213 protein-coding genes and 3 riboswitches are annotated in these 230686 nt (G+C 36.0%); of the genes, 169 read left to right on the forward strand and 44 right to left on the reverse strand.

What is annotated here, in order from left to right:
• Positions 1-144 precede the first annotated feature (144 nt).
• From NX902_RS03400 to NX902_RS03410, 3 genes are all read left to right on the forward strand, one after another.
• Complete coding sequence (locus tag NX902_RS03400) at positions 145-954, forward strand: transporter substrate-binding domain-containing protein (protein WP_095330644.1); 810 nt, start codon at positions 145-147, stop codon at positions 952-954.
• 163 nt (positions 955-1117) lie between these two features.
• A complete protein-coding gene (locus tag NX902_RS03405) occupies positions 1118-1774 on the forward strand; it encodes an amino acid ABC transporter permease (protein WP_095330646.1) in 657 nt (218 codons plus the stop codon).
• Positions 1771-2493: an amino acid ABC transporter ATP-binding protein gene (locus tag NX902_RS03410; RefSeq protein WP_163187367.1), complete on the forward strand. Its 723-nt coding sequence runs from the start codon at positions 1771-1773 to the stop codon at positions 2491-2493. Before NX902_RS03405 ends, NX902_RS03410 begins: the two co-directional genes overlap by 4 nt.
• Before the next feature lie 97 nt (positions 2494-2590).
• Here NX902_RS03410 and NX902_RS03415 read toward each other — a convergent pair whose 3' ends face one another.
• The gene (locus tag NX902_RS03415) at positions 2591-3352 is read right to left on the reverse strand and encodes a class I SAM-dependent methyltransferase (protein ID WP_163187365.1); all 762 of its coding nucleotides are present in this window, start codon (positions 3350-3352) and stop codon (positions 2591-2593) included.
• 605 nt (positions 3353-3957) lie between these two features.
• Between NX902_RS03415 and NX902_RS03420 the strand changes: the two genes are divergently transcribed.
• The 23 genes from NX902_RS03420 (at position 3958) to NX902_RS03530 (ending at position 30445) form a co-directional block, all read left to right on the forward strand.
• Complete coding sequence (locus NX902_RS03420) at positions 3958-5163, forward strand: amidohydrolase (RefSeq protein WP_047941764.1); 1206 nt, start codon at positions 3958-3960, stop codon at positions 5161-5163.
• Between the two features lie 46 nt (positions 5164-5209).
• Positions 5210-6424 carry a M20 family metallopeptidase gene (locus tag NX902_RS03425; RefSeq protein ID WP_163187363.1) on the forward strand — a complete coding sequence of 405 codons (1215 nt, stop codon included), beginning with the start codon at positions 5210-5212 and terminating at the stop codon, positions 6422-6424.
• Between the two features lie 419 nt (positions 6425-6843).
• On the forward strand, positions 6844-7866 hold the full coding sequence (locus NX902_RS03430) for an ABC transporter ATP-binding protein (RefSeq protein WP_275068813.1): 1023 nt from the start codon (positions 6844-6846) through the stop codon (positions 7864-7866).
• Complete coding sequence (locus tag NX902_RS03435) at positions 7863-8876, forward strand: ABC transporter ATP-binding protein (protein WP_163187361.1); 1014 nt, start codon at positions 7863-7865, stop codon at positions 8874-8876. The genes NX902_RS03430 and NX902_RS03435 overlap by 4 nt, the downstream gene beginning before the upstream one ends.
• Before the next feature lie 15 nt (positions 8877-8891).
• On the forward strand, positions 8892-9842 hold the full coding sequence (locus tag NX902_RS03440) for an ABC transporter permease (RefSeq protein ID WP_095330655.1): 951 nt from the start codon (positions 8892-8894) through the stop codon (positions 9840-9842).
• Positions 9843-9854: 12 nt separating this feature from the next.
• Positions 9855-10778 carry an oligopeptide ABC transporter permease gene (gene opp4C / locus NX902_RS03445; RefSeq protein ID WP_047941760.1) on the forward strand — a complete coding sequence of 308 codons (924 nt, stop codon included), beginning with the start codon at positions 9855-9857 and terminating at the stop codon, positions 10776-10778.
• 51 nt (positions 10779-10829) lie between these two features.
• The gene (locus tag NX902_RS03450) at positions 10830-12449 is read left to right on the forward strand and encodes an ABC transporter substrate-binding protein (protein ID WP_163187359.1); all 1620 of its coding nucleotides are present in this window, start codon (positions 10830-10832) and stop codon (positions 12447-12449) included.
• Positions 12450-12751: 302 nt separating this feature from the next.
• Entirely contained in the window at positions 12752-14509 is a 1758-nt protein-coding gene (locus tag NX902_RS03455) for an ABC transporter transmembrane domain-containing protein (protein ID WP_163187357.1), read from the forward strand.
• Complete coding sequence (locus NX902_RS03460; protein ID WP_163187355.1) at positions 14472-16301, forward strand: ABC transporter transmembrane domain-containing protein; 1830 nt, start codon at positions 14472-14474, stop codon at positions 16299-16301. Before NX902_RS03455 ends, NX902_RS03460 begins: the two co-directional genes overlap by 38 nt.
• Positions 16302-16642: 341 nt before the next feature.
• Positions 16643-17341, forward strand: a complete 699-nt coding sequence (locus tag NX902_RS03465) for a GTP pyrophosphokinase (RefSeq protein WP_413230955.1) — start codon at positions 16643-16645, stop codon at positions 17339-17341.
• Between the two features lie 215 nt (positions 17342-17556).
• Complete coding sequence (locus tag NX902_RS03470) at positions 17557-18714, forward strand: DEAD/DEAH box helicase (RefSeq protein WP_163187353.1); 1158 nt, start codon at positions 17557-17559, stop codon at positions 18712-18714.
• A 153-nt stretch (positions 18715-18867) separates the two neighbouring features.
• On the forward strand, positions 18868-19107 hold the full coding sequence (locus NX902_RS03475; protein ID WP_163187351.1) for a hypothetical protein: 240 nt from the start codon (positions 18868-18870) through the stop codon (positions 19105-19107).
• Between the two features lie 115 nt (positions 19108-19222).
• Positions 19223-20356, forward strand: coding sequence for a GerAB/ArcD/ProY family transporter (locus NX902_RS03480; protein WP_163187349.1), 1134 nt, complete (start codon positions 19223-19225; stop codon positions 20354-20356).
• A gap of 61 nt (positions 20357-20417) precedes the next feature.
• On the forward strand, positions 20418-21536 hold the full coding sequence (locus NX902_RS03485; RefSeq protein ID WP_341160549.1) for a GerAB/ArcD/ProY family transporter: 1119 nt from the start codon (positions 20418-20420) through the stop codon (positions 21534-21536).
• Entirely contained in the window at positions 21533-23125 is a 1593-nt protein-coding gene (locus NX902_RS03490) for a spore germination protein (protein WP_163187345.1), read from the forward strand. Before NX902_RS03485 ends, NX902_RS03490 begins: the two co-directional genes overlap by 4 nt.
• Positions 23122-24318 carry a Ger(x)C family spore germination protein gene (locus tag NX902_RS03495; RefSeq protein WP_341160550.1) on the forward strand — a complete coding sequence of 399 codons (1197 nt, stop codon included), beginning with the start codon at positions 23122-23124 and terminating at the stop codon, positions 24316-24318. Before NX902_RS03490 ends, NX902_RS03495 begins: the two co-directional genes overlap by 4 nt.
• A 442-nt stretch (positions 24319-24760) precedes the next feature.
• Positions 24761-25108, forward strand: coding sequence for a lmo0954 family membrane protein (locus NX902_RS03500; protein ID WP_163186753.1), 348 nt, complete (start codon positions 24761-24763; stop codon positions 25106-25108).
• Between the two features lie 12 nt (positions 25109-25120).
• Positions 25121-25771: a PspA/IM30 family protein gene (locus tag NX902_RS03505; protein WP_163186755.1), complete on the forward strand. Its 651-nt coding sequence runs from the start codon at positions 25121-25123 to the stop codon at positions 25769-25771.
• 98 nt (positions 25772-25869) lie between these two features.
• A complete protein-coding gene (gene liaF / locus NX902_RS03510) occupies positions 25870-26604 on the forward strand; it encodes a cell wall-active antibiotics response protein LiaF (protein WP_123258877.1) in 735 nt (244 codons plus the stop codon).
• Entirely contained in the window at positions 26601-27647 is a 1047-nt protein-coding gene (locus tag NX902_RS03515; protein ID WP_095330678.1) for a sensor histidine kinase, read from the forward strand. Before liaF ends, NX902_RS03515 begins: the two co-directional genes overlap by 4 nt.
• Positions 27640-28272 carry a response regulator gene (locus NX902_RS03520; protein ID WP_123259994.1) on the forward strand — a complete coding sequence of 211 codons (633 nt, stop codon included), beginning with the start codon at positions 27640-27642 and terminating at the stop codon, positions 28270-28272. Before NX902_RS03515 ends, NX902_RS03520 begins: the two co-directional genes overlap by 8 nt.
• A 202-nt stretch (positions 28273-28474) precedes the next feature.
• The gene (locus NX902_RS03525; RefSeq protein ID WP_163186757.1) at positions 28475-29800 is read left to right on the forward strand and encodes a polysaccharide biosynthesis protein; all 1326 of its coding nucleotides are present in this window, start codon (positions 28475-28477) and stop codon (positions 29798-29800) included.
• Positions 29801-29917: 117 nt separating this feature from the next.
• Positions 29918-30445, forward strand: coding sequence for an RNA polymerase sigma factor (locus tag NX902_RS03530; RefSeq protein WP_286167744.1), 528 nt, complete (start codon positions 29918-29920; stop codon positions 30443-30445).
• A gap of 135 nt (positions 30446-30580) precedes the next feature.
• On the opposite strand, the gene NX902_RS03535 is transcribed toward NX902_RS03530, so the two are convergent.
• Positions 30581-30829: a hypothetical protein gene (locus tag NX902_RS03535; protein WP_047941743.1), complete on the reverse strand. Its 249-nt coding sequence runs from the start codon at positions 30827-30829 to the stop codon at positions 30581-30583.
• 121 nt (positions 30830-30950) lie between these two features.
• Here NX902_RS03535 and NX902_RS03540 point away from each other — a divergent pair, with 121 nt between their 5' ends.
• From NX902_RS03540 to NX902_RS03550, 3 genes are all read left to right on the forward strand, one after another.
• A complete protein-coding gene (locus NX902_RS03540) occupies positions 30951-31883 on the forward strand; it encodes a magnesium transporter CorA family protein (RefSeq protein WP_095330684.1) in 933 nt (310 codons plus the stop codon).
• A 105-nt stretch (positions 31884-31988) separates the two neighbouring features.
• Entirely contained in the window at positions 31989-32492 is a 504-nt protein-coding gene (locus tag NX902_RS03545; protein WP_095330730.1) for an acyl-CoA thioesterase, read from the forward strand.
• A 285-nt stretch (positions 32493-32777) separates the two neighbouring features.
• Entirely contained in the window at positions 32778-33062 is a 285-nt protein-coding gene (locus tag NX902_RS03550) for a hypothetical protein (protein ID WP_095330686.1), read from the forward strand.
• 56 nt (positions 33063-33118) lie between these two features.
• Here the strand turns inward: NX902_RS03550 and NX902_RS03555 are convergent, their stop codons facing one another.
• From NX902_RS03555 to NX902_RS03565, 3 genes are all read right to left on the reverse strand, one after another.
• Positions 33119-33757, reverse strand: coding sequence for a Bax inhibitor-1/YccA family protein (locus tag NX902_RS03555; RefSeq protein WP_095330688.1), 639 nt, complete (start codon positions 33755-33757; stop codon positions 33119-33121).
• 62 nt (positions 33758-33819) lie between these two features.
• On the reverse strand, positions 33820-34206 hold the full coding sequence (mscL, locus tag NX902_RS03560) for a large conductance mechanosensitive channel protein MscL (protein WP_095330689.1): 387 nt from the start codon (positions 34204-34206) through the stop codon (positions 33820-33822).
• Between the two features lie 147 nt (positions 34207-34353).
• Positions 34354-34626: an acylphosphatase gene (locus NX902_RS03565; protein WP_163186759.1), complete on the reverse strand. Its 273-nt coding sequence runs from the start codon at positions 34624-34626 to the stop codon at positions 34354-34356.
• 509 nt (positions 34627-35135) lie between these two features.
• Here NX902_RS03565 and NX902_RS03570 point away from each other — a divergent pair.
• Positions 35136-36254 carry a DUF4309 domain-containing protein gene (locus tag NX902_RS03570; RefSeq protein WP_163186762.1) on the forward strand — a complete coding sequence of 373 codons (1119 nt, stop codon included), beginning with the start codon at positions 35136-35138 and terminating at the stop codon, positions 36252-36254.
• Positions 36255-36353: 99 nt separating this feature from the next.
• On the opposite strand, the gene NX902_RS03575 is transcribed toward NX902_RS03570, so the two are convergent.
• On the reverse strand, positions 36354-37586 hold the full coding sequence (locus NX902_RS03575) for an aminopeptidase (protein WP_163186764.1): 1233 nt from the start codon (positions 37584-37586) through the stop codon (positions 36354-36356).
• A gap of 214 nt (positions 37587-37800) precedes the next feature.
• Here NX902_RS03575 and pgmB point away from each other — a divergent pair, with 214 nt between their 5' ends.
• Positions 37801-38466, forward strand: a complete 666-nt coding sequence (pgmB, locus tag NX902_RS03580) for a beta-phosphoglucomutase (protein ID WP_163186766.1) — start codon at positions 37801-37803, stop codon at positions 38464-38466.
• Positions 38467-38626: 160 nt separating this feature from the next.
• Here the strand turns inward: pgmB and NX902_RS03585 are convergent, their stop codons facing one another.
• Positions 38627-40708, reverse strand: coding sequence for a DNA topoisomerase III (locus tag NX902_RS03585; RefSeq protein ID WP_163186768.1), 2082 nt, complete (start codon positions 40706-40708; stop codon positions 38627-38629).
• A 274-nt stretch (positions 40709-40982) separates the two neighbouring features.
• Positions 40983-41141: a hypothetical protein gene (locus tag NX902_RS03590; RefSeq protein ID WP_162837578.1), complete on the reverse strand. Its 159-nt coding sequence runs from the start codon at positions 41139-41141 to the stop codon at positions 40983-40985.
• Between the two features lie 113 nt (positions 41142-41254).
• On the opposite strand from NX902_RS03590, the gene NX902_RS03595 reads away from it, so the two are divergent.
• From NX902_RS03595 to NX902_RS03620, 6 genes are all read left to right on the forward strand, one after another.
• A complete protein-coding gene (locus NX902_RS03595) occupies positions 41255-41635 on the forward strand; it encodes a DnaJ family domain-containing protein (RefSeq protein ID WP_095330697.1) in 381 nt (126 codons plus the stop codon).
• A gap of 485 nt (positions 41636-42120) precedes the next feature.
• Positions 42121-42921, forward strand: a complete 801-nt coding sequence (gene motA, locus NX902_RS03600) for a flagellar motor stator protein MotA (RefSeq protein ID WP_095330698.1) — start codon at positions 42121-42123, stop codon at positions 42919-42921.
• The gene (gene motB / locus NX902_RS03605) at positions 42914-43720 is read left to right on the forward strand and encodes a flagellar motor protein MotB (RefSeq protein WP_095330700.1); all 807 of its coding nucleotides are present in this window, start codon (positions 42914-42916) and stop codon (positions 43718-43720) included. Before motA ends, motB begins: the two co-directional genes overlap by 8 nt.
• 156 nt (positions 43721-43876) lie before the next feature.
• Entirely contained in the window at positions 43877-44332 is a 456-nt protein-coding gene (gene tnpA / locus NX902_RS03610; protein ID WP_095330205.1) for an IS200/IS605 family transposase, read from the forward strand.
• 292 nt (positions 44333-44624) lie between these two features.
• Complete coding sequence (locus NX902_RS03615; RefSeq protein ID WP_217279784.1) at positions 44625-45728, forward strand: carbohydrate kinase; 1104 nt, start codon at positions 44625-44627, stop codon at positions 45726-45728.
• A 14-nt stretch (positions 45729-45742) separates the two neighbouring features.
• Positions 45743-46654 (forward strand): pseudouridine-5'-phosphate glycosidase, encoded by a 912-nt coding sequence (locus NX902_RS03620; RefSeq protein WP_095330703.1) that lies wholly within the window; start codon positions 45743-45745, stop codon positions 46652-46654.
• Between the two features lie 255 nt (positions 46655-46909).
• Here NX902_RS03620 and NX902_RS03625 read toward each other — a convergent pair whose 3' ends face one another.
• Positions 46910-47239 carry a helix-turn-helix domain-containing protein gene (locus NX902_RS03625; protein ID WP_095330705.1) on the reverse strand — a complete coding sequence of 110 codons (330 nt, stop codon included), beginning with the start codon at positions 47237-47239 and terminating at the stop codon, positions 46910-46912.
• Positions 47240-47572: 333 nt separating this feature from the next.
• On the opposite strand from NX902_RS03625, the gene NX902_RS03630 reads away from it, so the two are divergent.
• Both NX902_RS03630 and NX902_RS03635 read left to right on the forward strand, forming a co-directional pair.
• Positions 47573-47782, forward strand: a complete 210-nt coding sequence (locus NX902_RS03630; protein WP_171509290.1) for a hypothetical protein — start codon at positions 47573-47575, stop codon at positions 47780-47782.
• 195 nt (positions 47783-47977) lie between these two features.
• Positions 47978-48062, forward strand: a riboswitch (cyclic di-GMP riboswitch).
• Positions 48063-48094: 32 nt separating this feature from the next.
• The gene (locus NX902_RS03635; RefSeq protein WP_082138297.1) at positions 48095-48244 is read left to right on the forward strand and encodes an anti-repressor SinI family protein; all 150 of its coding nucleotides are present in this window, start codon (positions 48095-48097) and stop codon (positions 48242-48244) included.
• Positions 48245-48409: 165 nt separating this feature from the next.
• Here NX902_RS03635 and NX902_RS03640 read toward each other — a convergent pair whose 3' ends face one another.
• A complete protein-coding gene (locus tag NX902_RS03640) occupies positions 48410-48733 on the reverse strand; it encodes a helix-turn-helix domain-containing protein (RefSeq protein ID WP_047941727.1) in 324 nt (107 codons plus the stop codon).
• Positions 48734-49017: 284 nt separating this feature from the next.
• On the opposite strand from NX902_RS03640, the gene treR reads away from it, so the two are divergent.
• From treR to map, 3 genes are all read left to right on the forward strand, one after another.
• A complete protein-coding gene (gene treR / locus NX902_RS03645; RefSeq protein ID WP_171509291.1) occupies positions 49018-49734 on the forward strand; it encodes a trehalose operon repressor in 717 nt (238 codons plus the stop codon).
• 78 nt (positions 49735-49812) lie between these two features.
• Positions 49813-50331, forward strand: a complete 519-nt coding sequence (locus NX902_RS03650) for a type 1 glutamine amidotransferase domain-containing protein (protein WP_095330709.1) — start codon at positions 49813-49815, stop codon at positions 50329-50331.
• Between the two features lie 261 nt (positions 50332-50592).
• Complete coding sequence (gene map / locus NX902_RS03655; RefSeq protein ID WP_249879242.1) at positions 50593-51345, forward strand: type I methionyl aminopeptidase; 753 nt, start codon at positions 50593-50595, stop codon at positions 51343-51345.
• Between the two features lie 72 nt (positions 51346-51417).
• On the opposite strand, the gene NX902_RS03660 is transcribed toward map, so the two are convergent.
• Positions 51418-51642 (reverse strand): DUF1128 domain-containing protein, encoded by a 225-nt coding sequence (locus tag NX902_RS03660; protein WP_095330713.1) that lies wholly within the window; start codon positions 51640-51642, stop codon positions 51418-51420.
• Between the two features lie 153 nt (positions 51643-51795).
• Here NX902_RS03660 and NX902_RS03665 point away from each other — a divergent pair, with 153 nt between their 5' ends.
• The 4 genes from NX902_RS03665 (at position 51796) to NX902_RS03680 (ending at position 54163) form a co-directional block, all read left to right on the forward strand.
• Positions 51796-52269 carry a low molecular weight protein-tyrosine-phosphatase gene (locus NX902_RS03665; protein WP_123259993.1) on the forward strand — a complete coding sequence of 158 codons (474 nt, stop codon included), beginning with the start codon at positions 51796-51798 and terminating at the stop codon, positions 52267-52269.
• A gap of 90 nt (positions 52270-52359) precedes the next feature.
• Complete coding sequence (locus tag NX902_RS03670) at positions 52360-52716, forward strand: YtxH domain-containing protein (protein WP_204259815.1); 357 nt, start codon at positions 52360-52362, stop codon at positions 52714-52716.
• A 201-nt stretch (positions 52717-52917) separates the two neighbouring features.
• A complete protein-coding gene (locus NX902_RS03675; RefSeq protein WP_341160551.1) occupies positions 52918-53739 on the forward strand; it encodes a YihY/virulence factor BrkB family protein in 822 nt (273 codons plus the stop codon).
• A gap of 277 nt (positions 53740-54016) precedes the next feature.
• On the forward strand, positions 54017-54163 hold the full coding sequence (locus tag NX902_RS03680; protein WP_341160552.1) for a hypothetical protein: 147 nt from the start codon (positions 54017-54019) through the stop codon (positions 54161-54163).
• Between the two features lie 376 nt (positions 54164-54539).
• On the opposite strand, the gene NX902_RS03685 is transcribed toward NX902_RS03680, so the two are convergent.
• Positions 54540-56471 carry a heavy metal translocating P-type ATPase gene (locus NX902_RS03685; protein WP_341160553.1) on the reverse strand — a complete coding sequence of 644 codons (1932 nt, stop codon included), beginning with the start codon at positions 56469-56471 and terminating at the stop codon, positions 54540-54542.
• Positions 56472-56644: 173 nt separating this feature from the next.
• On the reverse strand, positions 56645-57820 hold the full coding sequence (locus NX902_RS03690) for an MFS transporter (protein ID WP_095330723.1): 1176 nt from the start codon (positions 57818-57820) through the stop codon (positions 56645-56647).
• Positions 57821-58058: 238 nt separating this feature from the next.
• Here NX902_RS03690 and cax point away from each other — a divergent pair, with 238 nt between their 5' ends.
• The 3 genes from cax to NX902_RS03705 all read left to right on the forward strand — a co-directional run bounded on the left by cax (position 58059) and on the right by NX902_RS03705 (position 61076).
• Positions 58059-59123, forward strand: coding sequence for a calcium/proton exchanger (gene cax, locus NX902_RS03695; protein WP_095330725.1), 1065 nt, complete (start codon positions 58059-58061; stop codon positions 59121-59123).
• Between the two features lie 369 nt (positions 59124-59492).
• A complete protein-coding gene (locus tag NX902_RS03700) occupies positions 59493-60152 on the forward strand; it encodes a YczE/YyaS/YitT family protein (protein ID WP_341160554.1) in 660 nt (219 codons plus the stop codon).
• A 99-nt stretch (positions 60153-60251) separates the two neighbouring features.
• Positions 60252-61076, forward strand: coding sequence for a YfkD famly protein (locus NX902_RS03705; RefSeq protein WP_095330728.1), 825 nt, complete (start codon positions 60252-60254; stop codon positions 61074-61076).
• 660 nt (positions 61077-61736) lie between these two features.
• On the opposite strand, the gene yfkAB is transcribed toward NX902_RS03705, so the two are convergent.
• Positions 61737-62858 (reverse strand): radical SAM/CxCxxxxC motif protein YfkAB, encoded by a 1122-nt coding sequence (gene yfkAB, locus NX902_RS03710; RefSeq protein WP_095330732.1) that lies wholly within the window; start codon positions 62856-62858, stop codon positions 61737-61739.
• Between the two features lie 184 nt (positions 62859-63042).
• Here yfkAB and NX902_RS03715 point away from each other — a divergent pair, with 184 nt between their 5' ends.
• Positions 63043-63540, forward strand: coding sequence for a YtxH domain-containing protein (locus NX902_RS03715; RefSeq protein WP_341160555.1), 498 nt, complete (start codon positions 63043-63045; stop codon positions 63538-63540).
• 164 nt (positions 63541-63704) lie between these two features.
• Here NX902_RS03715 and NX902_RS03720 read toward each other — a convergent pair whose 3' ends face one another.
• Positions 63705-64490: a tyrosine-protein phosphatase gene (locus tag NX902_RS03720; RefSeq protein WP_303981596.1), complete on the reverse strand. Its 786-nt coding sequence runs from the start codon at positions 64488-64490 to the stop codon at positions 63705-63707.
• A 232-nt stretch (positions 64491-64722) separates the two neighbouring features.
• Between NX902_RS03720 and NX902_RS03725 the strand changes: the two genes are divergently transcribed.
• The 6 genes from NX902_RS03725 (at position 64723) to NX902_RS03750 (ending at position 70225) form a co-directional block, all read left to right on the forward strand.
• The gene (locus tag NX902_RS03725; protein WP_341160556.1) at positions 64723-65328 is read left to right on the forward strand and encodes a TetR/AcrR family transcriptional regulator; all 606 of its coding nucleotides are present in this window, start codon (positions 64723-64725) and stop codon (positions 65326-65328) included.
• Between the two features lie 152 nt (positions 65329-65480).
• Positions 65481-65666 carry an SE1561 family protein gene (locus NX902_RS03730; RefSeq protein WP_047941711.1) on the forward strand — a complete coding sequence of 62 codons (186 nt, stop codon included), beginning with the start codon at positions 65481-65483 and terminating at the stop codon, positions 65664-65666.
• Between the two features lie 188 nt (positions 65667-65854).
• Positions 65855-67393, forward strand: coding sequence for a fumarate hydratase (locus NX902_RS03735; protein WP_123258892.1), 1539 nt, complete (start codon positions 65855-65857; stop codon positions 67391-67393).
• Positions 67394-67487: 94 nt separating this feature from the next.
• Positions 67488-68309, forward strand: coding sequence for a delta-lactam-biosynthetic de-N-acetylase (gene pdaA / locus NX902_RS03740; protein ID WP_445668885.1), 822 nt, complete (start codon positions 67488-67490; stop codon positions 68307-68309).
• Between the two features lie 86 nt (positions 68310-68395).
• The gene (locus NX902_RS03745; protein WP_217279733.1) at positions 68396-69262 is read left to right on the forward strand and encodes a DNA-3-methyladenine glycosylase family protein; all 867 of its coding nucleotides are present in this window, start codon (positions 68396-68398) and stop codon (positions 69260-69262) included.
• 90 nt (positions 69263-69352) lie between these two features.
• On the forward strand, positions 69353-70225 hold the full coding sequence (locus tag NX902_RS03750; protein WP_303981579.1) for a YitT family protein: 873 nt from the start codon (positions 69353-69355) through the stop codon (positions 70223-70225).
• Positions 70226-70271: 46 nt separating this feature from the next.
• Here the strand turns inward: NX902_RS03750 and hmpA are convergent, their stop codons facing one another.
• Positions 70272-71480: an NO-inducible flavohemoprotein gene (hmpA, locus tag NX902_RS03755; RefSeq protein WP_163184885.1), complete on the reverse strand. Its 1209-nt coding sequence runs from the start codon at positions 71478-71480 to the stop codon at positions 70272-70274.
• Positions 71481-71650: 170 nt separating this feature from the next.
• Between hmpA and NX902_RS03760 the strand changes: the two genes are divergently transcribed.
• Positions 71651-72109, forward strand: a complete 459-nt coding sequence (locus NX902_RS03760; protein WP_095330746.1) for an RrF2 family transcriptional regulator — start codon at positions 71651-71653, stop codon at positions 72107-72109.
• Between the two features lie 78 nt (positions 72110-72187).
• On the opposite strand, the gene NX902_RS03765 is transcribed toward NX902_RS03760, so the two are convergent.
• The 3 genes from NX902_RS03765 to NX902_RS03775 all read right to left on the reverse strand — a co-directional run bounded on the left by NX902_RS03765 (position 72188) and on the right by NX902_RS03775 (position 74362).
• Positions 72188-72328, reverse strand: coding sequence for a hypothetical protein (locus NX902_RS03765; protein WP_163184888.1), 141 nt, complete (start codon positions 72326-72328; stop codon positions 72188-72190).
• 206 nt (positions 72329-72534) lie between these two features.
• Positions 72535-73722 carry an ABC transporter permease gene (locus NX902_RS03770; protein WP_163184891.1) on the reverse strand — a complete coding sequence of 396 codons (1188 nt, stop codon included), beginning with the start codon at positions 73720-73722 and terminating at the stop codon, positions 72535-72537.
• Positions 73723-73777: 55 nt separating this feature from the next.
• Positions 73778-74362, reverse strand: coding sequence for a TetR/AcrR family transcriptional regulator (locus NX902_RS03775; RefSeq protein WP_095330750.1), 585 nt, complete (start codon positions 74360-74362; stop codon positions 73778-73780).
• Between the two features lie 352 nt (positions 74363-74714).
• On the opposite strand from NX902_RS03775, the gene rlmD reads away from it, so the two are divergent.
• Positions 74715-76106, forward strand: coding sequence for a 23S rRNA (uracil(1939)-C(5))-methyltransferase RlmD (gene rlmD, locus NX902_RS03780; protein WP_163184894.1), 1392 nt, complete (start codon positions 74715-74717; stop codon positions 76104-76106).
• Between the two features lie 74 nt (positions 76107-76180).
• Here the strand turns inward: rlmD and NX902_RS03785 are convergent, their stop codons facing one another.
• Positions 76181-77275 carry a GerAB/ArcD/ProY family transporter gene (locus tag NX902_RS03785; RefSeq protein WP_249937905.1) on the reverse strand — a complete coding sequence of 365 codons (1095 nt, stop codon included), beginning with the start codon at positions 77273-77275 and terminating at the stop codon, positions 76181-76183.
• A 690-nt stretch (positions 77276-77965) separates the two neighbouring features.
• Between NX902_RS03785 and NX902_RS03790 the strand changes: the two genes are divergently transcribed.
• The 12 genes from NX902_RS03790 to essA all read left to right on the forward strand — a co-directional run bounded on the left by NX902_RS03790 (position 77966) and on the right by essA (position 91374).
• Complete coding sequence (locus NX902_RS03790) at positions 77966-78307, forward strand: YwqH-like family protein (protein ID WP_341161070.1); 342 nt, start codon at positions 77966-77968, stop codon at positions 78305-78307.
• Positions 78308-78393: 86 nt separating this feature from the next.
• Entirely contained in the window at positions 78394-78678 is a 285-nt protein-coding gene (locus NX902_RS03795; RefSeq protein ID WP_095330787.1) for a DUF5344 family protein, read from the forward strand.
• Positions 78675-80105: an LXG domain-containing protein gene (locus NX902_RS03800; RefSeq protein WP_163184899.1), complete on the forward strand. Its 1431-nt coding sequence runs from the start codon at positions 78675-78677 to the stop codon at positions 80103-80105. Before NX902_RS03795 ends, NX902_RS03800 begins: the two co-directional genes overlap by 4 nt.
• Positions 80106-80135: 30 nt before the next feature.
• Positions 80136-80444: a DUF4176 domain-containing protein gene (locus NX902_RS03805; protein ID WP_095330791.1), complete on the forward strand. Its 309-nt coding sequence runs from the start codon at positions 80136-80138 to the stop codon at positions 80442-80444.
• A complete protein-coding gene (locus NX902_RS03810; protein WP_095330792.1) occupies positions 80444-80785 on the forward strand; it encodes a hypothetical protein in 342 nt (113 codons plus the stop codon). Before NX902_RS03805 ends, NX902_RS03810 begins: the two co-directional genes overlap by 1 nt.
• A gap of 22 nt (positions 80786-80807) precedes the next feature.
• Positions 80808-81353 (forward strand): hypothetical protein, encoded by a 546-nt coding sequence (locus tag NX902_RS03815; RefSeq protein ID WP_095330794.1) that lies wholly within the window; start codon positions 80808-80810, stop codon positions 81351-81353.
• Positions 81354-81482: 129 nt separating this feature from the next.
• On the forward strand, positions 81483-81776 hold the full coding sequence (locus NX902_RS03820) for a WXG100 family type VII secretion target (RefSeq protein WP_095330795.1): 294 nt from the start codon (positions 81483-81485) through the stop codon (positions 81774-81776).
• 78 nt (positions 81777-81854) lie between these two features.
• Positions 81855-82094 (forward strand): EsaB/YukD family protein, encoded by a 240-nt coding sequence (locus NX902_RS03825; protein WP_095330797.1) that lies wholly within the window; start codon positions 81855-81857, stop codon positions 82092-82094.
• A 14-nt stretch (positions 82095-82108) separates the two neighbouring features.
• Positions 82109-83335 (forward strand): type VII secretion protein EssB, encoded by a 1227-nt coding sequence (gene essB, locus NX902_RS03830; RefSeq protein WP_095330798.1) that lies wholly within the window; start codon positions 82109-82111, stop codon positions 83333-83335.
• Positions 83336-83382: 47 nt separating this feature from the next.
• Positions 83383-87870, forward strand: coding sequence for a type VII secretion protein EssC (essC, locus tag NX902_RS03835; protein ID WP_171509317.1), 4488 nt, complete (start codon positions 83383-83385; stop codon positions 87868-87870).
• Complete coding sequence (esaA, locus tag NX902_RS03840; RefSeq protein WP_163184904.1) at positions 87870-90872, forward strand: type VII secretion protein EsaA; 3003 nt, start codon at positions 87870-87872, stop codon at positions 90870-90872. The genes essC and esaA overlap by 1 nt, the downstream gene beginning before the upstream one ends.
• Positions 90859-91374: a type VII secretion protein EssA gene (gene essA / locus NX902_RS03845; protein ID WP_341160558.1), complete on the forward strand. Its 516-nt coding sequence runs from the start codon at positions 90859-90861 to the stop codon at positions 91372-91374. The genes esaA and essA overlap by 14 nt, the downstream gene beginning before the upstream one ends.
• Positions 91375-91461: 87 nt before the next feature.
• Here the strand turns inward: essA and NX902_RS03850 are convergent, their stop codons facing one another.
• Positions 91462-93015 carry an ABC-F family ATP-binding cassette domain-containing protein gene (locus NX902_RS03850; protein WP_047941682.1) on the reverse strand — a complete coding sequence of 518 codons (1554 nt, stop codon included), beginning with the start codon at positions 93013-93015 and terminating at the stop codon, positions 91462-91464.
• A gap of 511 nt (positions 93016-93526) precedes the next feature.
• On the opposite strand from NX902_RS03850, the gene NX902_RS03855 reads away from it, so the two are divergent.
• Positions 93527-93661, forward strand: coding sequence for a hypothetical protein (locus NX902_RS03855; protein ID WP_286167684.1), 135 nt, complete (start codon positions 93527-93529; stop codon positions 93659-93661).
• Positions 93662-93672: 11 nt separating this feature from the next.
• The gene (locus NX902_RS03860) at positions 93673-94623 is read left to right on the forward strand and encodes a glycoside hydrolase family 43 protein (RefSeq protein ID WP_171510286.1); all 951 of its coding nucleotides are present in this window, start codon (positions 93673-93675) and stop codon (positions 94621-94623) included.
• 254 nt (positions 94624-94877) lie between these two features.
• Here NX902_RS03860 and NX902_RS03865 read toward each other — a convergent pair whose 3' ends face one another.
• The gene (locus tag NX902_RS03865) at positions 94878-95471 is read right to left on the reverse strand and encodes a LysE family transporter (protein WP_095330810.1); all 594 of its coding nucleotides are present in this window, start codon (positions 95469-95471) and stop codon (positions 94878-94880) included.
• Between the two features lie 825 nt (positions 95472-96296).
• On the opposite strand from NX902_RS03865, the gene NX902_RS03870 reads away from it, so the two are divergent.
• Positions 96297-101858 carry a 5'-nucleotidase C-terminal domain-containing protein gene (locus NX902_RS03870; protein ID WP_341160559.1) on the forward strand — a complete coding sequence of 1854 codons (5562 nt, stop codon included), beginning with the start codon at positions 96297-96299 and terminating at the stop codon, positions 101856-101858.
• A 349-nt stretch (positions 101859-102207) separates the two neighbouring features.
• On the opposite strand, the gene NX902_RS03875 is transcribed toward NX902_RS03870, so the two are convergent.
• On the reverse strand, positions 102208-105627 hold the full coding sequence (locus NX902_RS03875; RefSeq protein ID WP_095330814.1) for a carbohydrate binding domain-containing protein: 3420 nt from the start codon (positions 105625-105627) through the stop codon (positions 102208-102210).
• 385 nt (positions 105628-106012) lie between these two features.
• Here NX902_RS03875 and NX902_RS03880 point away from each other — a divergent pair, with 385 nt between their 5' ends.
• From NX902_RS03880 to NX902_RS03910, 7 genes are all read left to right on the forward strand, one after another.
• Positions 106013-106699 (forward strand): response regulator transcription factor, encoded by a 687-nt coding sequence (locus tag NX902_RS03880; protein WP_095330816.1) that lies wholly within the window; start codon positions 106013-106015, stop codon positions 106697-106699.
• Positions 106696-107961, forward strand: coding sequence for a HAMP domain-containing sensor histidine kinase (locus NX902_RS03885; protein ID WP_095330817.1), 1266 nt, complete (start codon positions 106696-106698; stop codon positions 107959-107961). Before NX902_RS03880 ends, NX902_RS03885 begins: the two co-directional genes overlap by 4 nt.
• 116 nt (positions 107962-108077) lie before the next feature.
• Complete coding sequence (locus tag NX902_RS03890; protein ID WP_341160560.1) at positions 108078-108836, forward strand: ABC transporter ATP-binding protein; 759 nt, start codon at positions 108078-108080, stop codon at positions 108834-108836.
• Entirely contained in the window at positions 108796-111183 is a 2388-nt protein-coding gene (locus tag NX902_RS03895) for an ABC transporter permease (protein ID WP_235850285.1), read from the forward strand. Before NX902_RS03890 ends, NX902_RS03895 begins: the two co-directional genes overlap by 41 nt.
• A gap of 186 nt (positions 111184-111369) precedes the next feature.
• Positions 111370-111525, forward strand: a complete 156-nt coding sequence (locus tag NX902_RS03900) for a hypothetical protein (RefSeq protein ID WP_163184916.1) — start codon at positions 111370-111372, stop codon at positions 111523-111525.
• Between the two features lie 63 nt (positions 111526-111588).
• The gene (locus tag NX902_RS03905; RefSeq protein ID WP_095330821.1) at positions 111589-111861 is read left to right on the forward strand and encodes a hypothetical protein; all 273 of its coding nucleotides are present in this window, start codon (positions 111589-111591) and stop codon (positions 111859-111861) included.
• A 257-nt stretch (positions 111862-112118) separates the two neighbouring features.
• Positions 112119-113333, forward strand: a complete 1215-nt coding sequence (locus tag NX902_RS03910) for a sensor histidine kinase (protein WP_095330823.1) — start codon at positions 112119-112121, stop codon at positions 113331-113333.
• 59 nt (positions 113334-113392) lie between these two features.
• On the opposite strand, the gene NX902_RS03915 is transcribed toward NX902_RS03910, so the two are convergent.
• Together NX902_RS03915 and NX902_RS03920 are read right to left on the reverse strand one after the other, a co-directional pair.
• Positions 113393-114256, reverse strand: coding sequence for an IS3 family transposase (locus tag NX902_RS03915; RefSeq protein WP_341160561.1), 864 nt, complete (start codon positions 114254-114256; stop codon positions 113393-113395).
• An 8-nt stretch (positions 114257-114264) separates the two neighbouring features.
• Complete coding sequence (locus NX902_RS03920; RefSeq protein ID WP_340461236.1) at positions 114265-114642, reverse strand: transposase; 378 nt, start codon at positions 114640-114642, stop codon at positions 114265-114267.
• A 96-nt stretch (positions 114643-114738) separates the two neighbouring features.
• On the opposite strand from NX902_RS03920, the gene NX902_RS03925 reads away from it, so the two are divergent.
• The 3 genes from NX902_RS03925 (at position 114739) to NX902_RS03935 (ending at position 116741) form a co-directional block, all read left to right on the forward strand.
• A complete protein-coding gene (locus NX902_RS03925; RefSeq protein WP_341160562.1) occupies positions 114739-115242 on the forward strand; it encodes a hypothetical protein in 504 nt (167 codons plus the stop codon).
• Between the two features lie 279 nt (positions 115243-115521).
• A complete protein-coding gene (locus NX902_RS03930) occupies positions 115522-116016 on the forward strand; it encodes a YehS family protein (protein ID WP_095330824.1) in 495 nt (164 codons plus the stop codon).
• Between the two features lie 17 nt (positions 116017-116033).
• Positions 116034-116741 carry a M48 family metallopeptidase gene (locus NX902_RS03935; protein WP_171509321.1) on the forward strand — a complete coding sequence of 236 codons (708 nt, stop codon included), beginning with the start codon at positions 116034-116036 and terminating at the stop codon, positions 116739-116741.
• A 500-nt stretch (positions 116742-117241) separates the two neighbouring features.
• Here the strand turns inward: NX902_RS03935 and NX902_RS03940 are convergent, their stop codons facing one another.
• Positions 117242-118132 (reverse strand): LysR family transcriptional regulator, encoded by an 891-nt coding sequence (locus tag NX902_RS03940; protein ID WP_163187928.1) that lies wholly within the window; start codon positions 118130-118132, stop codon positions 117242-117244.
• 137 nt (positions 118133-118269) lie between these two features.
• Here NX902_RS03940 and NX902_RS03945 point away from each other — a divergent pair, with 137 nt between their 5' ends.
• The 3 genes from NX902_RS03945 to NX902_RS03955 all read left to right on the forward strand — a co-directional run bounded on the left by NX902_RS03945 (position 118270) and on the right by NX902_RS03955 (position 120782).
• Complete coding sequence (locus tag NX902_RS03945; protein WP_123258916.1) at positions 118270-119358, forward strand: NAD(P)-dependent alcohol dehydrogenase; 1089 nt, start codon at positions 118270-118272, stop codon at positions 119356-119358.
• A 717-nt stretch (positions 119359-120075) separates the two neighbouring features.
• Complete coding sequence (locus NX902_RS03950; RefSeq protein WP_341160563.1) at positions 120076-120246, forward strand: hypothetical protein; 171 nt, start codon at positions 120076-120078, stop codon at positions 120244-120246.
• On the forward strand, positions 120243-120782 hold the full coding sequence (locus NX902_RS03955) for a hypothetical protein (RefSeq protein ID WP_171509322.1): 540 nt from the start codon (positions 120243-120245) through the stop codon (positions 120780-120782). The genes NX902_RS03950 and NX902_RS03955 overlap by 4 nt, the downstream gene beginning before the upstream one ends.
• Before the next feature lie 27 nt (positions 120783-120809).
• On the opposite strand, the gene NX902_RS03960 is transcribed toward NX902_RS03955, so the two are convergent.
• Both NX902_RS03960 and NX902_RS03965 read right to left on the reverse strand, forming a co-directional pair.
• On the reverse strand, positions 120810-121391 hold the full coding sequence (locus NX902_RS03960; RefSeq protein WP_095330844.1) for a DUF6944 family repetitive protein: 582 nt from the start codon (positions 121389-121391) through the stop codon (positions 120810-120812).
• Positions 121392-121530: 139 nt separating this feature from the next.
• Positions 121531-121770 (reverse strand): hypothetical protein, encoded by a 240-nt coding sequence (locus NX902_RS03965; protein WP_163187932.1) that lies wholly within the window; start codon positions 121768-121770, stop codon positions 121531-121533.
• Between the two features lie 260 nt (positions 121771-122030).
• Between NX902_RS03965 and NX902_RS03970 the strand changes: the two genes are divergently transcribed.
• Together NX902_RS03970 and opuFB are read left to right on the forward strand one after the other, a co-directional pair.
• Entirely contained in the window at positions 122031-122990 is a 960-nt protein-coding gene (locus tag NX902_RS03970; RefSeq protein ID WP_095330848.1) for an ABC transporter ATP-binding protein, read from the forward strand.
• A 3-nt stretch (positions 122991-122993) separates the two neighbouring features.
• The gene (opuFB, locus tag NX902_RS03975; protein ID WP_123258920.1) at positions 122994-124508 is read left to right on the forward strand and encodes an osmoprotectant update ABC transporter permease/substrate-binding subunit OpuFB; all 1515 of its coding nucleotides are present in this window, start codon (positions 122994-122996) and stop codon (positions 124506-124508) included.
• 227 nt (positions 124509-124735) lie between these two features.
• Here opuFB and NX902_RS03980 read toward each other — a convergent pair whose 3' ends face one another.
• Positions 124736-124858 (reverse strand): hypothetical protein, encoded by a 123-nt coding sequence (locus NX902_RS03980; protein WP_275068620.1) that lies wholly within the window; start codon positions 124856-124858, stop codon positions 124736-124738.
• A gap of 550 nt (positions 124859-125408) precedes the next feature.
• Here NX902_RS03980 and NX902_RS03985 point away from each other — a divergent pair.
• The 18 genes from NX902_RS03985 (at position 125409) to NX902_RS04070 (ending at position 145464) form a co-directional block, all read left to right on the forward strand.
• Positions 125409-125957, forward strand: coding sequence for a DUF1572 family protein (locus NX902_RS03985; protein ID WP_095330852.1), 549 nt, complete (start codon positions 125409-125411; stop codon positions 125955-125957).
• 19 nt (positions 125958-125976) lie between these two features.
• Positions 125977-126402 carry an NUDIX hydrolase gene (locus NX902_RS03990; RefSeq protein ID WP_095330854.1) on the forward strand — a complete coding sequence of 142 codons (426 nt, stop codon included), beginning with the start codon at positions 125977-125979 and terminating at the stop codon, positions 126400-126402.
• 290 nt (positions 126403-126692) lie between these two features.
• Positions 126693-127526 (forward strand): phosphate ABC transporter substrate-binding protein, encoded by an 834-nt coding sequence (locus NX902_RS03995; protein ID WP_095330855.1) that lies wholly within the window; start codon positions 126693-126695, stop codon positions 127524-127526.
• A gap of 38 nt (positions 127527-127564) precedes the next feature.
• A complete protein-coding gene (pstC, locus tag NX902_RS04000) occupies positions 127565-128479 on the forward strand; it encodes a phosphate ABC transporter permease subunit PstC (protein WP_235850287.1) in 915 nt (304 codons plus the stop codon).
• A gap of 1 nt (position 128480) precedes the next feature.
• The gene (gene pstA / locus NX902_RS04005; RefSeq protein ID WP_095330857.1) at positions 128481-129305 is read left to right on the forward strand and encodes a phosphate ABC transporter permease PstA; all 825 of its coding nucleotides are present in this window, start codon (positions 128481-128483) and stop codon (positions 129303-129305) included.
• Between the two features lie 19 nt (positions 129306-129324).
• Entirely contained in the window at positions 129325-130155 is an 831-nt protein-coding gene (pstB, locus tag NX902_RS04010) for a phosphate ABC transporter ATP-binding protein PstB (protein ID WP_095330859.1), read from the forward strand.
• A gap of 12 nt (positions 130156-130167) precedes the next feature.
• Positions 130168-130827 carry a phosphate signaling complex protein PhoU gene (gene phoU, locus NX902_RS04015; protein WP_047941668.1) on the forward strand — a complete coding sequence of 220 codons (660 nt, stop codon included), beginning with the start codon at positions 130168-130170 and terminating at the stop codon, positions 130825-130827.
• Between the two features lie 330 nt (positions 130828-131157).
• On the forward strand, positions 131158-132195 hold the full coding sequence (locus NX902_RS04020; protein WP_163187934.1) for a substrate-binding domain-containing protein: 1038 nt from the start codon (positions 131158-131160) through the stop codon (positions 132193-132195).
• Positions 132196-133956 (forward strand): sensor histidine kinase, encoded by a 1761-nt coding sequence (locus NX902_RS04025; RefSeq protein ID WP_163187936.1) that lies wholly within the window; start codon positions 132196-132198, stop codon positions 133954-133956. It begins immediately after the preceding gene.
• Between the two features lie 11 nt (positions 133957-133967).
• Complete coding sequence (locus NX902_RS04030; protein WP_171509323.1) at positions 133968-135584, forward strand: response regulator; 1617 nt, start codon at positions 133968-133970, stop codon at positions 135582-135584.
• A 383-nt stretch (positions 135585-135967) separates the two neighbouring features.
• Positions 135968-137065: a D-xylose ABC transporter substrate-binding protein gene (gene xylF / locus NX902_RS04035; protein WP_123258926.1), complete on the forward strand. Its 1098-nt coding sequence runs from the start codon at positions 135968-135970 to the stop codon at positions 137063-137065.
• Between the two features lie 68 nt (positions 137066-137133).
• Positions 137134-138675 carry a xylose ABC transporter ATP-binding protein gene (locus tag NX902_RS04040; protein ID WP_163187939.1) on the forward strand — a complete coding sequence of 514 codons (1542 nt, stop codon included), beginning with the start codon at positions 137134-137136 and terminating at the stop codon, positions 138673-138675.
• On the forward strand, positions 138650-139810 hold the full coding sequence (locus NX902_RS04045) for a sugar ABC transporter permease (RefSeq protein WP_095330873.1): 1161 nt from the start codon (positions 138650-138652) through the stop codon (positions 139808-139810). The genes NX902_RS04040 and NX902_RS04045 overlap by 26 nt, the downstream gene beginning before the upstream one ends.
• Positions 139811-140027: 217 nt before the next feature.
• Entirely contained in the window at positions 140028-141011 is a 984-nt protein-coding gene (locus NX902_RS04050; RefSeq protein ID WP_095330874.1) for a ketoacyl-ACP synthase III, read from the forward strand.
• 243 nt (positions 141012-141254) lie between these two features.
• Positions 141255-142469, forward strand: a complete 1215-nt coding sequence (locus NX902_RS04055) for an MFS transporter (protein WP_341160564.1) — start codon at positions 141255-141257, stop codon at positions 142467-142469.
• A gap of 126 nt (positions 142470-142595) precedes the next feature.
• A complete protein-coding gene (locus tag NX902_RS04060; protein WP_095330878.1) occupies positions 142596-143639 on the forward strand; it encodes an ArsR/SmtB family transcription factor in 1044 nt (347 codons plus the stop codon).
• A 74-nt stretch (positions 143640-143713) separates the two neighbouring features.
• The gene (locus NX902_RS04065) at positions 143714-144247 is read left to right on the forward strand and encodes a hypothetical protein (RefSeq protein WP_341160565.1); all 534 of its coding nucleotides are present in this window, start codon (positions 143714-143716) and stop codon (positions 144245-144247) included.
• Positions 144196-145464: an MFS transporter gene (locus NX902_RS04070; protein WP_095330882.1), complete on the forward strand. Its 1269-nt coding sequence runs from the start codon at positions 144196-144198 to the stop codon at positions 145462-145464. Before NX902_RS04065 ends, NX902_RS04070 begins: the two co-directional genes overlap by 52 nt.
• A gap of 53 nt (positions 145465-145517) precedes the next feature.
• Here the strand turns inward: NX902_RS04070 and fabF are convergent, their stop codons facing one another.
• Complete coding sequence (gene fabF, locus NX902_RS04075; protein WP_095330884.1) at positions 145518-146750, reverse strand: beta-ketoacyl-ACP synthase II; 1233 nt, start codon at positions 146748-146750, stop codon at positions 145518-145520.
• A gap of 106 nt (positions 146751-146856) precedes the next feature.
• Between fabF and NX902_RS04080 the strand changes: the two genes are divergently transcribed.
• Positions 146857-147690 carry a helix-turn-helix transcriptional regulator gene (locus NX902_RS04080; protein WP_095330886.1) on the forward strand — a complete coding sequence of 278 codons (834 nt, stop codon included), beginning with the start codon at positions 146857-146859 and terminating at the stop codon, positions 147688-147690.
• A gap of 42 nt (positions 147691-147732) precedes the next feature.
• Here the strand turns inward: NX902_RS04080 and NX902_RS04085 are convergent, their stop codons facing one another.
• Positions 147733-148593, reverse strand: a complete 861-nt coding sequence (locus tag NX902_RS04085; RefSeq protein ID WP_123259972.1) for an SDR family oxidoreductase — start codon at positions 148591-148593, stop codon at positions 147733-147735.
• A gap of 172 nt (positions 148594-148765) precedes the next feature.
• Here NX902_RS04085 and NX902_RS04090 point away from each other — a divergent pair, with 172 nt between their 5' ends.
• Positions 148766-149113, forward strand: coding sequence for a winged helix-turn-helix transcriptional regulator (locus NX902_RS04090; RefSeq protein WP_047941655.1), 348 nt, complete (start codon positions 148766-148768; stop codon positions 149111-149113).
• Between the two features lie 31 nt (positions 149114-149144).
• Here NX902_RS04090 and NX902_RS04095 read toward each other — a convergent pair whose 3' ends face one another.
• Together NX902_RS04095 and NX902_RS04100 are read right to left on the reverse strand one after the other, a co-directional pair.
• Entirely contained in the window at positions 149145-149873 is a 729-nt protein-coding gene (locus NX902_RS04095) for an amino acid ABC transporter ATP-binding protein (protein WP_095330890.1), read from the reverse strand.
• On the reverse strand, positions 149860-151254 hold the full coding sequence (locus tag NX902_RS04100; RefSeq protein WP_235850288.1) for an amino acid ABC transporter substrate-binding protein/permease: 1395 nt from the start codon (positions 151252-151254) through the stop codon (positions 149860-149862). Before NX902_RS04100 ends, NX902_RS04095 begins: the two co-directional genes overlap by 14 nt.
• A 537-nt stretch (positions 151255-151791) precedes the next feature.
• Here NX902_RS04100 and abc-f point away from each other — a divergent pair.
• On the forward strand, positions 151792-153423 hold the full coding sequence (abc-f, locus tag NX902_RS04105; RefSeq protein ID WP_061800594.1) for a ribosomal protection-like ABC-F family protein: 1632 nt from the start codon (positions 151792-151794) through the stop codon (positions 153421-153423).
• A gap of 15 nt (positions 153424-153438) precedes the next feature.
• Here the strand turns inward: abc-f and NX902_RS04110 are convergent, their stop codons facing one another.
• Positions 153439-153645: a DUF5316 family protein gene (locus tag NX902_RS04110; protein WP_249879194.1), complete on the reverse strand. Its 207-nt coding sequence runs from the start codon at positions 153643-153645 to the stop codon at positions 153439-153441.
• A gap of 132 nt (positions 153646-153777) precedes the next feature.
• On the opposite strand from NX902_RS04110, the gene NX902_RS04115 reads away from it, so the two are divergent.
• The 3 genes from NX902_RS04115 to NX902_RS04125 all read left to right on the forward strand — a co-directional run bounded on the left by NX902_RS04115 (position 153778) and on the right by NX902_RS04125 (position 156720).
• Positions 153778-154743: a S66 family peptidase gene (locus tag NX902_RS04115; protein ID WP_171509326.1), complete on the forward strand. Its 966-nt coding sequence runs from the start codon at positions 153778-153780 to the stop codon at positions 154741-154743.
• A gap of 22 nt (positions 154744-154765) precedes the next feature.
• Complete coding sequence (locus NX902_RS04120) at positions 154766-155830, forward strand: UvrB/UvrC motif-containing protein (protein WP_171509327.1); 1065 nt, start codon at positions 154766-154768, stop codon at positions 155828-155830.
• A 65-nt stretch (positions 155831-155895) separates the two neighbouring features.
• Positions 155896-156720: a GNAT family N-acetyltransferase gene (locus tag NX902_RS04125; RefSeq protein ID WP_061800605.1), complete on the forward strand. Its 825-nt coding sequence runs from the start codon at positions 155896-155898 to the stop codon at positions 156718-156720.
• A 50-nt stretch (positions 156721-156770) separates the two neighbouring features.
• On the opposite strand, the gene NX902_RS04130 is transcribed toward NX902_RS04125, so the two are convergent.
• Positions 156771-157307 carry a CueP family metal-binding protein gene (locus NX902_RS04130; protein ID WP_123259968.1) on the reverse strand — a complete coding sequence of 179 codons (537 nt, stop codon included), beginning with the start codon at positions 157305-157307 and terminating at the stop codon, positions 156771-156773.
• Positions 157308-157561: 254 nt separating this feature from the next.
• Positions 157562-157647, forward strand: a riboswitch (cyclic di-GMP riboswitch).
• Between the two features lie 108 nt (positions 157648-157755).
• Here NX902_RS04130 and NX902_RS04135 point away from each other — a divergent pair.
• From NX902_RS04135 to NX902_RS04170, 8 genes are all read left to right on the forward strand, one after another.
• On the forward strand, positions 157756-158727 hold the full coding sequence (locus NX902_RS04135) for a sensor domain-containing diguanylate cyclase (protein ID WP_341160566.1): 972 nt from the start codon (positions 157756-157758) through the stop codon (positions 158725-158727).
• Positions 158728-158874: 147 nt separating this feature from the next.
• Positions 158875-160350 (forward strand): protein adenylyltransferase SelO, encoded by a 1476-nt coding sequence (locus NX902_RS04140; protein WP_341160567.1) that lies wholly within the window; start codon positions 158875-158877, stop codon positions 160348-160350.
• A gap of 251 nt (positions 160351-160601) precedes the next feature.
• A complete protein-coding gene (locus NX902_RS04145) occupies positions 160602-161630 on the forward strand; it encodes a TFIIB-type zinc ribbon-containing protein (RefSeq protein WP_341161071.1) in 1029 nt (342 codons plus the stop codon).
• On the forward strand, positions 161627-162478 hold the full coding sequence (locus NX902_RS04150) for a TPM domain-containing protein (protein WP_053215638.1): 852 nt from the start codon (positions 161627-161629) through the stop codon (positions 162476-162478). Before NX902_RS04145 ends, NX902_RS04150 begins: the two co-directional genes overlap by 4 nt.
• Positions 162479-162513: 35 nt before the next feature.
• Positions 162514-163524 (forward strand): SPFH domain-containing protein, encoded by a 1011-nt coding sequence (locus tag NX902_RS04155; protein ID WP_047941644.1) that lies wholly within the window; start codon positions 162514-162516, stop codon positions 163522-163524.
• A 155-nt stretch (positions 163525-163679) separates the two neighbouring features.
• A complete protein-coding gene (locus tag NX902_RS04160; protein ID WP_047941643.1) occupies positions 163680-164123 on the forward strand; it encodes a MarR family winged helix-turn-helix transcriptional regulator in 444 nt (147 codons plus the stop codon).
• A 178-nt stretch (positions 164124-164301) separates the two neighbouring features.
• A complete protein-coding gene (locus NX902_RS04165) occupies positions 164302-165663 on the forward strand; it encodes an MATE family efflux transporter (RefSeq protein ID WP_061800610.1) in 1362 nt (453 codons plus the stop codon).
• Between the two features lie 384 nt (positions 165664-166047).
• Positions 166048-166986: a magnesium transporter CorA family protein gene (locus NX902_RS04170; protein WP_095330903.1), complete on the forward strand. Its 939-nt coding sequence runs from the start codon at positions 166048-166050 to the stop codon at positions 166984-166986.
• A 38-nt stretch (positions 166987-167024) separates the two neighbouring features.
• Here NX902_RS04170 and NX902_RS04175 read toward each other — a convergent pair whose 3' ends face one another.
• Positions 167025-167837: an AraC family transcriptional regulator gene (locus NX902_RS04175; RefSeq protein WP_123258938.1), complete on the reverse strand. Its 813-nt coding sequence runs from the start codon at positions 167835-167837 to the stop codon at positions 167025-167027.
• A 114-nt stretch (positions 167838-167951) separates the two neighbouring features.
• Between NX902_RS04175 and NX902_RS04180 the strand changes: the two genes are divergently transcribed.
• Positions 167952-169958 (forward strand): beta-galactosidase, encoded by a 2007-nt coding sequence (locus NX902_RS04180; RefSeq protein WP_163187953.1) that lies wholly within the window; start codon positions 167952-167954, stop codon positions 169956-169958.
• A 79-nt stretch (positions 169959-170037) separates the two neighbouring features.
• Complete coding sequence (locus NX902_RS04185; RefSeq protein WP_341122622.1) at positions 170038-170181, forward strand: hypothetical protein; 144 nt, start codon at positions 170038-170040, stop codon at positions 170179-170181.
• 517 nt (positions 170182-170698) lie between these two features.
• On the opposite strand, the gene NX902_RS04190 is transcribed toward NX902_RS04185, so the two are convergent.
• Complete coding sequence (locus NX902_RS04190) at positions 170699-171613, reverse strand: ArsR/SmtB family transcription factor (protein ID WP_163187955.1); 915 nt, start codon at positions 171611-171613, stop codon at positions 170699-170701.
• A gap of 286 nt (positions 171614-171899) precedes the next feature.
• On the opposite strand from NX902_RS04190, the gene NX902_RS04195 reads away from it, so the two are divergent.
• The 26 genes from NX902_RS04195 to NX902_RS04320 all read left to right on the forward strand — a co-directional run bounded on the left by NX902_RS04195 (position 171900) and on the right by NX902_RS04320 (position 204449).
• Positions 171900-173351: an alpha-N-arabinofuranosidase gene (locus tag NX902_RS04195; protein WP_163187957.1), complete on the forward strand. Its 1452-nt coding sequence runs from the start codon at positions 171900-171902 to the stop codon at positions 173349-173351.
• A 1-nt stretch (position 173352) separates the two neighbouring features.
• The gene (locus tag NX902_RS04200) at positions 173353-173589 is read left to right on the forward strand and encodes a DUF6171 family protein (RefSeq protein ID WP_095330913.1); all 237 of its coding nucleotides are present in this window, start codon (positions 173353-173355) and stop codon (positions 173587-173589) included.
• Positions 173590-174198: 609 nt separating this feature from the next.
• Positions 174199-174600 carry a class Ib ribonucleoside-diphosphate reductase assembly flavoprotein NrdI gene (gene nrdI, locus NX902_RS04205; RefSeq protein ID WP_047945020.1) on the forward strand — a complete coding sequence of 134 codons (402 nt, stop codon included), beginning with the start codon at positions 174199-174201 and terminating at the stop codon, positions 174598-174600.
• Entirely contained in the window at positions 174560-176653 is a 2094-nt protein-coding gene (nrdE, locus tag NX902_RS04210) for a class 1b ribonucleoside-diphosphate reductase subunit alpha (RefSeq protein ID WP_095330915.1), read from the forward strand. Before nrdI ends, nrdE begins: the two co-directional genes overlap by 41 nt.
• A 66-nt stretch (positions 176654-176719) precedes the next feature.
• The gene (gene nrdF / locus NX902_RS04215; RefSeq protein ID WP_095330917.1) at positions 176720-177697 is read left to right on the forward strand and encodes a class 1b ribonucleoside-diphosphate reductase subunit beta; all 978 of its coding nucleotides are present in this window, start codon (positions 176720-176722) and stop codon (positions 177695-177697) included.
• Positions 177698-177921: 224 nt separating this feature from the next.
• Positions 177922-178428, forward strand: a complete 507-nt coding sequence (locus NX902_RS04220) for a sigma-70 family RNA polymerase sigma factor (protein ID WP_047945023.1) — start codon at positions 177922-177924, stop codon at positions 178426-178428.
• Positions 178429-178431: 3 nt separating this feature from the next.
• Entirely contained in the window at positions 178432-179454 is a 1023-nt protein-coding gene (locus tag NX902_RS04225; protein ID WP_095330919.1) for an anti-sigma factor, read from the forward strand.
• Positions 179451-179747, forward strand: coding sequence for a hypothetical protein (locus NX902_RS04230; protein ID WP_204259925.1), 297 nt, complete (start codon positions 179451-179453; stop codon positions 179745-179747). The genes NX902_RS04225 and NX902_RS04230 overlap by 4 nt, the downstream gene beginning before the upstream one ends.
• 137 nt (positions 179748-179884) lie before the next feature.
• Positions 179885-181624 carry an ABC transporter transmembrane domain-containing protein gene (locus NX902_RS04235; protein ID WP_163187959.1) on the forward strand — a complete coding sequence of 580 codons (1740 nt, stop codon included), beginning with the start codon at positions 179885-179887 and terminating at the stop codon, positions 181622-181624.
• A complete protein-coding gene (locus tag NX902_RS04240) occupies positions 181621-183423 on the forward strand; it encodes an ABC transporter ATP-binding protein (protein ID WP_095330925.1) in 1803 nt (600 codons plus the stop codon). The genes NX902_RS04235 and NX902_RS04240 overlap by 4 nt, the downstream gene beginning before the upstream one ends.
• Positions 183424-183685: 262 nt before the next feature.
• Positions 183686-184777, forward strand: a complete 1092-nt coding sequence (locus NX902_RS04245; protein WP_163187961.1) for a threonine aldolase family protein — start codon at positions 183686-183688, stop codon at positions 184775-184777.
• Between the two features lie 4 nt (positions 184778-184781).
• Positions 184782-185213 (forward strand): GNAT family N-acetyltransferase, encoded by a 432-nt coding sequence (locus NX902_RS04250; protein WP_123259962.1) that lies wholly within the window; start codon positions 184782-184784, stop codon positions 185211-185213.
• Between the two features lie 180 nt (positions 185214-185393).
• Positions 185394-187472, forward strand: coding sequence for an ABC transporter permease subunit (locus tag NX902_RS04255; RefSeq protein ID WP_123258944.1), 2079 nt, complete (start codon positions 185394-185396; stop codon positions 187470-187472).
• On the forward strand, positions 187444-187941 hold the full coding sequence (locus tag NX902_RS04260; RefSeq protein WP_123258945.1) for a GNAT family N-acetyltransferase: 498 nt from the start codon (positions 187444-187446) through the stop codon (positions 187939-187941). Before NX902_RS04255 ends, NX902_RS04260 begins: the two co-directional genes overlap by 29 nt.
• A 426-nt stretch (positions 187942-188367) precedes the next feature.
• The gene (locus NX902_RS04265; RefSeq protein ID WP_095330934.1) at positions 188368-190197 is read left to right on the forward strand and encodes a methyl-accepting chemotaxis protein; all 1830 of its coding nucleotides are present in this window, start codon (positions 188368-188370) and stop codon (positions 190195-190197) included.
• A 639-nt stretch (positions 190198-190836) separates the two neighbouring features.
• Positions 190837-192099, forward strand: coding sequence for a group II intron reverse transcriptase/maturase (ltrA, locus tag NX902_RS04270; protein ID WP_171510276.1), 1263 nt, complete (start codon positions 190837-190839; stop codon positions 192097-192099).
• Positions 192100-192406: 307 nt separating this feature from the next.
• Positions 192407-193681: an IS110 family transposase gene (locus NX902_RS04275; RefSeq protein ID WP_341160568.1), complete on the forward strand. Its 1275-nt coding sequence runs from the start codon at positions 192407-192409 to the stop codon at positions 193679-193681.
• Between the two features lie 612 nt (positions 193682-194293).
• A complete protein-coding gene (locus NX902_RS04280) occupies positions 194294-195511 on the forward strand; it encodes an MFS transporter (protein ID WP_095330936.1) in 1218 nt (405 codons plus the stop codon).
• A 125-nt stretch (positions 195512-195636) separates the two neighbouring features.
• Positions 195637-195774 carry a small acid-soluble spore protein O gene (gene sspO, locus NX902_RS04285; protein WP_047944664.1) on the forward strand — a complete coding sequence of 46 codons (138 nt, stop codon included), beginning with the start codon at positions 195637-195639 and terminating at the stop codon, positions 195772-195774.
• Positions 195775-196111: 337 nt separating this feature from the next.
• Complete coding sequence (locus tag NX902_RS04290; RefSeq protein ID WP_095330938.1) at positions 196112-197392, forward strand: hypothetical protein; 1281 nt, start codon at positions 196112-196114, stop codon at positions 197390-197392.
• Positions 197393-197455: 63 nt separating this feature from the next.
• A complete protein-coding gene (locus NX902_RS04295; protein ID WP_095330940.1) occupies positions 197456-199123 on the forward strand; it encodes a sensor histidine kinase in 1668 nt (555 codons plus the stop codon).
• Positions 199120-199848: a LytR/AlgR family response regulator transcription factor gene (locus NX902_RS04300; protein ID WP_341160569.1), complete on the forward strand. Its 729-nt coding sequence runs from the start codon at positions 199120-199122 to the stop codon at positions 199846-199848. Before NX902_RS04295 ends, NX902_RS04300 begins: the two co-directional genes overlap by 4 nt.
• A 150-nt stretch (positions 199849-199998) precedes the next feature.
• Positions 199999-201231 (forward strand): L-lactate MFS transporter, encoded by a 1233-nt coding sequence (locus NX902_RS04305; protein ID WP_163188522.1) that lies wholly within the window; start codon positions 199999-200001, stop codon positions 201229-201231.
• Between the two features lie 297 nt (positions 201232-201528).
• The gene (locus NX902_RS04310) at positions 201529-202233 is read left to right on the forward strand and encodes a 5-bromo-4-chloroindolyl phosphate hydrolysis family protein (protein ID WP_217279846.1); all 705 of its coding nucleotides are present in this window, start codon (positions 201529-201531) and stop codon (positions 202231-202233) included.
• The gene (locus tag NX902_RS04315) at positions 202230-203366 is read left to right on the forward strand and encodes a toxic anion resistance protein (RefSeq protein ID WP_095330947.1); all 1137 of its coding nucleotides are present in this window, start codon (positions 202230-202232) and stop codon (positions 203364-203366) included. The genes NX902_RS04310 and NX902_RS04315 overlap by 4 nt, the downstream gene beginning before the upstream one ends.
• Positions 203367-203579: 213 nt before the next feature.
• The gene (locus NX902_RS04320) at positions 203580-204449 is read left to right on the forward strand and encodes a PhzF family phenazine biosynthesis protein (protein ID WP_163188520.1); all 870 of its coding nucleotides are present in this window, start codon (positions 203580-203582) and stop codon (positions 204447-204449) included.
• 120 nt (positions 204450-204569) lie between these two features.
• Here the strand turns inward: NX902_RS04320 and NX902_RS04325 are convergent, their stop codons facing one another.
• Entirely contained in the window at positions 204570-205058 is a 489-nt protein-coding gene (locus NX902_RS04325) for a QueT transporter family protein (RefSeq protein WP_095330951.1), read from the reverse strand.
• Between the two features lie 6 nt (positions 205059-205064).
• Positions 205065-205109, reverse strand: a riboswitch (PreQ1 riboswitch).
• A gap of 356 nt (positions 205110-205465) precedes the next feature.
• On the opposite strand from NX902_RS04325, the gene NX902_RS04330 reads away from it, so the two are divergent.
• The 6 genes from NX902_RS04330 to NX902_RS04355 all read left to right on the forward strand — a co-directional run bounded on the left by NX902_RS04330 (position 205466) and on the right by NX902_RS04355 (position 211114).
• On the forward strand, positions 205466-206485 hold the full coding sequence (locus NX902_RS04330) for an efflux RND transporter periplasmic adaptor subunit (RefSeq protein ID WP_095330953.1): 1020 nt from the start codon (positions 205466-205468) through the stop codon (positions 206483-206485).
• Positions 206482-207183, forward strand: coding sequence for an ABC transporter ATP-binding protein (locus NX902_RS04335; protein ID WP_095330955.1), 702 nt, complete (start codon positions 206482-206484; stop codon positions 207181-207183). Before NX902_RS04330 ends, NX902_RS04335 begins: the two co-directional genes overlap by 4 nt.
• On the forward strand, positions 207180-208358 hold the full coding sequence (locus tag NX902_RS04340) for an ABC transporter permease (RefSeq protein ID WP_095330957.1): 1179 nt from the start codon (positions 207180-207182) through the stop codon (positions 208356-208358). Before NX902_RS04335 ends, NX902_RS04340 begins: the two co-directional genes overlap by 4 nt.
• Positions 208359-208460: 102 nt before the next feature.
• A complete protein-coding gene (locus NX902_RS04345) occupies positions 208461-209150 on the forward strand; it encodes a response regulator transcription factor (protein WP_095330959.1) in 690 nt (229 codons plus the stop codon).
• A complete protein-coding gene (locus NX902_RS04350; protein WP_176474219.1) occupies positions 209089-210573 on the forward strand; it encodes a HAMP domain-containing sensor histidine kinase in 1485 nt (494 codons plus the stop codon). Before NX902_RS04345 ends, NX902_RS04350 begins: the two co-directional genes overlap by 62 nt.
• 19 nt (positions 210574-210592) lie before the next feature.
• Positions 210593-211114: an acyl-CoA thioesterase gene (locus NX902_RS04355; RefSeq protein ID WP_047944652.1), complete on the forward strand. Its 522-nt coding sequence runs from the start codon at positions 210593-210595 to the stop codon at positions 211112-211114.
• Between the two features lie 350 nt (positions 211115-211464).
• Here NX902_RS04355 and NX902_RS04360 read toward each other — a convergent pair whose 3' ends face one another.
• A complete protein-coding gene (locus NX902_RS04360) occupies positions 211465-211614 on the reverse strand; it encodes a hypothetical protein (RefSeq protein WP_171509331.1) in 150 nt (49 codons plus the stop codon).
• A gap of 457 nt (positions 211615-212071) precedes the next feature.
• On the opposite strand from NX902_RS04360, the gene NX902_RS04365 reads away from it, so the two are divergent.
• The 5 genes from NX902_RS04365 to NX902_RS04385 all read left to right on the forward strand — a co-directional run bounded on the left by NX902_RS04365 (position 212072) and on the right by NX902_RS04385 (position 217234).
• Positions 212072-213265, forward strand: coding sequence for a branched-chain amino acid ABC transporter substrate-binding protein (locus NX902_RS04365; RefSeq protein ID WP_171509332.1), 1194 nt, complete (start codon positions 212072-212074; stop codon positions 213263-213265).
• 219 nt (positions 213266-213484) lie between these two features.
• Complete coding sequence (locus NX902_RS04370) at positions 213485-214462, forward strand: branched-chain amino acid ABC transporter permease (RefSeq protein WP_047944649.1); 978 nt, start codon at positions 213485-213487, stop codon at positions 214460-214462.
• A gap of 9 nt (positions 214463-214471) precedes the next feature.
• Positions 214472-215737 (forward strand): branched-chain amino acid ABC transporter permease, encoded by a 1266-nt coding sequence (locus tag NX902_RS04375; protein WP_095330969.1) that lies wholly within the window; start codon positions 214472-214474, stop codon positions 215735-215737.
• Entirely contained in the window at positions 215734-216510 is a 777-nt protein-coding gene (locus tag NX902_RS04380) for an ABC transporter ATP-binding protein (RefSeq protein ID WP_171509333.1), read from the forward strand. Before NX902_RS04375 ends, NX902_RS04380 begins: the two co-directional genes overlap by 4 nt.
• Before the next feature lie 13 nt (positions 216511-216523).
• Positions 216524-217234: an ABC transporter ATP-binding protein gene (locus tag NX902_RS04385; protein ID WP_095330971.1), complete on the forward strand. Its 711-nt coding sequence runs from the start codon at positions 216524-216526 to the stop codon at positions 217232-217234.
• A 56-nt stretch (positions 217235-217290) separates the two neighbouring features.
• Here NX902_RS04385 and NX902_RS04390 read toward each other — a convergent pair whose 3' ends face one another.
• On the reverse strand, positions 217291-218337 hold the full coding sequence (locus NX902_RS04390) for a lactonase family protein (RefSeq protein WP_144580315.1): 1047 nt from the start codon (positions 218335-218337) through the stop codon (positions 217291-217293).
• Positions 218338-219082: 745 nt separating this feature from the next.
• Here NX902_RS04390 and NX902_RS04395 point away from each other — a divergent pair.
• Positions 219083-221947, forward strand: a complete 2865-nt coding sequence (locus NX902_RS04395) for a lipocalin-like domain-containing protein (protein ID WP_341160570.1) — start codon at positions 219083-219085, stop codon at positions 221945-221947.
• A gap of 359 nt (positions 221948-222306) precedes the next feature.
• Here the strand turns inward: NX902_RS04395 and NX902_RS04400 are convergent, their stop codons facing one another.
• Entirely contained in the window at positions 222307-222423 is a 117-nt protein-coding gene (locus tag NX902_RS04400) for a YfhE family protein (protein ID WP_082138460.1), read from the reverse strand.
• A 198-nt stretch (positions 222424-222621) separates the two neighbouring features.
• On the opposite strand from NX902_RS04400, the gene recX reads away from it, so the two are divergent.
• Both recX and NX902_RS04410 read left to right on the forward strand, forming a co-directional pair.
• Positions 222622-223431, forward strand: coding sequence for a recombination regulator RecX (gene recX / locus NX902_RS04405; protein WP_095330977.1), 810 nt, complete (start codon positions 222622-222624; stop codon positions 223429-223431).
• A gap of 108 nt (positions 223432-223539) precedes the next feature.
• Positions 223540-223860, forward strand: coding sequence for a YfhH family protein (locus NX902_RS04410; RefSeq protein WP_095330979.1), 321 nt, complete (start codon positions 223540-223542; stop codon positions 223858-223860).
• Between the two features lie 61 nt (positions 223861-223921).
• Here NX902_RS04410 and NX902_RS04415 read toward each other — a convergent pair whose 3' ends face one another.
• Positions 223922-224071: a small, acid-soluble spore protein K gene (locus NX902_RS04415; RefSeq protein WP_047944925.1), complete on the reverse strand. Its 150-nt coding sequence runs from the start codon at positions 224069-224071 to the stop codon at positions 223922-223924.
• 128 nt (positions 224072-224199) lie between these two features.
• Between NX902_RS04415 and NX902_RS04420 the strand changes: the two genes are divergently transcribed.
• The gene (locus NX902_RS04420) at positions 224200-224469 is read left to right on the forward strand and encodes a YfhJ family protein (RefSeq protein WP_095330981.1); all 270 of its coding nucleotides are present in this window, start codon (positions 224200-224202) and stop codon (positions 224467-224469) included.
• A gap of 34 nt (positions 224470-224503) precedes the next feature.
• Here the strand turns inward: NX902_RS04420 and NX902_RS04425 are convergent, their stop codons facing one another.
• Entirely contained in the window at positions 224504-225484 is a 981-nt protein-coding gene (locus NX902_RS04425; RefSeq protein WP_095330983.1) for a metal-dependent hydrolase, read from the reverse strand.
• A gap of 410 nt (positions 225485-225894) precedes the next feature.
• Here NX902_RS04425 and mutY point away from each other — a divergent pair, with 410 nt between their 5' ends.
• Positions 225895-227001, forward strand: a complete 1107-nt coding sequence (gene mutY, locus NX902_RS04430) for an A/G-specific adenine glycosylase (protein WP_095330985.1) — start codon at positions 225895-225897, stop codon at positions 226999-227001.
• Between the two features lie 20 nt (positions 227002-227021).
• Here mutY and NX902_RS04435 read toward each other — a convergent pair whose 3' ends face one another.
• Positions 227022-227246 carry a hypothetical protein gene (locus tag NX902_RS04435; protein WP_095330987.1) on the reverse strand — a complete coding sequence of 75 codons (225 nt, stop codon included), beginning with the start codon at positions 227244-227246 and terminating at the stop codon, positions 227022-227024.
• A gap of 118 nt (positions 227247-227364) precedes the next feature.
• On the opposite strand from NX902_RS04435, the gene fabL reads away from it, so the two are divergent.
• The 5 genes from fabL (at position 227365) to ntdP (ending at position 230351) form a co-directional block, all read left to right on the forward strand.
• The gene (gene fabL, locus NX902_RS04440) at positions 227365-228108 is read left to right on the forward strand and encodes an enoyl-[acyl-carrier-protein] reductase FabL (RefSeq protein ID WP_095330999.1); all 744 of its coding nucleotides are present in this window, start codon (positions 227365-227367) and stop codon (positions 228106-228108) included.
• Positions 228109-228299: 191 nt separating this feature from the next.
• The gene (tnpA, locus tag NX902_RS04445) at positions 228300-228755 is read left to right on the forward strand and encodes an IS200/IS605 family transposase (RefSeq protein WP_095330205.1); all 456 of its coding nucleotides are present in this window, start codon (positions 228300-228302) and stop codon (positions 228753-228755) included.
• A 193-nt stretch (positions 228756-228948) separates the two neighbouring features.
• Positions 228949-229131 (forward strand): gamma-type small acid-soluble spore protein, encoded by a 183-nt coding sequence (locus NX902_RS04450; protein ID WP_047944917.1) that lies wholly within the window; start codon positions 228949-228951, stop codon positions 229129-229131.
• A gap of 233 nt (positions 229132-229364) precedes the next feature.
• Positions 229365-229628, forward strand: a complete 264-nt coding sequence (locus tag NX902_RS04455) for a YgaB family protein (RefSeq protein ID WP_095330990.1) — start codon at positions 229365-229367, stop codon at positions 229626-229628.
• A 192-nt stretch (positions 229629-229820) separates the two neighbouring features.
• On the forward strand, positions 229821-230351 hold the full coding sequence (gene ntdP, locus NX902_RS04460; RefSeq protein ID WP_047944913.1) for a nucleoside tri-diphosphate phosphatase: 531 nt from the start codon (positions 229821-229823) through the stop codon (positions 230349-230351).
• Positions 230352-230686: the final 335 nt, after the last annotated feature.

Genomic DNA, 230686 nt, shown 5'->3' on the forward strand with positions numbered 1-230686 from the left:
TATATAAATAAACAAAAAGTTATAATGAATGCATTATACAAGATAGTGATAAAGCAAACGGAAAAATTTTTATTTTAAATTAATTGAAAATTCTATATTATTTTAATATACAGTTTTCAATCAATCAAAAGAGGGGGATTTACAATGAGGAAAAACGGCATTTTATTTGCTTTATTTATATCGATTGTTCTTGTTTTAGCAGCATGTGGGACAGGTTCAGAAAAAGCAAATAGTGATGGAGACGGCAAAAAGAAATTAAGAGTCGTTACAGATGCGGCTTATGCACCATTTGAGTATATGGATAAAGACAAGATTATTGGCTTCGATGTCGATATTTTCACAGCGGCGGCAGAGGAAGCTGGCTATGACTTTGAAATTGTCAACGTTGGATGGGACCCACTCTTTGCAGAATTAGAAAATGGCACAGCGGATGTTGGTTTATCAGCCATTACAATAAACGATGACCGACTTAAATCCTATGATTTCTCTGTTCCATATTTTGAAAGTACGAATAAAATTTTGGCACCAGAAGGTACTGATATTAAGAAAGCGGCTGATCTAACGGATAAGACTGTTGCTGTTCAATCAGGAACAACAGGTGCAGATGCAGTCGATGCGCTCCTAGGAAATGGCAATGAAAAAGTAAAAAAGTTTGAAAATAATAATTTAGCTATTTTGGAAATGAAGAATCAGGGTGCAGCTGCTGTTGTGGCAGATAATGCAGTATTAGAAGCATATGCGAAAAATAATCCGCAAGATAACTTTATCGTGATTGAGGATAAAGAAGGATTTGAATCAGAATACTATGGATTCATGTTCCCGAAAGATAGTGAGATGGAAGCTGATTTAAGCAAAGGTCTTAATGCTATTTTTGATAATGGTAAATATGCAGAGATATATAAAGAATGGTTTGGGCAAGATCCAGATATTGAAAATTTAAAAGCACAACAATAGAAGAGTCGCAAATGAGGAAGGTACTCAGGATGGACATTACCCGCTTTGACAAGGAGGGAGCACAATACTTCTTCTAGATTGTATCTTAGTGAGGGAATGTTCCTTCTGAGTGCCTATGCTGATGAATATCAGTCATTTTGTGGTCTTTGGAGGAGAAGAGGTAATGGATTTTAATTTTACGATTATTTTAGAGTATGCTGACTTATTTAAAAAGGGGATATTAGTGACCATTCAATTATCCTTGTATGCAATAGTATTTGGTACGGTTTTAGGTTTATTAATCGGCCTTGGAAAAATAGCAAAGAATCAATTGGTTGCTTTTCCTTTCCGTTGCTATATTGCTATTTTCCGCGGCACCCCTCTTTTTGTACAAATCCTAATCATTCATTTTGGATTTATCCCATTATTTTTAAATACAACCAATGCCATGATAGCAGCAATTGTTGCATTATCGCTTAACGCAGCTGCTTATATTGCAGAGATTTTTAGAGCTGGAATTGAATCCATTGACCGTGGTCAGATGGAAGCAGGCAGATCCTTAGGGATGACGCATATACAGGCAATGCGATACATAGTACTTCCTCAGTCCTTTAAACGAATGATTCCCCCGTTAGGCAATGAATTTATTGTATTAATTAAAGATTCTTCTTTAGCAGCTGTTATTGCTGCTCCAGAGTTAATGTACTATGCAAGGCTGATGATGGGACAGTATAACCGAGTTTGGGAGCCATATTTAACAGTAGCTGTTATTTATCTTGTCTTAACCTTAACATTAAGCTTCTTCTTAACTCGTTTGGAAAGAAGGTTGAAAACAGAATGATTGTTGTTGAAAAATTAAAAAAGTCCTTCGGAGATAATGAAGTATTAAAGGATATAAGTATGACTATTAATCAGAAGGAGGTCGTCGTAATTATTGGTCCTTCTGGATCGGGAAAATCAACTTTTTTGCGCTGCATCAATTTACTAGAAAGTATATCGGATGGAACGATTCATATTAAAGGGAAGAATATTACGGATAAGTCCACAAATATTAATGAAGTACGTAAGGATGTAGGGATGGTGTTTCAACAGTTTAATTTATTCCCGCATAAGTCAGTTCTTCAAAATATTATGCTTTCACCTATGAAAGTAAGGAAGGTCTCAAAAGAAAATGCTCGGATAAAGGCATTAGAATTATTGAAAAAAGTGGGCTTAGAGGATAAAGCAAATGTATATCCTGATTCACTCTCTGGTGGACAAAAACAGCGTGTCGCCATCGCGAGAGCACTCGCAATGGAACCAAGTATTATGTTATTTGATGAGCCGACGTCTGCGTTAGATCCAGAGATGGTAGGAGAGGTATTGGAAGTGATGAAGGAACTTGCCAAGGAAGGAATGACGATGATTGTAGTAACGCATGAAATGGGATTTGCAAGAGAAGTTGGAGATCGTGTGATTTTCATGGACGGTGGATATGTAGTCGAAGAAAATACACCAGTAGAGTTATTTACACATCCGCAAGAGGAACGTACCATCTCTTTCTTAAGTAAGATCTTATAAAGTGGCAAGAAGACAAGTGAAACTTCTATTGAAGGAGATTCACTTGTCTTTTGGTATAGGTGTGCTATCACATGTTTTTATAAGGTTAATCTTACCGTTATTGTTTTCTTACAGCTTCAAAAGTAATGATTTGACTTGCGTTTGATGGTTGCTTCTCGTAAACATAATCAGCAGAGCACGTAATATCAGAGAAACCGATATTTTCCAAAATAAGCTTAAATTCTTCGATTCCATACCAACGCAAAGCAAAACGTTGTAACTCGGTTTGAATCAACTTTCCTTTACGCCATTTCTCATATTTCAAGTAGGAAATAGTAAATTGATTGAGCCAATCCAATTCAATCGATTTGTTTTCCAGCGTAATCCCATCCCCGTTAGGTAGGGAAAAAGTTGAAGTAGAAATCTCTCCTGTTTTCCAATCATGAGGTAATAGAAGATCAACAATCAAGCGTCCTCCTGGAACAAGATGTTTATAAAAGCACTTCAATGCGTTTAGAGAGTCTTCTCGTTTTTCTATTAAACAAAAGGAACCTGTAGGAATAATAATTGCCTTATAATTAAATGGCAATGAAAATCCCTGTAATTTATCTTCATATAAATTAGGGCTTAATCCTCTTTCTTCACAACGTTTCCGACAAGAGTTCAACATTTCAGGAGAATAATCAATTCCATCAATTATATATCCCGCCTCAAGAAGTGGAATAATAAAACGTCCTGAGCCAACTGCAGCTTCTAGAATATGCCCCTGACAATTTTTTAACCGTTCTTGGTAATATTCAATATCCCCATTTAAAGAGTACCCCACAGGCTTTGTTAAATCGTAGAGCTCGGTACAAAGTTCGCTATAATAACTAAACATATAGTATTTTCCTCCATTTTTGTATACGGAAGATTTTTAATAAAAGAAACTTCTAATATTAACCCCTCCGTACCCTGTATTTAATTGATAGTTGGAAAGAACGGACTGTCATAGTAAATCACTCGCTTTCAATAAGAGATAATAAAAATATAACACAATATTTTGATGATTTTTTTATTTATGCTGAATAAAGGTATATATACATTCTTAAATCATCTCTAAATGAGGTGTCGCCCCAGTATCATCGAACTTGGATAAAATTTATTTGTTATAGAGAAAAGTAATATTTTTATCGTTTTGGGGAACAAGCATTTTTTACTTGATGGGCATGTGGTAGAACACCATTAGGAGAAAGGAATTAATTTAGTAGGAGAAAAATAAATAATGTAAACGATAACAACCCTAATGAATAGAGATGATAGGAAAAATAAAAAGTTGTTGATTTAATCTGAATATTTTGATGATTAAAAAAACTTATTATACATTGCTTGAAATTACCGTTAATATAAAAGAAATCAAAATTAAGGGATATAGTTAAGCTGCATTTTTTCTAACTTCTCAAGAAGTATTCCTTATTCATAAGCAAATTTATTAGGAGGGGTAGTATGTTAAAAAAATGGCATAGTGAATTAGCCGAGATGTTTGATCAAATGGTTGAGTGGAGAAGACATTTTCATCAGTACCCAGAACTATCTTTCCAAGAGGTGGAAACACCAAGAATGATTGCTGAAATTTTAGAAGGATTCGGTATTGAAGTAAGGAGAAATGTTGGTGGAAGAGGAGTAGTTGGGAAAATATATGGAGCCAAACCTGGCAAAACGATTGCGCTGCGAGCAGACTTTGATGCATTGCCAATTCAAGATGGAAAGGATGTACCGTATAAATCGAAGGTGCCAGGAGTTATGCATGCATGTGGACATGATGGACATACAGCTACTCTTTTAGCAGTGGCGAAAGTACTTCAAGATAATAGGGATAGTATTGCCGGGAATATTGTACTGCTTCATCAGCATGCTGAAGAATTATCCCCTGGTGGAGCAAAAGCAATGATTGAAGACGATTGTTTAAAAGATGTAGATGTCGTTTATGGGGCGCATCTTTCCTCATTAAATGAACTCGGAAAATATTATTATAAACCCGGATACTCGCAAGCAGCAGCAGATGCATTTGAAATTACCATTAAAGGAAAGGGTGGACATGGTTCCGCTCCTCATGAAACAGTGGATGCGATTGCGGTCGGTACTGCGCTAGTCAGCCAGCTACAATATATTGCGAGCAGACGTGTAGACCCATTAAATCCCGTTGTACTATCTGTAGGATCCTTTCATGGAGGAAAGGCGCAAAATGTCATTGCTGATACTGCTGTGATGACAGGAACCGTCCGAACACTAGATAAAGATCTGCGTTTATTTATGGAAGAAGAGATCAAATTAATGGTAAATGAGATTTGTGAGAGCATGCAGGCTACTGCTGAAATTAATTATATAAAGGGATACCCAGCTGTATATAATCATGAGGAAGAAGTAGAAGTTTTTGAAAAGGTTATAGAAAATTCATTAGATAAGAATATGTTAGTTCGTTCCGTACCAATCATGGGAGCAGAGGATTTTTCTTATTATTTGCTTGAAAAGCCGGGCATGTTTTTTCATACAGGAGCAAAAGTCTCAGAGGGAAAAGCTTATCCTCATCATCATCCAATGTTCGATTTTGACGAAAGAGCAATGATTTATGCTGGAAAAGCATTTTTGAGTATTGTCGATAATTATGTATCGATCCAAGTAAAAGAAAACCTTGCTGAACCAGTTCTATAAGAAAGATCTTTTCGAAAATTAATGTAATGGGATGGGAGCGATTGAGATGCTAGAGAAATGGTATGAAGAAATTGAAGCTATGTATGAGCAAATGGTAGAGTGGAGACGATATTTACACGAAAATCCAGAGCTATCTTTTCAAGAAATTAATACAAGTAAGATGATTGGTGATCTGTTGGAAAGTTTCGGAATTGAAGTAAGACGAAATGTTGGTGGAAATGGGATTGTAGGTAAGATTTACGGTGCTAAGCCTGGAAAAACGATTGCCTTACGAGCAGACTTTGATGCCTTACCGATTCAGGATGAAAAGAATGTAGCTTTTAAATCGAAAGTTCCAGGTGTGATGCATGCATGTGGACATGATGGGCATACAGCTACATTGCTGGCAGTAGCAAAGGTTCTTCAGAATAATGCGGAAGAACTGGCTGGGAATGTAGTTCTATTACACCAGCATGCGGAGGAATCACCGCCAGGGGGAGCCATTGCCATGATTGAAGATGGCTGTTTAGATGGTGTAGATGTTGTCTATGGTGCTCATTTAGCCTCTGGCAGTGAACTAGGAAGTGTCCTTTATAGCATTGGACCAGTATCCGCTGCAAGTGACGCATTTGAATTAAAAATTCAAGGGAAAGGTGGACATGGAGCATCTCCCCATCAAACAATTGATGCTGTTGCAGTTGGCGTCCAAATTGCCAATCAACTAAAACATATTGTTAGCAGAAGAGTAAACCCACAAAAGCCCGCAGTTATTTCCATTGGATCATTTCATGCAGGAAATGCGGGAAATGTCATTTCAGATACAGCTGATTTAACTGGAACCGTTCGTACATTCGATGAAGATGTACGATCATTGATCATAGAAGAAATGGAGCAGCTAATTAAAGGGGTATGTAAAGCTTTCCATGCAACATATGAATTTAATTATACCAAAGGCTATCCCTCTACTGTAAATACAGCGGATGAAACAAATATACTCGAAAAATGTTTGATAAATACCTTGCCAGAAAGCAAGCCTGTCATAATAGAAAAACCAGGAATGGGTGGAGAAGATTTCTCTTATTATCTACAAAATCGACCTGGATGTTTCTTTTCAGTAGGGGCTAGAAACGAAGATATAGAGGCAATTTATCCTCATCATCATCCAAAGTTTACTTTTGATGAAAGGGCCATGCTCCATACAGCTAAGATATTTTTAAGTCTAGTAGATTACTACACGAATACAGAAAGGAAAGAGGCTTTGGTGAACAGCTCTACAATATAAAGTCTAGTATTCTAACAAGCGATAAGCGCCTATCAGCTAGCAAACTTCCAATCATCTCTTTTGCGTAGTCAACAGCAGTTCACTAGCGTTCACTGTGTTTCCTTTATCTTAGTCGATGATCTTCGACGTACAGGGATGTACTAGTGTCGACGTTGCAACAGGACGTTGCGTAGTTAGTCGACCAGTTTGTACGCTGATGAGCAAGGCGCTTACGCTTTACGAAATAACAGGGAAAAACGTTCTAAGTCAGAGAACGATCTAGCTCCAGCGCCTATCAGCTAGCAAACTTCCAATCATCTCCCTACGATAAGTCAACATCAGTTCACTAGCGATCACTGTGTTTCCTTTATCTCAGTCGGTGATTCTACAGTTTGTACGCTGATAAACAGGCGCTTACGCTTTTTAAAAGGAGGGGAAGTATGGTGCGGAATATTTTAGAGGTGGAGAAATTGCAAACGGCTTTTCGGACGGATAAGGGGGAGGTTATTTCGGTAGAGGAGGTTACTTTTCAGCTTAAGCCAGGAGAGACTATTGGTATTGTAGGAGAGTCAGGCTGTGGTAAGAGTGTTACTTCCCTATCGATTATGAGACTATTAGGAAAACATGGTTATATCAAAAAAGGCACGATAAATCTGAAAGGAAAAGAATTAACGACACTAACGGAAGCGGAGATGCGAAAAGTTAGAGGAAATGAAATTTCGATGATCTTTCAAGAACCAATGACTTCTTTAAATCCGGTTTTTACAATCGGAAATCAAATGGTGGAATTAATTAGTCTACATATGGGCTTAAATGCCAAAAAAGCAAAGAGCTATGCGGTAGAAATGCTGAAAAAAGTAGGAATTCCAAGAGCAGAGGTAATTATTGATGAATATCCACATGCTCTTTCTGGAGGAATGCGGCAAAGGGTAATGATAGCGATGGCTCTATCTTGTAAACCGAAGCTTCTAATTGCAGATGAACCAACAACAGCATTAGATGTAACCATTCAAGCGCAGATTCTTGAATTGATGAAAAGTTTAAAAAACGAATCAGAGACAGCGATTATGATGATTACCCATGATTTAGGAGTTATAGCGGAAATGGCTGATAAGGTTATCGTCATGTATGCCGGGCAGGTGGTAGAAGAGGCAGATGTCTTCACTCTTTTTGATGAGCCAAAGCACCCTTACACCAAAGGCTTAATCGATTCTATTCCACATTTAGAGTATGATTCCCAAGAAAAATTATATTCTATTCCAGGCTCTGTTCCGACATTACAGCAAATGCCAAAAGGCTGTAGATTTCATACTCGCTGCCCTCATGTCACTGAAAAATGCATTGCCGAAAAGCCTCCCCATATTAGCATAGACAATCAAGCAGATCACAAGGTTCGTTGTTGGTTGTATGAGACACAGCAACAAGGAAACATGCTGGAAGAGGAAAGGGAGGTTAAGATATGAGTGTAGAAATCTTGTCTGGAAAAGACGGAATATTCAAAGAACAAATGCAGCCATTAGTAGAAATCCAAAATTTAAAAAAATATTATCCAATTAAAAAAGGGATATTATCGAAAACCGTTGGCCATGTAAAAGCAGTAGACGGTCTTGATTTTTCCATTTATTCTGGGGAAACAATTTCCCTTGTTGGTGAATCAGGGTGTGGGAAATCCACTACTGGAAGAGCTATTGTGAAGCTAGATCCTCCGACAGATGGGAAAGTTTTATTTGAAGGAAGGGATATGGCTGCCATTCAAAACAAGGAATTAAGAAAAATTCGCACAGATATGCAAATCATCTTTCAGGATCCCTATTCTTCTCTCAATCCGCGAAAGCGAATCGGTGATTTATTGGCAGAGCCTTTAATTGCCCACAGACTTGCGTCAAAAGAAGAAGCAAGTAAAAAGGTAGATCGAATGCTTGAAATAGTAGGATTAACTAAATTTCATAAAAGCAGATATCCTCATGAATTTTCTGGCGGTCAAAGACAAAGGGTAGGGATTGCTAGAGCCCTTATGCTAAACCCAAAATTGATTGTTTGCGATGAACCGGTATCAGCATTGGATGTTTCTATTCAAGCGCAAGTACTAAATTTATTAAAGGATTTACAAAAAGAATTTAATTTAACCTATTTATTTATTGCCCATGGTCTAGGAGCAGTTAAGTATATTAGTGATCGAATTGCCGTCATGTATTTAGGCAAAATTGTGGAAATTGGAAAGACTGAAGAGATTTTTAGGAATCCAAAGCATCCTTATACACAAGTGTTGCTGAGTGCCTATCCGATTCCTAATCCTCATCTTCGAAATAGAGAGCGGATTGTGGTAGAAGGGGATGTTCCAAGTCCGGCAAATCCACCAAATGGCTGCAGGTTCCATACTAGATGTCCTATGGCACAAGCTATGTGTAAGGAGAAGGAGCCGCTATTAGATGGAGCAAATCATTCAGTTGCCTGTCATTTTCCACTACGTTAAAGGAGGGAGATTCATTTGTTCCAATATATTATCAGGAGATTATTGATTGCTATTCCAGTGTTGTTGGGGGTAACGGTATTTAACTTTATTATTATTAACTTAGCTCCTGGTAACCCGGTGGATATGTATATTAATCCAGATACTACTCAGGCTGATATTGACGCAAAGAAAGAAGCATTAGGTCTTAATGATCCTATTTATATTCAATACTTTAGATGGCTTGGAAATCTTTTGCAAGGAGATTTTGGATTTTCCTATACAACATATGAACCTGTATTAGATTTAGTGCTAAATCGTGTTGGTCCCACGTTGCTCCTTATGAGCACTGCCTTAATTATTGCTTATATTATTGCCATTCCAATAGGAATTTTGAGTGCGACAAAGCAGTATTCTTGGATTGATTATTTAACTACTACTTTTTCATTTTTAGGTGTATCCATTCCTAACTTTTTCTTAGGATTAGGAAGTATTTACGTATTTGCACTTGTTTTAAATATCTTACCGACAGGTGGCATGTTTACGTTGGGAAGCAGTGGAGGATTTATGGATACATTGTTTCACCTCATTATGCCAGCCGCTATATTAGGAACCGGGATTGCAGGCAGTACGGTTCGCTATGTCAGAAGCAGCATGTTGGAAGTAATGGGGCAAGATTATTTGCGGACAGCAAGAGCAAAAGGATTAAAAGAGTTTATTGTTACCAATAAGCATGGATTAAAGAATGCGTTAATTCCTATTATTACAATTATTGGAATGGAAATACCAATTTTAATAGGAGGCGCAGTAGTAACGGAGCAAATTTTTCAATGGCCAGGCTTAGGACAACTAACAATCCAGTCGATTTCCTCTCGTGACTATCCTACGTTAATGGCGATAAATTTTATTGCAGCACTTGCTGTCCTATTTTCGAATTTACTTGCTGATATTTTATATGCCGTAGTAGATCCGCGAATAAAGTATAACTAAGGAGGAGTGCATATGAGTATTCCTAATGTGAAAGTGGATACGGAATTACAAGTTAATGTGGTGATTCCTGTTCAAAATCAATTGGGGAATGAAGAAAGCTATCTAAAACTAATAACAAAACGTTTTTTTAAACATAAGTTGGCCGTTGTTGGTCTCATTATTTTTTCATTAATGGTTCTGATTGCAATCTTTGCTCCAGTAATTGCACCGCATAATCCATATTCTGTCGATGGCGAATTTGCGTCTGCTCCTTCTGCTAATAATATTCTTGGTACAGATGAAGTGGGGAGGGACTTGTTTAGCCGACTATTATATGCTGCTAGAGTCTCTTTATCAGTAGGAGTTGGAGCAGTGGCAATTTATGTTGCTATTGGTACTATACTAGGAGCGATTGCGGGGTATTTTGGGAAATGGGTGGACATGGTTATCATGCGTATTACAGATGTATTCATGTCATTTCCGTATTTAATGGTAATTTTGGTTCTTGTAAGTATAATGGGGCCAAGTCTATTTAACGTTATTTTAGTATTAGGTTTGCTCGGATGGCCATCGATTGCAAGATTAGTAAGAGGGTGTGTATTAACAATTAAAGAAATGGATTATGTTAAAGCAGGTGTCGCTTTAGGGTATTCCACGCCAAAAATTGTTTTTCAACATATTCTTCCGAATTGCATTGCGCCGATTCTTGTTAATGCTACATTTGGCATTGCGTCTGCCATTATTATGGAAGCATCCTTGAGCTTTTTAGGGATGGGTGTTCAGCCTCCTACAGCAAGCTGGGGGAATATGCTTAATGAAGCTCAATCCATTACTGTATTGGCAACACAGCCTTGGTTATGGATCCCGCCTGGAGTCATGATATTACTTGCTGTATTATCCATTAATTTTATGGGGGACGGTTTGCGAGATGCAATGGATCCCAAGAGCCATAAATGATGAGGAGATGCATTTATTACTATTCTAGAACAATAGATGGGGGAACATTCAATGAAGAAATTTAAAAAGATATTTAGTCTATTTTCCATTGTCATTTTAGTATTACTTTCAGCATGCTCGGGTGTAAATAATCCAGCTTCAACTGGTGGTGGTGCAAAAGAAAATACGATGTATTTGGGGCTTGTAAATGCTCCAGTTAGTTTTAATCCCATTAATTCTTCAGATATTGCAGCATCTTGGTTAGAAAAATTTATGTTTGATACTTTTTTAGAGATGACTGGTCCTTTGGAGTTTACACCAAAGCTAGCTGAGTCCTTTGAAACAGAGGATAATCAAACATTTACAATCAAAATTAATAAGGATGCAAATTGGACAGATGGAACACCTGTTACGTCTGCGGATGTTGCTTTTACGCTAAATTTAGTTGCTAATCCAAAGACGGAAACAGCTGTTGGAGCCTATTTAACTGTATTAGATGGATTAACAGACAATGGCAAGCTTCCAGAAGGAGAAACAGAAATACCATCTTTAACCATTGTTGATGAAAAAACAATTCAATTTAAAACCAAGGCCCCAGTTGATCCAAATATGGTGAAAGAACAATTAGGTTCAAAATTTATGATTCTTCCAGAACATAAGTTAAAGAATATTGCTCCGGAAAATCTCCAAAAGGATCCTTTTATGATGAAGCCGACCGTAACGAATGGTCCTTTTAAGTTTGTTAAATATGCAAAAGATCAATATGTAGAATATGCTAAGAATGATGACTATTATTTAGGGGATGTAGAACTGGATAAACTATTTGTGAAAATCATGCCAGCAGCAAACCTTGTAGCACAATTGCAGACAGGCGAAATTCAAATGAATGCTGCAGGAGGGATTGGAAAAATTGCAGTGCAAGACTTTGAGACAGTAAAAGGATTTGACAATGTAACAACCACAACAGATCAAACATATGGATATCAGAATATGAGTTTTAACATGGAAACTATCACAGATAAGAAAGTAAGACAAGCAATCGCTTATGCCATTGATCGTCAAAAAATTGTCGATCAATTACTAAAGGGAGAAGGAGAAATTGTAGACGGTCCGTATACATCCATCAGCCCCTATCTTGATAAAGAATTAGAAGCATACACATATGATCCAGAGAAATCGAAGCAGTTATTAGAAGAAGCAGGCTGGGATTTCAATAAGACAATAGAATTTGTTGTTCCGATTGGAAATAAAGTGCGAGAACAATCAGCCAATATTATTGCCGAAAATTTAAAAGCGGTTGGATTAAAACTAAATACAACTACGTATGATTTCCCAACGATTATGTCGAAAGCGAGAGCAGGAGACTACGATTTAATGCTAATGGGCTTCACTAATACCATTGATCCAGATTTAACAACGATCTATGATTCTAAGGGATCAAGTAACTATACAAATTATAACAATCCAAAGGTAGATGAGCTATTAGCAAAAGGTAAACAAGAACCAAATACAGAAAAACGTAAAGAGATTTATAATGAGCTTCAAGCAATTTGGAGCGATGAACTGCCGATCTTTACATTGTATTCTGACTATGACTTTGGAGCAGTTTCTAAAGATGTAGCTGTGGGATCACCAAAGGTATTTGGTTTCCATAACGAATTATATAAATGGTCGTTAGCTGGTGTAAACTAAAAGCGGCTCGAGCATAAGTATTTCCAACAAATTTAAACCTGAACAAATTATACAGAGATTCTAATCTGGAATTTTCGTATAATTGTTCGGTTTTTTTTGATTTTAAGAAAGAAGGTTTGTGGTAAGGAATGGGCATGTGTACATGCAATAAAATAATACTGAATTAATTTTATTCTGAATGATGTTTTCTAACTTACTAAAAAGAGGTATGATAAAAATAATGTTTAGCAAATCTAAATAAATTTCATCGATGATTGGATATTAAGTAGTAAATTCAATTAGAGTAAAGGCTGGAGGGAATAATGTCAAAAATATTTGGTCGACTTCGAGTATATAAACTAAGTATTACAATAGCACTTATACTAATGTTAACCGAACTTGCGGTAGAACTGGTTCAGCCATTGATTATGGCAAAGATAATTGATGATGGCTTGGCTCATCAAGATACAAAAGTTGTGTTAATTTGGGGAGGATTGTTGATATTATTTTCGCTTGTAGCCTTTGCTGCTGGAATTATTAATACATTCTATTCTTCCCATGTTTGTCAGAATTTTGGCTATAGTCTTCGGAATGAGTTATACCAAATCATTCAGTATTTTACGTTTTCAAGCAGTAATGTTTTTGCAAGTTCGTCTTTGATCACTAGATTAACGAATGATATTACCCAATTACAAAACACGATATTTATGGGATTGCGATTTCTATTAAGGGCACCGCTTTTAATCGTTGGTGGAATCATTATGTCCTTCTTAGTTAATGTGAAACTAGCGTTTATATTGGCGATTACGATTCCTCTTATTGTGGTTATGTTTATTTGGGTTATTAAAGTAGGAAGAAGTCTGTTCCAATCTGTTCAAAAGAAACTCGATCAGGTAAACAGTGTGATGCTGGAGAACTTAACAGCAGTGAGGCTTATCCGAGCATATATCCGCAAGCAGTTTGAAAGAAATCGTTTTATGCATACAAGCGAGGATTTAAAAAAACTTACCCAAAAGGCGCTCTGGATTATGGAAACTACTGTGCCGCTCTTATTATTCGCTATGAATCTATGTATTATTGCCATACTTTGGATTGGCTCTGGACAAATAAACACAGGTGAGGCACAGATTGGTGAAGTAGTTGCCGTTATCAATTATACATTAAGAATCACTACATCGATTTCTGTAGTAAGTATGTTAGTAATGGTTATTTCTCGTTCAAAAGCTTCAGCTGATCGAATCCAAGAGATTATTGATAAGAAAGAACAGGATAAGGATAATCCAGATGAAAGTATGGACTCAAAACTAAAAGGGAAAATTAAGTTCCAGCATGTATCCTTTCGTTATCCATCTAATAGAAGGAATACAATAGAGAATCTGCACTTTACCATCCACTCTAAAGAAACAATTGCTATATTAGGAGCAACAGGTTCAGGGAAAACAACACTCTTCCAATTAATTCCACGTCTTTATGAACCAACAGAAGGAAGCGTTTTGATCGACGATAAACGAGTGAATTCATATTCATTATATACGCTAAGAAAGCAAATTGGATATGTACCACAGGAATCGATGCTCTTTACGGGTACCATTCAAGAAAATATTAGATGGGGAAATCCTGATGCGACCTTTGATGAAGTAGTGCAAGCTGCAAAAGATGCCCAAATTCACGATACCATTATGTTAATGCCTAATAAATATGATACGAGAATTGGACAAAAGGGAGTTAATTTATCCGGAGGACAAAAGCAACGCCTTTCCATTGCAAGAGCACTCGTCAGAAAGCCAAGTATTCTCCTGCTAGATGATAGTACAAGTGCATTAGATTTAAAAACAGAAAAAAAGCTGCTGGATGCAGTTGCTGATTATCAATGTACCCTTCTGCTCATTACGCAGAAAGTATCTACCGCCATGAAGGCAGATAGAATAATGCTGATTGAAGATGGAAAGATTGTAAGTTTTGCTTCCCATGATGAGTTATGGAAGACAAACAACCTTTATCAAAAAATAGTAGAATCACAACTAGGGGAAGGAGAGTGGGAGAATGCAAAGGGAACTAACCGATCCATTTCGCTATCCTAAACCTAAATTAAAGCCAGATCCCACAGTTGTTAAAAAAGGGAAAAAACCAAAAAATATGGGGAAGACCTTATACCGATTATGGAGCTATCTTGCACAAAAAAAGGGATTATTATTTCTTGTTTTAGTGATGGTGGCAATGAGCTGTGCATTAGGATTATTGGGACCATATGTTTTAGGAATGTCTATTGATCGTTTTATTGTCAATAGAAATTTAGATGGTTTTACAGGAATGCTAATAGCCCTTGGTGGTATTTACTTTTTTTATTCGGTTGCATTATTTTTGCAAAGTTATTGGATGGTTGGTATTTCACAAACAACTGTTTTTTCCTTAAGAGCGGATTTGTTCCACCAATTTCATGAGCTGCCGATAAGTTATTTTGACAAAAAGCAGCATGGAGAATTGATGAGTCGTGTTACAAATGATATTGAAAATGTCAGTTCTACTTTAAATAGCTCTGTTATCCAAATCTTCTCTAGTATTATTACTTTAGTTGGGACAATAGTTGTCATGTTTTTACTCAGTCCGTTATTAACAGTATTGACGTTAACGATCGTGCCAGTTATGTTTATTGGAATGAAGTGGATTACGAGTAGAACAAGTATATTGTTTAAGGAACAACAAATGAATTTAGGGGAGTTAAATGGATTTATTGAGGAATCTATTTCAGGACAAAAAATTGTAAAAACTTTTTCGCTAGAAGAAAAAATGATTCATGATATGAAAGAAAAAAGTGATAAGCTTAAGAATTCTGCGTATTGGGCACAAGTCTATTCAGGCTTTATTCCAAAGCTAATGAATATGTTAAACAATGCTAGCTATGCAGTAATTGTAGGGGTTGGCGGGCTATTAGCCCTCAAATCCGGTACTGTATCTATTGGGGTTATTGTAATCTTTGTTGAATATTCCCGACAGTTCACTAGACCCTTAAATGATTTATCGAATCAATTTAATACATTGTTATCTGCCATTGCAGGTGCAGAGAGAGTATTTGAAGTATTAGATGAAGAAAGAGAAGAAGTAGATGAGAAGGAAGCAGCCGTGATGAAAGAAATGAAAGGAGAAGTTCAGTTTAAGCATGTATCTTTTTCTTATGAGGTAAATAAAGAAATATTAAAGGATATTGATTTTAAGGCAAACCCAGGTGAAACAATTGCTTTAGTTGGACCTACTGGAGCTGGAAAAACGACTATTATCCAGCTTATCATGAGATTTTATGATGCAACCGCAGGAAGTATATTAGTGGATGGCCAGGAGATTACAAAAGTAAAAAGAGAGAGCCTCCGTTCGCATATGGGATTTGTTCTTCAGGATAGCTATCTATTCGAAGGGACCATCCGGGAAAATATCCGGTATGGCAGGTTGAATGCTACGGATGAGGAAGTGGAGTATGCAGCAAAGCAAGCCAATGCTCATGGCTTTATTGAACATCTTCCAGAAGGTTATGATACGATTCTTTCTGCTAATGGAAACGGAATTAGTCAAGGACAAAAGCAGCTGTTATCCATTTCTCGAGCAATTTTAGCAGATCCATCTATTCTTATTCTGGATGAAGCAACAAGTAGCATTGATACAATCACAGAGGTGAAAATTCAAGATGCTTTAAAACGGTTGATGAAAGGGAAAACGAGCTTTGTTGTTGCTCACCGATTAAACACCATTAAACATGCGGATCTGATTCTAGTATTGGATAAAGGGATGATAGCCGAAAAGGGGTCTCACGAAGAATTATTGGAGAAAAAAGGCTTTTATTATGAACTACATCAAAACCAATTCTCAGAGACAGGAGAATAAAGTGTAAAAATAAAACGTGGCTGCACCGGTTGGTCAGTGTAGAAAGTAGATATATAAAGAACAGCACTTCTCTCCTTAGAGCTGATATTGAAGGAATAAGGGAAGTGCTGTTTCTTATTTTATAAATAAAAAATATTTGTTTGAAATGATATTTGACTGACCGGTCATTATTGTTTACAATAAAGATAGATTCGGTGCATGTCAACCATCCGAAAATAGCTCGTTATATACAAAGGTGGATGTTGAAAGTGAAAACAATTGACCAAATTATTGAATTTTTGAAGAGTATCGGAGTAGACGCAGAAAAGGTTTATAGGAATCCAAAGGAGACTTACTAGTTTATGGAAAGCGTAAAACAACTCAAGACATACATGGAAGATAATAACTTCAATTTACATGAATTATCAAATGAGCTTAATGAATGGAAAAATAGCTTAATTATTTATAACTTTGCTTTAGATGAAATAAATACGAAACTAAAAATATTAAATGAGGAATTTCAATTTATCCATAATCATAATCCAATCGAGCACATTAAATCACGAATTAAAGATCCAAAAGGTATTATGCAAAAGCTGCATCGAAAAGGGCATGCTATAACAATTGAAAATGCTAAAAAATATATACATGATATTGCAGGAGTTCGAATTACTTGTTCCTTTATTTCGGATATTTACGAAATTTATAATATCATTGAAAAACAAGCTGATATTAAGGTAATGCAGGTAAAAGATTATATTAAAAATCCCAAACCAAATGGCTATAAAAGCTTACATTTAATTATCAGTATTCCTGTTTTCTTAAGTACAGGCGTGCAAGAAGTGGTTGTCGAAATTCAAATAAGAACGATTGCGATGGACTTTTGGGCAAGCTTAGAACATAAAATTTATTATAAATTCGATAAAGATGTTCCTGCACATTTACTTAATGAATTAAAGGAAGCAGCAGATGCAGCTCATGAATTAGACGTAAAAATGAAGCGAATCAAAGATGGTGTCGATATCGTTCATACAGTAGGGAAGAATCAGCTATTCATATAGTATGAAAAGGAGCTTCGCAGGAAACGGAGCTTCTTTTTTGTGGAAACAAAGAAATCCTCGGAATCCAGCATTTTTAACTTATGTTCAGCGAAAAATATAATCTCCCCCTAATGAATAAGGTTTCATATCTATTTTTTCGTAAATAATTTATAATAAGAAGATATATTTTAAGGTTAGATGTTATTTGTCTGACTTTGATGAAAAAGGAGAACGAAATGAAAGAACAGCTATTTTGGAGTACATTTAAACCGTTTATACAGGAAAACTGGGAAAAGGCACATTTTAAACAAGCAACTTCTATTCAAGAACAGTCTATCCCACTAATATTAGAGGGAAAAGATGTAATTGCTGAATCCCCAACTGGCACAGGAAAAACATTGGCATATCTATTACCAGTCTTAAATAACTTGGATACAGAATCGAAGAATATTCAGGCAATCTGTCTTGCTTCCTCTCAAGAGCTGGTTATGCAAATTTTAGGAGAAGTTCAAAAATGGGGAGAGGGCAGCGGAGTACGGGCGGCTTCTTTTATTGGAGGAGCAAATGTTAAAAGGCAATTAGAAAAACTGAAAAAGCATCCTCATCTTGTCATTTGTACACCTGGAAGAGCATTAGAATTGATTAAACAAAAAAAATTAAAAATGCATGCAGTAAAAACAGTTATTTTAGATGAAGCAGATCAATTGTTAGTACCGGAGCATCTAGAATCTGTTCGCCAAATTATCAAAGCCACTTTAAAAGACAGACAAGTCGTTTTATTTTCTGCAACATTACCAAAGCAAACAGAAAATATTGCAGCTGAACTTGTTCAAGAGGCAGAAATTATTCGCATCAAAAAAGATAAGGTGATCGAAGCAGCTGAAGTAGAGCATATTTATTTCCAAGCGGAATATCGAGATAAAGTAAAGCTATTAGAACCGATCTCTCGTCTAAAGAATGCGAAGATTCTTGTGTTTGTAAAGGATATTGGAAATTTAAGTGTGATCCATGAAAAATTAGCATTTAAAAAAATTCAGACAAGTATTTTGCATTCTGATCTAAATAAAATGGAGCGTCAAAAGTCATTAAATGATTTTCGAGATGGAAAGAGAAACATGCTTCTAGCAACAGATGTAGCCGCAAGAGGGCTTGATATTCAAAATATTACACATGTTGTTCATTATGATTTAGCTACAGACCAGACCCAATATATCCATCGTTCTGGCAGGACGGGAAGATTTGGTGCAGCGGGAGTAGTTATTAGTTTAGTTACGGAACGAGAAGAAAGAGAACTGAAACAAACAGCTAAGAAGCTAAATCTTCCGTTAACGAGAAAAAGCTTCTACCATGGAGAAGTGGTGGATTATAAAGTGAGACAAAATAATAATAAATAATCTTTTTAAAAGCTGGCATCAACAGTAGTAGTAGGTTGATGCAAGCTTTTTTAATTTGAATTAACATTCATAAATGAAAATATAAGCATAAAAATGGAGAAATTTCACAAGATAATACCATAAATAAACAAAGCACCTAAAAGGAAGGGTTAAATGGTAACTTTTGCTTATCTATTAATATTTACATCTATGGGCATTTTAACAGTAGGTCTGGATATTTTTGTGTTTCATGAGGGATTTATGAAATGTGTAAAAAGAATATACGAAGCAGAAGTTGGTGCAGGAGCCATTACGATTGTATTTACTGCAATATTAGGCTTTGTCTGGTCAGTCGTAGTTGATATTCGATTATGGAAAAATAAAAAACAAAGCAAGCAGAAAACCCAAGGATAATCCTCTATTTAATACCAGTTGCATATAGTATAGAAGTTTCTTTCAGGGTTGGAGGATAATATTAAAGCAAAAGATGAGGCGCTTGCGCTTTTCTAAAAGGAAGTGTGTTACAGCCATGTTAAAAGAAAGCATTTCGTTAACTCAATTGGCGGCAGTTGTTTTTAATTTCCAAATTGGAAGTACGATTGTAATAGGTCTTGGATTAAAAGCAAAAGAGGATGCATGGATTGTACTTCTGATTGCTTTAGGATTAGGAATTATCATCACCTTATTTTTTATCTATATGATTTCTTTAGCCCCAGAGAAAAACTTATTTGAGATGTTCGAATATTGCTTTAATCGGCCAATTGCAAAGGGGCTCAGTCTCGTTTATGCAGCTTATTTTTTTTATTATAGCTGTCGAATAATACGTGATTTTGGAGAGTTGATAGCAAGTACCGTGCTTCCCTTAACGCCAATTGAGATTTCCACCATTATGCTGGTGTTCGTAATGGGATACATATTGTATATGGGTGTGGAGGTTCTTGCGAGAACAGCAGAGATATTCACGCCTTATGCATTTATCTTTGTCCTGCTTTTATTTATTTTCTTATATGCTGGTAAAAACCTTGATTTTTCAAATATAAAACCGGTATTAGCTGGCGGATTTAAGCCTTTATGGACTGCTGTGTTTCCCTATGAAATTGTACGACCGTATGGACAATTACTCGTTTTAACTTTCATAATGAGCAATGTTTCAAATGCTAAGTACAGTAAAAAAATTATTATTTATAGTGTTTTGATTTCAAGTTTATTATTGTTAGTAACCTCCGTCATGATTATTTTGTCTTTAGGACATGAGCTTGGATTACGTTCCAATTTTCCCTTATTAAGCTCAGCTCGACTAGTTTCTATAGGGAATTTTTTACAACGAATCGATGCTATTGTTGTTTTTTGTATGATGCTCGGAACACTTGTAAAAGGCTGTATTTATATATATGGCGGATTAAAAGCAATCGAGTACATTTTTGATCAATCATTTCGGTATTTTTCGATTCCGATGATCTGTATTGTAGGGGTATTTACCACATTAATTGCTCGAAATTATACCGATCATATGGAGGAGGGATTACAGTCTAATCCTTTTCTTTTACATATTCCTTTACAATTTGGCCTGCCGGCATTAATGGTATTTATCATGTTAATAAAACATTGGAATAAATTTAACTCCAAGAAAAACGTAAAAAGTAGAGGACAGAATGTGTTTTAGGAAGTAGCGACGATCTAATTCTGATTACATTAAATTAAAACCGATAAGGTGCTGAGTGATTATGTTGACAGAAAAACTATCTTTAACCCAAATATTTACGATGATTATAAATTTCCTTTTGGGAAGTTCTATCGTAATTGGTATAGGAATTGATGCCAAAAGAGACGCATGGATAGTTGTTTTAATTGGTATGATTGTCGGCGTAATTATAATAAGTTTTTATCTTTATTTAATGTCATTGCTTCCTGGGAAAAACTTATATGAGATGATGGAATATTGCTTTTCTAGAAAAGTTGCTATCGTATTAGCTCTCGTATACTTAAGTTATTTCCTCTATGTGTCTGCAAGAGTAATTAGAGACTTTGGGGAACTAATCACATCTGCCATTCTGCCTGTGACACCTATCGAATTTACAATATTAGCGCTTATGTTAGTAATTGGCTATATCTTATATTTAGGAATTGAAGTATTAGGAAGAACAGCTGAAATATTTAGTCCCTATATGTTTTTATTTATCATCCTGCTGTTTATCTTTTTATATGTTGGTGAAAAAATAAACCTTACTAATGTGCAGCCAGTTTTAAGTAATGGTATGAAGCCAATAATGAAAGCAGCTATTCCATCCATCGTTGCCTTCCCATATGGAGAGTTGATAGCATTTACGGTTATTTTCGCTCATATTGGAGATTTTAAAGCAACGAAGAAGGTAGCTTTAGTTAGTGTTGTTGTCGCAAGTATTATCTTACTATCATCGGTTTTCATCATTATAGCCACACTAGGGGAAAATACAGCAGTACGAGCCAATTTTCCATTATTGATAGCGGCAAGACTTGTCAGTATAGGAGAGTTTTTGGAAAGGATCGACGTGCTCGTAGTGTTTATTATGATGTTAGGAATATTAATTAAAGGTTCTGTGTTTCTATATGGCGGCTTAAAAGGAATGGAGTATATTTTTCGGATACCTTACCGATATTTTGCTATGCCAGTTGCCTGTGTCACAACGATGTTTACTATCTTCATTTCTTCCGATTTTTCGGACCATATTGTTGAAGGATTAAATGTAGATATGTTTCTTCTTCATGTTCCACTGGAATTTATGGTACCTATTTTGATTACATTTGTACTATTAATAAAAAAATGGAAAGAACAAAGGGATGAAAAAAGGGGGTTGAAAATATGAATTATTTTAAAAAATTGATGTCTATAAATAGCAAAAAAGAAATACCCTCTAAAGTCGTACCGACCGAAGCGAAAGAAATAGGGATTGATGAACTTACCTTTGAGGCATTGAGAGAGGTGATAAGTTTAACCTTTGGAAATACAGCTGATCTGCAGTCAGATGTGATACGGGTAGGAAAAAGTGAAGGCTGTATTTATTATTTAGAAACAGTAGTTAATACAGAAATGTTAAAAGAGATGTTAGGAAATACGTTAGAGAATTCAGCCGATAAAGATATTGTTGTTGATACAATTGAAGATCTACAACGTTTAAGTAAAAAAAGTTTTGGCGTTTCAGGATATAAATTATTAAAAAAGGTCAATGAAATCGTTTCTTCTCTTTTGGAAGGACGTATTGTTATTGTTTTTAGAGGCGTTGGGCAGGCACTTAGTTTAAATTATTTAAATAGTGAAGGCAGAACAGTAGCAGAGCCTACTACACAGACAGTTGTACGGGGACCTAAGGACTCTTTTGTAGAAGATGCCTCCACAAATATCAATTTAATAAGAAAAAGAATAAGAAATCACCAATTGCGTTTTGAAAAATTTATGATAGGAAACGAAACACGTACGAATGTATACATGGGGTATATGTATTCGATTGCAAATGAAAAAATAGTAACAGAAGTAAGGAATCGATTAAATAAAATTGATATTTCAGCTGTATTTGAGTCAGCGAATATTGAGGAATTAATTGTAGATAAAAGCTTGACTGTTTTTCCATTAGCAATGAATACAGAGCGTCCGGATGCAGTAGCTACCTATTTAATGGATGCAAAAATTGTCATCATCATTGATGGATCGCCATTTGTATTAATTGTTCCAGCAGTACTGACTGATTTTTTTACTTCTCCTGAAGATAACTATCAAAACTATTTTATGAGTAGTTTCGTACGTTTAATTCGCTATCTATCTTTTATGATTGGTTTAATCATGCCTTCCGCTTATGTAGGAGTTTTGACTTTTCACCCAGAGCTGCTGCCAACCACTTTATTACTGAGTGTTATTGCACAGCGGGAGGATGTACCTTTTCCAGCTGTAGTAGAAGTATTTATCATGGAAATTACCTTTGAAATTTTAAGGGAAGCAGGAGTAAGGATGCCCCGGGCCGTTGGTCAGACGGTTTCGATTGTAGGGGCTTTAGTAATTGGACAGGCAGCCGCTGAAGCAGGAATTATTTCCAATATTATGGTTATCATCGTGGCAATCACTGCGATTGCTAATTTCGTTTTTCCCAATTATAGCTTCGCGAACGCATCTAGACTTATTCGATTTGTTCTTATCATTGTTGCCTCTATTTTAGGGTTATATGGTGTTCTTTTAATACTTGTATTTATGGTTGCACACTTAAGTTCTCTTCGTTCCTTTGGAGTTCCATATTTAGCACCTGTTGCTCCATTTATTGTCGAAGATCAAAAAGATGTATTTGTTCGCTTTCCACTATGGTCCATTAATAAGCGTTCTTCCTATTTAAGTCCAAATGTAAAGAATAGGCAAAAGCCACAAGGGTCCCCATCTCCGCCTAAACCGGAAAGTAGGAAGGAAAAGTGAAGAAAATTTGTGTCTTTCTATGTATACTAAACTGTTTGTTTCTATTAACTGGTTGTTGGGATCGAAAAGAATTATCAGAAATTAAATTAGTATCAGGGATGTCCATTGATAAAGGCGAAAATGCAAAATATAAATTGACAGTAGAGGCATTGAATGCAGTAGAATTAAATACCCAAACGGCTGCCGGAAATGCGCCCACAATAGTAGAGGGCATTGAGGGAAATACTATTTCTGAAATTACGCATCACTTAAATGAGTACTATGCACAGTTTCTAGTGTTCTCTCATATGAAGATACTGGTAATCAGTGAGGAAATAGCTAGGTCGGGAATGCTTGATTTTATTGACTTTTTGGAAAGAAATAGGGAGATACGGGATGACTTTAAAATTATTATTGCAAAAGATGGAAAGGCAGAAGATATCTTAAAAGTAGTTGCCCATTATAGAAAGGCATCCTCTTTAAAGTTATCTCCACAATTGGATCATTTATTAGAGGATTGGGGAGGAGACCCGGGAATGAGTATTATTGAGTTTATCTCCGAACTGAACCTAGAAGGAAAAGAACCAGTATTAGCAACTGTCCGTTTAAAAGGAGATGTAGAAAAAGGAAATAGTATGGAAAATATCATGAAGGTAACTCCGGATGCAATAATAGTCGTTGATTCTCTGGCGATATTTAAAAAGGGTAAATTGATCGATTTTCTGAGCATGGAAGATTCGAGAAATTATTTGTGGGTTCGGAATGAATTAAAAACTACTTCTTTTACCATTAAATGCAGACAGGGAGACTATAGTGCTATTCGTGTAACAGAATCGCAAACAGAAACAACTTCTAAATGGAAGAATAATAAGCCTGTAATTCATGTTGGGATAAAAGCGGAAGGATATCTTGAGGGTACGCAATGCTATAAAAGTGTGGATAAGCTGGGGACCATTGAAAAATATGAAAAGCTAGTGAATAAAGCTTTATCCCAAGAAATATCGAATACCATTTCACATGTTCAAAGCCAATACGAAACGGATATTTTCGGATTTGGAGAAGCAATGAGAAGGCAAGACTATGATTCATTTATGAAAATAAAAGACAAGTGGAATCAAGAATTTTCAAAAGCAGATATTAAAGTAGATGTAGATTTTGTTCTTAGAAGATCAGGAATTCGCTCCAAGAGCTTTTTGACAGGCACAGAAAAATAATTACTGTAGAAGAAAAACTGTTCCATTATGAACAGTTTCAGCTTGTCGACAAAAAGATATTGGAGAAGTGAAAATGCATTTTCATGTGTTGCTTGGAGTAGAGGGGGTGAGACTCCTGTGGGATTAGCGAGACAGTCTGAGACCCTGCAGGCTGTAAGCCGAAGCGGCTCAGCGCGAGCCCCGCGGAAAGCGAACCCCCGGAGCGGAAAGTAACGTCTAAATTCAAAGAGATTAATAAATATACTTTACTCAAACTTCTATTTCCAAAATACAGGAGTTTGTCTACAGTCTGAAACTGTTCCATTATGAACAGTTTTTTCTTTGTTTTTTTAGGATTAGTATTCTCTAAGACTAAAGTTGTAGTGGAAAATCAAGCTAAGGCATGTTATGAAAAAAACTTGAAGGAGGTAACATAGTAGATAAGAAAGGAGCGAAAAGTAAAATGAAAAAATTTGGTTTATTTCTTATTGGGGCAGTTGCCTCTATCATCCTATTATCACAGATAGGTCCAATACTCGGTTTAGTTATTAGTGCAGCAATTCTTTATTTTGCCTTTAAGCAATACACGAAAGCAACAAGCTCATCAGGTAAGCTGTGGTGGGGAATAGCCGGAGTGATTATGCTTATCATAACGGCTAGTAACCTGCCTGCTATCATCGGATTAGCAGCCGCATATGTATTGTATCTTGTTTACAAAAAGTGGAACAACAAGCAAAACATTATTACAAATAAAACAACGGATGACCCTTTTGTAAATTTTGAAAAACAGTGGTCAGAATTCAATAAATAAGGAGAGGTTAACATGACAAATCTATTAGAAAGAATAAAAAATACGGTAATGGCCGACATTAATCATTTATTAGATAAGAAGGAAGAAAAAAATCCAATCGCGCTTTTAAATCAATATGTAAGAGAATGTGAGAAAGAGACAGATAAAGTAAAAAAAATGGTCGAAAGACAATATAAATTAAAAGAAGAATTCATGAAGGAATTACAACAGGCTGAACAAATGGCGGAGAAAAGACAAAGACAGGCTGAGGTGGCAAGCAAAGCAGAGGAAGAAGAACTTTCTGCTTATGCTAAACAAGAGCAGACTCATTATGAAGAAAGAGTAGCACGCTTAACAGAGTCGTTAAAAAATACAGAGCAGCAATTGCATGAAATAGAAACGAAATATATGGACATGAAGCATAAATTGAAGGATATGAAAATACGCCAGATGGAGCTGATGGCAAAAGAAAATATAACCAAAGCCCATCATACAATGAATAAAGTTTTAGAAGAAAAACAGGCGAATCCAACAAATCCAACGCGATTCAGTGAAATGGAACAATATATAGAAACGTTAGAAGAAAAAATAAATACAGAATACTATAAACAAACAATGGACGAAAAGTTAGCAGCATTAGAGAAAGATATGTTAAAAAAAGAAGATGACTCCATTTCCTTATAAAAAAATGGTATCCTAAAAGAGGCTGGAGCATGTAAAGCCAGCCTTCTATTATTTAAAGATATTCATCCAAATAAAATAAAGAAGGGAGAGAATAGCCAATGTTTAAACAAATAAAAGATAACTATGCAAATTGGGTTTATATTGTTGGAGGTTTTTTGTTATTAGAAATCTTCGTCTTTAATCCCGGACTAATCTTTTCCCTTCTTGTTTCAATTGGCATGATTTATATATCAAAGAAATCACGGAACGGCGGAGCTGGGAAGATTCTTTTTTGGATAGGGAGCCTGCTTTTAATCGTTAGTATATTAAATATGGTTACAGTGAAAATTATCTTGTTTACACTCCTTGCTTATTACCTTTTTCAATTATTTCAAAAAAAGAATACCGAGGATATTATTAAACCAATCATAAGAGATAAGGAAACGGCCATACAGACAGAAGAAACTATAATAAAGAAAAAGCCCTTGTTTACGAATTCTCTCTTTAGCCGTAATATCACCCCAGATCATGTATATGAATGGGATGATATCAACATTCAGGGTGGCATAACGAATACTACTGTGGACCTTAGCTACACGGTGTTACCAGAGGGTGAAACAGTTATGATGATTCGAAATATTGTCGGAGATGTGAAGGTATATATCCCTTATGATATGGAAGTCAGTATCCACCATTCTAGTTTATTTGGTTCCTATCAAATATTTAGCGAAGCAGAAGAAAAGATTTGGAATCAAAATATAAGCATTCGGACAGCTGGATTTGATCAGGCTGAGACGAGAGTGAAAATCTTCACCTCATTAATTACAGGTAGCTTAGAGGTGAAAAGAATATGAGTATTATAACAAGACAAATTTTGTGGGGAGTAAGTGCATCCCTTCTTTTACTTGTATTTTTTTCTATAAGCTATCTAATCGTCTTTCCACCGTCAAACTGGAGTGCTTTGTGGGAAAAAGAAGTAATGGATGTTCCATTTATTTTATTTTTAATCAGTGTGGATATTACATTAGGTGTTTTAATTGGTTATTTATCAGGATTTTCTTGGAAAAAACAAATTCGTTCCATGGAAGAAACCTTACATACAATGGATAAAATGGAGTATTATCCAGTTCAGCCAATTGGTTCAACAGAGGAGCTCCAATCTTTAAGCTATAGAATCATTCAACTGCAGAATCAATTAGTGGAACAAACGAAGTTATCTCAGAAACTCGTAAATGAGAAAGCGGAAGATCAAGAGGTGAAGGTTCAAACTGTCATTATTGCAGAGCGGAATCGTCTGGCCAGAGAATTGCACGATTCGGTTAGCCAGCAATTATTTGCGGCATCGATGCTGTTATCAGCAATTAATGAAACAAGACCGAAAACGAATGATCATGAATCACGACAATTACAGTTAGTAGAGGAAACGATTCAACAGTCTCAATTAGAGATGAGAGCTTTATTACTTCATTTACGACCAATCGCTTTAAAAGGGAAAACGTTAAAAGCGGGAATTGTTGAATTATTACATGAACTTCAGCAAAAGGTATCTTTAGAAATAGAAATGAAACTAGAAGATATCGATTTGGATAAAGGAATTGAAGATCATCTTTTTCGAATTCTTCAAGAATCGGTATCCAATACATTACGACACGCGAAAGCAAATTCCCTAGAAGTACAGCTTATTCAAAGGGAGGCATTTGTTATATTGCGAATCATCGATGATGGTGTCGGCTTTAATGTGGATAAGAGAAAAGCAGGATCTTATGGACTTCAAAATATGCACGAAAGAGCAGCCGAAATTGGTGGAGTATTAAAATTGATAAGTTTGGAAAATAAAGGAACAAGATTAGAAGTGAAAGTACCGATTTTGGGAAGAAAGGAGGATTTAAATGATTAGAGTATTGCTAGTGGATGATCATGAAATGGTGCGGATTGGAGTCTCTTCTTATTTATCTGCACAGACAGATATTGAAGTTGTTGCAGAGGCGGAAAATGGCCGTAAAGCTGTCGAGCTTGCTCTTCAATTAAAGCCAGATGTGATTTTGATGGATTTAGTAATGGATGAAATGGATGGAATTGAGGCAACGAGGCAAATAATAGACGCTTGGCAGGATGCAAAGATTATTATTGTTACCAGTTTTCTTGATGATGAAAAGGTATATCCTGCTTTGCAGGCGGGGGCTACAAGTTATATGCTCAAAACATCCAAGGCGAGTGAAATTGCAAGAGCTGTGCGCGAAACATATCAAGGCCAAATTGTCCTAGAGCCTGAAGTCACCGATAAAATGATGACAAAAATGCGAGAAAAGAAATCTACACCTCTGCACGAAGAGCTAACTACCCGAGAAATGGAGATTCTCTTGTTAATGGCGGAAGGGAAGAGTAATCAGGAAATTGCTGACCAATTATTTATTGCTCTAAAAACGGTTAAAACACATGTAAGTAATATATTAAGTAAACTGCAAGTACAGGATCGCACGCAGGCTGTCATTTATGCTTTTAAACACTCGCTTGTAGAATAAACAATTAATAAAAAATCCTTAAATGAAATGGAATAGGTCCCTTAATCAAACGTTTAATTAAGACATTTCTCTCTCTTCAATAAAGAAAAAGACAATCTAGGAAAATATTTTTTGAACTTGTCTCATATGATGTTAAAGAAGAGAAAATAAACACACATCTTTTACTTACATGCTTGTGGAAGATAGATTGAGGGAGAGATTCATGAGTTCATTTTATAAAGGGACCTTTTTATTAATTGTTACCGCGTTTTTTGGCGAATGTATTGAATTCATTATTAATATGGTAATGGCAAGGGAACTTGGAGAACATGGACTAGGTTTATTTATGACCATATTACCTACTATCTTTCTTATTGTACTGCTTGCTACCTTTGAATTGCCAACATCCATTTCGAAATTTATTGCTGAAAAAGATTCCAAGTATCATTTATCGATGCTGCAGCAAGTATTAAAGTGGACCATTATTTTTAGTATTTTTCTAACCACCATCGCATCTATCATCATACCTTTTATCCCTATTTTTTATGCCTATCATCCACTCTTGAAGTGGCTAGTTATTCTTCTATTGCCGATTATTTCCTTTACTTCTATTGCAAGAGGTTATTTTATGGGAAAACAGCAAATGGGGAAAATTGCAGCTTCTAATTTTTTGAAAAAAATTATTCAACTAGGTTTATTAGTCTTTTTGTTTCAATGGTTTTCCTTTGATTTAAATACTTCTGTATTGATTGCCTTTTTTACCATTGTAGGGAGTGATACAGTCGTATTATTGTACTTATTGCATATGTTTTTTGTGCAATATCAACGAATTAAAAAAGGGAAAAATGAAAGCATGAATGGGAAAGTCATTTGGAAGGATTTGTTATCTGTGTCTATTCCGACAACAGGCCTTCGAATATTTCATGCTTTAACACATGCCATTCAGCCTTTTCTCATTAAAGGAGCCCTTGTCGCCTCAGGAATTACAGCAGCAAATGCGACAGAACAGTATGGGATGCTTGCAGGGATAGCGATGACAATAGGATTTTTTCCAGCTTTTATATCCCATAGTTTTATGACAATGCTTATACCAACTGTTTCGAAAGCGTATGTACAAAAAGACTATGCAAAACTACAAAGATTATTGCAGCAAGTGATGATCATAACAGCTATTTACGGAACAATATCTGTTGGGATTTTTTATTTTTACGCGGACACACTGACGATGACCTTTTTTCACTCTACTCAGGCAGCTATAATTGTGCAGCTTTTATGGCCGTATTTTTTACTACATTACTTCACCATTCCCATGCAAGCATATTTAATTGGTTTGGGCTTGTTGAAAGATGCGGTTTTTCATAGTGTGTGGGCCACATCATTCTCCTATGCAGCGATTTATTATTTAGGATCTCTAAGCCAGCTTCAAATGAGCGGAATTGCAATTGGGATGAATTTAGGAGCAGTTATATTAGCTTCCATGCATTATTTAACAATATGCAAAAAAATTGGAGTTTCTATGTGGCTGACACCAGTGAATAAATTCCAATAAAAATTTTTAAAAAAGTGTAGGGATTCGCATAGGCGCAAGCGTTTATTAAGTAGAATCGTAAAACTGGGAAGGGGAAAAAGAAAGAACATGGAATCCCTAATAAATAAAACATATACTATGGGAAATCAAGAAGAATTATTTGAACAAGTCGTGAAGGAATACGGAAAATCAATTTATATCTATATATTATCGCTTGTTAAGCATAAAGAACTAGCGGAAGATTTGTATCAGGAAGTATTAATTTCCGCGTATACCTCATTTGGCAGCTTTGAAGACCACCATAAAGTGAAAAGCTGGCTCTATAAAATTGCTCTAAATAAATGTAGAGACTACTGGAGAAAAGAGAAAACATCTAAGAAGTTTTGGGAAGAGTCTGTTTATACATATGCGAGAGATACTTCTGTGGCTTTGGAACCTGAGGAAACATTAATGAGCAAATGTGAAAAAGAAGAGATGATTGATACATTAGAAGAACTACCAAATATGTACAAAGAACCTTTACTGCTTTTTTATTACCACAATCAAACATTGGTAGAGATAAGCAACCATACAAAAACGCCGTTATCAACGGTCAAAACAAGAATGAAACGGGCGAAGGATCAATTGAAGCCAAAAGTTATGAATAAAAAGATAGTTCATTTATGAGAGAAAACTTGAATCAGTCGATTCTCTCTACTGATTCAAGTTTTCCCATTCTGTACATAAATGTCTTTTAATTAATCATTACTAGATGAAAGGAATAGTCCGAGTAATGAACCTTTTCATTTAGTTGCATCGAAACTAGTTACTATTTCTTTGTTTATTATAGTAATTTACGGAATACATAGCACCTTCATTTACCATATTGTTGTCACCGATATCATCTGGAGCGGGATTTCCTGCTTTAGAAAGTAAGTCCTCTTGTTGCGTAGAATTGAATTTGCTTTTAAAGCGATGAAACATGTCTTTTCCTTTTGATGTAAACAGGAAAAAACTTCCTAATCCAGCCCCGACAATTGCAAATGTACGCATTGAATTTTTTCCAAACATGAGATAATCCCTCCTAATTTTATTCCTTCTCGTTCCATCCTATTGTTTATTTACCCTATTATAAGTTTTACAAACGTCATTCAGGGAATAATAATAGAAAAGCGTTTAAGGGGAGATTCAAGTGAAAAGATACCGTTTAGAGAACTGGGACTGGTTTCAGTTATTGAAAGAAGCGGATATACAGAAAGTTTCTTTTGAAAAGGGTCCATTAATAAACACATGGTTTCGCGATATAAAAGGGAATCGAAGTAACTATCTTCATATTGATACATCAGAAGAAGATCAAGAAGTATTAAGTGGTTCGCTTATATACCATAGAGAAATAGATAAAAGAGAAGATTATGAAATTTTTCATTTTTTCTTATCACGCGATACATTAATCACTTATGATTATAAGGATAATAGTTTACATATTGATGGAAACAATCTATTAAAAGAGATTAAGCATGCACAAACACCGATTGAAGGATTTATGGTTATTCTAGGAAAAGTAATGACAGATATTTTGTATCATATAGACGCTTATGAACAACAGTTAGAACAATTGATTTGGGATGTTAAACAAAGAAATAGTATAAAAACATTAGATAAAGTATATCAGTCTAGACATGAACTTCTTGTTTGGAAGAATGTCATGATTCCTTTTCTTGAAATCAGATACTCATTAGAGGAAGCTTTTGGCGAGGAAATCACAAAAGGAAAGGTATATGCTCGTGTTACTAAGAGAATCGAAAGAGGATTAATTTTGGTAGAAGAATATCAAAAAGAATTAAATAATCTCGTTGATTTTGAAGAAGTAGTATCCCAACATAGAGGAAACGAAATTATGAAAACACTGACGGTATTCACTACAATATGTACACCAATTATGGCTTGGGGAGCATTATGGGGAATGAACTTTGAAATTATGCCAGAACTAAAATGGAAATTCGGCTACGTTTTTTCTTTAGCAATAATTATTGGCTCCACGGTTGTTGTATATTTCTATCTTAAATCACGAGGGTGGATGGGGGATTTGTTAAAAGCCCGGAAGAAAAATTCTTTTTTTCGATAACCTTAATCTAAGCAATATTAGACTCTTCCTCCTAAATTAGCATATAATAAGATGGTAGATATGTTAAACAAGAAGAAAACTCCCATGAATATGCAAGGAGGAGCTATGGAAGAGTCAAAATTTTGTAGTGAGTCACTAGTGGTGAAAACAAGTATTGTTTTTCCAACAGATACTAATACTTATGGAACTTTATTTGGTGGCAAATTAATGGCCTATATTGATGATACAGCTGCTATCTCGGCGATGCGTCATGCAAGAAGAGGAATTGTTACTGCTTCGACTGATTCAGTCGATTTTTTGTATCCAATTCATGAGGGAAATGCTGTATGTCTAGAAGCTTTTGTTACCTATACAGGAACTTCTTCCATGGAGGTATTTGTAAAAGTAACAGCAGAAGATCTAATTTCTGGAGAGCGCCATTTATGTGCACTTAGCTTTCTAACGATGGTTGCCATCGATGAAAATGGAAAACCGACAAAAGTTCCCAAAGTTATTCCACAAACAGAAGAGGAAAAGAGCCTTTACGAATCAGCGAAGGAACGAGCGGAAGCACGAAAGAAACGGAAGAAAGAAACAGAAGAACTTGCAAAGAAGTATAGAAGTTATTGATGATGTGCAAGGGAATGTGATGTCATTCTCTTGCCTATCTAATAATAAATAAAATCATACTAAAGCTAGTAAGTTTGTCGAAAGAAAGTCTGGGAGAAAGAGAATATTTTCATTATTGATAAAAATCGATTTTTCATGTTGTCGAAATACCAAATTATTTTCCAGGAAATGATGGCATTCTCCAAAATATTGTCTAATAACACTGTCTGATTTTGCAGGTGGATAGCGTTTAATTTCGTTATCCATAATCATTCTATACTATGGGATAGGTGCAAGGAGGTAAAGGTGAAAATATTTTCTCTTTCCTATTTTGTTGTTACAAGAAAGATTGACTTGAATATGGAAATAATCGAAGAAGAAAAAAGTCTTGATTTATGGAGTGATAGAGTTACTAGCGCCGAGCAGACATTTCATTTACACACCATCCATGACATTTCCTTTAAGCCCTCGAGTAATCAATATAAAATGCTATATTTACATACAAATCGTGGAGTGCACTCTTTTGTAATAAAAGATAATCCAGAAGAAATGATTCGATTAATTAGAAGACAAATAGCGGATTATTTATAGGCATACATATAAAAAGGTTTGAGCAAGGAGGTTTTGGCCTCTTTACTCAAACCTTTTTAATCTCTTTCGGACAGAATTCCGAAAATACGTAAGATACTTATAAATAAATTTAGAAAATCGAGATATAAATTCAAGGCCATTAAAGGGACTTGATCTGCTGTTATACCATAATGTTTCATTCGATTAAAATCATACAACACATAGCCGCTAAATACTAGGACACCAATGAAGGAATACGCGAGCATGCCACCTGTTGCTAATGGCCAAAAGATATTGAAAATCCCGATAGCGATTAAAGCGATTAGGGAAGCGAGTAACATTCCTCTTAAGAAAGAGAAGTCACGCTTCGTTTTTGTTGCATATATAGCAACCCCAGCAAACACAATTGTCGTAGTACCCAAAGCATTAATGACAACATTTCCGCCAACTGTGGATACATAATAAGAGACGATTGGAAAAGTGGTAATCCCTGAAATAAACGTAAAGGTAAATAAGAAACCATAAGATAGAGATTTTCCTCTTCTTGCGAAAATAGCGATTAATAAAAGAACAACCTCTAAAATTGATAACGGTAAAAATAAATTGGCTGGGACGAAATTACCGATCATTGTTCCGATAAATGCTATTCCTAGAGAAAGAGCAAAAGTTCTTAAAACAGAAGGCATATATTCATTACTTGGGTTATATGCATACATTTTTCTTCACTCCTGTACTGTGTTTAATTTATATAGTAATACGAACAAGGCACAAAAAGGTTTCAATTTAAACCATCTTTATCGCGAATAACTTCTGTTTTTAGTAAATCACGGATTTCTTTTAATAGCTCTTCCTTAGTATCAACAGTTACTGCTTCTTCTTGGACCTCTTCCTTTTTCTTAAAGCGATTTAAAAAACGAATTACTAAAAAGATAGAGAAAGAAATAATGAAAAAGTCAACAATTCGTTGTATAAAGTTTCCGTAATTTATACTTGAATAAGACCATGTTGAGAAATCTACGCCGACAATAAAATGGGCGAACAGCGGCATGATCAAATCATCTACTAGTGAACTGACAATTTTGCTGAATGCCGTTCCAATAATTACCCCTACTGCTAAATCTATTACGTTTCCTTTTATTGCGAATGCTTTAAAGTCTTTCCACATATGATCCTCCTAATAATATATGTACATCTTATTTTGTTTTTTAAAATATTATTATTCTGACATGAAAATTTATTATTTTCAAGTCTATACAAGCATAATTTAATAAAAATAGAACATGGCAGAAATTGAATATGTCCTATGGAATATTTAATAAATAACCTTAAAGCTCGAAAATAGTTCTTCTGGCTCACTTTCCTGTATTTCTATATGGTCCACTCTGGCAAAGCGATTACCCCTTTTTACTTTTTCCACAAAAGCTCGCAGTGTTTCAGAAGAAGCTACAGCCATACATTCCACGGTTCCATCTGCTTTATTGCGAACCCAGCCGGTTATCTGATTTTCCATAGCAATCATTTGGACAAAGTATCGAAAACCTACGCCCTGTACCCTTCCATTGATTATAAGATGTAGTTGTTTCATTTTATCCCTCCTAATTTTAAGAATCTTTTATCTCCATTTTAACGGGCGGTGAAATCAATAAGGAAAAAGGCATCCGAAAAGACTGAGTAAGGTGCTTAATATTAGCAAGAGTGAAGAAAAACCACGAGGATCGGAGTTTTCTCTATTTATATATATAGCTAGCTTTATTAATCATCTCATATTTATTTATATTGACGCAAGTTAGGTCCTTGGATATGGGGAATGGGTGAGCGGTGGATATTCCATATGTTGTGTGGTAAAGGTCTTGGAGAAGGGGGAAATAGGTGCTGGAAAAAGCTAGATTTGTAGATTGGAGAGCAATTTGGTACTATTAATAAGTATATATGAAGTTCAATAAAAAATTGGAATTATCTTTAGTGAGCTTTCAATAATAGAAATTATGGTAGTTATGCTTGATTTTAAACAACTAGAACGCCAACTATCCATAAAGTGAAACTCTAACTCCTTCTAAAGGAGTATAGATGTGTTTGGAAAATAGGAGAAAGATAATGAAAAAAAATAAATATATCTGGCTAATAGTGGTCGGAGTCATTATAATTGCAGGGATTTTAATCACTTCTATGGTAAATTCCTATCTAACAGAGAAACATAAAAATGAGTTGGATCAAAAACATATGGTGATTAAGAAAGATTTACAATGGACGAAAGATAATGCTTATTTTGAAATAGATATAAACGTGAAAGAGAAAAAGTATGAATTATATATTATAGGAGAAGGGGAAAGGAAATATCAGCAAGTAGAAGATACGGATCTAGGGGAAAAAGACGATACGATTGTGACTGGAGACTTTGCCTTTTACTTATGGACGAAAGAATACGGAAAGAAAGCAGTAAAACAAGATCTAGAATTACCCAATCCTATGACATTCAATTTATCGCAAAAAAATATAGGAACATTTCTTGTTAACCAGCAAAATATTGCGGCTGTTTACCAAGGGAAAGAAGCAAATGAGGTAATGGCCTATTTCTATACCATTCATGATGGGAAATTAGTTACCCTAACTGATTATGGAATGCGTATCTATAGTAAAAATATCAAAAACATTCAACAAAATTATATACAAACCTTAAGGGAAAAAGATACCGACCAAATGGAATTTGATACGTGGATGCTTGAGCAGAAAAGCGGGAAATTAGTAAAAATAGATGGAACTTCTATTAAAAATAAGGAAATTATCAATAAATGGCTGGATGATACGGAATTTTACTATCCATATAAAAACTTATCTGTTACTTCTAGTTTAAAGAATTTAGCGGAACAAGGAATGTTGATAGGCGCCCAATATCCAATCGGAACAAATATAAAAGAGATAAAGAAAATTAATTCTAATTATACAATCAAGGATTATAATCAGAAATATAGTCAATTGGATTTTCCTGAGATTACTTATTACTATGATAAGAAAACCGATCTTGTTACTTCTATTTCTATTCCAGGTATTCGTTTAAAAGAATCAGTACAATCGATTCAGGATACAATCGGGAAGCCAGATGATTTTGTTACGAAAGAGGCTGGGTCTATAGCTACGTATACAGCAGGAAACTATAAACTAATCATCCAATTGGACTTATCTCAACGAATTAAATCGATTAGCTTGGTAAAATAGAAAGATTAAAAGAATAGTAAAAAATAAAGGATGTTCCGTGAAATGTTTCATAACATAAACATTCCATGGAACATCCTTATTGAACTTAGTTACTTAAAATTAAAATGCCCAATCTCCATTTCTGAATACTGCTTCTATTTTTCCGTCTACGGTAATACCGTCAATATTCATTTTGTCTGATCCTATCATAAAGTCGACATGTGTAATACTATCGTTTAAACCTTTTTCAGCTAGTTCTTCACTTGACATCTTTTTTCCACCTTCAATACAGAATGCATATGCACTTCCGATTGCTAAGTGATTTGAGGCATTTTCATCAAATAAAGTATTGTAGTAAAGAATATTTGATTGAGAAATAGGTGAACGATGTGGTACTAAAGCTACTTCTCCAAGATAATGAGAACCTTCATCTGTTTCAACTAATTGACGAAGAATTTCTTCCCCTTCTTCTGCCTTTACATCGATAATTCGACCATCTTTAAAGGTTACGGAGAAATTATTAATAATGTTTCCGCCATAGCTTAACGGCTTTGTGCTTGATACAGTTCCATTTACTCCTTTTTTATGTGGAACAGTGAAGACTTCTTCAGTCGGCATATTTGCCATGAATTCAAAACCTTTTTCATTGATAGATCCTGCTCCACACCATAGATGTCCTTCTGGAAGTTCAATCGTTAAATCTGTACCTGGAGCTGTATAATGAAGCTGTTTGTATGCTTTTTCATTTAAGTAATCCACTTTTGTATGAAGTGTTTTATCATGCTCTTTCCATGCTTGGATTGGATTTGCTTGATCTACTCGAATAGCCTTAAATATAGCATCCCATAGTAACTCCACTCTGCTGTTTTCAGGAGCGTCTGGGAAAACAAGATTTGCCCAAGCTTTGGATGGAACAGCAATTACGGTCCAGCTTACTTTATCAGACTGTACATATTTTCGGAATTGGCTTAAAGCTGTTCCAGAAGCCTTTTGGAAGTTACTAATTCGTTCAGAATCAATCCCTTTTAAAAGGTCTGGACTAGAAGATACTACAGACATGAAGGCTGCCCCTTCTTCTGCAAGTGAAATCGTCTCTTTTGCTCTAAATTCAGGATATTCTTTAAATGCTTCATCTGGTGCCAATTCGTATTTTGTACGAGTAACGATATCATCACTCCAGTTGACTACAACATTACTTGCGCCAATTTGGTAAGCTTCTTTTACGACAAGACGAACAAACTCTGCAGATTCAATGGATGTATTAATAACAAGTGTTTGTCCTTTTTGGATATTTACACCGACTTTTACTGCGAGTTCAGCATATTTTTGTAAATTTTCTTGAAATGTACTCATTTTTATTCTCCTTTTCTATAAGCGGTTAGCTCTATGTATAACATGAATCCCAATATGGAATGGATGCTGCTTCTATTGTAGCTTTTTTAGAAAGAGAAATAAACTGATTGATCGTAACATTAGGATAATAATTGATCTTATCGCAAGAGAAACAAATAATAAGCATTTTTGGTAAAATAGCTATAATGGATTTTTTTATTTATGGGAGGTTTTTATGACTAATCGGTTACAAGCAGTTATCTTTGATTTTGATGGTGTTATAGCAGACACTGTTCCCTTATATTACAAAGCAACAAAAAAAATGGCGGTGGAGATTGGGGCATCCTTTACTAGAGAAGATAACTTAAGATATCAAGGTGTTCCGCGAAAGGTGCTAATTGACGACTTAGTTGCACAAACAGATAAAGTATTTACAGATAGAGAAAAGGAAATGTTAGGAAATCACAAGAGTGAATATTATAAAGCTTTAATTTCGGAATTCACAGTAGAAAATATGCTGCCAGGAATGTATGAATTTTTGAAAGATCTTAGGGAAATGGGTATTAAATTTGGGATTGCATCCTCTAGTTCCAATGCACCTTTTTTATTGGATCGTTTTGGAATAAGAGACTGGTTCGAATGCATAGTAGATCCACATTCCCTGAAAAAGGGAAAACCAGATCCAGAAATATTTTTAACAGCAGCAGATTGCTTAGGGGTCGATTATCATGAGTGTGCTGCTATAGAGGATGGACAAGCAGGCTTGAGTGGAATTCTGCAGACACCTATGTTTTCTGTCGGGATAGGACAAGGAGATGTTTTTGCAAAAGCGGATTGGCAAGTTGCCTCCACTAGAGAACTAAGTGTGAATACTTTATTAGAAAAGTTTAATAATCGATGAGGAAAATGAATAATACTGATTCATGGAAGCAAAGAGTATACTGAACTATAGGGAATAGTAGCAACCTTCATAAAAAATATCATCCGAAATGATTCATACCATTTCGGATGATATTGCGTTGCTATAAGCTGGAATACGAAAGTTGCAGCCTATTACCTTTTTAATCGTCTTTTTTCATCGCGGCTTTTAATAAATCACCTAGACTATTTCCAAAGCTTTCGTCTTTACTGTATTTCTGAACAAGTTTCCGTTCTTCTCTTTTGTTAATGGTCTTTTTACGGTCTGTAGCTTTTTCCACTACATTGCAGTTTCTGCATTGGAAATAGGTACCGGCCACTCCATTATGGATTTCCATTTTCTTATGGCATTGTGGACAACGCTTGTTGGAAAGTTTAGGATCTTTTCTTTTACTAAAAGAACAATCCATACTGGAGCATACAAGAATTTTTCCGTTTTTTGTATTTTTTTCCTTTAGGAAAGACCCACATTCAGGACATTTGGAGCCAGTGAGATTTTGCATTTTATACGATTTCTCACTTTGTTTTATTTCCCGGACAAATCGTTTGGTCTGCTCTTTAATTTGTTCCATAAATTGATGAGGATTTGCTTTTCCTTTAGCGATATCCTCTAACTCTTGCTCCCATTTTGCCGTTAAATCGGGAGTAGTCAAATCATCATTAACGAGATTGAGAAGCTGTTTTCCTTTGGAGGTAGAATGTAATTTCCCATTTTGTCTTTCTAATACCTCAGATGAAAGCAATCTTTCAATTATTTCAGCACGCGTAGCAGGAGTCCCCAGTCCGAATTTCTCCATTTTTCCTAGAATATCAGCTTCTGTAAAACGTGATGGAGCTTCCGTAAATTTTTGCTCCAAATTTACAGATTGGACTTTTAATTGTTGTCCCTCTTGAAGCTGTATATTTTTTGAAGAATCTGTTTTGCGAGAGTCTAAAGCTTTAAAACCTAATTCTAATATATTTGTTTCTTGAGCGACAAAGGAAGCTCCATTAATGTTTAATGTAGTAGAAATAATTTCATACTTATATTTTGGATAAAATAACGTCAAAAATCTTTTTACGATTAAGTCATAAATTTTTACTTCCTCATTATCTAACCGGTTTAAAAATACCGGCTGCTCGGTCGGGATAATGGCATGGTGGTCAGATACCTTATTGTTATTGAACACATTATTTGCTTCGACCTTCCCCTTGTTGCGTAAGATAGGTTGAACTTCTTCTTTAAATGCGCCGGATATACTTTCAATGCGATCAATCATCGTATTCTTCATATCTGTCGTTAAGTATCGTGAATCCGTTCTCGGATAGGTGACAAGTTTATGTTGCTCATATAGCTTCTGCAGGACATTTAACGTTTTTTTGGCAGAAAAACCGAATCGGCGGTTTGCGTCTCGCTGGAGTTCTGTTAAATCATAAGGCAATGGCTGATGCTCTGTTTTTTCTTTTACGGTAAGCGTCTCAACCACTGCCTGCTTCCCTTTCGTATTAGCTACAATTTTTTCTGCTGTTTCTTTTGAAAAGATTCTTCTCTCTTGATTCTTTTCATATTTCGCTTGTAGAGAATCTATTTGTGCAGTGATGGTCCAATATTCTTTTGGAACAAAGGATTGAATTTCTTTTTCTCTCTCTAGAACCATTGATAAAGTAGGGGTTTGAACACGCCCTGCTGACAATGGATCATTGAATTTCGTTGTTAAGGCTCTTGAAACATTTAAGCCGATTAGCCAATCTGCTTGTGCTCTACACACAGCGGATTGATATAAGCGATCGTAATCTTTTCCCGGCTTTAGTTGTTTAAAGCCATCCTTTATTGCTCGGTCCGTTTGTGAAGATATCCATAATCGTTTAGTTGGTTTGGTAAATCGGATTTTCTCTAATATCCAACGTGCGACTAATTCTCCTTCACGACCTGCATCTGTGGCGATAATACAATCTTTAATATCTTTTCTTTTTGCCAGTTGTTCAATGGCTTTATATTGATGACTGGTTTGCTTCATCACTTTTAATTCCATTTTCTGTGGAATAATTGGTAAATCATCTAAATTCCAATTTTTAAATTTGGGATCATAATGCTCGGGCATTTTTAATTCAATTAAATGGCCTAAAGCCCAAGTCACTATATATTTATCTGATTCCAAATAATTTTTAGTGGATTTATTGCAACCAAGCACTCTGGCTATTTCTCTCGCAACACTTGGCTTTTCACATAACACAAGAGATTTCATCTAAACACCTTCCAATAGAATTTTTAGCTGTCTTGAATAATAGAAGCAGATTCTGTTATTCATTTTAAGTTATTTAATAATTATCGTTTTATTAGTCATACGATACCTTCTAGTATAACATGAGAGGAGAAGGGGAATGGGAAATAGTGAGCTTTTGCTGAATATTAATGCGGAGCATATAGAAGACCTATTTCGAACGTATAGGAAAATAAAGGGAGGAAAAGGAAGACGGCGCCCTTTTCCAATGGTCGTGAACGCCGTCTATTGCATGGATTTACTCTTCTTCTTCGATTCGGTTTTTAAAAGCTTCCTGTGTTACGATAAATTCTTCATCGCCAGGAGCATCCTCTGTATGTGTATGTTTTCTTGTGTCCTTTGGAAGCGGACCTGGATGGTGTTTCTTCTTATGATTGAAATGTTCTCCACGTGCCAATAATAACACCCCTTTCTTTTCTATTTTTTATAAAAATCGCTCATCCTATACCGACGAGAAGTGGAAATTGTATAATGGAAATAGGTTTATGAAAAAAAGGAGGGGATAGATGAATGGATTTTTCGATTCTTGTTTCAGAAGATAAAATAAAAAAAGCATATAAAGACGGGGAATTTAACCATCTTCCAGGGTTCGGAAAACCACTCCCAAAAGATAGTCTAGATTCTGTACCAAAAGAATTGCGAATGGCTTATCGTGTTCTCAAGAATGCTGGATATTCATTAGAAGAGGATAAGATTAGACAAGAATTATTGTCCATGGAAGATTTAATTCGTTCCTGTGAGACAGAAGAAGAAAAGGTAGTTTTACAAAGAAAATATAATGAAAAATTATTGCGATTTCGTAAAATGATGAAAGAACGTACAGGAGAAAGTCACTCTAATCCTTTTTCTGGATATCAGAAAAAGGTAGAGAATAAATTCTTTCCGAAATAATGATAGTAGTTACGGTTTTGATTCAAATATGGTTTCTAACTTATATTTCAAAAGAGTGGCTGGGGCAAAACAAATATATAATGGATAAAGACGAATATTCTCTAATTTGGTGGTGAAAACCAATTCGTTCTATTACACTACAGACATATAATACCCCGGGGAGCAACCTAAGCCTCCGCGGCTGCCCCATGGAAAGCGAAGTGTATTCAGGCTGCGGTAATCATCACAAACCCTCATTCTTAAATTTAATTAAACCCCGAACAATTATACGACTATTTTTTAGTGTGTACGTATAATTGTTCGGGGGTATATTTGATTGAAATTCTTATGACCCGTCCTCTTTTTCGATTAAAAAAGCAGGACTATTGTCATGATTCATGAAGTTTCCGAAATTTACATGAAATAAAACTAAAATTTTGAAGAGAAATGTCGAAAAAAAAGGTAAGACATAGAATCGAAATTTTGGAATAAGATAGGTGAAAATAATGGATAAAACTTCCTTGATAGGAATTATACTTGCTATTATTGCTGTGGGAGTAGGAATGGTGTTTAAAGGTGTCAGTCCTGCGGTATTATTGAATCCAGCAGCTATTCTAATTATTTTAGTAGGTACAGTAGCAGCAGTAGTTATTGCCTTTCCTGCTTCAGAGATTAAACGAGTTCCAAAGTTATTCGGCATCTTGTTTAAGGAGCAGAAAGTGCAGGATACGAAAGAGTTAATTCGCTTGTTTTCAGAGTGGGCACAATTAGCTAGAAAAGAGGGACTTCTTGCATTAGAAGCAAAAACAGATGAAATTGAAGATCCATTTTTGAGAAATGGCTTATCTTTGTCTGTGGATGGACAAAGTGCAGAGTATATTAGAGATGTATTAACAGAAGAAATTGAAGCAATGGAAGAGAGACATCGTACAGGAGCGCTTATTTTTACCCAAGCAGGTACCTACGCCCCTACATTGGGAGTACTTGGAGCAGTAATTGGGCTGATTGCAGCTTTAGGAAATATGTCTGATGCTGAAGCGCTTGGACATGCTATTAGTGCCGCGTTTGTTGCTACTTTAATGGGGATATTTACTGGATACGTTTTATGGCATCCATTTGCAAATAAACTGAAGAGAAAATCACACATGGAAGCAAGTCAAAAATATTTGATGATAGAAGGGGTTCTTTCTATTTTAGAAGGAGAAGCGCCTAGGGTAATTGAACAAAAGCTTGCATCGTATTTACCTGTTTCAGAAAGAAGACAATTTCTTGAAGAAAGCGAAAGTAGTGTGAATACGAATGAGTAAAAAGAAAAAAAAGAAAGTACATCATGAGGAGCATGTTGATGAATCTTGGCTTGTTCCTTATGCGGATATCCTTACTTTATTGCTGGCTTTATTTATCGTTTTATATGGCATGAGTTCTGTTGACGCTAAAAAATTCTCTGAAATCGCAGAAGCTTTTAATAAAGAATTACAAGGAGGGACAGGTATATTTGAATACCCTAGTCCTGCACCGTCAATGAATAGTGAAACTACAGATGTTGATTTGGCTGATCAAGAGAAAAAGGAAGATAAAAAAGATAAAAAAAATCTTAGCGAAAAAGAACTAAAAGAATTACAAAAACAGAAAGATAAACAAGAATTATCAGAGATTCAACAAAAGGTAAATGCCTATATTGCTAAGAATAAATTAGGGAATAAGCTGGATACGGAACTGACGGATGAAGGTTTGCATGTTTCAATTAGAGATAATGTACTCTTTGCTTCTGGAAGTGCCGAAGTTCGCAATAAAGACAGAAAAGTTGTTTCCGAAATTGCTAATTTACTTGTCATGGATCCGCCGCGAAGCATTATTATAAGTGGACATACAGACAATGTTCCCATCCGCAATTCACGATATGCGTCCAACTGGGAACTAAGTGTGACTAGAGCTTTAAATTTCATGAAATTACTTCTTGAAAACAAGAAACTAGATCCTAAATCATTTAGCGCCAAAGGTTACGGTGAGTTTCAGCCTATTGCTAGTAATGATAGTTCTGCTGGAAGAGCAAAAAATAGAAGAGTAGATATTTTAATTGAACCAAGAGTAGCAAAAGAAGACTAACAATGGATAGTCTTCTTTTTTTGATTACTCTTTTTAAACCACAGGCTCTGCCTGTGTGAAAATAAAACTTGTAGAGTCGTATTAGAAAAAAACTCCAATCGTTATAATAGAAGATGGCCGTCAAACCAACTTCAAATAACGAGAGGAGTTCTGCTCATGTCGAGCGACAATAGTTTATCACATACAAGATGGAATTGTAAGTATCATATCGTATTTATTCCCAAATACAGAAGGAAAGTAGTATATGGGAAATTAAGAAAAGATATAGGTGCTATATTGAGAAAACTATGTGAAATGAAAGATGTAGAAATAATGGAAGCACATGCCATGCCAGATCATATACACATGCTGGTAAAAATACCACCGAAAATGTCTGTTTCGTATTTCATGGGATATTTAAAAGGTAAAAGTTCATTGATGATCCATGATAGACATGCAAATTTAAAATATAATCATGGAAATCGAACGTTTTGGGCGAAAGGATATTACGTAAGTACGGTTGGATTAAACGAAAAAACAATTGCAAAGTATATACGAGAGCAAGAAGCAGAGGACCGTTTGCGAGATAATATGAGCAAACGAGAATACGTCGATCCATTTAAAGATAAGTAGGGAGAGTAAACGGTTGGCGGTCAATTTAGAGGTCCCTTTAGGGGCTTCGTTGGTAAAGTGCCCTTATAGGGCGAAATTAAAACCGCCGGTTCTACCGGCGGATACTTACTGGAAAATCTTGATTAAAAAGAGATTCCTAAAAAAACAAATAAATAAAGTTTTCATAAAAATGAATAAAGTCTTGTTGTTTGATAAACAAAAGTTTATAATGTAGACAAATGTTGTTTTTAGGGCTAGAGATGATTCTTCTCTACTTCTGACAATTGGCAGTTTCACTTTATTTGAGGGGGAGATGGAAGTGAATGATAAAGAGATTTTTATTCTTCAGCTGATTAAAGAAAATCCCTTTGTTACTCAAAATGAAATAGCTGAGAAAATGGGCTTATCCCGTTCTGCGGTAGCAGGTTATATTTCTTCTTTAACAAAAGAAGGAAAACTACTAGGTAGAGCCTATGTGTTACCAAAAAAGAAAGAAGTTATTTGTATTGGAGGAGCCAATGTTGATCGTAAAGTTCAGGCAGAGGAGACCATTCAATACGGTACCTCTAATCCAGCCTCTACAAGTCAGTCTCCTGGCGGGGTAGCAAGAAATATTGCAGAGAATTTAGGGAGATTGGGACTCGAAACTTCTTTATTTACTATTGTGGGAGATGACCATGAAGGGGAATGGCTGCTAGAGAATACCAAAAGCTATGCAGATATCACTCCTTCTCTTTTGTCTAATCTATATCGAACGGGGACCTATACAGCTTTATTGGAATCTGATGGTGAACTTGCTGTTGCTTTAGCGGATATGTCTATATATGACACTATTGATAAAGATATAATCGATAAAAAGTGGGGGTATATTGCAACATCAGAATTAGTTATTCTTGACACTAATTTTTCAGCAGAAGTATTGGAGCATATTATCATCAGATGCAGGCAAGAACAAATGGCATTGTGTATTACACCTGTATCAGCACCAAAAGTACGAAAACTGCCCGAAGATTTGCATGGAGTTACTTGGTTGATTGCAAACAGAGATGAGGCAGAGGCATTAGCGGAGATGAAAATAAAAGAAGAGGGAGACTTCTTTAAAGCAGCCGAAATCATTCTCGAAAAAGGTGTTGAAAAAGTAGTTATAACGAGGGGAGATAAAGGCCTTATCTATTTTACAAAGCTAGGGGAAGCTGGTGTTATCTTACCTCCAGAAGCAGAAGTAGTCGATGTAACAGGTGCTGGCGATTCCCTTGTTTCAGGTATAATGTATTCTCATATTAAAGGCCTAAACACGGAAGACGCTTGTAAAATCGGCATTACTTGCTCGAACATAACCCTTCAATCGAATCAAACAGTAAATCCACTATTAAATAATAAAAAGTTACAAGAACTATTTGGAAAATACTTTCGCTAAAAGGAGCATATAACATGAAAACAGAATGGCTAGAATTCTCAAAAGAAGTATTAGAAGCAAAGAAAAATAATCTACCGATTGTAGCATTAGAATCAACTATCATTTCCCATGGTATGCCTTATCCTCAAAACGTGGAAACCGCTAAAGAAGTAGAAGATATTATTCGGAAAAATGGCGCAGTTCCTGCAACTATTGCGATAATAGAAGGAAAAATAAAGATTGGTTTATCAGAAGATGAAATTGAATTTTTAGCTAAAAGCGATAATATTGAGAAAGCAAGCAGACGTGATTTACCATATTTAATTGCTGGTAAAAAGAATGGGGCAACCACTGTAGCAGCTACCATGATTTGCGCAGAGCTTGCAGGAATTAAAGTGTTTGTAACTGGTGGAATTGGCGGTGTTCATAGAGAAGCAGAGCATACAATGGATATTTCTGCAGATTTACAAGAATTGGCTAAAACAAGCGTAGCGGTTGTTTGCGCAGGGGCTAAATCTATATTAGATATTGGATTAACGTTAGAATATCTTGAAACATATGGCGTTCCAGTTGTAGGATATGGAACAAAGTCTCTTCCAGCCTTCTATACAAGAACTAGTCCATTTGAAGTGAATTTCTCAGTAGAAAATCCAAAAGAAGCAGCTGACATGATCCAAACAAAATGGGCATTAGGATTAGATGGCGGGGTAGTGATCGCTAATCCAATTCCAGAAAATGATGCTCTCGATGAAAAATACATTACAGATATTATCGAAAAGGCACTTCAAGAAGCGAAAGAAAACCATATTACAGGTAAAAAAGTAACTCCATTCTTATTAAGTCGCGTAAAAGAATTAACAGAAGGAACAAGCCTAGTTGCTAATATTGCATTAGTCAAAAACAATGCAGAAGTGGGCTCAAGAATAGCAGTAGAGTTAAATAAATAAGAAATAAGACTATTCGAAGTAAGAATGTCGCTTTCCAAATCGGTAGTGCCATTCTCTTTGAATAGTCTTTTTAATGAAAAAATTTTATTAAAAAAACGAAACAGGAAGAGTACAGATAAACTCCAATAGAGGAAGCCAAGGAGACTTTAGAGTTGTCCCATGGAGAAAAATGAACTTATGATAATCATAACTATTTTTTACTTATGTCCTATGCTTATGCGCTATTGCCATAATAGAGTTAGCTTTTCCTTATTTCTAGTTTTCTTGTCTTTTTTTAAATTTAACATATTCAAGAATGCCCGCAAAATCTTCTTTTGTGATTCCTTCTTCAATTGCCTCTTCTACCAAACTCATCCAGTCTTCATCAATGCCTTCTATCACTGTGTGATTATTGTCTAGTAGTTCCTCCACATTTGTCTCAAGAGTGTGGGCAAGTTTCGTTAATACTTGAAGAGAGGGATTTTTTTGAATTCCTCTTTCAATATAACTTAAATAAGATTTGGAAACACCAGATTTGTCGGAAAGTTCATTAATAGAAAAGCCTTTTTTTATTCTTAATGTCTTTATTTTTGCTCCAACCAGCATAACAATTTTCTCCTTATCACCTAAAGAAATATAATTTCATTATAACGAACGGTAAAATGAATAGAAAATATGAAAAAGCTAGATAATAGGAGTTATTCGGAGGAAAAGAATGATAGTTGTTCGTTAAAAAGAAAAAACGGTTGTTTTTGGAATTTTAAAAAATGATAGTTTTGCACTATACTTATGGGAAAGTTCTTAAATAAGAACGTTATTGTGTTTTATAACATTATAATCCTAATTAAAAAGATACTAGGATGGATTTTCTTACTAAATCGTAGCAATTATTTTTCAGCATACAAACCTAAAAGGAAAAGGCAAAGGAAGAGGTGAAAAATGTATAGAAAAAACTGTGACATATGCAATAGACCATCGTACAGTAGTAGTGAACGAGGCAGGTGGATTTGTCCTATATGCCAAAATGACTTAACGGAATATCCTTTTTTTGATGCAATTACATTTGAACAAATTCAAATTAATTATTCTTTTAAAAAAGTGCTAAAAAGCTATCAAACACAATATTATGATAGAAGACAAGATAAGTAGTGCTGCTGGCATAAGAGAAATCTGTAAATAATGCATAAGTATGATTAATTCGATAAGATTCGCTGGAATCAACATATTTTGTAGAAACAACGAGAAATATTTTAGTAATTTGTCCTAATTTTATGACAAATTACTGCATCATTTCATGAGGAAAAGCGATATAATGGGAAAACAGTAAAGAATAAGAGAAAAGGTAAATGTAAAAGGCAAACCAATACGAAAGTTTGGGACGCAAAGTCACGGATCTAATGTCTTAAACAATGATGGCCGGACTGCCAAAATACAAATGTATTTTTGGGAGGGAAGAATTAAGTGATTAATAGTCAACTTTTTACCGAAGAATTGGATTCAGAATGGATTCAATTAATTAATGAAGCCAAAAATATTGGAATGAATTTGCAAGAAGTAAGAGAATTTTTGCGAAGTGAGAAGGATTACTTAATTCAAGAAAATCCGAAATAAACATTTGTATATAGAAAATGATTGTCCAAAAATGGACAAAAAAGGTATCTCTACATTGAATTTTTTCACAATAATGGAATTATATTGTGAAGCATTCAATGTAGATAACTCTTTTGTAATGGAAAAATTTAATAACATATTTTAGCCATATAAGTGGAAAACGTATTATTTTTTTTGTTCCAGTCTCCATCTGTTAAATTCCAAAAATTCACGAAATTCTTTTTTGGATACTCCAGAATCCATTGCCTCTTTTACAATTTTTAACCATTCAGAATCTAACTCATCCTTATTCTGTTGATCATTGATTAAATGATCGACTGGTATATTGAAAACAGCTGCTATTTTTTCTAAAAACTGAATCGATGGATTGGATTGTAAATTTCTTTCCAAGGAACTTAAATAAGATTTTGCAACTCCGGCTTGTTCAGCTAATTCTGATAAGGACATTCTCTTCTCTAAACGTAGCTGTTTTACACGATCCCCAATCATACGCTCACTCACTTTCACTCTTTACGGTATGTATATTTATGATAGCATTTATAGATAAAAAGTTCCATATAAAGAACGAATTGTTCTATCCATTATGCTTATAAACCATTGATGTAAAAGACTATTTTAAAAGTATGTTCACAATATTGAAATATATCTTATAGTGTTTACCCTTTTCTACATACACTGAAACATTTTTTTATTTATTTTTCAATCCTTTTTAGACAATTTGTCTGAAAAAGAGTAGAATGGTAACGAATAATTTGAAAATGTTGGTGAATTTCATGTTGAATAAATATTATATGATATTCGAGGAACTTGAGGCTGCGATCAGAAATGGAAAGTATCCACCCGATACTATTTTGCCATCTGAAAATGAATTAGCTGAGCAGTATAACACATCTAGAGAAACGATCCGTAAGGCTTTAAATATTTTATCGCAAAAAGGATATATTCAAAAGCTCAGAGGAAAAGGCTCCTTAGTACTTGATTTAGAAAAACTTCAATTTCCGATTTCTGGGCTAGTTAGCTTTAAGGAATTGGCGGATAAAATGGGACATTCCTCTGTAACAATTATTGAGAGCTTTACGAATAAACAACCATCTTCTCTTTTGCAAAAGGAAATGCAGTTAAACAAGGACGATTCTATCTGGGAAGTGTTTCGTGTAAGAGAAATTAATCAAGAACGGATCATTTTAGATAAGGATTATATTGTCGAAAAATATGTTCCGGGATTAACAGAGGAAATATGTAAAAACTCTATTTTTGACTATATTGAGAAAGAGTTAAATTTAAAAATTAGCTTTGCGAAAAAAGAATTTACGGTAGAAGAGCCTACAGAAGAAGACTATAATCTATTAGATTTAGAAGGATTTCATTCGATCGTAGTAGTGAAAAACTACATTTATTTTGAAAATGCTACTTTATTTCAATTTACTGAGTCGCGACATCGACCAGATAAATTTCGATTTGTTGATTTTGCAAGAAGAAACGAAGCGTAAAAAAATGGTCCTAGCATGTTTTATTTTCATTCTATGGGGAACGTTACTTATAGAAAATAGGAAAAGGAGATGCTATATATGAGTAAAAGAATTGCTACTTTAATTACTGATATGTTTGAGGACTCTGAGTACACAGAACCAGCTAAGGCTTATAAAGAAGCTGGGCACGAAGTTGTAACAATTGAACTAGAAGCTGGCAAAACAGTGGAAGGAAAACAAAAAGAAGCCTCAGTGACAATTGATAAAGGAATAGATGAAGTTTCCCCTGATGAATTTGATGCCTTATTCATACCAGGAGGATTTTCTCCTGACCAGCTTCGTGTCGATGATCGAGTGGTGGCTTTTACAAAAGCGTTTATGGATGAAAAAAAACCTGTTTTTGCAATCTGTCATGGACCGCAGCTCCTCATTACTGCTAAAGCGCTAGAAGGTAGAAATGCTACTGGCTACAAATCAATCAAAGTGGACATGGAATACGCAGGTGTTACTTTTAAGGATGAAGAGGTAGTCGTATGTGGGGACCAATTAGTAACTAGCAGAACGCCAGAAGATATCCCTGCCTTTAATCGTGAGTCGTTAAAGCTATTAAATAAATAAAGAAATATAAATAATGGAAAGAGTCTGTACCTACACAGATTTATGGTAAGGGGAATATAATCTTTTTATCATGAGTTGCAGTAGGTATAGGCTCTTTTTTTGTGTTAATCTTAAGAAGAGAATAGTTGTTTTTTTTGCTGCAATCAACTCATAATGTTAAGATAGCATACTTAATGAACCGCTAATATAAAAAGAGGAATAGACAAAATTCTATTTGTGTTCATTCTTAGCGGTAACTTTAGATAGGAAGAAGGCTTGGACATGATTGTATTGAAATCAAAACGAGAAATTGAACAAATGAAGAAGGCTGGTGAGATTCTAGTTGGTTGTCATAAAATGATTGCCAAGATGATCAAACCGGGTATTACTACTTTGGAAATTGATCAAAAGGTGGAAGCTTATTTAGCAGAAATGGGAGCGACTCCCGAACAAAAAGGATACCGAGATTATCCATATGCAACTTGTGCCAGTATAAATGATGAAATTTGTCACGGTTTCCCAAGAAATGAGCCTCTAAAAAAGGGAGATATCGTAACCATTGACATGGTTGTTAATTATAATGGAGCATTGGCTGACTCTGCCTGGACATATGCAGTTGGAGAAGTATCAGCTGAATTGCAAAAACTGATGGATGTTACAAAAAAAGCCCTCTATATAGGTATTGAACAGGCGAAGGTTGGCAATCGCATCGGGGATATTGGATTCGCTATTCAACAATATGTGGAAGAACACGGTTTTTCTGTTGTGCGAGATTTTATCGGACATGGCATTGGAAAAGTAATACATGAAAAACCAGAAGTACCTCATTTTGGTTTAGCTGGTAAAGGGCCACGTATCAAAGAAGGAATGGTATTTACAATTGAGCCAATGGTCAATATTGGTGATTATAAAATGAAAATGGATAATAATGGATGGACAGCGAGAACGATAGATGGGAAGCACTCAGCACAATATGAGCATACCATTGCCATCACAAAAGAAGGTCCTGTTATTCTTACAGATCAAGATGCTTAAGGGGATATTTTGTCGATCTTATGGCATTAAAAAAAATCAGTGGGCATCCACCCACTGATTTTTTAAATCAAGTTATTGTTTTCGCAAGTTTCCAAGCTCTTCAGCGAGTGCCTGCATTTCATTTGGACTAAAGGAGTCTCGTTTCATCACATGATCATAAATTTCTTTAATGTCATCATATAGATCTTCATCAAAATGGGTGGATTTAATGGCACCTATGTTTAATACTTTTAATTTTTCTTTTATTTTTTCAATCATGAAATTCACATTTTCTGTTGTTTTATTATCTAAATTCATACCTTTCCCCTTTCTTGGACAATAAAGTTGTTCTATTCATCTTTTCATGCAAACATAGAAATGTCAATATAGAGGTATATGATTAAATAAAGTGCTTTTTGCGAACTGGTAAGTAAAAAAAGTATGTAAATAGAAAAATGGAGGAAAATAAAAATGAAAATACGTGTTTTATTTATTTGCTTAGGAAATATTTGTCGTTCGCCTATGGCGGAGGCGGTATTCCGTGACCTAGTCGAAAAGGAAGGATTGCAGGAGACTATTATTTGTGATTCTGCCGGAACTGGCGGATGGCATACTGGAAATCCGCCTCACCAGGGAACAAGAGATATTCTTAAAGTAAATAAAATCAAGGATGCAGGTATTTTTGCCCGTCAATTGGCGGATAAGGATTTAGAAGAATTTGATTATCTAATTGCAATGGATAACAGTAATATAGCGAATATCAAAAAGCTTAATGAAATGTTAGTCGGCACAAAAGTCCGTTTATTAATGGATTATACAGACCATGCTGCGGGAAAAGAAGTACCAGACCCATATTATACCGGCAATTTTGAAGAGGTGTTTGCCTTAGTGAAGGATGGCTGTGAAGGTCTGTTACGAGAGATTAAGCAAAAATATTCCTTATAGGCAATAAGAGCCATCCTTCAAGCCTGTTTTAAAAATGATGGCTGTAATAGCCAAAATAACTAATTTGGAGAGGTGGCAGGGATGATGAAAATGAGTATAACAAAAGGTCTTTTTATCGGCAGTCTTATTGGAACAGCAATCAGCTTATTTGATAGACATACAAGACAACATGCAGTAACAACTTTACAGCATGCGAAAGATACTGTAACAGATTTAGATCAAATGACATCTAGTTTGAATCTGACTTCCGAAAAAATAAAGAATTCAGCCCTGAAAATTTCGGACGATGCTGCATTTGTTAAAAAACAGTTAGAAGAACTAAAAGGAATAACACCAGTCGTAGCAGGTATTATCCGAGATACAAAGGAAGCTTTCACAAGTGGAAAAATGAGAAATCAGGAAAGAACGCTTGTTTCCAGCATACAATATTTACCTAAGCCAGAATAGCCTGTAAGAATGCTTTGATAGGGATAGCAGCCTATGTACCCCTCTCTTTATTTGAAAAGAGGGATGCCTTTAGGCTGCCTTCCATTACATACCATGAGTACAGAAAGGGCTAATGTCTTTTCTATTTAGTGGACAGGTTTTTATTTACACAATAAAGGGCAATAGACATACATAAAAGAACTGTTAGGACGGTGATTTTGTATGGGAAACGTAATTCCATTTATAAAGGTTCTTATCAAGAAAATTCAACAAGATAATGTATTTGATCTGGCAGCCCAATTATCCTATTATTTCCTTTTGTCAATTTTCCCATTACTTATTTTTGTGATGACACTTCTTCCGTATCTTCCTATTACGAAGGAAGACTTATTAGGATTAGTGGAGGGTTTTGCTCCAGGAGATATTATGAATACGATTGAATCCAATATTGATCAGGTGCTAAGCAGAAATGTTAGTTTATTATCATTTGGTATCATTGCGACAATATGGTCTGCTTCAAACGGATTAAATGCTATCGTAAAGGCATTAAATAAAGCGTATGATGTGGAAGAAACAAGATCTTTTATAGTTGCAAGAGGAATGTCTATTTTACTGACACTTGGAATGATTGCTGTAGTAGTAGTTGCTTTGCTATTGCCAGTATTTGGAGAACAAATCGGGATGTTTTTATTTTCCCAATTTAACTTAACGGATGAATTTTTATCTTTGTGGAATACTTTAAGGTTTCTTGCATCCCCAATCATTTTATTTATTGTGTTTCTTGCTCTTTATTGGATTGCACCGAATAAAAAACTAAAATGTGTTTCCGCTATTCCAGGAGCCATTTTCGCTGCAATTGGCTGGGTAGTCGCTTCTTTAGCCTTCTCTTATTATGTAGGGAACTTTAGTAATTATTCGGCAACATATGGAAGTATTGGAACAATTATTGTTCTAATGATTTGGTTCTATATAACAGGCATTATTATTATTATTGGTGGCGAGATTAATGCTTATTTCACGGAAAGAAAGAAAGAACCTTGTTAAGTGTATCCGTTATTTACCTCTATAAAAAAAATGCAAAAGAACAAACTATTAGAGGGGAAACATTTAATAAAGGGGGAATTTAAAATGACAAAACATACAAAAAAAGATGGCGGAACAAAACAAAAAGGGAAAAGTAAGCCAAAGCATAAAACATCTGGTTCTGCCAACGGATCAAACGGCTACCATTAACCAAAAGGCCTTCAAAGATACACTTTGGAGGCCTTTTTGCTTGGCGTAATAAAGGATAGCAATATAAATTGGGAAAATTAGCTAGTTTGTGTTTGGTCCATTAATTCCTTTTGGTAACAATGTTAGCAGTGACGAAAACAGTGTGGGGGAATTAATGATGACTCATATACAGCTTAGCCAATTAAATGGTTCTCTTATAAAAAAATCACTAATTGGGCTGGGGAATAGTGGATAATTGAATATATCTGGCCAATCGAGCAAGAGAATTAGCTGAAAAGTAAAAATATCAGCCAACCGGAGGGAGAAATCAGCCAAAACCAAAAAATATCAGCCAACCGGAAAGAGAAATCAGCCAAAACCAGAAAGTATCAGCCAACCGGAAGGAGAAATCAGCCAAAACCAGAAAATATCAGCCAACCGGAAGGAGAAATCAGCCAAAAGCAAAAAATATCAGCCAACCGGAAGGAGAAATCAGCCAAAAGCAAAAAATATCAGCCAACCGGAGGGAGGAATCAGCCAAAAGCAAAAAATATCAGCCAACCGGAAGGAGGAATCAGCCAAAAGCAAAAAATATCAGCCAAACATGTATCCCATTCCTCCCGCCGAGTTGCTTATCCTTTTAATAACCGCAAGCTATTTAAAATAACCAAGATGGTACTGCCCTCATGTCCAATAACGCCAAATGGAAGGGCAACGATTTGCAAGAAGTTGGAAATAATTAATAGCATAATGACCGAAATAGAAAAGATAATATTTTGTTTAATAATTCGATTCATCCGTTTAGATAGTTGAATAGCATCAGCAATTTTAGGTAAATCATTTTTCATTAAGACGACATCGGCCGTTTCTAAGGCAACATCTGTACCTTCCCCCATGGCAATGCCGACATTTGCTGTGGCGAGAGCTGGTGCATCATTAATTCCATCCCCTACCATTGCCACGATTTCATATCGCTCTTTTAACTCTTTAATAGAGGTTACTTTCTTTTCTGGTAAGCATTCCGCAATATAGTCCTCTACATAGCTTTCTTGGGCAATTGCTTTTGCTGTTTTTTCATTATCTCCTGTCACCATAACCGTATAAATACCATTTTCTTTTAAGCGGTTAATAGCTTCTTTTGATTCTTCTCTTACAATATCCTTTAATGCGATTAACGCAATCACATCTGCATCTTTTTTAATAAATACAGTGGTTTTTCCTTCTTCTGATAACTGATCATATTTTCCTTCTTGGAAAGCCTTTGCTTCCTTTTCTCCTACAAAAGCAGCTTTTCCGATCCGCCATTCGCTGTTATTCAAAAGGGCGGTCACACCCCAGCCTGAATTATCTTGAATGCTCTCTGGCTGGGGGAATGTCTCTTGATACTTATGCTTAGCGTATTGGACAATTGCTTTTGCAAGTGGATGATTTGAATGGCTTTCAATGCTAGCTGTTATTTGAATGATTTCTTTCTTTGAAAAATGACGATCAACCAGGACATCTGTTACAACCGGTTTTCCTTTTGTTAATGTTCCTGTTTTGTCAAAGGCAATTGCTCTTATATGGGCAAGGTTTTCTAGGTGAACGCCACCTTTAAAAAGAATACCAGCTCTTGCTCCATTAGAAATCGCTGATAAGGTGGCTGGCATAATGCTTGCAACTAAGGCACAAGGAGAGGCCACGACTAAAAAAATCATTGCTCGATAAAAAGTTTCATTCCAAGACCACCCTAATAGGAGATGGGGAAGGAACATTAATAGGACAACAACAGTTAACACAATTTTGACATACGCACCTTCGAACTTTTCGATAAAGGCTTGCGAAGGGGATTTCTCACTTTGTGCTGATTGAATCAATGTAATAATTTTTTGGAAAAGAGTTTCATCTGCATGTTTTGTCAGGGTGACGGTAATGGAGCCACTTATATTTACGGTTCCGGCAAAAACTTCATCATTGATCCCCTTAGATAATGGGATAGATTCGCCTGTGATAGCTGCTTCATCAATTGCTGTAGTTCCTTTTATAATCTTTCCATCCACAGGTACTCTTTCACCTGGTTTAATTAAAATGATATCGGAGACAGAAAGAGCAGATACTGGAACCACTTGCTCTTGGCCATCAGGCAGGATTCGCACCGCTTCTTCTGGCTGTAATTTCATCAGGGCAGATATTTCTTTGTTGCTCTTATTCATTGTATAAGTCTCTAATGCTCCGCTTACAGCAAAGATAAATATTAATATCGCTCCTTCTGCCCAATATCCTATAATAGCAGAACCAACTGCAGCAAAAATCATGAGCATTTCGACATTTAATTCTTTATTTTCAATAGTTTCGCTGATTCCCTCTTTCGCTTTTGCATACCCTCCAATCACAAAAGCAAGTAAGTAGGCAAGAATAGACATAGAAGAATAATGAAAATGATGTAAAATCCAGCCGCCAACAATGAATACTCCGCTTATCCCTGCAGCAATAAGTTCGAGATGAGGAGATAGTTTGGCAAATAGAGTTGGCTTTGCTTCTACCTTTGTTTCGATATAGGTTTTTAATTCTGTTTCTGTAGACATCGTTTTTTCCTCCTTTGTTAATCATTCTTATTGAGAGCGAGAATCAAGTTCAACACCCTTAAAAAACACGAAAGCTGCCACCTAGTAGGTGACAGCATAAATACCGAATTAAAATAATTTTTTTATATTTAGTTGTATAAGCTGATTTTACCACATATTGTATGCGCAAGGTATTATTTTGCTTCTGCTAAATATTGATTTTTCACTTCTTTTTTCCCGAAAAGGAAAATAATCAAACCAACAATAAATAAGATAGCAGCAATCACTACAAAATAGCTTATATGCTGGAAATACTGAATAAACACCCCGCCCAAATATGGACCAATGAGACTCCCAACACTAAAGGCCATTCCACAAAGAAGATTTCCAGTCGGTAGAAGATTAGTTGGAACTAAATCGGTCATATAGCTAATACCTAGTGAGAAGGTAGAGCCAACTGCCATTCCGGCAAGGAAGAGACAGATGATCAGGCCAATTAAATAAGCTTCTAATAGGCTTGCGAAAGAAAAGCAGGCAGTACCAATAATTAAAATCGTTATAAGTGTCTGTCTTCTGCCAAATTTATCACTAATCATTCCTAAAGGAAGCTGAAAGACAATAGCTCCTATCGAAAAGGCGGTAAGCAAGAGAGAAATCTGGACGACACTTAATTCAATTCTTAATCCATACACAGGAAAACTAGAGTTTAAGCTTGATTCTAAGAATCCATAGGCAAGCGGTGGAAGAAAAGCAATCCATGCATACTTCATGGCACTAGAAAAGCGTTTCATTGTATCGAGAAATGAATTGGTTTCAACTGTTTGTTCTGGAAAATCATTTTTAATCCAGAGAATAAAGATCCATGCGATAAAGCACATAATAGATGAAAGAATAAATGGCAGCGACTCATTTATTTTTACTAATGGTGTTAACAATGGTCCCACTGCAAATCCAATCCCAAAGAATACACCGTATAGTGAAATATTGCGTCCGCGTTTCTCCTTTGGTGAAGCGGTAGTAATCCATGTTTGGGTTGCAAAATGGAGAGAATGATCTCCAATTCCAATAAATAAACGGAGAAGGAACCAGAACCAAAAGGATTTCCACACTGGAAAAAGTGCTAGTGCGACAATAACAACCAACCCGCCAAAAATGATAACGGGTTTATACCCATATTTACGCAAGGGATGTTCCATAAAAGGAGAGATTAGCAGAATCCCTATATAGAGTCCGACTGCATTTAAGCCATTTAAACTGGAAGAAAGACCATCATTTTCAAAAATAACAGCTATTAATGGAAGCAGCATTCCTTGACTAAATCCAGAAATACTGACAATGCTAATTAGTACGGCAAATTTTTTACTGTTCATAATATACTCCCTTATTTCTTACATTGTGTCTATATTTAGTCTCCCTAAATGATGTTAAAGGGGATTGAACAGTATTGCAATAGATTTTTTAGAGAAATAAGAATATTATTTTTCTTATGATAAAACAGTAACATTTCTTAAAAACTGGTTATATTTAGGGAAAGTAGCTGTATAATAAGTTTAGCCTCCAGTTGGATGGGAAAATATATGAAGATGATAGGAGAAAGGAAGCGAAAAAATGGTTAATAAAATATTTATGATAGCAGCATTTATTGGAGTTCCATTATCGATAATAGGTTCCTTGTTACATTGGTCAAGCATTCTTATGTTTGTTATTTACTGTCTTACCATCATCGCGTTATCAAGTTTTATGGGAAGAGCAACAGAAAGCTTAGCAATTGTCGCTGGCCCTCGAATTGGTGGATTGCTAAACGCTACTTTTGGTAATGCCGTAGAATTAATAATTGCTATATTTGCTTTACGTGAGGGATTAACAGAAGTAGTGTTAGCATCCTTAACTGGATCTGTGTTAGGGAATCTATTGCTGGTAGCAGGATTGTCCTTTTTTATCGGCGGGCTAAAGTATAAGAGACAGCAATTTAATGTTTTTGATGCTCGTCATAATTCAGGACTGCTGATTTTCGCAGTTATTGTTGCATTTGTAATTCCAGAAGTTTTTACGATGAATATGGGTGAAGGAAAAACACTTTCCTTAAGCATTGGGATCGCTATTATATTGATTGTATTGTATTTAGCAGCACTTTTATTCAAATTAGTAACTCATCGCGGAGTTTATCAAGTGGAAAAGAGTGGAGACCACGGTCATGCTCATGAGGAAATTCCAGAATGGTCTGTGAAAAAAAGTATTGCTATTTTGGCGATTGCAACACTAGCAGTTGCTTATGTATCAGAAAACCTAGTACATACTTTCGAGGTAGTTGCAGAATCATTTGGCTGGTCTGAGTTATTTATCGGGATCATTATTGTGGCGATTGTAGGAAATGCGGCCGAACATGCTTCTGCTGTCGTAATGGCATACAAGAACAAGATGGACATAGCGGTTGAAATTGCGATTGGTTCAACGTTGCAAATTGCGATGTTTGTGGCACCGTTATTAGTATTAATTTCCTTGTTTTTCCCGAGTGGAATGTCATTAGTCTTTACGTTGCCAGAACTTATTAGTATGGTAACAGCTGTATTGCTAATGGTAAGTATTTCAAATGATGGAGAGACAAACTGGTTTGAGGGAGCTACCTTACTGGCAGCTTATGCGATTATGGGAATTGGGTTTTATTTGCTTTAAGAAACATAATTTAGAAATAACAAGGCCTAGCCGTTTTCTTTACAACGGCTAGGCTTCTTTTTCTTTATTCACCTCTTTATTTTTCGATAATAAATTTTAAGTATTCGTTGATTTAAATATGTTGTTTAGGGATTCTATCATGTCGCTTCCATCGGATCACCAACCTCTTTTCCTTTTGTAATATGGATTACATTCTGATTGATGAATATTCAAAGGTTTATATTGTCCTCCTTTACTAAAATACAAGCGATCTAAATAGCTGCCCTCCTTTTATTTGATGATCTTATTATACAATAATATTTAATAAATGTAAATATTCTGATTATTTATTTTTAAGAATAATGGACAAGTTTTAAGTTAGGTAAGCATATGAATGAAAGAAAGAGGATGGTTGGAGAAAGGGGATATACAGGTATGTCGTCATTTTTTTATCGATGCCTTTTGTATGTAGTCGGGCTTTTTATATTAGCGTTTGGGGCAACGTTGACTATTAAGGCAAATTTAGGAGCTGGTCCTTGGGATGCTCTTAATGTAGGTTTGTCTCATTTGGTTGGATTAACAATAGGAAGCTGGATTGTTATTATAGGTATCATCCTTATATTTGTTAACGCTTTACTTTTACGCAATAAACCAAATTTATTATCTCTAGCAACCGTGTTTATTCTTGGTTTTTTTGTTGACTTTTGGATGGCACATCTTGTTAATCGTCTTCATTATTTTATGTTTATGAGTCAATTACTTTTACTTATTGCCGGATTAATTATTGTGGGTCTCGGGATTGCTCTCTACTTACAGTCTGAATTTCCTTTAAATCCCATTGATGATTTTATGGTTACCATTCAGGAGAGATATGGAGTCAATCTTATGGTGGCTAAGCTAATTGGAGAAATACTTGCTTTATTGTTCGCTTTTTTAGTAAAAGGACCTATTGGGCTTGGTACCTTAATCATTGCTTTTGGACTTGGTCCAGCTATTCAATTTTTCCATCCATACTGTTCTAAGCTGACGGGGAAATTTGTAATAAAATAGAAGGAAAGAAAAAAATTATTTTTAAATGGATAATCTCGATAAACTCCGAAAAAAATAATCATAGTGATGGATGATTATTTGAAGGGAGTTCAACTTGCTATGTACAAGAAAATAATGATTGTGCTTATATCTTTTTTCTTAATGCTGCCAATGTTCACGTATGCGGAAAAAGCAAAAGAAAAAGAAAAAGAAGAAAATCCACGGAAATCCAAAATTATTACCATACCTAATGCAGTTATGAATATAACGAAGGAAAATACGTATCCAAACCCAACACAGGATGTACCTAAGCTACAACCTAGTGAGTTAACACAGCAGCTTATTAATTCTTCTAAAGTGAAAATCGATAATCCAGACTTGATTCGTATGCTGAATGAATCCACGGTTAATAGTACGCCATTTGCTCTTGGCTATAAAGCAATTGTGTATTTAGGCCAATGGCCGCTTAACTATGAATCAACAGAAACAGCGCCAAATTGGGAGTATCAGAAAATAAACACCAATTTCTATGATAATCGTGGTGGAAAATCATCCTATCAGATCCATTATGTGCAAGAATCACAGAAAAAAGTAAGAGGCGGCTTAACTGCAAAAATTCCCAATGCAGAACAAGTAAAGAAAATGATGCTTGTAAAAGCAGCTCAAAATTCGGGGTTATCTCTCGCATTTGAAACAGTGGTTGGAACAGGAACGAAAAAGGATCAAGTATACAATATCCCAGCTAAAAGACTAGGGTATTTATATGGCTATGCACCTGCAGTTAATGAAAAAGGAAAAGTGACATATGGTGAAGTATACATGATGCTTAAAGGAAGCAAAAAATCCATTATAGTCAAAAATGTAACTTCTCAAGGAATTGGTGCATGGATTCCTGTCCAAGATCATGTTTCCTTTGAATTCAGCGCAAGCGAAAAACCGAAATAAATAAATGGTGAAAAGACTGACTATGGATGTCAGTCTTTTTTGTTAGAGAAGGTGTTGTGGGAAACAGAAATAACAGAAGTGAATCGGAGAAAGTGGCTTTTTTATGGAGGATGAAAGCTAAACGAGGAGGGGATAATTGGAAAAAATGGTGTTCATAAGAGAAATGAAAACCCAAAGAAGGTAAGCTAAGCGGAAAAGTGGTGTTCATAGGAAGGATGAAAGCAAGAAAAGCGGAGAGGAAAGAGAAAAATGGTGTTCATAAGAGAAATGAAAACCCAAAGAAGGTAAGCTAAGCGGAAAAATGGTGTTCATAGGAAGGATGAAAGCCAGAAAAGCGGAGAGGAAAGAGAAAAATGGTGTTCATAAGAGAAATGAAAACCCAAAGAAGGTAAGCTAAGCGGAAAAGAGGTGTTCATAGGAAGGATGAAAGCAAGAAAAGCGGAGAGGAAAGAGAAAAATGGTGTTCATAAGAGAAATGAAAACCAAAAGGAGGTAAGCTAAGCGGAAAAGAGGTGTTCATAAGGGAGATGAAAGCCAAAAAGAAAAACAGCATTTCTTCTTACCGCAAACTTATACCAATAGTACAAAATCATCATGCAAAAAACTCCCACAACGCACAATAAAAAGTGTCCATCAACTATCAATGGACACTACTTTTTATTATCGACTAATTACTGCATTTCTTTTTGTAAAATCTACATCTTGATAGTAACTGTTTTTTACAAGGACATTTGGTCCAAGGCATTTAACAGCAGGACAATGACAGTTTAGTGAACGAGCTAAATCAGTGGAAAGCCATTTTTGGAAGATATCCTCTAAATTATCTGTTTGAATATTACCAAGAGCTGGAGTGTCACCGAAATCAGTAACGATTACATCGCCAGTAAAAATATTTACGTTTAAACGAGAACGACCATCTGGATCATTTCGAACTGTTACGTTTTTGCTAGAATAAAGGCGGTTTAATAACTGTAGGTCTTCTTCTTTCGTATTACATGGATAAAACGGAAGGGTACCGAATAGCATCCACACATTTTCATCGCGAATATCAAGAAGGTGATTGATGCTGTCACGAATTTCGTCTAGTGATAATGTTTCTAAAGCAGAAGCAAAATCTGATGGGTACATAGGGTGAATTTCGTGTCTTTGACATTTCATCTCTTCAACAATTTGCCGGTGGATATGCTCTAAATATGGGAGTGTACGCTTATTTAGCATGGTTTCGGCAGAGACAACCACCCCAGCTTCTACTAAAGCTCTACTATTTGTAATAATGTTGTTAAATAGCTTCCCTCTTTGTTCATAAGTTGGTTTTCTAGCCATCATCGCAAAACCTCGTTCTGCAAATTCCTCTTCTGTTCCCCAGTTATGAGAAATATGCAGTACATCTAAATACGGAATTACGGGTTCATAACGATCCAGACCTAGTGTTAAATTTGAATTTAACTGTGTTTTTACTCCGCGACTATGTGCATATTTAAAAAGAGGGACAACATAGTTTTCTACAGATTTTCGGCTCATCATTGGCTCTCCGCCAGTAATACTTAGTGAGCGTAAATGCGGAATATCATCCAGTTTTTTTAGTAATAAATCAATCGGTAAAGCATTCGGGTCTTTTGGTTGAAGAGTATAACCAACAGCACAATGCTCGCAGCGCATATTACATAAGGTTGTTGTAGTAAATTCAATGTTAGATAAGGTTAATTTTCCATGCTGCTCCATATCCATATAAGCTTCCCAAGGATCAATGCTTGGAGAAATTATGTTTTTTTCAGTAATCATCATAAGCTCCTTTATAAAATAAATAGTTAAACTATATCTATGTGTAAAAAAGGTATAGAATGCTTTTTTCATTGTTAGGGATATAAGGCCCCTTGTCATTATTAAAGGAAAAATCCTATCTGTCAAACGTTTTTGTTTAAATATTGCGTAGGCGGGAAAAGAATCTTTAACGAGAAGAAGGGAGATGAATGATATGTCTAATGCAGCAAATCAAGGAAATAAAATTGTAACAGGCTTAGTAATTGGAAGTGTCATTGGTGTCACAGTTTCTCTAATTGATCCAGCTACAAGAAAAAGAACGATGCAGAAATTCGAGAATATAAAAGATGGAAGCACTCGCATTGTTCAGAGTTATAAAGATAACCCAGATGAATTTAAAAAGGATTGGAAGGAAAGATTCCATCGTTCCTCTGATGCCATGAAAGCTATTACGAATGATACCCAGAGATTGTACAAGCAGATTCAATCCACTGTGCGTGAGCGTTCCAAGGACTTAAAAGAAATTACAGAGGATTTCAAACAACTCTACTTTCAATCAAAGAGACAATATAATCAAATTACGCACAAGATAGCTACAACGAAAGATCAAATAATTGAATCATCAGAAATGAAAGAAGGAACCCAGCTTCCTGCTGTTAGAGAAGATATGGAAGTAAGGGAAAAGGGGACAGTCCTACAATAATGTAGAGAAAAGGAGCATCTTAAGTCTTAGAAGATGCTCTTTTTATGTAGCGTTGTCTTCTTTTTAATAAACTTGCTGGGTAGAAAGTTAAGCCAAATCACCAATTAAATTATCTCTAAACCCATCTTCACATGTAATGCCCCTATATTAAAGATCATAACTTTCTATTCAATTAATAATTGTTTGAGTTTGTCTAAATTGCTTTGAGGAATATTACAAGCCACCAGAAGATATGTTTCTATGTTTTCGTACTCCTCGATGATTTTACTATATACGTCTTCTAAGTAATCACGTTGAACCTCTAGCATGGGCTTTAATCGTTCTGGTGATACTTGAAACAAACTCATCCATCTAATAAAGTTTTCGACTTTCTTCATACGAGCAGCTATTAACTGATTTGATACTAGATACTCGTTTATAACCGCCTCATATGGGACACCCACAAGTAATTGAATAATTGCTGATACAAAGCCAGTTCGGTCTTTTCCTCCTGTGCAATGAATCAGGGCAGGAATATTTTGCTGGTTTGAAAGAAAGATAAGAATTTCGCGAATTTCCTTATGACAGCCAAAGGCCATATGTTCATACATTTCTTTCATGATCTTTTCAAAATCAATGGTATTTGACTTGCTAACTAGAAATTTAAAGAATTCAAGACGGGTAAATTCTCGGCTTTTATCATGGATGGATACATTTAATAATTGAATTCTTTTTCCAGTCGGGATACGACTTACCTTTGATTTTTGTTCATTAGGTGTTCTTAAATCACAAATGGCTTTTATATTCAATTTATCGAAGGTTTCCAAATCTTTGTTGGATAACTTAGATAACTCTTCTGAACGAAATAAAACACCAGCTTTCATTTTGCGCCCGTCACTGGTTGTCATACCGCCAATATCACGAAAATTATATAATTTTTCAAATTCAAATGCTTTTTCTAAGGTCTTCATTATCATCTCTCCATCTTTATTTTCAATATTGAAAGAGGGGGAATGGATCTAACAATGAATTTCCCCTCCATTGCCATCTCTTTATATGAACAAAAAAAGGTCTTATAGTCATATGGATTTAAAAATATGCTATTACTTATTTACTTTTATTTACAAAGAGATTAAGATAAGTATAAACATTATGTGACTAAATGTCTATAAAAAGTCATAAAATATTAAAAGGAGATTTGTCATGCCTAAATTTACAAAACAAGAAAAAGAGCATATTCATCGTTCCCTTATGGAAAAAGGAAGAGAAATTTTTATACAGTATGGACTGGCAAAAACAACTATTGATGATATTGTGCAGGCATGTGGGATTGCTAAGGGCTCTTTCTATAAGTTCTTTCAATCTAAAGAGGAGCTTTATTTTGAAATTCTAAAAAATGAAGAAGAAGTACGTGAGACAGTTCTTGCTGAATTATTTCGTGAAGATCTCTCTTCAAAAGAATTGCTTACTTCATTTTTTCATACATCTTTTACATTTGTTGAGGAAAATCCTTTTCTTCAGCGCGTTTTTCAGAGTGATGAACATGAAAGACTTACAAGAAAACTTCCGGAACAGATGGAAGAGTTCTCGCGGATACATACTCAAAGAGGAATCAACGCTATTAAAACTCTCATGGACCGTGGAGTCTTACCTAAAGAGAATCCCGAATTAACGGTAGGAGTTATCCAAGCGATTATGATGATAAGATTGCATAAAGATGAAATAGGAACAGAGCTTTTTCCTCAAGTGATGGATAGAATTATCGATTATATAGCAACAGGGTTAGGGAAGGAAAGTTTCAATAAATAAACAGAAAGGAGCATCTTTGACTGGATGTTTCTTTCTTTTTCCGCTATGAATGTGTAAAAAAATAATACCTGTGCAAAGCTAAAAAGACGAAGGTTGCCGAAAGAAGAAAAATTCGTTACGATTAAGAAGTAGTTTTGAAAGGAGAGAATACATTGGGTAGTTCAATTACAGATAAAAATGAGCAAGTTACTTTTCTAAAGACAAGATTAAATATGTTTATGGATGTGCTAGATGCAATTGATCCAGAAGAAGCTGAACTAGAGGATATTGATCGCTTAATTGAAATGATAGATGAAATTGAATCAAAATGTAATGAGTTTAAACATAGAGATTTATAGGATTATACTGCTTGGATGGAGAAAATCATCCAGGCTTTTTTTGTTTTTTTGGGGGAATATTTCTGTAAACGATTGCAAATCACTTCTCTATCGCCGAAGAGAAGAGTATAATTTTTTATAGGGAGTATTTGTATGTAACAAAAAATGTGCAAGGTATGCCTTGCGCTTTTCAAATGAGGGGGAGAAGCATGTATTTTGAAAATCTGAAGAAGAGTATTTACGATTTAATTGTAGAAACATCGACCAATCTTCCAAAAGATGTGCGCCGTGCAATTGCGAAAGCTACTGCATCAGAAAATGCTGGGACTCGTTCGGCGATGAGTTTAGCGACCATTACGCAAAATATTGGGATGGCGGATAAGGAAGTCTCACCTATTTGCCAAGATACAGGGCTGCCAACATTTAAAATAAAAACACCTATTGCTGTCAATCAGCTAGATATAAAAGCAGCTATTTATGAAGCAATGGAGCTTGCAACGAAAAATGGGAAGCTCAGACCAAACTCCGTTGATTCACTTACAGGCGAAAATAGCGGGAATAATTTAGGGGCAGGGACACCTGTCATAAAGTTTGAACAGTGGGAAAAGGATTATATCGATATTCGTTTAATTTTAAAAGGCGGAGGCTGTGAAAATAAAAATATTCAATACAGTCTTCCATGTGAATTAGAAGGGCTTGGCCGTGCTGGGCGTGATTTAGACGGAATTCGCAAATGTATTCTTCATTCTGTATATCAAGCACAAGGGCAAGGCTGTAGTGCAGGTTTCATTGGAGTCGGTATCGGTGGAGACCGTTCTGCAGGATATGATTTAGCGAAAGAGCAGCTATTCCGCTCTGTCGACGATACAAATGATATTCCAGAATTAGCGGCGCTAGAAGCGTATATCATGGAGAATGCGAATAAACTAGGAATTGGTACAATGGGATTTGGCGGGGAAACAACGCTGTTAGGCTGTAAAATTGGCGTGATGAACCGTATTCCGGCTAGCTTCTTTGTATCTGTTGCTTACAATTGTTGGGCATTCCGTCGTTTGGCTATCTCCGTAAACCCTGATACAGGGGAAATTAAGGAATGGCAATATCAAGAAGGAGATAAAATTGATTTCAAAGCAGAAACGGAAGACAATGAAGTAGCGGCAGCAGAGGAAGTTATTACTCTTCAAGCACCAATTAGTGAAGAGGAAATCCGCCAATTAAAAGTCGGAGATGTTGTCCAAATTAATGGAATGATGTATACAGGGCGAGATGCGATCCATAAATATTTAAGTACAAATGAGGCTCCAATTGATTTAAATGGACAAATTATTTATCATTGTGGGCCAGTTATGCTCAAAGATGAAGATGGAAATTGGCATGTGAAGGCTGCTGGACCGACAACAAGTATTCGGGAAGAGCCTTACCAAGGGGATATCATGAAAAAATTTGGCATTCGCGCAGTGATTGGAAAAGGCGGTATGGGTGCTAAAACATTAAAGGCATTGGAAGAGCATGGCGGTGTGTACTTAAATGCCATTGGCGGAGCGGCCCAATATTACGCAGATTGCATTAAATCGGTAGAAGGTGTAGACCTAATGCAGTTTGGAATTCCTGAAGCGATGTGGCATTTAAAAGTAGAGGGATTTAAAGCCGTGGTGACAATGGATGCACATGGTAATTCTCTTCATCAAGATATTGAAATGTCCTCTTTAGAAAAATTAGCGCAATTTAAAGATCGTGTATACAAATAAATTTGGTGAGAACGGCTAAAAGATTAGCCGTTTTTTTCTTTGCTTGTTATTACCAAGAATGAATTCCTCCAGTGTACAGAAAATAACAAAAGGAATGAACGGTAAAGGAGGAATTACATTGAAATTAGCAATCAAAGCGTTTATTTGTTTTTCTGCTTTTTGTTTATTTGCCCTTCCTGCTGTAGCGAGTGTATCCAATAAACCACAAAGCTGGGGATTCAAAAAGGCAGCAAATGAACAACCAGCAGAAGCAGGACCAGAGTTAGATGCTTTACTAGAAAAGTATGGTGCTTATTATAAAGATACAAGTGAAGATAAGGTGCTTTATCTAACCTTTGATAATGGCTATGAAAATGGGTATACAGGGAAAATTCTTGATGTTCTAAAAAAAGAAAAGGTACCTGCAACGTTTTTCATTACTGGTCATTATTTAAAAAGTGCTTCAGGTCTTGTTAAAAGAATGGCTGCGGAAGGCCATATTATTGGGAACCATTCCTACCATCATCCAGATTTTACCCAAGTTAGTGATGAAAAGTTAAAGCAGGAGCTTGATTCCGTTGTGAAAGAAACGGAAGTACTAACAGGGAAAAAGGGAATGACTTATTTACGTCCCCCGCGTGGTGTTTTTAGTGAGAGAACATTAAAGCTTGCTCAAGAGTTAGGATATACACAAGTGTTCTGGTCATTAGCCTTTGTAGATTGGAAGACCGATCAGCAAAAGGGCTGGAAGTATAGCTATGATAATATAATGAAACAAGTTCATCCTGGCTGTATTTTATTGCTTCATACTGTTTCAAAAGATAACGCAGAAGCGCTGGAACAAGCAATTAAAGATTTGAAAAAAAGAGGCTATACTTTTAAAAGCTTAGACGATTTAACACTGAAGAAAGAAATGGATGAAGGGATCATGCATTAAGAATGGTAAGCATGCCCAATTAGAGATTTTCTTCTCTTGATTGGGCTTTTTCATGCTATAATACAAGAAAAAAACAGGTGATCACCTTGCATACCATTAAAATTGAAGGACCTTATAATTTTGATCTTGTATTGAGCAGATTAGCCTTAGATCCACTACATGTACTGGATAAAGAAGCAAGATGGGTCAAAGTACCACTTCGTATCGATAACAAACCAATCGTGGTGAAGATACAAGCAACTGGAATAACGGAAAAACCAACATTTCGCTTAGAATGGGAGGAAATAGATTCCTCTTTGCATGACCTCATTTATAAAGAAATCCGCAGAATTTTCCGGTGGGATGAATCATTGCTCGCCATTCATGAACATTTTCAAGCAACCAAATTAAAGCCGCTCTTTGAGGAGCATTATGGAACACCGATTGTATTAGATTTTCATCCTTACAACAGTTTAGTAAAGTGTATAATCCATCAGCAGCTAAACCTAAAGTTTGCCTTCACCTTAACCCAGCGTTTTGTGACTACATATGGTTTTCAAAAAGATGGTGTCTGGTTTTACCCAGCACCAGAAACAGTAGCAAAGCTTACCGTCCAAGAATTGCGTGAGCTGCAATTTAGTACAAGAAAAGCAGAGTATATTATCGATCTTTCCAATGAAATAATAAAAGGTAATTTAGATCTCGCTAGTTTAGAAAAAAAGTCTGATGACGAAATTATGAAAGAATTAATCCGCTTTCGAGGAATTGGGCAATGGACGATTCAGAATCTATTGTTATTTGGATTAGGAAGGAATAATCTTTTTCCCATTGCGGATATAGGGATTCAAAATGCGTTGAAAAAGCTTTTACAATTGGATAAGAAGCCGACAAAAGAAGAAATGGAAGCTTTGCTCCCGGAATGGCATCCATATTTAAGCTATGCATCCCTTTACCTATGGAGAAGCATTGAGTAGCTCTTTAGCCTTATCTTTAGTTGTTAACAATTAACTATGGTAAAATATAAATAAGTTGATTATTTAAATAGTTTGAAACGAGGAAAGTAAATGGAGAAAAAGACACAGAAAAAACCAAAGAAGCTTCTTAAGGCTTCACGAGCATTATTAGTTATTATTGGAGGAATTATCACGGGATATGGACTGGAAGCAGTGCTTATTCCCAATGCAGTCTCCGATGGAGGGGTTACTGGTTTAAGTATCGTTGGTTCTCAGTTAATGGGATTTCCCCTTGGAATTTTGATTGGGATATTAAATATTCCCTTTATATTTTTAGGATATAAACAGATTGGAAAAAGTTTTGCTATATATTCGGTTATCGGTATACTTTCTTTAGCTATTAGTACAAGCTTAATGCACCATGTCCCGACCATCATTGAAGGAGATACACTTCTAATAACGGTTGTTGGCGGGATTATCATCGGTTTTGGAATGGGTTTAGCTTTGCGTAATGGTGGAGCATTAGATGGAATCGATATGTTAGCTGTATTGCTTTCAAGAAAATTACCATTTGGAACAAGTGATTTAATCTTATTTTTAAACTTGTTTGTATTTATTTTCGTATCTACGGTATTTGGTCTCCAAGGAGCTATCTTATCCGCGATTGCATACTTCATTGCCTCTAAAGTAATTCACATTGTAGAAGAAGGGTTAAGTGGATCCAAAACGTTTAAAATTATTACAGATGAGCCGGAAATAATGGTTGAAACCATTCGTGACCGTCTAGGTCGTAGTGCCACTTATACACTTGCAGAAGGCGGATACTCGAATGAGCCATTTAAAGAAATTACATGTGTAGTCAGTCGGATGGAAGAAAGAAAAATGAAAGAAATTATTCATGAATTAGATCCGACAGCATTTGTCGCTATTTATGATGTATCAGAAGTAAAAGGCGGTAACTTTAAGAAACGGGATATCCATTAATAGATAAAAAGCCAGATGTCTAGCGGACAAATGGCTTTTTTCTTTTTTATAACTTAATAGAAGGACCAAAGAATTCATAATGAATATGACTATCATCAACCCCATTTTCTTTTAACCCTGTTACCACTGCTTGTAAAAATGGAACTGGGCCGCAGACATAGTAATGTCCATCTGCTGTGATGGCATTCTCTTTTAGCCAGTCAGCATCAATATAGCCAGCTTTTTGGAAGAAAGGATTTAGCTTATCTTCTTCAGAAGGATTTTCGTATATATAGGAAAGATTAAAATTAGTAATTTTTTCTTTCAGTTGGATTAATTCCTCTTTGAATGCTTGGATGGAACCACTTCTTGCAGAATGAATAAAGTGTACCTCGCGATCTGGCTGCTCTTTTGCAATAGTTCCTACCATGCTCATAAATGGGGTGATACCAACACCACCACTAATAAAAACAATCGGGCTTTCTTCTTTTAAAAGGGTGAAGTCACCAGCTGGAACGGTAACTTCTACTAGATCATCAACATTAATATCGCTATGAAGATAATTAGAAACTTTGCCGTCCGGATTTTCTACTGACGCTTCCTTTTTAACGGAAATACGGAAATATTCTTTATTGCTGGCACATGATAAGCTGTACTGACGATTAAATAAGAATTTTTCCCCGGGAATGGATAAGCGGATGGTAATGTATTGACCAGCTTCATAGGCTGGCAATGAACTTCCGTCAGCTGGAGTTAAATAAAAGGACGTAATAACATCACTTTCTTTGATCTTCTTCATCACTTTAAATTCTTTATAATCAGACCAGCCGCCATTTTTAGAAGCACTTTCTTCATACATTTCTTTTTCAATATCAATAAATACTTGGGCAATGACACCATAAGCATCAGCCCATGCTTGGATAATTTCATCAGTAGCTGCATCTCCTAGAACTTCTTTAATCGCTTTTAAAAGAAATTCTCCGACGATTGGATAGTGCTCGGCTTTCACCATTAAACTGCGGTGTTTGTGGGCGATTTGTTTTACAACTGGTATAATAGTCTCAAGCTGATCAATATTTTGTGCTGCTGCTAATACGGTATTAGCAAGAGCGGTTTGCTGGCGTCCTCGTGCTTGATTAGCATGATTAAAAATATTCAGCAGTTCAGGGTGTGCAGCAAACATATTTTTGTAGAAAACAGTAGTTATTTGTGTACCATGTACTTGTAATACTGGTACAGTAGATTTAATAATGTCAATTGTTTTTTGTGATAGCATTTTTATAACCTTCTTTTAAAGTAATATTTTAAATACATCTTTAATGATAAAAGTCTGTCTGGATAAAAGCAATATTTCAAATACATCTTTTTCACTGTTTTTAACATGTTTAACAAAATGTTCACATTTTCACCATCGGAACCGTAAAAATAGCAAAAGGAGATAGAGTTATGCGGTTAACTAATTATTCTGACTACTCTCTAAGAGTATTAATCTATTTGGCAACAAAAGAAACACCAAAACTGACAAATATAAAAGAAATATCCGAAGTTTATAATATATCGAAAAATCACTTGATGAAAATTATTTTCAATCTCGGGAAATTAGGCTATATAGAAACAATCAGAGGGAGAAGCGGTGGTTTTCGTTTAGCAATGGATCCAGCAGAAATCAATATTGGCGCACTTATCCGCCAAACAGAGGAAAACTTCTATTTGGTAGAATGTTTTGAGGATAAAAATGCCTGTGTTATTACGCCGGTATGTTCATTAAAGCATGTTCTAAATAATGCATTGGAACAGTTTTTTAAAGTATTGGACCAGTATACACTAGCAGATATAGCAGAAAATCAGGTGATGTTAAAAGATTATTTTGCTCTGAAAAATAAAGCAAGTTCAGAAGAAGAATAACTGCTTTTTTGAAAATGCATATAAGAAAAAAGGCTGAACATCGGGATCAGCCTCTTTCTTGTTTCTATATTCATGTTCTTATTCTTTTGTTTCGTTCTCTGCTGGTGTTTCTGTTTTGGTATCTTCCTTTTGGTCATCTTTTTGGTCAGAGCAGCCAACTAACATTCCTGTAAAAAGTAAAGCAGTCATCATTCCCAATGTTAACTTCTTGAAATTCAAAAGAATCACCTCAACAAAGTAATTTTTCGTACTACCTTAGTATAGAAAAGGATTATTAATCTACTATTAAGCCAATGCTAAATCATGTAATGAATTTCAGTTCCATATACCTAAGGAATGTAGTTTTTATTAGCTGGAAAGGGGTATATTTTAGGAAGCTTTTTCAGTGCTAATGCTGTTTTGAATACCTAGTTTGTAAAACAGTCTTATTGACTCACGACACTATTTGTAGAAACGCTTTTTTTTAGTAAAGCAATTCTAAACAATGCTACAAAAAGGGTTACAGCTGATACGATTAGCAGAGCCATCATCTCAGTTGTTAAACTCATTCCTCCAAAAATCAATGAATAATAGCCATTTGAGGCATATGTTGCCGGTAAATAGGAACCAATCGTCTGATAGAAGCTGGATAACATCGTTTTTGGAATAATTACTCCTGAAGTAACAAGCTGCAATGAAAGGGCAAGGATGTTAAATAACATGCCACCTGGTCCAAATAAAATAACAAACATCTGTGTCAAGCTTAAGAAAGAAAAATAGACAAAAATTTGAAATATTCCTGACTCCATTATAGAGGTGTGTAATTCAATATTAAATATAGCAAACAATAATAATGTGATGCCAGATAAAAGAATGGATGCACCTATATTAATGATTTGTCTTACTAAGAATATCGACCATTTATTATAATTGCTTTTTATTTTTGATGAAACAATATTCATATTAAGGCTCATAATCATAGAGCCTACATATGAAGCAAGTACCATCATCATCGGCACCATAGTAGGAGCAAATCCATCAACATTATTCGTCTTTTCTACAGTTGTTTGAACAGATTGGATGTTTAAAGATTCCAAAGCTTGAGAAATTCCCTTTGAAAATTCTTGTGCGAGCTCATTTGATGGTATGTTTTTTCCTAATTGTTCCTGTAAGTTTGACAGAATAAGTTGTTGTTTATAATTATAAACATTTTCATTAATGGATTGAGTAATATTCTTTGCTGCTCCATCCATTATTTGTTTTGCCAAAGTAGCGTTTGCTTGGTTAATGAAATAGTTAATTTCCGGTTTCCCATTTTCTTGTAGTCGACTAGAGAAGATTGCAGGGATATGCATTACCATATCTAGTTTTGATTGATTCATATCTTTTTTTGCAGAATCAATCGATTGGTACATTTTCACTTCAAATGGTACATTTTTCACCACTTTTTTTTCAATCATGGAACCTATTTGTTGGTCTTCATTAACTAAGCCAATTTTCAGTTTGTCGATCCGATTATTAACGCCATCATATGCTGTCATCCATACACAGAAGAAAATTAATAGGAATGCAACCGCAGTGGAAATACCAATAATAGTTTCAGGATGTTTAAAAAATTGTTTTAATGTTTTCATTTAAATTCCCCTTTTTAAAGCAAGTACATGCTTGCATTTATAGTATAAAAAATTACTAGGGTGTTAATCCCCTAGCAAAAAGATAAACACTGTGTTTTATAAAATCCTTTTTTGAACTTGAAATGACACTGTCACCAAAGCGAGATTTTGAAAGAAAGTAGCCAAAATTCAGCCAGATAAAATTCATCGCTTGAAAATCAATATCTGTATCCACTATCTTGCCTCTTCTATTCATCTCATTAAAGTATAATACCATCATTTCTTTTAATTGCTTTGGAATGTTAACAATCGTTTCATTAAGTTCGGGAAACATTTGCGCTTCTCTCATACCAATCATAATTAAATCTTTAACTTTTTCCATATACGTAAGGTAGCCCTCTGCGATTACCCACAAATCTTGTTCAAGATCCCAAACCATTTGTTCATTAATAACTTTTTCTAACATAGGGTGATAGGATACTGATTGAATAGCTGCTTCCATAATCCCCTTTTTATTTCCAAAATGGCGGAAAATTGTTACTTCATTTACTCCTGCTTTTTCGGCAATGGCGCGGGTCGTTGTTCCTTTATATCCATAATCACGAAATAGCTCAATAAACGCTTGAATGATTCGATCTGATGTACTATTTATTTTTTCCATATCCCATCCAACTTCCAAAAATGAATGTAAGTAATTACTTGCGTTATTTAGAATAGCTTAGAATTATCTACATGTCAATACCTTAAGGGATGGTTGACAGTAATTATTTTATAGCTGCCTCAGGAGTTTTCGTTAAAAAAGCAACTATTACAATATTTTTGCAATAGTTGCTTCACTTGTCATTAAGCTATTTACCTGAGGAATTATAGTTTTTATTAGCTGGAAATCTTTTTCAGCTTCTGGGAATAAGAGAAACTGGATATTTCCCCAAAGAAGCTTTAGTATAGGAAGAAGACATAATGAGGAAAGCTAGTAGTACCCTTTTAATAGAAGATAATAGGAGTAATTATAGATGAAAGATAAACAACAAAATACGATGGCGAAGCTGAAGGTAGGACAAACCTTCCCATTGACAATAAAACGTTTAGGGATCAACGGAGAAGGAGTCGGCTATTTTAAAAGGCAGGTTGTATTTGTGCCAGGTGCTCTTCCCGGAGAAGAAGTGGTAGTAGAAGCAACAAAGGTTCAGCCCAAGTTTTCAGAAGGAAAGGTAAAGAAGATAAGAAAGGCCTCGCCTTTTCGCGTACAAGCACCATGTCCTTTTTATGAACAATGTGGAGGATGTCAGCTTCAGCATTTAGCCTATGATCAGCAATTGCAGGAAAAAAGAGATATTGTCATTCAATCATTAGAAAGACATACAAAGCTAAAAATCGATAAATTGGATATTCGCCCAACAATCGGCATGGAAGATCCATGGAACTATCGTAATAAAAGTCAATTTCAAGTGGGACAGCAAAAAAATGGTGCTGTGATTGCGGGGCTATATGGACTTGATTCCCATCGCTTAATCCCCATTCAGAATTGTATGGTACAGCATCCGTTAACGAATAAAGTATCAGAAGAAGTCCGCAAAATCTTAGAAGAATTCCAAGTGCCAATCTATGATGAACGGAAACAAAAAGGGATCGTCCGCACGATTGTAACACGCGCTGGCTTTGAATCTGGAGAAGTGCAAGTGGTATTGATCACGACACAAAAAGAAATGCCAAGAAAAAAATTAGTAATGGCTGAAATTCAAAAAAGATTACCAGAAGTAAAATCTTTAGTGCAAAACATCAACGGCAACAAAACGTCTCTTATTTTTGGCGAAAAAACCATCCATTTAAGTGGGGAAGAAGTCATTCAAGAAACACTAGGTGATTTAAACTTTGAATTGTCAGCCCGTGCCTTTTTCCAATTGAACCCTGTTCAAACAGTAAAGCTGTACGATGAAGTAAAAAAAGCAGCAGCGTTAACAGGACAAGAAAAAATAGCGGATGCTTATTGTGGTGTCGGAACTATTGGCTTATGGCTAGCAGACGGCGCAAGCGAAGTCCGCGGCATGGATACAATCGAAGCAGCGATTACAGATGCACAAAAAAACGCAGATAGACACGGTATCGAAAACGCAACCTATGTAACAGGCACAGCAGAACACTGGCTGCCAAAATGGGTAGAAGAAGGCTGGCGCCCAGATGTAGTTGTCGTTGACCCGCCGAGAACAGGCTGTGATCGTAAGCTATTAGACGCAATCAAAAAAGTAAAGCCGAAAAAGTTTGTCTACGTGTCATGTAATCCCTCTACCTTAGCAAAAGATATTGATTATATGTCTAAAGATTATAAGGTGGAGTATTTACAGCCGGTGGATATGTTTCCGCATACGGCGCACGTAGAATGTGTGGCACAACTAACATTGATATAATAGAATTTCTATGCAAGGTAGGTGCTTTTTTTCACATATCTTGCCAATATAACTATTCAAAAAAGGATACTTGTCTAAGCATCCTTTTTCTTTTTTATTAAGGCTAATACCATAAATAAACTCGGAAGAAGAAAAAATAAAGGTAAGCTTAAAAAATAGGGAACTACCGTTATTGATTCAGTAATATGGTCAGAAAAGTTTATGCTAATCAAAGATGAACAGATGGTTAAAATACACATCATTGGAATGACTAATACGCGATAAGGGAGCTTAAAGATATATTCCAGCCCCTTTAAGGCAGCAAAGGAAAAAATACAAATTTTAATTACTACACCTAATGCAATAATAAATATGGCGAAGGCATCTAGCCTTTGTAAGAAATCACCTATACTAATTAATCTTGTTGCACTTACAAAAGGAAAAGTACTACGAGATGCAACGTATGGACCTAAGGAAGTAGTCACAATGAAGGTTCCTATTGTTAACCAAAATCCTGATGAAAGGACAGAATAAACTAATGTGTGTCTTGCATATTGTTGTTTAGGTAAATGAGAAAATAAAAATGTTAAAGCGAATAATTGACCATATGGCCTTATCAGTTCGTATGGGAAAATGGTATTTAACAATGGTTTAACCCCTGTAGCTAAAATAGGAGTAACTCGCTCTAATTTTATATCGTTATTACCAAATAATAGAATGGTCACAAGGATAATAAAAAGAATAGAGTATGGTGTAAATACTTCTGTAACTCTTCCAAGCACTTCCACCCCTAAATATATGATATATGTAAGGATGATCACAAAGCTTAAGCTGCAAACTTCTATTGGAGTGTTAGGGAGAATAAAGGTTGTAACTAATTCTCCAAAATCACGAATAACCCTAACGGCTAAATAAAAAAAATAGAGTGTATAGATATATGTAATAAAAATAGAAATGGGACGATTTAATATGTATTCAAGCATTTCGGAAAAATGTTTATTGGGAAATATTTCTTGGAAATGGTAATAAAATAATGCGATGAAAATGCCAATAATGGAAGAGCATAAAACAGCAATCCAGGCATCCTGTTTTGCATTTATCCCAATCCCGATAATAAGAGAACTCCCCAAATTAAATCCAATAATAATGTGGAATAATTGGTTTAAAGAAATTTTTTCTTTTAACACCATTTTCGAAACTCCCTTTAGGAATATAACTTCTGATCTATTTTATCATTGGTTAAAATCCTGAAAGTATTCCTATATATTGAAATATTGTAAGTATTTTTGCGCTGGCATAATGGTATTACAAATGGAATGATGGCTTTGTTGGCAAGTTTAGGATAAAGAGAAATTTTAGACTATAAAAGAGATAGGTTGCAGAATTGATTTCTCATTCATTGGCAATCTTTAATTTTTATTTAAAATGTATTCAGTACCCAATCCTCACAATTCCAATAAACAGTCGTGATTTCATAATAGAAAGCAGTTTTGTGAGATACTTCCTGTTTTTTGATTAATAGGAAGAGTATCTATACCAATTGACCTTTTTTTCACTTTTATGTTTAAAACTAAAAAAACAGGGTATTGCAGAATAAGGAATTTATTTACAGATTGAGCTTTCAGTATGCAATTAGACTATTAGATACTTACATATACAGAGATTTCAAATTAATTTACTTCTATTTACCTAACATAAATATGGAATAATTAGATATTTTTTCTCATTATTCCATATTTTAGGCGTGTTATAATGAGAAAGATTGGAAAAAGAAGGGGTTTTGAGAAGGCGTCATCACATAAGGAAAAATACATAGTTATTAAGACGAATAGCACCAGAAAGGGTGATCTTACTTGTCTATATTCTATTATTATGGGTTGTTGCAAGAGAAGGAAGACCAGCTTCGCAGGCTAAAGAATGGGAAATCTGATCTGAAGGCTATCAAGCATGAAATGACAAGTTATAGTGATAATGTTGTCAAGCCAGATTTATCAGCTTCAACTTGGCATGGGACATTAGCTGTAGAATTTGAAAATATAAGAACAAAGGGAGCTTTTCAACAATATCAAGATATTGAAATAAAGCAGTTACCTAATAGGATTTCTGAAATCAATGAAAAGATTAACAGTCTGCAAAGTGAAATGAACAGCATAAGACATACGATCCATGAACTCGAAGAAGAAAGAGAAAAGGAAATGAAAAGAAAACAGGAAAAGAAATAGATGGAATTATTATTAAATGAGGGTATTTACTGCAGATAATTTTATTTATTTTTTCTAAATTTTAGTAGTAAAGTTGTGGTGAAAATATGGGAGAAATAAAGTTTGATTATAGTGGGATAGAAAGTGTTTTGAAAAAAATGGATACTAATATAACTGCATTTCAAGCAAATCTGCCAGAAAATAATGCTAAGAATAATAAGTTAGATTTATTAACGGAACTAGAAGAAGTGAATGCATCATTTGTAAAAATAATGAATGAATATAAAACCCTTTTGCTAAAAAATGCAAATACAGTAAGAGATTCTGTAACATTAATGAGGGAGACAGATGAAGCACTGAGAGACGTTATTTCTTCAGAGGTATTAAGATGAAAGTATTAGAGGTTGCAAGTTTAGAAGAGTATTTAGACCAAACGATAAAATCCTTTAAAGAAAAGGTAGAGCAGATTCATTCTTTAGAACAATCTGTGATGGAATTAGTAGATTTGGATGGTTCCTTTCATGGAAAAGGTGCTGAATCAATCAAATTCTTTTATGAATCAAGCCATAAGCCTTTTCTAGTGAAACTAAAACAAGTTATTCAAGATTATCAAAAAAAAATATCTAAATGCAGAGAGGCAATAAATTCTTTTGAGCCAAATGAAGATGGTTTTATTCGACAGAGTTTTTTACAAGAAGAGCTTTCAGACCGCCTAACGTCCGTACAAAACTATACAAATGATGTTATCGCAGATGGAAATAGTGTAATGGAAAAAATTTCAGATATTATTACTTTAGCTAGTCTTGATGATTCCATGTTTAATAGCGAGATTAAAAATGCTAAAAATAAAATAGAGGAAACAATTAATCAGCTTGAAACCATAGATCGGCAAAATGCTGATTCCTTTAATGAAATAAAAAGTGACTTAGCAATCATGCAAAGTTATTTATCAGAGCTAAATACAAATGTTAACTTAAATCCTGAACTGATTCGTCATTTCAGTCCATACAACCTTTTAACAAGCACTAGCCATTTTTTATTGGTTTCTAGTATAAAGCCATCTAACAGTAGATTTGACAGTAACCCTCCTTATCGTAACGATTCCCAAAAATCTATCTTTCTATTAGACGCATATGGACAATATCCATATAGATGGCTGGGATTAAATTATACTTCATCATCAGAGAAGCAGGAAGTAGATAAGGAAATTAATGAGGACGGATTTCTAGTCGGAGACAAAGTGACAAAAGGGGATTTTTCAGCAGAAGGCGGACTTGGAAAAATAGAAAATGACTGGTCTGGTTTCGATGACTTCAAAAATGGAAGTGGCCAGCTTGGTGGCGCTAGTTCTTTCAGGGGCATTCATGCTGGCTTAGAATATGATACAACTATTTTGGATAGTAGCTTCAGCCAAGATATTTTATTTGCAGAAGGCCAGGCAAGTGTTGGAGGAAGCAGTATTCTCCCGATTGCTAAAGCAGGTGGGTCTGTTTATACTGCACAAGTAAAATCTCAGATAGATAAAGAGGTCGACTTTGTAGGAAGTACTGGATTAGAAGCCAAAGGGGAAATTCTAAAAGCAAATGCCTTTGCCGGGGTTGATGGTAGTTCCGTTGGCTTTGGAGCAAAAGCTTCCGTAGCGGAAGGAGAAGTCTCGGGAATAGCGCCAATCCCTTTTACAGACTATACGATTAAAGGGACTGTAGGCGCTTCTGCTGTCGGGATAGGTGGAGAGGCAAAAGTAGGGAAAGAAATTGTTCTCGATCTTCGCTTGCTATTAGGAGTAAAGATAGGCATAAGTTTTGAAAAAGAGGAATAAAGAAATCCAGTAATAAAAGGAGAAAGTACTATGTCGCAAGAGGTCAACTCATTAATCATTGATAAAGGAACCGAATTATTGCCGATTGGAACAATTGTATTGCTCGATATATTTTCACAGCCTTTGATGATTTATGGGAGAATGCAGCAACAAGCAGAGAAAAACAAAATTTGGCAATATGTGGCATGTCCTTATCCACAAGGACATATCTCTGATGAAACAAATGTTTTTTTCAATCATGAGCAAATCAAACAAGTCATCTTTAAAGGATTGGAATCAGAGGGAGAAAAATTAATGAGAGAAAAGTTAAATTCCTTTCATCTAAGGGATGAAAAGTGATGAAAAAGATAGTTAGCTTTTTTGGGGAACCATATCATATTATATGGTCTGAATTTCATTATTTAGCTAATTTGAAGAAAGATTCAGGAACAAATGCAAAGGAAAAAGGCAGAATAGCTCAGCTTCAGGTCTTTAATACTCTGCTCCTAGTAATCTATTCGCTATTTTTAGTTATTTTCTTTGTTTATATTATTTTGCTTTTTATCGTAAAGCTTTATGCATTATCAGGAATTATTGTCGGGCTGTTGATGATGACCATTATTAAATTGGTGCAAAAGAAGAAGTATCTAAAACGCCGGAATGCGTTTATAAAAAATGATCCTACATTGATAGAATCATAGAATAGAGAAGAGGTATCGCATCTTGACCAAACTATTATACAGCATAATCACTGTAGTATTGATGCTTGTTGGCTGTAGCAATGATTCATCTACTTCAGAAAAGCAAGAGACAAAAGGAAATGTCAATAAAGAAGAAATTTCTTACAAAGACAAACAAGGGGAAATCGTGGATTTTATTAACAATGACATTCAAAAAATAATAGCATATGAAACAGAAGCGAATCAGCAATTAGCGACCGTTTCTGGCGATAATTATAATTCCGATAAGGAATTATATGAGGTGCTGACAAGTAAGGTCATTCCTACTTATGAAAAAGCTGTTAATGAAGCGAGGGACCTTCAAGTGTCTACTGAAGAGCTAGAGCCAATGAAATCAAAAATCAAAGAAGCGACTAGCACTTACTATGAAGCTTTAATACTAGAGAAAAAGGCACTAGAAAAGAAGGATAAAGGACTTATTGAAGAGTCAAACAAAAAAGGACAAGAATACATTGAACTAATTAATAGCTATCATGAAGAGATGAAAAAGTTGGCAAGTAAATATGAAATTGACTACCAGAAAAATTAATTTCATGCCATTAGTAGATTATAATAGTTAGTTTATAAAATGAATATAATTTAAAAGATTATTTAATTGTGGTAACTGCATAATGTTATTCATTGTGTGTTATATATAAAAAACAAAAGGAGAGATAATATGTCAGGGATCATTCGCGTTACACCAGAAGAATTAGTAGGTATGGCCGATCGCTATTCTAGTGAAGGAAGTCAAGTGGGAGATCAAATTTCTCGCTTAGACAACATGATTCAAGAATTAGAAACTATGTGGGAAGGTCAGTCAAGCAGAGCGTTTAGCGAACAATATCAATCGTTAAGACCATCCTTTGTAGATATGCAGCAGTTGCTTGAAGAAATTTCTTCTCAATTAAAAAGTACAGCAAAAGCATTGGAAGATGCAGACGCTCAAATTGCAAATCAGATTCGAGGATAAGACTGAAAGATTGAATATGGTTTATTAAGAGCGCTTTTCTGTAAATGGAGGCGCTCTTTTCTTTTAAGAGGTGATGACATGTACATTGAAGTAACGGTAGATCTTTCTAAATATAATGGAGAATATTTAGAACTTCGACTCTCTGATTATCATACAGTGAAGAAGTTAGTGGATATTGCCTGGAAGACAACTAACAGGCTAGATACACCAAGAAATGGATATTGGATAAAGGTAATGAATAAAAAGAGAGTTTTTTCTGGAGAAAAGCGGTTAGCAGATATCGGAATAATGACAGGTGACAAGATTCAAATATTATAAAGGAGACAGCAAGTATGTCAAATGAACATGTATCATATATGGAAAAAAAGCTGGATGCTGTTATCCAGAAGGAAGACCAGCGAATTATATTTAATTTTCAAATTGAGAAAATTAAGCTGAATCATTTGCTGGAAGCAGCTTTTCTAGAAGATATAGATAGTCAAGTTAAGAGAACTCTTAATAAACATGAGGATTTATTACAGATAGAGGTTCAATTGCCTAAGTCTTTTATTTATAATCAAGGAATCTTCTCTTTGAAAAAAAAGGAACAATACATAATTGCTCATCAATTGCTTGAAAAGGTCCGCAATCACTCCTTATCCCGTCTTCATTTATTTATATGTCCAGAAAATATTGCTGTCGATCAAGGTTTGGCGCCTTATTTCCTCCATTATGGAGTAAAAGAAAGTATTCCTCCATATGAAGATAATAGGGAGGAAGAATGGCTGCAGCTGAAAGCAATGACAGCAGCATTGATTGATAATCAATATTCCTTTGAACAATATATTGCCTATTATGAAACATTGAAATTAAGTGAAGCAGCAGTTGCGATTATGAAAGCAAATAATTATGATGATCTGCAAGCTGTTCTTGATCAAGCTTTTTTACAGGAAAAAAAGGAATATGAACAGTTGGTCGAACTTCCGAAAAATAAGTGGAAGCAGATGAAATATGCCATTTGGGCAACTAGTATTTTATTAGTACCAGCAATTATTTACTCTATCTATACCCTGTTTTTTCTCCAGCCAAAACATAATCATATAATGGATGCCCAACAACACTTTTTAGCGGATGCTTACAGTGATGTAATCACTAGTCTCGAATCATATGATATTGATAGTTTGCCGACTGTTGCGCAATATGAATTAGCAACAGCCTATATATATAGTGCGGACTTATCCGATAAACAAAGGGATATTGTAAAAAATACAGTTACTCTTCAATCTGATTCTAATTATTATGAATACTGGATTAATATTGGAAGAGGGGACGCTGAAGCTGCCTTGGAGAATGCTCGCTTGCTAGAAGATCGCAGTCTTATCATGTATGCTTTGCTAGAGTATCAGGCCCATGTTCAGAGAGATGATTCGCTCACCAGTGAAGAGCGTCAGCAACAAATCGATAAAATTGAAAATGAGCTAAATAAATATGAGCAAGACATGAAAGAAGAATCTTCTCAAAAGGATACTCTTCTGAAAAAAGATCAGACAACAAAAGATCAAGGCCAGAATCCTAAATAAAGAAGAAAATATAAAAATAATAATAGCAACAATTGTGAGGTGATGTAATGTATACGCTGTTTGTTTTCCATGAACAAACCTATTATTCTATTAAATTAACAAAAAATAGCAGTATTACCATTGGTCCAGAATTTGGAGACAATATTACTCTTCCATCTTTCCCTTCTTCCATACTTGTAAAAGTGGGGGAAGATGACAGGGCGATATATAGGATAGATTCGACTGAAACTGTGATGGGGACAGAGAAGTTTTATCAACTAAGCCTGGAAAGTCAATGCCTTACGCTGTTTATGACAAGCAGGAAGAAGCTCGAAAAAACTTACTATATTGGAAATCAGTCTGAAGTAGTATGTATGGTAGAACCAGTTTCAAAGGATGAAGAATGCCATTTCGAAAAAAAATCTATTTACATAAAAAAAGCGCATATGCAACATGGCGCAAAAGGGCTTTCTTTAATAAAAAATCAGAAGTATTGGGAAATTATTTCTAGAGATTCTACAGTTTATCTAAATGGTCATTTGGTTTTAGACAAACAAAAGCTAGAGGTTGGCGATATACTCTTCTGGAATGGCATATATGTTACATTGATGGATCAGGATGTAATTCAAATAGAGAGCTTCTATGAATTTGAATCATCTCTAAAAGAGATTTCCCTTCCTCAATCAGAGATGATGAAACGCTATCCGAATTATCGGAGGACACCTAGAATGCTGTATGAATTACCTAAGGAGAAAGTGCAGTTATCCTTTCCAGGTCAAGAATCGATGCAATCTAAAAGAAGTCTATGGCTAATCATTCTTCCACCTTTAGTGATGATGATCGTGATGGGACTTGTTGCTTTATTAATACCAAGAGGAATTTTTATTCTTATTTCCATTGTGATGTTCTCTATGACTATTATTACTTCCACGATTCAGTATTTTAAAGAAAAGACATCCAGAAAAGAGCAAGAAGAACGAAGAAAAAGAGTCTATTCTAATTATCTGGAAGAAAAAAGAAGGGAGCTTGAATCCTTAGCTTCAAAGCAGCGACAGGTACTGGAGTTTCATTTTCCTTCTTTTGAAAGAATGAAATATTTGACGGAACAGATTTCTGACCGAATCTGGGAGCGAAGTATAGATAGTAAAGACTTTTTACAATTTCGACTGGGGACAGGGGATGTTCCTGCAAGTTACCAAATAAGTGTAAACTCTGCTGATTTATCTAATCGGGAGATGGATGAATTGCTTGAAAGGTCAAAGCATCTGCAGAAGACCTATCAGCATGTGAAAAATCTTCCAATTACTGCCGATTTATCGAAAGGATCCATTGGTCTTATTGGTAAGATGTCCGTATTAAAGGGAGAATTGCACCAAATCATTGGGCAGCTTGCATTTTTTCATAGTTATCATGATGTACGATTTCTTTTTATTTTTCATGAGGAGGAATATAAGTATTGGGAATGGATGAAATGGCTGCCTCATTTTCAAATTCCTCAATCTTTTGCTAAAGGGTTTATTTATAATGAACAAACAAGGGATCAGCTATTGTCATCTATTTATGAATTGATCAGGGAAAGAGATGTGGAAGAAACAGATGAAAAAACTCGTTTTGCTCCCCATTTTGTCTTTATTGTTACGAATCAGGAACTCCTAGCTGAACATGTAATTCTAGAATATTTAGAAGGCTCTTACAGTCATCTGGGCATATCTGCTATCTTTGCAGGTGAAGCAAAAGAAAGTTTCTCAAATAATATTCATACATTGATTCGATATGTGAACGGAAGACAGGGCGATATATTAATCCAAAATAAAGCCGCAGTGCAGATTCCTTTTAATTTGGATAATCATGCTTTAAATGGTAATGAAGAGTATGCCCGCATGCTTAAAACACTTAATCATCAGGTGGGGGTTACTAATTCTATACCAGAAACGGTTTCGTTTATGGAGATGCTTAAGGCAAAAGATGTTGATGAAATTCCAATTAAAGAAAATTGGCTCACAAATGAGTCTGCTAAAACATTGGCCGCTCCAATCGGACTGAAAGGTAAGTCTGATATTGTCTATTTAAATCTCCATGAAAAAGCTCATGGACCACATGGATTGTTGGCAGGTACAACTGGGTCGGGGAAAAGTGAACTATTGCAAACATATATTTTATCACTTGCAGTTCATTATCATCCACATGAAGTAGCATTTTTACTCATTGACTATAAAGGTGGAGGGATGGCACAGCCATTTCGAAATATGCCACATTTGTTAGGTACTATTACCAATATTGAAGGCAGCAGAAACTTTAGTAATCGTGCTCTTGCTTCTATTAAAAGTGAACTTAAACGAAGACAGCGTTTGTTCGATAAATACGAAGTCAATCACATTAATGACTATACAAGCATGTATAAAAGGGGAGAAATTGAGGAGCCGCTGCCGCATTTATTTCTTATTTCTGATGAATTTGCTGAATTAAAGAGCGAGGAGCCTGATTTCATTAAAGAACTGGTAAGTGCTGCTCGAATAGGGAGAAGTTTAGGGGTTCATCTAATATTGGCAACACAGAAGCCAGGTGGAGTAATTGATTCTCAAATCTGGAGTAACGCTCGTTTCCGCATTGCCCTTAAGGTTCAAAATGCAGAAGACAGCAGGGAGATTTTAAAGAACAGTGATGCAGCCTCTCTTACTATTACTGGTAGGGGCTATCTGCAAGTCGGCAATAATGAGGTGTATGAATTATTCCAATCTGCATGGAGCGGTGCGAATTATCAAGAAGATACTTCACAAATGGAAGATGAAATTGCAATTGTATCGGATCTAGGGTTAATTCCTTTATCAGAGTTATCCGTACAGGAAAAACCGAAAGTGCAAGCAAGCAGTGAGATTGATGTTATCGTGGGAAAAATAGAAGAGCTACAAAAGGAGCTTCAGCTAACAAAACTATCAAGTCCATGGCTTCCGCCTTTATCTCCAAGAATATATCGTCCAGATTATCAGCCTGATGAGAACTACAGAAAAATTAATCTGGCTATGATAGATGATCCCGAAGCGCAAAGTCAATCGATCTATCCCTATACTTTGCTAGAAGACGGAAATGTTGGAGTCTTTGGCACATCTGGCTATGGAAAAACGCAGAGCTTAATTACTCTTCTTATGGGAATTGCAGAAAATTATTCTCCAGAAGAGGTCCATTTTTATTTAATGGATTTTGGCAATGGTGGATTAATGCCTCTTAAGCAACTTCCTCATGTCGGTGAATTATTCTTAATGGATGAACAGCAAAAAATCAATAAATTTATGGCTATTTTGCAGAATGAGATAAATCTAAGAAAACAGCTTTTTCAGCAAACAGAAGTAAGTTCTATCTCTATGTATAATCAGCTAAATGATGAGACGCTTCCAGTGTGGTTTATCGTGATTGATAATTACGATATTGTCAAAGACGAAATGGCTGATTTAGAAGCACAGATAAATCAATTCGCTCGGGATGGTCAATCATTAGGAATATATATGTTCTTTGGCGCTACTCGTGTAAGTTCCATTAGACCATCTTTGATGAATAATTTAAAGACGAAAATAGTGCATTACTTAATGGACCATACAGAAGCTTATTCTATTTTGGGAAGAATTCCTTATGAACCCGAGCCTATTCCAGGCAGGGCTATTATAAAAAAAGAAGGCACATATTTTACGCAGATTTTACTGTCTTGCATTGGTGATAATGATTTCGACCAGCTAACGGAACTCAAGGCATCCATTCAAAAGCTACGAGAGAAATATGAATCCTGTCGAACTCCTCAAAGGGTTCCAATGCTTCCAAAAGAGTTAACTAACATTAGCTTTAAGGAATATATAAAGGAAGAAACTTCAGTCGGTCTCTTACCTATTGGTTTAGACGAAGAATCTGTCCAGCCTGTATTTGTTGATTTTCATGCTATGAATCATTTCATGATTTTAGGCCAAGCACAAAAAGGAAAGACAAATGTTATTAAGCTACTTATAAACCATGCCATCCAACAAGATATGGAAGGAATTGGAATATGGGATTCTATCAATCGCGGGTTAGCTTATTTAGCGGAACATGACCGGGTTCAATATCTAACAGATCGAGGTACTGTTGCTAAATGGCTAGAATCTACTGAAGCCATGCTTTTAGAAAGAAATCGTCAATATGATAAGGCGATTTTAGAAGGAAAGGCACTTCCGATCTTTACTCCTTTGTTGTTTGTTGTAGATGGATATGGAAGATTACTTCAGGAAATAGACAATAGAATGCAGGAGATGATTGTGAGACTAATGAAAAATTATAGTCACTTAGGGTTTCAGATTGTAGTTTCAGGCAGTACTAATGAATTAACAAAAGGCTATGATCCGTTAACTTTAGAAATAAAGCAAATTAGGCAGGCATTGTTGCTAATGAAGAAATCGGAACAATCCTTGTACACTTTGTCATATGAGCGTAAGGAACCAGAAATCCAGCCTGGCTATGGATATTATGTAAAAAATGGGCTTGAGAGAAAAATTCAAATTCCTTTAGTGCTTATGGAGAGGAAGGTATATTCTTGATGGGAAAAGTGAAATTGTGGAAGATGGTTATTGCACTGGTTGTTATAATTGGTGTTCCAGTATTATTTTTTCAGCTGATTGGAGATCATCCATTTTTGGAGAAGCCAAATACAACCAAAACAATTGCAATTGTGAATGAAGATGCTGGTGTTGATATTGCTGGAGAACATAGACTTTTAGGGGGAGATGTCTCTTCCATTCTCTCCAACGAGTCTTCTTTTCAGTGGACTGTTGTTTCTAGAAGCGCTGGAGAGAATGGATTAAGGAATAAGAAATATGATGCTGTCATCTATATTCCATCTAATTTCTCTGAACAAGTGATGGCATATGAAGAAGAGAATCCGAGTAAAGTGACATTTAAATATAATGTTCAAAGTCAGTTAAATGCAGTAAATACTGAAAAAGTAAATTTGGAGATAGAAAGGGCTACAAAGCGGGCAAATGAACGTATCAGTTCCTTATATTGGAATTATGTAGCGAAAGATATGGAAATGGTACGCTCTGAATTTGAAGAAATTTTGCAAAAGGAAATAGACTTTCAGCAGACTATGCTAGCTTTCTATAAACCAAGTTCCAAGAATCTTGCTGATGAGATTTTAGAACAAGAGGGCGTATTAAAGTCCATGAAGTCATCTATAGAACAAATTGGCACGCAAAGTGATAGTCAGAATCAATCTATGAAGTCATTTTCTGAGGATTTAAGCAGTTTAGTTGACTATATCAAGGCATATGAAGAGTATCAGCAACAACAAAAACAAAAATTGACAGACTTGCAGACTACTGCTCTTTCTACAGTACAGTCAGCGACAGAAGCTTCATCTCCTTATTTTGCGGAACAGTCACTTTTTCTGTCTGAGAATAACCAACAATTAATGAGCAACGTTAATTCCGTTTATGAAAAGCTAGACAATAGTAAACGGCTATTAACATTACTAAAAGAAAATAGATTACTGGCTTTGGATAAACAAAGGGAAGCAATTCTTGACTATCAGAGCAGAATGCTAGATTATTACAAGCAATTAATTGATACAGAATCCTTGAATTCTTTTCAAGAAAAGATAGTGAAAACCAAAGAAAAATTAGCAGAAGGGGAAGGCAGCTTGTTACCAGAAGCACCGCCAGAAAATCCAGAATCTCCTAATTTGCCGACATCTGATGAAGATAAGGATACGGACGACCAAACAGGAGAAGAGTTTGTATTAAAAAGTACGCAACATACAAAGGGAAATTCAAATACTGATAATGGAGCAAACAGGGAAACGAAAAGTTTGTCTGCAGAAGAGCAGCTAGCACAAATGGAAGAATTATTGAAAAAACTTCATGAATATATACAGGCAGATCAACAAATTCCTGATGAAAGTAAGAGTCAGTTTGAAATACAATTAAAGGACATTCAAAAAAATTTGCAGGATGTGAAGCAATCACTTAAAACGAGTGACGAGGGTAACAATCAAATTATTCAGCAATTGAAAGAAAAAATTGCTGCACTTCTCACTGACAACGAAACGCTGGCAAATACGATCAAAGAGCTTACAGAAAATAAAAATTCTCTTACCGAAGAGAACAGATTGCTGAAAGAATATATAGAATCTCTCATAGAAGTAAATGATGAATTGCGAGAACAGCTGACACTTCTTACAAACAATATGAATTCTATTATAGCTAGAATAGAAGAGAAAGAAGAGGCAATTTTAGCATCACCAGCACTGTCCGGGGATAGAAGACTTATCCTTGAAACTTGGTTCCATAAGGAATTTCTTACTGGAGATATTATGGATTTGCTCTATTACTATGCTTATCTAGATCAATATGAAACGACGTTGAACAATATGCTTTCTGAGAACAAAGCAAAGAGCGAAGTAATGAAAAACGAACAATTCCTTACAGAACTTACAAGGATTTTTCAATTAACAGATGCGGAAACAACTGACTGGACAAATGTGGAAGCGGAAATACCGACAATTGGAGATGGCTTAACAGCACTTCAAGACCAATTTGTTGTATTCTTGGCTAAATCAAAGGAAAGCCTTGACACACATCACACAGAATTAACTCAGAATTTATCCGAGATTAAAACAGAAGGGGAAGCATTACTTCAGCAAATACAGCAAGGGGAACAAACTACGACACATGAACCAGGATCGGCAAAGGGAACTCAACTGGTAACGGAACATTCACAGATCATCGAGCAAGTGAATGCTATTCATTCTTCCATAAAAGACGCAGGAAAGCACCAGCAGACTGTTATTGACCATACGAATGAACTGCATGATGAAGTTTCGTTTGTACAGACAGATGCAGATGCCTTAAATAATAAATGGGCTGTAAATGTAGATTCAACAAGAAAAATAAAGGATGATGTCTTTAGTGTTCTGCAAAATGCATTTATTGAAGGACGCTCTAAAGGTGACGTTTATAATTTCTTATCTAGTCCACTACAATTAACAGCTGGTGCAAGTGAAGTAAAACAGGAAAAAAATATTCCGCCTGTGGTTATTATGTTTATTGTTTTAATTAGCAGCTTGCTAATTGGGTATACAACCTATTACTTTAAACGTATTCCATTGTGGTTCCGTGGAACCGTCTTTCTTTTACTTAATTTGATTGTCGGCTTTGTGATTAGTTTATATGGATTAAATATCTATGAACTCTCTCAAGCCAGTACGATGCAATGGACTGTATTTACTATCCTTTTATTATTGGTGAGTTCTAGCATAATTGCAGTCAGTTTTGCAGCACAAAAACTTCTTGGTTTATTCCTTACAGTCGGATTAATTATTTTATATGTAACACCGCTATTAGCTTTAACAACACCGAATTTCAGTTATGATGATCCGATGTCCAAAGTTTATATGTCTATTCAATATGGAACGCAATCGTTATTTGCTCCGGCAGCTATCATTCTATTGATTGGGTTACTGATACTGATGGGAGTACAAATTCTTATAGAAAGATGGAAAAGCAATGAAATAGAGGATGATTCGAGAAATGAATCGATATAGTAAACATATCTTTCTTAGTCTAATCTTAATTGTAATCATGGCTATCTTCAGTTGGCTGACCGAGCAAACGGCAAGGGCAGATTCTATGATTGATAGATTACAGCCTAATGAATACGAAAGCGGTCGTAATCAAAAGAATACAGATTTTCTAAAAGAATCGAGCCAATCATCTAAGACAGATGGTTTAACTGCAGAAAAACTTGCTATTTCTTTTGATGGAAGCAGAGCAAATGACCATGACAAATGGAAAGGACAGCTTTTTACACAAAAGGTGGAAACAGGCAGTAGCATTACTAGGAAAGCAGAGGAGCTTCAGTTATTTACAGATGATGAAGAGAATGTTCACTACAGAGTGGACAGTGTAGGAGCGGAAAATTCTACAGAGCTATCGATGGCTTTATTAATAAGCATTTTAATTAGCATCTGTCTGTTGCTTCTCATCTTTATATTATTTGTATTTTACCGGAGTAATCTGAAAGTAATGAGGAAAGGAAACCTGTAAGACAAAACATTGATGTATATAGCTGGGATATAAAGATTAAGGGGTACTTAATTGGATTCTATTCATTTGAGTACCCCTCAATTTTATTTAAAATACTTTCGTTGTCCAATCTTCACAATTCCAGATATCTGTCGCAATTTCACGATAGAAATCAGGTTCGTGGGATACCATTAAGATGCTTCCGCGATATTCCTTTAAAGCACGCTTCAATTCTTCTTTTGCATCTACATCTAAGTGATTGGTAGGTTCGTCTAGTATTAATAAATTCGTTTCTGTGTTTAAAATCTTGCATAAGCGAACCTTGGCTTTTTCTCCACCAGAAAGGACTTCGATTTTACTTTCAATATGCTTCGTTGTTAATCCACATTTTGCAAGAGCAGCACGGACTTCTGCTTGATTCATACTTGGGAATTCGCTCCAGATTTCTTCGATACAAGTGTTGTAGTTGGATTCTTTCACTTCTTGCTCAAAGTAACCAATATGTTGATAATCACCGCGCTCTACTTTACCCGAAAGAGGATTAATCAAGCCGAGAATACTTTTTAAAAGCGTAGACTTACCAATACCGTTTGCCCCAACGAAGGCAATTTTTTGTCCCCGTTCCATTTTTAGATTAAGAGGGCGAGAAAGTGGTTCATTATAACCGATAACAAGATCCTCCGTCTCGAAAATCCAACGACTGGCTGCGCGAGCTTCTTTGAATTTAAACTCAGGTTTTGGTTTTTCCTTCCCTAATTCAATAATGTCCATTTTGTCGAGCTTCTTTTGACGAGACATGGCCATATTACGAGTCGCAACACTTGCTTTGTTACGAGCAACGAAATCTTTCAAATTAGCGATTTCTTGTTGTTGACGCTTGTAAGCAGACTCTAGTTGCTGCTTTTTCATTTCATATATTTTTAAGAAGTTATCATAGTCGCCAGCATAGCGATTCAATTCTTGGTTTTCCATGTGGTAAATCAAGTTAACAACACTGTTCAAGAATGGAATGTCATGGGAAATCAAGATAAATGCATTCTCATATTCCTGTAAGTAGCGTTTCAACCATTCGATATGCTGTTCATCCAAGTAGTTTGTAGGCTCATCTAGTAATAGAATTTCAGGCTTTTCTAGTAATAGCTTAGCCAGCAAAACCTTCGTGCGTTGTCCACCGCTAAGATCAGCTACATCACGATCTAGTCCGACATCGTCTAATCCTAGACCACGAGCAACTTCCTCGACTTTCGCATTAATTTGGTAGAAATCATTACTATCTAGCGTTTCCTGCAGCTCTCCCACTTCTGCAAGTAATGCATCAATATCAGCACCTTCATCACCCATTTTTGCATAAAGCTCATTAATCTCTGTTTCCGCATCAAAAAGATATTGAAAAGCAGTGCTTAGCGCTTCACGCATTGTCGTCCCTTTTTGAAGGACTGCATGCTGATCTAAATAACCAACACGGACTTTTCGTGACCACTCAATTTTCCCTTCATCAGGCTGTAGCTTTCCAGTAACAATATTCATGAAAGTAGATTTACCTTCACCATTTGCCCCAACTAGTCCAACGTGTTCTCCTTTTAAAAGCCGAAAAGACACATCATTAAATATTGCACGATCCCCGAAACCGTGACTTAAATTCTTTACGTTTAATACGCTCATTCTTTTAACCCCTTTTCTACTATCCCATGTGGATATCATACTTGATTTAGACTGGATTTTCTAACTTGAAATTTATATTGTCTAAAATGCCATTCAATTTGGAAGGTAAGGAAAGTTTACGATTTCTTCATTAATTCGATATGGAATTATTTTTTTGCTTTTTATAATAGGATAAAAATCTATTATACAATATGATAGAAGGTTTTCCCATATGGGAATAGTTGAATAAAAAATGAAATAATTGGTTGATTACTAAAAAGAAATTTAGAGGGTACATTCCATTGAAAGGCGAAAAGATAGAGCGTAAACAGATAATCTGTAATCTGCTTAACTTAAAAAAGTGCAGCCTATTCATACTCTTTGGTAATTTTAAAGGAAAAGAAAGAAATGGTAGAGAATAAATAGATTAGATAAGTAAAAGAGAGAGTAGGGATATGTATGGAATTCGGGGATTAATGAAACTATAAATATTCGTTTAGGAGATTAATAGAATAAAAAATATATATTTTCGATGAAGCGGGGGATTCTAAACAAACGGGGAGATAATGAAGAAGCAGAGCTTGCTCCTTATCTGATCATAGCTATTGATAGGGAGAAAAATGAAAACCCTTACTTTACGGATGATTTCAACATAAAAAAAGGATAGTGGAGGAAATGATGAGCAAATTAACTTTTTATAACCCAATTCTAGAACCTGGGGCAGATCCCTGGGTGTATAAAGATAACAATACTTACTATTTTATGGTAACGAAAAGGACAAGACTTGATTTATGGAAGTCACCCACATTAAGTGGAATAGCAAAAGGAAGTTGTAAAACGATTTGGTCTGCTCCGAATGAAGGAATCAATTGTGCAAATATTTGGGCTCCAGAAATTCATCGAATAAATGGGAAATGGTTTATATATTTCACCGCGAATGACGGAATAGGCGATGATCAATCAAGGAAGATTTTTGTGCTAGAGAATTCGGCGGAAGACCCGTTTAACGGGGATTGGGTAGAAAAAGGATATGTAAATACAGAATACCCTGGTTTAGATGGAACGATTTTTGAACATAAAAGTCGACTTTATTTTATATATGCTGGATATGGGAACTTTCCTGAGTATGGATCAGCTCTCTATATAGCTGAGATGGAAAATCCGTGGACACTTACTGGTCCGAATGTTTTATTGTCAAAACCTGAGTATGATTGGGAAAAGCAAGGTGGAATGGCGATTAATGAGGGACCAGTAATGTTAAAGAGGAATAATAAGTTGTTTCTAATCTATTCTGCTAGTACCACTTGGTCAGATGATTATAGTTTGGGGATGTTAACCATTTCAGAAAATGAGGATGTTATGAATCCCGAAGTTTGGCTTAAATCTACAGAGCCTGTGTTTAAGAAAAGTATCGAAAATAAGGTATTTGCTCCTGGCCATAATAGTTTTACCCAATCCCCTGATGGCACAGAAGATTGGATTGTATATCATGCTATCTCCGAATCAGAAGGAGGCAGCCAGCGACGAAGTACCCGAATTCAAAAATTCAATTGGAATGCCGATGGTTCTCCTAATTTTGGAATCCCATTATGTACATCAACACCGATTACCATTCCTTCTGGTGAGTGATAAGGAGGGAACAGAGAAATTTGGTATGAGCATAGTGTTGCAGCGGAATTTTCCAAAAGATAATGATTTTAAAAGTAAAGGGATATAGATGAATTTTTTCGATTGTTTTTTTAGAGCTGGTTTTAAAGACAAGCTCTTGGAACAGTCTCTTATTATCTATGCTTTATCGTTTTGAAATTTTTTTAAGAAGGAAGTGTTCAGCAAGAAAAATTGGAGGGGGATTAACCACCCTCCTTCTTGTCGTATGTATGAATTTAATGTAAAACAATGGAAATAGCGCTGTATATTAATAACAAGGCCATTATGATATTAAATGGCTTCTGATATTTTGATAATGACTTCTGAAAGATGGAGCCAAATATACTCCAACATAATGAGCTTAGAAATCCGATAATCCCTAAAAATAATGAAAAGATAAAATAACTAAAGTAAGAAGTGTAGTAAGGCAATATAAAGGTTGATACAACTGTAATCCCATACAAAATTCCTTTTGGATTAATAAATTGTATCAAAACGCCGATTAAAAAAAGATTTTTGTTTGTCTCATCATTTTTTTCATTATTATTATGGATGCTTTTACTCGTAAGTGTTTTATAAGCTAAGTAAAGAATATAGCCGACACCTAAAATAGTTAATGGTAACTTTATAATGGGCAGGATACTTATAAGCAAAAGATTAAAAATACTACACATCAAAGCTAAAACAAAAAAGCCAGCTGAAACTCCCAAACTGAACTTAATAGTTTTTTTAAATCCATATTTATTAGCAAACGACATTGCCATAAAATTATTTGGACCTGGAGTAAAGCTGCTAACTAATACAAACAAAAGGAATGATAAAAAGGGCATATTTAACCTCCATTTCTACTTGATATATTGTAATCTATGAAGATTACAATATACCACACTTTTGTTATATTATACAAAGTAGTGATGAGGAGTTTTTCCATTATGTCTGGAGTCATTCTCATTTTCAAAATACGGATCCAATTTAGGGCTGAATTTTTTAATTCAGCTTTTTTTAGTCGTAAACTTGCTTATTTTATTTTTATTCATGTAGGAAGTATATCTAAATATCTAAAGGAATGCTGATTTATAAATAGGAGTTTGTTACTAGTTCTTTTATTTGGTATCAAAAAAATTAGACAGAAGAAGTTGGACTTTTTAAAGATTGTTATTCCGAATTCATGTTATAGAAAACGTTTTTTTATTAAAAAAACTTATTCATATTACGACAAATAGCATTAAAATTCTATTTTTTTTGTAAATTCTTTATATTTTTGAAAATGTATCTTGTTATGCGATTTATATCATTATACAATGATTCACGGATAGGTTTGTTATATTTTTATAGTAAAAATATAACTTATTATCCTTCGATTAGTTGTATAGGTGTTTAGACCTATAACATTTTATGAGCTACAACTATATTGTCAGAAAAAGGATGTGACAAAGAAACTAGCTAATTTTGCAGTGGTACAGTGGATTGTGAAAAAGTTATGGATGGGAAGCTGAATATGGAAAACTACTATTCTATTAGGGTAATTTTCTAACAGGACTAGGACCTTAGTAGTTCATCTTCAGAATCTTGTATGTGTCATTTTCAAACAAGATAGTCTCCTTTCGAGACGTCCGAATCATGAAGCTAATCTAAAAAATATGAGGAGAAAAAACATGAAAAGAAGAAATAAGAGGAATCTTAGTGTTATTACGATAATTGCTATACTTTTTAGTTTATTCTCACCAGTAGCTAATCTAAATGTAAAGGCAGAAACGGTTGTAGCTACAGATTTGATTATCTCAGAATATATCGAGGGAAGCAGCTTTAATAAGGCGATTGAGTTATATAACGGAACTGGCGCTGATCTTGATTTAAGTCAGTACAGCCTTGGAATTCATACAAATGGTGCAGAGAAAATTTCCCATAAGCTCTCACTGAACGGTACATTAAAAAATGGCGAAACTTATGTTATTTATCACGGTCAAGCCGATGAAAAAATAAAGGCAAAAGGAAATCTAGAAAATTCGACGGTAATTAATTTTAATGGTAACGATCCTCTTGTTCTATTAAAAGGAGAATCTATTATTGATTCACTTGGCCAAGTTGGCTCGAATGCTGATTTTGCTAAAGACGTTACGTTAATTAGAAATAGTGATGTTTTATCTGGTGACAAAAATATTAAAGATAGTTTTGATCGAAATGTAGAATGGACGAACAAAGGAATTAATTCCTTTGATAATCTTGGCATACATACTTTTGGTACAGCTGCTCCTGAAGAGCCAACTGAACCTGCAGAACCAGAACCTGCTATTTCGATCGCAGATGCTCGTGAACTTGGCACTGGTAAAACAGTTACGATAGAAGGAATTGTGACAACAAATTCAGGACTTTGGGGAAGCGAAACTTTTTATATGCAAGATTCCACTGCTGGAATGTATGTTTATGCTAGCCCTAAATCTGTTAAGCCAGGAGAGAAGATAAAAATAACGGGCGTATTGAAGACATATAAAAATGAACTGGAAATTGAACCAGAAAGCCTTGATATCGTGTCTTCAGACAATGATCTGCCAGAAGCGCAGTCTGTTACGGAAGTAACTGATTCCACACAAGGTGAATTGCTTACATTACAAAATGTTACAATCTCTGAAATGACAAAGGATAGCTATGGCACTGCTGCATTCCAAGCTATATTTGAAAGTGGAGAAAAGGTACGTGTTATCCACGATAATCGTACAGGTTCCACTTATGATGACTTAATCAAGCAATACAAAGAAGGAGATAAAGTTCATCTTACCGGAATCGGATCAATCGATGAAACGGGGTATCATCTAAAAACTACTGGTCTTAATAGCTATGATTTAGTGAATAAGCCAGCCGTTTACTCCACACAAACACCAGGGGTAGTCCCAGCTGGTACAGAGGTTGAATTGAATTCTGGTCTAGAAGATGCAGCTATTTACTACACAACAGATGGTTCTACACCAACTGAAAAAAGTACAAAATACACACAGCCAATCTCTTTAAAAACGGGTGAAACTACGATTAAAGCAATTGCTGTAACAAATGGTACAGTAAGTGATGTATTTAGCTTTACTTTTAAAATTCTAAATACGGAAAATCTCCGTATCCATGATATACAAGGAAAAGGGCATATTTCTGAATATAATGGTTCTTCTGTTACGGACATAACTGGTGTTGTAACCCATGTGTTTGGGTCAAGCAGTTTTGTTATGCAGGATGTGGATGGAGCAGATACAGATATCGAAACATCTGAAGCAATTGAAGTATACAAGTCCTCTCACGGGGTTTCTGTTGGAGACAAAGTTTCCGTTAATGGAACTGTTACGGAATATGGCGGAGGAGCTAATCTGTCCAAAACACAAATTACCGCAACATCCATTACTAAAGATGGGACGGCTGAACTACCAGCTCCACTTATTATTGGGAAAGATATTTTTCCTCCAAACAAAGTAATTGATAATGATGAAATGACATCTTTTGATCCAGATGAAGATGGAATTGACTTTTGGGAATCTCTTGAATATATGCGTGTATCATTCCCAGATGCACTAGTAGTAGGACCGCCGTATTCGAATGATGTGCCTATTATTGTGGAAAGCACGACGAATAATACGTTAAATAATCAAGGTGGATTAAATATTGCTGAAGACGATTATAACCCAGAAAAAATCTTTTTAGATAATGTGGGAAGTGATTTCCAGCCAGGTGATAAGTTTAATGGTGATGTTGTCGGTGTCGTAACCTATTCAAGTAATGGTTATCAATTATCTGTTAATAAAAACGAATTACCTACTTTAACAAAATCCAATTTAACACAAGAAGTTACTCATATTGTCCCGGCAGAGGATAAATTAACCGTGGCTTCATACAATATTGAGAATTTCTCTAATAATAAAGCAAACACTCCAGATGCCAAAGTAGCTAAAATTGCCAAGTCATTTGTAGAAAACATGAAATCTCCTGATATTATTACGTTAGTAGAGGTTCAGGATAATGATGGAGAAACTGATTCAGGAAACTCTGATGCATCAGAAAGCTATCAACGTTTAATCAATGCAATTGTTGCTGCAGGTGGTCCAGCATATAAATGGATAGACGTGGCTCCTGTAAATAACACAAACGGTGGAGCTCCTGGTGGCAATATTCGTGTTGGTCATCTTTACAACCCTGAACGTGTAACATTGGTTGAAGGAACGAAGGGAAAAGCAACGGAAGCAAATGGATGGACGGAAACAGGGAACCTTACATTAAACCCAGGTGTTATTAACCCAGAAGCATTTACTAACACACGTAAACCACTTGCTGCAGAATTTGAATTTAAAGGTCAGCGTGTTGTAGTAATCGGAAACCATTTGAATTCTAAAGGTGGAGATCAAACTTTATGGGGAGCTAACCAGCCGCCTGTACTGTCTTCTGAAGCAGAGCGCATCAAGCTTGCCCAAGAAGTAAACAACTTTATTAAAGAAGGGCTTGTCAAAAACCCTAACTTAAATGTGGTTGTAACTGGAGACATGAATGATTTTGAATTTACACCGGCTCTTAAGGCTTTAAAGGGTGAGATTTTAACAAATATGGTGGAAAAGGTTCCAGCTGAAGATCGTTTCTCCTACTTCTTCCAAGGTAACAACCAAGTACTAGACCATATTTTAGTAACAAATAGATTAGCAAATGTAACAACGGCTGATATGATTCATATTAACGCCAACTTTACGGAAGCAACTGGACAAGCATCTGACCATGATCCAGTAATGGTTCAACTTGATTTATCTAATTTACCAGAAGTACCTGATTTAACTATTATGCATACTAATGATATCCACTCAGCTTTGGATAACATACCGAAGACAGTTACTGCGGTAAAAGAAATAAGAGCAGCAAATCCAGATGCCCTTCTCCTTCATGCAGGAGACCAATTTACAGGGACCTTATACTTTAATGAATTCAAAGGAAAAGCTGATTTAGCGATGCTGAATTTGCTTGGCATTGATGCAATGACCTTTGGAAACCATGAATTTGATTTAGGATCTTCTGCAGAGGGTCATCAAGCGCTAGCTGACTTTATTAAGGGAGCAAACTTCCCATTTGTCAGTGCGAATGTTGATTTTTCGAAAGATGGGAAATTTACTGGACTTCAGAACAAATCGATTGAATCGAATAGTGAAAACGGAAAGATATATAATGGCATTGTCAAAGAAGTAAACGGAGAGAAAGTTGGGATTTTTGGATTAACGACAGCGGAAACGGCGGATATTTCTAGCCCAGGATCGATTGCTTTTGAAAACTATTTGAAAGAAGCAGAAAAAGCAGTAGAAGCTTTTGAAGAAGCAGGGGTAAATCGAATTGTTGCCTTGACCCATATTGGATATGACGATAATGCAGCAATTGATAATGATTTAATTCTTGCGGAAAAAGTAGAAGGTATTGACGTGATTGTCGGTGGTCATAGCCATACAACATTGGAGAAACCAGTAATAGTAGACGAGGATGAAACACCTACGCTAATTGTTCAAACGGGTAACTCAAACAGCAATCTTGGCGTTGTAAATGTAACTTTTGATGAAAATGATGTAGTGAAGACTTATGACGGTCACTTAGTAGCTATCGGTGCTCAAGAAGAGGATGAAGAAGCTGTTAAAGTATTGGAGCCATTTAAAGAGAAAATTAATCAAGTGGCTAAAACGGAAATCGGCGTGTCCTCACCAATTGCATTAGAAAGTCCACGTACGAATGGCGATGATACAAAACCAAGTGTCCGCAAGAATGAAACGATTTTAGGGAACTTGATTACTGATGGAATGCTTGAGAAGTCAAGAACGTTCACTGGTAAAAATATTATTATGGCCCTGCAAAATGGCGGGGGAATCCGTGCAGCAATTGATAAAGGACCAATCACTGTTGGTGAAATAATCACGGTCCTTCCATTTAACAACACATTAGCAACCATGGATGTAACAGGTGCTGAGCTAAAAGAGGCATTTGAAATTTCTTTAGGTCAGTATCCAACAGAAAATGGTGGTTTCTTACATGTAGCGGGTGGAAAAGTTGTATATGATGAAACAAAACTACCTGGAGAGCGAATTGTATCTGTTTCCTATTTAAATGAAGCTGGTAAATATGTAGAAGTACAAGATGATACGATGTACACAATTGCTACAAATGCATTTACTGCCAAAGGTGGAGACGGCTATGACGTTTTTGCTAAAGCTTATGCAGAAGGACGCGTTACAGACTTAGGACTATCTGATTGGGAAAACTTCCGTGACCATTTAGTAAGTATTGGAAGCGAGGGAATTCCTACTGAAGTAGAAGGAAGAATTATAGATGTGAGTCAGGAGCCAGGGCAAGAGCCAGGAGAAGAGCCAGGGCAAGAGCCAGGAGAAGAGCCAGGGCAAGAGCCAGGAGAAGAGCCAGGGCAAGAGCCAGGAGAAGAGCCAGGAGAAGAGCCAGGGCAAGAGCCGGGTGAAGAACCGGGTAAAGAGCCAGGACAAGGACCTGGAGAAAAGCCAGGCAATAAGCCAGGAGAAAAACCTGGTAACTCAAATAAAGTAAAAGAAATTAAACCGAAAGTAATAAAGGATGGTAGCAAGTATAAGATTAGTGATTCTGCCCTTGCAAATATTGCGGATAATGCTGTAGTTGTTATCAAACTGGATAACAAAATCAATGCAACATTTACATTAACAAAAGAGCAAGTCCAAGCTTTACAGAAAGCAGGAGCATCGATTGTAGTAAGTAATGGAAATGTAGAAGTACAAATCCCTGCCTCCGTTCTTCCGTTAGCTGAAAACGTAAATATTAACGTGAAGAAAATGGAAGTAAAAGGTCCCATTATTGCTTATGACTTTACAATAGAAGCTGATGGGAAAACGTACCATGAATTTGATGATAAAGTGAAACTCACATTTAAAGTTGATCCAAAACAAGTCAAAAATCCTAAAACTGTAAAAGTTTATTATTGGAATGAAAAAGCAGGAAAATGGGAATTGATTGGTGGAGACTATAAGAACGGCAAGGTGTCCGTTTATACGGATCACTTTAGTACGTATGGTGTATTTGAAGGACAGCCAAAGTCTTCTAATGTTCCAGCTCATCAAGCTAATGAGCTTCCAGATACAGCGACAAACAACTTTAATATTTTAGTTGCAGGGTTTATGTTACTTATAGTTGGTATTGGTTTGTATTTTGTGAAGAGAAGAAATTCGAGAACAAATTAATTGGTATTAATCGAGTGATTTTTATCTTCCTTAGCAAAACTAGGTAGAAGGGGAAGAACTCAGAATCCCCTAATATTAGAAAATAAAGAAATAGCGTTTTTTTAAACATTTTCGTTAAGGTATTTAAAAATAGGATAGCTTTGATAAAGAGGATGATCTCCCTGAATAGGGGATCATCTTTTTACTTCTTACTTTTTAATAGAAAATCAGAAGCTAAAAACTAACAATAAGTGCGGTTATTGGAAGTTTTTCTTAATTTCTACAATTTGAATAAAGACTCTATAGATGCAAGCCTCTTTTTTTAGTCATTTGATCTATAGAGTTCATTATTATGTTATATAGTATTTCTTTATGGGTGTCCCCTTGTTACTTGACCATTTTTAAGAATGTACTCCCCTGATTTAAAGTGATAGTTACTACCTTGATTGTTGTCCCATGAATTATTTCCATTATTAAAAGCAGCTTCTAGACCGTCTGCTGTACCAATATCCAATGTAATCACAAAGTAGCCTGGATAATCGCTTTTGGACATTTGTGTTCCAGGTAATGTACTCCAATGCCTGTCATATGGTGAATAGTGAATCCGAGGTTCATTCCATCCAGTATAATAATAAATGGTTACTTTATTAGTGGACGGAGGTTCCCCTTCTAAAAGTTGTCCATTGTCCACAGTAAAGGTGCCATTTGTAAAAGCGTAATTTTTCCCGTTGTTATTATCCCACTTTCCTTGACCATTATTAAAGGCTGCATTTATTTTATCGGCCTCTCCTAAGGGAATGGTTGTTACATAGTAAGCTGGAATACTAGATTGCTCCATTTTCTTTCCAGGTAGATGTGTCCAATCTCCATCGCCAACTTGATAATGGATGTAAGGATTCTCAACACCTTTATAATAAATCGTTACTTCATTTGTGCGAATCTCTGTTGTTGTAACAGAAATAATATTGCTGCTTTTTGATTTCCCTATATCATTGATGGCTATTACATAATATTCGTATTCTGTCTGTGGACTGACACCAGTATCCTTATAGGAGGTAGTAGATGTTTCTCCAATTTTTTCTGCATCTCGGTATACAGCATAATGAGACACGTTAGCTGATGAAGCTTCCCAATTTAGTGTTACGGAACTAGCATTCACTTCCGTTGCTTTTAAATTTTTTGGAGCTGAAGGGACAACTGGAGCAGTTGGATCACTATCATGCCATTCTCCATCAAACCATCCGCTTGTGCTTCTTATGAATCCAGGCTGATTAGGACCAGGCCACTGATTATTAGCATCCTTAAAAATTACATTCATACTCTCGGTTCCTTTAACGGTATATACATACCAATCATCTTTATAATGCTCCATCTTTGGTGCGTTATTCCAAGAAGGTTCATCAACTTTTGGTTCCGTATCATAATAATAAAGATGAGGTGTACTCCAGTTATCTGGTTTCTTAAAGTAAATAGTTAAGCCATCAATTTTTGTGAAAGTATAGGTTTTCTCTGCTTCCCCATATTGATTTTTGGCCGTTAAGGTAAGAATAATTTCATCCCCAACCGCGGTATCTGCACCCAATGAGATGGTTTTCCCTTTTGTATATGCAACTGGCTCTCCCTCGTTAATTTTATAAAATGCTTCTTCAACATTTTGATAATCCAAGGTTACATCAACTGTGTCGTCATAGAATGTACCACCAGGCGGATTAGCAGAGACTTTCGGCAATGGAGCGATTTTTTTATAAGTATACTCTTTTGCAACAGAACCTGAGTCATTTTCGGCATAGAGTTTTAGGACAAGTGTTTCGCCTATTTCTAGAGATTTTCCGATCGATAATTTTTCTCCATCAACAAATGCAGTACCATTTTCACTAGGATCGGATCCATCTACTGTGTAGTAGCCTTCGGCTGTATTTTTTAAACTAAAATATATTTCCAACTCTTCTGTATCAAATTCACTACTATTAGGAGTTACGGAAATGGATGGCAGAGCCTCTCCTTCGCGTTCTATTAATAAAACACCGTTCTTATGTGGTGTAAATGTAACCTTTCCATTTTGAACAGTAGCTGTATTGCCTGTATAGAAATCTTTTAGTTTATCTCCATCATTAAATACAGATGAAACGTCAATCGTTGTTTTGCCACTAGCTCCTACTGCAACAACAACTCGATCGTCTAATTCATTGCTGCTGAGGGTACGGCTAAATGTATAAGGACTATTTCCAATTTGCTTATGCTCACCTGCACCAATTGCCTGGTGCCTATTTCTAAACTGCCCCATTTTTTGCCAATGAGTGAGAACTTGTTCGTTAATTGAATCCCAATTCATGGAGGATCTTGTTCCCTGATTAGGATCCGAACCTGTTGGACCGAATGGTCGGGCTGTTTCATCTCCATAAAATATTTGAATACCACCAGGTAATAACATTAAATAAGTTCCACCATCAATTAATCGATCTCTAGGATAAAGCGATGTATCATGTTGAGATAGATAGCTCAGTACATTGAAATCTGGATCGGTATTGATTTTGCTTGCATAATGTGAAAACGTATCTTCCATTGATGCTAGATTGTATGCTGGACCATTTGCACCTTCTCCTTGGAAGGTAAAATTAATAATAGAGTCAAAACCATTGTAAAAATACTCACTTTTTCCTACTCCGTGTCCCCAAACTTCACCTGTCATCCAAAAATCATCATCCCATTGCGCACCAGGGGCATCTGGATTATTGGCACGCCATTTCCAAAGTGCATCATTGGCTTCTTCTTTTAGTTGTTTCCACCGGTGGATTTCTACATGTTTGGCTGTATCAACTCTAAATCCGTCAATTCCGAACTCTTCTACCCATGAGGATAACCATTTAGTGATGTAATCAGCAGGAGCAACTCCCAAATTTTTACGTAAATCTTTTGCAGCTGGAACAATCCAAGAATCGTATGATCCATTTTGCTCCTTATTCCATTTATTTTTTAATAAGTTAGGTAGACCTAAGTCTTGCGTAACATCTGTACGGAAATCAGGAAGTCCAGAAAGACACATATTTTTATCATCATTCCCACATTGAGTATAGCCGCCAATCCCAGCTTTTACCCAATCTCCCCACCAACTTTTCCATGCATTCGCATCGTCATAATTGATATAATTATGAACATCATGCCAGGATTGTCCAGAACCTGGTGTCCAAGTTTCAGGTACCCCTGGATTACCAAAATTGTATTCATGCATATCTTTAATAGTATTATATCCAGCATGGTTCATGACAACATCCATAATTACTCGAATGCCTCTTTCATGAGCCTTATTAACAAACTCTCTCATTTCATCTACAGTTCCCATGTTTTGGTCTACCATGGTGTAATCTAATGCATAATATCCGTGGTAAGAATAATGAGCGAAATCACCGCTATTACCCCCGCCAACCCAGCCGTGGATCTGTTCATAGGGAGCAGTAATCCATATTGCGTTGATTCCTAAATCTGTAAAGTAACCTTCGTCCAACTTATTTGTAAGCCCTTTCAAATCACCGCCGTGAAAAGTACCGATGTTACTTCCGTTTGCATCTGTTTGCGGTCTTCCATAGGAATTATTATTAGCGGGTTTCCCATCAGCAAAACGGTCTGTCATAGCAAAATAGACTGTTGCATTATCCCAGGAAAAGTCGCTTTCTTCTAAATTAATAGTCTCTGCTTTAACTTGATGTTGTTCATTTGAACCTTGAAACGTTAATCCAGAAAAGATAGTAAGGAAAATTAAGAATAAGTAACTTATTTTTTTGAAAAAAATCATTTGATCCCTCCTATATTTGTAAAAACGTTTGCACCAAGTATTGAAGTTCACCTCCTCATTTTTTAATAGCTATTAAGTTTTAACTATGCAAACGATTTCAATGTTGGTACGAGGATATAATAGCATAAATTTATTTAATAATCTTTAATAATAGTAGAAATGAGTAAAAAGTCGTAATAGTAAGAAAAAAGATGGAAGAAAAGCAGTTTACAAGAGATAAGGAGAAGTGGTTAATAAGCATCTATATATTGGGATAGCGTTAGCGGACAGAATGAAGCGGTAAAATTAATTTCTCTCTAGAAATTGCCATGCGTTCGTAATTCTCATGTATACTAGAAATATCCAGTTAGCAAACTAGGATAATCTTTTTCTAGGAGAATTATGGATGAAATTAGATTGTTTAATTGTTGATGATGAGATAGCTTTGGCTGAGACAACTTGTGAATATTTCAATATGTTTGAAGTCAAAACCGCATTTGTGACAAGTGCGGTAGCCTGTGAACGATTTTTAGAGGAGCATGAACCATCTATTATTCTTCTAGATATTAATCTTGGGGATTCTTCTGGTTTTGACTTATGTAAAAAACTCCGCCAAACAATCGAGGTTCCTATTTTATTTATCAGTGCCCGTTCCAGCGATGACGATGTTCTAATTGCTCTAAACATTGGTGGTGACGATTATATTCACAAGCCGTATACACTAAGTGTTTTACTAGCAAAAGTGAAAGCTGTCTTAAAAAGGTTGAATAGTAGTTCTACGAATCATCAAGAGGTTTTGGAATTTGGACCAATTCAAATAGATATAAATCTGCATCGTGTACGAGTAAATGGTACTGTTATTCAGCTTAAAGCAATGGAATATAAACTTTTGTCCTATTTGGCAAGAAATAAAAATCGGATTATTACGAAAGAAGAATTATTTCAACAAGTGTGGGGCGATACATTTGTAGGGGATGGAACCTTAAATGTACATATTCGCCATTTACGTGAGAAAATCGAAAGGAATCCTAAGGATCCACAATTTATAAAAACGATATGGGGAACAGGCTATGTTCTCGAGGATCTCCAATGAGAATAAAGTTACTGATTGTAACTATTGTAGTGCTGTTCAGTGCCGGTATTGCGCTTGCTATTTTTGTAGTAAAGAACAAGGATGTTTCCAATGTAGACCTTGTAGCCATTAATGATTTAGCTAAAACAGCCGAGAAAAATTGGGGGGGAATCAATGAACAAACCATCAGTGACATCAGCCAACCATTTTCTATTCTCGACTATAATGGAAAAGTGATTTATCAAACATCAGATAATCATTTTACTAATATATTTGAATCAATTAAAAATCGAGATATAGTGATAGATTTACAGCGAAATGACAATATTGTCGGCAAATTAATTATCCATAATGATGAACAAGAAATTGTACAGCAAATGAAAAGGGAAATAATCACATCAGTTATTTTGATATTGGCTGTATTAATGGTTATAAGCCTTTTTTATCTTTTATTTATATATAGAACGCTGCTCCGGCCATTTCAGCAGCTTCAGCACTTCGCTGCGAATGTAGCGAGAGGCAATTTCGATGTCCCATTAAATATGGGTAAAAACAATTACTTTGGTGCTTTTACAGAAAGCTTTGATTTATTGCGTGAGGAGCTTAATGCTGCACGGCAAAGGGAATATGAAACTAATCGTAGCAAAAAAGAGCTTATTGCGACATTAAGTCATGATATTAAGACACCTGTTGCTTCTATAAAAGCAGTCAGTGAGTTAATGCTGATACAAGCTGGCGGTGATAAAGTAAAGAAACAGGTGAATACGATTTTAGCAAAGACAGAGCAAATTGATTTACTGGTAACTGATATGTTCCATGCCACTTTAGAGGAATTACAGCAATTAAAAATCTCGATTACGGAAGTGTCAAGTGAAGTACTAGTTACAATGATAGAAAATGTTAATTATGATCAGCAAATCGCCTATGATCCTATTCCACCATGTATTATTTCCATGGATCCTGTGCGAATCCAGCAAGTGATCGATAATATTATAAGTAATGCCTATAAATATGCTGGGACAAGGATTACTATTAAGTCTCAAATTAATCAAGGTTATCTCAGCCTATATATAATGGACTATGGAACTGGAATAAGAGAAGACGAATTGCCTTTGCTGTTCCATAAATATTATCGAGGGGGAAATGTAGAAGGTAAAAGTGGTTCAGGACTGGGGCTATATATATCAAAGTATTTCATAGAAAAAATGCATGGTCAAATTTGTTGTTACAACCGACAAGATGGTTTTACCATTGCCTTAAAATTAAGGCTTGCAGGAAATTAAGAATTAATTAAGAATTGCACAAAGATTTAATAAGACTCCTTTTAGTAAGATAAGACTGTAAGCTTCTTTACAGTCTTTTTCTATAGCTTGAAAATAATAAGGGAGAATAGATAACTATGGAAATCATTATAAAAACGGAGAAGTTATGTAAAACCTTTTCTAGTGGGGGAATCCAGCAGCATGTTTTAAAAAATTTAGATATCAATATAGTGGAAGGCGACTTTACCATTATCATGGGAAGTTCTGGATCTGGGAAATCCACACTCCTTTATGCTATTAGTGGGATGGATAAACCCACATTGGGGGAAATCAACTTTGCGGGGAAACATTTATCTAAATTAAACAACGATCAATTAGCTATATTTAGAAGAAGTAACTGTGGCTTTGTGTTTCAACAAATATATTTATTAGACAATATGAGTGTGATGGATAATATATTGGCTAGTGGTCTTTTAGTAACAAAGAATAAGCAAGAACTTCTAAAAAAAGCAAAAGAAATATTACTGCACGTAGGTATAAATGAAAGCTCATGGCCTAAATTTCCACCCCAGCTTTCTGGTGGTGAGGCACAACGAGTTGGTATTGTGAGAGCTATTATTAACCAGCCGAAAGTACTATTCGCAGATGAACCAACTGGTGCATTAAATTCAGCATCGAGCACGAATGTGTTAGATATCTTCACCCATATAAATCGTGATGGACAAAGTATTGTCTTGGTAACACATGATATGAAAACTGCATTGCGGGGAAATCGAATTTTATATTTAAAAGATGGAGTAATCTGTGGAGACCTCGATTTAGGTGTTTATGACGATAAGGAGGATTTTGAGCGCCATGAAAAGCTTAAACACTTCCTTGCAGAAATGGGGTGGTAAGATGAAGCTGATGAATCTAGCTATTACCAATATCAGAAAAAGCAAGTCTACTACTAGTGCTTTATTTATCTTCATTTTAGTTGCTACCCTATTACTCAATCTTGGCTTAATGGTTATTATTCAACTTAGTGCATTTTTTGATCAAAAAGCAGAGCAATTAAAAGATCCTCATGTAACGATTGCTATGGATAAAGAAAGCTATCATACGAGCTATCAGGAATTTTTAGAAAAATATCCTGGGATAAAAGCAACAGAGACAGAAGAGATTATCAACATGAACCTTGCTAATTATCATTTTGGCAATGGGGAATTAACGAATAGCGTAATTATCTTTAATGCAGATGCTACTCGTACTATTGGAGCCTTAAGAATGATTGAAAAGTTAAATACATCTAGTTCTAATGATATTTTTGTGCCGTACAGTTTTAAAACAGATGGTGCCTATCGTTTAGGAGATGACTTTACCATCACTTATCAGGATAAAATGTATGAATACCAAATAGCAGGATTCTTTGAAACAACAATGTTAGGTACAAATAACATTGGTGTAATGAAATTTATGTTACCAGAGACTTCCTATCGATCACTTGCAGGAGCAATAGACAGTCAGTCAAAAGGGATGAATATGTCTGTTTTGCTGGATGATCGAACAAAATCTCCCCAGCTAAAAAATGACTTTATGGAGTATATTCAAGAAACTCAACGAGCAGAGGAAATTTCTTTCATAATGGCTTTAGATATGGGAGAGGTTAAAAGTGTCAATACATTAACGATTAATATCATCGCAACCATATTAGTAGCATTTGCTGCCATTATTATCATTATTTCATTAATTGTTATTAAGTTTAGTATTTCTAATAATATAGCAGATGGTATGACTAATATAGGGATATTAAAATCAATCGGTTATACAAGTAGACAGATTATTTCATCAATTATTCTGCAGTTTATCTTGATAACTCTTCTCGCTAGTGTGATAGGAATAGCCTTGTCCTATATCTTAATGCCTTTAATTGGGGGAATTATTTCCACCTTAACTGGATTAATATGGACTCAGAGATTTGATATGGGTGTTAATTTAATCAGTATTTTGTTTGTGACGATTTGTGTAGTTATTGTCACAATAATATCAGCCTTACGTATCCGTAAAATTATGCCCGTTGCAGCCCTGCGTAGAGGAATTCAGACACATAGTTTTAGAAAAAATCATATTCCTTTGGCAACTACAAAAGGTAATCTTCATTTTCTTCTTGCTATAAAATCAATGTTGATAAATTCTAAACAAAATATCATGATTATTTTAATTGTGATGGCTCTTACCTTTGCGACAGCCTTTTCGACGATACTCTATTATAACATTGCTTCTGATAAATCCGCGTTTGTTAACTTATTTGGATCAGAACCGGCAAATGTATATATTGCTGTTAAATCTGATACAGATACAAGAAAACTTTTAAGCAATATTGAACAAATGAATGGTGTTAGGAAAGTGAATATCTTCGACACGATTACTACGAAAATAGATGGCAAAACCGTTTATACGAACGTGACGGATCATTATAAGGAGTTAGAGAATAATGTCGTCTATGAAGGGCGTCAGCCAAAACACGAAAATGAAATATCTATCTCTTGGATGGTATCAGCTCAAATCAATAAAGGAATAGGCGATATCGTGAATGTAGAGTATGGAGCTGGAACAGTTAGTTATTTAGTTACAGGGCTTAGTCAATCGATTGGCAATTTGGGACAGATAGCATCCTTAACAATGGACGGAATTCAACAAATACAACCAGACTATAAAGGATCTACTTTTTATGTATATTTAGAAGGGATATCCAATAAAGACTTTATGAAAAAAGTTCAAGATCAGTATGGGAAAGAGATAATGGAAACATTGGATATCGATGAAAATATAGAGAGTCAAACAGGTATGTATACTGCTGCAGTATATGCTGTTATGGTGATGGTTGCGATCATTACTATTTTAGTTGTAGTCATGATTTTGTATTTAGTTATTAAAATGATGATTATTAAACGAAAGCAAGAGTTGGGAGTCTTGAAAGCATTCGGTTATTCAACGTTTCAACTAATGAATCAAATATCTATTAGTTTTCTGCCGATTATTACTATAGCTGTTATACTTGGCGGTATTCTAGGCTACTTTTTTACTAACCCGATGCTCTCCTTATTATTATCGAATGCTGGCGTTAAAAGGTTGGAATTCACAGTTCATTTACCTAGTGTGGTAATTATTTGTGTTTGTATTATGGTTTTAGCTTATATTGTTTCTATGATTATTTCGCTTAGGATTAAGAAAATATCTGCATATGAACTAATTACAGAATAAAGAAAAACCGTGCAATAAATATAAAGCAATAGGAAACTTTAGGAGTTCTAAATAAACAGCGGGCAATTTAAAAACCAGCTCATTATCTTTATTAGAGCGATTTTCTATTCTATCTTAAAGTTTAATTAAGATAAAATCCGATTTTTGGGGAATAGTAATCTTAATGAATGATAAAGGGTGGGCACGATGAAAATAATGAAATATTCCAAGACACTGTTGATTTTGTCGATGATCGTACCTTGGGTTACGGTACCCTTATTAGGTAAAAATACACTTAAACGATATATAGCTGCAAGCACGTTTATTGCGTTGATGGTGAGAGTGACAAATATTGTTGCTTAAAGACGTAAATGGTGGTGGTGGTATGAAAAAATCCATCAAATAATACCAGGAGACATTCCGTTTATGCTAGGATCCTTTTTTGTAGGTTCCATTTGGATATTAAAATGGACATACGGAAAGTTCTTTACTTATATGGGGATCAATATGGCATTTGATTCCATGTTTACCTATGTTATTGTACCTTATTTAACTAAGTTTGGAATAGCATCTTTGGTACGAATATCCAAAATGCAGCTAATGTATGTTTTTACGGTGTTAGCTTTAATCTTATATGCTTTTCAATTTTTATATGAAAAGATTCCGTTTAATAGGTGGAAACTAAAACATACAGAGTAAAAGAATTTTAGCAAGACAAAAAAATATAATGATATAGTGAAACGGATAAAAAAGGGAGCAGTTTAAGAAAGTACGAATGGAATAATCACAGATTCGTTCTTTCTTTATCTATTGTAGTGAAAATTAATTGTGGTAATGAGTCTAAAGAATCGAATATTAAGGTGTGTTAAATAGAGTTAATAGTAAAATATACCCCCTTTCTTCTGAAAAAATGTTATATTTTAGATGGAAAAAGATTAAGAGCAGAAGGGGTACTCATGAAAGAGATTAAAAATAATGTAAATAGAAAAATATACTATATTATCGTTTGGACAGTGATAGCTATTATTATAGCTGGATTATTTATTAATAATCCCCGTCTAGATGATTTTGGAGTGGCATATATATTTCAGCTGATAATGGCATTTTGTCTATCTCTTTGTTTGTTGCTGTATCCAAAGAATGGGACAGATAGTTATAGATTAATCATTATCTTATTGGGCTCCACCTACTTTTATACATTGTGTATTCTATATCCCGAAACTGGATCTAATTTTATTTTACTTTGTTTTATACCAATGCTTTCTATTTTATTTTTCAATTCGAAGCTATTTCATTTTTCCTTGTTTTTAAATAGTTTCTTCATTTTGCTTTTATTTGCTTACATTCTTTTTGTAAATCAAAAATCTCAATATAGCTATATAGAACAAGATGTAATTGGAAATTTATTGAGCTTTCTTGCGAGCCAAATTATCGTTTATTTTATTTTTTATTTAACAAATGTTCGAATGAAGCGGCAACATGTATATGACGAACAAATTCAGCATTCAGAGAGGTTGAAGACATCTGGTCAGCTTGCGGCTGCGGTTGCTCATGAAATTAGAAATCCTTTAACGGTTGTGAAAGGTTTTTTACAGTTTTATAAAGAAGATCATTCCTTTACTCCTAATCAGAAGCATCATTTTGCATTAATGATTGATGAATTGAATATGGCAGAAGAAGTAATTTCTCAATTTTTAACGATGGCGAAACCGGAACAAGAAAAAGTAACAGAAATTGTAGATGTTAAAGCTGTCCTTCAGAGTGTAACAGATTTACTGCATTCATATGGACATTTACACGATAATCAAATTGAATTGAATGTGACAGATGATTGTATTGTTTCTGCAAACATCATTGAATTAAAGCAATTGTTTATTAATATTATAAAAAATGCTATTGAGGCTTCTAAATATGGCGATTTAGTAAAGGTAACGGCAAAAAGAGAGCAAGATTTTGTTGTCATCAATGTCATCGATTATGGAAAAGGGATGTCAGAAGAAGAAATTGCCTTTCTAGGAACCCCTTTTTATTCTTTAAAAAGAAAAGGAACCGGTCTTGGCTTGATGATTTGTTTTAATATAGTAGAAAAATATAATGGCGAGCTAAAATTTAAAAGCTTAAAGGATCATGGAACGACGACCATCATTCGTTTTCCGTATTATCTAGTATAAATAAAAAGTTAAAACCTAGGGATGGACTTACCCCTGTCAAGTAGACAGCTTTAAAAAGACTAAGCAGCCATCTGGTGTCGATATTCTATCGGTGCCAGGTGGTTGAGTCGTTTTTGGAAGCGTTGGAAGTTATAGAAATAGATGTATTGTTCAACAGCTTTTCTCACTGCTACTTCCGAATTATCGTGTAACAGATACAAGCACTCACTTTTAAAGTGAGAGAAGAATGACTCTATACAAGCATTATCGTGGCAGTTTCCTTTACGAGAATGACTGCCTATCATGCCAAGTTGTTCTACTGTTTGATGATATTTAATTGATGTGTATTGAAAGCCTTGGTCCGAGTGAATGATGCTTCGATACACATTTCTTTTTGCCGTCAATTCCTGTAGCGTATCCATAACTAGTTCTAAATCGTTACGTTCACTAATCTTCCAAGCAACAATTTCGTTGTTATATAAATCTTGCACAGCCGATAAGTAGAGAAAACAACCTTTCGTTGGTAGATACGTAATATCTGTCACGAGTACCTCATTTTCTACACGCTCTTTAAATTGACGCTCTAACACATTATCAAATACACGCGATGTACGATTTCGCCATACTCTACGCTTTTTACGGATAATCGATTGAATACCAAGCTCAGTCATTAACCGATAAACTTTCTTATGATTTACATGAAATCCTTTATCTCGTAAAGCGATTTTCATACGTGGGTAACCATACATTTTATGCGTTTGATGAATCGCTAAAATGTGCTCCTTTAAAAGGATATCATCCTGTTTACGTAATGATACCTTGCCATTTTTGAGCCACTTATAATAGCCTGAACGTTCTACTTTTGCCATTTCAGTGAGCCAAGTAATTGGATAACGATCTTTCATTTCTTCGATAATGTGATAACGATCTGGGAAAGTAGGCATTCCTCCGTTTACAGATTTGGATACTGCTTTTTTAGGTATTCAACCTGAGCCTTATAATAATCACGTTCTTCTTCTACATGCTTAAAATGAATTCTTTTACCTTTTAGTGGATTCTTCACACCTTTTGCGCCAGAACCTACCGATGGTAGGCGTTCAAAGGCTTCAATGGAGCCTACTTCTTTGAATTTCTTAACCCAAGCCTTCACTTGAGAAACATTACGAATTTCATAACGATCCGCAATTTTTTGCATACTCTCATTGCCTGTTAAATAGGCTTGTACAATTTCTAATTTCAAATCATTTGAATACGTATTATTTTTTCTAGACATAGAAAAATCCCCTTTAAGTAAATGTTTATCTACAGCGTACTGTAGTTTTTTTAACATTGTCTACTTAAAGGGGATAATATCAGGAATACTCTTTCTCTAGGTTTTAGCTTTTATAGATGAAAAAGGAAAACGATTGGAATGATTTTTTTCTTTATGGGGATAACTAATAAAAAAGGAAATAAACAAATGATTGGACTTTTCATCGCTATTATTGGGGTCAATATTTTTGCATTTAAGGTAAACAAATATGTAACAAAAGCTCAAATGGTAACCATCTGGGCCTTTACCGTTGCATTTCAAGCGGGCTTTGATATTTATATATCTTTTAAATACCATGGTTACTGGTATTTTGATAAAGATGCGATTGAATGGATAGGGCTTCTTCCACATCTCGCTCTTGTGCCACCTGTGAATATTATCTTCCTAAATTGGTATCCGTTTAAAAAATCATTTATTAAACGTTTGATTTATTTTGCCTGCTGGACGATAGGGATTTTAATTTATGAGGTCATTACACTTTTACCAGAGCCATGGGGATATTTTCATTACGGATGGTGGAATGTGTGGATTTCTGTAATGGTTGATCCGGTACTTTTGTATATTTTATTACTGTATTATAAGTGGATATCTAAGTTAGATAATATTCAATTAAATTAAAATTCATTTAGCCCAAGGAATTGGGTTATTTTTTGTTAGAAAGAGATTGATTGTTTAAGGAAAGGAAGCAGTATGCATTTCTTTTTGAATTGGGATATGCCTAGTGGTTAGCTATGCACTTTCAGAGAGCAAGCTGATGACTATTTAATTATTAGTGGAAGCTCCTTTGTGATCTAGAGGTACTATACTTTTTAAGGATAATTATTTATGATTAACACTAGAACTCTACTGAAGGTAGATGAAAAGCATATAGTTGTTTTGAAAATTGGAGGTAAAATCATGGAAAATAATGATATTTTAATTCGTTTAAGATACGCGTTAGAAATAAAAAATAGTGAAATGGCAGAAATTTTTAAGCTTGGGGGGAAAGAGGTTTCTGTACCTGAAGTAGTAAGAATACTGAAGAAGACAGATGAAGAGGCAGAAAATGATGATCAAATCAAATTGACAAATAGTATGTTAGATTCCTTTTTAAATGGCTTTATTATTTATAAGCGAGGAAAGCAAGAGCCAAAACCAGGACAACCAAACACACCTGAATCATCGATAAAAAACAATACAAGTGTTAATAACATTTTATTAAAGAAAGTTAAAATTGCGCTGTCGTTAACGACAGAGGATATGATTGATATATTTAAAAAAGCGGGATTAAATGTGTCCAAAGGAGAATTAGGAGCTTTTTTAAGAAAAGAAGGCCATAAAAACTATAAAGTATGTTTAGATAATTTCGCCAGAAACTTCTTAAAGGGATTAGCTATTAAATACAGAGGATAAGTAAAGGTAGTGACGATATGCTACATACCTACTTAGGGGAAACAATCCGTTATGAAATAAAATATAAAAATCGTACTTCCATTGGAATAACAATAGATGGCTATGGAAATATTGAAATTTTGGCTCCCAAAAAGACACCAGATGAATATGTCTATCAAGTATTAGAGCAAAATTGGAACCAAATTCAAACCAGAATAAAAGAAATGCAGACAAGAATGGCAGGTCCACAGAAAAAGGTATATGAGAATAAAGAGAGATTTCTTTATTTAGGTAGTACCTATCCTATTCATATTATCCAAGAAATGGCGGTAGTCCAAGAACAGGTTAAATTCGAAGAGGACAAGCTGTGTATCTATATAAAAGAGTATGATAAGAAAAAAATAAAAAAATTATTAAAAAGGTATTATTATCAGCAAAGTAAGTCTTTAGTGGAAGAGAGGGTCTCCTTCTATCAAAGTAACTTTAAAACAAAGCCTCGGTCGATACGGATTACGGATAGCAAAACTAATTGGGGCACCTGTGATTCTAATTTCCAATTAACCTTCAATTGGAGGTTAGCGATGGCTCCAATTGAGGTAATTGATTATGTTGTTGTTCATGAAATGTGTCACATGGTTCATCTTAATCATGATCGCTCTTTTTGGAGACTTGTTGGGAAGATAATGCCTAACTACAAGGAGAAAGAGAAGTGGCTAGCTTTATCTAATTGGAAAATGACAGTCTAGTATATAAGGAGAGAAAACAGAATTTTGACTGGAGCATTAATCCAGTCTTTTTTCTTTTTTGAATGATGGAGGTTGATAGCTTAAAAGCTATCATTAATTTCTTGTACTTTGGCTGATAAGAGCTGGAGTTTGGCTGATAAATTCTAGGTTTGGCTGATAAGAGTTGAAGTTTGGCTGATAAGAGCTGGAGTTTGGCTGATAAATTCTAGGTTTGGCTGATAAGAGCTGGAGTTTGGCTGATAAATTCCAGGTTTGGCTGATAAGAGCTGGAGTTTGGCTGATAAATCCCAGGTTTGGCTGATAAGAGTTGAAGTTTGGCTGATAAATTCCAGGTTTGGCTGATAAGAGCTAAAGTTTGGCTGATAAATTCCAGGTTTGGCTGATAAGAGCTAAAGTTTGGCTGATAAATTCCAGGTTTGGCTGATAAGAGCTAAAGTTTGGCTGATAAGCCCTTAACTTTGGCTAATATCCTAAAATATCTTACCTCTTTTGCAAATGTCTCAGTTCTTTTTATTAATTTCCTTAAACGAATCAATCATATGCTGCCGAAATTGTCTTGCTACATAAGAATAATGTCTATTTTTTAACCAAGCGAAACCAACCATTTGATAACAATGGGGATTCTTTAAACGAATGATTTTACTATTAGTTAGTTGTTTTCCTAAAAAAGAATACTGAGGATAAAAGGAAATACCTTGTCCTTCGTCAACGAGCTGCAGAACTATCGACAGTTCCGTTCCTTCAAATACAATATTAGGTGTAAAGCCAGCTTGTATACAACATTGTTCAAACATACTTGTAGATTCTAATCCTGACTTATAGCCAATAAATCGTTCATTTTTTACATCTTGCAAATCAATTTCATCTAAGTGTGCTAGGCGATGGTTTTTTGGAACGATTAAATCCAACCGTTCTTTTAAGATAGGCAGCCATTCTATATCCGGCCCTGTTATGGGTGTATTAGAAACGCATAATTCAATTTCTCCCCGCATTAACCGTTCCTTTGCAATAAAATCAGGTAATATCGATTGTTGAATCCGTACATTGGGTCTTCTTTCATAGAAACGTTTGAATATAGAAGGAAGAATAGTGGAACTCATGACACTAACCGATACTTGATCTTCCTCTATTTCAGCCATTTCTCGAATTGTTTCATGGGCGTCTTCTAAGATTCTTAGAGCGTGTTCTACTTCTTTCGCATAAAACTTCCCATAATTATTCAACCGAATATTCTTCCCATTTCTATTGAATAAAGGAACACCTAAATCCTCTTCTAATCTAGCAATTGTTTTGCTTAGTGATGATTGTGAAATATCTAAATGAAGTGCTGCTTGAGACATATGCTCAGTCTTGGCAACAGTTAGAAAGTAGTGTAACTGTAATAATTGCATACGAACCCCTCTTATGAATCATAATAAATATATATATTCCTTTGCTTCTATTGTATCCATTTTCGGAAAGGATTACGATAAAAACGAATTCACAAATTTGTCACATTTAAATTGAATATATTTAAGGAGTAGATCGTATGAAGATTAAAGCAGCCGTTACCCCAGGGCAAGGTAAAGATTTTCTTTTAGAAGAAGTAGAATTAGCTGCCCCAAAAGCAAATGAAGTATTAGTGAAAATTGTTGCAACAGGTGTATGTCATACAGATGCTGTTGCCCGTGATGCAGCAATTGCTCCACTACCTGCAGTACTGGGACATGAAGGAGCAGGGATTGTTGAAGAAGTTGGTTCAGGCGTTACACGTCTAGCAAAAGGGGATCATGTTGTATTATCCTTTGCACATTGTGGACACTGCGAAAATTGTTTAACAGGTCATCCAACTGTTTGTGAAACGTTTAATGACTTGAACTTTGGTGGCGCTCATGATGATCATACACATCGCTTATCTAAAGATGGTAAACCACTTTCCACTTTCTTTGGTCAATCTTCCTTTGGTACATTTGCGATTGCCCATGAACGTAACGTTGTTAAAGTGGATAAAGAGGTAGATTTAGCGCTTTTAGGACCTTTAGGCTGTGGAATCCAAACAGGAGCGGGTACTGTTTTAAATAAAATCAAGCCTGAATTTGGAGCTACTATTGCTATTTATGGTGCAGGTGCTGTTGGCTTAAGTGCTATTATGGCTGCTAAAATAGTTGGCTGTAAAACAATCATTGCTGTTGATATTCATGATTCACGGTTAGAGCTTGCCAAAGAACTTGGTGCAACACATACATTCAACGGAACAAAAGTAGATGTTGTTAAAGAAATTAAGGAATTAACAACTGGCGGAACAAAATATGCAGTCGATACAACTGGCTTTCCTCCAGTAGTACGTCAATGCTTACAAGCATTGCGTCCATTAGGTGTGGCAGCGGTAGTGGGAGTTACACCTGAAATGAATATTGATGTTCATAATGATATAATGGCAGAAGGAAAAACAATGATGGGTGTAATTGAAGGGGACTCTGTACCAAATGTTTTTATCCCACAGCTAGTAGAATACTACAAAAACGGTCAATTTCCATTTGACAAATTAGTTAAATTCTATGACTTTGATCAAATTAATGAGGCTTTCGAAGCTTCTAAAAATGGAGAAGTCATTAAACCGATTTTACGAATAAGTTAATATCATAACTTGATTAGAAAAAACCTTCTTGTTGGAAGGTTTTTTCTTAATAGGCAAATTTGATTAGTGGGAAGATCGTTGTTTAAAGGATGGTATAGGTAGTCTTTTACGTGTATACTAAATACATAAAATAGGGGAAAGTGGCGTTCAGTTGGACGCCGCTTCTTTATATATAAAACAGTATTTTTATTTTAATATCACTACCTCAATTTATAGGCCTCTGAGAACCTTTCTCTGCTTACCCGACTATTTTCCTGAAAAATTGGTAAAGGGAACTTTTCACTCTTAGCATTCGTAATCCCTTATGAAGAAATGGAGGGGGAAAAATGGCTTTGAAAAGGAAGAAAAATAACAAATATAAACAAAATAAGAAATAAACGGAAACCTAGCGAGATAAATGGACAGAAGGCCATTATCCCTTCCTATTCTTTTTTTGAAGGATGTAATGGTAACGGTTATTTGGGGAGGAATATTTATCGTTCCAGGCCTTTTTGTTCTCGTTATAAGTTTCCTCTCATCCTGACTAAAAAGGCCGCGAGTCCCCAAAAATTAGCCTGGATTGCGCCGTTCCTCACGTTAATATTATTAGGTTTGGGTTATGCTTTCATAGGAATAGGCTAGAGTGATAATGTAGCAGCTTCTTTAGATTACTTTGAAAAGGGAGCAGAAGAAAAGGTCATTATTTTAGAAGAATACAAGGTAGACTATCCTTCTGGAATGTATGGCGGAGCAATTGATTATGTGTATACAGGAGTGGATGGTGAAAAATTGATAACGAATACCGATTTTAACATACAAGTATTCCAAAATGAAAAATATGAAATTCGTTACTTACCTCGGACCAAGTATATCATGGGAATAAGCCATATAAAGGAGGAGAATTTTTGAATTTTGTTGCCTGGATGATTGTTGCTAGTGAAATAGGCTTTTGGATTGTGATTATTTTAGGATTACTAATTAGATATGTTTTTAAAAGAGAGAAATTAGGCTTTTTCTTTTTAGCACTAACACCAGTAATTGATTTGCTTTTGTTGATTACAACAAGTTTGGATATGCATCGAGGAGCTACCGCCACCACTGCACATGCCATTGCAGCTGTTTATATAGGCGTTTCGATCGCATTTGGAAAAGACATGATTAAATGGGCGGATGAGAGATTTCGTTATTACGTCGCCAAACAAGGAACTAAACCTATTTCATTGTTTGGGATGGCATATGCTAAGCATTACTTGAAAAGTTGGGGGAAACATGTGCTAGCTTATGCTATTGGGGCAGGGATATTACTAGGCTTAATTTTTTTCATCAAGGATACTGCTCGCACAGAAGCACTAGACGGTGTACTAAAATTATGGACAGTAGTATTAGGCATTGACTTGATTATCGCGATTTCCAATTTTATTTGGCCAAAAAAGAAAAAGGGTTAGAGGAAGAATTTTTCTTCCTCCATCATCTTATTCATTAATATTTAGGGCAATTTCTTCTAATTCTTCTTTTACTTGGCCAATAAGGGAAATAGCCGATCCAACGGCTTGAATCCAGCTGCCTAATACACCGATATTTTGTTGATCATGGTTACTTATTCCATGTAATTGTTCTGTTCCACTTATCGCTTGTAAAGAATTCCCGATTCCCTGTAATAAACCACCAATTATATTTTCGATTCTTCCATCTGCTGTATGATCAAAAAATTCATCTGTAAGCCCGACAAAGCTTCCTAATGCTTGAAGCCAATTCCCTGTAATAATTAATTTCTGCTCTGTTGGGGTGTTGCTCCATTTATAAAGAAGCAAGCCGGTTACAACCGTTGAATTTCCAATTGCCTGAATTTCATCTCCTAGCTTTTCTAATGAAATAGTCCCTTGTCCGTCAGCTTGCAATGCGCTGCCTGTTCCTTGTAATATATTGCCAACTAAACGAAGCTGATAATTTGTTTCTCTAGACAAGTGGAAGGAGGGGGTACTTCCGATAGCTGCTTGGATAGTACCAATCGTATTGATAGCTGATCCGAATATCTCTTTAAAATGACCATTCATTCCATATCAACCGCCCATTCCCTTTACACTAACTAACATATTCAAAAATGTTTTAAATGGGATAAAAACGAGCTGGATATAATAAAAACAACTTGGAATAAAGTTTCCAAGTTGTTTTTTCAAAAAGAAGATAATCCTTTTATTTGCTGCCGAAGCTTCCAGAAAACTGCTTTACTACTGCTTGGATTTCCTCTAATCTTTCTGGTTTTATTAGACTGATCATTTTAGGCAGAAACTGTTCGATATCATTTTTGGAAAAAGTACCCTCATCTTGTTTTCGGAAGTTATCCATTAGTATAGTCTTTGCTTCTTCTTCTTTCCCCTCTTGTACTCGCTGTAAGATAAAAGCTAAAAACTTTTCTTGCCCTTGCTTGTCCATTTCGTTGTCCTCCTAATTGTATATCTCTTTGCTTAGTATAAACGTAAAAGCTATTCTCTAAAATATCATTTTTTTATAAGGAAAATAAGTAGATCGAAAAATGAGATTCTGGCTAAGCTATCTTTTTTTAGGATGTGCTATGTCGTGTTATGATTAGTTCTAAATATGGGTAGACAGGATTATAGAATAAGCTTCTATCTGTTAGTGAAAGAGGCGGGGTATGAGTAGTCCTACAATTTAAATAAGGAGAAACAAATGCAATGATAAAATTTGAAAATGTATCAAAAAGATACACTGATGGAACAGCAGCAGTTGATTCGATTGAATTTGAAATTAAGCAAGGGGAATTTTTTGTAATTATCGGACCAAGTGGTTGTGGAAAAACAACGACATTGAAGATGATTAATCGTTTAATTCCTCTTTCAGATGGCACCATTTATATAAAGGGAAAAAAGATAAGCGAATATGATATTCATGAATTACGGTGGAATATTGGCTATGTTCTCCAACAAATTGCCTTGTTTCCCCATATGACAATTGAAGAGAATATCGCAATCGTACCTGAATTAAAACAGTGGGAAAGAGACAGAATTAAACAAAGAACCGAGGAGCTTTTAGATATGGTTGGTCTCGATCATCAAACATATGCCAATCGAAAGCCTAGTGAACTGTCAGGAGGAGAGCAGCAAAGAGTTGGGGTTATTCGTGCTCTTGCGGCAGATCCGGAGATTCTATTAATGGATGAACCCTTTAGTGCCTTGGATCCGCTTAGCCGTGAAAAGTTACAAGATGATATGTTGGATTTAAAGAAAAATCTAAAAAAAACAACTGTATTTGTTACACATGATATGCAAGAGGCTTTAAAACTAGCAGATAGAATTTGCATTATGAAGAAAGGGAAGATCGTTCAGATAGGCACCCCCCAAGAACTTATCACAAATCCTACTAATGACTTTGTGAAGAACTTTGTTGGAAATAAACATGATAGCTGGAGCAATGATTTTCAACTGAAGGACTTATTAGAGCCAATTATTGAAAAAGAGGATAAGCAAATAAATCAAGTGAGTGCCCCAATTACTACCACTATGCAAGAGATAGTGGATATGCTAGTGAAGTATGAACAAGTAATAATCGAACGAGATGGAACGCCAATTGGATTGGTTAATCGCAGGTCAATGATGAAATATGTATCTTCTAGACTACTTCAGAAAGGGGTGTAAGGGATGAAGGAGCTTACACAAGTATTTCAAGACAGAAAGGCTGAATTAGCAAGTGCGCTGTTTGAGCATATTCAAATATCCTTCATTGCTCTCTTTTTTGCAGTCATTATTGCTATTCCACTAGGAATTTATATTACTAGACATAGAAAGGTGGCCGAAGGGATAGTAGGAATCACATCTGTTATTCAAACAATTCCTTCCTTGGCATTATTAGGTATTCTGATTCCATTATTCGGAATTGGCAGAGTGCCAGCAATTATTGCTTTAGTTGCATATGCCTTGCTGCCAATTTTAAGAAATACATATACAGGAATTAAAGAAGTAGATCCGTCCTTAATTGAAGCGGCTCGAGCGATGGGGATGAATACACGAAGAAGATTATTTAAGGTAGAAATTCCTCTTGCGATGCCAGTTATTATGGCGGGGATTCGGACAGCCATGGTATTAATTGTAGGAACAGCCACTCTTGCAGCTTTAATTGGAGCTGGAGGTCTTGGCGATATTATTCTATTAGGTATTGATCGTAATAACACAAATCTAATTCTTCTAGGGGCAATTCCAGCAGCATTGCTTGCTCTTCTGTTTGACTACTTATTGAAAAAATTTGAGCAGCTATCCTATAAAAAAGCCTTTATTTCTATTGGAGTGATTGCACTTTTATCGCTTGTAATAATCTTAATGCCATTAATAGGACAGAAGGATGAAGAGATTGTTATTGGAGGGAAATTAGGGTCTGAGCCCGAAATTCTCATTAATATGTATAAAATACTTATTGAAGAAAAAACAGATTTACAAGTAGAGCTGAAGCCGGGATTAGGAAAAACCTCTTTTGTGTTTCAAGCATTGCAAACAGGAAGCATTGATCTTTATCCGGAATTTACAGGGACGGCTATTTCTGAATTTTTAAAGGAAACGGCTACTAGCACAAATCGGGAGGAAGTGTATCGACAAGCGAGGGATGGGATGTTAGAAAAATATCAAATGATAATGTTAGAGCCAATGCAGTATAATAACACCTATGCATTAGCAGTTTCCAAGAATCTTGCAGACCAATTTCAGCTAGAATCTATCTCTGACTTGAAGGGGATAGAAGAGCAAATACAGGCAGGTTTTACATTGGAATTTTCAGATCGTGAAGATGGCTATCAAGGTATCCAGTATCTTTATGGACTTACTTTTCCTAATCTTGTAACAATGGAGCCTAAATTACGCTATGTAGCAGTTGAATCAGGTGAAATTAACTTAGTCGATGCCTACTCCACAGATAGTGAGTTGCAACAATACCAATTAAAGGTGCTAGAAGACGATCAAAATTTATTCCCACCATACCAAGGGGCTCCTTTAATGAAAGAAGAAACGGCAAAAGAGCATCCTGAAATGGTAGAAGCACTAAACCAGTTAGCGGGAAAAATAAGCGATGACGATATGAGAAAAATGAATTATCAAGTAAATGTAGAAGGGGAAAGTCCGCGTGAAGTTGCCGAACAATATTTGGAAAACGCGGGTATTGTTCAATAGGGAAACATTGCTCTTTCTGCCATAAGCCTTTTCAAAAGAAAACGGAGCAAACTGAATATACGTAGACTCCCTATGGGAGATTGACCCCACAGCACTTGCGAACGCCACATGGAACACGGTGTATATTCAGTCTGCGGGTGATGAGCTGATATATCTATTCTTAAAATAAATAGTCCTCCAAACAAATAAACGAATGTTTTAATACGTACGTATATTTGTTTGGAGGGTCATATTTTGTTGGAATACTTATATCCTAAAATAATTAAATTAAAAGCAATCAAATAGACCCATGCACCGAGGTTTGCTACACTAATTCCTATCAATAGTAATAAAGGATTTTTCCATTTCATGTTAATCGACCCCTAAATTCAAAATTATTTCCAAAAAAAAATCTCATCTCCAAGGTGTATTACTTTTGGGACGAGATTTTGTAAATTTAGAAGTTTGCGATGCCACCCCAGTTTATTACTATGTCGCCATAGAAACCTCTCAAGTATGACATTTGTATAAATGTGTATACTTTTTCTCGATAACGGGGGAACCCGACACATAATCAAAAATCAGAATCTTTCCTATGTGCAGCTCAGTGACTTGCTTCAATATGCTGCTACATCCTCCATTTCCAGCGATAGGAGTTCTCTGTAATGCTTGAACATATCTACTCTACTTTTCTCTTCTTAGCTTTTATTAAAGGTATATTATCATAATAGATTGAATAAATAAACGATTGAATAAGTGAATAAATAAGACAGGGATGGATATGCAGGTTTTTCGATCTTTCTATTCGAATATATTCTTAAGGAAGGAAGCTTTTTCTTATAAGATTTCAAAAGCTGTTTTTGAAAAGGGGATGTGGTGTTTGAAGTGCAGGGGATATTATAAATATGGAGGAGATGCTAAATGAGCATAGAAAGGGAATATTTGCAGGCTGTCGTTAATCGATTTAAAGAGGTAAAAAAACTTGGAGATAATACATTTGAGCAAATAGGGGAAAAAGAAATAAATTGGACTTATAATAGCTCGTCCAATAGTATAGCCATTATTGTAAAACATATGAGTGGAAATATGATTTCTAGATGGACAGATTTTTTAAACACAGACGGAGAAAAGGAATATAGGAATCGCGAGGAGGAATTTACTGATAATATTTCTTCAAAGGAAGAGCTTCATACAGTGTGGGAAAATGGGTGGAAGGTATTAATAGATTCATTGACTAATTTAAAGGAAGAGGATTTATTAAAAACTATTTACATTCGTGGAGAAGGACATTTAGTGCTCGAAGCTATAGAAAGACAAATGGCTCATTATGCCTATCATGTTGGGCAAATCGTTTATATCGGAAAGGTCATAAAAGACACAGAATGGAAGAGTCTTAGTATTCCAAAAGGAAAATCAGAGGAGTATTTAATAGAAATGAAGGAGAAGCATAAAAAAGGTATCGTGGAATAGAGGAGGGAGCTAGACGAAAATGTTTATTGTAAATGTAGAAGGAGCTGTTAGAAGAGCGGATAAGTGGTTGATTGTAGAAAGAAGTAGAAAAGAGGAACATGCTGGGGGAATGCTCTCCCTTGTAGGCGGAAAAGTAGATTTAGAAGGGAATTCCATAGATATTCTCGAAAGAACAGTCAAACGAGAAATTTTAGAAGAAGTAGGTGTGACGGTTAGAGATAAAATGGAATATGTGCATAGCACTTCATTTGTAACAGAAAGTGGGAAGCATGTAATTGATATAGTATTTCTATGCGAGCATGAGCAAGGCGAAGCATTTGTTAAAAGTCCTGATGAAGTAGAAAATATAGAATGGCTGACAACTGAAGAGGTATTAGATCATTCACATGCACCTAGTTATGTAAAAGAAAGTATAAAGCGAGCGGCAGTATTGCTTCAAGCGTAGGCTTTATTAGGATAATCAACTTTAATTATTCTATGTGCAGCAAAACCATTTAAGTTGTTGAGGGAAATAGTAAGTTATACCAGTTTAAATATAGGAACTTAGTGAAAAAGATAACAGGATAACTGTTATCTTTTTTTTGGATATTTACAAAAAATAACATTAGGTAGATTGCTTTTAACGTTATTTACAAAACCTTTACATTCAGTCAATAGAATATTTACAGTGGAGATTTATCATACTATTAGACAAGAAATGACATAAATAGTTGCTATTCTTTTTGGAGGTAAATCATGGTCATTATAAAAAAACTAAAAATAGTACTCTCGTTACTGTCTATACTCCTTTTATTATCAGCATGTTCAAGTAATGAAGAAACGGAACAATCAACAAATGACAGTAAACCCATATCGATTTCAGGATCTACTTCCGTTGGACCACTTGCTGAGAAATTAGCAGCAAAATATCATGAACACGATCAAACTAAAATTGAAATAAATCAAATTGGATCTTCCGCAGGAATTACAAATGCGATGAGTGGCGTTTCCGAAATTGGAATGTCTTCACGAGATTTAAAAGATGAAGAGAAAGGAAAATTAAAAGAAGTAGTTATTGCTTACGATGGAATAGTAGTTGTCACACATCCTAGCAATAAAGTGAAAGAATTGACATTAGAACAAGTAAAGCAAATATTCACTGGGAAAGTGACAAACTGGAGTCAGCTTGGCGGCGATGATATGGAGATTGTTGTTGTTTCTCGTGAAGATGGATCTGGTTCACGTGATGCTTTTCAAGAAATTGTAGGCTATAGCTCTGGTGAATTAATTAGAAACTCTATCATTGCCAGCGGAAATGGAAATATTAAAACGACAGTTGCAAATAATAAACATGCCGTAGGCTTCATTTCTTTTGAATATATTGATGATGCTATTTCGACTATCGATATTGATGGCGTTGCTGCTACTGCCGAAAATGTATTAGAGCAAAAATATAAGTTATCAAGACCATTTTTATTTGTCTATAAAGATGGGAATTTAACTGCAAATGGGCAGAAGTTCATCGATTTTATTCTAAGTGATGAAGGGCAAAAAATTGCAGCAGAGGCAGGAGCAATTCCTATTAAGTAATACCAAAATCTTTAGAAGTAATCTTGGAGGAAAATAGAGTGTCTATTCAAACAACCGAAAAGCAAGCCTCAGCAATGGGCAAAGCAAATAAGAGGAAATATATGTTTGAGAAGGTTTCGGCAAGAGTTTTCTTGTTTTGTGCCCTTCTTTCCGTAATCAGCTTAGTATTAATTATTGGATTTGTTTTCTATAAAGGGGCCCATCCTTTTATTGCAGAAGGATTTAGTTTTTTTGATTTTCTCTTTGGAGTCGACTGGGTGCCTAGTGAAGGAGAATTTGGGATTTGGCCCATGATTGTCGCATCTCTGTATGCAACTATAGGAGCACTTATTATTGGAGTTCCCATTGGATTATTCACAGCTATCTTCTTGGCGGAAATCGCATCAAAGCCAATAGCCAAAATTGTTTCACCAGCCATTCAGCTTTTAGCTGGTATTCCATCTGTTTTATATGGTGTTTTTGGACTAGCAATTATCGTACCTTTTTTACAAAATACTTTAGGATTAGTAAAAGGACAAAGTTTATTAGCGGTTATTTTAGTATTAGCAATTATGATGCTGCCAACGATTGTAACAGTCGCAGAGACAGCGATTCGCGCTGTACCAAAAACATACCGGGAAGGTTCCCTTGCGCTTGGTGTATCGGAAATTGGAACAATCTTTAAGGTTGTTGTCCCCGCAGCGAAGTCAGGTATTATGACAGCCATTGTATTGGGCTTAGGTCGAGCGATTGGTGAGACAATGGCGGTTATTCTCGTTGCTGGTAACAGTTTGATTGTGCCAACAAGCTTAACAGATAGTATACGCCCACTGACAACAAACATTGCATTGGAAATGGGCTATGCAGCAGGGACGCATCAAGAAATGTTATTTGCAACTGGGATTGTATTATTCTCGTTTATTTTAATCTTGAATTTTGTTTTAGCGAAAATTAGTGCGAAGGGTGGCAAATAAGATGAGAAAAATGAAAGATAACTTGTTACGCGGCCTTCTTTGGTTTTCTGCCTTCTTATCTGTTGCTGTTCTCGTTATGATTGTTGGCTATATCTTTTATAAAGGAGCTCACTTGCTCAGCTTCGATTTTATTTTTGGTGACTATTCTCCAAGTGGCGGCGGTGGAATTTGGCCGATGATTGTCACAACAATTTATACGATTGTCATTTCCTTACTGATTGCTACACCAATTGGAATATTAGCAGCTGTTTATTTACAAGAGTATGCGAAACAAGGTCGATTGGTAAAAATCATTCGCTTTGCAACAGAAAGTTTAACAGGTATTCCCTCAATTATTTATGGTTTATTTGGGGCAGTATTCTTTGTAACCACCTTAAAATTAGGAATGTCTATTTTAGCGGCATCTTTGACATTAACGATTATCGTACTGCCAGTTATTATCCGAACAACCGAGGAATCTTTAAAGACAGTTCCTCCTACTTATCGTGAAGGATCATTAGCCCTTGGTACAACAAGATTGCAAACATTGTATAAAGTTATTTTACCAAGTGCGATGCCAGGAATTTTATCAGGAATTATCTTATCTATCGGAAGAATAGTTGGGGAGTCAGCAGCTATTTTCTTAACGGCAGGAACAGTTGCTGCCATGCCAGAGGGCCTGTTGTCCTCCGCTCGTACGCTAACGGTTCATTCCTTCTTAGTAACACAAGAGTCTGGAGATATTGAATTAGCCGCAGCAGTTGGTATTGTGCTAATCGTCATTATTCTTGCTATAAACCTTATCGCAACATTTATATCGAAAAAGCTAAACAAAGCAGACTACTAATTTTTAAAGGGGTATGTTTATGACTACAACAGTAACAGAAAAAAGTCAAAAGAAAACAGGGAAAGCATTCTTAAAGGTTGGTCAAGAAGATACAACGGGTGCATCAAAAATTAGTGTAAGTGACCTAAATTTATTTTACGGTGAAAAACAGGCTTTGTTTGGAGTAACCCTAGATATTGAAGAAAAGAAAGTAACAGCTTTAATTGGGCCTTCTGGCTGTGGGAAATCAACTTTCCTAAGAACATTGAATCGAATGAATGATTTAATCGATGGCGTAAAAATTGCAGGAGATATTATTATTGATGGAGAAAATATCTATTCTTCCAATGATGTTATTAAGCTTCGTACAAGAGTTGGCATGGTTTTTCAAAAGCCGAATTTATTCCCGATGAGCATTTATGACAATGTGGCTTATGGTCCAAGAATGCAAGGCATTAAAAACAAAAAAGAATTAAATAAAATTGTCGAAGAGAGCTTACGTGGGGCTGCGATTTGGGATGAAGTAAAAGACCGCTTAAAGACATCTGCACTTGGCTTATCGGGTGGACAGCAGCAGCGTGTCTGTATAGCTCGTGCAATTGCAATGAAACCAGATATTATTTTAATGGATGAGCCTACTTCTGCTTTAGATCCGATTTCTACATTGAAGGTAGAAGAGCTGATTACAAAAATGAAAAAGGATTATACAATTGTTATTGTTACACACAATATGCAGCAAGCAGCAAGAATCTCCGATAAAACAGCCTTTTTCTTAAACGGAGAAGTAGTTGAATACGATGAAACAAATAAGATTTTTTCCACACCTAGAGATCAGCGGACAGAAGATTATGTCACAGGTCGATTTGGATAATAGGAGGAACTAATGGTCATTCGAGAAAACTTTGAGAAGAAGCTAGGCGAGTTAAAAGAAAAAATTAGTGAAATGGGTGAAATGTCCATTACTCAGTTAGAAGAGGCTTTTGATGCATTAAAAGCGCAAGATGTAGAAATTGCTTTAAATGTAATGGAAGAAGATAATGACATTGATAATCTAGAATCTGAAATTAATCATTTTGCAATTTGGCTAATGGCGAAGGAACAGCCTGTTGCAAGAGATTTACGTGTTGTAATTGGTGTTATCAAAATTTCATCCGAAATTGAGCGAGTAGCTGATTTTGCTGTAAACATTGCTAAAGCAACAATTAAGATAGGAAAAGCAACTTCTCTTCTGGATTTAACCCATTTAGAGAAAATGAAGGAACTATCAATCGAAATGCTGCAAAAAGCAGTAAAATCCTTTATAGAGGAAGATATTGTCCTTGCAAAGGAAGTAAGTAAGTTAGAAGATAAAGTGGATGATTATTATTTAGAAACCTATAAAAAATTGACAGCCTATTTAAGTGAACATCCCGAAGAAACAAATCAGCTTGTTCAATTATTATTTATCAACCGTTATTTGGAAAGAACAGCTGACCATATAACCAATATGGCGGAAAGCACAGGATATTTGATTAAAGGAAAGATTTATGATTTTAATTCCTAAGAGAAAAGCAATTTGAAAAGTATAGACCTCTATCCCTTAATCGATTGAGTTCATATTCTAATATTAAAGTCACCAGTTCAAAAGAATTGGTGACTTTAATGTTGACAAACACATCATTATAAATAGAAAATATTGTTAGCAATAATGTATTTCGTCATCTGTAAAAAATTTCTTAAAAACAATTCATTTTAATTCAACTAAATTGGTGTCTTCTTTTTTATTTACTAACTATAATTTTGGTAGCGTTTTCATTTAGGCTGCTTATAGAGTAACCTTTCTTTAATTTTATATGAGCTAGACCAATCAATGAGTAGGTTAGGGGAAGAAAGTATGAAAAACAAAGGCTATATCTTGTTTGTAATTCTGCTTATATTCGTTAGTGCATGTGAAAATAAACAGGCAACTAGCATTCGTATTAAAAATAACCCCCATGAACAAGCGATCTATAAAGAGCCATTGCCTAATCAAGATAAGGAAAAGATAATTTCCTTTGTTACAAAGTCTCTTGATAATCCAGTTTTCATAGAAGCAAAGGAAGAAGCAGAACGAGTAAGCTCTCAGTTAGGGGTGAAAATGGAATGGTTGGCCCCGATGGTAGTCGATAGTCAGGAGCAAGAAAAAATAGTAGAGAGCTTAATTGAAAGAAAGGTAGATGGCATTGTTATCAGTGTCTTGGATACCAAGAAAATGACTCCACTTATCAATAAAGCAGTATCACAAGGGATAAAGGTGGCTACTTTTGATTCCGATGCACCGGCTAGCAATCGGGCATTTTATGTTGGAACGAATAATTATGAACTTGGACAAGAAAGTGGAAAATCTTTGGTGAAAATAGTAAAAGAAAAAAAATTGCATCAGCGTCATCTCAGAGTTTTGATTATGACTGGGGTGAAGGAAAGTGTCAATATGCAAGAGAGAATCGAAGGATTTAAAGATGCAACGGAAGAATTAGATTTAGAGTTTGTTGATATGGTAGAATCCTATGATGACATAAATCGCGCTTCAGAGCTTCTAGAGAATTATGTGAAAAGGAATCCTCATTTTGATTTGTTTTTTAGTGCTGGAGCATGGCCGTTATTTTCTCCTCCTGAAGGGATGATTTCATATAAAAGGTGGAAAGAAACTGGCGGTATAGCTGTGATTGTTGATACATTTTATCCAATAGTATTTGCTGCCAATAAAGGATTAGCAGATGCGCTAGTTGGACAAGACTTTCAGGAAATGGGACGTCTAAGTGTTGAAAACATGTATAAATTAATTAATGGGGACAAAGTTAAAGAAACGATGATATATACGGGATTGGAATACGGCAATGCAGATAATTATGAAGAACTGTTAAAAAGAAAAAAGCCGTGGGAGATAAAATAAATGAAGAAATGGCTGAAATGGATCGATCTTTATAGTATCCGAACAAAAATGATTGTCTGCTTCTTGGCACTTAGTCTTATCCCGTTATTAATTCTTGGTTATCTTTCCTATCAATATTACATCAATGATCTCCAAAACAGTATCAATGTTTATACCAATGAAGTAATTCAGCGTGTGGATAAAAATATCGAAACATACATTTTAGATATCGAGAATATTCTAGAAATCTATGATGATTATTACACAATTCAGTACTTAAGGTTGAATGAGGCAGGAGATATAGATGGGATACAGAAATATACTGTTCGTTTATGGGAAACGATAGAACTAATTAGGAATATGAAATCCGATTTAGTGGATATAAGAATCATTTCTCATACAGGAGAGACAATAAGCGCTCAAGGCGTATATTGGAGCGATATGAATGATCCTTTTTTTACGAATATGCGAAAAATAGATGAAGCGCAATTTGCAGTAAAATCACCTTATATGGATATGTTTAATCGCAATGTTTTTTCTATTGGAAAGAAAATTTTATCTCCTAGTTTAAGTGAACCAGCTTATTTGATTATTGATATTGATGTAAATCTATTGAATCGAATTGTAAACGATATCAAATTAGGAGAGAAAGGGTATGTCTATTTTACAGATAGAACAGGGGAGGTAGAATTTTTTCCGGCAGATACTAGTCATCCTATGTTTATAAAGGAACTAATGAACAATGATAGATGGTTAAATTCAGATAAAGGATCATTTGAAGAAGCGGTAAAGGGAAAACATTATCTTGTTAACTTTAAACAATCTGAGATTACAGGTTGGAATATTATTGGGGTCACTTATGCAGATGAACTTAATGAAGACATAAATAAAATCCGGCAGATAACCCTTGTAATTGCTGTGGGCAGCCTTCTGGTCGTTGTGCTCATAAGTATTTATTTAACGAATATCTTAACAAATCCAATTCGTGATTTGCGCAGAACAATTAAACGGTTTGCAGATGATAATTTAGCCATTCGAGCACAAGTCAAAACGAACGATGAAATAGGGCAACTTGCAAGCAGTTTTAATGAATTAATGAATCGAATTCAATGGCTCGTTCAAAAAACGATGGATGATCAAGTGAAAATTCGCAAAATAGAGATGAAAGCACTACAAGAATTAATAAAGCCTCATTTTGTTTATAATACATTAGACTCGATTATTGGATTATTAGAGCAAGAGCGAATTGAAGAAGCGCTAGACTTAATAGAAGCACTTGGCATGTTTTTTCGAACATCGTTAAGCCATGGAAAGGATGTCATTCTTATTGGTGCAGAAATCGAGCATATTCGTAACTATTTTACGATTCAGGAATTTCGCTTTTTTAATAAATTTGATACGAAAGTAGAAGTAGACGAAGAGATATTAAATTATGAGACGGTCAAGCTTATTTTGCAGCCATTAGTAGAGAATGCGATTTATCATGGTGTACGACGGATGAAAACAAGGGGGCTAATTGAAATTAAAGGCAAAGAAAAGGAGGGAGCAGTGGTTCTGGAAGTCATTGATAATGGGGTGGGAATGACAGCTGAAAAGGTGAATCACATTAATAATGTATTAACAGGAATAGAAAAAATAGAGGATGAAAATGAATATTTTGGCATTCGAAATGTGAATGAGCGAATAAAATTAACCTATGGAATGGAGTATGGGATTTATTTTAAAAGTAAACCAAATGCGGGAACAACTGTAACAGTCATTTTACCTATTGTAAAAATATGAGGAGGAATCCTATGTTTAATTTATTGGTTGTAGAAGATGAAGATATGATTCGTCACAAAATAATCAATAATACGAATTGGTTAAGTCATGGTTTCCAACAAGTATTTGAAGCGGAAAATGGTTCAGGAGCAGTAAAAATATTAGCTGAAAACCATATTGATATTCTGATTACCGATATCAAAATGCCAGAAATGGATGGCATCCAACTAACAAAACATGTAAAAGAGTTTTATCCAGAAATAAAAGTAATCATTATTTCAGGTCATGCAGACTTTGACTTTGCAAGAAAGTCAATTACTTTAAAGGTTTGTGATTATATGCTAAAGCCTTTTCAATCTAAGAATCTATTAAAACTCGTATTAAATGTAAAGAATGATTTGATTCGGGATAAGGGAGAACAAGAAAATATAGAAAAAATGAAGAGACAATTGCAAGAAAATAAGCATTCTTTACGAGAAAAACTAATCCAGAATCTCCTGACCAATAGTTTTGTGGGAGATCTAGATAATAACCTGAAATATATGGAAATGGAACATCTTAAGAATGCTTCCTTTTTTGTAGCCGTCCTAAATATGGAACAACTTCAAACAGATCGAAGTGAAATGGAGGAAAATGATAAGTATTTATTTAATGTATCGATCTATAAGCGACTTTCTCGTCTGCTGGAAAAAGAATGGGGGCAGTTCTCTGAACGTGGACAGATAGAAAAGGGCTATATCTTAAGTTATAAAATGGATCAAATAGTGTTAATTGTCTTCGAAGATATTGGTATTAGACATCAACTAAGAAAGGTTATTCAGAAAGAAGATCAGGAAAAAGGCTTCACTTTAATAATTGGGATAGGAGATAAGTATAATCAATTACTTGATTTACATTTATCCTATGAAGAAGCTTGTTCTGCAGCTGCATTAAGTCGAATTCACGGTTCTGGCGATGTGTATTTCTATCATAATATTATCAGTAACCATACTTATTACAGCAAGCAATTACACAAAATAGTAAATCATAAAATTTATCTGGATTTAAAATCAGGTGACTTTGAAGAAGTAAAAAAGGACGTAGCGGAATTGCTTGCAGAACTTAAGAATGAAAGTATTCCATATGAAGCAGTGGCAACAGCCATTAATAATATCGTATTTATGTCCTGTAAGACAATAAATGAACAAGGGTACGATGTGAACGAAATATTCGGAGAAACGGGACTACCTATCTTTAATCAAGAGAATAATTTTACTTATAAAGAAATAGAGGATTGCTTATATTCCTTTTATTCCGCTATTCATTCCTTCATCGAATCAAAACGCGGTAATCGAATAGACAGGCTTATTGCGGAAATGAAGGAGTACATGAATGAAAACTTTGCCGAGAATATTTCCCTAACGAGCCTATCCCGTAAATTTAATATAAGTCCCAGCTATTTAAGCATATTATTTCGAGACATCACTTCCCAACATTTTAGTGAATATTTAACAAATTTACGTATCCGAAAGGGCAAAGAGCTGCTCAAGAATACAGATTTACGTATTAAAGAAATTGCCGCACAAATAGGGTATAGAGATGCTTATTACTTTAGCTCCGTATTTAAAAAAGTAACAGGAGTTAATCCTACCCAGTATCGGAATGAGTAAAATGGTGGGGAGGATTAACAGCAAAAAAATTGTAGTGAAACACTATGCAAAAAACATTCATCCATGATGAGTGTTTTTTTTATTCCACTTTTAATAGCAGTAAAACTTCAGCAGATCTAAGTTTTCCTTACTGAAGAAGAAAATAGGAACTTCGAAAAATATTAAAGGATTATAAAAAATATTCCATTTCCAATAGGGAGGAAAAAATATATTCTTTGTATGAAAGCGGTTTACAAACAGTTTGGAGGAGGGAAGAAACGAAGTCATTTCTACTCGCCTATACGTACCGAGGGCCGACTTCATATTCGGCAATCAACTTATGTCTTACTAATAGAAAAGGAATTCAATCTTATCAATTACTTAAAAATTAGGGGGGTATTTTTATGAAAAAACGTAACAGTTTTCTTTCGCTTGTACTTATTCTATCTCTAATGTTTATCATGGCTGCGTGTGGACAGGATGCAAATGGCACACCAGCAAATGAGAAAGGAAATAAGGATGAAGGGGGAACAGAAAAAGAGAAGATTACAATTGGTCTTTCCGTCTCTGATTTAACATTAGAGCGTTGGCAACATGATCGTGATTTTTTTGTTGAAAAAGCAGAAGAGCTAGGAGCAAATGTGTTAGTACAATCAGCAAATGGTGATGAGGCAAAACAATTATCGCAAATACAAAATATGCTTTCACAAGGTATCGATGCACTAGTTATTATTGCTATCAATTCAGATGCCCTGTCAACGGTAGTAGATCAAGCTAAGGCCGAAGGGATTCCTGTGTTAGCATATGACCGATTAATTAATGGCACGGATATTGACGCCTACGTTTCATTCGATAATGTACGGGTTGGGGAAATGCAAGCAGAGTATCTTGTTGAAAAAGTACCCTCAGGAAAGTATTTCTTAATGGGAGGATCACCAACTGATAATAATGCCAAGATGTTTAGAGAAGGACAGATGAATATTATTCAGCCGCTAGTTGATAAAGGTGATATTGAAATTGTCGGTGATCAATGGGCAAAAGATTGGGATGCAAATGAAGCATTAAAAATTATGGAGAACGCTTTAACTGCCAATAAGAATGATATTGATGCAGTAGTGGCATCTAATGATAGTACTGCTGGGGGAGCAATTCAAGCACTAGAAGCACAGGATTTAGCTGGAAAAGTAGTTATCTCTGGCCAAGATGCAGACTTAGCAGGAGTGCAGCGTATTGCAGAAGGTGTTCAAACAATGACCGTTTATAAACCAATTAAGGCAATTGCAACAAAGAGCGCTGAAGTAGCTGTTCAACTAGGAAAAGGAGAAAAAGTGTCATCTGATTCAACTGTTAATAATGGAAAGATAGATGTGCCATTTATAAAATTGGATCCAATTAAAGTAGGTAAAGAGAACATTGTTGACACTGTTGTTAAAGATGGATTCCATTCTTATGATGATATTTATAAAAATGTTCCAGAAAATGAACGACCAGAACGTCCGTAAGTCTCAAAATATTTAATTAAAGGGGGAGCAGCTAATGCTTTCCCTGACTAATAGGTGGTGAATGAATAATGGACACATATGCGCTTCAAATGGAAGGGATTGTGAAAGAATTTCCGGGTGTTAAGGCTTTAGATAATGTTACTTTTTCCGTAAAGAGGGGGGAGATTCATGCCCTTTGCGGAGAAAATGGTGCGGGAAAATCAACATTAATGAAAATCTTAAGTGGCGTTTATCCACATGGAACCTATGAAGGTGACATCATCATTAATGGTCAAACAGTTCAGTTTAAATCTATTAAAGAATCGCAGGAGGCAGGAATTGGTATTATCTATCAAGAGCTTGCGCTTGTAGGGGAAATGTCAGTAGCCGAGAATCTTTTTCTTGGTCATGAGTTAATGAGAAAAAGAATAATCAATTGGAATGAAATTTATGTAGAGGCCCAAAAGTGGCTCGATCATATTGGGTTAAATATTGATCCGCAAACAAAAGTTGCCGATTTAACAGTCGGGAAACAGCAACTGGTAGAAATAGCAAAAGCTTTAACGAAAAAAACAAGCATACTCATTTTGGATGAACCAACTGCTGCTTTAACAGAAAGTGATGTAGAAATCTTAATCCATTTATTGCAAGATCTACGTTCACAAGGAGTTACCTGCATCTATATTTCTCATAAATTAGGAGAAGTTATGTCACTTGCTGATTCGGTCACCATATTAAGAGATGGCCAGACGATAAGCACTAATTCCATTGAGGAATTATCAGAGGATAAAATAGTCACAAAGATGGTTGGAAGAGAATTAACAGAACTGTTCCCATATGAGGAGCATGCTATTAGTAAAGAAAATATTTTAGAAGTGAAAGACTATACTGTCTATGATGAGCAAGGAAATAAAATCATTAATCAAGTTTCCTTTTTACTTAAAAAGGGAGAAATCTTAGGATTTTCAGGATTAATGGGAGCCGGACGATCAGAATTATTTATTAGTCTCTTCGGTGGATTCAAAGGAAAAAAAGAAGGAAAGGTCATCATAGATGGAAAAGAAACAAATATCCAAAAACCGGCTGATGCAATTAAAGAAGGATTAGCATATGTTTCAGAGGACCGTAAGCGCTACGGTCTTGTGTTAGGAATGGATATAACAAAAAATACGACGTTAGCGGCATTAAATAAAGTTGTTAAGCTAAATGTTATTGATCAGGCATTAGAAGTGAAAAGTGCAACAGATATAACGGAAAAAATGAAGTTAAAAGCGCCGAGCTTAGAAGCAAGAGTTGGACAACTAAGTGGTGGAAACCAACAAAAAGTAGTTCTAAGTAAGTGGCTGTTAAATAACCCGAAAATATTAGTTCTTGATGAACCGACAAGAGGAATTGACGTTGGAGCCAAATATGAAATCTATAAGATTATTAATGAACTTGTCCAACAGGGGGTCGGAATTGTTATTATTTCATCTGAACTGCCTGAAGTATTAGGAATGTCAGATAGAGTGCTAGTTATGGCTGAGGGTGAAATTTCTGGCGAATTTTTACGTGAAGAAGCTACCCAAGAAAAAATTATGACATGCGCCACAGGAGGGAAGAAAAATGAATATTCAACATCAAACAGTTGAAGAGAGCAAGAAAAGAGAAATAAGCTTTAAAGTTGATATGCAATCTTACACACTTATTATCGCTTTACTATTAATTGCATTAATATTTGGTTTTTTCACTGGAGGTGAATTTCTTTCTTCCCGAAATATCTCTAATTTATTTACGCAAATGTCCGTTATTTCCGTCCTTGCTATTGGTATGACGCTAATAATTGTTGCAGGTCATATTGATTTATCAGTTGGAGCATTAGTAGGATTAACAGGAGGAATCGCGGCAATTTTGCAAGTCTGGTATGATTGGGATACTTTTTTAGTAGTCCTTTGTGCAGTAATTGTGGGAGCGCTTTTAGGATTATGGCAAGGATGGTGGGTTGCTTACCGAGCTGTTCCTGCCTTTATTGTTACACTTGGAGGAATGCTTATCTTCCGAGGTATACTCATTGGTATAAGTAAGGGACAAACAGTCGCACCAATGAGTGATAGTTTTAAAAAAATTGGAACTAGTTATTTTCCATACATTCCTGGATATATTCTTGCATTAGTTAGTATCGCTTTGCTATTCCTTTGGACGACCAAACATCGTACAAAACGAAAAAATATGGGTTTAATGATCCCTGCTGCTAAGATAGACTATGGTAAGACTGTAGCTTATTCCTTTTTTATCCTGCTAGCAACCTATATGTTGAATCGGTATTTAGGTATTCCAATTCCAATCTTAATCGTTTTAGCAATAGCTGCAATCTTTATCTTTATTTCAAATAAAACACCATTCGGCCGATATGTCTATGCAATTGGGGGAAACCAAGAGGCAGCGGCATTGTCAGGGATTAATATAAAATGGAATACGCTGTGGGTGTTTATTACGATGGGAGGGCTTGCTGGTGTGGCGGGTGTTCTGTTAACAAGTAGATTAAATGCAGCAACCGTAAGTGCGGGGAATATGTATGAGCTTGATGCGATTGCTGCATGTGTTATCGGTGGAACTAGTCTGATAGGAGGAAAAGGAAAAATTGTTGGAGCACTAATTGGTGCTTTAATTATGGCTAGTATCGACAATGGAATGAGTATGATGAATATCCAAACCTTCTGGCAATATATAGTAAAAGGACTTATTTTAATTGTTGCCGTTTGGATTGATATATCAAGTAAGAAGTAAATAATAGGCTAGCTTAATGAGTAGAAGAGTCCTTACCTTGTAAAAAGGTGAGGATTTTTTATGGTGAAAATAGGTAAAGCAAATACAAAGAAAAAAACATATTCTAAAGAGAGATGAGCGAATATTTTTAAAGTAGAGAATAAAATTGCATAAAATTAGTACCAGGTAATAGTAATTGGTGTTAAAATAAAAGTAAATGAATAATGAGGTGATGTGAATGTCAACTTCCAAAGCACGTATTACAGCGATTGGTTCATACGTTCCCGAACGTATTTTAACAAATAATGATTTAGAAAAAATGGTGGAAACAAATGATGAGTGGATTGTAAAGCGAACAGGTATTAAGGAAAGAAGAATTGCGGATGAGCAGGAATTTACAAGCGATCTTAGCTATAAAGCAGTCCTTGATTTAATGGAACGATACGATAAAACAGTTGATGATGTTGATTTAATCATTGTTTGTACGATGACTCCTGAATATAAAACACCGAGTGTGGCTTCCAGCCTGCAGGCTAAACTAGGAATAAAGAATACAGGAGCAATGGATTTAAATGCAGCCTGTGCAGGATTTACTTATGGATTATATGTAGCAAATGGACTGGTTACATCAGGACTAAATAAAAAAGTTTTGGTTGTAGGGGCGGAAACATTATCTAAAATTACAGACTTCACTGATCGTACAACATGTATTCTTTTTGGAGATGGAGCAGGGGCAGTAATGGTAGAGTATGATGAAACAAAACCAAGCTTTCTTTCTTCTCATATCGGATCAGAAGGAGAAGGGGGACAGCATTTATATTGCACCAGTCTAGCTACTCAAATGAATGGTGTTGACTTACAGGGAAATGGCTGTATTGTTCAAAATGGTAGAGAAGTCTATAAATGGGCTGTTAAAACAGTTACTAATGGGATGAAAATTGTTGCTGAAAGAGGAAATAGGACTTTAAATGAGATAGATTGGTTTGTCCCCCATAGTGCGAATTTAAGAATGCTAGAATCAATTTGCGAGAAAAGTAATTTTCCAATCGAACAAACTTTATATAGTTTAGTTAACTACGGAAATACCTCTTCTGGTACGATCCCATTGTCATTGGATATCGGAGTGAAAGAAGGGAAATTAAAACAAGGGGATCATGTATTACTATATGGCTTCGGCGGTGGTCTAGCACATGCTGGATTATTAATTAAATGGACGATTTAATAACAAGAAACGGTGGCTTATTAGAATCAAACGTTTGATTAATCAAAAAGCTTAATTACTTTAAAAACAAAAGCAAGAGTTATACCTTTATGATAAGATGGATGTAACAAAATTTTAGAATACGCCTTATCCCCCTGGCTTATCTACTTAGAAGGAGTATGTATCAGAATGAACTGTCCAATTTAATAATCTCCGTTAATGAATGAATAACTTAATTATTTTTTAATTAGCGGGGGATAAAGCATGAAATTAAATAAGAACTTTACATTATTATTGAATGGGCAGTCTTTTGCCAATATAGGGGATGTCCTCTATATGGTGAGTATTATTAATTTGATCTATACCGTAAAGGGATCAGCAACAGCAGCATCATTTGTGCCGTTTACGATTACAACTAGTATGTTTGTCTCAAGTGTTTTAACACCACTTTTCGTGAGGAAAATTCGATTGAATCGGTTATTGGCAGGATCCCAAATAGGGAAGACCGGATTACTCTTACTATTGGGGTTTATCTTGCCAGGAATAACAGAAGCGAATTATTTTATCATTTTTATAGTTATAGGGCTTATTGCATTTCTTGATGGCTGTGCCAATCCAATCACAAGAACTTTAATTCCATACTATGTTAGACCGGAAAAATTAATGAAAGCAAACGGGATGGTAGAAACAGTGACACAGCTGATTCAGGCCGGAATGTGGTTTGTAGGAAGCATGTTTCTTCTTTTTTTAAGTCCGCAAAATCTTATTTGGTTTGTTGGCTGTTTATTTTTTATCTCGAGTTGTTTATTATGCCTTTTAGAAAATGTAGATGGGAAAACAATAGAGTCAGCGGGTAAACTAGAACAAATAAAAGCGGGCTGGAAAACACTATTTCATACACCGGTGTTAAGAAAAATGGCTTTAGTGGAATGTTTAGAAAGTCTCGCTGCAACGGTATGGATTGCAGCTGTTTTATATGTGTTTATTCAGGATGCGTTAAAGGTGGACCAACAGTGGTGGGGCTTTATGAATGGAACATTCTTTTTAGGATTAATTTTGGGAAGTCTCTATTGCATGAACTATTCTTCTTTTGTGGAAAGAAAATTAGGCGTGTTTTTAGTTGCGAGATCTTTTATAAGCTTTCTGCTAACGATTTTATTTAGTTTAAACAGTATTCCTATGCTTGCATTAGTTCTATCATTCGGTGTTGGTATTGTTACACAAATAAAAAATATACCACAGCAAACTGTTATTCAAACAAGCGTCCCCAAAGAGCAGCTATCAACCGTGTATACTTCTCTTGGAGCAATTGGTACAGGAATTTTCGGGATAGGCTCCTTATTGATGGGGTTACTGGCAGATTTATTAGGGGTAAGGATAGTCTTCCTTTTCTCAGGTGTTCTCCTTGCATTGGTCAGTATGATTATATATAAAAATAAATCTTTATTTCGTATTCAAAGCCATTTAGAAAAAGAATAAAAGTCATTTACTGGAAACTCGACCTTAACCAATAGGTCGAGTTTTTTGAATGGTTGATTCTAAAAATATTGAATTTATAATTCGGATAATTTAGAATAAAAGAAAATAGATGGAGGTGCTTTTCGAATGAAAGTATTTAGCACAACAGGTCGGAAACAAGAAACATATCAAGTTGAAATGAAATATTCTTTATTATGGGAATGTGCTTTGGGGATTGCTGCGATTACCAATGAACGTTTACTAGATTCATTAGATCAGCCGAAGAGTTATTGGGAAAATGTTCGAACAAACCTTTCTCAGAATTTACAAGCACAACTAGACTACGTAGAAGCGAATAATACATGGAAAGCATTGCTACAATTACTGCATCAACAGGATTTTTTGAGTCTTGACGTATTTACGGAATATATAAATAAACTAACGGAGAGACAATTAATCTATCAATGCATTCCGTTTTTAAGTGAAAGCTATCAACCTATTAGGGAGCATGCAGCTGATGGAAACAGAGAAGCGATAGAAAAGTTAAAAGAAGCTACAAAAGATAATCCTTTTTTTCCAACCTATATTTCTTTTATCTGCCAAGTTGATTCTCAGCAATTAAAACAGCATCTTATCACTGTGATGAGTGAATGGTATGAAGCAGTTATAGAACCAGATAGAGAAAAACTCACATCCATTTTACAAACAGATGTCTCCATAAAAGAAAAAATGAGACAGAAAATGGATCCAGAAGAATTTGTAGAATGGGCCACAGGAGGAATACGATATACACCCGAGCCGAGTGTTCATAAGGTATTACTCATTCCTCAATACATCTATCGTCCGTGGAATATTAAAGCAGATATAGAAGGAACAACAGTCTATTACTACCCGGTTTCCAATGAAAGTATTTCGCCGAACGATAAATATATGCCAAGTAACTTTTTAGTTTTAAAGCACAAGGCATTGGGCGATGAAGTTCGACTAAGAATGGTAAAACTATTATTTGAACAAAGTCGAACACTTCAAGACATAACAGAAAAATTAGAAATGGGAAAATCCACGATCCATCATCATTTAAAAATATTGAGATCAGCACAGCTAGTAGGAATAGAAGATGGAAAATATGTATTAAAAAGTAGTGCAATTACCTCGCTGGCAAAAGAATTAGAACAATATATTCAGCAATAAACGATTTGAAGGAGATTAAAGAGTGAAAGGAGGGATATCTAATCTAGATTAGGGAGGAGAATCAGCTTAAAGAGGTGTATATCAGCCAAAAGGAGAAGGGAATCAGCCAAACTGGAGAAATATCAGCCAAAGGGAGGAGAGAATCAGCCAAAGGGAGGGGGAAATCAGCCAAACTAGAGGGTATATCAGCCAAAGGGAGGGGGAAATCAGCCAAACTGGAGAAATATCAGCCAAAGGGAGGAGGGAATCAGCCAAACTGGGAAAATATCAGCCAAAGGGAGGGGGAAATCAGCCAAACTGGGAAAATATCAGCCAAAGGGAGGAGAGAATCAGCCAAACTGGAGAAATATCAGCCAAAGGGAGGAGAGAATCAGCCAAACTGGAGAAATATCAGCCAAAGGGAGGGGGAAATCAGCCAAACTGGGAAAATATCAGCCAAAGGGAGGAGAGAATCAGCCAAACTGGAGAAATATCAGCCAAAGGGAGAAGGGAATCAGCCAAACAAGGAAAATATCAGCCAAAGTGGAGGGAAATCGGCCAAAGCATCTAAGATAAGATGCCAAATCACCAATCAACCGATCAAACCAAAGAAAGTGGTGTTCATTTGAATATTTTTCGCAATAAATCATTCACGACTATGTGGATTGGAAATGGGATATCGGAGTTAGCGGGAGCCTTTGGGACCTTTTGCAACTCGTTATTAATCTATGAAATTACTGGTTCAACTTGGGCTTTAGGCAGTATGTGGCTATTATATTTTCTGCCTTCTCTCATCCTTCAGCTTTTTATTGGTCCATACCTTGATCGTTGGAGTAGAAAATGGATGATGATTTTTGCTCTCTGGAGTAGAGGCATAATATTTCTTTTTCCTCTCATTGGGTTTGTATCAGACACATTAGTACCGTGGCATGTTTATATTGTTCAAATCATCATTGGATTAATAACTCCGATTTATTCTCCTGCTAATCAAGCCATACTGCCTAATCTTGTTTCCAAAGAGCAATTAAGTAGTGCTAATGCCTATGTAGAAGGAATGGCCAGATTAATGACGTTCACAGCGCCAGTTTTTGCAGGGATTGTCATTGAATATATCGGAATTGGCAGTACTTTATTGTTTATTTGTACGGCGCTGATGCTTAGTGGATGTCTTTTGCTAGGTATTATGGAAGTAAGAGAAGAGAAAGTAGAAAGAAAAACGTGGGCAGTGGAATTTATGGAGGGGGTTCGCTACTTCTTTCAACAAAAAACGATTGTGTGGTTAGGGATTTTTTTAGCATTTGTTCAATTTGGGGTAGGGGTCACAATGGTGATTAATATTCCCTATATTAAAACAGTGCTAAATGGAAATAATGCCATGTACGGTTATTTTATGGCGGGTTTTCCTTTAGGATATATGTTTGGAACCTTACTTGTTGGCAAAATCAAATTCCAATCACGGAGACGCTTGATGCTAGGAGCACTATTAATAGGGGGAGTGACATACATTAATTTAGGAATAACAAGCTCACTCATTTCAGCCATCGCAACGGAAATAGTTGCTGGCATCACTATGGCATTTTTCAGCATACATAATATTACACTTTGTCAGCAAACCGTTCCCAATCATTTAATGGGCAAAATTATCTCGGTCCGATCCTTTATCATTCGAGCGATGATGCCGCTTGGTGTACTAGTAGGCGGAGCATTAAGTGAATTATGGGGAATCCGGCCTTTATACATTTTAATTGGAGCAATAATTACTACTGTTTCTTTAGTGGGATTATCGAGTCCTTACTTTGCCTTTTTGGATAAAGAAAGCATCAATAAAAACAAGCTGGCTGCTTAATCAATTAAGAAAGACTAGGAAATGGATTCGTTCCTTTTTCCTAGTCTTTTCTATTAATATTTCTTTAACAAAATAGCTGAGTTATGACCGCCAAAGCCAAAGGAATTAGAGAGACCAATGGATATGTCGGCTTTTCTTGCTCCCTCTGGGACATAGTCTAAATCACAGTCTGGGTCTGGAGTTTCCAAATTAGTAGTTGGCGGGATAATCCCTTCTCTCAAGCTCTGTATTAAAGCAATTGCTTCCGCTCCACCAGCAGCACCAAGCATATGACCAAGCATGGACTTATTCGCCGTTACAGGAATTTTATAGGCGTCTTCTTCAAATAATTTCTTAATCGCTAATGTTTCCGAGAGATCGCCGACAGGCGTACTGGTTGCATGGGCGCTAATCACATCTACATCAGAAGGAGAAATATTTGCTTTAGTTAATGCCCGCTTCATAGCAAGATATGCTCCTCTTCCTTCTGGATGGGTAGCCACCATATGATGGGCATCTGAGCTTGCACCATATCCAATGATTTCAGCTAAAATGGGAGCATTACGCTTTATAGCATGTTCCAAGTCTTCCACTACTAAAATAGCTGCCCCTTCACTCATCACGAATCCATCTCGATTTTTATCAAAAGGTCTACTTGCTGAAGCAGGTTCGTCATTTCTTGTCGATAATGCTCTGGCATTCCCGAAGCTTGCTAAGGAAAGATTCGTAATTGCAGCCTCCGCTCCGCCCGCAACCATCACATCTGCATCACCATTTCGAATCGTATGAAAGGCTTCCCCAATCGATGTATTTCCAATGGAACAAGCTGTTACCGGAGAGAGGGAAGGACCTTGAGCTCCGAATTTAATACTAATTTGCGCTGCAGCTGCATTGGAAATCATCATCGGTACTAAGTTAGGACTGACTCGATTAGGACCTCTTTGATTCAATGTATTTACATTATCGATAAGGGTGGTCAAACCGCCGATTCCTGATCCTACATAAACACCCATTCGCTCTTTATCTATTGAATCTAAGTCTAACTGTGAATTTGTTAAGGCTTCTTCTGCAGCAGCTAACGCAAACTGGCTAAATCGGTCCAATTTTTTTGCTTCTTTTGCTCCCCATCTTTCATCTGGATGAAAGTCAGTTACTACTCCAGCTATTCTTGTTTTGGAATTAGATACATCTAAATGGTCGATAGAAAGGATTCCCGATTCACCCTTTAAGAGGTTCTGCCAATATTCATCCACGTTATTTCCTAACGGTGAAATAATTCCCATTCCAGTGACAACAACTCTTTTCACGATTTTTCCCCCATTCCTTTTTTCTTTATTGTATCCTTTTCTTATCCTATTACAAGTTGTAGTTTATACTAGTATAAATAGTACTAGCTTAAAAAGGAGAATGGATATGAATAGAGATATAAGGCTAGAAGCACTCTCGGAATTTTTGAAAACAAAGCGCTCTAAGATACAGCCGCAAATGGTTGGACTCCCAGCTGGAACGAGAAGAAGAACAGCAGGACTCCGCCGTGAGGAAGTGGCACAATTAGCTGGAGTAAGCACTACCTGGTATACCTGGCTAGAGCAAGGTAGAGATATTAAAGTGTCTATCTCTGTTCTCGAAGCAGTAGCAGATGCGCTGCAATTAAATTCGGATGAGCGAAAATATGTATATGGATTAGCGTTTGAGGAGGGAAATTCTTTTTTTCCTAAAGAGGCGGAAGAAGACATGATGACTCCAGCCTTAGAAAGAATTTTAAAGGAACTTCGCTACTGTCCAACTATTATAACGGATCGCCGTTCTTTTATCGTCGGCTGGAATGAAGCCGCCAAGCAAGTATTCCTAGACTTTGAAAAAATCCCATCGGAAAAAAGAAATCTCATCGAATTGCTTTTTTCCAGAAAAGAACTAAGAGCATTGGCAGTCAATTGGGAGGACTTTGTAAAAGGATTTATTTCCATCTTTCGCACTTATTTAGGACAATATATGGCCGATGAGTGGTATCAAGAATTTATCGAAGACATGAAAAAGAACTATCCAGACTTTAATAGGATGTGGAATGAAAGTGAAGTAAGTTCTGCTCCTGAGGTATTAATTGAATTTCGCCATTCCAAGGCAGGAAAAATGATTTATAATTTAACCTCCTTACAAGTTCATGGCGCAAATGATTTAAGATGTAGTATTTATACGCCTGTTGATGGAACAGGGACGGAGGAGAAGATTAAGCATTTGATGAAATGAAAGAAGGGACACAGTCGATTTTTGTGTCCCCTTTCCTGTTTATTAAGAATTAGAAATAAGCTTTCTAACTCCATCCACTACAGGTGTTTCCGAACGGCCCAGCAATTTTTCAAAATCATTGCTTTCAATGTCTAAAGTACCTTCGCGAATATCCTTTTGAATTGCTACAAGCATAGGAACAACAAAATCTGGTATGCCAGCTTGTGTCATTATTTCTGCATATTTACTGTCATCTACATGTTGGACAGGTACTTCTTTTCCAATCACCTGGCTAACAGCAGCAGCGATCTCTTCTTGTGATAAAGGTTTGCCAGAAAGTTCATAAATCGTATTTTCATGTCCTTCACCGGCTAGCACTTCTGCTGCAGCTTCTGCATAGTCCTGCTGTAGAGCCCAGCCGACCTTTCCGCTGCCAGCAGAGGTAACCCACGGTGCTCCACCTTGAACTCCTTGAATAGTAGAAAGCTCATTTTCTAGGTACCAGTTATTACGTAAGAAGGAATAAGGGATACCTGTTTTTTGAATAGCAATCTCTGTTGCTTTATGAACTTCAGCAAGGAAGTTAGTGCTTTCCTGTGCATTCGCAATACTTGTATATGCGATAAAGGAAACACCAGCGTTTTTAGCAGCATCGACAGCATTATTGTGTTGGCGAATTCTAGTTTCTGTATCTCCATCTGCTGAAATAATTAATAGGCGATCGATTCCTTTGAAGGCTGCTGCTAAAGTTTCTGGCTGATCGAAATCTCCATGGCGAACATCTACGCCTTTTGCGCGTAAATCCTCTGCTTTTTCTGGATTGCGTACACTGACAGCAAGCTGATCAGCAGGTACTTTTGCTAATAAAACATTTACGATTTTAGATCCAAGTTTACCAGTAGCGCCTGTTACTAATAGTTTCATTTGAAATTCCCTCCAATTAATGTTTTTCTTTCATTATAACCCAACGACTTTAACAAGATGTGTTGTTGGATATCCAATATAGGTATATAGTATATTCATAGTAAAAAAAATGAAAGTAGTTATTTTTTTATAACATAGTCACATAAATAGTACCATGGGAAGGAGAGAGAAAATGGCACGTTTTTTTGTTCAAAATGAATCTGTCTCAATCGATGAGGAGGGTTTTTGTCCTGTAACTTATACACAAAATTTAACGGCGGGAAGATGGAAGATTATTATCTTATGGCATTTAAGTCAGGGGACAAAACGGTTTAATGAATTGCAAAGACTATTGCCTGGCATATCAAAAGGGATTTTAACAAGGCAGTTAAGAGAATTAGAAGCAGATCAAATGGTGCACAGAGAAGTTTATAAAGAAGTGCCTCCCAAAGTGGAATATTCCTTAACAGAAAAGGGAGTTAGCTTTATTCCTATTCTTGATTTAATGGGAGAGTGGGGGAAAAAGCATTTTAAGGAATAAAAATGGGGACAAATAATTGTCCCCATTAGCTTTACAATACTTTATTCAAGAAATCTTTTGTACGCTCATTTTGTGGGTTTCCAAAAATCTCTTGTGGTGTGCCCTCTTCCACGATATAGCCATTATCCATGAAGATTACGCGATCTGCTACTTCTCTAGCGAAGCCCATCTCATGTGTAACAATTACCATCGTCATTCCTTCTTGAGCTAATTGCTTAATAACGTTTAATACTTCTCCGACCATTTCAGGATCAAGTGCACTTGTTGGCTCATCGAACAGCATAATATCAGGGTTCATCGCAAGGGCCCGTGCAATGGCAACCCTTTGCTTTTGACCGCCAGACAATTTAGAAGGATTTTCATTAGCTTTATCCTTTAAGCCGACACGGTCTAATAGTTGTAAGGCTTTTTCCTTTGCTTGCTGTGGCGTTGCTTTTTTCAAATCAACTGGAGCAAGGGTGATATTTTCCAAAACCGTTAGATGTGGGAAAAGATTGAAATGCTGAAACACCATTCCGATATTTTCTCTGATTTTGTTAATATCATTTTTTTTATCCGTTAATTTAAAGTCATTTACAACAACTTCGCCACTTGTAACTTCTTCTAACATATTTAAACAGCGAAGAAGGGTACTTTTTCCGGAGCCAGAAGGACCGATTAAACAAACAACTTCGCCCTCTGTTACCTGTAAATCAATCGATTTTAAAACTTCAAGATTACCATATGATTTTTTCAGATTCGTCACATTAAGCTTGGCCATTTTTAATCCTTCTTTCTAATCGATTTGATACTTTTGTTAGAATCATAATGACGATAAAGTACATAATTCCGACGATCAGCCACATTTGGAATGATTCTAAGTTTCTTGCAATAATAATTTTTCCGCTTTGTGTCAATTCGTTAATACCGATAATGGAAAGAATAGACGTATCTTTTAGTGTAATAACAAATTGGTTAATAAATGCTGGAATCATTAATTGGATAGCCTGTGGAAGCACTACCTTTCTCATTGCTTTTCCATAAGGAAGTCCTAAACTGCGCGCAGCCTCCATCTGCCCTTTATCAACGGATTGAATTCCTCCGCGAACAATTTCAGCCATATAAGCACCAGCGTTTAAACTTAATGTAATAAGACCGGCAGCAACTGCTGTAATTCGGAAGTCAAGAGCTGCTGGAATTCCGAAGTAAATAAAGAATGCTTGGACAATTAATGGTGTTCCTCGGAAAATATCAATGTATATACCAGCAATTGTTCGTAAAACTTTACTTTTTGCAATACGTAATAGTCCAAAGATAATTCCTAGTACAGTTGCAATTAATAGAGAAACGACTGTTAAGATAAGTGTCATTTTTAAACCAGATAATAAGCTTGGGAAGCTCTCTTTTAATAAACCAAAAAAGCCACTCTTAGCTTCTTCATCTGATCCAGTTTCTAAGTATTTATCTAATATTTCTTGATATTCTCCAGATGCCTTTAGATTGGCTAATCCTGTGTTGAACATTTCAAGAAGCTCTGTATTTTGTCCTTTGGAAACAGCGAATCCATAAGAGGCTCCTGCTTCTTTATCTGTTACACTTTTTAAGCCATTTCCTTGCTTGATTCCATATGCTAATACTGGATAATCATCAAATACAGCCACGGAATTTCCAGTTCTTACTTCCTCGTACATATTAGCAGAATCATCGAATGTTACGATGGAAAAACCATATTTGTCTTTGATGCTTTCTGCAAAGCTTGCACCCTCTGTTCCTGTTTTAACAGCAACCTTTTGACCTTTCAAGTCTTTATAGGAGGAGACTTTATCATTATCGCTGTCGACGGCCATAATGATACCAGAATCAAAATAGGGTTCCGAGAAATCAAATTTCATTTGTCGTTCTTCTGTTATGCTCATCCCGGCAATAACAGCATCCACTTGTTTTGATTCAAGTGCTTGAACAGCTGCGTTAAATCCAAGTGGCTTCATTTCATATTTGAAACCTTGATCTTTCGCAATAGCAGCCATTAAATCCATATCGATTCCGACGAAGTCGCCATTTACATCCTGAAATTCAAATGGTGCAAATGTAATATCTGTTGCAATCTGATATACTTTCTCCTTTGCTTCTGCTTTTGATATAGGAGAAATAATATTCAGCATAGTTAAGATAACTACGAAGAATAAAACTAATTTAGACATCCTTTTCTTTTCTTTCATTCGTGCAACTCCTTTTCGTTTTTCTTAAGGTTATAAAGTTCTGGTATAACATGTTAGATTACCTAACAAAACATAATTAAAATAATACTAAACAATTTTGATCTTGTACAGATAGGAATATTAAGAGAAAATTTACCAATTATTTTTAAGACGCTGGATTCCTTAAGGGCAAGTATGTTATACTACAGTTACTTATAACGAAAGGGATGATGGGTGAACGATGAAGAACTAATCTTATTTTTCCAAAATTTGAATGAAATACATTTCAAATGGAACAAAAAATAGGATTAGTCTGCCCATTTCCATAAATCGCTTTTTCAAGCATATCTCTAATGGTATGTGCACAATGATTGGTCGATATGCACGCTTTTTGTATATCGGTTATGTATGGTGTGAATGAGCAAATAATTAGGTACGGCTAATCCTTCCAGAGAAAATTTGGGAGGATTTTTTTTCTCCCTTCTGAAAGGGATTGATAATATGAAAGAACTCTTAAAGTTAATCAATATCGGATATGAAGTGCTCGATACAACTATTTTTACAAATATAAATGCAAGTGTACAGCAAGGAGAAGTTATTGGGATTATTGGCAAAAATGGTGCAGGCAAATCGACTTTACTGCAGTTAATAAATAAAGAAATTGTCCCTACAGATGGACATATCAAGTGGGTAAAGGAAGACTTATCGGTTAAAATGGTTGAACAGGAGACCGAAAATTATGACTTAGAGAAAGAAACTTTTTTGGAATCGAAGCTATTAGAGAAATGGCAGGTGCCGACAAAGGACTTCCGAGTAATGAGTGGCGGGGAAAAATTAAAAGCACGTCTTGGTAAAGGCTTTGCCCATGATGCTGATTTATTGCTATTAGACGAACCAACCAACCACTTAGATGAACAAAGTATGGCACTGCTTCATGAACTAATAACAGCATATAAAGGAACCATTATTATCGTTTCTCATGACCGCTATTTCTTGGATAAAGTTACGACGAAAATCTGGTCGCTTGAAAATAAACAGCTTATCGAACATAAAGGGAATTATACAAGCTATATGGAGGCACGCGAGCAAAAGAGATTAACCCAGCAGCGGGAGTATGATAAACAGCAGAAGAAGATTAAACAAGTGGAAGGACAAATGAAGGAGCTCACCTCTTGGTCTCAGAAAGCACATGCCCAATCAACAAAACAAGAATTCCCAAAAGAATATTATCGCACAAAGGCCAAACGAATGGATGCTCAAGTCAAATCAAAGCAAAAACGTTTAGAAAAAGAGCTGGAAAAAAATAAAGTGGAACGTTTAGACGAAGAGTATACGGTAGCTTTTTCGATTGAAGCGAATAAAAAGAAGGGGAAACGCTTTTTGGAAATTAAAGATTTATCCAAAGCATTTGACTCTAAAATGTTGTTTGAAAAGGTGAATATAACGATTCAGCATGGGGAAAAGGTTGCGATTATGGGACCTAACGGAAGTGGGAAAACAACCTTATTAAACATTATTTTAGGAAAAGAAAAGGCCAATGGAGAAGTCTGGATTTCACCGACAGCCACTATCGGCTATCTAACACAGGAAGTATTCGATCTTCCTTTAGAGGAAACACCAGAACAGCTATTCTTTAAAGAAACATTTAAAGAAAGAGGAAAAGTACAAACACTGATGAAACATTTAGGGTTTATGGCGTCTCAATGGAAGGAACCAATAAAAAGTATGAGCATGGGAGAACGGGTAAAATGCAAATTAATGGCTTATATTTTAGAAGAAAAAGATGTGCTCATACTCGATGAACCAACCAACCATCTTGATTTACCTTCCCGAGAGCAATTAGAAAAAACGCTATCCCAGTATAATGGAACACTTATTATTGTTTCCCATGACCGTTATTTCCTAGAGCAAACAACGTCAAGTAAGCTAATCATAGGTAATGGAACGGTTCAAAGGCAATGGACAGAGTCTCCAAAACGAGATAGAGATAATAAAGAAGAATTACGGCTAAAACTGGAGACAGAAAGACAAGAAGTGTTAGGAAAATTAAGCTTTATGACACCAAAGGATAAGGAATATGCGGAATTAGATAGAAAGTTTCTGGAATTAACGAAGCAAATGAAGGAGCTATAGGGGGTTATTCCCCTTTTAATTTGTAAAATAATTAATTATTCCAGCTATTGCTAATGAGACTACACCAATTAGAAAGGCTATCATGGATATTTTTATGTTTAATGCGCGATCTTCTTTTGTTTCTGTGAAATGGTGGTTTCTGTGCTGCCTGCCATCTGGCCACGCTCCGATCATTGTCACCGCGATGAAGATCGAGATGATACCGATGATGAAAAAAAACACACAAACATAGATATTCCTCCTTTTTAAACAAGAAGTAATTTTCTTGTTTAAAATATACGTTTGATCAAACTTGAAAGTTACAGAAATATAAGATTATTTATGCTTTAATAAGAAGAAAGAGGAGGAACAGACATGAGAATACCTGCTAAGCTACAAAAGGGCGATGAAATTAGAGTGATTGCCCCTAGTCGAAGTGCAGCAATTTTATCAGAAGAGGGAATAGAGCAAGCAAAGAAAAGATTAGAGAATCTTGGCTTTGTTGTGACGTTTGGGAAGCATATTTTTGAATCTGACTTACAATTCTCCTCCACGATTGAGCATCGGGTAGAGGATATTCATGATGCTTTTCGGGATCAAAATGTAAAAGGAATATTAACGGTCATTGGCGGATTTAACAGCAATGAGCTGTTGCCTTATTTAGATTTTGATTTAATAAAAGCTAACCCTAAGATGCTTTGTGGGTATAGTGATATAACCTCTTTAGCAACTGCGATTACAACCAAGGCTGATTTTATTACCTATTCTGGTCCACACTTTTCTAGCTTCCAAATGGAAAAGCTACAGGAATACCAAACAGAATATTTCCGGAAATGCGTGATGGAAACTAGTGCGTTTATCATAGAGCCTTCTGATGTGTGGACAGATGATGCGTGGTATTTGGATCAAGAAAATCGCCAATATGAACCTGGAGGCTGGAGGGTATACCAAGAGGGAAGTGCAAAAGGGCAATTGTTTGGTGGTAATCTATGTACCTTAAATTTACTGCAGGGAACAGAATATATGCCTAATCTTAAAGATGGCATTCTATTTGTAGAAGATGATGAATTAACCATTCCAGAAACATTCGCAAGAGATTTAACCTCTTTGTTGCAGACAGCAGGAATAATTAAAGCATTAGTAATTGGGAGATTTCAGCGAGCTTCGAAAATGACAGAAGAGCAGCTTTTGTTTATTTTAGATAAACATCCTCTTTTGCAGCAAATCCCTGTATTATATGATGTGGATTTTGGTCATATCCAACCATTCTTTACTTTTCCCATTGGGGGAGAAGTAGAGATTGATACAAAGAACTATGGAATTAAAATGACTACTTTTTAAATGGTTCAGTGGAGGAATAGACTTGGAGCTTAAAGAAAAGATAAAAAATCTGCCCGCATCTCCAGGGGTATATTTGATGAAGGATTCCTCTGGACAAATCATTTACGTTGGCAAATCCAAAAGATTAAAAAATAGAGTTTCTTCTTATTTTCAGCATTCGAAAAATCGGATTGGTAAAGTAGAAAAATTAGTGAAGCATATAAAGGATTTTGACTTTATTGTCACAGACACGGAGTTTGAGGCATTAATGCTGGAATGTAAGTTAATAAAAGAGATTCAGCCCATGTACAATAGGATGATGAAAGCGACAAAGGCATACAACTACATCATATTCCGATACCAGAAGGGCAGCTACCGTTTGGAGATTGTAAATGAATTGGAGAAGGAAGATATTCATTATTATTTTGGTCCTTTCACTAGTAAAAGAACAGTAGAAAATGCGATAAAAGGAATCAAATCATTTTATAAAATAGATTGTTCCAATACGACAAACAGTACTAGTCCCTGTCTCAATTATACAATCGGAAAGTGTATAGGGATTTGCTTCAATCCAATAGCTGAAGAAACGTATCAACAAATTATCCATCGTCTTATCTCTTTATTTAAAAAACAGGATACTAGAATACTAGAAGAGATGTCCGCTGAAATGAATGAAGCTTCTAGTAATTTTGAGTTTGAGAAAGCAGCGGAAATAAGAGATACCATTGCCAAAATAAAGACGATTCTGCAAACAGAAACAGTAATAAATATTATGGTAGATAATCGTCTTTTTCTAGCAGTCGAGTACTTAGATAATGGCCGGATAAAGCTATTTCTGATTAGACGAAATCAAATTTTATACCGGCAAATATATGAAGCAAATCATTTTGATATGCAAGTGGTGAAGAGGCAGATTTGCACATATCTTTCAAGAAAGAATCTGTTTATTGGCACTTTAGATAAAGCAGAAATAGACGAAGCTTATATTATTTACAACTATTTAAACAGCGGCAATTGTCAGTATGTTGTCATAGAGGGCGAATGGCAGGGAAATAGAGAATGTGGTAATTTGGAAAACAATCTCAGGAAAATCATTCCCTTTCATTAATAAGAAATTTTTCAGGAAATACAGATAAAAATGCAGTGACATCCTAAAATAGAGGAGAAATCAATATGCTGTCAAAAGAACAAATTGCTGAAATTAGAGAGCTTAAGGATATTTGTGAGAAAGAAGAAGGTTTTGAGTTAAAGCTTAACTTTGATATGCTCGAAAATCGAAATGGAGAAAAGAAAGAGGACTTTTTTTATTATGTAGACGGCAAACTAGTTGGCTTTTTAGGGAGCTACTATTTTGGCAAAAAAGTTGAGTTGTGTGGTATGGTTCATCCACATTTTCGCCGGAACGGGATTTTTACAGCTTTGCTGGAAGAAGGCTTAGAAACAGCAAGACAGAGAGAAGCTACGAGTATATTATTGAATGCTCCTGCTGCATCGCAGAGTGCAAAAGTATTTCTAGAGAAGCTACCATGTTCCTATGCCTTTTCGGAACATCAAATGAAATGGCATAAGGAAGATTTAATAGAGGATGCTGCGATTTCTTTAAGACCATATGATTATGATCAGGATAAAGAAATAGAAATAGAGCTTGATGTTTTAGGCTTTGGTATAGCTGAGGAGGATGCTCGAGATTACGTTAACACCATAACGGAGCAGGCTGGTGATAAACGCATGATTATTGAGGTAGATGGAAAAACAGCGGGGAAAATCAGAGTTTCTGAAACCGATGGAGAAGCATGGATTTACGGGTTCGTTGTTGTTCCAGAGCTTCGCGGAAAAGGAATTGGCAGAAGGGCATTATCCAAAGTGGTAAAAATGGAAAAGGAAAAAGGCCTTTCTATCTTTTTAGAAGTAGAAGCAAAAAATGCTCGAGCGCTTAAACTTTATGAGTCTTGTGGATTTCGAAGCTATCATTCTCAGGACTATTATGAATATAAATAACTCTTTTGACAGAAGGTATCTAAATGTAGTCATTAAGATACCTTCTATCCTTATATCAAAGGAAGAGCAGTAATACATGTATTATCATCCTTAAAAGTAGCGAGATCCGATTTGGCTGTTTTGCCATTATAGGAGATGGTTAATTTTAAATCTTTATTGCGTGGAAGCCATAAATCGATAAACCCGTTTTGCTGAGAAGTTATAAGTTCATCTACATAAACATTCCCCACGTCATCTTCAATAAGTACCGCGAATTCCTTATTTGCCAATTCCCCGCGGCACCCTGCTAAATTATGGATAGCACAAGGGTGAGTATCTACTAAGTAAGGAGCAACAGAAACAAAAAATTCCTCCTTGGGCAAGCGATAGAGATGCTCTTCGTTGTCGAGAGTATTCACCGTTAATGTATCAGAGGTAATGGAAGCGGCAGCTGCTGACTTCTTCCCGGAACTAAAATCTTGAACAAGTTGTTTGATATCGCTATCGTCCATTTTTTCATAGCGGTTATTTTGGGTAATAATTAAAAGAATCGTTACAGCAAATAGTATGGTAATAAATATCGGAATGATAAGTTTAGTTTTTTTCATATTAATCGCATTCTCCCTTTCAAGTTTGACTGCTTATGTATAAAGATAACAAAAAAGAGCAAAAAATCATGAAAGAAAAAAGGAGATTTTGTGAATTTTTTTTATTTAATCGATTTCTTTTTCATTTTTCAGAAGTTTGGTAAAAATTGTGAGGAAAGTCCTTTCTTTCTCTTGTGTATCTGTCTATTTTCCTATAAAATTTGTAATAGAAACTAGAAAAAGGAAATAGAGTATTTCATTATTTAAATATAATAAAATGATAAAGGCAAATTCATCGAAAGGTGAAGACGCAAAGCTATAGGGACTAAGATCGTGGAGATTAAGTCAGCCAGTTACCGATTTATCTTGATAAAGAAGAGCTAATCGGTCGAAGATTAGCTTTTTTCTATTATTTGGATAGCTGTAATATGTCGATGATAGTCTCACTAATGGTAAGGTGAGGAGAAAAATGGGGATATTATATTTTTGCTGCGGAGTAATGATAGGTATTTTCTTTTGGAAAAAAAATGATAAGCGTAAATATAATAAGTGGAAAGCGAAAGTAGAAAAAGAAGACATTATGTTTCGACTAGTGGAAAGCTCAAAGGACATCGTTTATCGATATGAAGTGAAACCGCAAATGAGACATTCGTATATTAGTCCTTCCGCCGATGCTGTATTAGGAGATGGCATGGTCAAGGAATTTTATCGGAATCCGTATGCCCCTTTAGAAATGATTTATCCCGATGATTATCACATTATGTACAAAAAACTTCATGGTGCAATTGATTATAGTCAGCCACTGGTTCAACGAATGAGATGTTCAGACGGTTCTTATAAATGGTTTGAGGAATATGCGACGCCTATTTATGAGCATGGAGAGCTTGTAGCGATTCATGGAATCATTCGTAATATCGACGAGAAAGTAAGACTACGAGAGAATTTAGAGCATCAGCTGATCCATGATGCATTGACAGAAGTATATAATCGCTTTTACTTTGAACAAAAGATGGAAGAATTTGATACGAAAATAGATGAAGTAATTGCCATTATCATATGTGATTTAGATGAACTAAAACAAGTTAATGATAAGTACGGTCATAAACAAGGCGATGATTTAATTAAAGCAGCTGGAAAATTATTAAATACTTTTTCTTCTCCTTATATTACGGTCTCGAGAATCGGCGGGGATGAATTTGTCTTGTTAATTCAAGGAATGCAGCAAGAAGAAATAGAAGAGTTATATAAGAGGATGACGATGGGATTAAGCGATAAGGGAAAATGCGTAGAAGAAAACATGGTGAGAATGTCGATTGGCTACGCATTTGGTCAAAGCTCTCTTGGAAGAATGACAGCCTTATTTACAGAAGCAGATAATCATATGTATCAAAATAAAGTTCAGAAGAAAAAGAAAAAACAAAATAAAGTATTGGCAGAATAACTTGTTTTGCAGCACAGGGAAGACAGCTTTCAACTAAAGGAAGCTGTTTTCTTTATATAGAATTGTTTTTTGCAAAGTGTTATTGCATGTTCTTCACGGTGAAAAGGGTATAATAGAAATATCAAAAAGGAATGGAAGGGAGCTAATATGAGTAATAAAGAGACAAAAACAGATGTTGGCTGGAATTTTGATAATAGTTATGCTCGTCTTCCCGAAACATTTTATTCTAAGATGACAGTAAATCCAGTCAGTTCCCCAAGTTTAGTAAAGCTTAATGAGGATTTGGCTAAGACACTTGGATTAAATGGGGAGCAATTGCAGCGCCCTGAGATAATACAAGTATTAAGCGGGAATGAGGTTCCAGAAGGAGGCTTTCCTCTTGCGCAAGCATATGCAGGCCATCAATTTGGCCAACCGACCATGCTAGGCGATGGAAGGGCGATGTTAATCGGAGAGCAGATTACCCCATCAGGCGAACGATTCGATATCCAATTAAAAGGCTCTGGCCGAACTCCCTATTCGCGCGGTGGCGACGGAAGAGCAGCGCTTAAGCCGATGCTAAGGGAGTATATCATTAGTGAAGCGATGCATGGACTAGGGATTCCGACTACTAGAAGCTTAGCGGTTGTTGATACAGGTGAGAAGATTGTCCGGGAAACGAGTTTGCCAGGAGCGATTTTAACAAGAGTGGCAGCAAGCCATCTTCGCGTAGGAACATTTCAATATGCAGCTGCTCTTGAGTCAAAGCAGGATCTTAAAGCACTTGCGGATTATGCTATGGAACGGCATTTCCCAACAATTAAGAAAGATGGGAATCCGTATGTTGAAATGTTTAGAGAAGTAATGAAGCGGCAGGCTGCATTAATTGCTAAATGGCAATTAGTTGGTTTTATCCATGGTGTTATGAACACAGATAATATGACGATTAGTGGCGAGACGATTGACTATGGACCATGTGCGTTTATGGATAGCTTCCATTTAGATACTGTTTTTAGCTCGATTGATGTTCAAGGTCGGTATGCCTATGGAAATCAGCCGAAAATAGCGGGATGGAATCTGGCTAGGTTTGCAGAAAGCCTGTTGCCATTATTCCATGATGATACCGAAAAAGCAGTGGAACTTGCGCAAGCACAATTAGATCAATTTAATCCTTTATATCAGCAGCATTGGCTTGATGGAATGAGAGGGAAATTAGGATTAGTGGCAGCGGAAGAAGAAAAAGATGCTAAGCTAATAGAGAAGCTCCTTGGCATTATGCAAAATAATCGTGCGGACTATACAGATACTTTCCGTGCTTTAACGATAGGGGAAGTAGAACGAATAGAACTAAATAAAAATCAAGCATTTAGCGAATGGCATAAAGCTTGGAAGGAAAGAATTGCAGGACAAGAAGGGGGAGAAGTGGCTGCTCGTGAACGAATGAAAAAACATAATCCGGTCGTAATCCCTCGCAATCATCGTGTCGAAGCAGCACTTGATGCTGCAGAAGGCGGAGATTTAAGTGTAATGGAGGAATTATTACAAATGCTATCTAACCCGTATGCATATACACAAGCACAAATGGAGTACGGCATAGCTCCAGTGAAGATTAACCCTGCTTATAAAACGTATTGCGGAACATGATGATTTTAATAGGGCATAGGCATAGATAACAATCGAAGGTTCCTTGTTTCTTTTTAGAAACGAGGAACTTTTTTATTATTTTCGAGTAAATGTTTACATCTCTGTCATCTATAAACAAAGTGTGAAAATGAAACTTTTTAAACGTTCAATCAGTATATGTATATAACGGAAATTTTTCACGGCAGCAGAGCAGCGAGTGGATAAATAAGGTATGATTAGTATAAGAAGAGATAAAAATTGAGGTGATTTACTTGATCCTTCATTATAAATGCCCAAATTGTGGGGGAGATATGAGCTTTAATGCAGATACAGGCAGTTTATCTTGCCCTAGCTGTGGAAATGAAGAGAATATTGAGAGCTATCCAGAAAATTTAATGACCGCTTCTTTTGAAGAGAATGAGGTGAAGGAATACCATTGTGACAACTGCGGGGCAGTATTACTAACAGAAGCAGACACAACGGCAACAAATTGTAGCTTTTGCGGTGCAGGCGTTGTTATTGCTGACCGCTTGGCAGGAGCGCTTGCTCCTAAGAAAGTGATCCCTTTTACAATCAGTAAAGAAGAAGCTATGGCGGCTTTTCAAAAATGGTGCAGAAAGGGACTATTGACTCCAAAGGGATTTATGAATGCAGACAGGATAAAAAGTATTACTGGTATGTATGTACCATTCTGGCTTTATGATTTAAACAGTGATGTTGATGTAACTGCCCTTTGCACAAAGGTCCGGACGTATACAAGCGGTGATTATATCTATACGGAAACGAAGTATTATGAAGCATATCGAAAGATAAATTTAGATTATACGAAAATTCCAGTTGATGCTTCTGAAAAAATGAAAGATGAATTAATGGATAAATTGGAACCTTTTCCATATGAACAGTTAAAAGATTTTAAAACACCTTATCTAGCTGGCTTTATTTCTGAAAAATATAATTATACGGATGCGGAATTATTGCCGCGAGCCAAAGATAAAGTGAGTGATTACATTGATTCCTTTGTACACTCTACTTTTATTGGGTATCATGCGATAAATTATCGGGATAGAAATATTGATACAAAAGCGGTCCGGAGTGATTATGTCTTGCTACCTGTATGGATGGTCAGTTACGATTACGAAAGCCAAGAGCATATTTTTGCGATGAATGGGCAGACAGGAAAAGTAGTCGGGAAACCGCCGATTAGTAAAGGCAAGGTAGCGCTATGGTTTAGCGGAATTGCTTGCGGCACATTCCTTGCATTAAAAGGTATCTCCTTCTTAATGGGTGGTGGTTTCTTTTGAGAAAAATTTTAAGGAACTATAGTAGTTTACTATTTATTGCCTTGGCAATATTTACTCTGTTTTCAGGCAGTGCTGTAAGTGCAGCTTCAGAAAATCAAACGGAATATATCTTTGATGATGCCCAGCTTTTAACAGATTCTGAAAAAACAGAACTGGAAAGCTTAGCAGAGGAATTAGGCGAAGAAACCGAAACTGCCTTATTGATTCTTACGCTAGATGGTACAGATGGAAAAGATATCGAACAATATGTAGACGATTATTATGATGAAGAAGCACCAGGCTATGACCAGCCTCATGGAAATACAGCCATCTTAGCCATTGATATGGAAGAAAGAGATATCTATTTAGCAGGTTTTAAAAGAGCGGAAGATGCATTGGATAACGCGACAATTGATTATATCCGTGAAGAGATAACACCAGCTTTATCAGATGGTGAATATTTTGAAGCTTTCTCCACTTTTATGCATGAATCGGCTTATTATTTAGTGGATGACCCGGCTAATTTAGAAGATGATTATGATTATAGCGGCATAGATGAGGCTCGAAATGAATATAACGAGGAAAATAATGCAAGTGGAATGCCAGCATTTTTCTTCCATTGGGGCTTTCAGCTAATTGCCTCGCTCGTGATTGCAGGGATCATCGTGAGTATAATGGTTTTCCAATCTGGAGGAAAAGTAACCGTGAATGGCAATACGTATATGGATAACTCGAAGATTATAAATAGACATGATCGCTTTATTCGAAAAACAGTAACAAAACAAAGAAAGCCACAAAACAACTCAGGTGGCGGTGGCGGGATCACTGGCGGTGGTCACTCCCATAGTGGAAGCAGAGGAAAATTCTAAACAAATATTTACTTATTGAAAGGGGTTAAAAAAGGATGTCATTTTTTCGTAATCAATTTGCCAATGTAGTGGAATGGGAAGAATTTCGTGAAGATATGATTTTTTATAAATGGAAAAATCGTGAAATTAAAAAGGGAAGTAAATTAATTATTCGCCCAGGACAGGATGCTATCTTCTTAAATAATGGCAATATAGAAGGAGCTTTTCAAGAGGAGGGTGAGTATGATATTGAATCGCAAATTGTTCCATTTCTGTCCACTTTAAAAGGCTTTAAGTTCGGATTCAATAGTGGAATGCGAGTTGAAGTACTATTCGTCAATACTAAGGAATTTACAGTTAAATGGGGCACGAAAAATGCAATAAATATACCAGCTGCTGGGCTTCCTGGTGGAATGCCAATAAGAGCAAACGGAACCTTTCAATTTAAAGTAAAGGACTATATCGCGCTGATCGATAAAATTGCTGGGATTAAAAATCAATATTTAGTAGAAGATGTAAAAATTCGCATTATCTCTGTGCTGGATCAATTATTAATGAAGTGGATAGTCACAGCAGGTAAGGATATGTTCAATCTCCAAGCAAACTCCTTTGAAATTGCCAAAGGCATTCAAGAAGATTTAAATAGCCAGATGATGGAAAGCGGGCTTGCGATAACAGGCTTCCAGATTATGAGCTTCAGCTATCCGAAAGAAGTACAGGAAATGATTAATAAAAATGCCTCACACGGAATGGTTGGCAATATAGATAAGTACCAGCAAATCTCGATGATTGATGGCATGGCTAATGGGAAAATGTCAGGCGGGGGTGCAGCGTCTGATATGGCTGGCATGATGATGGGAATGAATATGGCTAATCAAATGATGGATAAAATGAATAAGCAAAATCAAAGCCAGGGGCAAAATCAGCAGCAAGCGCCGGCTCAACAACCAACACCAGAAGCAGCATCCCAGAATCAAGAGAAAAAACGGCCCAATTTTTGTCCGAATTGTGGAACGAAAACAGGGGAAGGCAATTTCTGCTCCAATTGTGGCCATAAATTAGTATAAAAGAGACGCAAAACGGTTTTCCATAGAGGGAAACCGTTTTGTTTTTGGGTTTATAGGTTGTTATTTTACAAACACAAAAAGCATTTTATTGACATTATATAGAAGGTGAGGTAAATTAGTTAGTATTCTAAGTAATTGAAAAGGAAGGAATGAACATGAAGGAGAGGGAGTTTGAAGTAAATTTTCAATATCTTATTCGCACCATTAATCATAAAATTAAGCTAAGTGGTGATAAAAGGTTGGAAGCGCATGGGATTACATTAGAACAGGCTCGTACTATGGGTTTCATTGATGCGCATGAGGAACAGGGGATTACGCATAAGGATTTAGAATCAAGGTTTAATCGAAAGGGTTCCTCCATCAGTAGTATCATTCATAATTTGGAAAAAAAAGATTTTATAAAACGTACAATTGATCCAAAGGATGAGCGTAGAAAGTTATTGTCTCTTTCAGAGAAAGGGAAAAAAATCGTAGGTGATTTTGAAGCTTTTTTTGCAAATGCTGAGAATATGCTGGTAGAGGGTTTTAGTGAAGAAGAGAAAAAACAGCTATTTCATTTTTTAGAACGAATGAATGTAAATGTAGACAAACAACTTTAGCAAAGTGATATCTTACAGGGGATATCACCGTATATAGTTAGAGTTCTAAGTAAATAAAAAACTAAATTGTTTTTCCTTTTCAATACATTTAGATTAAGTACGGTTCAACGAATGAGGTCTGTTTATTACAAATAAATAGTTAGATTTCTAACTAAATAAAAAAGAAAGTAGTGGGAATATGGAAAAAGAAAATCTTTATTATTTTGAAAAAGCACCAATTGCTAAAGCGGTTGCCCATTTTGCTATCCCAATGATGCTTGGTATGTCAATGACAGTAGTTTATTCGATTTTAAATGCTTATTTTATTGGCTTTTTACAGGACACTGCGATGCTTACAGCTATTACACTAGCACTTCCCGTCTTTGCTCTAATCATGGCTTTTGGAAATTTAATAGGAATGGGAGGGGGTACCTATATATCAAGGCTTCTTGGTGAAAAAAAATATTATAGAGTAAAACAAGTATCTTCGATTTCTATTTACAGTTCTATATTATTAGGTTTATTAATCATTATAATTACAGTTCCATTTATAGATTCGATTGTTTCATTATTGGGTAGTAGCCTCCATTCCTTCGATTATACAAAACAATACGTATTGATGTTAATTATTGGTTCACCGTTTATCATTTTATTTTTTACTATGGAACAATTAGTTCGATCAGAAGGTGCGGCAAATGTTTCTATGATTGGAATGATACTTAGTGTTGCCATAAATATTGTGCTTGATTTATTGTTTATTTTTGTTTTAAAGCTAGGAATTATGGGGGTCGCAGCAGCAACCATTCTCTCAAATATTATGGCTTGTATTTATTTTAGTTATTATATGGGAAAAAAGAGCAAATTCCTTACCTTATCTTTTCGAGAATTTTCATTCGAAAAAACTATCTTTAAGCATATTTTAACGATTGGGGTTCCCGTATTTTTGATGAATGTGTTTATGGGAGTTACAGCCCTATTCTTTAATCACTTTATGATGATATATGGAGATAAAGCAGTTGCTGGTTATGGAATTTCCTCAAGATTACAACAGTTTCCTGAGTTTTTCATCATGGGAGTTTGTGAGGGGGTAGTGCCGTTAATAGCTTATTCCTTTACAGCAGATAGAAAGCGGATGAAAAAAGTTTTGGCGTTTACGAGTAAGCTTATACTAGGAATGGCCGTTCTTTTTGGATTAATTATCTTTTTTACATCCAGCAACCTTATCGGTTTATTTACTAATGATATCGAATTAATTACAGTAGGAAGCTATATCTTAAAAGTAACGTTCTTATCTATGTTTTTATCTGGTTTTACATTCTTAATTATTGGCATGTTTCAGGCGACTGGTCAGGGTACTGCTGCCTTTGTTATGGCCTTTGTGCAAGGATTGGTGTTAATTCCTATTTTGTTTTTTGCTAATTTCACTTTTGGTTTTCATGGTGTCGTTTGGTCCCTGTTTATAGCAGATAGTATTACATTCATAGTAGCCGCAGCTATATTATATGTATTAAGAAATAAATTAAATAGTCCTTCTGTGGAAGAGTTGCTGCAAGGAGAATAATACGCCAAAATAATGGATTCTTGCTTAGGAAAACAAAAATGCAATATTGCTGTAATAGGAGAAGAAACACTAATTCCTCTAGTCTCAGCAATATTGCAGAGATAGTGTCTATTTATGTAAGCTATAAGGGGAACGAGAGAAATTTAGTCTTTTTCGGTTTACAATCAATAAATTATAAAGTAGTATGTAAGAGGTTTAAAGATTACAAGCAAGGAGTTGAATTTTTATGAGTACTCGAAAGTGTATGGAACCTGAACCAGAACCCACGGCCATGAAAGAGGAAGTCATATATAGCCCTTCCTTTAGAAGTTTGAATACTGATAAAGATTCAACTTTATTTGGCAGAGAATGTTGACTTCCTCTACAACAAGAGGAGGTAAAAGCATGAGAAAAATTTATATTTCAAATGAAGATGGAATGTTGCAGGAAACAGATAAAGTAGTCAATGGCTGCTGGATCAATTTAATAGCACCAACAGAGCAGGAGATAACAGAAATTGCAACAGGTTTAGATATTCCATTAGCGTTTATGAAAGATCCATTGGATGAAGAAGAGCGTTCAAGAATTGAAAAAGATGGGGAGAATATATTGATCATTGTCAATCTTCCGCTCGTTTCGTTTGATGAAAAAAAGACACAAATTTATGACACCATTCCATTAGGAATGATTATTGCCAAGAATTGCTTTATTACTGTTTGCTTAAAGGATAATCCTATTTTTCAACAATTTTCTGAAGGAAGAATGAAGAGCTTTTTTACGTACAAAAAAACTCGTTTTTCCTTGCAAATACTGTATAGTATGGCGACAGCTTATTTAAAATATTTAAAGCAAATCAGCAAGAAGACAGATAGCATTGAAAAAGAGCTGCAGCAGTCCATGAAAAATAAAGAGCTTTTCTCTTTGCTTAACATCGAAAAAAGTTTAGTGTACTTTACGACTTCTTTAAAATCGAATAATATTGTTATGCAAAAAATGCTTAAAAGTAATTATTTGAAAATGTATGAAGATGATCAAGAATTGTTAGAGGATGTTATCATTGAGAATCAGCAAGCAATTGAGATGGCCGAAACCCATATGTCGATTTTAAGTGGAATGATGGATGCCTTTGCTTCAGTTATTTCCAATAATGTTAATATGGTCATGAAGTTTCTCACATCCTTCACGATTATTTTATCCTTACCAACAATGGTTGCGAGCTTTTACGGCATGAATGTGCATATTCCATTTCAGGATATGTCCTATTCTTTCACCATTGCGATTATGATTTCCTTCCTATTATCAGGAATAACAGCTCTAGTCTTTTGGAAAAAGAAATTCTTTTGATAATGTACAGCTCCTCCTTATGATAGGGAGGAGCTTCTTTAATAAAATGCTCGAAACTCTTTTGGTGTGAAGCCTGTTTCCTTTTTAAAGGTGGCAACAAAATGACTGGTGTCATTGAAGCCAGTTAAGAACGTAATGTCCTTGATTTTTATTTCTCTATTGGTAACTAAGATTTCTTTTGCCTTTTTTATTCTGTATGCAAGGATATATTGATAGATAGAAACACCGACAAATCGTCTAAAAAGCTTATTCAAGTATTGTGGGGAGATATAGAGTCTCTTTGCGATATCGCCAATATCACATTTCTCTACATAGTTTGTTTCAATCCATTGGATACTCGGCCAAATATATTGCTGATATAAATCATTAGTATGGACGGTTCTATGTAAGCCATGGTCTCGTATATTTAATAAAAAGGTATACACATCAATGGAAAGCTGCTGCTGTCTATTTTGGTTTTCGTTTTTTATATGGGACAACATTTTTCTCGTCCAATTACTGTAAGAGAAATCTTGGCAATCGTTGGCAAGATAGTATGGAGCAGTTCCAAGGATATCTGCTATATTTGGAGAAAAAGTACCGTTAATCGTTAAAAAATTTGTTTGCCAGCCCTTGGCCGAAATGGCCTGATAGTAATGTGAAACAAATGGTGTAATCAGAATTCCTTCCGAAGGTCTTAAGCGGATCTTTTCATTTTCAATGGTGACCTCCCCTAACCCCTCTTCCGTTTGTAACCAATGGTAATACGGATAGCCATCCGCTCGCATAATCATTTCTTGCTCCCACTGATAGCCGATGCTTTCGATGGAAAAGGGATTAGAACCATCTAATAAATTAAAATGTACTTCCATTTATGTATCCCCTTACATTAGTTTCATATTTTTATATAAACTAGTTACTCTTATTATACTTTTTCTTTATTTGCCTATCTATAATGAATGTATAAAAAAAGTGGAGGGATGAAGATGGCGAAAAAATTCTTTAATCGTATTTTATATGGAGGAGATTATAATCCGAATCAATGGCCAAAAGAGATTTGGGAAGAGGATATGCGGATATTTAAAAAGGCGGGGATTAATTCAGCGACGATTAATGTTTTTTCATGGGCAAAAATTCAACCTTCTGAAGATGAATACTACTTTGAGGAGCTAGATGACATAGTTGAAATGCTAAGCCGGGATAAGTATGATATCATCCTGGCCACGTCAACAGCTTCGTTACCAGCATGGATGGTAAAAAAATATCCAGAAGTAGCACGAACTGATTATGAGGGCAGACACCATAAATTTGGACAGAGACATAATGCCTGCCCAAACAGTCTCGTTTACCAAAAGTATGCAAGTAAACTAGCGGGGAAATTAGCAGAAAGATACGGAAATAATCCATATGTTACTTGTTGGCATATTAACAATGAATATGGCGGCGAGTGTTACTGTGAAAACTGTGAAAAGGCATTTCGAGTGTGGCTGAAAAAACGATATCAAACGATTGAAGCATTGAACCAAGCATGGAATTTGGAATTTTGGGGTCATACCATCTATGAGTGGGATGAAATCGTTCTTCCGAATGCATTAAGTGAAGGGATTGGCAGTGATAAAACCGCATTTGCAGGAATATCTATCGATTACCGCCGCTTTAATTCCGATAGTATGCTGGAAAATTACAAGATGGAACGGGATGCTATACGAAGATATGACGCCGATACGCCTATCACCACAAATTTAATGGGCACTTATAAAAATTTAGATTACTTTAAATGGGCAAAAGAAATGGATCTCGTTTCATGGGATAATTATCCAAGCTATAATACACCATTGAGCTACACAGCGATGTGTCATGATTTAATGCGCGGACTTAAAGATGGGCAGCCGTTTATGTTAATGGAACAAACTCCTAGCCAGCAAAACTGGCAGCCTTATAATTCCTTAAAGCGACCTGGGAAAATGCGGGCACAAAGTTACCAAACGATAGCACATGGAGCAGATACGATTCAATTTTTCCAGCTGCGCCGTTCCGTCGGAGCATGCGAGAAATTTCATGGTGCTGTTATTGAGCATGTCGGGCATGAAAATACAAGAGTGTTTCGAGAGGTAAGAGAACTTGGGAATGAATTGCAGAATTTAGGGGATGAATTTTTAGGCTCTACCATTGATAGTAAGGTTGGCATCATTTTTGACTGGGAAAACTATTGGGCGCTCGAGTATACGAGTGGACCAAATAAAGATTTAAAATATGTTGATCAAATTCATCAATACTATCAATATTTTTATACAAAGAATATTCCAGTTGATATGATCTCGGTTGATAGTGACCTCTCTAAGTATGACATGGTCGTTGCCCCAGTTCTTTATATGACGAAAGCAGGACTGGCAGAGCGAATCACTGCATTTGTGGAAAATGGCGGACATTTTGTTACTACTTTTATGAGCGGAATTGTTAATGAATCAGATAATGTCTACCTTGGCGGGTACCCAGGACCATTAAGAGAAATAGCAGGAATCTGGGTCGAGGAAATTGACGCATTAGCCCCAGAACAAAAAAACGGGGTTGAATTTGCGGATGGAAATATCTATACCTGTCAGCTGCTATGTGACATTATTCATCTAGAAGGAGCAGAGACTGTCGCTGCTTATAAAAAAGATTTTTACGGAAATACACCGGCTATTACAAAAAACACTTATGGAAAAGGGACTGTTTGGTATGTTGGTACACAAGTAGAACAGACTGGTCTTACTCATTTATTGAACCAAGTGATAGAGGGAACAGAGGCAAAGCCAATTTGTTCAAATGGAGAGGGTTTAGAAATTACGAAAAGAGATACAGACAAAGCTTCGTTTTATTTTGTCATTAACCAACAGGTAAACAAGCAGCAATTACCGGAAGAGCTGGTTGGTAAGGTTAATCTACTAACTGGAGAAGTGGTGAAGGAAGCTGTGGAATTAAAGCAATTTGATGTACTTATATTGAAATAAAAATTACGTGGAGTTTGGCTACATCGAATAAGTCGATGTAGCTTTTTTATTTGGGAGTATGGAGGAAGGCGGATGAGATTTGCTGCTAGATGAAGGGGCGGGCGAGATGATGTTGATGGATGGGATGAAAATCACAATTTGTGAGAGAGAAGGGAAAAGAGGCGTTCATGGAGAGGATGAAAGCCGAAATTTAGGAAGGAAGAGAGAAAAGAGGTGTTCATGAAGAGAGTGAAAGCCACAATCCGGGGAGGCTGAGGAAAAAATGGTGTTCATCAAGTGGATGAACACCACAATCCAGAAAGATCGAGGGAAAAGAGGTGTTCATGAAGAGAGTGAAAGCCATAATCCGGGGAGGCTGAGGAAAAAATGGGGTTCATCAAGTGGATGAAAGCTACAATCCAGGAAGAGCGAGGGAAAAGAGGCGTTCATGGAGAGGATGAAAGCCGAAATTTAGGAAGGAAGAGAGAAAAGAGGTGTTCATGAAGAGGATGAAAGCCATAATCCGGGGAGCTGAGGAAAAAATGGTGTTCATGGAGAGGATGAAAACCACAATCCAGGGAGGCTGAGGGAAAAGAGGCGTTCATCAAGCAAATGAACACCAACAATCTCAGGACTAAACTAAAAAATGGTGTTCATTAAAAGAAGATTTAAAACAAAAAGAAAAGGTGCTTTTCTTCAAACACCTTTTCTTTAGACGTAAAGTTTTCTTCTATTAATTTGTACGACTTTTATCAGATCGACTACACGAGATTACTATAATACGTAATGAAATTTATATCTTGATCGTAATTTCCAAACCCTTTTCCGAATAAAGTAACGCCGCCAAGATTTTCTGCATCTTCTTTTACTGCTACTTTTAAATCCCACATTCCACTTTGTTCTTCGCGAAACTGATCAATAGTAGTATCGGATAATTTTTTGCCATCAGCATAAACCCCGTGCTTGGTGATGCGAATAGTAAGCAAGATACCGTATTGGTTGGTTTCATTTGGCCACCAATCGGGGGTAAAACGGCCTCTTGTGTCAGAGAAGTCTCCTGGACTAGTCCACGTACACAGTTCTTTACCATTTAAAGAAAATGTAATATCAGAAGGCCAGACATTATTCGAATAAGGAAATTCAGAAGAAGCTTCCAAGACAATATCAATCATCTCTAGTCTATCTTTTTCTTTCAGAATAGAAGGAATGCGATATTCAATAAATCCTTTCGTGAACCACAGGATAGCTGCCTGATTTTTTTCTGGATCCATAAAGTATTTAGGATCATCGTATTCGCCAATAGCTTTAGCGGTAGTCGCCAGGCCGCAGGTTGGGTAAACTTCAAAATTAAAATAGTGACCAACTGGAATTGCCTGTTTATAGGTTTCAAAAGCAGAGTAAATCTTTTGAGGAAATTGTATTTCGATTCGATCTACTTTTAAGATAGCAATTTTTTGCAGACCAGATTTGCCAGGGATTGTTTCGGTTTTTACTAAACCTGCATCACTCATTTTTGTAATATGTCTACTGACTATGGCACTGCTTATATTCAATTCTTTTGCGAGCTCGCCAATATTCATTTTTTTCTTGGATAATAATTTAATAATGTTTATTCGTGTAGGGCTGGATAGAACCTCGTACACAGGGATAGAATTTTCCGATATATCTAATTGCATCTTTGGTACCCCCTTTATTACTATTATATTACTACAAGAATAAGTTAATAGCAAAATCAAATATTATATATAACTAATTAGTTAATTAAAAATAATGATATTATCATAATAGTATACCAGTAAGTTATTGACAACGCTTTCTTATTGTATTATATTTTAGTCATGAGTTTATCTTTTTAACTATGTAACTAGCAATAGTAGAAAGGAGGATATTATACATAGAATTGTGAACAACTTAGTAATTTGTTATTGTTTTTCCAAAAATTAAAAATGGAGGAATCACAACATGCAAGTGAAATTATTAGTAGATAAACAAGGACCAACAATAAGTAAATATATTTATGGACAATTTGCAGAACATCTAGGACGGTGCATTTATGAAGGTGTTTGGGTTGGTACCGACTCTGATATTCCAAATGAAAATGGAATTCGTAAAGATGTTGTAAATGCATTAAAAGAGATTCAAATTCCTGTAGTTCGGTGGCCAGGTGGTTGTTTTGCTGATGAATATCATTGGAAAGACGGGATTGGACCAATAGAGAATAGAAGTACAATAGTGAATACACATTGGGGTGGAGTAACAGAAAATAACCACTTTGGTACCCATGAATTCTTTGAATTGGTCCGCCAATTAGATTGTGAAGCTTATATTAATGGAAATGTAGGAAGCGGGACAGTTCAAGAAATGCAAGAATGGGTAGAATATATGACCATGAATGGCGAATCTCCAATGGCAAATCTCCGCCGGCAAAATGGCCAGGAGGAAGCATGGAAAGTAGAATTTTTTGGTGTTGGTAATGAATCCTGGGGCTGTGGCGGAAATATGCGTCCAGAATATTATGCGGACCTTTACCGGAGATATCAGACCTATGTTCGGAAATATGGAGAGCATAATATCTACAAAATTGCCTGTGGGGCAAGTGTAGATGACTATAATTGGACAGAAGTATTAATGAAAAATGCAGCAAGGTTTATGGATGGAATTAGCCTCCACCATTACTCCATTCCAACAAGAGTATGGGAGGATAAAGGCGATGCTATAAATTTCCCAGAAGAACAGTGGTATTCTGTATTAGAGCATGCTCAGTACATGGACGAATTGATTACCAAACACAGTACAATAATGGATAAATATGATCCAGAAAAACGTGTTGGTTTAATTGTAGACGAGTGGGGAGCTTGGTATAACGTAGAACCTGGTACAAATCCTGGCTTCTTATATCAGCAAAACACTATTCGTGATGCTATGCTTGCGGCAATTACATTAAATATTTTCCATAAGCATGCAGACCGAGTTCATATGGCGAATATTGCACAGATGGTGAACGTTTTGCAAGCAATGCTATTAACAGAAGGGGAGAAAATGATCAAAACCCCTACTTATCATGTTTTTGATTTGTATAAACATCATCAGGATGCAGAGTTAGTTGATTCCTATGGGGATGAAAGTAATCATGTAACATATACAGCTTCTAAGAAGGATGGAAAATTAACGGTTTCACTATGTAACTATGATTTAACGGAAACGAGAGAAATTACCCTTTCCAGAGAAGAAGGGGAGTTTGAAATAGTGGAAGCAGAATATATTACGGCAGATGCAATGAATGCTCATAATACATTTGAAGAACCAGAGGCTGTAGCAAAAAAAGAGTTTACTAGCTATATAGTTGAGAAAGGAACATTAAAGGTTACTTTACCACCTAGGAGTGTTGCAAGCATCGTAACAAAGGAAAACTGAGATGGCTTGTGTAGGCTGCGAGCTAAAGGAACAAGTTAGTCAATTAGATGTTGATGCACTTGTTCAAGAACAGCTTTCCTTCGAAGTAGATTTAGCGCGAGAGGAAATAAGAGATCTACGATTGAGCATATGTGTCCAGTGTGAGCACCTAAATCAACATACCTGTGGAAAATGCGGATGTTTTGTCCGCTTCCGTGCTAGCTTAGACAAAAAAAGCTGTCCTGATAAAAAATGGTAGGACTGACAAAAATGAAATATTAAGTGAGATAAAGGAAGGCAGCACATTGCTGCCTTCTTTCTTTATGGATAAAAGTACAAACAGATATTTTTAGAGAAAAAGGTGTAATCTTTTTAAGAGAAGGGAAAGAAAAAAGCAAAAAAATGTATGGAAAAAAATTGGCTGCAACCTTATAATAAACTTTTGAATTTAAATGGAAAAATAAAATTTTAATAAGATGACCTTATGCAAAAGAGTAATAAAAATTTTTTAGCGTTTGTCTAAAGGCGAATATTTTTTAGGATGATAAAAAATGAAGAGCCTTCTTTTTAAATGAAAATTCTAATGAAAACAGTCTGTATCAAATGTTAGTTAAATTCATTCAAAATCATTCGACAAGGAAATATAAAAATCTATCAAATTTAAGCGATAATTGTTGACAAAAAAATATAAAAGTACGTTATTGACTCTTACCTCAAAAAAGGATTATATAGTCTTAGACACAATATATTGAAACGGAATATCGACATCTATCTATATTTAGTAGACTTTGTAAGAAATGGAGCGTATTGCTTAAAATATAGCTTTTTTTCTTTTTTTTATTCAAGTCTTTGTAAGGAGGGAGAATTTGTGCTTATTGTTTATGACAGTAAGACGGGAAATGTACGAAGATTTTTTAATAAATTAGGACTTCCAGCAAATAAAGGAATCGAGATAAGCGCTGGGTTAAAAGTTCATGAACCATATATACTATTAACTTACACAACCGGGATGGGACAAGTTCCTCAAACAACTTTAGACTTCCTTAAAATAAATCATCCAAACCTTCATGCTGTAGTTGCCAGTGGAAATAAAAACTGGGGCCAGAATTTTGCTTTAAGTGCTAATAAAATATCAACCATGTACGGAGTACCAATCTTACATAAATTTGAAATGAGTGGTATGCCTGAAGATGTAGAGATAGTTAGAGAAAGGGTGCAAAGTATTAGCTATGAGACATATAGAACTAAACAACGAAGTGACACAGCTTAATGAAAAGGGGTTTTTCCGCCTCGAAAAAGATAAAGAAGCTGTTGCTGAATTTCTAGAATCTGAAATCAATCCAAAATTGATTCGTTTTGACTCTATTGAACAAAGATTTAAATATATGGTGGAAGAGGACTTCTATTATCCACAGGTTTTAGAACAATACAAGATTTCGGAAATTGAGGAAATTACAAAGCTTGTATATGCATATGAATTTAAGTTTCAATCTTATATGGCTATATCCAAATTTTATAAAGATTATGCCTTAAAAACAAATGACAAGAAGCAATACCTTGAAACGTATGAGGATCGAATTATTATTGTCGCTCTATTCTTAGGACAAGGTGATTTCGAAAAAGCAAAGAAAAATGCAATTGCGATGATTGAACAGCGTTACCAGCCTGCTACACCTACTTTCTTGAATGCAGGTAGAAGTCGCCGTGGTGAGATGGTTTCGTGCTTCTTATTAGAAATGGACGACTCTTTAAATTCGATTTTCCATAATATTAATACATCTGGACAGCTATCGAAAATAGGAGGGGGCGTAGCGCTTAACCTGTCGAAGCTTCGTGCCCGCAATGAGCAAATAAAAGGAATTGATAATGCTGCATCAGGTGTAGTGCCTGTCATGAAGCTTCTAGAAGATACTTTTTCTTATGCAAACCAATTGGGACAGAGAAAAGGCGCAGGTGCCGTCTACTTAAATATCTTCCATTGGGACATTGTGGAATACTTGGATACAAAGAAAATCAATGCGGACGAGAAGTCACGGATTCAAACACTTTCAATCGGCTTAATTGTGGAAAATAAATTTTTCCAATTAGCGAAAGAAAACAAAGACCTATACGTATTCGCACCATTCAGTGTGTACAAGGAATATGGCATTCATATGGATGACATGAGAATGGATGAAATGTATGAGGAGCTTGTTGCTAATCCGAACGTGAAAAAGCGTGTCATTATGTCTGCACGTGAAATGCTGACAAAAATTGCGCAAATCCAATTGGAGTCTGGTTATCCATATTTTATGAATAAATCAAATGCCAATAATGGACATGCTCTTAAGGATATTGGACAAATTAAAATGAGTAATTTATGTACAGAGATTTTCCAGCTTCAAGAGACATCAGAAATTACGGATTATGGACAAGAAGATATTATTCGCCGTGATATTAACTGTAACTTAGGCTCTTTAAACATCCCTAATGTGATGAAGCCAGGCGAAGTATTCAGAGATTCTGTTCATGTTGGTATTGAAGCATTAACTACTGTATCAAATATTTCAGACATTCAAAATGCTCCATCTGTCAAAAAAGCTAATGAAGAACTTCATGCAGTCGGTTTAGGGGCGATGAATCTTCATGGCTATTTAGCAAAAAACAAGATTAGCTATGAATCAGAAGAAGCAAAAGACTTTACGGCGACTTTCTTTATGATGATGAACTTCTATTCAATTGAGAAGAGCATGCTAATTGCTAAAGAAAGAGAAGAAACATTTAAAGAGTTCGAAAAATCGGAGTATGCTAAAGGAACTTATTTTGAAAAATATAAACAAGTAAGCTTTGCTCCGAAAACAGACAAAGTAAAAGAACTATTTGCAGGCATCTATATTCCTACTTGTGAAGATTGGGCAGAATTAGCTGCACAAGTGCAAAAACATGGGATGTATAATGCGTATCGCTTGGCTGTTGCACCAACCCAATCAATAGGGTATATCCAAAATGCGACAGCATCGGTAATGCCGGTTGTTAACCAAATTGAGTCTCGCACTTATGCTAACTCTACGACTTATTATCCGATGCCATATATGGATGAAACAAACTTCTGGTATTATAAATCAGCGTTTGATATGAACCAATTCAAGGTAATGGACTTAATCGCTGCAGCTCAAGAACATGTCGACCAAGGGATATCAACGATTCTTTACGTAAACTCAGATGTTTCTACGAAAGAATTAGCTCGTTATTATATTTATGCAAATGAAATTGGATTAAAATCACTTTACTATACAAGAACTCGCAATCTAGCTATTGATGAGTGCATTGCATGTGCCGTTTAAGAGAAGAATGAAGAAGTAGGAGGAGGGAAACTCCTCCTGTTTTCTGGAATTACTGGGGGTAATAAAATGACAAAGTATGCTGTTAACTGGAATCAGCATGAAGATGATTTCACACAAATGTTCTATACACAGAATACTAGACAGTTTTGGCTGCCAGAAGAAATCAGCCTTTCTTCTGATAAAAATACTTGGGTGGAATTGTCGAAAGAGGAGCAAGATACTTACAAAAAAGTACTTGGTGGTCTTACGCTGCTGGATACAGAGCAAGGTGGCGAGGGAATGCCGCTAATTGGCATGCACATTGAAGGATTGCAGCGTAAGGGCGTTCTTTCGTTTATGGGTATGATGGAGCAAATCCATGCTAAATCGTATTCCACTATTTTTACTACATTAGCATCTGAAGAAGAGATTGACGAAGTATTTAATTGGGTGCATAATCACCCGCAGCTACAAGCAAAAGGGAAACGCATCTCTGAATATTATCAGAAGCTGTTTAGCCCGAAAATAAACAAATATGATCTCTATATGGCAATGGTTGCTTCCGTTTATTTGGAATCATTCCTTTTCTATTCCGGCTTCTTTTATCCACTATTTTTAGCTGGACAAGGAAAGTTAACTGCTTCAGGTGAGATCATTAACTTAATCATTCGGGATGAGAGCATTCATGGGGTCTATGTTGGGCTTCTCGCTCAAGAATTATATGCACAATTGACACCAGAGGAACAAGAACAAGCTACTCGCGAAAGATTAGAATTATTAGAATCTCTATATGAGAATGAATTGGAATATACACAGGATTTATATCAGCAAATCGGATTAGTCGAGGAAGTAAATAAATTTATCCGCTACAATGCTAATAAAGCTTGTATGAATCTTGGCTATGAACCTGTCTATCCTTCAGAACCAATCAACCCGATTGTTGAAAATGGCATGAAGACAGATACAAAGAACCATGACTTCTTCTCTGTAAAAGGAAATGGCTATGTTAAAGCGACAAAAGTAGAACCTATATCAGATGATGATTTTGTTTTTGATTGGAAGTAAGGCAAGCTATTAAAAAGAATAATTAGGTGAGTGCTAGTGCTCGATATCTAGCCTGCCTCGGAATCCCCTCCGGTTGCGGAGGGGATTTTTTTGCCTTCTTCTCATAAGGTTGTGTCTATATTTTACGGTTCGGTACACTGGGATAAACGGAACATGAATTTTTTTACAAAAAGTGCAACTTTATGTATGGGTGAAACGTGGTCTAGGTGAAAGGGGGAAAAAGTTTGGAGCTAGATGATGCATATCGCATGTATGTAAATGAATTATATCGTTATCTATATTCCCTTTCAAAGGACCATCATACTGCAGAGGACTTGGTGCAAGATGCCTTCTACCGAGCATATAAACAATTAGATACTTATGACATTCTGGAAATCAAGCCATGGTTATTCAAAGTAGCTTATCATGCATTTATCGATTACACCCGAAAAAGAAAACGAATTGTTCTAAAGGAATCCTTTCAGGAGGAAATAAACAATTCCACACCAGAAAGCAAAATCGTGCATAAAGAAAGCTTTAACCAGCTCTTATACTATATATCCCAGCTTTCAGAGAAAGAAGCAAATGCGATTATTTTGTGTGATTTCCATCAGTTTCCTTATAAAGAAGCAGCTGCAGTGCTAAATCTAAAAGAAAATACGGTGAAGAGTCATGTCTTCCGCGGAAGAAAAAAATTGAACAGGATGGTTCAAAAGGCAGAGGAAAATAGCATGGGGAAGAAAGGCAGGTAACTTATGAAAAAAGATGGATTTAAAGAAGAAGAAGAGAAAGATTATTTAAATAAAATCCAAGAAGCAATAGATGAATTTGAAGCAGAGACTCCATTTACGGATAAGGATCAGCAATTGATTGTAAGAAGAGGGAAAGTGGAGGCGAGACTTACCAACATTTTATATAGTCTTACTATTCTCCTCCTTATCATCCCGGTTGCAACGCTAGGGAGCTATCTGTACTACGGAATAGGAAATAAGGCGAATGATTTTATTGATATCATGGAGAAAACGATTTATATTACCAAACCGAATGTAAGCTTAGAAGAAATGGAGATTGACAGCAAGATAGGCTTCTTCAATATGGATTTATCCTATGATCTATATAAAAGGGTAGGAAAAAAGGATGTTCGAATTGGAGATTCAAAGGCTCACTTCACCTTCAGTACGCCTTCTTTTCCAGATACAAGTTTTATTACAGAAAAACCATTTACTGAATACCGTGATGAGGATAAGGAAGTATTATTTCACCCCCATAGAGCCATTCCTTATATGGTTAAACAAGACGAAACGGTATTAAAAGGATTGCCGGATGGAACTGTTGCAGAGGCTTTTGTTTCATTTGACCAATTATATACAGAAAAAGAGCTATTTAGTGAATTTCCAAAGGATCTAGATTTAGTATGGTTTGCAGTTGATACAGGTTTAGAAGAGAAAAATTTAAGTGCAGATGGTGATTATATTTCCCCTATTGGATATCCGGCACAAGAAGATCCAGATAATTGGTCTCCTTTTAATAGCGATGAAATTAACAGCAAGCAATTTATGGAGATACTAACGTATCTAAGCAAAAATCAAGAAACGGCAGAAACGATTGCGGAAAGACCATTGGCACTCCCTGAAAGAATTGAATATCTACAAAAAAACGGGATTCACATCTATGGTGCTGTTGTAACAGGGCCAAAAGAATCACTTGTTAAGCTGCAGGACAACGATATGGTTAAAGGAATGAAGCTAGGGGAAGTGAGGTTATGGAATTGGTATTGAAAAAACAAAGAATAAGATCAACAAAAAATACATGGACTGGACTTGTTTCCTTTTTATTAAGCTTAGTTGCATTAACAGGAATAAACTTAGGGCTTATTTTTGAGGTGGATATTCTTCCTGAATTAGTCTTTACAAAAATCCCATTCATTAGTTTGCTTTTAGGGATAATTGGTTTATTCACAAAACGTAGGTCAAGAGCCTTTGCGATTATGGGAATTTCTCTTAGTGTTTTTATTTTCGTTTTCTTCATTATGATGTTTGGCTTAGCCTGGACAATCAATCCAAAACCATAAGCTGAAAAAAGCTATCTATCAAGGTAGCTTTTTTGTTTTAAAAGGAAAGAATTTTCATCATCCGAAAAACTTTTAGAAATTATAGTGAATATTTTCATTATTTGTAATACAATAACTCTTTGTGGGGAGGAGAAAGAATGAACTTATTAAGAACTACTTTACAGCATTTTAAACCATATTGGCGCAAGTTACTGATTGCCTTATTTTTCTCATTAGTTGGCGGTGCGTCTACGATTTTACCTCCAATCCTAGTCGGGAAATTGGTAGACGAAGTAATCGGTGATAAAGCGATAGCCTTTATATTATGGATTGTTTTCGGAATATTAGCAGCATTTCTAGGAAAAGCGCTATTTGAATCCTTACAAGAATTTGTACAGGTGAAGATTGGCTTTGATGTTATTACAGATATGCAGATTCGTGCCTTTAAAAGGCTTCATCGAACACCAATGTCCTTTTTCTCGAATACACCTCGTGGAGACATGTTATATCGCCTGACCCATGATGTAGAATCCATCCAGAATTTGAACAATACCGTTGTACCTCGGATTCTTCAGCAAGTGATTAGTGCAGTAGCAGCTTTTATCACCGTGTTTGCAATATATTGGCCAGCAGCCATTGTGATGTTCGCAGTATTTGCTATTTATATTTTTCCATCCTTTAAATTAGGGAAGACCATGCGGAAGATGAGTGCTGTACAAAGAGATATGAGTGCAGATATGTATCAGCATCTCCAGGAAAGCATTGAGAGTGTTCGACTAGTAAGAACCTATCAAACACAAAAAGACGAAATGGCAACCCAAGAGCAGAAATTAACAAATTGGAAAAATTATTCTATCCGGGCAGCTTTAATCGGAAAAGTCAATTGGCGTCTCGGAAATTTATTTAATATTGCTACACCTGGTGTGGTGATGCTTATTGGTGGATTGGCAATTTGGCAAGGGAATATTACGGTTGGAACACTTATTTCTTGCTTGAATTTTATTCCGATTATGTTTCAGCCAGTTCGTTCCTTAGCGGAAAATGCTTTAACGATTCAGCAGGCGATTCCTGCTTTACAACGAATCTACGAATATTTTGATCTGCCAGAGGAGCATGAACAAAATCTTCCGAATTTTGGTTCAGTTCAAGGTGAAATTGATTTACATAATATTTGGTTCTCCTATCCAGGAAGTGATAAGCAAGTATTAAAAGGTGTGTCGGTATCGGTAGAGAAAGGAAAGCATATCGGTATTGTTGGAACGAGTGGGGGCGGAAAGAGTACACTTATTCAAATACTGCTGGGATTATATGAACCGGAGAAAGGTTCTGTCACCATTGATGGAAAAGATCTCTTTGCTTATAATCGCAATAGTTTTCGCAGGCAGGTAGGTGTGGTCTCACAAGAAACCTTCCTATTAAATAGTACGCTTCGCAACAATCTTTTATATGGCAAACCAGATGCAACGATGGAAGAGCTGGAACAGGCTGTAGAAGCGGCAGGGTTAAAAGAGCTGATTGATTCTTTAGAGGATAAATATGAAACGATTGTCGGAGAACGTGGTTTAAAACTATCTGGAGGTCAAAGACAGAGGGTTGCCCTTGCACGAGCGATATTGCGCCAGCCGCCAGTATTGATTTTTGACGAAGCGACGTCGTCCTTAGATGGGGAAACCGAAGAGAAGGTTCAAGAATCGCTGGAACAGTTAATTCCAGGGAGAACAACCATTACGATTGCCCATCGCTTGATAACCGTTAGAAAGGCAGATACTATCCTTTTGCTTGATCAAGGAATGGTTGCCGAACAAGGAACTCATGAAGAGCTGCTAGCGTTAAAAGGGCAGTATTACCAATTATACCGAGCACAATATAGCGAGCTAGAAAAGGAGATGATTGGATGAGTAAGCAGAAAATCTCCAACCAAAAGCAAATGGGCGACGGCAAACGTGTTATTCGATTTTTAATGCCTTATAAGAAATGGGTAATTGGCGATTCTATCGTTATTGCAATTAGCCAAGTTTTTTCCGCGTTAATACCAACTTTAGCATTGAGCTGGCTTATTGATACCATCCTGCCAAGTGAGAATCATACATGGCTATGGGGATTAATGTGGTTATTGGTATTATCTGCTGTATTAGATTTAGGAATGATGATAATTGATGAGTATTTTTGCCATATTACAGCAAAGTCTGTTACAAATAGGCAAAAGCTACGATTATTTGGACATCTGCAAGTACTGCCTTTTTCATTTTATCAAAACAATTCATCTGGAGAATTGCTAGCACGAACTTCGGATGATCCAGATACCCTTCATAATTTTTTAGCATGGGAAGGGTCAACTTTTATGGCGAGTGCACAAGGGGTAGTGATTTATAGTATCGTTCTACTTTTCATTCACCCGTATTTAATGATTACAAGTGTTGTGCTTGGAATCCTTTTTTACTGGGCATCGAACTATGTTGGCGCAAGAACGAGAGCAGCATCAGCAGACGCTCGGGCAGAAGCCTCTAGATATTTAGAGAGATTAAGAGAATCTGTAACAGGTATTCATCTTTCTCGAGTAATGGGTGTTTCCGATAGTGAAGTGGAAAGTGTTATTTCCATTAGGGATTCTTTTGTGAAACATTCTCTAAAAGAATTAAAAGCAAGAATGCAGTCGGTTGTAGTGATTGCCAGTTATAATGGTTTTGCATTAGGTCTAGTATATTTTATTAGTACATTACTTATTTGGAATAACGATTTAACAAGTGGTCAAATGCTAACGGCAGGTGGTTTAGTAACGATTGCAGCAAATGAAATGCAGCGTCTTCTTCGGAATTGGCTTTCGGTCAGAAGAACAGGACCAGCATTGGATCGTTCGGATATTTTGCTTTCACAACCGGTATCGGAAGCAGAAACGAAGCAAGGGTTGAAGGGAACAAGAGCAAAGGGTGACGTTCGTTTGAAAGATGTTTCCTTTGTTTACCCTGATAAAGAGGAAAATGTCTTAAAGGGTGTTTCATTTACCATTAAGGCAGGGGAAAAGATAGCGTTAGTTGGACCAAGTGGTTCAGGGAAATCAACGATTATTGACTTGCTGTTTCGATTATATGATACGACAGAAGGGTCGATTGAAGTAGATGGTCGAGAAATCAAAGAATGGGATACAGATTGGCTTCGCTCCCAAATGGCCATTGTCACACAAGATGTATTAATGCGAAGTGGGACATTAGCAGATAATTTACGAATTGGAAAAAAAGAGGCGACAGAGGAAGAATTGTATGAGGTTCTCCGTGCGAGTGGTTTAGGTGAATTAGTAGACTCCCTTCCAGATGGACTAAATACAAAAGTTGGCGAAAGAGGAAGCCTTCTCTCTGGCGGTCAAAAACAGCGTCTATCCTTAGCAAGGGCCATTCTAAAAGATGCGCCAATCCTTGTTTTAGATGAAGCAAGTTCGGCACTAGATCCAATAACAGAGGCGAAAATTAATGAAGCAGTTTTAAAAACAACGAAGAAACAAACAATATTCATTATTTCTCACCGGTTATCAACCGTATTAGCAGCAGATCGTATTATCGTATTAGATAATGGAGTCATTGTCGAAGAAGGCACCCATACAGAACTGTTGCAGAATAACAATGGAGTATATACGCGCTTATTCAAGCGGGAAACAGATATAGGAGAAGCAACCGTCAATCATACAAATGCACAGTTGCTATAATTAACGGCAAAGAACAGTAATTTCTTATGAGAGAGATTACTGTTCTTTTTGTAGATGGAAGAGGAGAAAAGGGAAGAGAAGAACCGCGTCAGTTACTGTTTGGTACTTGATGGAGGGAAAAGAAAACATTTATGAAATAAAAGCGCGTTCGTCCACTTTTATATGAAACAAAAGAATAAACAGATAAAAAATACATCACAGAATATAAAAGTGCTATAGTTATTTTGTAGTCGAAATATTCTGAGAGAGAGTAGGGGAAAGAATGACCAATATATTAAGAGAATCCTATAGCAAAACAACATATAAATTAGGCAATCATGGCAAAAGAAATGTCCAAGTATTAAAAGAAGCGTTACAAGAAATAGATGAAAATGCAGAAAGTGATATTTACGGACAAGGAAAAATAATAGAGGACTTTCAGCAAAAAATGGCTGATCTATTAGGAAAAGAAACGGCTGTATTTTTTCCCAGTGGAACAATGGCACAGCAAATTGCTCTTCGTATATGGTGTGATAAAAAAGATTTAGGAAAAGTCGCTTATCATCCCTTGAGTCATTTAGAAATCCATGAACAAGATGGTTTAAAGAAGCTTCATAAAATAGAAACGATTCTTTTAGCCGATGAGACTAGAGTAATAGAGTTAGATGATATTAAAGAGATGGAGCGTGGAGTTGCCTGTGTGCTGTTAGAATTGCCGCAGCGAGAAATTGGCGGACAACTACCAAGCTTTGAGACATTAGAACAAATTTCATCCTATTGTAAAGAACAAGGCATTAAACTCCATCTTGATGGTGCAAGATTATTAGAGGTGCTCCCTTACTATCAAAAAACTGCTGCAGAAGTATGTGCATTGTTTGATAGTGTCTATCTGTCTTTTTATAAAGGAATTGGGGGAATTGCTGGAGCTATACTAGCGGGAAGCGCTGATTTTACTAGTCAATCCAAGGTTTGGAAAAGAAGATATGGCGGTGATTTAATCAGTTTGTATCCGTATATTTTGTCAGCTGACTATTATTATGAGAAGAGAGCTTCGAAAATGGCTGAATACTATGAATCTGCTAAAGAGCTGGCCGTATTATTTAATGGGTGTGAAGGAGTTCGTACTCTTCCGATTGTACCGGTGTCTAATATGTTCCACGTTCATTTTGAGTTGGGAAAAGAAGAAGTAGAACAAATTTTAACTGCTGTTCATGAGAAAGCAGGAATTGGAATAAGCGGCTATGTGAAGGAGATTGACGAGAAAAACGCCTCCTTTGAAATTAGCTTAGGGGATGCTTATCAAGAAGCTCCGAAAGAGGCTGTCAGGGAAATGTTTAGTTTATTTGCTGAAAAAATCAAGAAGAGAAGAGGATGACATAATGGAAATTATCCAGCAATGGGTTCAAGAAGATAGTGATTATATTCGAAGAAAATTGGTTGCCTATAATATGGAGCAACTACCAGAAAAATTAAAAAGCGCCTATGAAAATATTAGTTTTGTTGTAAAAGATGAGGAGGGCATAATCAAGGCAGGCATTACTGGTCATATGTTTTGGCACCATATGCATATCGATTTCTTATGGGTAGACACGAGTGTTAGAAAAAAAGGATATGGAAGCGAACTGCTGGCAACAATGGAACAAGCTGCAATAGAAAAAGCATGTACATTTATTTACCTTGATACGTTCAGCTTTCAAGCCCCAGCCTTTTATGAGAAGCATGGCTATGAAGTATTTGGGACATTAGATAACTTTTCGGAAGGTATTAAACAATATTTCTTGCAGAAAAGGCTAGTTGATGAGAAAAAATAGAAGATTTGTTTGGCTGAAACCCCTAGGTTAGCCAAATAAATCCTAAATCTCACTGCTATTAATTAAATTAGAAAACTCTTATTTTGTTATACTCTGTTTGGAAAAAATAGGTTGCTAATTGATTGATATATTCGTATAATTTGAATAATATAAATATTTAGATAGAGGTAAAGAGGATCGATGAGAAAATTCGCGAAAATTATTATCTATTATTTACTTGGCACTATTACGATACTAGCATTAAGTGTTTTTCCAAAATACTTTCAAATGAGAGATTTTCCTGAGGGAGAGGGATATTTCTTCACTCTATTCTCCTTTTTGTCGAAGGAATTTTTTCAGAAAGAAGGCTGGGTATACACATTAAATGGTGTAGATCAAGAACCGATTCTAGATGTACTCTGGCCAGCTTTTATTTATTCGATAGAAATTCTGCTTTGCGCTATTCTCCTCGGATGCTTTGTTGCTTTTATTTTATCCTTATCATCTTTTTTTCTGCCGCAGTTTCTGTTACAGCCATTAAAAAGATTCCTGGATTTAATAGAATCAATTCCAGATATTATTATTGCTACACTTTTGCAAGCTTTAGTAGTTGTTATCTATAAGAAAACGGGTGTTGAGATTTTTACAGTGGCCAGCTATTCGGAAAATGCTTATTTAGGTCCGATTATTACACTTTCCATACTTCCTGCTATTTCGTTATTCAAAATTCTTATTCTTATGATGGAAGAGGAGTATTTGAAGGATTATGTAACATTTGCAAGAAGTAAAGGAATTCGCAATTTTCCAATCCTATGGAAACATATTATCCGCAATATTATTCCTGTGACCTTTCAGCATATGAAAATTATTATTTGGGGATTATTATCCAGCCAATTTATAATCGAAAGGCTGTTTAATGTCCATGGCTTTACCTATTTTCTGCTAGAAAATTTTACGCCGATAACAATTGCTGTATCTTTGCTGTTTATATTTACACCATTCTTTATCCTTTTTCAACTAGTCGATATATTGATTCATGAAGAGCAAGAGAAGGCTCGCGATGTGAAAAAAGGATTGTGGAGACAAAGAATGAGTTTTTCATATCTTTTGTTATCTTTAAAGGTGTTTGGTAGCAATCTAAGGGATGGTGGGCGAAGGTTTAGTTGGAAAAACTTTTCTATGATTCGTCCACTGTCCTGGTTAGGGAAAATAGTTGCCTTACATATGAAAAATTGGAAGGTTGCGGTGGGAAGCTTGTTCTTTATTGTGGTTATTGGATATAGCATTATTTATTCTGTAACGACCAATAATCATATCGATCAAATGCGATTGTTTTACGCAGAAGATGGAGTAACACTAATTTCTGCCATGCCATTTGCCCCTACGGAACCTTTTTTCTTTGGATCCGATAGACTAGGCTACAGCCTCTTTGATCAAATTGTGATTGGCGCTAAGTATACCCTGATTTTTGCCCTGCTTATCGCATTTTTACGGGTAGTAGGTGGGTTATTACTTGCAGTGATTTATTCTTTTTATTTGAAACATCCAGCACAGCAATGGATTGCAAAGATGGTAGATTCCATACATTTTATGCCGCTAAGTTTGATTGCCTATATCTTATTAACACCGATTCTTTTACCAGGTCTTGAAGGATTCAGCTATTCCTTTTGGGAAAGGGTATTTTTGGAAACAATGATTCTGACTTTGCTGGTGGTTCCATTAACTACCATATTATTAGGCAAAGAAATCAATCGTGTGTCTGATTATGAGTTTATTGCGAGTGCAAAGGTAATCGGTGGAGGGAAATTTCAAATTTTAATCCGTCATATACTCCCTCATTTAGGTCCAAGACTTACCATTTTATTTGGGCAGCAATTTATTCAAGTATTATTAATTTTCATGCACTTAGGCATTTTTGATTATTTTTTGGGAGGAACAAAATTATCGATGGACCAAATGTTTCCTGATCCTCCGCAATCTACGACCTATGAATGGTCTGGATTAATCGGACAGGTAGGCAGAGGAGCAATAGGCTCTGGACAGTTCTGGTACTTATATATTCTTGTGCCCTTTGTGATTGCAATATTTGCCATGCAGCTAATTGTTCAGGGGGTGAAAGAAGTCCAGCAAGTAAAAGTGGGCGTGGTGTTTAAGCAACCAGGCTTGCGTAAAAATAAGGAGATTAAGCAATCAAAAGAAGCAGCACCAACTATTACAAAAGAGAGCTTTACACAGATAGGGAGAGATCCAAATGGAAATCAGGCAATTAGGCCCAGATGATGCAGAAGCATATTTCGCTCTCAGACTAGAAGCATTGCAAACAAATACAGAAGCATTTGGCTCTAGCTATGAGGAAGAAAAGGATTATCCATTAAGTCGAACACAAAGCAGGCTTAGTGATCCAGCGTCTTATGTATGTGGGGCATTTGTGGAAAAGGATTTAGTAGGCGTTGTTACGATAATGAGAGAAACCAAGAAAAAGTTGAGCCATCGTGCGAATATTTACGCTGTCTATGTGACCCCTAAATGTAGAGGGAAAGGTGTGGCAAAGCATTTGCTCAAAGCCACAATAGAAAAATCACGTGATTTACAAGGAATAGAACAAGTATACTTAGCTGTTGTTGCTGAAAATGCAGCTGCCAAAAAAGTATATCAAGCATTTGGGTTTGAAACGTATGGAATCGATCGAAAGGCTATAAAAATAAACGGAAAATACTATGATGAAGAGTTAATGGTTCTCTTTTTATAAAAAAATAAAACAGTGATAACTTTATGAGATAAAGCCATCACTGTTTTTATTATGGAAAGAAATATAAAATGGAAAGATTGAAAATAAAGAGAAATAATATAATAAAAAATTATTTAAATATAAACAAAAGGGTAAAAAGTCCGATAAATTATTTGTGAATAAAATTGAATTATTCTGTAAATTACATTAGTATTATACATACAAAGTAATAAAGTACCTTGCTTTATAAAGAATCTGATTCTATTTTACTAATTGCAATCATACATAACCACAATAAAAATAGAGGCAGATAAGTAGAAAGAGCGATATTTAATGAGAAGGAGGAATAAACAAAAAGCAAAAATTACTATTTTGGAATAGAAGAGAAAAATCTCTTTAGTAGTGGAGGTTTGAAATCATCAAAGGGGAGAACTTGTGGTGGCGAAAATGAAATTTAAAAAAATAAAAATAACCAGTTTAAAAAAAGAAAAAAAATCGCAGAAATCTATTTTTAGCAAACTCAATATTAGAAAGATATCAAGAAATGGAAATTTAAAAAGAGTTAATGGCAGGTTCACTAAATTAAATAATATTACAATTGGCTGGAAATATGGAATAACTTTATTATTTGTTTTTGCCCTTTTAACAATTACTACTGTATTAGTAACGACACGTTTAATCCATATTAATAATAGTATTGAGCAATTAAATAAAACAGATGAAAAAGCACTTATTATTACGGAAATGGGATCACTTACCAGAGAGAAAAGTCTTAGTATTTTAAATTATCTGGACTATCAAAATCCTACATATGTGGATGAATTTCAAGATATTAGTACTAAGTTTAATGAATATGAAGAACAAATAAAAAAAGATCTTCGAAATAAGGATGAAAAAGCATTATTCGATGAGATTATAAATCGCAATAAACAAATGAATGATTTATTCTTAGAACAAATTATCCCAGCGATTGAAGCAAACGATCGATCGGCCGTTAATTCCTTAAGTTTAACCAATACAACTATTCGCAAGAGAACGATTACGGCTTTAAATAAAATGCAAGAACAGGTCCAAGATAGTCGGACAGAGGCAGCGGAAGACGCAATCGCTAGTGGAAGTGTGGCTACAAAGACGTTAATTATTTCAATGATTATAGCACTTCTAATCGGTACTGCATTAATTATTATCATCAGCAGCAGAATTACACGTAACTTAAAGAAAGTAGTAGAGGTTAGTGATACGATTGCGCAAGGAGATTTAACGGTAGAAGAGGTTTACTACAAAGGTAAAGATGAGATTGGCCAATTAGCTCAGTCTATGAATAAAATGAGCAATAATCTACGAATGGTTATTCAAAAGATATCAGAAGTATCGATTACGGTAAACAAGCAGAGTGAGAACTTATCCCAATCTACTAATGAAGTAACTGCAGGAAGTCAGCAAGTTGCAACGACTATGCAAGAGCTATCGTCAGGAGCAGAAAGCCAAGCAAATACGGCTACTGATTTAGCCTCATCAATGGAATCCTTCTCTGGCACGATTGGTGATGCCTATAACCAAGGGGAGTTAATTTATCAATCATCAAACAAGGTATTAGGCATGACGAATGATGGCAGTCGCTTAATGGGAAATTCAATTGAACAAATGAATGTAATTAATCAAATTATGAAAGAAGCTGTGGAGAAAGTACGTGGCCTTGATACTCAATCGCACGAAATATCTAAGTTAGTTTCTGTCATCAAGGGGATTGCTGATCAAACAAACTTGCTTGCATTAAATGCTGCTATTGAAGCAGCACGTGCTGGAGAGCATGGAAAAGGATTTGCGGTAGTTGCAGATGAAGTAAGGAAGCTGGCTGAACAAGTTGCATTCTCCGTCACAGATATTACCGATATTGTCGGAAGCATTCAAAAAGAATCAAGCGTGGTAACAGAATCCTTGCAAGGCGGTTATGAAGAAGTAATGAAAGGAGCGGAACAGATTAAGATGACTGGGGAAACATTCGAAGGCATTAAAGCTGCTGTTAATGATATGGTAAATAGCATTGAAGTTGTTTCCGAAAATCTAGCATCTATCTTAGAAACAAGTAAAGAGATGAATCGTTCGATTGAAGATATTGCTGCAATTTCCGAAGAAGCAGCTGCAGGGATTGAACAAACATCCGCTTCCGTTCAACAAACAAGCAGTTCTATGCAAGAGCTCTCAGATAGCTCACATGAATTATCTAACTTAGCAGTAGATTTAAATGGATTAGTAAAAGAATTTAAAATCAATTGAGTATTAAAAAAGGAGAAACGTTAGATTGTTTCCTCCTTTCAGACTGTCGACAAACTCCTAATTCAGTAATTAGGAGTTTGTCTTAGTTGTGCGCCCGGCATGCACATGAACTATAGGGTGCGAGTCCCGAACCCCGAAGACAGAAGTAGAGGTTAGCCAAGAGCTAGGGTGTCCGTGGTGACGCGGAATCTGAAGGAAGCTGGAGGCAAAACACCGGTCCGAGGAACACGAATCTCATACAAGGCTAGTTACGACTGGATGAGTTTGCAACACAAAACAAAGTCCTTTCTGTCGAAGGTCATACCTAGTAAATGAGGCGGATAGATGGTGTGAAAGTGCATGTGCTTACCCGGGGAGGTCTGATGGAAACGTGAAGTACCCTTCATAACCTACTTGGTGACAAGTAGCTGAATCATCAGAAGTCAGCAGAGGTCATAGTACGATTGGGTCTAGAACCAGTCGGAAGGACTGAACAATTAAGAGAGATTAGCCCTTGGCTTTCCATCTAGAATGAAATAGCACAGAAAACAGAGAAACCTCACGCTTAGAAAGTAGTGGTGAATCCCACGAGGGTATTTGCGGAGGGTGGAGTTCAGATGGGCATAATAAGATAAGCTAATCACGGAAAGGAACGAAATGGTGATGTTGAATCAAATTCTTGAACGGCAAAATATGATACAAGCGCTAAAGCGAGTGGAAGCGAATAAAGGAAGCCATGGAGTAGACATGATGCCCGTACAAACCTTACGACAGCACATCCTCGAAAATTGGGAAACCATTAAATCGCAGATTTTGAATGGAACCTATGAACCACAACCAGTACGTCGAGTCGAAATCCCGAAACCAGATGGTGGTGTGCGTTTACTAGGTATCCCAACCGTGACAGATCGTTTTATTCAACAAGCTATCTCGCAGATTTTATCAAAGGAATATGACAAAACATTTTCGGACCACAGTTATGGATTCCGTCCAAATCGGAGTGCCCATGACGCTATTCGGAAAGCAAAGGGTTATTTAAAGGAAGGTTATCGATGGGTGATTGATATGGATTTAGAGAAATTCTTCGATAAGGTCAATCATGACCGACTAATGGCAACATTAGCGAAACGAATTTCAGATAAATCTTTATTAAAACTTATTCGTAAATATCTCCAAGCTGGTGTCATGATAAATGGAGTGATTTCAAGTATAGAAGAAGGAACACCACAAGGTGGACCTTTAAGTCCCTTACTTTCAAACATAGTTCTAGATGAACTCGATAAAGAGTTGGAGGAACGTGGACATAAATTCGTTCGATACGCAGATGATTGCAATATTTATGTGAAAACAGAACGTGCGGGTCTAAGAGTAATGGCGAGTGTACAAAGATTTATTGAGGGAAAACTTCGTTTAAAAGTAAACGAAAAGAAATCAGCGGTAGACCGTCCTTGGAACCGGAAGTTCTTAGGTTTTAGTTTCACGAGTCACAAAGAACCAAAGGTTCGTCTTGCGAAAACAAGTCTAGTTCGAATGAAAAAGAAAATACGAGAGATTACCTCAAGAAAGATGCCATACTCCATGGAATACAGAATCAAGATGTTAAACCAATATCTAATGGGGTGGTGTGGTTATTTTGGATTAGCAGATACAAGTTCCACATTCAAATCACTAGATAGCTGGATTAAAAGAAGATTAAGGATGTGTCTATGGAAGAATTGGAAGAAACCTCAAACAAGAGTCAGAAATCTTACTCGGTTGAAAGTTCCTTTTGGAAAAGCATACGAGTGGGGAAACACCCGAAAAGGGTACTGGCGCATTTCTAAAAGCCCCATATTACACAGAACCCTCGGCAATTCCTATTGGGAAAGCCAAGGGCTGAAAAGTCTGCAAGTTCGTTACGAAACTTTGCGTTATTCATCTTAATTGAACCGCCGTATACGGAACCGTACGTACGGTGGTATGAGAGGTCGGGAGTTAATCACTCCCTCCTACTCGATTATACATATACATTCTTTTAAATAAGAGTTGATTTCCGTTGCAGGGGTTCGCTTTCCGTGGGGCTCGCGCTGAGCCGCTTCGCCCTAAAGGCCTGCAGGGTCTCAGACTGTCTCGCGGATCCCACAGGAGCATTCCTGTGGGATTAGTTTCTGTGGTATTGCACAAAAAAAGATCCTCCTTTATGATGCTAATATTGAGACCAATCAACACAGCGTCAGAAGGAGAATCTATTATGAATAATACCCGTAATCACCGTTTAAATCAAGTGTCTACTTCCACTTTAATCATTGGAATTGACATTGCTAAAAATACACACTATGCATGTGCGGTGGACGATCGAGGGGTTGAGTTAAGTACCTCTTTTTCTATCCACCAGTCTCATCATGGTTTTCATCAATTTTATCTCAAGCTTCAAAATCTAAAGGCAATTCATCAAAAGGATGATTTATTGATTGGATTCGAGCCTACTGGGCACTATTGGATGAATTTAGCTGCTTTTCTTACCCAAAATGATATTCGTTTTGTCATGGTCAATCCTCTACATGTGAATCGTTCCAAGGAGTTGGATGATAACTTACAAACGAAGAATGATAAGAAGGATGCGAGAGTCATTGCTAAACTAATAACCAATGGATACTTTAGTGATCCTCGTCAAATAGAAGGAATAGAAGCAGAGCTTAGAGAAGGTTCCTCTATTCGGTGGAATCTGAAAAAGGACATTTCGAAAGTGAAGAATCGTATCATTCGCTGGACGGATCGTTACTTTCCTGAATTTAAAGTAGCATTTAAAGATTTAGGGCTGAATGCATGTGCCATATTAAAACATACCCCTTTACCAGTAGACTTAATGGAAAAAGAAATCGAGGAGTTAGTCCTTTTATACTTGGAAAAGGAAAAACTAAAGTATCCAGCAAGACCTAAAATAGCACAACTAAAGAAAGTGGCGGTACAATCTATTGGATTAACAGAAGGCTCCAATATGGCTCGTATAGAAATTTACTCTTTAATTACTCAATACGAACTTCTGACAAAGCAATTAGAACAGGTAAATGAAAGTTTAAAGACACTAGCAGAGCAACAAGCGGAATATCATTATTTATTATCAATCCCTGGCATTGGGGAAACTACCGTTATAGATTTACTAGCAGAAGTGGGTTCTCTCAAGCATTATAAACATCCACGCCAACTTATTAAATTAGCGGGATTAACCTTACGAGAGAACTCTTCTGGAAAGATGATTGGACAAAAGCGAATCTCCAAAAGAGGGAGAAGAAAGCTGCGAGCCCTTCTCTATCGTGCTGTCTTGCCTTTGATTAGAAATAATGAAACCTTTTATGATTTATATCAGTATTATATCTCTAGAAAAGAAAACCCTTTGAAGAAGAAAGAAGCATTAGTCGTTCTATGTAATAAAATGTTAAAGATTTTTCATGGACTTTGTCAGCAAGAAGTACTGTTTGATAAGGAGCGAATGAGACAAGATCTCTCTATCCTCCAACCCAAATAAAAATCTATAAGACGGTTATATTCAAAAAGATGACAGGAAAGCTGGCTTTTAGAGAGACTTACGACTTAGAGTCCATACAGGAGCATGATGCCAGCCTCTGCCTTATGATGAGACCAAACGAAGGAATGTAAGCGCGCGACGCTAAGAGACATGGGAGGGTACGTCCTCATAAGAAGAGTAGAGATACCGGATGCATCTAATAGTGTATATTTGTCAATAAATCCCTATTGGCTCTAGCGTCGCGTCCACTTACTTACCAAATATTATAATTAATGGAATAGTTAGTTAAAATATGATTCAAAGAGTTTTCCTAAAAAAATATTGGACTAAAAAAATAACGCTGTAAACGTTGGTATATCAACTTTCCTCGAGGGAGTCTCACCCCTTCCACTCCAATCAATGCATAATAATTCCATTTGCATTTCCTAAATTCCTTTTGTCAACAAGCTGAAAGGAGAAACGTTAGATTGTTTCTCTTTTTTTTCGCAGCCTAAATTATTCGGAAAATGGAAATTTCGGGTATAAAAATAAATGGTTGTATGCTATGATGGAGGAAATAAAATCTCATTGGCTTAGTTGTTGATTGCTGATGTTTTAGGAGAGCGATACTAAATGGAAATTTGGAAGCGGAATTTGCTTGTTTTATGGATAGGGGTTTTCTTTACCTCTGCATCCTTTAACATGGTAATTCCCTTTTTACCAATTTTTCTTATTGAATTAAATGTTCATGAAAACACAGAGATTTGGGCTGGAGTACTATTTAGTGCAGCTTTTTTTGCCGGGGCGTTTGCTTCTCCGTTTTGGGGAAGACTTGCCGATAAATATGGCAGAAAACCGATGATTATTCGCGCGGGATTTGTGCTATTTGTCGTTTATACATTAGCTGCATTTGTTACCAATCCCTATCAACTATTAGTGCTTCGTATTCTGCAAGGATTATTGTCTGGATTTATTCCTGGGGCGATAGCTTTAATTGGGACGAATACTCCTTCAGATAAAACTGGTTATGCCTTATCAATGATTTCAACGGCATCTGCATCGGGTGGGATTATGGGTCCGCTGATTGGAGGCGTGATTTCCCAATTAGTCGGAAACCGGCTTTCCTTTGCAAGTGCTGGTCTCCTTGTTTTTATTGCAACGCTTCTGATTATTTTCTGGGTAAAAGAGGATAATTTCTCTCCAAGTAAAGAAAAAGGATCTGTCAGAAACGATTTGCGGATTGCTTTTGCCAATAAACCATTAATGCTTGTGCTCTTGTTAACAATTGTTACCTCATGCTCGATTATGACGATTGAGCCAATACTTCCTCTCTATATATTAGAGATTGGAGGTTCCATGGATAAAGCCTCCTTATTAGCAGGTATAATCTTTTCACTCCCTGGTATTGCTAGTGTCATTATGGCACCATATTGGGGTAAGTGGGCGGATAAGGTTGGATTTAACCGCGTCTTATTTATCGGATTACTTGGTGGCGGTCTTGGTACTTTTTCTCAAATTATTTTCAGTAATATTTGGGGCTTCTCGATTACTCGTTTTATTTTTGGGCTCTTTTTCTGTGCGGTATTCCCAGCATTGAACGGGTTAGTTGTAAAATCAACTGCAGAGGATTTCCGTGGGAGAGCCTTTAGTTTAAATCAAACAGCCAATCAACTAGGAGGAATGTTTGGACCGATGATTGGTGGTTTTCTTGGAGGAGTTCTCCCTGCTCAGTCTGTGTTTATAGTAACAGGTATCCTGCTAATCGTAGCGACAGGGATTGCTTATAAAAAAGGAAATATATTTAGCCCAACCATGAAACAAAAAGTTAAAATAGTTACACATGGAAAATAACCTTATGAGACTTCTAATGCCTATGGCGGGCATAAAAGAGGTCTCTATTTTATTGCAAAAATTCATCTTGCCGCTTACATATTTCAAAAAGGAGCAAGAGAGAATAATGGGTGGAGGTGATAATCATGACAAAAAATAAAAATAAAAATGCGAAGCAAGCAGTACAAAATGATACAGCTCGTCAATATGATCATGAATTTGCCAATGAACCATTAACAGCAGCGGAGAAATTAAATAATAAAAAGACAAAAAAAAGACAATAAAGTGTTCCGAAAAGTATCCTTCAAATGAGGATGCTTTTTTATGTATGCAGGAAAAAATCAAAAAAATAGAAGGAGTAAGTAAACAAAAATTACAAGCTGTTGATATCTAAGAAAATAATTTGTGTGAAGAGAAGTGGAATATTTACTGAATAGCGAAGAAATGAAAAGATGTGATTTAGCGAATATAGGATGCCCAAGGGTTAAAGGAAGAAGAAGATATCTATATTCATGGATTGGCAGGTAATTCTGCAATAGCTAAAAAGGACGAATGGATATTGCTGGAAGATGGTATATGGGATGTGATAGATTATAAAGTGAAATAAAGGAGGAGAAAAGAATGGATGCAAGAATCGAAAAATTAATTAATTTTACAAGGAGACAATGGGGGTTAGAAGATTATTATTTAGGTAGACACCATCTATTTAGACAGCTTACATTGGATGGCGAGACAGTGTATTTCTTAAATATGGAATGGTTTCCGAATAAATATGCCGATTGGACAGATGAAGAGGAGAATCCGGAAGGGACTGCTTCGATTGATATAAATATACATACGGAGGAATTCGAATCTGTTATTTTTGTCCAAGGAGTAACCTATGCGAAAAATGGGGTAGTATTTCCACATAAAGACGTAAAAGAGGTAAAAAAATGGCTTGCCGAATTCGCAGGCATAAATATAGAGAAGGACTTTATTTGCAAGCGAAGAGATGAAAGAGAGTATTACTTTGAGGAACAGTGGAATGGTATTCCATTATCTCCATCCTCTTCAATAACTGTAGAGTTTAATGAAGACGGAGAGCTAACATTTTATTCGAAAGATATCATGGTGTTAACGAATAAGAATGAGTTAGAAGAGGAATATACTTTATCGCTGGCGGATATCGAGGATATAGCGAGTGATCAAGTAGTTTTAGCTAAATTTCCTAAAGAGGATGGCATGTTAATCGTATATGGAGTGGAAGAAACTTATATTAGAAATGATCGGAAAGGAAGCCTTCCATTTATGGAGGAGAAGTTTGGTCTTCGAAAAAACATCAACAAAGAGATAATATGGCAGGAAGGAAAAGAGGATGATTTTGAAAGGAAGTTCTTAGATTGGGACGATGAAGTAAGTGTGGAAGATGCATATTTAAAAGTGACACATCCAGATTCGTTGCCAATAACGGACGAAGACACAGAAAAATGTATCCAAGAAGTAACCGATTTTTTGCGCATGAAGTATCCGAATGATTCAGGTAAATGGATGCTTAAATATTTATATAGAGAAAATTTTAATTTGCTTGCACGGATTGAGAAAAGTGCGCCTAAAAGTATATTTGCAGGAAAAATCCTTACTTTTCATGATCAAGAAGGCAAAATAGTGAATTTTATGGATAAAAAGGAATTTTGGGATGAAATTCTCGATAAAGAGGAAAAGGAACTAATTAAGAAAGAGAAGGAGATAAAAATTACTAAGGACGAAGCTTACAAAAAGCTGAAGCCGTATTTCACCTTAACCCCTTACTATGTGTTTGATCCAGCTGATAGGAAATGGGTGCTGTGCGGGAAGTTGGACTGTAACTACTGCGTCGATGTAGAAAGTGGAGAAATCAGTAATCTAGAGGATTCTTTTTCTTAAATTAATGATACATTACTAGTATTAAAATACACCAAAGACTGCTGAACACAAGGAGGAAGAAAAATGAACTCTTCCCTAGAATTGCAAATGCTCATTCAATTATTTGAACGAGCTGCCCTTTTACTCATTACTTTATTTTTTATGACAAGGGTCCCGAAGTTTAAAGAGACCTTGCAAAAGGATCATCACTCGCCAACAGAGCTGACATTAATTACGATTATATTTTGTGCCTTCGCTCTGTTCGGGACCTATTCAGGAATTCAAGTAGAAGGTTCGATTGTCAACATCCGCACAATTGCCATTATGTCAGGTGGTATCCTGTTTGGCCCATGGGTTGGAATTGTGACCGGAATTGTTTCCGGTCTACATCGTTATTTAATTGACATTGGTGGCGTAACCTCTATTCCTTGTTTAATTACAAGTATTTTAGCAGGGATTGTATCTGGTTATATTCACCTTCGCGTGAAAAAGAGTAGTCGCTGGATTTATGGAATAGTTGCTGGAATGCTATGTGAAATGCTAACAATGATTTTGATATTGTTTATGGCAGATCCTTTCGACTTAGGAATAGATATTGTTTCGATCATTGCTTTACCGATGATTTTAGGGCAAGGGAGCATTGGGCTAATTGTCTTGATGATTGCCAGCGTAGAAGGAGAAAAGGAAAGAATCGCGGCACAGCAGGCGCAATTAGCCCTTAACATTGCGAATAAGACCTTGCCTTATTTTCGTTCTATTAATGGGAATTCTTTGCGAACTATTTGTACCATTATAAAAGAAGATATTCAAGCAGACGCAGTAGCTATTACGGATACAAAAGATGTTCTTGCATATGTAGGGTTTGGGGAGGAAAAATATAAGATCGGCCAAGAGATTATCAGTGATTTAACGAAAGACACCATTCGAAGTGGCAAGATTACGATTCGGAATAATATTGCCGATCATCATACTCCGCAAATTCATTGTTTATTAATTATTCCGTTAGAAGAAAGAGGCGTTGTAACCGGTACCCTAAAAATTTATTACCGCAAAGCTTATACAATTACCAATACATTGCAAACCATGGCAATTGGATTGGCGCAAATTATTTCAACCCTTATGGAAGTGTCGCGAGTGGAACAAATGAAAGAGGAAGCAAATAAGGCCGAACTGAAAGCACTACAAACAAAAATTAATCCCCATTTCTTATTTAATGCGCTAAACGCGATTGCATCCACAACCCGTCGCGATCCTGAAAAAGCACGAGAATTAATTATTAATTTATCGGGGTATATGCGCTATAACTTAGAGGTTGGAGAAGAGCTTATTGATATCCAGCTCGCACTCAAGCAAGTGAGAGACTATATTCAAATTGAAAAAGCTCGTTTCGGAAACCGCCTGCAAGTGAACTATGAGATAGATGATATACATATTAAACTTCCGAGTCTTCTCATCCAGCCATTGGTCGAAAATGCGGTTGTGCACGGAATTTTAAAGCGAAAGGGTCCTGGAGTTGTAACGATATCAGTCAAAGATTTAGGAGAGACAGTAAGGGTTAGTGTGCGGGATACTGGAGAAGGGATTGCCCAGGAGGTAATTGATCGTTTAGCAAAAGAAGAGGTATCCTCCAAACAAATCGGTTTAACAAATGTTCATCAACGAGTAAAATTAATGTATGGAACAGGCTTAAACATTCGTAGATTAGAGCCAGGTACGGAAGTTTATTTTGACATAACGAAGGAGATAGCATGAAGGCAATAATAGTAGAGGATGAAATTCCAGCAAAAGAAGAATTAGAATATATAATTCAAACCCACAGCAAAATTGATATTGTCGCCACTTTTGAAGATGGCTTAGATGTGCTTAAATTTTTGCAAGCAGAAGAAGTGGATGCCATCTTCCTAGATATTAATATACCTTCTTTAGATGGGATGCTTTTGGCAAGCAATATTAGTAAATTTGCGAAAAAGCCCTATATCATTTTTACAACTGCGTATAAAGAGCATGCAGCACAAGCTTTTGAATTAGAGGCATTTGATTATATTCTTAAGCCGTATGAAGAAAAGCGGATTGCCGCGATGCTGGCAAAATTAGAAGCATCTTTCAAAAAAGAAAGCGGTGGAGAAGAAGAGATTACGACAGAAGTAACACGTCGTATAAACTTGCGTAAAAATGAAAATATCATTGTGACAGATGTTAATGATATTTATTATGCAGAAGCGAGCGAAAAGGTAACATTAGTTTATACGAAGACAGATGAATATATGATGCCAATGAGTATCTCTGATTTTCATGATAAATTGCCGCAGGATACCTTTTTCCGCTGTCATCGCTCCTACACCGTGAATCTTTCAAAAATCCATGAAATTGTCCCATGGTTTAACCATACATATCTGGTGAGATTAAAGGATATTAAGGCGGAAATTCCTGTTAGCAGAAGCAAAGCAAAAGCATTTCGACAAATTATGCATCTATAAATACCATTCATTCCGAATAAAGGGCATTTCATTCTGATACCGGTTTCAAAAATATTTCAGGCGGTATAATTTAACTATCAAAAGAAAGCATAAACAACCTTTTATAGTAAAAAATACTGTTTATAAACCGAGTAGAAAGAGGAGATCGGAATGAAAGAACGAAATGGCAATCGCTTACTGATAGTTATTGGTACCATTATTGTGCAAATGGGATTAGGAACAATATACACATGGAGCTTGTTCAACCAACCTCTTGTTGATAAATTTGGATGGGATTTGAGCGCAACGGCTATCACTTTTTCCATTACTAGTTTTGCGCTTGCCTTCGCAACCCTTTTTGCCGGGAAAATTCAAGATAAATGGGGACTCCGCCGCTTAATTGCCTGTGCTGGAATCATGCTAGGTGGAGGATTAATGGTTACTTCCCAAGTATCTTCTTTATGGATGCTTTATCTTGTAGCAGGTGTTTGTGTAGGTTTTGCAGACGGAACTGCGTACATCACGTCTTTATCTAATTTAATTAAATGGTTCCCTGAGAAAAAAGGATTAATTTCTGGTATCTCTGTAGGAGCATATGGAACCGGTAGCTTAGTTTTTAAATATATTAATACAAGCTTAATCGCAGCTTATGGTGTTTCAACAGCCTTCTTAATTTGGGGAATTATTGCTTTAGCGATGGTTGTCGGCGGATCATTCCTTTTAAAAGAAGCACAGGAAGTAGAAACAACTACAAATTCTTTAGCACCAGAGCAAAAGAATTATACAGTGAAAGAAATGCTAAAAACAAAGCAAGCATATTTACTCTTTGTTATTTTCTTTACCGCATGTATGAGTGGATTATACTTAATCGGTATTGTAAAAGATATTGGTGTCAGTCTAGCGAATCTAGATGTGGCGACAGCTGCCAATGCCGTTGCTTTAGTAGCGATATTCAATACAATCGGTCGTATTATTCTTGGAGCATTGTCTGACAAAGTAGGTCGAATAAAAGTTGTTTCTGGAACATTAGTTGTAACAGCTGTAGCAGTCACTGTATTAAATGTTGTTCCGTTAAGCTTTCCATTATTCTTTGCTTGTGTAGCCGCAATTGCATTTTGTTTCGGAGGTGTTATCACCGTATATCCGGCTATTATTGCTGATTTCTTTGGACTGAAAAATCAAAGTAAAAACTATGGTGTAATCTATCAAGGCTTTGGATTTGGAGCTTTGGCAGGAGCTATGATTGCAGCAGTACTTGGAGGATTCCATGCAACCTTTACAGTCATTACTGTTTTATGTGTCGTTTCCTTTATCATTACTTTAATCATAAAGCCGCCACACATGAAGCTGCAGCCAAAAGAACCAAAACAGCCGCAGCCTAGACTTGCAAATCGCCTTGGATAAGATAGCAAGAAAAGAACCCCGTAAATGGTAAATACCATTTCGGGGTTTTTGCTGTAAACTGGTTACTTCCACATCTATCCAATAAAAGAGAAAACATGAAACAAGAGCCTAGATTTGATAGAATAAAAGCATCAAATCATTTTTTTATGCTTTTCCACATACACATAATGTAAGGACACATAACAAAATACGTCTTTAGTCGTAGAAAAGATTCCATTTAAAGTCTATAGCAAGAAAGAACTTGGTTACGTTAAAATAGAAGTAGATAAATCATCGATTTTTGAAACAAAAGCTGAAATGAAACGTATAAAAAATAAAGGAATACGAAGGCAGGAGTCGATTATAGTGAACTCATTTTTAATGTTTTTAGTACGAACAGGCATTTCTTTTCCTGTAGGTGCTTTAACATGGCTAATCAGTTATGTGGCATTTGACCAATATTTTATCCTATCCGTTCTATATGGAGTTGCGGCAACTGGAGTCTCTTATTTCATCTCAGATGGAGTAATTAAACATCAATTAATGGTAAGGCAAGGTTTATCAAGAAAAGAATATAAATTTATTCAAACACAGCTAAAGGAAGCGAATGAGAAAATTAGTCGATTAAATCGACATGTTTTTGCCATCCGCCACTTTCCTTCTTTTAAGCAAAGAATCGATTTAATGAGAGTAACAAAGAAAATCTATCGATTAACGAAGGAAGAGCCGCGCCGCTTCTATAAAGCAGAGAAATTCTATTATTCGCATTTAGATTCATTAGTGGAAATCGCAGAAAAATATGCCCTTTTATCTGCCCAGCCGAAGAAAAACAGAGCACTGCAGGCAACCTTAAATGACACAAGAAGAACATTAGAGCAGCTTTCTAGAACGCTGGAAGACGATCTTCATGGCATTCTATCAGATGATATTGATGATCTGCATTTTGAATTAGATGTAGTAAAACATACTTCTAATAAGGAGAAGGACACTGATTTGTTAGATGAAAGCAGGCGGACTAAATGACAGATGAACGACAAATGAAAAACATTACAGATGATTATTTCTCCGATCCTTTAGGAGAAAGCAATAATTTGTTCATGCAAAAAGGCGAAACAGCTGAAACTGTTCGCCTTATTGATGTTTTATCTCCACAAAATCAAAAACGAGCATATGAACTTGCAGATAAACTAGATCCAACCAATCACCGTACGATGATTGCTTACGGGGCAGCAGCGCAGAAAAAATTACTTTCTTTTTCCCATACAATGATTGAGCATGTGCAGCGCAAAGATGTTGGAGAAGTCGGGGATATCGTTAGTGATTTAATGGAAAAATTAAATGAAATCAATCCTGATGAATTACGGGTGGAAAAGAAGGGTTTTTTCCGCCGATTATTTAGTAAGCCTTCTAAAAGTGTCCATGAAGTCCTATCAAATTATCAAAAAGCAAGTGCCCAAATAGATCGCATGAGTGTGCGTCTTGAACGCAGTAAAAATGTATTGACTGCAGATATTCATTTATTAGAACAGCTTTATGAACATAATAAGACCTATTTTGAAGATTTAAACGTATATATTGCAGCAGCGGAAATGAAATACGAAGAAATGACGAAAAAGCTTATTCCGGAGCAAAAAAAACTTGCAGAGGAGTCCGGTGATCGAATGAAACTGCAAGAGGTCAATGATTTAATTCATTTTGCGGAATTACTAGAGAAACGTATTTATGATTTAAAAGTCAGCAGAGAAATTACCATACAAACAGCGCCACAAATCCGCTTGATTCAACATACGAACCGTACGGTTATTGATAAAATCCAGTCGTCGATCATGACATCGATCCCATTATGGAGAAACCAAGTTTCCATTGCTTTAACGCTTTTAAGGCAGCGTCATGCGATTGAAACACAAGCAAAACTGAATACAAGCAGAATGGATGCCAACGCAAAAGAGATGGTACAAATCGCCAAGGAAAACCGTCCGGCAATGGTCGAAATCGATTCGCTAAAAGAAACACAGCATAAACTGATGAGCTCATTAGAAGAGACTCTACATATCCAAGAAGAAGGAAAACAAAAACGTAATCAAGCAGAAAAAGAGATTACGGAAAGAGAAGGTAATTTAAAACAAGCATTAGATACGGTTGACAATAGGTATTAAAAAAAACTAAATACATGAAATTTTGTTCCTTTTTTGTGGAGACCAACCACACGAAATATAAAAGTAGCAAAAAGACCAAATAGCATACGATTTGGTCTTTTCTTCTGCCAAAAGCGCAGTAAAACTGATGGGCAAGTTAATAAAAAGGATATATATAGAAGTTTCCGCTGAATTTTAATAAACTTTGACTACAAAATAAGGAGAATAAAAACTATGAAATTAAAAGTATATACAGCCCATTCATTTGCTAAAACATTAGAAGGGGGGAATCCAGCAGGTGTTGTGCTGTATTCAGATGCTTTATCTGATGAGAATATGAAGAAGATTGCAGGCGATGTTGGTTTTAGTGAGACAGCTTTTGTCATGAAGTCAGAATCAGCAAATTTTAAAGTGAGGTTTTTCACCCCTGAAGAGGAAGTAGACCTATGTGGACATGCTACGATAGCAACATTTTATGTACTTCTGAATAAGGGGATAATTAAGCCAGGGGTATTTCTTCAAGAAACAAAGGCAGGAATTTTAAGTGTGGAAGTAAGGGAAGATTCGACCATTATGATGGAACAAAACACACCAAGGTTTTATGAAACAGTAAATGAGAAGGAAATTGCTGATTCTTTAAACATTAATCAATATGATCTGATAGATGAATTACCAATACAAATCGTTTCAACAGGTCTAAGAGATATACTTGTACCGGTGAAAAATATTAATATTGTGAATTCTATTACCCCAAATCTTAAAAAAGTATCCCAAATTTGTAATAAATATAATAGTGTTGGATATCATGTTTTCACACTTGAAACTCTGATTGGTTCTCATAGTTACTGCAGGAACTTTGCCCCTTTATACGGTATAAATGAAGAGTCTGCTACTGGTACATCCAATGGCGCCCTTGCTAGTTATCTATTTAAGTATAAAAATCCAGAAATGGGATGTGATTATTCCTATTTAATGGAACAAGGTTATTCGATGAAAAAGCCTTCAGAGATAAAAGTTGAATTAATGGTTGAAGGAAAAGAAGTAATAGATGTCAAAGTTGGTGGAAAGGTAATGAATTTATCGGAATTAATAGTGGAAATATAAATTCTAGTTAACGGATAATTGAATAAGAAAATAAACAAAGAATGATTGGATTATATTTCATATAAAATAAAGAGATCAAAATAATCTTAAGGAGCAAGATTATTTTGATCTCTTTGTATTTTAATCCATTAACTTCCCAAAGGGAATTCGCTTGTTTAAGAAATGCATAATAGGTATACCGATTGCCATGACAACAAATTCACCAATAGCTGTTGTTCCCCAAGTGATTAAGAAAGGGAATCCAAGTGCAAGATGTAATTGATAGGCAATAATAAACATATTAAAGGTAAACACAAGGGTATTAATAATCATTCGTAAAAGGTGACTTTTAATAAACTTGCTTATACCAATTGTGATTAACAAACAAATAATAGAATGAGCAACCCCAAAAGTTAAATCGTATAACTTAATGGTTGACAGGAATAAGTTTGCTAAAAATACGCCAACGACTATTCCATAAATATATTTTTTGTTAAATACAACAAGATGATTAAATAATTCCGAAACACGATATTGAATACTGCCAAAACCAATCGGCGCAATCGCAATCGTAACAGCGACATACAATGCAGCCACTAAACCGTTCATTGCAAGTGTTTTTGTTTTCATTTTTTCTCTCCCTTAGTTTTTTTACGTGGGATGGTCTCGAACCACGTTATCCAATAACTTTCACACAATAAGTTATCATATAATAGGAAGCCTATGTTCGTCAATGGAATTTTATCCCGTGATGATGGAGGGATAAGGTTGGGTGATTAGAGAGGTATCGGATTAATTGAATATTAATTAATAAAAGCGGAGAAAGTTAACAGAGAATCCGTCTCTGTAACCACAAACAAGAAGAAAAGCAACAGAGCCCAATCCCCTGCACCCCCCAAACAAAATTGTAAATCCTAAAAAAGTTTTCCCCTGACTTCTTCCTGACACATAACTCTTTTATTCTATTACTTGTAAACAGCAAGACAATGAATCAAGTAAATTCATTAAAATAGAATAGAAAGAGGTTGAAGCAAAAAATGAAGAAAAGTATAAAGAAGTGGATTATTAGTGGAGTAACAGTTTTGGTAATAGGGACGGGGATTGGGTCTTATTATTATTTTAGCAATGATAATCAAACAGAAGTAAGAGCACAGGCTAGGTCGCAAACAGCAACGGCAGAAGCTGGTGATGTTGAAATAGAGGTAAGTGGTACTGGAAGCATTGCAGCTATCAATAAAGAGACTTTCACTTCTGAAGGAAATGCAACAGTAGACGAGGTGTTAGTCGAAGTAGGGGATGAGGTAGAAGAAGGCGACGAGCTAGTAACATTCGAGAATGATACACTCGACCCAATTGTTGCAACTTTTTCTGGTGAAATTACAGCTCTAAATGTTGCAGAAGATGGCAATGTATCAATGGGAACAGAAGTTGTAACAGTTACTGATTATGACAATCTAGAAATGGTAGTTAACGTAGATGAATTAGATATTTCGAAAGTAAAGGCGGGCCAAGCTGTTAATGTAAAAGTGAGTGCACTGGAAGACAAAGAGTTTACTGGAAAAGTTACGAGTGTAGCAAAAGAAGCAAACAGTGACAGTACTAGTGTCGCAAAATATGCGGTTGCGGTGAAAATAACTAAGCCCAGTGGATTGTTGGTTGGAATGACAGCAGAAGCTACTATCACAACCGATAAAGCGGAAGATGTCGTGACGGTTCCTGTAGAAGCTGTACAAAAGGAGAATGAAGAATATTATGTTCTAGTAGCAAATGGCACAACTACTAATGAAGATGGCACAAAGGAAACTGCCTCAACAAAACAAACGGTGGAAGTAGGATTACAAAATACAGAAGTTGCGGAGATTAAAAGTGGTTTAGAGGAAGGAACAACGGTAGTACTGCCAACATTTGAATCATCAAGTGATAGTGAAACACAAGGAATGTTCCCTGGTGGTGGCCAAATGCCAAATGGAGAAGGTAGAGGTCAAATGCCAAATGGTGAATTCAGAGGCCAAGGCGGCGGAATGCCTTCCGGTGGATTTGGAGGTAGAAATGAATGATAGAAAAGCATGCAATTGTCGAAATAAAAAATGTGAAAAAGGAATATACACTTGGAGGAGAGACAGTTACGGCATTGGATAATGTAAGCTTTACAGTCAATAAAGGGGATTTTATTGCTATCATTGGGCCGTCTGGTTCAGGTAAATCAACATTAATGAATATAATCGGTTGCTTGGATACACCCGATTCTGGTGAATATTACTTGGACGGGCAAAATGCTTTTTCGTTAAAAAGCAAACAGTTAGCAGAAGTGAGAAATCATAAGATCGGTTTTATTTTCCAATCCTTTAATCTGCTTACGAAACAATCTGCCTTTGAAAATGTGGAGCTGCCCTTGGTTTATCGAGGAATCGGAAGTAAGGAAAGAAAAGAAATTGCCATGCAGGCATTGAAAAAAGTAGGATTACTGGAAAGAGCGGGACATAAACCAACAGAATTATCTGGTGGACAGCAACAGCGCGTGGCCATTGCCCGTGCTCTTGCGGGGAATCCGCCAATCCTGCTTGCTGATGAGCCGACTGGAGCGTTAGACAGTAAGACAGGAGTCGAGGTAATGAATTTAATGAAAGACCTAAATAGACAAGGACATACCATAATTTTAATCACCCATGATTTAGAAATCGCTAAACAGGCTAAGCGAGTTATTCGCATTCAAGATGGTCGCCTAGCAGAGACAAAGGAGGTAGTTGTCTCTTGAAATTAGGACAAGCAATCAAGATAGCTTTTAAAAATATAGCAATGAATAAATTAAGAGCAGTGCTTACCATGCTCGGTATTATCATTGGTGTGGCAGCGGTTATTGCTTTAACCTCATTAGGAATGGGAGCCTCCAATTCTGTTTCCGATGACATTGCCGGCTTAGGAACGACAACAGTTTCTGTAAATTTATCGGGAAACTCTAGTGAGGAAGAGGTTGTCGATTATAATGAACTGATGGCATTTGCAGAATTTGACGAAGTAAAGGCTGTTTCACCAACAGTGACAACATCCAGTACACTCAGAAATGGAACGACATCAAGCTCTGGAGTTACTGTTACAGGTGTTACTACTTCTTATGAAGAGGTACAGGATATTACTTTGAAGTCAGGAAGAAATGTCATGGACATTGACTTGGATAATCGCAATAAAGTAGTGGTGTTGGGGTATAATATAGCAACCGAGTTATTCGGATTCGCAAATCCAGTCGATAAAACCGTTCAAATTGATGGAACAACATTTAAAGTAATCGGAGTACTTGCTGAAAAAGGGGAAGAGTTAACTGGATCTGTAGATGATTCTGTCCTGATTCCATTTACAACAGCACAACGCTTTATCGGTCAAACCTATGTAACTTCAGCAACAGTGCTTATGACGGATGAGGATTCAGTTGAAATGGGAATGGCAAAAATGAAGCAAGAATTATACAATCAGTTTGATGGAGATGAAACTACTTATTCTGTGCGGAATCAATCTTCTGTATCGGAGGCCCTTGATTCTGTTTCCAATACGATGACATTGTTATTAGCCGGCATAGCAAGTATTTCCTTAATCGTTGGAGGAATCGGAATTATGAATATCATGCTTGTTTCGGTTACAGAAAGAACAAGGGAAATTGGGATTAGAAAAGCAATAGGTGCTCGGAAAAAAGATATTATGCTCCAATTTTTAATTGAAGCTATTGTACTTAGTGCATTAGGCGGAATTTTAGGAGCAGCTATTGGAATCGCTAGTGCAGACATATTGTCGAGCACATTAGAGATGACTTCCCAGATTACGTGGTGGGTTGTCAGTGGTTCCGTTAGTTTCTCTGTACTAATTGGCATTATCTTTGGGATTTTTCCAGCGAACAAAGCATCTAACTTAAGTCCCCTTGAAGCATTAAGATATCAATAAGCGGAATAGATCAGCTGGATAGAAGGCTGATCTATTTTTTCTTCTGACAATAATAGGTATAATGAGTTTCATTAGGAAAAAATAAAGCATAAGGAAAAAATGATGAGAAAAATTCTAATTGTGGAAGATGAACTAGCAATTTCTATGGTTTTAGGAGCTTATTTAGAAAATGCAGGCTATGATGTAGATTATGCTTATAATGGAGAAGAGGCTTTACGGAAGCTAGAGGAAGAAACTCCTGCCCTTATTCTATTAGATATTATGATGCCATATGTAGATGGCTGGAGCGTCCTTTCGTTTATTCGTAAGAAATCGGCATGTCCTGTTATTATGCTTACAGCTTTATCAGATACAGAGCAAAAACTAAAAGGGTTTGAAAATGGAGCGGATGATTATATTACCAAGCCGTTTGTAGGGGAGGAAGTCATCGCCCGTGTCCAAGCGGTACTAAGAAGATCCTCCCATTATCAAGAAGATGAGCGAGTGAAATACTATGGCGATTTAAAAATAAATTATGTCTCCCATCAAGTTTTTCTTAATGGAATTGAGGTTCCCTTCACTCCGCGAGATCTTTCTGTCTTTCTCTTTTTAGCAAGCAATCCAAATCAAACATTTACAAGGGATCAGCTTCTGGATCATGTATGGGGAAATGACTATGATGGAAGTGATCGGGCGGTTGATCTAGCGATTAAAAGAATAAGGAAATTATTAAATGGGTGGGATCCAAAAGATGGCGAAATTAAAACATTACGCGGATTGGGCTATCAATTTTATATTCAGGAAAAACAATAAAGAAAAAACGCCTCTTCTCTATTATTGGACAAAAAGATATTTGCTGACATTATGTGGAGGACTTTTGATTATCGGGATTATTTCAATTTTGTGGATTCGCCATAATGCTTTGGAAAATCGCTTAGAATTAACAAAATTAGTTGCCCAGGAAATAGCGGAGCATGCTAATGAAATGGTAGAAGGCAGATTGAAGGATATTCGTCTGCCATTTTTGCAGGATAGACAGAAGTTTATCAATGAAGGGCAGCCACTAGATGTTTTTCTAAAAGATGCTGCCGGTAATATCCGCTCTATGAATCAGAACTTCCCACCAGATTCTCGCGAAAAACAGCAGCTAATTGAGTCTTTGCCCTTAGTCAGTGAATTAACGATTAAAAAGGTCACGCTCTGGAATAATCAAAAAGCATCAGTTGTCATAGCCCCTATTCTAAAGGATGGGACGCCAACAGGTTCAGTCTATATCATTCAGCCGCATAATCAACTGCAGCATTTAAATAAGGAAGAATATCAATTACTGGGATTGTTGCTTCTTAGTTTGGCGCTGCTAGGCTGGTTCGTTATTTATTCTTTATCTAAAAAGATGGCAAAGCCGGTTGAAGAGGTTGCCAACGCTGCTCAACAATTAATGAATGGTAACTATCACATTACATTAAATGAAGAAGTGCAGGAAAAAGAGTTATACCAATTGATGCTGTCTTTTAACGAAATGACTAAGCGCCTCTATGCATTGGAAAGTTTACGGACACAATTGCTCGCAGGAGTTACCCATGAATTAAAAACACCGATCACCTCTATCAGTGCTTTAATTCAAGCTGTCAATGACAATGTCATTCCAGAAAAGAAGAAAAGCCAATTTTTATCGATGAGTTTAAAAGAAGCTGGCAGACTGCAAAGCATGGTAGAGGATTTACTAGATTTTAATAGCTTTAGTGCTGGTTCAATTAAAGTGAATAAGGAAAAGCTGAATGTACAGGCGACTTTAAAAGAAATTATTTATCAATGGGAAATTGTCCATACGGAGTCTTTGTCCTCTGCGAAACTTACCTTTATAAATCCAGAAAAGCCGATTTTTACCATGCTTGATAGTGTTCGTTTTCAACAAATTATCGTAAATTTATTAAATAATAGCTTACATGCAATCAAGGGGAAGCAGGGTGGAAAAATAACAATCCGATTAACCCATGATGACCAGAACATCAAAATTTTAGTTGAAGATAATGGCTATGGCATACCAAAAGAAGAACAAGCTTATATTTTTGAACGATTTTATCGAGGGAAAAATAAGAAAGATATCGAGCGTGGGATCGGCTTAGGATTGCCATATAGTCTTCTGCTCGCCAAAGCACAGGGAGGATATTTATCTTTACAAAATTCAGATGGTAGATCTACAATATTTCTATTACAATTTCCAATACTTACTTAAAAAAAGGGGGCTGTTCGGAATGACAGTTCAAGAAGAAAAATATTGCAAGGAATCATTAGTAGTAAAAACAAGCCGAATATTCCCAATTGATACAAATAACCATAATTCCTTATTTGGAGGGAAACTGATGAGTTATATAGATGATGTGGCCTCTATTTCTGCATCGAGACATTCAAGAAGCGATGTAGTCACAGCTTCAACGGACTCCGTTGATTTCCTGTTTCCTATTCGCCCGACAGATTCTGTATGTTTAGAATCCTATGTAACACATACAGGAAAATCATCGATGGAAGTTTTTGTGAAGGTAATAGCAGAAAATTTAAAAACAGGGGAAAGAAAGCTCGCTGCTACATCTTTTTTAACCTTTGTTGCATTAGATGAGAACGGCAAGCCAAGACGGGTTCCTAAAGTAATCCCCCAGTCCGAGGAAGAGACCATGCTTTATAACACAGCAGAACAACGCGTAAAAATACGTAAAGATAGAAGAGAACATAGTAAGGCATTTGCAAGTGTTATTAGTACAGATATGCCTTGGGGATAAGTTGACCCTGGTTTGGCTGATAAGTCGAGGAGATTGGCTGATAAGTCGAGAGTTTGGCTGATATTGGCGAGAGTTTGGCTGATAAATCGGTAGTTTGGCTGATAAATCAGTAGTTTGGCTGATAAATCGGTAATTTGGCTGATAAATCGGTAGTTTGGCTGATAAGTCGAGAGTTTGGCTGATAAGTCGAAAGTTTGGCTGATAAATCGGTAGTTTGGCTGATAAGTCGAAAGTTTGGCTGATAAGTCGTAAAGTTTGGCTGATAAGTTGTAGAGATTGGCTGATAAGTTGTAGAGATTGGCTGATAAGTTGTAGAGATTGGCTGATAAGTCAGTAGTTTGGCTGATAAATCAGTAGTTTGGCTGATAAGTCGAGAGTTTGGCTGATAAGTCGAGGAGTTTGGCTGATAAGTCGAAAGTTTGGCTGATAAGTCGAAGAGTTTGGCTGATAAGCCGTAGAGTTTGGCTGATAAGTCGAAAAGTTTGGCTGATATCAGCCAAACTCAGACCCTCTACATTCAATTTGAGTGTAGAATTCTATTAATCTCAGAAAAAATGCTAAAAAATCACTAATAAAACGATAAAATAGACAATTTGACAACGAAACTACCCCGTTTCCACCACACCCACAAAGCGAATGATCTCCACTCAACCTCCCCATATTAGAAAGTAATGCCCAATCATTTGCTATCTTTTCTCTCATCCAATCCTCAAACTAAATTAAATTTCCCCCCAACAAATGTCCAATATGCGGAACAACCAATCATTCCTAATCATTTCGAAGTACGAAGAAAAGCTTCAGAATATATTAACTTTTCAGAAAAATATACTGTTAAATTTTCTGACAATATGAAAGACACTTGTCTAGAAGAAGATTATAATCCAAACATGGAACAGGAGCAATTGGGAAAATATCCTGTCGTTTCATAGATAAAAAGACAATGATAGGGGGCATATTATGTTATCCAAAAAAGTACTTTCTTTCGCGATGACTGCAACATTAGCTTTAGGATTTATGAGTGGTTGTGCTTCAAACACAAACTCGGATTCAGGGGATTCAGGAGACAAAAAAGTAATTAAAATTGTTACACAATCACCACTTTCTGGAGGCAGCGCTACATTAGGGGAAGCAATTAAATTAGGAGCGCAGCTGGCTATTGATCAACAAAAGGATAAGTTTGCTGAATTAGGATTCGAACTTAAATTAGATGCACAGGATGATCAGGGAGATCCGAAAAAAGGGGTTGCTAATGCTAACTTAGTGGTTGCGGATAAATCTGTATTAGGGGTAGTCGGTCACTTAAACTCAGGTGTTTCCATTCCAGCATCTGAAGTTTATGAAAAAAATAATCTTGTAAGTGTATCTCCGGCAAGTACAGCCACTGACTATACGGATCGCGGTTTAAAAACAGTGAGCCGTGTTGTTGCTCGCGATGATTTTCAAGGTCCTGCTGGGGCACAATATGCTGTGGAAACTTTAGGGGCAAAGAAAATTTTTGTTGTTCAAGATAAAACAGCTTATGGTTCAGGTCTAGCAGATGCCTTTAAAGAAGCAGCGGAAGATTTAGGAGCTGAAGTTGTTGGTTATGAGGGAATTACCGTTGGTGAAAAAGACTTTAACGGTGTTTTAAACCAAGTAGCCTCTAAAAAACCTGATCTAATCTATTACGGTGGCCTTTATGCAGAAGGGGGAATTTTGGTAAAGCAAGCACGTGAAAAAGGATTAGATATCCCATTCATGGGTGGAGACGGTTTAGACTCATCTACTTTTGTTGAAATCGCAGGAGATGCTGTGAAAAATACCTTCATTACTTCCGTTGCCGGTGATACAACCCAATCAGAAGAAGGAACGAAATTTGCTGAAGATTATAAAGCAGCATTCAGCAAAAACATAGAGTCCTATTCTGCCTATGCATACGACTCTGCAGCAGTTTTATTAGCAGGCATTGAAAAAGCAATTAAAGAGAATGATAACAAATTACCAACTCGTGAAGAGGTTACCAAAGCTGTGCGTGCTACACAAGATTACAGAGGGGTAGTGACAGAAGTTGGATTTGATGAGAAAGGAGATAATAAATTCGCAAAAATCTTTATTTATAAGTTTGATGAAGCCAAATACCCAGCTACATTAGATGGAGAAATTAGCCAATAAACGAGTAAATAAAAAGGACATGGATATCAACCGTCCTTTTTATTTGCAAAGAACTAAATGCCGGATATTAATCTTAGCTATTTAGTAGATAGAAATCAGCATATATGGTGATTTCGTCAATAGAAAGAATCTGTTGAGTAACCGTAGCGGGAAATCTTTCATCTTATGCGGTTAAACTCTATCTACTAAAACCATTAAATCAAAAGTGTGGGGAAGAGAATGCTAACTGAAATTTTACAAACATTACCGCAAGTTTTAATTGATGGATTAACATTAGGAGCGGTGTATGCCGTTATTGCATTGGGATACACAATGGTTTATGGAATATTAGAATTGATAAATTTTGCTCATGGGGAAATATTTATGTCAGGTGCATTCATTGGCACGGCCATCTTAATTACTTTAACAAGTCTAGGATGGACTTCGATGCTGCCTGCTGTACTTTCCTTAATTGTCATGCTCCTAATTACTAGTCTCATCACAGGTTTTTTAGGAATGGGAATCGAAAGAGTCGCTTATCGTCCACTGCGAAAAGCACCAAAGTTAATTGCTCTTATCTCAGCTATTGGTATCTCCTTTTTACTACAGGATATCGTTCGTTTCATTACAGAATTATTCAAAGGGAATTACATAATTACTTCGCCTAATCTATTTTCTGACAAAATAAATATCGGATCTGTTTTCGGTTCTCATGCTGCAAGTTTTAAAAGCTCGTTTTTAGTTGTTATTATAGTAGCCGTTATTTTGATGGTAGGATTAGATTTTTTTGTTAACAAAACAAAGTGGGGCATGGCGATGAGAGCTGTGGCGCAAGATAGAGACACGGCATCTTTAATGTCTATTAATGTGAATAAGGTTATCTCTGTCACTTTCTTTGTAGGATCTGCTTTAGGCGGCGCCACTGGTGTATTATTTGCTGTTCAATATGGAACAATCGATCCGTACATTGGATTTATACTAGGACTTAAAGCTTTTACTGCCGCAGTTTTAGGCGGAATTGGCAATATACGCGGAGCAATGCTCGGCGGTATGTTAATTGGACTGATTGAAATGTTCACCGCAGCGAATCTGTCGGTTATCACAGGCGGGATTATGGGAGCAGAATATAAAGATGTTGTTGCATTTGCCATATTGATTATCGTCCTTATTTTTAAACCAGAAGGCTTATTTGGCAAAGCCGTAGCAGAGAAAGTGTAGGTGGAAAAGATGGCTAACATGATTAAAACCATCCAAACAAATAAAGTTGCCCAAATTATTCTTTTCTTTGCTTATGTATTGGTGACAACTGCTGCATTGGCTTTCTCGCAAAAATCAGTGATTGCCTTTTTACTATTATTGCTATCGCTATTACTCCTATATTATATGAATCTCGGAAATAAAATGAAGTGGGGAATTGCTTTACTTATTTTAGTGATTGTTCTCCCGATTTCAGCTAGTCAAGGGCCATCCTATCAAGCATATATGGAAGTAGCAACTATGGTAGGGATTTATGTTTGTATGGCTTTAGGGCTGAATATCGTTGTTGGTCTTGCAGGGTTGCTTGATTTAGGATTTGTTGCTTTCTTTGCTGTTGGCGCCTACACATATGGCGTGTTTGCGACAGCACAAGCGAATAACTTCATGCCCTTTGGAACATATCCATTGTCCGGAAATAGCTTTTGGTTTTTTATTATCATTGGTTTATTTGTAGCTGCTCTATTTGGGGTTTTATTAGGGATTCCAGTATTAAGAGTAAAAGGAGATTATTTGGCTATTGTTACATTAGGTTTTGGGGAAATAATCCGGATTGTATTTAATAACTTAGATAAGCCAGTAAATATCACGAATGGAGCGATGGGGCTGCCAAGTATTCAACAGCCTGAATTATTTGGTATTACTTTGTCACAGCCGAACCAATTCTATTATATTGTGCTAGTTATGTTTATTATTGTAATTTATGCTGTGACTAGAATGGAACATACAAAATTAGGCCGTTCTTGGAAGGCGGTCAGAGAAAATGAGATTGCTGCACAAGCGATGGGAATTCCCCTTGTAAAAACAAAGTTGACGGCATTTGCTATTGGGGCATCCTTTTCCGGAATGATGGGAGTTGTGTTTGCCGCAAAGCAAATGTTTGTGGATCCAACAAGTTTCACTTACTTAGAATCTACGACCATTCTTGTTATGGTCATCCTTGGAGGAATGGGAAGTGTGCCAGGTGTTATTCTAGGAGCGGCAGTTGTAACGATATTAAACTTACAGGTGCTAACCGAGTTAACGGGGTGGCTAAGCCAAGTAACCACTATTCCTGATGCCTTATCTCCAGCAAAAATGCAAAGATTTATCTTCGGTGCCCTTTTAATTATTATGACCTTATATCGTCCACAAGGATTAATACCGGCAAAAAATAAAAAGGTTAATGCCAAGAAATTAAAAGAGAGCATAGCAGAAAAGCAGGAGTCTACTATATTGCTTAAGGAGGGGCACAAATGAATATACTCGAAGTGAAAGGACTAACGAAAAAGTTTGGTGGACTTGTTGCGAATTCCAATATTGATATGTCTGTCGAGAGGAATTCCATCACAGCGGTAATAGGACCGAATGGAGCGGGAAAAACGACTTTTTTCAATATGATAACAGGGGTGTATAAACCGACATCTGGGGAAATTCTCCTTGACGGAAAAACAATTGCCGGGCTTAAGCCGCATGTCGTAGCGAAACAAGGAATTTCCAGAACTTTTCAGAATATCCGCCTTTTCAGTGATATTACCGTATTGGAAAATGTCATGGTCGGAATGCATAACCATATCAAAGGCAGCTTGGTTGGGACATTGCTTCAATTGTCAAAGGCTAAACAGGAGGAAGAGAAAGCAATGAAAGAGGCATATCGCCTATTAGAATATGTTGGGCTTGCTGATCTATTAAATGAAGCAGCGGCAAATTTATCATATGGAGCACAACGGAGATTAGAAATTGCTCGTGCTCTAGCTACAAAGCCTAGCGTTTTATTATTAGATGAGCCTGCTGCTGGTATGAACCCGAAGGAAACAAGTCTATTAACTGGTTTAATTCAAGATATGTGTAAGAAATATGATTTGACCATTATTTTAATTGAACATGATATGAAGCTGGTGATGGAAATTTCAAACCATATCATCGTATTGGATCATGGAGAAAAAATTGCAGAAGGTGGTCCGGAAGAGATACGTTCCAATCCGAAAGTAATTGAAGCCTATTTAGGAAAAGGAGCAGTATCACTTGCTTAAAGGGGGAAGCAGCATGGAAAAGATACTTGAATTAACGGATATAGAAGCTTGGTATGGAGGAATTCAGGCATTAAAAGGAATTAGTTTACATGTTGATAAAGGAGAGATCGTTACCCTCATTGGAAGTAATGGTGCTGGCAAATCGACGACTCTTAAATCTATTAGCGGGCAGGTTCCAATCAAAAAAGGCAGTATTCTTTTTAATGGAAAAGATATTGCTAATGTAGCAGCCCATAAGACAGCCGTTTTAGGGATTTCCCAAGTGCCAGAAGGAAGGCGGATTTTTCCTAAGCTATCTGTACGAGAAAATCTATTAATTGGCGCTTTTGCTGTAAAGGATAAACAATTAATGGAAGCAAGAATGCAAAAAGTATTTGAGTATTTTCCGAGATTAAAAGAAAGAGTCGAGCAAAAAGGAGGAACCATGAGTGGTGGCGAGCAGCAAATGCTGGCAATAGGGCGAGCGCTTATGATGCAGCCAGAAGTACTAATGTTGGATGAACCATCAATGGGACTTGCGCCAATTATTGTCGAGCAAATCTTTGAAATTATTAAAGAACTCAATAACCAAGGAATGACAATTTTATTAGTAGAACAGAATGCCTTTCAAGCATTGCAAATTGCCAGTAGAGGGTATGTCATTCAAACAGGAGAAATTGTATTAGAAGGAACAGGAGCAGAGTTGATTACCAATAAACAAGTGCAGGAAGCTTACTTAGCATAAGGATAGAGAAAAAGGAGAAGGCTTTTTATGAGACCTTCTCCTTTTTTATGACTGAATTAATTATTTAAGAATTTTACACATACTGGTTCTGGTGCTTCTATCTCTGATTGCAATAAAGTTAGTTTTCCAGTAACTGTATCTCTTTCAAATAAAGTAAGGGTATCTGATTGTTCATTGGATGCAAGCAAGAATTGTTCTGTTGGATCTAGAACGAAATCTCTCGGCCAGTTTCCTTCTGTTGAAGTTCTGTCAATAAAGGTTAATTGACCAGTTTCCCCATTTACTTGGAAAATCGCAATTGAATTATGACCGCGATTTCCTGCATAAACATAGTTTCCGTCTGAAGAAAGATGGATAGCACTTCCTTGGCTATTTTCCGTAAAATCAATTGGTAGTGTAGAGATGTATTGTAATTCCTCGAATGCTCCAGTTTCAGCATTAAAAGATAATGCAATGACTTCATTGCTTAATTCTGTCATGACATAAGCAAATTTGCCATTAGGATGGAAGGCAATATGTCTTGGACCACTTCCAGGTTTAACGGATAAACTGCTGACTTCTTCTAGCTTTCCATCAACAAGCTTGTACGTATCTACTCGGTCTGTTCCTAAATCAACAGAAACAGCATATTGATCATTAGGACTGAATCCAGCAAAATGCATATGAGGTTTTTCTTGGCGAGCTGGATTTGGGCCTGTCCCTGTATGCTCGATGATAGATGCAGCACTGCTTAATGAGCCATCTGTATGTACCGGATAGGATTCGGCAGTTCCTTTATGATAGTTTGCAGAAAGAACAAGCGTTTTGTCTGCATTTACACTTACATGGCAAGGAGATGCTCCTTCCGAATATTCGCTGTTAATAAGGGCAAGACTGCCATCTGAATGAATAGAGTAAGCAGAAACACCACCTAAAGAGCCTTCTTTACCGACAGCGAATAAATGCTGATTATCGTTTGTAACCGTTAAATAGGTAGGGTTTTCAATTTCAGCCACTAGAGAAACATCTGTGATTTTTTTCGCTTCTGTGTCTAATACAAATGAATAAATACCTTTACTAGTCTTTTTTGTATATGTGCCAATGTAGCCAGTGAATTTTGTCATAAACAGATCTCCTTTAACATTTTTACAAAATTAATACTATTTATTAATTATAGCACGAGCCTAATCAAAACGTACAAATTAGAGTCTGCCTATTTAAATAAAAGTATTAGTTAATTCTATTTTCCCGAAATTGCTTACTTGAAACAAGAGGGAATTTTCAGCTACTTTAAAGGGGAATATTGGAAGAATGAATGCGTTTTGTCGAATTTTTCCTGGATAATAGGAATGTAATAATCTTGTTTTTCCAATATCAGAGGAAACATAACGCTTCTACCGATGAGGGTGGTTTTATCTTATTTTAATTAATAATTATGTTAATTAAGGTGAGGTGAAAAACACTTATCGTTTATTTTTGTAATTTAAAAATAGTACTTATTAGGGGAGATAAACATAGGGTAGTAAGTAGATTAGCATCTTTAAATCTATGAAGTTTCTCTAAAATGCGACTTTTTATATTGTTTAAGAAGTGGGGATATAGTAAGCTAATGGAGAGTAGTGTAAGCTGGAAGCTAAGAAAGGAGTGGGAATATAATTAATAAAAAAGTTAATTTAATGTGGTTAATTAAATGTTAGTATCATCGAAAGGCATCCATATTGTACCCCATTTTACATAAAAAATTTGAACGTTCACTTTGGTTCTGTACACCACGAGACTTCCTATCAAAAAATGTAGATAAGATGGGATTTATTATGGATAGAAATGTATGCGTTTACAAACTAACGCAGTGAAGGGGAGAATGAAACGGTGAAGTGTGTGATAAAAAAATGGCTATTTTTTTTGTTGGTCATAATCGTACTATTTCCATGGCCTTATGTAAAGGAGAAACAGGTAAAGGCAGAAGGCTCTCAAGATGATTCGATCGAATTTCAGCATGTTTCCGTTCACGACCCGTCCATCATTAAAGGGGATAATGGCTCTTATTATGTTTTTGGATCACATATAGCAGCAGCCAAATCAACGGACTTAATGAATTGGACTTCTCTGGTGACAAGTGAATATCAAACGCCAGAAAATAATCCAATCTATGGGAATTTGTCTGAAAATCTTGCAGAGTCTTTTAAATGGGCAGGGGAAAATGATGCAGATAGCACTGGGGGCTATTCTGTATGGGCTCCTGATATTTTTTGGAATAAAGATTATGCTTGGGATGATGGTTCAAAGGGAGCTTATATGTTGTATTATAGTGTCTCTTCTACCTATATTCGTTCAGCGATAGGCATTGCTGTATCGAAAAATATAGAGGGACCTTATGATTATAGGGATACTATTATATATTCTGGTTTTACCAATTATGAAACGACTGATAATAAGAGTGTGATTAATAAACATTGGGAAAATACGAATATCGCAGAGTTGATTGCAGACGGTACTTTAGATAATGTAAATCCAGATTGGTTTACAAGTGAGGGAAATTATAATAACGCCCTTTATACGAATGCGATTGATGCAAATATTCTCTATGATGAGAATGGAGATTTATGGATGACATATGGTTCCTGGTCAGGTGGAACGTTTATTTTGCCGCTAGATAAGAAAACTGGTGTACCCATTTATCCTAGAAAGGATGGAAAAACCTCGGATGGCAGAATAGTTGATCGATATTTCGGTACGAAGATTGCTGGAGGATATGGAAGATCTGGGGAAGGAACATATGCTGTCTACGATAAGGAAACAGGGTATTACTATCTTTACATTACGTACGGTGGATTAGCTTCTGACGGTGGTTATCAAATGAGGCAGTTCAGATCAAAAAAGATTGATGGACCGTATGAAGACGCATCTGGCAATGCTGCTGTTTTTCCAGAAAGCTTTAATTTAGGTCCAGGAAATTTCCCGAGCAATGATGATCATAAAGAAATTGGGAATAAAATGATGGGAAATTTCTTGTTTAAAAGAGATTTTGGAGAAGATGGCAGTGGGATAGGAACAGGCTATATGTCACCAGGACATAATTCTTTTTTGATAGAAGAAGAACTTGGCAAAGAGTTTATTGTGACACATGCTCGATTCCCTCAACAAGGAGAACTGCATCAAGTGCGTGTCCATCAAACCTTTAAAAACAAGGAGAAATGGCCAGTGCCAACTCCATTTCAATATGCGGGTGAAACAATAGAGACTGTGTCTGAGAAAGATATTGTTGGTGATTATAAGTATATCAATCACGGCAAAGAAATTACGGGGAAATTAACAGAATCGCAATGGATTAAATTAAATGCAGATAAGACAGTTTCCGGTGCTGTAAGTGGGACATGGAAGCTATACGATGATTACAGAGTGGAAGTTGAGATAGAAGGGCAAATATATGATGGCGTATTTATTCGTCAATATGATCCTGCGACCGCGAAATGGGTGATGACCTTTAGTGCCATGTCTGGTGAAGGAGTGGTAATTTGGGGGAGTCGTGGGGATAGTAAATCAAACCAAGAAGTGGTAGCAAGTGTGAAAGCGGAACTAATTAAGGCCATTCCGACCGAGGTAATCAAGGATATCTCCTTGCCAACTCAAGCAGCACAAGGTACAGCCATTGTCTGGGTATCTTCACAGCCAGAAATCATTTCCAATGATGGGATTGTAACAAGACCGCCATTTGGTTCTGAAAATGCTGATGTAAAATTAACAGCAACTATTACTTTAGGGGATGCGAAAGAATCATTGTCTGTAATGGTTCATGTATTAGCAGAAGAGGAAGGGAGATTAACTGCCTATTATGACTTTAATGATGGGTTTGCAGATCGATCTGGTAATCAAGCCGATGCAATAGTAACAGGTGATCGCATTCACAATACAGGCGGGGAAGTTACGTTTGCAAAGGGTATTGCAGGGAATGCTGCTAAATTTAACGGAGAATCTGGACTTAAATTGGCAGATGGTTTAATTGCAAGTAATAAGTATTCCCTATCACTTTGGATAAAACCGGAAGAAATCACGGAATTTACAACGACTTTCTTCGGTGCGAGAACAGAGAATAATTGGATTAGTCTTGTGCCGAATGCACAGAATGTGACAAAGGTATGGTCCCATAATGGTGACCAATGGTATGATGCGGTATCTGACTCTATAATCCCCAAAAATGAATGGACACATTTCGGATTTACGGTAAATGAAGGAGAGGCAAAGGTTTACATTAATGGAGAGGAAAAATTTTCTGATGGGAATTTTCCAGATGTCTTTACAACCGTTAATGCCCAATTTAGTTTAGGTGTAAACTATTGGGACATGCCCTTTAAAGGTTTAATGGATGAAGTACGCGTATATGATGGACTTGTTCTTACAGAAACAGAAATCCAATCACTTTTTGAAAATCCAGTAGTAGAAGAGCCAGGAGCAGAAGAGCCAGGAACAGAAGAGCCGGGAGCAGAAAAGCCAGGAACAGAAGAGCCGGGAGCAGAAAAGCCAGGAACAGAAGAGACGGGAGCAGATAAGTCAGGAGCAGAAAAGCCGGGAACAGATAAGCCAAGTGCTGAAAATCCGCAGACTGACAACACAGGGAAAGCATTACCGAACACTGCAACAAACGAATATAATTGGATAATCGGAGGATTATTCCTATTGGCTGCGGGCTTAAGTATATCCTTAGTTAAACGAAAACGGGCCATGAAAGTGAAATAAATCATGATGGACCACTTAATTTCTGCAGTGATTAAGTGGTTCTTTGTTTTTAGAATGGTAGATGGGGAAATAAAATACTCTTTCAGCATTATTTCTAGTGAAAAAACTAAAACAAATTAGGTATAAGAACAGGGAAGCCTTTTGATGTTTTTTTTCAGAAAATAATCACAATAGTGACTGTGGAAAAATGGAGAGGTTATCAACTTAATTACTAACAAGATAAATCCTGAAAATAAAGTATTCCACAGGGTTATCCACATTATCAACAGAATTAGGTTTTGGTTATCCACAAAAATGTAAGGGTTTTAAAAAAGTGGTAGAGAAAGAGAATGAGATGAATCATCTCTTCCTCTAAACGGTTATTTAGTATCTTTTCTATTAGCTGCTCGATCAGCCATTTTGAATTCATGTTGATAGGTTACGGCTTGCATGCTAGATAGTGTGTGTTTTGGTTTTTGCTTTTTCTTGCCTTCCATATCACAACAATCCTTTCCATTTTTTCTATTATGTTCTTTATTCTTCCCTAGTTATATAAATTAGATTCAAAATGCGAAGGTAAATTAGTGGAGAGGCAAAAGTATGTCTTTCCACCTTTTATGTGCTACATTTGAAATAGATAAAGTTCGCATTAGATGATTTAGAGAAGGCGAAAAATAGATAATGTGGTGATTAGAATGATTATAAGCAAAATAACAAGACAGAAGGAATTGAATGACCGTTATAATATTTTTACCCTGAAACAGGGAAAAGATGTGTATGCATTTAGCGTCGATGAAACAGTCCTAATTAAATATAAGCTGCGAAAAGGGATGGAGCTAGATTCGCTCTTATTAAATGAAATCCAATATACAGATGAAATAAGAAAAGGATACCATATGGCCGTTCGGTATTTGTCTAAGGTAAAAAGAACGGAAATGGAAGTAAGGAAGCATCTTTCCGCTAAAATGGAAAATGATGCATTGATAGCAGAGGTAATGACAAAGTTAAAGGAAATGAAATTCATCGATGATGAAGATTACGCTTTTTCCTATGTTCGCACTCAACGGAATACGACAACCAAAGGAGCAGAAACGATTAAACGAGAATTAAGGGAAAAAGGGATCCAGCGGGAATTAATCGAACGTTCGATGGAGGAGCTTTCTTATGAGGACCAAATGCAAGCAGCGAAGAAAATTGTTGCGAAGTTTTTGGCTGGCAAGAAAAAGGACTCTAAGAAGATTATCATCCAGAAATTAGAGCAGACTCTTGTTAGAAAGGGATATACCTCTGATATTATCCAACAAGTAAAAAGGATGCCGGAGATTGTGGAAATGGATACAGATGAATTAGAAACCGTTCGTATCCATGGGGAGAAGGCAAGAAGAAAATTTGCCAAGTTCACTGGATATGAATTCAAGCAAAAAATGAAGCAGTTCTTATACCGTAAAGGATTCTCTATGGATCTTATCGAACAGTATTTAGACGAAATAGAAAATGAAGACTAATTAGTTATCAGTGTAGTGTTAACAACAAACTTTATTAGAAATGAAAGCTAATTTTTTGCCGATTCTGAGGATTTTTATTAAACTAGTTGGTAGTGGAGGGGAATATAAATGCTGACAAAAAGATATAGCATGATGACAGAACATGAGCTCCGTATGGAAATATCCACTTTAAATGATCAAGCAAAAAAAGCTGAGCAGCTTGGTATGGTTAATGAATATGCTGTTTTAGAAAGAAAAGCAGTTCTTGCCAAATCGTATTTATTAAATCCTAAAGATTATAAAGCTAATGAAATATATGAAATAGAAGGCGATCCAGGAGTTCTTTTTCAAATCGATTATATGAACGGCGTTTTTGCGTGGGGAAAGCGACAAGTAGATGGAAGCCAAGCAGAGGGGATTCCAATCGCATTATTAAAGAAGAAAGCATAAGGAAAAGAGTGGAGGGACCAAAAGATGGTCTCTCCCTCTTTCCTACAGAATAAAGATCTGTTTATTTTTTTGGTTTGCGATGTGAGGAAGCATGCATTCTCTCTTGAGGATGTGTATTGATTGTGCCATTGGCTCTTTTCGAAGCATATTCTGTTTTTGCTCTCGGTTCTCCCTCAAGCTTAACATCATTTGTATTATCTACATTTCCCATCGTCATACCTCCAAAGAATCAACTAAGTCAAAGGTAATAAACTTCAACTTTGTTTATTACAATGGATAGTATTTGTTAATCACCTGCAATCTATTAGTAAATACAAAAAAGAAAGAAGGAATAAAATAATGCATGAAGCACAGAAGAAATTAGTGGAGCGGCTGTTGGAGCTTAATTCGTTTATTTCAGTAGGCCAAGCACAAACATGGGTGGAATTATTATGGGAAGATTTTGAGTCAACCTATGCTAAAGCAGGTCGTAAATATCAGGGAGAAGAAGTAACGGAACGAGTTGTTAGTCAGTGGATTGAGAACTACGGTGGAAAGCTTCATGAATTTGTAGCAGAAAACCCAAAATATAAAGAATTCCTTGCAGATGATAAAAAGAAATTGCATTAAAAGAGGTCGACTTTAAAGGTCGACCATTTTCATGCTAATTGGTTAAAATATCGAGTTTCTTTTTCAGCTTATCTTCACTAAAAATCCAGCCTGTGTAGGAAGTGATGATATTCAAGTTTAGATCGAGATGAACAACGGCGACAAATGGATAGTGTCCATTGCTTCGGTAGCGTAAATCAATGAAGCGGACTTGGTATTGGTCATCCAGCTCGATAACTTCCCACCGAAATACAGGAGAGAAGGATAAGAAAGCAGATAGGTTCTTATCTTTTTGAGCTGCGGTTAGAACTGGTGTATCTGGAACTGGAATACGATGGAATTTATCGTAGATTTCAATTTCGTGCTGATGGGACCTGCCGACATAGAAGGAGTCGTCGGTCATCACAGCGATACGCCAATGGTTATATCTCATGGTTGGCGATAAAATGATTTCCTTTGCATCTGGAATTCTTTTTTTCACATTTATTTTTACCTGACGTTGTGTAAATACCCGCAGAAGGTAATAGCCAATCAGTACGATATATAAAGTTAAAAAGGTATAGCCAGGATCTGCGCCGAATAACCAGAATAGGATTGCTACAATATGCATGGAGAAAATGATGGGATCAAATGTATTAATAATCCCCAATGCGACCCATTTATTTGTAAAAGGACGTAGAGCCTGCGTTCCATACGCATTAAATATATCGACAAACACATGCAGGAAAACAGCTATAAATGTCCAAAGCCATAAATGGAACAAATTTGCCTCTGGGAAAAGCGGGTACATGACAGCAAGTATAAGTAGGGGCCACAAAAGTACTGCTGGGATGGAGTGTGTCACTCCACGATGGTTGCGTATATAAACGGCATTATTTCTTAATTTTAATACTGTATCGATATCTGGTATTTGTGAGCCGATGATGGTGGCGATTATTACACCTGTAGTTGTTGCAGGATCAGAAGCAACAACTGGGTCTAACGTGGCTAACCCACCAAGTGCAACTCCCATAACAATATGAGTTCCTGTATCCAAAATACCAAACCTCCTTGATTTTCTCTCCGAATTATTTGGATGAAAACACCATAATTACAATAAAAATATCCTTTTCTTTTTTCTTAACAAAAGATACACTACAAACAGTTAATATATTCGCATGATGTAAAAATACGGATAATGTTATTAAATAATAAATAAAGTTGGCAAACAATCGGACAAACGCGTAATTTTATCAAAAAATAGCTCTTCTATTTAAAATGAGGCAAATTTACTTATTTATACTATTGCAATTTAACTTAGCTATTGGTAAGAACGTGAATCATTTTGTGCTACTTTCATTCTATCCCATTCCATCCTATGATGCACACCATGTCCAATAGTAGTAAAAGAAATCTATATATTGTTATTCCCAAAAAAAATTAATAATTAACATCTGGAGGTTAATCGTGACAGATAAGCAAGAAATAATCAAAAATCAAGTGGATGTCGAGCGGTTTAGAGAAGATTTATTGAATTGGTTTATAGAGGAACAAAGGGAGCTGCCATGGAGACAAGATCAAGATCCCTATAAAGTATGGGTATCTGAAATCATGCTTCAGCAAACAAAGGTGGATACGGTTATTCCCTATTTTAACCGATTCATTTCTCAATTTCCAACCATTGAGGCGTTGTCGAAGGCTGAAGAAGAAAAAGTACTGAAGGCCTGGGAAGGATTAGGCTATTATTCAAGAGCGCGTAATTTACATGCTGCTGTTAAGGAAGTGCATGAAAAGTATGGGGGCAAAGTGCCAGATACTCCGAAAGAAATTGCGTCCTTAAAAGGGGTAGGACCGTATACAGCAGGTGCAATTTTGAGTATAGCATATGGGGTTCCAGAACCTGCTGTTGATGGAAATGTAATGAGAGTTTTATCGAGGATTCTCTCGATTTGGGAAGATATTGCCAAACCAAAAACAAGAAAGACATTTGAAGAAGCAGTACGTGTGCTGATCTCGCATGAGAATCCGTCCTTTTTCAATCAAGCACTTATGGAGCTCGGTGCCTTAATCTGTACCCCAACATCTCCTTCGTGCCTGCTTTGTCCAGTAAGAGAGCATTGTCATGCTTTTGAGGATGGGACAGTAACAGAGCTGCCTGTAAAGACAAAAACGAAGAAACAAAAGTCAATTCAGCTTGCGGCAGTCGTTTTAACAGATGAAGAGGGAAGAACATTGATTCATAGGCGCCCGAATACAGGATTGCTGGCAAATCTATGGGAGTTTCCTAATATGGAAATTGTTCAAGTGTTAAAAAGCGAGAAAGCGCAGCTTGAGGAAAAGCTGTTAGAAGACTATCAGGCTAAAGTAGAAGTTGGCGAAATGATTACTAGGATTGAACATGTTTTTTCTCATTTGATCTGGAACATCAATGTATATAGCGGAAAATTAATAGAGTTAAAAGAGGAGAAAGAAGATATCAGAAGAGTAAATGCGGATGAAATTGCACCATTCCCATTCCCTGTGTCTCATCAGAAAATGCTGAAATTTTTACCAGAGCAAGTGAAGAAAGGGTGACCATATGTGGTCATCCTTTCTTATTCATAGCTTACTTCTGTCCCATGTGTATAATCAGCTTCGTTCCTTTTTAACCCGCCTCTATTTTCGATTTCCTCTATGATGCTGCGGTGTATACTGGCACCTTCGCTATTGAGATAAGGGGTCATTTGCTGCAAGGAGTGGTGAAAGTAGGCAAGTTCATCATCTTTCCAATCTGATTTAGCGATCATGGCTAATTTGGTTATATCTCTGCCAACATACATAGGTTATACCTTCCTTTACTTTTACCGTTTTCTCCTCTATTGTGTGGATGTTGATTGCGAACTATGCATGAATAGAGGTAAAATGAGAAGTAAATGGATGGGAAAGGAATTAATAAGAATGACAAACAAAGTAGCATTAATTACAGGCAGCAGTAGAGGAATCGGAAAGGCAACGGCCATTCGCTTAGCCAAACAAGGCTATGATATTGTTATCAACTATGCAAGAAGCAAAAAGGCAGCGCAAGAAACTGCTGACGAAATTACGGCGCTTGGTAGAAAAGTGCTTCTAGTAAAAGCCAATGTTGGAGATGTAGACAAAATAAAGGCGATGTTTGCAGAAGTAAAAGCAGAGTTTGGTCGTTTGGATGTATTTATTAACAACGCTGCATCTGGGGTATTACGACCAATTATGGAATTGGAAGAGTCTCATTGGAATTGGACAATGAATATTAATAGTAAAGCCTTATTATTCTGTGCGCAAGAAGCAGCGAAGCTAATGGATAAAGGTGGAAAAATCGTTAGCATCAGCTCTCTAGGAGCGATTCGCTATTTAGAAAACTATACAACGGTTGGAGTGAGTAAAGCTGCTGTAGAAGCATTAACTAGATATTTAGCGGTTGAATTAGCACCAAAAAATATTGTAGTAAATGCCGTTTCAGGTGGAGCGGTTGATACTGAGGCATTGACACATTTTCCAAACAGAGAAGAGTTGCTTCAAGCGGCAGCTGAAAAAACACCGGCAGGCAGAATGGTGGAAATGGAAGATCTCGTCAATACAGTGATGTTCTTAGTAAGCGATGATGCAAGCATGATAAGAGGACAAACGATTATTGTGGATGGCGGTATTTCGTTGTTAGTATAAGCGGTTTGTCTGGCGGAAAAAGGAGATTTCCTATAAAGGAGAACTCCTTTTTCTTTTTATTACTCTTTTTAAACCACAGGCTCTGCCTGTGTGAAAATAAAACTTGTAGAGTCGTATTAGAAAAAAACTCCAATCGTTATAATAGAAGATGGCCGTCAAACCAACTTCAAATAACGAGAGGAGTTCTGCTCATGTCGAGCGACAATAGTTTATCACATACAAGATGGAATTGTAAGTATCATATCGTATTTATTCCCAAATACAGAAGGAAAGTAGTATATGGGAAATTAAGAAAAGATATAGGTGCTATATTGAGAAAACTATGTGAAATGAAAGATGTAGAAATAATGGAAGCACATGCCATGCCAGATCATATACACATGCTGGTAAAAATACCACCGAAAATGTCTGTTTCGTATTTCATGGGATATTTAAAAGGTAAAAGTTCATTGATGATCCATGATAGACATGCAAATTTAAAATATAATCATGGAAATCGAACGTTTTGGGCGAAAGGATATTACGTAAGTACGGTTGGATTAAACGAAAAAACAATTGCAAAGTATATACGAGAGCAAGAAGCAGAGGACCGTTTGCGAGATAATATGAGCAAACGAGAATACGTCGATCCATTTAAAGATAAGTAGGGAGAGTAAACGGTTGGCGGTCAATTTAGAGGTCCCTTTAGGGGCTTCGTTGGTAAAGTGCCCTTATAGGGCGAAATTAAAACCGCCGGTTCTACCGGCGGATACTTACTTGGATTGGATTTTATTGGTAATAAAAAACTTTGGATAGAAACAAAACGTCTGGGACAAATTAATAGGCGTGGAGGTGATATTCATGGCTAAAAAAGCTGGTGCTACACAAAGTGGAACTAACATTCAAGAAGTAAAACAACAAAACGCTCAAGCAGGCCAAGGTCAACAATTTGGTACTGAATTTGCAAGCGAAACAAACGCTTCAGAAGTAAGAAAACAAAATCAACAAGCTGAATCTAGAAAATCTCAAAACACAAGCAAATAATGCAAACAAAGGGCACTTCACTTACGGGAGAGTGCCCTTTGCTTTTGTTATAGAAACTTTTTTATGTTCGACAAAACTTCTTCTTTGTCTACAGAAGTAGTCAAAGGAATTAACATACATACGAAGAAATAGTAAAAGGTAGAGTTAATAGAAAAAGGGCCGTTCCCTTTTTATAAAATGAAACATATAAATCAATACAGTACCTAAAAATGAAGAGTAGGATGTGTTTTTTCATGGATGTATTTAACGGTTTAGTTGGAGAGCAAATGCGAATTATGGAAAAACTGCTCTATTTACAAGGAGAATTAGAAAGATGCGAAGAGATAGAAGAACAACTACAAATTCTCCAAAAAGAAACAGAACTAAAAGAAGTGCAAATAGAAATCAGCAATATGAAGGAAGAGCTAAAGAAAATACAAAAAATCTTTGAATTACAAACAGAAAAAGTCATTAAAGTCTACCAAGAAAATGAGCTGAAACTATCATCTAGTTCATAAAAATATGGAATATTTAAAACCATTGTGTAATTTCAATGGTTCTTTTGTTTTAAATTTACTAGAGAACCGTTATAATAAGAAATAAGAAAAAAGAGGAATCGTACTTTGTTGCCTTAAAGGAAATAATGAATCGCTTTTAGTATGTAACAGGTTACAAAGCGTCCGTAAATAGAAAGTAGGGGAGAAATAAAAATGGGCGTACCTATCGAGGGTGAACCAATACAAATTCACAGTTATAAGCATAATGGGCACATCCATCGAATCTGGGACGAAACAACAATACTTAAAGGGACGCAGAACTTAATTATAGGTGGCAATGATCGTACAATTGTTACGGAATCAGATGGAAGAACGTGGGTAACACGTGAACCGGCAATCTGTTATTTTCATTCCCAACAATGGTTTAATGTCATTGGCATGCTTAGAGAAGATGGCATTCATTATTATTGCAACCTAAGCTCACCGTTTATATACGATGGAGAGGCACTTAAGTATATTGATTATGATTTGGACATCAAAATCTTTCCAGATATGACATTCAATTTACTAGATGAAGATGAGTATGAACGTCACCGCCAAGAAATGAAATATCCAGAGGTCATTGATCGTATTTTGAAGACGCAAGTAACGCAATTAATACATTGGATAAGACAAAGAAAAGGTCCCTTTGCACCAGATTTTGTTGATTTGTGGTATGAAAGATACTTAACGTACAGAAGTTAATATGGATGACTGAAAAAAGCATGTTGAATTTCAGCAGGCTTTTTTCTTATGCATTCGCTGCGAATAGTGATAAAATGGTCTATTGTTATTAAAACGATTAAGAGTGACATTATTTTCAAAGATTGATGGCTCGTGGGCTGTTTTGGTTTGGGGGATTGAGTGGATTTTTAGAGAGGATTGATTCTGTGCCCGATTTGGCTTTGAAAGCGAGTCGAAGGGAAAAGAGAGGCGCTCTCCGTGCCCAAAGTGAAAAGGAAATGTGTGAAAAGGGAAAAGAGAAGCGTGCTCTGTGCCCGAAATGAAAAGGAAATGTGTGAAAAGGGAAAAGAGAAGCG

The sequence above is a fragment of the Niallia sp. FSL W8-0954 genome, from assembly GCF_038005605.1.
In the GTDB taxonomy this organism is placed as follows: domain Bacteria; phylum Bacillota; class Bacilli; order Bacillales; family Cytobacillaceae; genus Niallia; species Niallia circulans_A.

Bases quoted from the DNA above. Each gene is read 5' to 3' on its own strand.
- NX902_RS03425 (WP_163187363.1), top strand. From the start codon at position 5,210: ATGCTAGAGAAATGGTATGAAGAAATTGAAGCTATGTATGAGCAAATG.
- NX902_RS04265 (WP_095330934.1), top strand. From the start codon at position 188,368: ATGAAATTTAAAAAAATAAAAATAACCAGTTTAAAAAAAGAAAAAAAA.
- NX902_RS04245 (WP_163187961.1), top strand. From the start codon at position 183,686: ATGACCAATATATTAAGAGAATCCTATAGCAAAACAACATATAAATTA.
- NX902_RS04055 (WP_341160564.1), top strand. From the start codon at position 141,255: ATGAAATTAAATAAGAACTTTACATTATTATTGAATGGGCAGTCTTTT.
- NX902_RS04250 (WP_123259962.1), top strand. From the start codon at position 184,782: ATGGAAATTATCCAGCAATGGGTTCAAGAAGATAGTGATTATATTCGA.
- NX902_RS03970 (WP_095330848.1), top strand. From the start codon at position 122,031: ATGATAAAATTTGAAAATGTATCAAAAAGATACACTGATGGAACAGCA.
- NX902_RS04085 (WP_123259972.1), bottom strand. From the start codon at position 148,593: ATGAAACTATTAGTAACAGGCGCTACTGGTAAACTTGGATCTAAAATC.
- NX902_RS04095 (WP_095330890.1), bottom strand. From the start codon at position 149,873: ATGGCCAAGCTTAATGTGACGAATCTGAAAAAATCATATGGTAATCTT.
- NX902_RS03670 (WP_204259815.1), top strand. From the start codon at position 52,360: ATGAGTATAACAAAAGGTCTTTTTATCGGCAGTCTTATTGGAACAGCA.
- NX902_RS03555 (WP_095330688.1), bottom strand. From the start codon at position 33,757: ATGTATGCATATAACCCAAGTAATGAATATATGCCTTCTGTTTTAAGA.
- NX902_RS03760 (WP_095330746.1), top strand. From the start codon at position 71,651: ATGCGGTTAACTAATTATTCTGACTACTCTCTAAGAGTATTAATCTAT.
- NX902_RS03880 (WP_095330816.1), top strand. From the start codon at position 106,013: ATGAAATTAGATTGTTTAATTGTTGATGATGAGATAGCTTTGGCTGAG.
- NX902_RS03995 (WP_095330855.1), top strand. From the start codon at position 126,693: ATGGTCATTATAAAAAAACTAAAAATAGTACTCTCGTTACTGTCTATA.
- NX902_RS03505 (WP_163186755.1), top strand. From the start codon at position 25,121: ATGACAAATCTATTAGAAAGAATAAAAAATACGGTAATGGCCGACATT.
- NX902_RS03465 (WP_413230955.1), top strand. From the start codon at position 16,643: ATGGAAAGCGTAAAACAACTCAAGACATACATGGAAGATAATAACTTC.
- pgmB (WP_163186766.1), top strand. From the start codon at position 37,801: ATGACTAATCGGTTACAAGCAGTTATCTTTGATTTTGATGGTGTTATA.
- NX902_RS03690 (WP_095330723.1), bottom strand. From the start codon at position 57,820: ATGAACAGTAAAAAATTTGCCGTACTAATTAGCATTGTCAGTATTTCT.
- NX902_RS04295 (WP_095330940.1), top strand. From the start codon at position 197,456: ATGAACTCTTCCCTAGAATTGCAAATGCTCATTCAATTATTTGAACGA.
- hmpA (WP_163184885.1), bottom strand. From the start codon at position 71,480: ATGCTATCACAAAAAACAATTGACATTATTAAATCTACTGTACCAGTA.
- pdaA (WP_445668885.1), top strand. From the start codon at position 67,488: ATGAACGGTAAAGGAGGAATTACATTGAAATTAGCAATCAAAGCGTTT.
- NX902_RS03810 (WP_095330792.1), top strand. From the start codon at position 80,444: ATGAAAAAGATAGTTAGCTTTTTTGGGGAACCATATCATATTATATGG.
- NX902_RS03990 (WP_095330854.1), top strand. From the start codon at position 125,977: ATGTTTATTGTAAATGTAGAAGGAGCTGTTAGAAGAGCGGATAAGTGG.
- NX902_RS03925 (WP_341160562.1), top strand. From the start codon at position 114,739: ATGGGGATAACTAATAAAAAAGGAAATAAACAAATGATTGGACTTTTC.
- NX902_RS04415 (WP_047944925.1), bottom strand. From the start codon at position 224,071: ATGGGAAATGTAGATAATACAAATGATGTTAAGCTTGAGGGAGAACCG.
- esaA (WP_163184904.1), top strand. From the start codon at position 87,870: ATGGGAAAAGTGAAATTGTGGAAGATGGTTATTGCACTGGTTGTTATA.
- NX902_RS04335 (WP_095330955.1), top strand. From the start codon at position 206,482: ATGATAGAAAAGCATGCAATTGTCGAAATAAAAAATGTGAAAAAGGAA.
- NX902_RS03615 (WP_217279784.1), top strand. From the start codon at position 44,625: ATGGAAGTGAATGATAAAGAGATTTTTATTCTTCAGCTGATTAAAGAA.
- NX902_RS03420 (WP_047941764.1), top strand. From the start codon at position 3,958: ATGTTAAAAAAATGGCATAGTGAATTAGCCGAGATGTTTGATCAAATG.
- NX902_RS03930 (WP_095330824.1), top strand. From the start codon at position 115,522: ATGGAAAATAATGATATTTTAATTCGTTTAAGATACGCGTTAGAAATA.
- NX902_RS04300 (WP_341160569.1), top strand. From the start codon at position 199,120: ATGAAGGCAATAATAGTAGAGGATGAAATTCCAGCAAAAGAAGAATTA.
- NX902_RS03490 (WP_163187345.1), top strand. From the start codon at position 21,533: ATGAATTATTTTAAAAAATTGATGTCTATAAATAGCAAAAAAGAAATA.
- NX902_RS04025 (WP_163187936.1), top strand. From the start codon at position 132,196: ATGAAGAAATGGCTGAAATGGATCGATCTTTATAGTATCCGAACAAAA.
- NX902_RS03640 (WP_047941727.1), bottom strand. From the start codon at position 48,733: ATGATTGGGGATCGTGTAAAACAGCTACGTTTAGAGAAGAGAATGTCC.
- NX902_RS03905 (WP_095330821.1), top strand. From the start codon at position 111,589: ATGCTAGGATCCTTTTTTGTAGGTTCCATTTGGATATTAAAATGGACA.
- NX902_RS03685 (WP_341160553.1), bottom strand. From the start codon at position 56,471: ATGTCTACAGAAACAGAATTAAAAACCTATATCGAAACAAAGGTAGAA.
- NX902_RS03595 (WP_095330697.1), top strand. From the start codon at position 41,255: ATGGATTTTTCGATTCTTGTTTCAGAAGATAAAATAAAAAAAGCATAT.
- NX902_RS04130 (WP_123259968.1), bottom strand. From the start codon at position 157,307: ATGAAAAAAACTAAACTTATCATTCCGATATTTATTACCATACTATTT.
- NX902_RS04125 (WP_061800605.1), top strand. From the start codon at position 155,896: ATGCTGTCAAAAGAACAAATTGCTGAAATTAGAGAGCTTAAGGATATT.
- NX902_RS03585 (WP_163186768.1), bottom strand. From the start codon at position 40,708: ATGAAATCTCTTGTGTTATGTGAAAAGCCAAGTGTTGCGAGAGAAATA.
- NX902_RS04385 (WP_095330971.1), top strand. From the start codon at position 216,524: ATGGAAAAGATACTTGAATTAACGGATATAGAAGCTTGGTATGGAGGA.
- NX902_RS04455 (WP_095330990.1), top strand. From the start codon at position 229,365: ATGGATGTATTTAACGGTTTAGTTGGAGAGCAAATGCGAATTATGGAA.
- NX902_RS03820 (WP_095330795.1), top strand. From the start codon at position 81,483: ATGTCAGGGATCATTCGCGTTACACCAGAAGAATTAGTAGGTATGGCC.
- NX902_RS04190 (WP_163187955.1), bottom strand. From the start codon at position 171,613: ATGCAATTAGATATATCGGAAAATTCTATCCCTGTGTACGAGGTTCTA.
- NX902_RS04370 (WP_047944649.1), top strand. From the start codon at position 213,485: ATGCTAACTGAAATTTTACAAACATTACCGCAAGTTTTAATTGATGGA.
- NX902_RS03870 (WP_341160559.1), top strand. From the start codon at position 96,297: ATGAAAAGAAGAAATAAGAGGAATCTTAGTGTTATTACGATAATTGCT.
- NX902_RS03575 (WP_163186764.1), bottom strand. From the start codon at position 37,586: ATGAGTACATTTCAAGAAAATTTACAAAAATATGCTGAACTCGCAGTA.
- NX902_RS04310 (WP_217279846.1), top strand. From the start codon at position 201,529: ATGAAACGTATAAAAAATAAAGGAATACGAAGGCAGGAGTCGATTATA.
- NX902_RS04305 (WP_163188522.1), top strand. From the start codon at position 199,999: ATGAAAGAACGAAATGGCAATCGCTTACTGATAGTTATTGGTACCATT.
- NX902_RS04180 (WP_163187953.1), top strand. From the start codon at position 167,952: ATGGCGAAAAAATTCTTTAATCGTATTTTATATGGAGGAGATTATAAT.
- NX902_RS03795 (WP_095330787.1), top strand. From the start codon at position 78,394: ATGGGAGAAATAAAGTTTGATTATAGTGGGATAGAAAGTGTTTTGAAA.
- NX902_RS04255 (WP_123258944.1), top strand. From the start codon at position 185,394: ATGAGAAAATTCGCGAAAATTATTATCTATTATTTACTTGGCACTATT.
- NX902_RS03940 (WP_163187928.1), bottom strand. From the start codon at position 118,132: ATGCAATTATTACAGTTACACTACTTTCTAACTGTTGCCAAGACTGAG.
- NX902_RS04345 (WP_095330959.1), top strand. From the start codon at position 208,461: ATGAGAAAAATTCTAATTGTGGAAGATGAACTAGCAATTTCTATGGTT.
- essB (WP_095330798.1), top strand. From the start codon at position 82,109: ATGTCAAATGAACATGTATCATATATGGAAAAAAAGCTGGATGCTGTT.
- NX902_RS03485 (WP_341160549.1), top strand. From the start codon at position 20,418: ATGTTGACAGAAAAACTATCTTTAACCCAAATATTTACGATGATTATA.
- NX902_RS04450 (WP_047944917.1), top strand. From the start codon at position 228,949: ATGGCTAAAAAAGCTGGTGCTACACAAAGTGGAACTAACATTCAAGAA.
- cax (WP_095330725.1), top strand. From the start codon at position 58,059: ATGGTTAATAAAATATTTATGATAGCAGCATTTATTGGAGTTCCATTA.
- NX902_RS04090 (WP_047941655.1), top strand. From the start codon at position 148,766: ATGGCACGTTTTTTTGTTCAAAATGAATCTGTCTCAATCGATGAGGAG.
- NX902_RS03700 (WP_341160554.1), top strand. From the start codon at position 59,493: ATGAATGAAAGAAAGAGGATGGTTGGAGAAAGGGGATATACAGGTATG.
- NX902_RS04400 (WP_082138460.1), bottom strand. From the start codon at position 222,423: ATGGAAGGCAAGAAAAAGCAAAAACCAAAACACACACTATCTAGCATG.
- NX902_RS03895 (WP_235850285.1), top strand. From the start codon at position 108,796: ATGAAAAGCTTAAACACTTCCTTGCAGAAATGGGGTGGTAAGATGAAG.
- NX902_RS03960 (WP_095330844.1), bottom strand. From the start codon at position 121,391: ATGAATGGTCATTTTAAAGAGATATTCGGATCAGCTATCAATACGATT.
- NX902_RS04420 (WP_095330981.1), top strand. From the start codon at position 224,200: ATGCATGAAGCACAGAAGAAATTAGTGGAGCGGCTGTTGGAGCTTAAT.
- yfkAB (WP_095330732.1), bottom strand. From the start codon at position 62,858: ATGATTACTGAAAAAAACATAATTTCTCCAAGCATTGATCCTTGGGAA.
- NX902_RS04275 (WP_341160568.1), top strand. From the start codon at position 192,407: ATGAATAATACCCGTAATCACCGTTTAAATCAAGTGTCTACTTCCACT.
- NX902_RS04050 (WP_095330874.1), top strand. From the start codon at position 140,028: ATGTCAACTTCCAAAGCACGTATTACAGCGATTGGTTCATACGTTCCC.
- NX902_RS03405 (WP_095330646.1), top strand. From the start codon at position 1,118: ATGGATTTTAATTTTACGATTATTTTAGAGTATGCTGACTTATTTAAA.
- NX902_RS04060 (WP_095330878.1), top strand. From the start codon at position 142,596: ATGAAAGTATTTAGCACAACAGGTCGGAAACAAGAAACATATCAAGTT.
- opuFB (WP_123258920.1), top strand. From the start codon at position 122,994: ATGAAGGAGCTTACACAAGTATTTCAAGACAGAAAGGCTGAATTAGCA.
- NX902_RS04320 (WP_163188520.1), top strand. From the start codon at position 203,580: ATGAAATTAAAAGTATATACAGCCCATTCATTTGCTAAAACATTAGAA.
- pstA (WP_095330857.1), top strand. From the start codon at position 128,481: ATGAGAAAAATGAAAGATAACTTGTTACGCGGCCTTCTTTGGTTTTCT.
- NX902_RS03400 (WP_095330644.1), top strand. From the start codon at position 145: ATGAGGAAAAACGGCATTTTATTTGCTTTATTTATATCGATTGTTCTT.
- NX902_RS04175 (WP_123258938.1), bottom strand. From the start codon at position 167,837: ATGGAAGTACATTTTAATTTATTAGATGGTTCTAATCCCTTTTCCATC.
- phoU (WP_047941668.1), top strand. From the start codon at position 130,168: ATGGTCATTCGAGAAAACTTTGAGAAGAAGCTAGGCGAGTTAAAAGAA.
- NX902_RS03715 (WP_341160555.1), top strand. From the start codon at position 63,043: ATGAATGATATGTCTAATGCAGCAAATCAAGGAAATAAAATTGTAACA.
- NX902_RS03965 (WP_163187932.1), bottom strand. From the start codon at position 121,770: ATGGACAAGCAAGGGCAAGAAAAGTTTTTAGCTTTTATCTTACAGCGA.
- NX902_RS04100 (WP_235850288.1), bottom strand. From the start codon at position 151,254: ATGCTGAATATTATTTCTCCTATATCAAAAGCAGAAGCAAAGGAGAAA.
- recX (WP_095330977.1), top strand. From the start codon at position 222,622: ATGATTATAAGCAAAATAACAAGACAGAAGGAATTGAATGACCGTTAT.
- NX902_RS03450 (WP_163187359.1), top strand. From the start codon at position 10,830: ATGAAGAAATTTAAAAAGATATTTAGTCTATTTTCCATTGTCATTTTA.
- NX902_RS03860 (WP_171510286.1), top strand. From the start codon at position 93,673: ATGAGCAAATTAACTTTTTATAACCCAATTCTAGAACCTGGGGCAGAT.
- nrdE (WP_095330915.1), top strand. From the start codon at position 174,560: ATGAGACATATAGAACTAAACAACGAAGTGACACAGCTTAATGAAAAG.
- NX902_RS03430 (WP_275068813.1), top strand. From the start codon at position 6,844: ATGGTGCGGAATATTTTAGAGGTGGAGAAATTGCAAACGGCTTTTCGG.
- motA (WP_095330698.1), top strand. From the start codon at position 42,121: ATGGATAAAACTTCCTTGATAGGAATTATACTTGCTATTATTGCTGTG.
- pstB (WP_095330859.1), top strand. From the start codon at position 129,325: ATGACTACAACAGTAACAGAAAAAAGTCAAAAGAAAACAGGGAAAGCA.
- NX902_RS04280 (WP_095330936.1), top strand. From the start codon at position 194,294: ATGGAAATTTGGAAGCGGAATTTGCTTGTTTTATGGATAGGGGTTTTC.
- liaF (WP_123258877.1), top strand. From the start codon at position 25,870: ATGTTTAAACAAATAAAAGATAACTATGCAAATTGGGTTTATATTGTT.
- NX902_RS03545 (WP_095330730.1), top strand. From the start codon at position 31,989: ATGGAAGAGTCAAAATTTTGTAGTGAGTCACTAGTGGTGAAAACAAGT.
- NX902_RS03500 (WP_163186753.1), top strand. From the start codon at position 24,761: ATGAAAAAATTTGGTTTATTTCTTATTGGGGCAGTTGCCTCTATCATC.
- abc-f (WP_061800594.1), top strand. From the start codon at position 151,792: ATGAAAGAACTCTTAAAGTTAATCAATATCGGATATGAAGTGCTCGAT.
- NX902_RS04260 (WP_123258945.1), top strand. From the start codon at position 187,444: ATGGAAATCAGGCAATTAGGCCCAGATGATGCAGAAGCATATTTCGCT.
- NX902_RS04375 (WP_095330969.1), top strand. From the start codon at position 214,472: ATGGCTAACATGATTAAAACCATCCAAACAAATAAAGTTGCCCAAATT.
- NX902_RS04330 (WP_095330953.1), top strand. From the start codon at position 205,466: ATGAAGAAAAGTATAAAGAAGTGGATTATTAGTGGAGTAACAGTTTTG.
- NX902_RS03850 (WP_047941682.1), bottom strand. From the start codon at position 93,015: ATGAGCGTATTAAACGTAAAGAATTTAAGTCACGGTTTCGGGGATCGT.
- NX902_RS03920 (WP_340461236.1), bottom strand. From the start codon at position 114,642: ATGTTAAAAAAACTACAGTACGCTGTAGATAAACATTTACTTAAAGGG.
- NX902_RS03890 (WP_341160560.1), top strand. From the start codon at position 108,078: ATGGAAATCATTATAAAAACGGAGAAGTTATGTAAAACCTTTTCTAGT.
- NX902_RS03435 (WP_163187361.1), top strand. From the start codon at position 7,863: ATGAGTGTAGAAATCTTGTCTGGAAAAGACGGAATATTCAAAGAACAA.
- essC (WP_171509317.1), top strand. From the start codon at position 83,383: ATGTATACGCTGTTTGTTTTCCATGAACAAACCTATTATTCTATTAAA.
- NX902_RS04040 (WP_163187939.1), top strand. From the start codon at position 137,134: ATGGACACATATGCGCTTCAAATGGAAGGGATTGTGAAAGAATTTCCG.
- NX902_RS03525 (WP_163186757.1), top strand. From the start codon at position 28,475: ATGAGTTCATTTTATAAAGGGACCTTTTTATTAATTGTTACCGCGTTT.
- opp4C (WP_047941760.1), top strand. From the start codon at position 9,855: ATGAGTATTCCTAATGTGAAAGTGGATACGGAATTACAAGTTAATGTG.
- NX902_RS03805 (WP_095330791.1), top strand. From the start codon at position 80,136: ATGTCGCAAGAGGTCAACTCATTAATCATTGATAAAGGAACCGAATTA.
- NX902_RS03535 (WP_047941743.1), bottom strand. From the start codon at position 30,829: ATGTTTGGAAAAAATTCAATGCGTACATTTGCAATTGTCGGGGCTGGA.
- NX902_RS04315 (WP_095330947.1), top strand. From the start codon at position 202,230: ATGACAGATGAACGACAAATGAAAAACATTACAGATGATTATTTCTCC.
- NX902_RS03630 (WP_171509290.1), top strand. From the start codon at position 47,573: ATGTATAGAAAAAACTGTGACATATGCAATAGACCATCGTACAGTAGT.
- NX902_RS04240 (WP_095330925.1), top strand. From the start codon at position 181,621: ATGAGTAAGCAGAAAATCTCCAACCAAAAGCAAATGGGCGACGGCAAA.
- rlmD (WP_163184894.1), top strand. From the start codon at position 74,715: ATGAAAGATAAACAACAAAATACGATGGCGAAGCTGAAGGTAGGACAA.
- NX902_RS04080 (WP_095330886.1), top strand. From the start codon at position 146,857: ATGAATAGAGATATAAGGCTAGAAGCACTCTCGGAATTTTTGAAAACA.
- NX902_RS04365 (WP_171509332.1), top strand. From the start codon at position 212,072: ATGTTATCCAAAAAAGTACTTTCTTTCGCGATGACTGCAACATTAGCT.
- NX902_RS03620 (WP_095330703.1), top strand. From the start codon at position 45,743: ATGAAAACAGAATGGCTAGAATTCTCAAAAGAAGTATTAGAAGCAAAG.
- NX902_RS04390 (WP_144580315.1), bottom strand. From the start codon at position 218,337: ATGACAAAATTCACTGGCTACATTGGCACATATACAAAAAAGACTAGT.
- NX902_RS04410 (WP_095330979.1), top strand. From the start codon at position 223,540: ATGCTGACAAAAAGATATAGCATGATGACAGAACATGAGCTCCGTATG.
- NX902_RS04225 (WP_095330919.1), top strand. From the start codon at position 178,432: ATGAAAAAAGATGGATTTAAAGAAGAAGAAGAGAAAGATTATTTAAAT.
- NX902_RS03770 (WP_163184891.1), bottom strand. From the start codon at position 73,722: ATGAAAACATTAAAACAATTTTTTAAACATCCTGAAACTATTATTGGT.
- map (WP_249879242.1), top strand. From the start codon at position 50,593: ATGATTGTATTGAAATCAAAACGAGAAATTGAACAAATGAAGAAGGCT.
- NX902_RS03470 (WP_163187353.1), top strand. From the start codon at position 17,557: ATGAAAGAACAGCTATTTTGGAGTACATTTAAACCGTTTATACAGGAA.
- NX902_RS03705 (WP_095330728.1), top strand. From the start codon at position 60,252: ATGTACAAGAAAATAATGATTGTGCTTATATCTTTTTTCTTAATGCTG.
- motB (WP_095330700.1), top strand. From the start codon at position 42,914: ATGAGTAAAAAGAAAAAAAAGAAAGTACATCATGAGGAGCATGTTGAT.
- NX902_RS03855 (WP_286167684.1), top strand. From the start codon at position 93,527: ATGAAGCGGGGGATTCTAAACAAACGGGGAGATAATGAAGAAGCAGAG.
- NX902_RS04435 (WP_095330987.1), bottom strand. From the start codon at position 227,246: ATGTATGTTGGCAGAGATATAACCAAATTAGCCATGATCGCTAAATCA.
- mscL (WP_095330689.1), bottom strand. From the start codon at position 34,206: ATGTGGAAAGACTTTAAAGCATTCGCAATAAAAGGAAACGTAATAGAT.
- NX902_RS04155 (WP_047941644.1), top strand. From the start codon at position 162,514: ATGTCATTTTTTCGTAATCAATTTGCCAATGTAGTGGAATGGGAAGAA.
- NX902_RS04195 (WP_163187957.1), top strand. From the start codon at position 171,900: ATGCAAGTGAAATTATTAGTAGATAAACAAGGACCAACAATAAGTAAA.
- NX902_RS04020 (WP_163187934.1), top strand. From the start codon at position 131,158: ATGAAAAACAAAGGCTATATCTTGTTTGTAATTCTGCTTATATTCGTT.
- NX902_RS03865 (WP_095330810.1), bottom strand. From the start codon at position 95,471: ATGCCCTTTTTATCATTCCTTTTGTTTGTATTAGTTAGCAGCTTTACT.
- NX902_RS03735 (WP_123258892.1), top strand. From the start codon at position 65,855: ATGTATTTTGAAAATCTGAAGAAGAGTATTTACGATTTAATTGTAGAA.
- sspO (WP_047944664.1), top strand. From the start codon at position 195,637: ATGACAAAAAATAAAAATAAAAATGCGAAGCAAGCAGTACAAAATGAT.
- NX902_RS03915 (WP_341160561.1), bottom strand. From the start codon at position 114,256: ATGCCTACTTTCCCAGATCGTTATCACATTATCGAAGAAATGAAAGAT.
- NX902_RS04355 (WP_047944652.1), top strand. From the start codon at position 210,593: ATGACAGTTCAAGAAGAAAAATATTGCAAGGAATCATTAGTAGTAAAA.
- NX902_RS04030 (WP_171509323.1), top strand. From the start codon at position 133,968: ATGTTTAATTTATTGGTTGTAGAAGATGAAGATATGATTCGTCACAAA.
- NX902_RS03900 (WP_163184916.1), top strand. From the start codon at position 111,370: ATGAAAATAATGAAATATTCCAAGACACTGTTGATTTTGTCGATGATC.
- treR (WP_171509291.1), top strand. From the start codon at position 49,018: ATGTTGAATAAATATTATATGATATTCGAGGAACTTGAGGCTGCGATC.
- tnpA (WP_095330205.1), top strand. From the start codon at position 43,877: ATGTCGAGCGACAATAGTTTATCACATACAAGATGGAATTGTAAGTAT.
- ntdP (WP_047944913.1), top strand. From the start codon at position 229,821: ATGGGCGTACCTATCGAGGGTGAACCAATACAAATTCACAGTTATAAG.
- NX902_RS03475 (WP_163187351.1), top strand. From the start codon at position 18,868: ATGGTAACTTTTGCTTATCTATTAATATTTACATCTATGGGCATTTTA.
- NX902_RS04200 (WP_095330913.1), top strand. From the start codon at position 173,353: ATGGCTTGTGTAGGCTGCGAGCTAAAGGAACAAGTTAGTCAATTAGAT.
- NX902_RS03945 (WP_123258916.1), top strand. From the start codon at position 118,270: ATGAAGATTAAAGCAGCCGTTACCCCAGGGCAAGGTAAAGATTTTCTT.
- NX902_RS03455 (WP_163187357.1), top strand. From the start codon at position 12,752: ATGTCAAAAATATTTGGTCGACTTCGAGTATATAAACTAAGTATTACA.
- NX902_RS04350 (WP_176474219.1), top strand. From the start codon at position 209,089: ATGGCGAAATTAAAACATTACGCGGATTGGGCTATCAATTTTATATTC.
- NX902_RS03950 (WP_341160563.1), top strand. From the start codon at position 120,076: ATGTATGGCGGAGCAATTGATTATGTGTATACAGGAGTGGATGGTGAA.
- NX902_RS03460 (WP_163187355.1), top strand. From the start codon at position 14,472: ATGCAAAGGGAACTAACCGATCCATTTCGCTATCCTAAACCTAAATTA.
- nrdF (WP_095330917.1), top strand. From the start codon at position 176,720: ATGACAAAGTATGCTGTTAACTGGAATCAGCATGAAGATGATTTCACA.
- NX902_RS03725 (WP_341160556.1), top strand. From the start codon at position 64,723: ATGCCTAAATTTACAAAACAAGAAAAAGAGCATATTCATCGTTCCCTT.
- NX902_RS03515 (WP_095330678.1), top strand. From the start codon at position 26,601: ATGAGTATTATAACAAGACAAATTTTGTGGGGAGTAAGTGCATCCCTT.
- NX902_RS03565 (WP_163186759.1), bottom strand. From the start codon at position 34,626: ATGAAACAACTACATCTTATAATCAATGGAAGGGTACAGGGCGTAGGT.
- NX902_RS04380 (WP_171509333.1), top strand. From the start codon at position 215,734: ATGAATATACTCGAAGTGAAAGGACTAACGAAAAAGTTTGGTGGACTT.
- fabL (WP_095330999.1), top strand. From the start codon at position 227,365: ATGACAAACAAAGTAGCATTAATTACAGGCAGCAGTAGAGGAATCGGA.
- essA (WP_341160558.1), top strand. From the start codon at position 90,859: ATGAATCGATATAGTAAACATATCTTTCTTAGTCTAATCTTAATTGTA.
- NX902_RS04135 (WP_341160566.1), top strand. From the start codon at position 157,756: ATGGGGATATTATATTTTTGCTGCGGAGTAATGATAGGTATTTTCTTT.
- xylF (WP_123258926.1), top strand. From the start codon at position 135,968: ATGAAAAAACGTAACAGTTTTCTTTCGCTTGTACTTATTCTATCTCTA.
- NX902_RS04165 (WP_061800610.1), top strand. From the start codon at position 164,302: ATGGAAAAAGAAAATCTTTATTATTTTGAAAAAGCACCAATTGCTAAA.
- NX902_RS03800 (WP_163184899.1), top strand. From the start codon at position 78,675: ATGAAAGTATTAGAGGTTGCAAGTTTAGAAGAGTATTTAGACCAAACG.
- NX902_RS03520 (WP_123259994.1), top strand. From the start codon at position 27,640: ATGATTAGAGTATTGCTAGTGGATGATCATGAAATGGTGCGGATTGGA.
- NX902_RS04170 (WP_095330903.1), top strand. From the start codon at position 166,048: ATGAGAAAAATTTATATTTCAAATGAAGATGGAATGTTGCAGGAAACA.
- NX902_RS03530 (WP_286167744.1), top strand. From the start codon at position 29,918: ATGGGAAATCAAGAAGAATTATTTGAACAAGTCGTGAAGGAATACGGA.
- NX902_RS03675 (WP_341160551.1), top strand. From the start codon at position 52,918: ATGGGAAACGTAATTCCATTTATAAAGGTTCTTATCAAGAAAATTCAA.
- NX902_RS03625 (WP_095330705.1), bottom strand. From the start codon at position 47,239: ATGCTGGTTGGAGCAAAAATAAAGACATTAAGAATAAAAAAAGGCTTT.
- NX902_RS03750 (WP_303981579.1), top strand. From the start codon at position 69,353: ATGGAGAAAAAGACACAGAAAAAACCAAAGAAGCTTCTTAAGGCTTCA.
- NX902_RS03885 (WP_095330817.1), top strand. From the start codon at position 106,696: ATGAGAATAAAGTTACTGATTGTAACTATTGTAGTGCTGTTCAGTGCC.
- NX902_RS04045 (WP_095330873.1), top strand. From the start codon at position 138,650: ATGAATATTCAACATCAAACAGTTGAAGAGAGCAAGAAAAGAGAAATA.
- NX902_RS04325 (WP_095330951.1), bottom strand. From the start codon at position 205,058: ATGAAAACAAAAACACTTGCAATGAACGGTTTAGTGGCTGCATTGTAT.
- NX902_RS03775 (WP_095330750.1), bottom strand. From the start codon at position 74,362: ATGGAAAAAATAAATAGTACATCAGATCGAATCATTCAAGCGTTTATT.
- NX902_RS03480 (WP_163187349.1), top strand. From the start codon at position 19,223: ATGTTAAAAGAAAGCATTTCGTTAACTCAATTGGCGGCAGTTGTTTTT.
- NX902_RS03660 (WP_095330713.1), bottom strand. From the start codon at position 51,642: ATGAATTTAGATAATAAAACAACAGAAAATGTGAATTTCATGATTGAA.
- NX902_RS03985 (WP_095330852.1), top strand. From the start codon at position 125,409: ATGAGCATAGAAAGGGAATATTTGCAGGCTGTCGTTAATCGATTTAAA.
- NX902_RS04235 (WP_163187959.1), top strand. From the start codon at position 179,885: ATGAACTTATTAAGAACTACTTTACAGCATTTTAAACCATATTGGCGC.
- NX902_RS03980 (WP_275068620.1), bottom strand. From the start codon at position 124,858: ATGAAATGGAAAAATCCTTTATTACTATTGATAGGAATTAGTGTAGCA.
- NX902_RS03935 (WP_171509321.1), top strand. From the start codon at position 116,034: ATGCTACATACCTACTTAGGGGAAACAATCCGTTATGAAATAAAATAT.
- NX902_RS03665 (WP_123259993.1), top strand. From the start codon at position 51,796: ATGAAAATACGTGTTTTATTTATTTGCTTAGGAAATATTTGTCGTTCG.
- NX902_RS03650 (WP_095330709.1), top strand. From the start codon at position 49,813: ATGAGTAAAAGAATTGCTACTTTAATTACTGATATGTTTGAGGACTCT.
- NX902_RS04115 (WP_171509326.1), top strand. From the start codon at position 153,778: ATGAGAATACCTGCTAAGCTACAAAAGGGCGATGAAATTAGAGTGATT.
- NX902_RS03875 (WP_095330814.1), bottom strand. From the start codon at position 105,627: ATGATTTTTTTCAAAAAAATAAGTTACTTATTCTTAATTTTCCTTACT.
- NX902_RS04070 (WP_095330882.1), top strand. From the start codon at position 144,196: ATGCCAAATCACCAATCAACCGATCAAACCAAAGAAAGTGGTGTTCAT.
- tnpA (WP_095330205.1), top strand. From the start codon at position 228,300: ATGTCGAGCGACAATAGTTTATCACATACAAGATGGAATTGTAAGTAT.
- NX902_RS03910 (WP_095330823.1), top strand. From the start codon at position 112,119: ATGAAAGAGATTAAAAATAATGTAAATAGAAAAATATACTATATTATC.
- NX902_RS03825 (WP_095330797.1), top strand. From the start codon at position 81,855: ATGTACATTGAAGTAACGGTAGATCTTTCTAAATATAATGGAGAATAT.
- NX902_RS03410 (WP_163187367.1), top strand. From the start codon at position 1,771: ATGATTGTTGTTGAAAAATTAAAAAAGTCCTTCGGAGATAATGAAGTA.
- NX902_RS03570 (WP_163186762.1), top strand. From the start codon at position 35,136: ATGAAAAAAAATAAATATATCTGGCTAATAGTGGTCGGAGTCATTATA.
- NX902_RS04160 (WP_047941643.1), top strand. From the start codon at position 163,680: ATGAAGGAGAGGGAGTTTGAAGTAAATTTTCAATATCTTATTCGCACC.
- NX902_RS03415 (WP_163187365.1), bottom strand. From the start codon at position 3,352: ATGTTTAGTTATTATAGCGAACTTTGTACCGAGCTCTACGATTTAACA.
- NX902_RS03785 (WP_249937905.1), bottom strand. From the start codon at position 77,275: ATGGTGTTAAAAGAAAAAATTTCTTTAAACCAATTATTCCACATTATT.
- NX902_RS04290 (WP_095330938.1), top strand. From the start codon at position 196,112: ATGGATGCAAGAATCGAAAAATTAATTAATTTTACAAGGAGACAATGG.
- NX902_RS04140 (WP_341160567.1), top strand. From the start codon at position 158,875: ATGAGTAATAAAGAGACAAAAACAGATGTTGGCTGGAATTTTGATAAT.
- NX902_RS03720 (WP_303981596.1), bottom strand. From the start codon at position 64,490: ATGAAGACCTTAGAAAAAGCATTTGAATTTGAAAAATTATATAATTTT.